General features: G+C 71.9%; 191 protein-coding genes, 4 tRNA genes, 3 pseudogenes and 1 riboswitch (2 of these 199 running past the window's edge). Of the genes and pseudogenes, 103 read left to right on the top strand and 95 right to left on the bottom strand.

Features of this window, described 5'->3' with window-relative positions:
• Positions 1–623: the 5' portion of a hypothetical protein gene (locus AB0J55_RS12375; protein ID WP_364246641.1), read on the bottom strand. It extends 118 nt beyond the left edge of the window; the window shows 623 of its 741 coding nt (coding positions 1–623); its start codon is at positions 621–623; its stop codon lies beyond the left edge, outside the window.
• A gap of 517 nt (positions 624–1140) precedes the next feature.
• Between AB0J55_RS12375 and AB0J55_RS12370 the strand changes: the two genes are divergently transcribed.
• Positions 1141–1731, top strand: a complete 591-nt coding sequence (locus AB0J55_RS12370) for a DM13 domain-containing protein (protein ID WP_364246639.1) — start codon at positions 1141–1143, stop codon at positions 1729–1731.
• A gap of 108 nt (positions 1732–1839) precedes the next feature.
• Entirely contained in the window at positions 1840–3471 is a 1632-nt protein-coding gene (locus tag AB0J55_RS12365) for a glycoside hydrolase family 44 protein (protein WP_364246636.1), read from the top strand.
• 39 nt (positions 3472–3510) lie between these two features.
• On the opposite strand, the gene AB0J55_RS12360 is transcribed toward AB0J55_RS12365, so the two are convergent.
• The gene (locus AB0J55_RS12360) at positions 3511–4071 is read right to left on the bottom strand and encodes an SRPBCC domain-containing protein (protein WP_364246633.1); all 561 of its coding nucleotides are present in this window, start codon (positions 4069–4071) and stop codon (positions 3511–3513) included.
• 173 nt (positions 4072–4244) lie between these two features.
• On the opposite strand from AB0J55_RS12360, the gene AB0J55_RS12355 reads away from it, so the two are divergent.
• Entirely contained in the window at positions 4245–5072 is an 828-nt protein-coding gene (locus AB0J55_RS12355) for an LLM class flavin-dependent oxidoreductase (protein ID WP_364246631.1), read from the top strand.
• A gap of 11 nt (positions 5073–5083) precedes the next feature.
• Here the strand turns inward: AB0J55_RS12355 and AB0J55_RS12350 are convergent, their stop codons facing one another.
• From AB0J55_RS12350 to AB0J55_RS12335, 4 genes are all read right to left on the bottom strand, one after another.
• Positions 5084–5833: a thaumatin family protein gene (locus tag AB0J55_RS12350; protein WP_364246628.1), complete on the bottom strand. Its 750-nt coding sequence runs from the start codon at positions 5831–5833 to the stop codon at positions 5084–5086.
• A 40-nt stretch (positions 5834–5873) separates the two neighbouring features.
• On the bottom strand, positions 5874–6686 hold the full coding sequence (locus AB0J55_RS12345; RefSeq protein WP_364246626.1) for a glycoside hydrolase family protein: 813 nt from the start codon (positions 6684–6686) through the stop codon (positions 5874–5876).
• A 14-nt stretch (positions 6687–6700) separates the two neighbouring features.
• Complete coding sequence (locus tag AB0J55_RS12340; protein ID WP_364246624.1) at positions 6701–7114, bottom strand: cysteine/serine endopeptidase inhibitor; 414 nt, start codon at positions 7112–7114, stop codon at positions 6701–6703.
• Positions 7115–7329: 215 nt separating this feature from the next.
• Positions 7330–9249 (bottom strand): AfsR/SARP family transcriptional regulator, encoded by a 1920-nt coding sequence (locus AB0J55_RS12335; protein WP_364246622.1) that lies wholly within the window; start codon positions 9247–9249, stop codon positions 7330–7332.
• A 112-nt stretch (positions 9250–9361) separates the two neighbouring features.
• Between AB0J55_RS12335 and AB0J55_RS12330 the strand changes: the two genes are divergently transcribed.
• Entirely contained in the window at positions 9362–10240 is an 879-nt protein-coding gene (locus AB0J55_RS12330) for an alpha/beta hydrolase (RefSeq protein ID WP_364246619.1), read from the top strand.
• Positions 10241–10701: 461 nt separating this feature from the next.
• Positions 10702–13758 (top strand): BTAD domain-containing putative transcriptional regulator, encoded by a 3057-nt coding sequence (locus tag AB0J55_RS12325; RefSeq protein ID WP_364246614.1) that lies wholly within the window; start codon positions 10702–10704, stop codon positions 13756–13758.
• A 22-nt stretch (positions 13759–13780) separates the two neighbouring features.
• Here the strand turns inward: AB0J55_RS12325 and AB0J55_RS12320 are convergent, their stop codons facing one another.
• Genes AB0J55_RS12320 through AB0J55_RS12280 form a run of 9 tightly spaced genes read right to left on the bottom strand, consistent with a single transcriptional unit; the run spans position 13781 to position 53712 of the window.
• Positions 13781–15064, bottom strand: a complete 1284-nt coding sequence (locus AB0J55_RS12320; protein WP_364246612.1) for a glutamate synthase-related protein — start codon at positions 15062–15064, stop codon at positions 13781–13783.
• A complete protein-coding gene (locus tag AB0J55_RS12315; RefSeq protein ID WP_364246610.1) occupies positions 15061–16062 on the bottom strand; it encodes an asparagine synthetase A in 1002 nt (333 codons plus the stop codon). The genes AB0J55_RS12320 and AB0J55_RS12315 overlap by 4 nt, the downstream gene beginning before the upstream one ends.
• Entirely contained in the window at positions 16059–17333 is a 1275-nt protein-coding gene (locus AB0J55_RS12310; RefSeq protein WP_364246607.1) for a methylaspartate mutase, read from the bottom strand. The genes AB0J55_RS12315 and AB0J55_RS12310 overlap by 4 nt, the downstream gene beginning before the upstream one ends.
• Positions 17327–17782, bottom strand: a complete 456-nt coding sequence (locus AB0J55_RS12305; RefSeq protein ID WP_364246605.1) for a cobalamin-dependent protein — start codon at positions 17780–17782, stop codon at positions 17327–17329. The genes AB0J55_RS12310 and AB0J55_RS12305 overlap by 7 nt, the downstream gene beginning before the upstream one ends.
• 17 nt (positions 17783–17799) lie before the next feature.
• Positions 17800–18012, bottom strand: a complete 213-nt coding sequence (locus AB0J55_RS12300) for an MbtH family NRPS accessory protein (protein WP_364246602.1) — start codon at positions 18010–18012, stop codon at positions 17800–17802.
• Between the two features lies 1 nt (position 18013).
• On the bottom strand, positions 18014–19255 hold the full coding sequence (locus AB0J55_RS12295; RefSeq protein ID WP_364246599.1) for an MFS transporter: 1242 nt from the start codon (positions 19253–19255) through the stop codon (positions 18014–18016).
• Positions 19252–38529 carry a non-ribosomal peptide synthase/polyketide synthase gene (locus AB0J55_RS12290; protein ID WP_364246596.1) on the bottom strand — a complete coding sequence of 6426 codons (19278 nt, stop codon included), beginning with the start codon at positions 38527–38529 and terminating at the stop codon, positions 19252–19254. The genes AB0J55_RS12295 and AB0J55_RS12290 overlap by 4 nt, the downstream gene beginning before the upstream one ends.
• An 11-nt stretch (positions 38530–38540) precedes the next feature.
• A complete protein-coding gene (locus tag AB0J55_RS12285; protein WP_364246594.1) occupies positions 38541–52358 on the bottom strand; it encodes an amino acid adenylation domain-containing protein in 13818 nt (4605 codons plus the stop codon).
• Between the two features lie 28 nt (positions 52359–52386).
• Positions 52387–53712, bottom strand: a complete 1326-nt coding sequence (locus AB0J55_RS12280) for a serine hydrolase domain-containing protein (RefSeq protein WP_364246592.1) — start codon at positions 53710–53712, stop codon at positions 52387–52389.
• A gap of 162 nt (positions 53713–53874) precedes the next feature.
• On the opposite strand from AB0J55_RS12280, the gene AB0J55_RS12275 reads away from it, so the two are divergent.
• The 3 genes from AB0J55_RS12275 to AB0J55_RS12265 all read left to right on the top strand — a co-directional run bounded on the left by AB0J55_RS12275 (position 53875) and on the right by AB0J55_RS12265 (position 56728).
• Complete coding sequence (locus tag AB0J55_RS12275) at positions 53875–55524, top strand: RecQ family ATP-dependent DNA helicase (RefSeq protein WP_364246589.1); 1650 nt, start codon at positions 53875–53877, stop codon at positions 55522–55524.
• A gap of 200 nt (positions 55525–55724) precedes the next feature.
• On the top strand, positions 55725–56057 hold the full coding sequence (locus AB0J55_RS12270; protein ID WP_364246586.1) for a metalloregulator ArsR/SmtB family transcription factor: 333 nt from the start codon (positions 55725–55727) through the stop codon (positions 56055–56057).
• The gene (locus AB0J55_RS12265; protein ID WP_364246583.1) at positions 56054–56728 is read left to right on the top strand and encodes a cation transporter; all 675 of its coding nucleotides are present in this window, start codon (positions 56054–56056) and stop codon (positions 56726–56728) included. The genes AB0J55_RS12270 and AB0J55_RS12265 overlap by 4 nt, the downstream gene beginning before the upstream one ends.
• A 25-nt stretch (positions 56729–56753) precedes the next feature.
• Here the strand turns inward: AB0J55_RS12265 and AB0J55_RS12260 are convergent, their stop codons facing one another.
• A complete protein-coding gene (locus tag AB0J55_RS12260) occupies positions 56754–57953 on the bottom strand; it encodes a GAF domain-containing SpoIIE family protein phosphatase (RefSeq protein ID WP_364246580.1) in 1200 nt (399 codons plus the stop codon).
• A 297-nt stretch (positions 57954–58250) separates the two neighbouring features.
• On the opposite strand from AB0J55_RS12260, the gene AB0J55_RS12255 reads away from it, so the two are divergent.
• Positions 58251–59105 carry a carbohydrate-binding protein gene (locus AB0J55_RS12255; protein ID WP_364246577.1) on the top strand — a complete coding sequence of 285 codons (855 nt, stop codon included), beginning with the start codon at positions 58251–58253 and terminating at the stop codon, positions 59103–59105.
• A 2-nt stretch (positions 59106–59107) separates the two neighbouring features.
• Here the strand turns inward: AB0J55_RS12255 and AB0J55_RS12250 are convergent, their stop codons facing one another.
• The 4 genes from AB0J55_RS12250 to AB0J55_RS12235 all read right to left on the bottom strand — a co-directional run bounded on the left by AB0J55_RS12250 (position 59108) and on the right by AB0J55_RS12235 (position 62929).
• Complete coding sequence (locus AB0J55_RS12250) at positions 59108–60073, bottom strand: LysR family transcriptional regulator (protein ID WP_364246574.1); 966 nt, start codon at positions 60071–60073, stop codon at positions 59108–59110.
• A gap of 126 nt (positions 60074–60199) precedes the next feature.
• Positions 60200–61015: a dimethylargininase gene (ddaH, locus tag AB0J55_RS12245; RefSeq protein ID WP_364246571.1), complete on the bottom strand. Its 816-nt coding sequence runs from the start codon at positions 61013–61015 to the stop codon at positions 60200–60202.
• Positions 61012–61764, bottom strand: coding sequence for a cyclase family protein (locus AB0J55_RS12240; RefSeq protein ID WP_364248173.1), 753 nt, complete (start codon positions 61762–61764; stop codon positions 61012–61014). Before AB0J55_RS12240 ends, ddaH begins: the two co-directional genes overlap by 4 nt.
• Before the next feature lie 148 nt (positions 61765–61912).
• Positions 61913–62929, bottom strand: coding sequence for an Lrp/AsnC family transcriptional regulator (locus tag AB0J55_RS12235; RefSeq protein ID WP_364246568.1), 1017 nt, complete (start codon positions 62927–62929; stop codon positions 61913–61915).
• A 101-nt stretch (positions 62930–63030) separates the two neighbouring features.
• Here AB0J55_RS12235 and AB0J55_RS12230 point away from each other — a divergent pair, with 101 nt between their 5' ends.
• Positions 63031–64212: a M20 family metallopeptidase gene (locus tag AB0J55_RS12230; protein WP_364246566.1), complete on the top strand. Its 1182-nt coding sequence runs from the start codon at positions 63031–63033 to the stop codon at positions 64210–64212.
• Positions 64209–64379 (top strand): hypothetical protein, encoded by a 171-nt coding sequence (locus AB0J55_RS12225; RefSeq protein WP_364246563.1) that lies wholly within the window; start codon positions 64209–64211, stop codon positions 64377–64379. Before AB0J55_RS12230 ends, AB0J55_RS12225 begins: the two co-directional genes overlap by 4 nt.
• 212 nt (positions 64380–64591) lie before the next feature.
• Here AB0J55_RS12225 and AB0J55_RS12220 read toward each other — a convergent pair whose 3' ends face one another.
• The gene (locus AB0J55_RS12220) at positions 64592–65467 is read right to left on the bottom strand and encodes a fumarylacetoacetate hydrolase family protein (protein WP_364246560.1); all 876 of its coding nucleotides are present in this window, start codon (positions 65465–65467) and stop codon (positions 64592–64594) included.
• A 243-nt stretch (positions 65468–65710) separates the two neighbouring features.
• On the opposite strand from AB0J55_RS12220, the gene AB0J55_RS12215 reads away from it, so the two are divergent.
• The 6 genes and pseudogenes from AB0J55_RS12215 (at position 65711) to AB0J55_RS12190 (ending at position 71992) form a co-directional block, all read left to right on the top strand.
• Positions 65711–65959, top strand: a complete 249-nt coding sequence (locus tag AB0J55_RS12215) for a hypothetical protein (RefSeq protein WP_364246557.1) — start codon at positions 65711–65713, stop codon at positions 65957–65959.
• A gap of 105 nt (positions 65960–66064) precedes the next feature.
• Complete coding sequence (locus AB0J55_RS12210; RefSeq protein ID WP_364248171.1) at positions 66065–67360, top strand: FAD-dependent oxidoreductase; 1296 nt, start codon at positions 66065–66067, stop codon at positions 67358–67360.
• Positions 67361–67473: 113 nt separating this feature from the next.
• A pseudogene (locus AB0J55_RS12205) lies at positions 67474–68850 on the top strand (NB-ARC domain-containing protein); the annotation flags it as partial.
• 717 nt (positions 68851–69567) lie between these two features.
• Positions 69568–70419, top strand: coding sequence for an SAM-dependent methyltransferase (locus AB0J55_RS12200; RefSeq protein ID WP_364248169.1), 852 nt, complete (start codon positions 69568–69570; stop codon positions 70417–70419).
• 114 nt (positions 70420–70533) lie between these two features.
• A complete protein-coding gene (locus AB0J55_RS12195) occupies positions 70534–71445 on the top strand; it encodes an NADP-dependent oxidoreductase (RefSeq protein ID WP_364246554.1) in 912 nt (303 codons plus the stop codon).
• Between the two features lie 88 nt (positions 71446–71533).
• Positions 71534–71992, top strand: a complete 459-nt coding sequence (locus tag AB0J55_RS12190) for an SRPBCC family protein (protein WP_364246551.1) — start codon at positions 71534–71536, stop codon at positions 71990–71992.
• A gap of 11 nt (positions 71993–72003) precedes the next feature.
• On the opposite strand, the pseudogene AB0J55_RS12185 reads toward AB0J55_RS12190, so the two are convergent.
• Positions 72004–72600, bottom strand: a pseudogene (locus tag AB0J55_RS12185) (DUF6596 domain-containing protein); the annotation flags it as partial.
• On the opposite strand from AB0J55_RS12185, the gene AB0J55_RS12180 reads away from it, so the two are divergent.
• The gene (locus AB0J55_RS12180; protein WP_364246549.1) at positions 72554–72985 is read left to right on the top strand and encodes a GNAT family N-acetyltransferase; all 432 of its coding nucleotides are present in this window, start codon (positions 72554–72556) and stop codon (positions 72983–72985) included. The pseudogene AB0J55_RS12185 and the gene AB0J55_RS12180 overlap by 47 nt on opposite strands.
• Positions 72986–73031: 46 nt before the next feature.
• Positions 73032–73637, top strand: a complete 606-nt coding sequence (locus AB0J55_RS12175) for a hypothetical protein (RefSeq protein ID WP_364246546.1) — start codon at positions 73032–73034, stop codon at positions 73635–73637.
• A 48-nt stretch (positions 73638–73685) separates the two neighbouring features.
• Here AB0J55_RS12175 and AB0J55_RS12170 read toward each other — a convergent pair whose 3' ends face one another.
• Complete coding sequence (locus AB0J55_RS12170) at positions 73686–74141, bottom strand: MarR family transcriptional regulator (protein ID WP_364246543.1); 456 nt, start codon at positions 74139–74141, stop codon at positions 73686–73688.
• A 59-nt stretch (positions 74142–74200) separates the two neighbouring features.
• On the opposite strand from AB0J55_RS12170, the gene AB0J55_RS12165 reads away from it, so the two are divergent.
• Positions 74201–74698: a phenolic acid decarboxylase gene (locus AB0J55_RS12165; protein ID WP_364246541.1), complete on the top strand. Its 498-nt coding sequence runs from the start codon at positions 74201–74203 to the stop codon at positions 74696–74698.
• A 202-nt stretch (positions 74699–74900) separates the two neighbouring features.
• A complete protein-coding gene (locus tag AB0J55_RS12160) occupies positions 74901–75293 on the top strand; it encodes a hypothetical protein (protein ID WP_364246538.1) in 393 nt (130 codons plus the stop codon).
• A 328-nt stretch (positions 75294–75621) separates the two neighbouring features.
• Here the strand turns inward: AB0J55_RS12160 and AB0J55_RS12155 are convergent, their stop codons facing one another.
• Together AB0J55_RS12155 and AB0J55_RS12150 are read right to left on the bottom strand one after the other, a co-directional pair.
• On the bottom strand, positions 75622–77385 hold the full coding sequence (locus AB0J55_RS12155) for an ATP-binding protein (protein WP_364246535.1): 1764 nt from the start codon (positions 77383–77385) through the stop codon (positions 75622–75624).
• Position 77386: 1 nt separating this feature from the next.
• Positions 77387–78100 (bottom strand): response regulator transcription factor, encoded by a 714-nt coding sequence (locus tag AB0J55_RS12150; protein ID WP_364246532.1) that lies wholly within the window; start codon positions 78098–78100, stop codon positions 77387–77389.
• Positions 78101–78200: 100 nt separating this feature from the next.
• On the opposite strand from AB0J55_RS12150, the gene AB0J55_RS12145 reads away from it, so the two are divergent.
• On the top strand, positions 78201–79382 hold the full coding sequence (locus AB0J55_RS12145; protein ID WP_364246529.1) for a serine hydrolase domain-containing protein: 1182 nt from the start codon (positions 78201–78203) through the stop codon (positions 79380–79382).
• Here AB0J55_RS12145 and AB0J55_RS12140 read toward each other — a convergent pair.
• Entirely contained in the window at positions 79366–79968 is a 603-nt protein-coding gene (locus tag AB0J55_RS12140; protein ID WP_364246526.1) for a helix-turn-helix transcriptional regulator, read from the bottom strand. The two genes, AB0J55_RS12145 and AB0J55_RS12140, sit on opposite strands and share 17 nt — an antisense overlap.
• 51 nt (positions 79969–80019) lie before the next feature.
• On the opposite strand from AB0J55_RS12140, the gene AB0J55_RS12135 reads away from it, so the two are divergent.
• Positions 80020–80679: a VC0807 family protein gene (locus tag AB0J55_RS12135; protein ID WP_364246523.1), complete on the top strand. Its 660-nt coding sequence runs from the start codon at positions 80020–80022 to the stop codon at positions 80677–80679.
• Between the two features lie 15 nt (positions 80680–80694).
• Here AB0J55_RS12135 and AB0J55_RS12130 read toward each other — a convergent pair whose 3' ends face one another.
• The 7 genes from AB0J55_RS12130 to AB0J55_RS12100 form a co-directional block, all read right to left on the bottom strand.
• On the bottom strand, positions 80695–81225 hold the full coding sequence (locus AB0J55_RS12130) for a hypothetical protein (protein ID WP_364246520.1): 531 nt from the start codon (positions 81223–81225) through the stop codon (positions 80695–80697).
• A gap of 218 nt (positions 81226–81443) precedes the next feature.
• Positions 81444–82190 (bottom strand): SDR family NAD(P)-dependent oxidoreductase, encoded by a 747-nt coding sequence (locus tag AB0J55_RS12125; protein ID WP_364246517.1) that lies wholly within the window; start codon positions 82188–82190, stop codon positions 81444–81446.
• Positions 82187–83107: a 3-keto-5-aminohexanoate cleavage protein gene (locus AB0J55_RS12120; protein ID WP_364246514.1), complete on the bottom strand. Its 921-nt coding sequence runs from the start codon at positions 83105–83107 to the stop codon at positions 82187–82189. The genes AB0J55_RS12125 and AB0J55_RS12120 overlap by 4 nt, the downstream gene beginning before the upstream one ends.
• Positions 83107–83946, bottom strand: coding sequence for an LLM class flavin-dependent oxidoreductase (locus AB0J55_RS12115; protein WP_364246510.1), 840 nt, complete (start codon positions 83944–83946; stop codon positions 83107–83109). Before AB0J55_RS12115 ends, AB0J55_RS12120 begins: the two co-directional genes overlap by 1 nt.
• Positions 83943–84713: an aldolase/citrate lyase family protein gene (locus AB0J55_RS12110; protein ID WP_364246507.1), complete on the bottom strand. Its 771-nt coding sequence runs from the start codon at positions 84711–84713 to the stop codon at positions 83943–83945. The genes AB0J55_RS12115 and AB0J55_RS12110 overlap by 4 nt, the downstream gene beginning before the upstream one ends.
• A complete protein-coding gene (locus tag AB0J55_RS12105; RefSeq protein ID WP_364246504.1) occupies positions 84710–85573 on the bottom strand; it encodes a hypothetical protein in 864 nt (287 codons plus the stop codon). Before AB0J55_RS12105 ends, AB0J55_RS12110 begins: the two co-directional genes overlap by 4 nt.
• An 11-nt stretch (positions 85574–85584) precedes the next feature.
• A complete protein-coding gene (locus AB0J55_RS12100; RefSeq protein ID WP_364246501.1) occupies positions 85585–86475 on the bottom strand; it encodes a DUF6282 family protein in 891 nt (296 codons plus the stop codon).
• A gap of 150 nt (positions 86476–86625) precedes the next feature.
• Here AB0J55_RS12100 and AB0J55_RS12095 point away from each other — a divergent pair, with 150 nt between their 5' ends.
• Positions 86626–87987, top strand: coding sequence for an MFS transporter (locus AB0J55_RS12095; protein ID WP_364246498.1), 1362 nt, complete (start codon positions 86626–86628; stop codon positions 87985–87987).
• Between the two features lie 19 nt (positions 87988–88006).
• Here AB0J55_RS12095 and AB0J55_RS12090 read toward each other — a convergent pair whose 3' ends face one another.
• Complete coding sequence (locus AB0J55_RS12090; protein WP_364246496.1) at positions 88007–88798, bottom strand: IclR family transcriptional regulator; 792 nt, start codon at positions 88796–88798, stop codon at positions 88007–88009.
• A 313-nt stretch (positions 88799–89111) separates the two neighbouring features.
• On the opposite strand from AB0J55_RS12090, the gene AB0J55_RS12085 reads away from it, so the two are divergent.
• Complete coding sequence (locus AB0J55_RS12085; protein WP_364246493.1) at positions 89112–89738, top strand: hypothetical protein; 627 nt, start codon at positions 89112–89114, stop codon at positions 89736–89738.
• 68 nt (positions 89739–89806) lie between these two features.
• Here the strand turns inward: AB0J55_RS12085 and AB0J55_RS12080 are convergent, their stop codons facing one another.
• Both AB0J55_RS12080 and AB0J55_RS12075 read right to left on the bottom strand, forming a co-directional pair.
• On the bottom strand, positions 89807–90733 hold the full coding sequence (locus AB0J55_RS12080) for an NADP-dependent oxidoreductase (protein WP_364246490.1): 927 nt from the start codon (positions 90731–90733) through the stop codon (positions 89807–89809).
• A gap of 19 nt (positions 90734–90752) precedes the next feature.
• Entirely contained in the window at positions 90753–91382 is a 630-nt protein-coding gene (locus tag AB0J55_RS12075; protein ID WP_364246487.1) for an HD domain-containing protein, read from the bottom strand.
• Positions 91383–91471: 89 nt separating this feature from the next.
• Between AB0J55_RS12075 and AB0J55_RS12070 the strand changes: the two genes are divergently transcribed.
• Positions 91472–92428 (top strand): GlxA family transcriptional regulator, encoded by a 957-nt coding sequence (locus AB0J55_RS12070; protein WP_364246484.1) that lies wholly within the window; start codon positions 91472–91474, stop codon positions 92426–92428.
• 56 nt (positions 92429–92484) lie between these two features.
• Entirely contained in the window at positions 92485–93411 is a 927-nt protein-coding gene (locus AB0J55_RS12065; protein WP_364246481.1) for an AraC family transcriptional regulator, read from the top strand.
• An 8-nt stretch (positions 93412–93419) separates the two neighbouring features.
• Here the strand turns inward: AB0J55_RS12065 and AB0J55_RS12060 are convergent, their stop codons facing one another.
• From AB0J55_RS12060 to AB0J55_RS12050, 3 genes are all read right to left on the bottom strand, one after another.
• Positions 93420–94163 (bottom strand): SDR family oxidoreductase, encoded by a 744-nt coding sequence (locus AB0J55_RS12060; protein ID WP_364246478.1) that lies wholly within the window; start codon positions 94161–94163, stop codon positions 93420–93422.
• 201 nt (positions 94164–94364) lie between these two features.
• Complete coding sequence (locus AB0J55_RS12055; protein WP_364246476.1) at positions 94365–96320, bottom strand: NPCBM/NEW2 domain-containing protein; 1956 nt, start codon at positions 96318–96320, stop codon at positions 94365–94367.
• Between the two features lie 185 nt (positions 96321–96505).
• Entirely contained in the window at positions 96506–97546 is a 1041-nt protein-coding gene (locus tag AB0J55_RS12050) for an amidohydrolase family protein (protein WP_364246473.1), read from the bottom strand.
• A gap of 63 nt (positions 97547–97609) precedes the next feature.
• Here AB0J55_RS12050 and AB0J55_RS12045 point away from each other — a divergent pair, with 63 nt between their 5' ends.
• From AB0J55_RS12045 to AB0J55_RS12035, 3 genes are all read left to right on the top strand, one after another.
• Complete coding sequence (locus AB0J55_RS12045) at positions 97610–98200, top strand: TetR/AcrR family transcriptional regulator (RefSeq protein ID WP_364246470.1); 591 nt, start codon at positions 97610–97612, stop codon at positions 98198–98200.
• Between the two features lie 106 nt (positions 98201–98306).
• Positions 98307–99119, top strand: coding sequence for an SAM-dependent methyltransferase (locus AB0J55_RS12040; protein ID WP_364246467.1), 813 nt, complete (start codon positions 98307–98309; stop codon positions 99117–99119).
• A gap of 127 nt (positions 99120–99246) precedes the next feature.
• Positions 99247–100068 carry a type II CAAX endopeptidase family protein gene (locus AB0J55_RS12035; RefSeq protein ID WP_364246464.1) on the top strand — a complete coding sequence of 274 codons (822 nt, stop codon included), beginning with the start codon at positions 99247–99249 and terminating at the stop codon, positions 100066–100068.
• Here AB0J55_RS12035 and AB0J55_RS12030 read toward each other — a convergent pair.
• The 8 genes from AB0J55_RS12030 to AB0J55_RS11995 all read right to left on the bottom strand — a co-directional run bounded on the left by AB0J55_RS12030 (position 100052) and on the right by AB0J55_RS11995 (position 108492).
• Positions 100052–100726 (bottom strand): response regulator transcription factor, encoded by a 675-nt coding sequence (locus AB0J55_RS12030; protein ID WP_364246462.1) that lies wholly within the window; start codon positions 100724–100726, stop codon positions 100052–100054. The genes AB0J55_RS12035 and AB0J55_RS12030 overlap by 17 nt on opposite strands.
• Complete coding sequence (locus tag AB0J55_RS12025; protein WP_364246460.1) at positions 100723–101880, bottom strand: histidine kinase; 1158 nt, start codon at positions 101878–101880, stop codon at positions 100723–100725. The genes AB0J55_RS12030 and AB0J55_RS12025 overlap by 4 nt, the downstream gene beginning before the upstream one ends.
• Before the next feature lie 117 nt (positions 101881–101997).
• Entirely contained in the window at positions 101998–103554 is a 1557-nt protein-coding gene (locus AB0J55_RS12020; RefSeq protein ID WP_364246458.1) for an alpha/beta fold hydrolase, read from the bottom strand.
• Between the two features lie 199 nt (positions 103555–103753).
• Positions 103754–103984 carry a zf-HC2 domain-containing protein gene (locus AB0J55_RS12015; RefSeq protein WP_364246455.1) on the bottom strand — a complete coding sequence of 77 codons (231 nt, stop codon included), beginning with the start codon at positions 103982–103984 and terminating at the stop codon, positions 103754–103756.
• Positions 103981–104616 (bottom strand): sigma-70 family RNA polymerase sigma factor, encoded by a 636-nt coding sequence (locus AB0J55_RS12010; protein ID WP_364246452.1) that lies wholly within the window; start codon positions 104614–104616, stop codon positions 103981–103983. Before AB0J55_RS12010 ends, AB0J55_RS12015 begins: the two co-directional genes overlap by 4 nt.
• Positions 104617–104657: 41 nt before the next feature.
• Positions 104658–105848 carry a cation:proton antiporter gene (locus tag AB0J55_RS12005; protein ID WP_364246449.1) on the bottom strand — a complete coding sequence of 397 codons (1191 nt, stop codon included), beginning with the start codon at positions 105846–105848 and terminating at the stop codon, positions 104658–104660.
• 3 nt (positions 105849–105851) lie between these two features.
• Entirely contained in the window at positions 105852–106556 is a 705-nt protein-coding gene (locus AB0J55_RS12000; RefSeq protein ID WP_364246446.1) for a flavodoxin family protein, read from the bottom strand.
• A gap of 10 nt (positions 106557–106566) precedes the next feature.
• Positions 106567–108492, bottom strand: a complete 1926-nt coding sequence (locus AB0J55_RS11995; protein WP_364246444.1) for a thiamine pyrophosphate-binding protein — start codon at positions 108490–108492, stop codon at positions 106567–106569.
• Positions 108493–108577: 85 nt separating this feature from the next.
• On the opposite strand from AB0J55_RS11995, the gene AB0J55_RS11990 reads away from it, so the two are divergent.
• Together AB0J55_RS11990 and AB0J55_RS11985 are read left to right on the top strand one after the other, a co-directional pair.
• Entirely contained in the window at positions 108578–109195 is a 618-nt protein-coding gene (locus tag AB0J55_RS11990) for a hypothetical protein (protein WP_364246441.1), read from the top strand.
• Between the two features lie 347 nt (positions 109196–109542).
• Positions 109543–110529, top strand: a complete 987-nt coding sequence (locus AB0J55_RS11985; protein ID WP_364246439.1) for a MerR family transcriptional regulator — start codon at positions 109543–109545, stop codon at positions 110527–110529.
• A gap of 63 nt (positions 110530–110592) precedes the next feature.
• Here AB0J55_RS11985 and AB0J55_RS11980 read toward each other — a convergent pair whose 3' ends face one another.
• On the bottom strand, positions 110593–110964 hold the full coding sequence (locus tag AB0J55_RS11980) for a spore-associated protein A (RefSeq protein ID WP_364246437.1): 372 nt from the start codon (positions 110962–110964) through the stop codon (positions 110593–110595).
• Between the two features lie 266 nt (positions 110965–111230).
• Complete coding sequence (locus tag AB0J55_RS11975; RefSeq protein ID WP_364246434.1) at positions 111231–114881, bottom strand: helix-turn-helix domain-containing protein; 3651 nt, start codon at positions 114879–114881, stop codon at positions 111231–111233.
• A gap of 433 nt (positions 114882–115314) precedes the next feature.
• Between AB0J55_RS11975 and AB0J55_RS11970 the strand changes: the two genes are divergently transcribed.
• On the top strand, positions 115315–117123 hold the full coding sequence (locus AB0J55_RS11970; RefSeq protein ID WP_364246431.1) for a long-chain fatty acid--CoA ligase: 1809 nt from the start codon (positions 115315–115317) through the stop codon (positions 117121–117123).
• A 19-nt stretch (positions 117124–117142) separates the two neighbouring features.
• Here AB0J55_RS11970 and AB0J55_RS11965 read toward each other — a convergent pair whose 3' ends face one another.
• Positions 117143–118168: an AraC family transcriptional regulator ligand-binding domain-containing protein gene (locus tag AB0J55_RS11965; RefSeq protein ID WP_364246428.1), complete on the bottom strand. Its 1026-nt coding sequence runs from the start codon at positions 118166–118168 to the stop codon at positions 117143–117145.
• 154 nt (positions 118169–118322) lie between these two features.
• On the opposite strand from AB0J55_RS11965, the gene AB0J55_RS11960 reads away from it, so the two are divergent.
• From AB0J55_RS11960 to AB0J55_RS11925, 8 genes are all read left to right on the top strand, one after another.
• On the top strand, positions 118323–119159 hold the full coding sequence (locus AB0J55_RS11960; RefSeq protein ID WP_364246426.1) for a MaoC/PaaZ C-terminal domain-containing protein: 837 nt from the start codon (positions 118323–118325) through the stop codon (positions 119157–119159).
• A 26-nt stretch (positions 119160–119185) separates the two neighbouring features.
• Positions 119186–120388: a lipid-transfer protein gene (locus AB0J55_RS11955; protein WP_364246423.1), complete on the top strand. Its 1203-nt coding sequence runs from the start codon at positions 119186–119188 to the stop codon at positions 120386–120388.
• A 78-nt stretch (positions 120389–120466) separates the two neighbouring features.
• Positions 120467–122047 (top strand): nitrilase-related carbon-nitrogen hydrolase, encoded by a 1581-nt coding sequence (locus tag AB0J55_RS11950; RefSeq protein WP_364246420.1) that lies wholly within the window; start codon positions 120467–120469, stop codon positions 122045–122047.
• Between the two features lie 26 nt (positions 122048–122073).
• On the top strand, positions 122074–122904 hold the full coding sequence (locus tag AB0J55_RS11945) for an SDR family oxidoreductase (protein ID WP_364246417.1): 831 nt from the start codon (positions 122074–122076) through the stop codon (positions 122902–122904).
• Between the two features lie 14 nt (positions 122905–122918).
• Positions 122919–124067, top strand: coding sequence for an acyl-CoA dehydrogenase family protein (locus tag AB0J55_RS11940; RefSeq protein WP_364246414.1), 1149 nt, complete (start codon positions 122919–122921; stop codon positions 124065–124067).
• The gene (locus tag AB0J55_RS11935) at positions 124064–125200 is read left to right on the top strand and encodes a CaiB/BaiF CoA-transferase family protein (RefSeq protein WP_364246411.1); all 1137 of its coding nucleotides are present in this window, start codon (positions 124064–124066) and stop codon (positions 125198–125200) included. Before AB0J55_RS11940 ends, AB0J55_RS11935 begins: the two co-directional genes overlap by 4 nt.
• 94 nt (positions 125201–125294) lie before the next feature.
• Positions 125295–125534: a hypothetical protein gene (locus AB0J55_RS11930; RefSeq protein ID WP_364246408.1), complete on the top strand. Its 240-nt coding sequence runs from the start codon at positions 125295–125297 to the stop codon at positions 125532–125534.
• Positions 125535–125539: 5 nt separating this feature from the next.
• Positions 125540–125701, top strand: coding sequence for a hypothetical protein (locus AB0J55_RS11925; protein ID WP_364246405.1), 162 nt, complete (start codon positions 125540–125542; stop codon positions 125699–125701).
• Positions 125702–125756: 55 nt separating this feature from the next.
• On the opposite strand, the gene AB0J55_RS11920 is transcribed toward AB0J55_RS11925, so the two are convergent.
• The gene (locus AB0J55_RS11920) at positions 125757–126932 is read right to left on the bottom strand and encodes a zinc-dependent alcohol dehydrogenase (protein ID WP_364246403.1); all 1176 of its coding nucleotides are present in this window, start codon (positions 126930–126932) and stop codon (positions 125757–125759) included.
• The gene (locus AB0J55_RS11915) at positions 126929–127837 is read right to left on the bottom strand and encodes an SRPBCC family protein (protein ID WP_364246401.1); all 909 of its coding nucleotides are present in this window, start codon (positions 127835–127837) and stop codon (positions 126929–126931) included. Before AB0J55_RS11915 ends, AB0J55_RS11920 begins: the two co-directional genes overlap by 4 nt.
• A gap of 283 nt (positions 127838–128120) precedes the next feature.
• On the opposite strand from AB0J55_RS11915, the gene AB0J55_RS11910 reads away from it, so the two are divergent.
• Complete coding sequence (locus AB0J55_RS11910; protein ID WP_364246398.1) at positions 128121–128492, top strand: hypothetical protein; 372 nt, start codon at positions 128121–128123, stop codon at positions 128490–128492.
• A 610-nt stretch (positions 128493–129102) separates the two neighbouring features.
• On the opposite strand, the gene AB0J55_RS11905 is transcribed toward AB0J55_RS11910, so the two are convergent.
• The 4 genes from AB0J55_RS11905 to AB0J55_RS11890 all read right to left on the bottom strand — a co-directional run bounded on the left by AB0J55_RS11905 (position 129103) and on the right by AB0J55_RS11890 (position 133173).
• Complete coding sequence (locus tag AB0J55_RS11905) at positions 129103–129783, bottom strand: alpha/beta hydrolase (protein WP_364246395.1); 681 nt, start codon at positions 129781–129783, stop codon at positions 129103–129105.
• A gap of 11 nt (positions 129784–129794) precedes the next feature.
• Entirely contained in the window at positions 129795–130559 is a 765-nt protein-coding gene (locus tag AB0J55_RS11900; protein ID WP_364246392.1) for a GNAT family N-acetyltransferase, read from the bottom strand.
• Between the two features lie 503 nt (positions 130560–131062).
• On the bottom strand, positions 131063–131962 hold the full coding sequence (locus tag AB0J55_RS11895) for a hydroxymethylglutaryl-CoA lyase (protein WP_364246390.1): 900 nt from the start codon (positions 131960–131962) through the stop codon (positions 131063–131065).
• Positions 131963–131964: 2 nt separating this feature from the next.
• Positions 131965–133173 (bottom strand): CaiB/BaiF CoA-transferase family protein, encoded by a 1209-nt coding sequence (locus tag AB0J55_RS11890; RefSeq protein WP_364246387.1) that lies wholly within the window; start codon positions 133171–133173, stop codon positions 131965–131967.
• Positions 133174–133289: 116 nt separating this feature from the next.
• Between AB0J55_RS11890 and AB0J55_RS11885 the strand changes: the two genes are divergently transcribed.
• The 3 genes from AB0J55_RS11885 (at position 133290) to AB0J55_RS11875 (ending at position 136844) form a co-directional block, all read left to right on the top strand.
• Positions 133290–134084 (top strand): IclR family transcriptional regulator, encoded by a 795-nt coding sequence (locus tag AB0J55_RS11885; RefSeq protein ID WP_364246385.1) that lies wholly within the window; start codon positions 133290–133292, stop codon positions 134082–134084.
• Positions 134085–134234: 150 nt separating this feature from the next.
• Entirely contained in the window at positions 134235–135629 is a 1395-nt protein-coding gene (locus tag AB0J55_RS11880; RefSeq protein WP_364246382.1) for an MFS transporter, read from the top strand.
• A 549-nt stretch (positions 135630–136178) separates the two neighbouring features.
• Positions 136179–136844 (top strand): response regulator transcription factor, encoded by a 666-nt coding sequence (locus tag AB0J55_RS11875; RefSeq protein ID WP_364246379.1) that lies wholly within the window; start codon positions 136179–136181, stop codon positions 136842–136844.
• Between the two features lie 9 nt (positions 136845–136853).
• Here the strand turns inward: AB0J55_RS11875 and AB0J55_RS11870 are convergent, their stop codons facing one another.
• Together AB0J55_RS11870 and AB0J55_RS11865 are read right to left on the bottom strand one after the other, a co-directional pair.
• Positions 136854–137810, bottom strand: coding sequence for a Rieske 2Fe-2S domain-containing protein (locus AB0J55_RS11870; RefSeq protein ID WP_364246376.1), 957 nt, complete (start codon positions 137808–137810; stop codon positions 136854–136856).
• Positions 137811–137920: 110 nt separating this feature from the next.
• Positions 137921–139126 carry a hypothetical protein gene (locus AB0J55_RS11865; RefSeq protein WP_364246373.1) on the bottom strand — a complete coding sequence of 402 codons (1206 nt, stop codon included), beginning with the start codon at positions 139124–139126 and terminating at the stop codon, positions 137921–137923.
• A 515-nt stretch (positions 139127–139641) separates the two neighbouring features.
• On the opposite strand from AB0J55_RS11865, the gene AB0J55_RS11860 reads away from it, so the two are divergent.
• Entirely contained in the window at positions 139642–139782 is a 141-nt protein-coding gene (locus tag AB0J55_RS11860; RefSeq protein ID WP_364246370.1) for a hypothetical protein, read from the top strand.
• Positions 139783–139903: 121 nt separating this feature from the next.
• Here AB0J55_RS11860 and AB0J55_RS11855 read toward each other — a convergent pair whose 3' ends face one another.
• From AB0J55_RS11855 to AB0J55_RS11845, 3 genes are read right to left on the bottom strand one after another with little or no spacing between them, the layout of a single operon-like run.
• Positions 139904–141355, bottom strand: a complete 1452-nt coding sequence (locus AB0J55_RS11855) for a HAMP domain-containing sensor histidine kinase (RefSeq protein WP_364246367.1) — start codon at positions 141353–141355, stop codon at positions 139904–139906.
• Complete coding sequence (locus AB0J55_RS11850; protein ID WP_364246364.1) at positions 141352–142035, bottom strand: response regulator transcription factor; 684 nt, start codon at positions 142033–142035, stop codon at positions 141352–141354. The genes AB0J55_RS11855 and AB0J55_RS11850 overlap by 4 nt, the downstream gene beginning before the upstream one ends.
• A gap of 44 nt (positions 142036–142079) precedes the next feature.
• Positions 142080–142298: a helix-turn-helix domain-containing protein gene (locus tag AB0J55_RS11845; RefSeq protein ID WP_364246362.1), complete on the bottom strand. Its 219-nt coding sequence runs from the start codon at positions 142296–142298 to the stop codon at positions 142080–142082.
• A gap of 801 nt (positions 142299–143099) precedes the next feature.
• Between AB0J55_RS11845 and AB0J55_RS11840 the strand changes: the two genes are divergently transcribed.
• The 3 genes from AB0J55_RS11840 to AB0J55_RS11830 all read left to right on the top strand — a co-directional run bounded on the left by AB0J55_RS11840 (position 143100) and on the right by AB0J55_RS11830 (position 145202).
• Positions 143100–143687, top strand: a complete 588-nt coding sequence (locus AB0J55_RS11840) for a DinB family protein (protein ID WP_364246359.1) — start codon at positions 143100–143102, stop codon at positions 143685–143687.
• A gap of 94 nt (positions 143688–143781) precedes the next feature.
• On the top strand, positions 143782–144735 hold the full coding sequence (locus AB0J55_RS11835; RefSeq protein ID WP_364246356.1) for an alpha/beta hydrolase: 954 nt from the start codon (positions 143782–143784) through the stop codon (positions 144733–144735).
• Positions 144732–145202, top strand: a complete 471-nt coding sequence (locus AB0J55_RS11830) for a MarR family winged helix-turn-helix transcriptional regulator (RefSeq protein ID WP_364246354.1) — start codon at positions 144732–144734, stop codon at positions 145200–145202. The genes AB0J55_RS11835 and AB0J55_RS11830 overlap by 4 nt, the downstream gene beginning before the upstream one ends.
• Before the next feature lie 334 nt (positions 145203–145536).
• Here AB0J55_RS11830 and AB0J55_RS11825 read toward each other — a convergent pair whose 3' ends face one another.
• Positions 145537–146316, bottom strand: a complete 780-nt coding sequence (locus AB0J55_RS11825) for a hypothetical protein (RefSeq protein ID WP_364246352.1) — start codon at positions 146314–146316, stop codon at positions 145537–145539.
• Between the two features lie 442 nt (positions 146317–146758).
• Positions 146759–147061, bottom strand: a complete 303-nt coding sequence (locus AB0J55_RS11820; RefSeq protein ID WP_364248167.1) for a histone-like nucleoid-structuring protein Lsr2 — start codon at positions 147059–147061, stop codon at positions 146759–146761.
• A gap of 289 nt (positions 147062–147350) precedes the next feature.
• Here AB0J55_RS11820 and AB0J55_RS11815 point away from each other — a divergent pair, with 289 nt between their 5' ends.
• Positions 147351–147689, top strand: coding sequence for a helix-turn-helix domain-containing protein (locus AB0J55_RS11815; RefSeq protein WP_364248165.1), 339 nt, complete (start codon positions 147351–147353; stop codon positions 147687–147689).
• 154 nt (positions 147690–147843) lie between these two features.
• Positions 147844–148158 (top strand): annotated as a pseudogene (locus AB0J55_RS11810) (integrase); the annotation flags it as partial.
• A 317-nt stretch (positions 148159–148475) separates the two neighbouring features.
• Here AB0J55_RS11810 and AB0J55_RS11805 read toward each other — a convergent pair.
• The 4 genes from AB0J55_RS11805 to AB0J55_RS11790 form a co-directional block, all read right to left on the bottom strand.
• Positions 148476–148547: transfer RNA gene (locus tag AB0J55_RS11805), tRNA-Val, on the bottom strand.
• A 1-nt stretch (position 148548) separates the two neighbouring features.
• Positions 148549–148619, bottom strand: a tRNA-Cys gene (locus AB0J55_RS11800).
• A gap of 24 nt (positions 148620–148643) precedes the next feature.
• A tRNA-Gly gene (locus AB0J55_RS11795) sits at positions 148644–148716 on the bottom strand.
• 102 nt (positions 148717–148818) lie between these two features.
• On the bottom strand, positions 148819–149244 hold the full coding sequence (locus AB0J55_RS11790; protein ID WP_013227152.1) for an SsgA family sporulation/cell division regulator: 426 nt from the start codon (positions 149242–149244) through the stop codon (positions 148819–148821).
• A gap of 391 nt (positions 149245–149635) precedes the next feature.
• Here AB0J55_RS11790 and AB0J55_RS11785 point away from each other — a divergent pair.
• The 13 genes from AB0J55_RS11785 to AB0J55_RS11725 all read left to right on the top strand — a co-directional run bounded on the left by AB0J55_RS11785 (position 149636) and on the right by AB0J55_RS11725 (position 160569).
• Positions 149636–149707: transfer RNA gene (locus tag AB0J55_RS11785), tRNA-Val, on the top strand.
• Between the two features lie 787 nt (positions 149708–150494).
• Positions 150495–152021 (top strand): sugar transferase, encoded by a 1527-nt coding sequence (locus AB0J55_RS11780; RefSeq protein ID WP_364246350.1) that lies wholly within the window; start codon positions 150495–150497, stop codon positions 152019–152021.
• A gap of 332 nt (positions 152022–152353) precedes the next feature.
• Entirely contained in the window at positions 152354–152968 is a 615-nt protein-coding gene (locus tag AB0J55_RS11775; RefSeq protein ID WP_364246348.1) for a malonic semialdehyde reductase, read from the top strand.
• A 133-nt stretch (positions 152969–153101) separates the two neighbouring features.
• Positions 153102–155129 carry a threonine--tRNA ligase gene (thrS, locus tag AB0J55_RS11770; RefSeq protein ID WP_364246346.1) on the top strand — a complete coding sequence of 676 codons (2028 nt, stop codon included), beginning with the start codon at positions 153102–153104 and terminating at the stop codon, positions 155127–155129.
• Entirely contained in the window at positions 155126–155668 is a 543-nt protein-coding gene (locus AB0J55_RS11765) for an HIT domain-containing protein (RefSeq protein WP_364246344.1), read from the top strand. The genes thrS and AB0J55_RS11765 overlap by 4 nt, the downstream gene beginning before the upstream one ends.
• A 61-nt stretch (positions 155669–155729) precedes the next feature.
• Positions 155730–156251 carry a MarR family transcriptional regulator gene (locus AB0J55_RS11760; RefSeq protein ID WP_364246341.1) on the top strand — a complete coding sequence of 174 codons (522 nt, stop codon included), beginning with the start codon at positions 155730–155732 and terminating at the stop codon, positions 156249–156251.
• 88 nt (positions 156252–156339) lie between these two features.
• Positions 156340–156963: a phosphatidylinositol phosphate synthase gene (pgsA, locus tag AB0J55_RS11755; RefSeq protein WP_364246338.1), complete on the top strand. Its 624-nt coding sequence runs from the start codon at positions 156340–156342 to the stop codon at positions 156961–156963.
• Positions 156960–157877: a phosphatidylinositol mannoside acyltransferase gene (locus AB0J55_RS11750; RefSeq protein WP_364246336.1), complete on the top strand. Its 918-nt coding sequence runs from the start codon at positions 156960–156962 to the stop codon at positions 157875–157877. Before pgsA ends, AB0J55_RS11750 begins: the two co-directional genes overlap by 4 nt.
• 19 nt (positions 157878–157896) lie before the next feature.
• Positions 157897–159042 carry a glycosyltransferase family 4 protein gene (locus AB0J55_RS11745; protein ID WP_364248163.1) on the top strand — a complete coding sequence of 382 codons (1146 nt, stop codon included), beginning with the start codon at positions 157897–157899 and terminating at the stop codon, positions 159040–159042.
• Positions 159039–159521, top strand: a complete 483-nt coding sequence (locus AB0J55_RS11740) for an NUDIX hydrolase (protein ID WP_364246333.1) — start codon at positions 159039–159041, stop codon at positions 159519–159521. Before AB0J55_RS11745 ends, AB0J55_RS11740 begins: the two co-directional genes overlap by 4 nt.
• A gap of 1 nt (position 159522) precedes the next feature.
• The gene (locus tag AB0J55_RS11735) at positions 159523–159792 is read left to right on the top strand and encodes a hypothetical protein (protein WP_364246331.1); all 270 of its coding nucleotides are present in this window, start codon (positions 159523–159525) and stop codon (positions 159790–159792) included.
• On the top strand, positions 159789–160052 hold the full coding sequence (locus tag AB0J55_RS11730) for a hypothetical protein (protein ID WP_364246328.1): 264 nt from the start codon (positions 159789–159791) through the stop codon (positions 160050–160052). The genes AB0J55_RS11735 and AB0J55_RS11730 overlap by 4 nt, the downstream gene beginning before the upstream one ends.
• A 13-nt stretch (positions 160053–160065) precedes the next feature.
• On the top strand, positions 160066–160569 hold the full coding sequence (locus AB0J55_RS11725) for an XdhC family protein (protein WP_364246326.1): 504 nt from the start codon (positions 160066–160068) through the stop codon (positions 160567–160569).
• 54 nt (positions 160570–160623) lie between these two features.
• On the opposite strand, the gene AB0J55_RS11720 is transcribed toward AB0J55_RS11725, so the two are convergent.
• The gene (locus tag AB0J55_RS11720; RefSeq protein ID WP_364246323.1) at positions 160624–162732 is read right to left on the bottom strand and encodes an elongation factor G-like protein EF-G2; all 2109 of its coding nucleotides are present in this window, start codon (positions 162730–162732) and stop codon (positions 160624–160626) included.
• Positions 162733–162857: 125 nt separating this feature from the next.
• Here AB0J55_RS11720 and AB0J55_RS11715 point away from each other — a divergent pair, with 125 nt between their 5' ends.
• From AB0J55_RS11715 to pdxS, 3 genes are all read left to right on the top strand, one after another.
• Positions 162858–164300, top strand: a complete 1443-nt coding sequence (locus AB0J55_RS11715; protein ID WP_364246320.1) for an FAD-binding oxidoreductase — start codon at positions 162858–162860, stop codon at positions 164298–164300.
• Positions 164301–164336: 36 nt separating this feature from the next.
• Positions 164337–165320, top strand: a complete 984-nt coding sequence (locus AB0J55_RS11710; protein ID WP_364246317.1) for a DUF5937 family protein — start codon at positions 164337–164339, stop codon at positions 165318–165320.
• 88 nt (positions 165321–165408) lie between these two features.
• The gene (gene pdxS / locus AB0J55_RS11705; RefSeq protein WP_354829001.1) at positions 165409–166332 is read left to right on the top strand and encodes a pyridoxal 5'-phosphate synthase lyase subunit PdxS; all 924 of its coding nucleotides are present in this window, start codon (positions 165409–165411) and stop codon (positions 166330–166332) included.
• 4 nt (positions 166333–166336) lie between these two features.
• On the opposite strand, the gene AB0J55_RS11700 is transcribed toward pdxS, so the two are convergent.
• On the bottom strand, positions 166337–166672 hold the full coding sequence (locus AB0J55_RS11700) for a cupin domain-containing protein (RefSeq protein WP_364246314.1): 336 nt from the start codon (positions 166670–166672) through the stop codon (positions 166337–166339).
• A gap of 71 nt (positions 166673–166743) precedes the next feature.
• Here AB0J55_RS11700 and AB0J55_RS11695 point away from each other — a divergent pair, with 71 nt between their 5' ends.
• Positions 166744–167685 (top strand): helix-turn-helix domain-containing protein, encoded by a 942-nt coding sequence (locus AB0J55_RS11695; RefSeq protein ID WP_364246312.1) that lies wholly within the window; start codon positions 166744–166746, stop codon positions 167683–167685.
• On the opposite strand, the gene AB0J55_RS11690 is transcribed toward AB0J55_RS11695, so the two are convergent.
• A complete protein-coding gene (locus tag AB0J55_RS11690; protein WP_354828964.1) occupies positions 167655–168218 on the bottom strand; it encodes an XRE family transcriptional regulator in 564 nt (187 codons plus the stop codon). The genes AB0J55_RS11695 and AB0J55_RS11690 overlap by 31 nt on opposite strands.
• Before the next feature lie 69 nt (positions 168219–168287).
• On the opposite strand from AB0J55_RS11690, the gene AB0J55_RS11685 reads away from it, so the two are divergent.
• The 5 genes from AB0J55_RS11685 (at position 168288) to AB0J55_RS11665 (ending at position 171600) form a co-directional block, all read left to right on the top strand.
• Positions 168288–168980, top strand: a complete 693-nt coding sequence (locus tag AB0J55_RS11685; RefSeq protein WP_364246309.1) for an AzlC family ABC transporter permease — start codon at positions 168288–168290, stop codon at positions 168978–168980.
• Entirely contained in the window at positions 168980–169300 is a 321-nt protein-coding gene (locus AB0J55_RS11680; RefSeq protein ID WP_364246306.1) for an AzlD domain-containing protein, read from the top strand. Before AB0J55_RS11685 ends, AB0J55_RS11680 begins: the two co-directional genes overlap by 1 nt.
• 248 nt (positions 169301–169548) lie before the next feature.
• Positions 169549–170166: a pyridoxal 5'-phosphate synthase glutaminase subunit PdxT gene (pdxT, locus tag AB0J55_RS11675; protein WP_364246303.1), complete on the top strand. Its 618-nt coding sequence runs from the start codon at positions 169549–169551 to the stop codon at positions 170164–170166.
• A gap of 41 nt (positions 170167–170207) precedes the next feature.
• Complete coding sequence (locus AB0J55_RS11670) at positions 170208–170963, top strand: YebC/PmpR family DNA-binding transcriptional regulator (RefSeq protein ID WP_091310751.1); 756 nt, start codon at positions 170208–170210, stop codon at positions 170961–170963.
• Positions 170964–171048: 85 nt separating this feature from the next.
• A complete protein-coding gene (locus AB0J55_RS11665; RefSeq protein ID WP_364246300.1) occupies positions 171049–171600 on the top strand; it encodes a DUF4262 domain-containing protein in 552 nt (183 codons plus the stop codon).
• Here AB0J55_RS11665 and AB0J55_RS11660 read toward each other — a convergent pair.
• Positions 171597–172037 carry a cupin domain-containing protein gene (locus AB0J55_RS11660; RefSeq protein WP_364246298.1) on the bottom strand — a complete coding sequence of 147 codons (441 nt, stop codon included), beginning with the start codon at positions 172035–172037 and terminating at the stop codon, positions 171597–171599. The two genes, AB0J55_RS11665 and AB0J55_RS11660, sit on opposite strands and share 4 nt — an antisense overlap.
• Positions 172038–172109: 72 nt before the next feature.
• On the opposite strand from AB0J55_RS11660, the gene ruvC reads away from it, so the two are divergent.
• From ruvC to AB0J55_RS11620, 8 genes are all read left to right on the top strand, one after another.
• Positions 172110–172694: a crossover junction endodeoxyribonuclease RuvC gene (ruvC, locus tag AB0J55_RS11655; RefSeq protein ID WP_072478481.1), complete on the top strand. Its 585-nt coding sequence runs from the start codon at positions 172110–172112 to the stop codon at positions 172692–172694.
• Positions 172691–173284, top strand: coding sequence for a Holliday junction branch migration protein RuvA (gene ruvA, locus AB0J55_RS11650; RefSeq protein WP_364246295.1), 594 nt, complete (start codon positions 172691–172693; stop codon positions 173282–173284). The genes ruvC and ruvA overlap by 4 nt, the downstream gene beginning before the upstream one ends.
• Positions 173285–173292: 8 nt before the next feature.
• Complete coding sequence (ruvB, locus tag AB0J55_RS11645) at positions 173293–174360, top strand: Holliday junction branch migration DNA helicase RuvB (protein WP_364246293.1); 1068 nt, start codon at positions 173293–173295, stop codon at positions 174358–174360.
• A 136-nt stretch (positions 174361–174496) separates the two neighbouring features.
• Positions 174497–174907, top strand: a complete 411-nt coding sequence (yajC, locus tag AB0J55_RS11640; RefSeq protein WP_364246290.1) for a preprotein translocase subunit YajC — start codon at positions 174497–174499, stop codon at positions 174905–174907.
• A gap of 218 nt (positions 174908–175125) precedes the next feature.
• Positions 175126–176907 carry a protein translocase subunit SecD gene (secD, locus tag AB0J55_RS11635; protein WP_364246288.1) on the top strand — a complete coding sequence of 594 codons (1782 nt, stop codon included), beginning with the start codon at positions 175126–175128 and terminating at the stop codon, positions 176905–176907.
• A 1-nt stretch (position 176908) separates the two neighbouring features.
• Positions 176909–178126, top strand: a complete 1218-nt coding sequence (gene secF / locus AB0J55_RS11630; RefSeq protein ID WP_364246285.1) for a protein translocase subunit SecF — start codon at positions 176909–176911, stop codon at positions 178124–178126.
• Position 178127: 1 nt separating this feature from the next.
• Complete coding sequence (locus AB0J55_RS11625) at positions 178128–178646, top strand: adenine phosphoribosyltransferase (protein ID WP_364246282.1); 519 nt, start codon at positions 178128–178130, stop codon at positions 178644–178646.
• A 188-nt stretch (positions 178647–178834) separates the two neighbouring features.
• Positions 178835–181189 carry a bifunctional (p)ppGpp synthetase/guanosine-3',5'-bis(diphosphate) 3'-pyrophosphohydrolase gene (locus tag AB0J55_RS11620; RefSeq protein WP_191317262.1) on the top strand — a complete coding sequence of 785 codons (2355 nt, stop codon included), beginning with the start codon at positions 178835–178837 and terminating at the stop codon, positions 181187–181189.
• Here AB0J55_RS11620 and AB0J55_RS11615 read toward each other — a convergent pair.
• On the bottom strand, positions 181165–182445 hold the full coding sequence (locus AB0J55_RS11615; protein WP_364246279.1) for an amidohydrolase family protein: 1281 nt from the start codon (positions 182443–182445) through the stop codon (positions 181165–181167). The two genes, AB0J55_RS11620 and AB0J55_RS11615, sit on opposite strands and share 25 nt — an antisense overlap.
• Before the next feature lie 53 nt (positions 182446–182498).
• On the opposite strand from AB0J55_RS11615, the gene AB0J55_RS11610 reads away from it, so the two are divergent.
• On the top strand, positions 182499–182936 hold the full coding sequence (locus AB0J55_RS11610) for a MarR family winged helix-turn-helix transcriptional regulator (protein WP_364246276.1): 438 nt from the start codon (positions 182499–182501) through the stop codon (positions 182934–182936).
• 80 nt (positions 182937–183016) lie between these two features.
• Here AB0J55_RS11610 and AB0J55_RS11605 read toward each other — a convergent pair whose 3' ends face one another.
• Entirely contained in the window at positions 183017–183802 is a 786-nt protein-coding gene (locus AB0J55_RS11605) for an alpha/beta fold hydrolase (RefSeq protein ID WP_364246273.1), read from the bottom strand.
• A gap of 122 nt (positions 183803–183924) precedes the next feature.
• On the opposite strand from AB0J55_RS11605, the gene AB0J55_RS11600 reads away from it, so the two are divergent.
• Positions 183925–184704, top strand: coding sequence for an enoyl-CoA hydratase-related protein (locus AB0J55_RS11600; protein WP_364246270.1), 780 nt, complete (start codon positions 183925–183927; stop codon positions 184702–184704).
• A gap of 5 nt (positions 184705–184709) precedes the next feature.
• Here AB0J55_RS11600 and AB0J55_RS11595 read toward each other — a convergent pair whose 3' ends face one another.
• From AB0J55_RS11595 to AB0J55_RS11585, 3 genes are all read right to left on the bottom strand, one after another.
• Positions 184710–185273 (bottom strand): hypothetical protein, encoded by a 564-nt coding sequence (locus AB0J55_RS11595; protein WP_364246268.1) that lies wholly within the window; start codon positions 185271–185273, stop codon positions 184710–184712.
• Between the two features lie 95 nt (positions 185274–185368).
• On the bottom strand, positions 185369–186181 hold the full coding sequence (locus tag AB0J55_RS11590; RefSeq protein ID WP_364246265.1) for a hypothetical protein: 813 nt from the start codon (positions 186179–186181) through the stop codon (positions 185369–185371).
• Positions 186182–186329: 148 nt separating this feature from the next.
• A complete protein-coding gene (locus AB0J55_RS11585) occupies positions 186330–187205 on the bottom strand; it encodes a peptidylprolyl isomerase (protein WP_364246264.1) in 876 nt (291 codons plus the stop codon).
• A 147-nt stretch (positions 187206–187352) separates the two neighbouring features.
• On the opposite strand from AB0J55_RS11585, the gene AB0J55_RS11580 reads away from it, so the two are divergent.
• Complete coding sequence (locus AB0J55_RS11580; protein ID WP_364246261.1) at positions 187353–187925, top strand: MBL fold metallo-hydrolase; 573 nt, start codon at positions 187353–187355, stop codon at positions 187923–187925.
• Complete coding sequence (locus tag AB0J55_RS11575) at positions 187922–188551, top strand: hypothetical protein (protein ID WP_354809866.1); 630 nt, start codon at positions 187922–187924, stop codon at positions 188549–188551. Before AB0J55_RS11580 ends, AB0J55_RS11575 begins: the two co-directional genes overlap by 4 nt.
• Here AB0J55_RS11575 and AB0J55_RS11570 read toward each other — a convergent pair.
• A complete protein-coding gene (locus AB0J55_RS11570; protein WP_364246259.1) occupies positions 188538–190346 on the bottom strand; it encodes a YibE/F family protein in 1809 nt (602 codons plus the stop codon). The genes AB0J55_RS11575 and AB0J55_RS11570 overlap by 14 nt on opposite strands.
• 161 nt (positions 190347–190507) lie before the next feature.
• The gene (locus AB0J55_RS11565) at positions 190508–191485 is read right to left on the bottom strand and encodes a GlxA family transcriptional regulator (protein WP_364246257.1); all 978 of its coding nucleotides are present in this window, start codon (positions 191483–191485) and stop codon (positions 190508–190510) included.
• Positions 191486–191584: 99 nt separating this feature from the next.
• Between AB0J55_RS11565 and AB0J55_RS11560 the strand changes: the two genes are divergently transcribed.
• From AB0J55_RS11560 to AB0J55_RS11545, 4 genes are all read left to right on the top strand, one after another.
• Positions 191585–192289 (top strand): DJ-1/PfpI family protein, encoded by a 705-nt coding sequence (locus AB0J55_RS11560; protein ID WP_364246254.1) that lies wholly within the window; start codon positions 191585–191587, stop codon positions 192287–192289.
• A 106-nt stretch (positions 192290–192395) separates the two neighbouring features.
• Positions 192396–195338 (top strand): BTAD domain-containing putative transcriptional regulator, encoded by a 2943-nt coding sequence (locus AB0J55_RS11555; protein ID WP_364246251.1) that lies wholly within the window; start codon positions 192396–192398, stop codon positions 195336–195338.
• Between the two features lie 91 nt (positions 195339–195429).
• Entirely contained in the window at positions 195430–195939 is a 510-nt protein-coding gene (locus tag AB0J55_RS11550; protein ID WP_364246249.1) for a hypothetical protein, read from the top strand.
• A gap of 90 nt (positions 195940–196029) precedes the next feature.
• Positions 196030–196410 carry an SPW repeat protein gene (locus AB0J55_RS11545; RefSeq protein ID WP_364246246.1) on the top strand — a complete coding sequence of 127 codons (381 nt, stop codon included), beginning with the start codon at positions 196030–196032 and terminating at the stop codon, positions 196408–196410.
• On the opposite strand, the gene AB0J55_RS11540 is transcribed toward AB0J55_RS11545, so the two are convergent.
• From AB0J55_RS11540 to AB0J55_RS11525, 4 genes are read right to left on the bottom strand one after another with little or no spacing between them, the layout of a single operon-like run.
• On the bottom strand, positions 196400–197467 hold the full coding sequence (locus AB0J55_RS11540; protein WP_364246243.1) for a DNA polymerase ligase N-terminal domain-containing protein: 1068 nt from the start codon (positions 197465–197467) through the stop codon (positions 196400–196402). The two genes, AB0J55_RS11545 and AB0J55_RS11540, sit on opposite strands and share 11 nt — an antisense overlap.
• A 54-nt stretch (positions 197468–197521) precedes the next feature.
• Positions 197522–199534, bottom strand: a complete 2013-nt coding sequence (locus tag AB0J55_RS11535) for an ABC transporter ATP-binding protein (RefSeq protein WP_364246240.1) — start codon at positions 199532–199534, stop codon at positions 197522–197524.
• Complete coding sequence (locus AB0J55_RS11530; protein WP_364246238.1) at positions 199531–201264, bottom strand: ABC transporter ATP-binding protein; 1734 nt, start codon at positions 201262–201264, stop codon at positions 199531–199533. The genes AB0J55_RS11535 and AB0J55_RS11530 overlap by 4 nt, the downstream gene beginning before the upstream one ends.
• Positions 201258–201923, bottom strand: a complete 666-nt coding sequence (locus AB0J55_RS11525; RefSeq protein ID WP_364246235.1) for a TetR/AcrR family transcriptional regulator — start codon at positions 201921–201923, stop codon at positions 201258–201260. Before AB0J55_RS11525 ends, AB0J55_RS11530 begins: the two co-directional genes overlap by 7 nt.
• A 362-nt stretch (positions 201924–202285) precedes the next feature.
• Here AB0J55_RS11525 and AB0J55_RS11520 point away from each other — a divergent pair, with 362 nt between their 5' ends.
• The 7 genes from AB0J55_RS11520 to AB0J55_RS11490 all read left to right on the top strand — a co-directional run bounded on the left by AB0J55_RS11520 (position 202286) and on the right by AB0J55_RS11490 (position 207487).
• Positions 202286–203530 carry an ATP-binding protein gene (locus AB0J55_RS11520; RefSeq protein WP_364246232.1) on the top strand — a complete coding sequence of 415 codons (1245 nt, stop codon included), beginning with the start codon at positions 202286–202288 and terminating at the stop codon, positions 203528–203530.
• Complete coding sequence (locus tag AB0J55_RS11515) at positions 203527–203964, top strand: roadblock/LC7 domain-containing protein (protein ID WP_364246230.1); 438 nt, start codon at positions 203527–203529, stop codon at positions 203962–203964. The genes AB0J55_RS11520 and AB0J55_RS11515 overlap by 4 nt, the downstream gene beginning before the upstream one ends.
• Positions 203965–203986: 22 nt before the next feature.
• Entirely contained in the window at positions 203987–204361 is a 375-nt protein-coding gene (locus tag AB0J55_RS11510) for a DUF742 domain-containing protein (RefSeq protein WP_364248161.1), read from the top strand.
• Positions 204336–204962 (top strand): ATP/GTP-binding protein, encoded by a 627-nt coding sequence (locus tag AB0J55_RS11505; RefSeq protein WP_364246227.1) that lies wholly within the window; start codon positions 204336–204338, stop codon positions 204960–204962. The genes AB0J55_RS11510 and AB0J55_RS11505 overlap by 26 nt, the downstream gene beginning before the upstream one ends.
• 22 nt (positions 204963–204984) lie before the next feature.
• Entirely contained in the window at positions 204985–206211 is a 1227-nt protein-coding gene (locus AB0J55_RS11500) for a styrene monooxygenase/indole monooxygenase family protein (protein ID WP_364246225.1), read from the top strand.
• Positions 206212–206285: 74 nt separating this feature from the next.
• The gene (locus AB0J55_RS11495) at positions 206286–207170 is read left to right on the top strand and encodes a Ku protein (RefSeq protein ID WP_364246222.1); all 885 of its coding nucleotides are present in this window, start codon (positions 206286–206288) and stop codon (positions 207168–207170) included.
• A 107-nt stretch (positions 207171–207277) separates the two neighbouring features.
• Complete coding sequence (locus AB0J55_RS11490) at positions 207278–207487, top strand: hypothetical protein (RefSeq protein ID WP_364246220.1); 210 nt, start codon at positions 207278–207280, stop codon at positions 207485–207487.
• Between the two features lie 313 nt (positions 207488–207800).
• Here the strand turns inward: AB0J55_RS11490 and AB0J55_RS11485 are convergent, their stop codons facing one another.
• The 6 genes from AB0J55_RS11485 to AB0J55_RS11460 all read right to left on the bottom strand — a co-directional run bounded on the left by AB0J55_RS11485 (position 207801) and on the right by AB0J55_RS11460 (position 211804).
• Entirely contained in the window at positions 207801–207956 is a 156-nt protein-coding gene (locus tag AB0J55_RS11485; RefSeq protein ID WP_004559113.1) for a hypothetical protein, read from the bottom strand.
• A gap of 121 nt (positions 207957–208077) precedes the next feature.
• Positions 208078–209538, bottom strand: a complete 1461-nt coding sequence (gene ahcY, locus AB0J55_RS11480) for an adenosylhomocysteinase (RefSeq protein ID WP_364246216.1) — start codon at positions 209536–209538, stop codon at positions 208078–208080.
• Between the two features lie 81 nt (positions 209539–209619).
• Positions 209620–209697: riboswitch (S-adenosyl-L-homocysteine riboswitch) on the bottom strand.
• 31 nt (positions 209698–209728) lie between these two features.
• Positions 209729–210211, bottom strand: coding sequence for a GNAT family N-acetyltransferase (locus tag AB0J55_RS11475; RefSeq protein WP_364246213.1), 483 nt, complete (start codon positions 210209–210211; stop codon positions 209729–209731).
• Positions 210208–210417 carry a hypothetical protein gene (locus AB0J55_RS11470; protein ID WP_364246211.1) on the bottom strand — a complete coding sequence of 70 codons (210 nt, stop codon included), beginning with the start codon at positions 210415–210417 and terminating at the stop codon, positions 210208–210210. Before AB0J55_RS11470 ends, AB0J55_RS11475 begins: the two co-directional genes overlap by 4 nt.
• Positions 210408–210860 carry a hypothetical protein gene (locus tag AB0J55_RS11465; protein ID WP_364246208.1) on the bottom strand — a complete coding sequence of 151 codons (453 nt, stop codon included), beginning with the start codon at positions 210858–210860 and terminating at the stop codon, positions 210408–210410. Before AB0J55_RS11465 ends, AB0J55_RS11470 begins: the two co-directional genes overlap by 10 nt.
• Positions 210861–210913: 53 nt before the next feature.
• Complete coding sequence (locus AB0J55_RS11460) at positions 210914–211804, bottom strand: diiron oxygenase (protein ID WP_364246205.1); 891 nt, start codon at positions 211802–211804, stop codon at positions 210914–210916.
• 89 nt (positions 211805–211893) lie between these two features.
• Between AB0J55_RS11460 and AB0J55_RS11455 the strand changes: the two genes are divergently transcribed.
• The gene (locus AB0J55_RS11455; protein WP_364246202.1) at positions 211894–212541 is read left to right on the top strand and encodes a TetR/AcrR family transcriptional regulator; all 648 of its coding nucleotides are present in this window, start codon (positions 211894–211896) and stop codon (positions 212539–212541) included.
• Here AB0J55_RS11455 and AB0J55_RS11450 read toward each other — a convergent pair.
• Positions 212538–213563 (bottom strand): DNA polymerase IV, encoded by a 1026-nt coding sequence (locus AB0J55_RS11450; RefSeq protein ID WP_364246199.1) that lies wholly within the window; start codon positions 213561–213563, stop codon positions 212538–212540. The genes AB0J55_RS11455 and AB0J55_RS11450 overlap by 4 nt on opposite strands.
• A gap of 15 nt (positions 213564–213578) precedes the next feature.
• Positions 213579–213842 (bottom strand): DUF3040 domain-containing protein, encoded by a 264-nt coding sequence (locus AB0J55_RS11445; protein WP_364246196.1) that lies wholly within the window; start codon positions 213840–213842, stop codon positions 213579–213581.
• A gap of 253 nt (positions 213843–214095) precedes the next feature.
• On the opposite strand from AB0J55_RS11445, the gene AB0J55_RS11440 reads away from it, so the two are divergent.
• The gene (locus AB0J55_RS11440) at positions 214096–215154 is read left to right on the top strand and encodes a cobalamin-independent methionine synthase II family protein (protein WP_364246193.1); all 1059 of its coding nucleotides are present in this window, start codon (positions 214096–214098) and stop codon (positions 215152–215154) included.
• Between the two features lie 30 nt (positions 215155–215184).
• Here AB0J55_RS11440 and AB0J55_RS11435 read toward each other — a convergent pair whose 3' ends face one another.
• Positions 215185–215817 (bottom strand): LysE family translocator, encoded by a 633-nt coding sequence (locus AB0J55_RS11435; RefSeq protein WP_364246190.1) that lies wholly within the window; start codon positions 215815–215817, stop codon positions 215185–215187.
• A gap of 332 nt (positions 215818–216149) precedes the next feature.
• Between AB0J55_RS11435 and ribA the strand changes: the two genes are divergently transcribed.
• The gene (gene ribA / locus AB0J55_RS11430) at positions 216150–216761 is read left to right on the top strand and encodes a GTP cyclohydrolase II (protein WP_364248159.1); all 612 of its coding nucleotides are present in this window, start codon (positions 216150–216152) and stop codon (positions 216759–216761) included.
• On the opposite strand, the gene AB0J55_RS11425 is transcribed toward ribA, so the two are convergent.
• Positions 216758–217288 (bottom strand): MarR family transcriptional regulator, encoded by a 531-nt coding sequence (locus AB0J55_RS11425; protein WP_364246187.1) that lies wholly within the window; start codon positions 217286–217288, stop codon positions 216758–216760. The two genes, ribA and AB0J55_RS11425, sit on opposite strands and share 4 nt — an antisense overlap.
• A gap of 96 nt (positions 217289–217384) precedes the next feature.
• Between AB0J55_RS11425 and AB0J55_RS11420 the strand changes: the two genes are divergently transcribed.
• Positions 217385–218347 (top strand): MBL fold metallo-hydrolase, encoded by a 963-nt coding sequence (locus tag AB0J55_RS11420; protein ID WP_364246184.1) that lies wholly within the window; start codon positions 217385–217387, stop codon positions 218345–218347.
• Positions 218344–219879, top strand: a complete 1536-nt coding sequence (locus AB0J55_RS11415) for an FAD-dependent monooxygenase (protein ID WP_364246182.1) — start codon at positions 218344–218346, stop codon at positions 219877–219879. Before AB0J55_RS11420 ends, AB0J55_RS11415 begins: the two co-directional genes overlap by 4 nt.
• On the opposite strand, the gene AB0J55_RS11410 is transcribed toward AB0J55_RS11415, so the two are convergent.
• The gene (locus AB0J55_RS11410) at positions 219781–221991 is read right to left on the bottom strand and encodes a discoidin domain-containing protein (protein ID WP_364246179.1); all 2211 of its coding nucleotides are present in this window, start codon (positions 221989–221991) and stop codon (positions 219781–219783) included. The genes AB0J55_RS11415 and AB0J55_RS11410 overlap by 99 nt on opposite strands.
• 465 nt (positions 221992–222456) lie before the next feature.
• Here AB0J55_RS11410 and AB0J55_RS11405 point away from each other — a divergent pair, with 465 nt between their 5' ends.
• Together AB0J55_RS11405 and AB0J55_RS11400 are read left to right on the top strand one after the other, a co-directional pair.
• Entirely contained in the window at positions 222457–224151 is a 1695-nt protein-coding gene (locus AB0J55_RS11405; protein WP_364246177.1) for a discoidin domain-containing protein, read from the top strand.
• Complete coding sequence (locus tag AB0J55_RS11400; RefSeq protein ID WP_364246174.1) at positions 224148–227054, top strand: glycoside hydrolase family 3 C-terminal domain-containing protein; 2907 nt, start codon at positions 224148–224150, stop codon at positions 227052–227054. Before AB0J55_RS11405 ends, AB0J55_RS11400 begins: the two co-directional genes overlap by 4 nt.
• Here the strand turns inward: AB0J55_RS11400 and AB0J55_RS11395 are convergent.
• Positions 226997–228043 (bottom strand): LacI family DNA-binding transcriptional regulator, encoded by a 1047-nt coding sequence (locus tag AB0J55_RS11395; protein WP_364246172.1) that lies wholly within the window; start codon positions 228041–228043, stop codon positions 226997–226999. The two genes, AB0J55_RS11400 and AB0J55_RS11395, sit on opposite strands and share 58 nt — an antisense overlap.
• A gap of 80 nt (positions 228044–228123) precedes the next feature.
• Positions 228124–229437, bottom strand: partial view of a discoidin domain-containing protein gene (locus AB0J55_RS11390; RefSeq protein WP_364246170.1) — the end only. Its footprint extends 1707 nt past the window's final position; the window shows 1314 of its 3021 coding nt (coding positions 1708–3021); its start codon lies beyond the right edge, outside the window; the stop codon is at positions 228124–228126.

Raw genomic sequence — 229437 nt, 5'->3', positions numbered from 1 at the left:
GCTCTGATGCCCATTACGGGGGCGTTGGGGATCGGCGCACGCGACGGCACCACGAGGGTGTCGCCGATCTGAACCGGCGGCATGGTTCCCTGCGTTCCCCCCGTGAACTCCCGCGTGGCCACTCTGATCGCGTCGGCGGCTTCTTGCGGTGGCAGACGCCGGGGCAAGGCGTTCATCCTCCGGATGAACTCGCGGTACGGGTTGCCGCGGAATCCCCCTGCGGACATCTCCCTGGCCATGCGCGCGCCGAACGCCTCACCGGACTCCGCCAGCACCGGCGGCCGGGGTGGGACCGGGTCGCCACCGCCGATCCGGGCGACGCGGTTGAGCAATGCCCTCAGCGCCAGGCCCGCCACCAGGGTGACGGCCAGCACCGCCAGCTCGTGCTGCACCTGCTCGGCCAGCTCACGGCGGGCGCGCAGGGCGCATTCTGCGAAGCGAGGCGTGGTGGCCGGGGAAAAGGTCGTCGGGGCCACGACGGCTCCGCCCGCCCCGTGGTAGAAGGCCACGGGTGAGCCCTGTCCCGGTGCGGGCGGTCCCGCCGGGATGGCCCGCATCGCCTCGATCCGGTCCGGGTAGATCGCGGAATCGGACGCATTCGCTGCGGCGGCCCCGAAGTCCACGTCGGTGTGCCGGGGTGACCTGTTCGAGTTCGAACGTCACTTCGTCTCGTTGCACTGACTTGGCCGCCACGAGTGCCGCCGTCGCGTGGTTTCCCGCTGTGCGCTGGAGCGTCAGCAAGCGCGACGCACCAAAAACAGGCTGCGGCGCTTTCGTGTTTTCCCGGCGAGTTTCCCTGGAATCCTCTCCCTGCGCGACCGCCCTGGCGTCCATACCCTCCAGTTTCGTGCCGGCCCGCCCGGGCCGGAAGGGATGCGGGTACGCGCGCATGGACAGCCGGGTCTTCAATTTCACCGGTTTTTCGAGCGGTATTCGTGCATGCCGAACCGAGCCGAACCGCCGGGACAGTAGGCCGGCGCCTACGTGCTCGGCGACCCGGCTGGTCACGCCGGCCTCGCCCGGAGGAGCCTTCGCCGGGTACGAGCGCCTGCTGCGGCCGGTAAGGGATCGGTAAGCGGTGGCTGGGCCCGGCCGGGCGGTTTGCCCGGTTGAATACGGCGGACGACGAAGGAGAACGACATGAACCGCGCGCGACGCCTGCTCGGCCGCCCCTGGTTCGCCGGCGTGCTGGTGGCGAGCCTGATCGCGGTCGCGGCGGGCCTGTACTGGTTCCAGCCGTGGCAGCTCTGGGTGGACGAGACCGTGAACGAAAGCCTCCCGGCCGCTCCCGCCCCGGCGTCTTCGGTGGCCCAGCCGGTGTCCACGGCCCCGTCGCCGGTCGAACAGGCCGAGCCGGCCGAGCAAGCCGAGCCGGCCGAAGTGGCGACCGGCACCCTGATCAGCCACGAGCACCGCACCACCGGCACGGTCCGGGTCCTGCGCGGCCCCGGTGGATCGCTGGTGCTGCGCCTGGAGAACCTCGCCACCAGCAGCGGCCCCGACGTGCACGTGTGGCTCACCGACGCGCCGGTGAAACCGGGCAAGGATGGCTGGGGCGTCTTCGACGACGGCAAGCACCTCGACGCGGGCCGGCTCAAGGGCAACAAGGGAAACCAGAACTACGAGCTTCCCGCGGGCACCGAGCTGGCCGGCTACACGAGCGTGAGCCTGTGGTGCGACCGCTTCGATGTGTCGTTCGGCGCGGCGGAGCTGACCCGCACGGCCACCTGATGGCCCCGCGCTCGTCCGTCGCCCGGTAGCGCGTCCGATCGACCGATTGACGGGCGGAGGTCGGGCGCTAGGCTGTGGGAGCGCTCCCAGAAACGGCAGGAGAATCCGATGGCCGATCAGCGACGACGTCACCTGCGCCCGCACACCGTGGGTGGTGTCCTGGCCGCGTTGCTGGGCGCGCAACTCGTTGCGGTACCACCGGCTTCCGCCGCCGAGCTCAGCCTGTCGGTGGACCTGTTCGCGGCGCGGCACGCCATCAGTCCCGACATCTACGGGATGAACGGCGGCGATCCCGCGCTCGTCGCCGAACTCGGCACCCCGGTCTCGCGCTGGGGCGGCAACGCCAGCAGCCGCTACAACTTCGAGAACCACACCTACAACACCGGCAGCGACTGGTACTTCGAGAACATCGTGGCCGGCCCGGACAACACCCTCGAGGCCTACGTCCAGCGCAATCGGGACCGCGGGATCAAGCAGGTCGTCACCCTGCCGATGTCCGGGTGGGTGGCGAAGGACTCGCCGGCGTCGCCGCACGCCTGCGGTTTCCCCGCCACCCGCTTTCCTGTGCAGGACTCGTTCGACCAGTGGGACGCCAACTGCGGCAACGGACGGCAGAACAACACGGAGCTGACCGGCGCCGACCCTGCCGACACGTCGATCCCCGCGGACGCGTCCTTCGCGGGCGCGGAGGTGTCACACCTGGTCAGCCGGTTCGGCCCGGCGGCGCGCGGCGGCGTCCCGATCTACGAACTGGACAACGAACCGGTGCTGTGGAGCTCCACCCACCGCGACGTCCACCCCGGCCCGGTGAGCGACGACGAGCTGGGCACCAAGAGCACGGCGACGGCCAAGGCGATCAAGGCGGCCGATCCGCGGGCGGCCGTGCTCGGCCCGTCGGGCTGGGGGTACTGCGAGTGGGTCGCCTCCGGGTTGGACGGCTGCGCGCCGGGCGCGGACGCCGCGGCCCACGGCGGGCTCAACCTGTCCCAGTGGTTCCTGAAGAACATGAAGGACGCGGGCAACGCCGCCGGCAAACGGCTGCTCGACTACTTCGACCAGCACTACTACCCGCAGATCAGCGGCGACAAGACGCCCGAGGCCAACGCGTGGCGGCTGCGGTCGACGCGTTCGCTGTGGGACCCGTCCTACGTCGAGGAATCCTGGATCGGCCCGAGCGGGGTCAACGCGCCGCCGCTCCAGTTCATCCGCACGATGAAACAGTGGGTCGCCCAATACAACCCGGGCACCAAGACCGCCATCACCGAGTACAACTGGGGCGCCCTGGACGACATCAACGGCGCGCTGGCGGAAGCCGACGTCCTCGGCATCTTCGGCCGCGAGGGCCTCGACCTGGCCACCATCTGGGGCGAACCGAAACCGGCCGACCCCGCCGCCTACGCGTTCCGCATGTACCGCAACTACGACGGCGCCGGAAGCAAGTTCGGCGACGTGAGCGTCTCGGCGGCCAGCACCGACCAGGGACAGCTCGCGATCTACGGTGCGCAACGCCGCTGCGACGGCGCCCTCACCCTGATGGTGATCAACAAGACCGGCGCCGACCTCACCGCCCCGCTGTCGATCGCCGGGTCGGGCAGCGGCAAGGCGCAGCGGTTCACCTACGGCCCGGCCGACCTCGCCTCGATCGCGCGAGGAGCCGACCTGCCGGTGAACCGCGGCCGCGTGACCTCGACGTACCCGGCGAACTCCATCACCCTGCTGGTCCTGCCGCAACGGGGCTGAGCATCGGCTTCGCGGGCCGACGTCGCCGGGCCGGATCGATCACCCGGATTCCGGGCGGTGCCACCACTTCCTGGTCAGTTTGGCGGCCCACGCCGAGCGAGGCGAGGGAAGCCCCGCCGGCGCGTGATCTCCTGGCGGAGGGTCTCCCGGTGCGGGCGAGTACCGCAAGGGCCGGCCGGTTTCCAGCAGGCTTTTGAGGCTGGAGAGCATCATCGGCCATTCGGGCTGGGCGAGGTCGATGAAGGTGCCGGACTGGTCGAATTGGCGGGTCCGTACCGTCAGTTGCGTGGTCTCGCCGAGGGGCTCGAGCTCGAAGGAGACCGTGGACAGGTGTTCGCCGCCGCTTTCGAGGTCACCGGCCCTGCTCCAGCTGTAGGTCAGGAGGTAGGGCGGGATCACGGTGTGGACGACACCCGTGCCGTGCGGGTTCGTGCTCCGCACGACGGAACACGGCTGCCAGTCGGACCGCAGCGACATGCCGAAGCGCCACAGCGGCACCAGATCGGGGGCAATCAGTGCCTGCCACACCCGCAGAGGTGCCGCGCGCAGGTAGATCGTGAAGCTGAGGCTCGTTCTGGGAAACTCTTCCGCTCCGGTCATGGCTCGCCTCCTGAACCAGTCAGCGCAACGGCCGGGTACTTCGCGAAACGGCCGGCATGGCAGATTACCGCCTTTTCCCGCCAGCCCGGCCGTGTTGTGTCGGATTCCCCGTGGCTCGTTCGTGGAAGAGGTGTGCCCGGCACCAGGCCGGGCCACCGGGGAAGGGGTTCACCATGACGGGTCACTCGGCAGGCGAGGTCAGGCCGTTGCGGTTCGGGGTCGTTGCGCCGATCACCGGTGACCTGCCGGCCTGGCGTGATCAGCTGCGGGGCCTGGCCGGCAGCGGTTACTCGACGATCTTGCTGCCCGACGTGCCGCAGTGGCAGCCGGCACCGGGCCCGGCGCTCGCGGTGGCGGCGACGATCACCGGCCTGCGCGTGGGCACCTGGGTGTACGCGTCTCCGATCCGGCCTGCGTGGATCACCGCGTGGGAGGCCCACTCGCTGTCCGTGCTCACCGAAGGCCGGTTCGAGATGGGCATCGGCACCGGCCGGCCCGGGATCGCCGGCCAGCTCCGTGAGCTGGGCCTGCCGGCCACCCCGGCCGGCCGGCGGCTGAGCCAGGTGCGGGACGTGGTCGCGGCCCTGCGTGATCTCGACGGCCCGGACCGGCACACGCCGGTGGCCATGGCCGTGGGCGGCCCGAAGGCGGAAGCGCTCGCCGCGGAACTCGCCGACACGGTCACCTTCGTGATGCCGCAGATCGAGACGCGAGCCGAGACGAGGCAACGGGTAGCCCAGTTCGACAACCGCCGCGGTGCGGAACTGGCGTTGCACGTGCCGGTGGTCGGCGACTCGGTCGCCGCGTTCATGGCCGGACCCGGCACCGACCCCGCCGCCGTCCGGGCCGCCGACTCACTGGCGTTCCTGCCCGGCGATCCTTCGGCCGCGGCCGAGGAGATCCGACGGCGGCGGGAGGAGATCGGGTTCTCCTACTTCGTGGTCGGCGCCGACGCCGCCGGTGCTCTCGCACCGGTTGTCGCCGAGCTGGCTGGACGGTAACCGCGTCGCTGCTACGAACCGCGGTGGAAGGTGACCGTGAAGCCGGTGCAGGAGGCGCACTGGTACACCGTCTGGTTGCCCGGCTCGGTGTCCTGTTTGGACCACGCGTACGCCTTGGGGCAGTGCGACTTGATCGCGTCGCTGTAGCTCGTGGGCGCGTCGCGGTTCGGGTTGACGCAGTTGATCAGGGTGCCGGACGGGGAGTACTGCCGGTTCGCGGCCGGGCAGTAGGACAGCAGGTTCTCCGGGCAGCCCGCGGTGCCGCACGACGCCGAACCCGGCGGTACCGCCGCGTTGACCGGCTCGATCGTGATCGGGACGGAGAACGCGTTGACGTAGCTGACGTCGTACCACGGGGCGAGCCCGTCGGCGGTGTCGAAGTTGAACTCGGCCAGGCTGGCCGGCTGTTCGCCGGTCGTGCAGTGGTCGGCGTACCCGCCGCAGTCGCCGACCAGGCAGTGGAAGTCCCGGCCCGACGTGCCCGTGCATCCCTGGCGGGCGAAGAACTTGCCCCGCCAGTGGCCGGGCGCGGACGCTTCGGGGACCGTGACGGTCGCCGACTGCCCGTCGGCCAGCGTCGGCAGGCTCGCGAAGTTGGCCGATCCGTCGGCGTTGACGGTGCTGCCCAGCCAGATGGTCTGGCCGGTGTGGTTGACGAACGTCACCGTGTGGTTGGCCGCCGCGGTGGCCGGGCTCGCCGGCGCACTGACGGTCAGGGCGACGACGATGGCCGCGGCCGAGGCGAAGAGCCGCTTGAACATCCGGTGTGGACCTCCGTTCGGTTCCGGTGCGGGTGGGGGATCAGCCGGCGGCCCGGTAGGCGGCGCCGCTGGCGTTGGGGGTGGTTCCCGTGTAGAGGCCGGTCGGGGTGGTCGACGTCGACAGCGAGAACCAGGCGTAGCGCTCGACGAACGGCAACCCGTTCAGCATCGCCGTGGACCGGCTGACGAAGTCGGCCTGCTCGGCCGCCGACGGATAGCGCGGGGTGGGGCCGGAGAAGTCGATCAGCGCGTACTCGGTGACCCAGATCGGCCGGTGGTAGCGGTTGTACACCGCTTGCAGGTACGACTGCAGCTGCCCGGTGGCGGCGGTCGAGAAGTCGCCGCCGTACCAGTGCAGCGGGATGAAGTCGACGCGGTAGCCGCGCGCCGCCGCGCCGCTCATGAACCGGTCGAGCCAGCCGCCGGGGGTGTCTCCGCCGTAGGCCACGGCCGGCGCGCCCAGCCGCAGGCCCGTCGCCTGCAGCTGCGGCCAGAGGTCGAGCGCGGTCTCGACCGGCATCTCGGCTTGGCCGGCCAGGTCGGGTTCGTTGAACGCGAGCAGCGTGCTCCCGGACGCCTTCGCCTGCTGCAACTGTGCCGGGGTGACGGAGCCGCGGCCCCAGATCATCGGGACGAACTCCGTGCCGGCCGGTGCGGTGATGCCCTGGGGGTCCGCGGCCCAGGTGTAGAACCACCGGGCGCCGACGTCGGCGAGTGCGGTGGTGACGCCGGAAAAGGCGGCCGCGCTGACGCCTTTCTTGGTGCCTGCCGCGGTCGCCGGGGCCGTCGGCCCGCCGGCGATGACGGCGGCGGCGACGGTCACCATGAGCAGGAATTTCCTGAGCTGGTTCATGCCGGTTCTCCGGGTCACGAGCGGACGAACGACCAGGTCACCGGAATGTTGCCCAGGGCGGGGTCGGCGAGCTGGGCGAACGCCGGTGCGCTCAGGTCGATGTGCGCGCTGTCGCAGCTCGGGCACTTGTCGGCCACGGGGACGGTAATGGTCCGGCCGTTGTAGGAGACCCGGACGGAAACGCCCTGGCACAGCGGGTCGTTGTTCGGGTTGGCCGTGGTCCAGTACGCGGCCGGCGCCGCGACGAGCATTTGGGTGGCGGCGTCGATCTGCGTGCCGCAGGCGCCGAAGCCGGCGTCGTTGTAGTAGGTGGCGCGCCCGTTGACCGGCTGGTCGAAGGGGATGTCGGCCCACGCCGTACCGCTCATCGTCAGGGGAAGCGCGGCGGCAGCGGCCAGCGCGGCGAGCGACTTGGTGGTCTTGCCCATATTCCGTCCTTTCCCTTGCGAATGGGTTTCGCGCCGGATGCTACTGCGCCGCGCAATAGTTCGCTATGACAGAGAATTGTCCGGACGACATTCGTTGTCAACGTTGACAACGGGCGCATGGGCGTTCATTTCGGAATCTATTGAATAGCGCTTCGGGTATTTCGGAAAACGTCGGCCGGCCGGGGGTTGCCCGCGCAAGCCGCGACTGCGGACGCTCACCCCGCGCCGGCGCAGGCCTCGGCTTCGGTCAGGTACCGCGCCACCGGCCCCAAGGTCAGCATCCCGCTCGCCGCGCCGGCGTGTTCACCCGCGGCGTCGCGCAGGCTCTCCGCGGCGGCGGCCGCGATCCCGCGCTCGCCGAGCCGGACCGCGGCGTGGGCGGCCAGGCACCACATCGCCTCCTGCAGGTGGTCGCGCGGGGGTTCGGGCGCCGCCACGAGGGCGGCACGGGCCGCCTCCCGTTCCCCCTGCGCGAGCAGCACGTGGGGCTGGGTCCACGGGCGGTACGGCCCCCAGTCCAGGTGCGGCCCGGTGGGCGCGGGCCGGTCGTGCAGCAGGCGCAATCCCAGCAGCGCCAAGGGAAACAGGCCGCGGTGCAGTCCCGGCATCCCCGCCGTCCGGAGGGCGTCCTCGGCGGCGCGGTACTGCGCGGCGGCCGTGGCGGGGGCCGGGCCGCCGGGTTCCGTGCTGCGGGCGGCCGCCGCCCGGGCCCGGAACCAGGCGGTGAGGACGGTGACCAGCGGTGACTCGGCGGTGGCCGCGAGCTGTTCGGCTGCCGTGGCGTGCTCGGCGGCGGTGTCGAGATCGCCGGCGGCCGAAGCGGACTGCAGCCGGGCGAGCCGGCCGAGCACGGCGAAGGCCGGCAGCTCGTGCCGCGTCGCCACGTCGAGGATCTCGGCGCCGACCCGGTCCCGGACGGCCGCCAGCCCGGGGCGGCTGAAGGACTGCAGGAACACCCCGTTGAGCGCGAACGCCAGCAGCGCGGGATCGCCGGCGCCGCGGGCCAGCGCTTCGGCCTCGTCCGCGGCTCGCCGCGCGCGTTCCCGCTCGGCGGCGGTGAGATCGCCGCTGCGGCTCTCGACGGCGACGGTCGCCAGGAGACGGGCTCTCAGGTCGGGCGGGCTGCCGGAACCGAGCGCGGTGAGCGTGCGCTCGGCCGCCGCCACGACGGCGCGCGACTGCCCGAGGTCGTCGGCCCGGCTCCAGATCGCGGGCACGTCGTAGGCGCCGATGATCCGGGCCGTCAGCCCGAGGTCGCCGGTGCGTTCGGCGGCCTGGATCGCGGCCAGGCGGTCGCGCCGCGAGTGGACGAGGGCGTCGCCGCCCGCCAGTGCGAGGGTGCGGGCCAGGTCCACGGTCGTGCGCGGGCCGAACCGGGCACCGGGGGCCGGCCACGCGGTCCCGGCCCCGGTCAGTATTTCGTTCTCCAGCCGCTGGAGGTCGGGCCCGGGGTCGAGCCCGAGCTGGTCGACGAGCATCGCGCGAGCACGGCGGAGGGTCGCCAGCGCGTCGGCCTGCCGTCCGGCGCGGTGCAGGGCGCGGGCCAGCAGCCCCCAGGCCGGCTCGCGCCACGGGTGTTCCGTGACGTGGGCGCCGAGCTCGGCGACGAGGTCGCCGCCCGCCCCCGAGTCGAGGAGCACCCGGGCGCGCAGCTCCACGGCCGTCAGCCGCAGCTCTTCCAGCCGGGTCCGCTCGCGCTGGGCCCACGCGGCGTCCGGCACGTCGGCGTAGGCGGTTCCCCGCCAAGCCGCCAGCGCCGCGCCGAGGTCGGTCACGGCGCCGGCACTCCGCCGGGTCCGTTCCAGGGCGTCCTCGAACCGGTGGACGTCCACGTCCTCGCGCGGCAGGCGCAGCGCGTAGCCCGGGCCTTCGGTGACGATCACCCGCGGCGGGGTGCGGGGCGGCCGGGCGGGTTCGAGGGCGCGGCGGAGGGCGGCGACGAACGTGCGCAGCGCGCCCACGGCGCGGGCGGGCGGATCGGTCCACAAGTCGCCGACGAGCGTGTCGGTGGTCACCATCCGCCCCTCGGCCGCCACGAGCCGGGCGAGTACTTCGCGATGGCGTGGCCCGCCCAGGTCCACCGGGCTCCCGTCGTCGCGCAGCGCCCGCACGGCGCCCAGCACGTCGATTCGCATGGCCCCATCATCGCCGGTCGGGGACCGGCCGCGCCGCTTGCGCTGATCGGTTGCTGATCGGCGCCGTCCAGCCTGAGCGGGTCGAGTTCACCCCAGCGGAAAGACGGCTTCCATGACACTCACCATCCCCGGGTTCGACCAGCTCCGCCTGCCCGGCGCCGACGGCGTCGAACTGGCGGCCGCCGTCGGCGGCAGCGGCGACCCGCTCGTGCTGCTGCACGGCTTCCCGCAGACCCACCTGATGTGGCGGCACGTGGCCGAGCGCCTCGCCGGCGAGCACACGGTGATCTGCCCCGACCTGCGCGGCTACGGCGCCAGCGACAAGCCGGCGGCCGACGACCGGAGCGTGTACGCCAAGCGGACCATGGCCGGCGACGTGGTGAAGCTCGCGTCGGCGCTCGGCCACGAGCGGTTCGCCCTCGTCGGCCACGACCGGGGGGCCCTGGTCGCCTTCCGGGCGGCCCTGGACCACCCCGAGTCCGTCACCCACCTCGGCATCCTCGACGTGGTGCCGACGCTCGACATGTGGAACGTCCTGCACGGCGTCCCGGCGGCGGTCGGCTACCACCTCTTCCTCATGGCCCAGCCCCCGGGCCTGCCCGAGACGATGATCGGGGCCAGCGCGGACGCGTTCTTCGGCTCGTTCCTCGACGCGTGGGCCGGCGACCCGGCCGCGATCCCGGCCGACGTGCGCGCGGAGTACCTGCGGGCGAGCGCCGCGGCGGTGCCGTCGATCGTCGCCGACTACCGCGCCTCGGCGGACATCGACGTCGAACACGACCAGGCCGACCTCGACGCCGGCTCGCAGCTGCCCATGCCGGTGACGGTCGTCCAGCAGGACTGGGGCGCGCAGCTGGGCTACGACGCCGCCGCCGTGTGGAAGGCGTGGGCGCCCGACCTGGACCACCGGCTGACCCGGGCCGGGCACTTCATGGCCGAGGAAGCACCCGGCGAAATCGCGGCCGCGATCCGGGACCTGCTGGCCCGCTGAGCGGCATCGAGACCCGGCGGAGGGGGACCACGCGCCGCGCCCCCGGCGATCCGTCCACTCGGGACACGGTGGCGGCGGCCGCGACCGCCGGGAACGGGCGTCCGGGGCCGGCGCGATGGTGCGGGTGGGGGGTGACCAACCGTCATCGCATCGGTGGAAGATTTCCCGAATTCTCCCCGATTGATGGCTTGAATCGGCGTGTCACCTGTGGGATCCGATTGTTGCCAGTTCGACGGCAACCCGGCGTGGAGCTGTCCTCGATACGGGGGACAAGGCGTGACACATGCCCCAGTAATATCACTCTGAGTTGCCCGATGAAACCCGTGGGAAATTACCCTTTGGTCATGAAGAGATCTTCTCCGTGTGCGAGAAAGCCGCCAACCAGGTGAGTCGTTGTGCCGGTCGAAGGGAAGGCGGCTACGGTGGGCTCCGTGCCGTGAGATCGCCCCCGGGGGTACCCGATGCAATTCAGAGTACTTGGACCGCTGGAGGTCAAGGACGGGCCGGCTGTCCTCAAGCTGGGCGGGCCGCGCCAGCGTGCGGTGATGGCGGCCCTGCTGCTGCGCCCCAACGCTGTGGCCAGCATCGGCTACCTCGCCGGTGCGGCCTGGGAGAGTCCTCCGGTGGCGCCGGAGTCCAACATCCGCACCTACATCGCCGGGCTGCGCCGGCGGTTGTCGGCCGGTGGTGCGGGCTCACGCCTGGTGACTCGCGGCGGCGGGTACGAATTGGTCGTCACCCGGGACGAACTGGACCTGCTCGATTTCGAAGATCTGGCGAATCGCGGGGTGCAATCGCTGCGCCAGGGGGATCTCAAGATCGCCGTCCGGTATTTCGAGCGGGCGACAGGTCTCTGGCGCAGCCGGCCGTTGGAGGACCAGTCGGTCAGTTCCCAGTTGCAAGCCGAAGTGACCCGGTTGGAAGAGCGTCGATTACACCTCATCACCCTCTGCCTGAAAGCCAAGATCGATCTCGGGTGGCACGACGAGGTGATAGCCGAACTCTCCCGGCTGATTGCCGAATACCCGCTCAGGGAGGAACTGTGGGCCCAGCGGATGCTCGCGCTCCACCGCGCCGGACGTCAGGCGGAGGCCCTGGACGCGTTCGGGCAGGCGCGAGAGCGCTTGGCGGCCGAGCTGGGAGTCGAGCCGGGGCAGGCGCTCCAGCGGCTGAGACAGCGGATTCTCGCCGGCGACGGAAAACTCGCTCCACCGGCGCCCCGGCACCCCGGACCCTACTGCTGCCTGCCGCGCGACATCGGCGACTTCACCGGCCGCGACGCCGAGACCGGATTCCTCCTCGCCACGCTGGGAGCCGATCTCCGGACGCGCCAGGCGCCGGCGATCTCGGTGGTCGACGGCATGGCGGGGGTGGGCAAGACGGCCTTGGCGATCCACGCCGCGCACCTGCTCGCCCCCCGTTATCCGGACGGCTGCCTGTACGTCGACCTGCACGGTCACGCGGCGGAACACGCCCCGGAGGACTCGGCCGCCGTGCTGCAGGACCTGCTCCACGCCCGGGGGGTCCCCGCCGACGCGATCCCGGACGGCCTCGAACCGCGGGCCGCCCTGTGGCGGTCCGAGCTCACCGGCCGCAGGGTGCTGGTCGTGCTGGACAACGCCGTCAGCGCGGCTCAGCTCCGCCCGATCCTGCCGGCCACGGGCGGCAACGCGGTCCTGGTGACGAGCCGGGGCCGGCTGACCGATCTCGACCCGGCCCACTCCCTGTCCCTGGAGGTGCTCCCCTCGGGGGAGGCGGAAGCGCTGTTCTCGCGCGTGCTCGGCGACAGCCGCGTGCTGGGGCAGGTGGAGTCGGTCGGCGCGGTGGTGCGGCTGTGCGGCTACCTGCCCCTGGCCATCCGGATCGCCGTGGCCCGGCTGCGTTCCCGGCCGCTGTGGACGGTCGACTACCTGCTCGAACGGCTCCGCCGCACCGGTGAGCTGCACGCACTTTCGGTGGGCGACCGCAGCGTGGCCGCCGCGTTCACCCTGTCCTACCGGCACCTCCCCGCGGACCAGCAACGCTGCTTCCGCATGCTCGGCCTGATCCCGGGACCGGACTTCGACACCAACGCGGTCGCCGCCCTCTGCGACACCTCGTGGGCGGAAGCGGACCGGCTGGTGGAACAGCTGCTGGACGTCCACCTGCTGGAACAACCCGCCGCGGGCCGGTACCGCTTCCACGACCTGGTCCGCAGCTACGCCCGGCAGCTCGCCGCGGACCACGACGGGCCGGACAGCCGTCCCGCCCTGGGCCGCCTGTTCGACTACTACCTGGCCGGGGTCTCGACGGCCGTGCGGGTGGTGGCACCCCAGGACGCTCCGCACGGCGAAAACGCCCCGCCGACGCGGGTGTCCCTGGACCTGTCCGGCCGCGAGCAGGCCATGGCCTGGCTCGACGTGGAGCGGGCCAACCTGGTGGCCGCCGCCACGTACGCCTCCGGTCACGGCTGGCCCGCGCACACGAGCCGGCTGTCGATGTTCCTCGGCCACTACTGCCACCTCCGCGGCCACCGCGAGGACGCGCTGGCCCTGCACACCCACGCCCTCAGCGCCACCCGGCGCACCGGCGACCGCGCCCGCGAAGGGCACGCGCTGAACAGCCTGGGGGTCGTGTACTGGTGGCTGGGCCGGTGCGACAAGGCGGTGCCCCACCTCCAGCGCGCGCTCGACGTCGCCAGGGACACGGGCGACCGCGGGCTGGAAGGCACCACGCTCACCACCCTCGGCGGGGTGTACTGGTGGCTGGGCCGCTACGACAAGGCCGTGACCCTCATGCGGCTCGCTCTCGACCTCGCCCGGGCGGTGGGTGACCCCGGTCTCGAGGGACGCGCGGCCGGCAACCTCGGCATCATCGACGGGCGGGCAGGACGCTACGAGGAGGCCACGTCACACCTGCGACAGGCCCTCGCTCTCGCGCAGGAGACCGGCGACCGGACGCTCGAAGGGCACACCCGCCGGGCCTTCGCCGTGGTCTTCACCCAGACCGGACAGTACGAAGAAGGCCTGGCGCAGCTGCGGCAGGCCCTCGCGCTCGCGGAAGAGACCGGCGACCGGCCCCTGGAGAGCCAGTGCCGGCAGGCCCTGGGGGTCATCTTCGCGTTGACGGGACACCACGAGGCCGGCCTGGCGCACCTGGAACACGCCCTCGCGCTCGCCCGGCAGGCCGGTTACCGCCACCTCGAGGCCGAGGCGCTCAACCGGCTCGGCGAGGCCGACCACCTCGGCCGCGACCCCGGCGCCGCCGCCGAGCACCACCGCCAGGCCCTCGTCATCGCCGTCGAGATCGGCAACCGGTACGAACAGGCCCGGGCCCACGCCGGCCTCGCCGACGTCTACCAGGGCGCTCATCGCATCCTCGAGGCCATCGAGCACTGGGGGAGCGCCCAGGAGCTCTACGCCCGGCTCGAAGTGCCGGACGGCGGTGCCCTGCGCCGGCGCGTCGACGCGGCCTACGCCCGGTGCGGCCACCGGCGAGCGGCCGGCGCGGAGTCCCTCCGTCCGGGCCGGCACCGCTGAGCGGGCGGCACGTCCCAGGAGGTCAACCGCCGGGGTCCGGGTTCGGGTCCGGACGGTCACCACCGGGGTGCACGCCTGGCGACGGCCACCAGACGTCCTCCGCATCGAGCGCCGCCGTCGCGTACTTGCCCAGCGCGCTGATGATCAGGCGCAGTTCGAGGGCGAGGCAGTCGACGAGCCGGATCAGCCCGGCGGCGGGGTCCTCGTCGGCGGCCAGCAGCGCGGCCCGGCCGAGCCCGACGGCCCGGGCGCCGAGCGAGAGGCTCTTCGCCGCGCGCGTGCCCTCCCACATGCGCCCGCTGACGAGCAGGCACGAGGGCTGCGGGCCGATCCGGTACAGGCACTCGGCCAGCGGCAGCCCGACGTGGTCCAGGAACGAAGTCGGTGCCCAGCCGGTGCCCCCTTCGGCGCCGTCGACCGTGACGGCATCCGCACCCGCGGCCCACGCGGTGATCGCCGCCGCCTGCACGTCCCGCGCCGGCGGGAGCTTCAGCCAGACGCGTGCCTGCGGATAGTTGTTCCGCATGAGGCGGATCTGGTGGCGCAGGATCTCTTCGGTGAAGGTGCCGGGGCTGCTGCAGCGAAGCCGGTTGCCGCGGCCGGACAGGTCCTCGACGGCGTACCGGTCCGCCACCCGTGCCGCGCGGTCGGCGTCGAGGAGGGTCATGCCGCCGAGCCCCGGTTTGGCGCCCTGGCCGACCTTCAGCTCGAGGGCGAGGCGCCCGGTGCTCAGCAGCGGCTGGGTCGCCGGGTCGCTGTAGAGCTGGTTCCACACCTCCGCGTCGGCGTCTTCGGTGCTCTGCTGGACGGTGACGCCGCCGACCCCGTCGGCCACCGCCTCGGTGTACGCGCGGATCCGGCCGACCAGCGACTTCCGGACGGTGTCGTCGCGGCCGTAGCCGTCGATCGGGACGACGTTCTCGCCGATCACCAGGGGAATGCCGAGACGACCCGCCTGTCGGCTGACCGCGATGCCGAGGTCGGCCTGCGCGACCTGCGTCGACCCGAACGCCGACACGTAGACCGGCAGCGCCGACCGGAACCCGCCGATCCGCGTGTCCAGGTCGACGTCGCCGTGCATCGGCTCACGGGCGAGGTCGATCAGCTTCTCCAGCCGTTGCGGCATGAACACCGGGGGCACCAGACGCATCCGGTCCAGGACGTCCAGGCCCGGCCGGTCCGGTGGCGTGGCGCCGAACATCGTGCTGCCGTACAGGTGCTCCGCGGGGAAGACGGCCGCCACCCCGGCCCGGGCACGGGCACGGACCGCCTGCTCGGGGAAGCCGGGTGCGTGGACCGGTGTCACGGTGAGACCACCCCGGGAACCTTCGGGTAGGCGCTGACCTGCCACACGCACGGCAGACCGGTGAGGTAGCGGGTCAGCCGCTCCACACCGAGGCCGAAACCGGAGCTTCGCCGGATCCCCTGCCTGACCATGGTCAGGTACCAGCCGTACTTCGCCGGGTTTTCGCCGGTTTCGCGCATCCGCGCGATGATCCGGGCGTACTCGAACTCCCGCTCGCTCCCGCTGATCAGCTCGCCGTAGCCCTCCGGCGCGATGAGGTCGAAGTTGCGCAGCACGCCCGGCGAATCCGGGTCTTCCCGATCGTAGAAGCCGCGTGAGCCCTTGGGGTAGTCGGTGACGAAGAACGGCCGGACGGCTTTGTGCGACAGCATCGCCTCGCCGGTCCAGTCGATCTCCGCCTCCGGGTTCTGCGAGTGCCCGAGAGCGGCGAGGTCGCCGACGGCGGTGGCGTGGGTGATCCGGTCGAAACGCTGCTGCAGCGTCTCGGTGAACGCGCCGGTGTCGCGGCCCAGCGCCTCGAGCTCGCCGGGCAGCTCGGCGACGACCTGGCGCACGGCGTGGACGACCACGTCTTCGGCGACCGCCATCGCCTCGTCGCGGCCGGCGTCGGCGATCTCGACGTCGATCTGGTGGAACTCGGTGAGGTGCCGGCCCGTCGGCATGGTCTGCGGCGGCTCCAGCCGCACGTTGGGGGCGATGCAGAAGATCCGGTCGAAGGCGAGCAGAGAGGCCTGCTTGTAGAGGATGGCGCTGGTCATGAGTTTGTACCGGTGACCGTAGTAGTCGACGTCGACCTGTTTGGAGCCGCGCACCCCCGGATCCGTGACCGGGCCGATGATCGGGGGCAGCACCTCGACGAAACCCCGGGCGTGCATGCGCTGCCGCACCGCGGCGAGCATGTGGTGCTGCACCAGCAGCGCGGACCGGGTGGCCGGGTTCGTCAGGTGCTCCCGGGGCGGCGGCGGGCACGGCATGGTGTCGGGCTCCTGCTGGTTCACGGGCGGCTCCCTGCCTCGCGTGCGGCTTCGTCGAACGTGCGGGCCAGATAGGACAGCGAACTCAGCAGGCCCTCGGCCGTCATCCGCGGCCGGCGGCCCGCCCGGCCGGGCGGGCCGATGGGGAGGGAACCGACCTCGAGCCAGTGCAGGCGGCCGCCGGGCCCGAGGTAGCTGGTGGCCCGCCCCGGGTTGTCGGGGTGCAGGCAGAACGGAACGTCCAGGAAGCCCCGCTCGAAAGCCGCCACCACCGCGCGCCCGACGTCCTCGTGCAGATCGAGAACGCGGTCGAGCAGGGCTCGTGCTTCCGCGTAGACCTCGGTGTCGCCGGCCGGTCGGCCCGCTTCCGGGCGGGGAGCACTTCTCGCCGCCGTCGCGGCCGCCTCCAGCGCCTCGACGTTTTCGGCGATCGTCGGGATGCGGTGTGCTTCCGAGACGGTCTTCACGATGAGCCGCGCCGCGCCGGTGCTCGCCGCGAGTGCGGCGGCCTGCTCCAGCAGCAGCCTCGCCCCGCCGCGCGTCTTCGGGTGGACGCCCATGTAGGTGTAGAGCACGATGTGCCACTCGGTGCCGGACAGCAGGGACCCGGCCAGTTTGTCCAGCGCGCCCAGGGCCTCGCGGTCCTGGGCGGCGCTGGTCTGCTGGGCGTAACTGAGCGAGATGCTGCGAAGGCCGTGCTGCCGGAAGAACAGTCCTTCGAGGACACTGAGCGCGACGAGCATGCTCGGCGGGCAGAGCTGTCCCATCAGGCAGCCGCCGAAGGTCTCCAGGTGTGGCTCGACACCCGGTCCGCGCAGGGCGGCGAGGAACTCGCAGCACCTCGCCCAGCTGCGCACCGATTCGCGGAGCGGAATCCGGCTGTAGGGCAGGCAGTACGAGACCGGGCCCCCCTCGGTCGCCGACAGGCCCGCTCGGACGAGGGCGTGGACGATGTCCTCCGGACCGGCGGCACCGTGGCGCACCTGCACCGGGAAACTCGGGTCGTGGACGTCCCGCAGCACCGCCCGGGTGGTCGCGGTGTCGTGGGTGACGATCGGATATCCGTTGAGGTCGGCGCCCGTGTCCAGCGCGGCGCGGGCGGCCGCGTGGTCGCCCACCCTCGTGTAGCTGTCCAGGGTGATCGTCCCGGCGGTGGTCGCGGCCGCGTGTTTGACCGCGACGAGGCCCGCGCGCATCAGCTCCGGCGTACCGAAACCCATTCTCGGCTGCACCACCAGCTCGCCCGCGCGGCTGGCCTCCGCCACGAACCCGCCGAACGATTCCGGCCCTAGCATGGGACGGTCACCGGTTCGGGCAGCGAGCCGAGGAACGCTTCGAACGGCGCCATGCTGTCCGGGCGGTGGAAGACGGCGTCGAAACCGAGGGCCAGCAACTCGCCGATCGCGCGTTCGCCGTCCTGGTCGCCGGTGCCGAGCTTGCCGCCGATGACGATCGCGGTCCCGGCGAGTTCCGGCACCCGGCGCAGCGGGCCGATCACCCGCGCCCCGTCGGTGAACCCGTGCCCGTTGACACTGCTCAGCACGATCAGCTGCGGGCCGTGGCGACGGCATTCGGCGACCAGGAGCCGGTCGGGCACGCAGGCGCCGACGTTCACCACCCGGTGCCCCCGTTCCGTCAGGAACAGCTGCAGGTACAGGAGGTTCCAGGTGTGCGAGTCGGACGCCGTGCCGCTCACCACGACGTCCAGCCCCCGGTTCGCGCGCGTGGCGGGATAGCTGTTCACCGGTGTCCTCCAGTCGGTCAGCCACGGTTGCCGTGCTGTGCGTCCATGCGCTCGCGCAGGCTGCGCGGCCGCATGTCGGTCCACACGGCGTCGACGTGGCTCATGCAGTCCTCCTTGCTGCCCGTCTTGCCCGCGAACCGCCAGCCCGCCGGCACCTCGTGCGAAGCGGGCCACAGGGAATACTGCTCCTCGTCGTTCACCAGGACCTGGTACTCGATGTCGTCGTCCACCTCATGAACTCCTTTCACTCGACAGCGCTTCCGCTGCCACTTCCCGGGAAAAGGACCGCACGGTCGCGCTGAACGTGGTCAGGATCGTGACCACCGCCATCCCCGCGGCACACACCAGGACCGCCTGGCTTCCCGTGAGGACCTCCATCAGCCCGCCACCGAGCGCCGGCCCGGCCGCCGCGGCCACGCCGGTGGCGACCCCCATCACGCCGGTGAGCCTGCCGCGCAGCTCGCCCGGCGTCAGCAGGAGCTGGAACGTCCCGATCGTCGTGTTCGCCGTCGGCGCCAGGAAAGCCATGGCCGCGAGCAGGACTCCCATCACGTAGCCGCGGTCGATGAACACGGCCAGGGGAGTGAGCACGGCCAGCATCCAGAACACGCCCGTGATGGCCAGGTAGGGACTGAGCGCCCGGTGCAGGCGCGGGGCGGCCAGCGCGCCGAGAATGCCTCCGCCGCCGAACATCGCCGCCATGACGCCGATTTCCCCGGACGGTACCCCGCGCTGCTGGGCGAGGACGATGACGACGAGGTAGAAGGCCGCGAAGAAGAAGTTGAGGCCGACCGCGCACAGGCCGATCGCCCGGAGCAGGCGCTGTCCCCACACCCACCGGAGCCCGTCGAGGATCTCGTGGTGGAGTCCCCGCAGCGGCGTGCCGGCCTTCGCCTGCGCGGGCACCCGCAGGAACAGCAGGCCGACCAGGGAAACCGTGTGCGCCAGGGCGTCCGCCGCGAACGGCAGCCACCGGGACGCCGTGTAGAGGATCCCGCCCAATGCGGTACCGGACAGCTGGCCGAGGTGGCCGCGGGCGCCGTTCATCGCGACGGCGCTCGCCAGCTGTTCCGCCGGGACCACCCGGGGGAGCGTGGCTTCCTCGGCCGGATCGAACAACGCACCGCACAGGCCGATGACGACGGCGACCGCGACGATGTGCGGCACACCGAGGAAGTTCCACCAGCACGCCGCGACGACGCTGAGCATGGCCAGTGCGTAACCGGCTTCGCACCCCAGCATCAGTTTCCGGCGGTTCCACCGGTCCGCCAGCGCCCCGGCGGGGATCCCGGCGACCAGACCGGCCACCGCGCTCGCGGTCAGCACCAGTCCGGACGCGGCCGCCGAGTGCGTGATGTCGAGCACCAGCAGCGGGAAGGCGATCATCGAACCGCTGAACCCGGCGACCGACAACAGCTGGCTGCCCCACAGGAGCCGGTAGTTGCGGTTGCGGGACAGCGGGGCGGGGGTCATGACAGGGCCTCCCAGCGCTGCCGGCAGTCCTGGGCGATGCCGCGCAACGCGTCGGCGAACCCTTCGGCCACCGCCTGCACGGTGCTTTCCGCGTGCGAGTCCGCCCGGTAGTTCCACGTGGCCGAGAACTGCCCGTCCTGGACGGCTCCGATCACTTCCAGGAGGTGGTCGCCGGGGTCGGCCGGGTCGTGCTCCGCCCCGAACGGACCGTGCACGGTGCGGTAGAGACCCTGTTCCGCGTCCGGCGCCTGCGCGTCCCACTGCCCCAGGTAGTTGAACGCCAGCTGCGGCCTCGCGCCGGACAGGCGGTCGCGGACGTCCGCCGGGCCGAGGTGGCGCAGCGCCCCGAAGCCGATCCCCTTGCCGGGCACCGTGCGCAGCTGCCGCCGCACGGACTTGACGAGCTCACGCCAGCCGCCGCCGGCCACGGTGAGGGTGACCGGGAAGACGGTGGTGAACCAGCCGACCGTGCGGGACAGGTCGACCCCGTCGAAGATGTCCTCACGGCCGTGTCCTTCGAGGTCGACCGAAACCGTCGGCTGCCCCGTCCACGAAGACACCGCCCGGACCAGCGCGCTGAGCAGGACGTCGTTGACGTGGGTCCGGTACACCGTGGGTGCCATCCGCAGCAAGGCGTCGGTGACCTGCCGGTCGACCTGGACGGCGACGGCGCGGGTCGCGTCTCCGGCCGGCCGTGACGTCCCCGGGTCCACCGGCAGCGGGCGGACGTCCGCCATCGTGGTGGCCCAGTGGTCCACTTCCGCTGCGAAGTGGCCGTCGCCGATGTGCTCGATCAGCCGCGACGCCCAGTCCCGGTAGGACGTGGTCTTGCCGCCGAGGTCGACGGTTCCGCCGCTGCTCGCCTGGTGGTAGGCGGTGTTCAGGTCGTCGAGCACGATGCGCCAGGAGACGCTGTCCACCACGAGGTGGTGGGCGGCGAGGAACAGGCACGGCCGGCCGGACGTGGTGAACAGCACCGCCTTGAACAGCGGGCCGGTGGCGAGGTCGAAGCTGCGGTGCAGGTCGTCGGCGACCTCCTCCATCGCCGCCCACCGTTGCTCGCCGGTGGTGCCGGCGACGTCGTGCGTGGTGAGGGATGCGGCCTCGACGGGGCCGTAGTGCTGCCTCAGGCCGCCGTCGACCGGTTCGAAGCGCATCCGGAGCGCGTCGTGGTGGGCGACCACCGCGTCGAGGGCCCGGCGCAGCGCCCGCTCGTCCACCTCGCCGGCCAGCTCGACCAGCGCCGACTGGTTGAAGTGGTGCGGGTTCTTCCCGCCGCGGGCGAAGAACCAGTGCTGGATCGGGGTCAGCGGCACCGGGCCCGCCAGGGGACGGGTCTCTTCGCGTTCCGGCTCGGTCGTGGTGACCAGCGGGGCGAGGGTGCCGATCGTCTGGCGCAGGAACATGTCCCTGGTGGTCAGCCGGAGGCCGGCCTTGCGGGCCCGGGACACCACCTGGATGCTGAGGATCGAGTCGCCGCCGAGGTCGAAGAAGTTGTCCTGCGTGCCGACCCGGGCCACCCCCAGGACATCGGACCAGATCTCGGCGAGCGCGGTCTCGACGGGACCTTCGGGGGCGACGCGGCCACGGTCTTCCGGGGTGCGTTCCGGCTCGGGGAGGGCCCCCCGGTCGAGCTTGCCGTTGGGGGTCATCGGCAACGCCGGCAACGGCGTGCAGCTCGACGGGATCATGTAGTCCGGGAGCGACTGCCGGAGGAATTCGAGCAGGGCCGTGGTGTCCGGGGTGGCCCCCTCGGCCGGGACGACGTAGGCGAGCAGCCGCCGGCTGTCCCTGACCGTCGCCGCGGCTTTGGCCACGTCGGGGTGGCGCAGCAGCGCGGACTCGATCTCCCCGAGCTCGATCCGGTACCCGCGGACCTTCACCTGGTCGTCCACGCGGCCGAGGCACTCCAGCGAGCCGTCGGCGAGCAGGCGGCCCAGGTCACCGCTTCGGTACATCCGCTCACCGGGTGGCCCGAACGGGCAGGCGACCAACCGCCCGGCGGTCAGGCCCGGCCGGTCGAAGTAGCCCCGGGCGAGGCCGGCGCCGGCCACGTACAGCTCGCCGACCACCCCGATCGGCACCGGGCGCAGCCACCGGTCCAGCACGTAGAGCCGGACGTTCCAGGCCGGCCGGCCGATGCCGAGCGGACCGGGGACGAGCTGGTCACCCGGTTCGATCCGGCAGTCCATGCATTCGACGGTGGTCTCGGTCTGGCCGTACTCGTTGTTCACCACGGCCGGGTGCCGCTGCTGGAACTCCTTGACCACCTCGCCCAGCAGGAGCTCACCGCCCACGACGAGGTCATCCGTCGGCGAAAGCTGGTCCGGAAGAGTGGTCAGCAGCGGGATGTGGCTCGGCGTCACCTTGAGGAACGCGCACTGCTCGGTGGTGCCCCGCGGGGTGTCGACCAGGTCGGTCACCCAGATGCGGCCGCCCACCAGCAACGGCCCGAACAGCGTCGTGACCGTGAGGTCGAAGGACACCGGCGAATGCAGGACCGCCAGCCCCCGCATGCCGGGGTAGGCCTGGATCGCCCAGCTGAAGTAGTTCGCCAGGCCGCCGTGGGTGATCGCCACGCCCTTGGGCCTGCCGGTGGAACCCGAGGTGTAGATCACGTAGGCGAGGTTCTCCGGCGACAGCGAACCCGGCCCCGGATCGCCGTCCGGGAAGCCGTCGACCGCCCGGACGGCCTCCGGGGTGTCCAGCACCATCATCGGCCGCGCGTCGCCGAGCAGGTACGCGATCCGCTCGGGCGGGTAGTCCGGCTCGACGGGAACGTAGGCGGCTCCCGCCTTGAGCACCGCGAGCACCGCCACGACCAGCTCCACCGACCGGGGCAGCGAGATCGCGATGCGCGTTTCCGGGCCCGCGCCTCGGCCGATCAGCTGGTGCGCCAGCCGGTTGGCCCAGGCGTTCAGCTCCGCGTACGACAGCGAGCCGTCGGCGTGCACCACCGCCGTCGCCTCGGGGGTGCGCTGGGCCTGCGCCGCCAGCAGCTCGGGGAGCAGGCCGTCCTGGATGTCGTGCGCGGTCTGGTTCCCGTCGTACAGCACGAACCGCAGTTCGTCCCCGGTCAGCAGCGAGCAGTCCCGCAGCGGGCGGCCGGGGTCGGCGGTGACCTCGTCGAGCAGGGTGGTCAGGTGGCCCGCCAGCCGGCGGATGGTGCCCGCGTCGAACAGGTCGCTGTTGTAGGTCACCGCGCCGAGCAGGCCGTCGGAGCTCTCCTGGAACTCGAGGGTGAGGTCGAAGCTCGCCGACACCACGGGGACGTCGAGCTCCGTCACCCGGAGGCCGGGCAGGTCCACCTCGTGCCGCGGGGTGTCGTGCAGGACCACCATGACACCGAACAGCGGCGTGCGGCTGGGGTCGCGGTCGAGGCGCAGATCGTCGACGACGCGTTCGAACGGCACGTCCTGGTGGGCGAAGGCGGCGAGGGTGGTGGCGCGGGCCGCGGCGAGCAGCTCGTCGAACGTCTTCGACTCGTCCACCCGGGCGCGGAGGACGAGCGTGTTGACGAAGAAGCCGATGAGGCGGGCCAGCTCGGGGCGTTCCCGGCCCGAGGAGACCGTGCCGATGGCGATGTCGGGCCGGCCGGACCAGCGGGCGAGCAGGAGCTGGCAGGCGGCGACGAGAGCCGTGAACACGGTCGTGTCGCGGTCGCGCGCGAGCGCGGTGAGCCGGCCGGCGATCCCGGCGGGGATCGCGAACCCGTGGACGGCGCCGTGGGTGGTGCGTTCGGCCGGCCTCGGCCGGTCGGTGGGCAGCTCCAGCACCGGGACGCCGTCGAGTTGCTCGCGCCAGTACGCGAGCAGCTCGTCCAGCACCGGCCCGGTCAGGTGTTCCCGCTGCCACACGGCGAAGTCCCCGTACCGCACGGGCAGCGGCGGCAGGGTGCCGCCGCGGTAGAGCGTGCCCAGCTCGTCGAGCAGGACGCCGGTGGACCAGCCGTCGGTGACGATGTGGTGCATCAGGATCAGCAGCACGTGCTCGCCGGGAGCGCTCCGGAGCAGCCGCATCCGCACGGCGGCCGCGCCGAGGTCGAACGGCACGGCGCATTCCCGCGCCAGGGCCTGCGCCAGGTCCGGCACCTCCTCGGGGGCGAGCAGCACCTCCCGGGGCGGGTGCACGAGCTGGACGCCCCGGCCGTCCACGGTGCCGAAGGTGGTGCGCAGCGACTCGTGCCGCCCGACCAGGCCGGACAAGGCGGTGTTGAGCCGGTCGACGTCGAGTTCCCCGGTCAGCCGCAGGACGACCGGGGTCAGGTATTCGGTGCTGTCCGGCTGGAACTCGTGCAGGAACCACAGGCGCTGCTGGGCGTACGACAGCGGGAAGACGCCGTCTCCCGGCACGCTCCTGATGTCCGGCCCCGCGAGAGAGAGGCGTGCGTCGTCTTCGCCGGTGGCCGCGGCGAGAGCGGCCACGGTGGGCGCGGAGAACACCGCACGCGGAGAGAGCCGCAGGCCGGCTTCGGCACGCAGCCGCGCGGTCACCTGGATGCTGAGGATCGAGTTGCCGCCGAGCGCGAAGAAGTTGTCGTGGACGCCGACCCGTTCCACGCCGAGCACCTCGGCCCAGATCCGCGCCAGCGTCCGCTCGGTGCCGGTGCGGGGGGCCACGTGGTCGCCGCCGGCCGCGGCCCGGCCGGGGTCGGGCAGGGCCTGCCGGTCGAGTTTTCCGTGGCGGTTCAGCGGCAGCTCGTCCAGGAAGACGAACGCGGCCGGCACCAGGTGGCCGGGCAGCCGCCCGGCGAGCCAGGCCCGCAGGTCCGGCCGGCCGGCCGCGACCACGTAGGCCACCAGCCGGGTGCCGTCGAGGTCCGGCCCGGCGACCACGGCGGCGTCGGTGACCTCGTCGTGGCGGCGGAGCGCGGTTTCGACCTCACCGGGTTCCACCCGGAACCCGCGGATCTTGACCTGGTCGTCGAGGCGGCCGAGGTACTCCAGCTGCCCGTCGCCGTGCCACCGCACGCGATCTCCGGTGCGGTACATCCGGGTGCCCGGTCGCCCGAACGGGTCGGCGACGAACCGTTCCGCGGTCGGCCCCGGCCGGCCGGCGTACCCCCGGGCCAGCTGCGGGCCGGCCAGGTACAGCTCGCCCGGCGCCCCGATGGGCACCGGCGTCAGGTCGCGGTCGAGCACGTAGGCCCGCAGGTTGCGCAGGGGCCGGCCCACGGCGGGGCGCTCCCCGGCGACGCGGCAGGACAGCGCGTCCACGGTGCATTCGGTGGGGCCGTAGAAGTTGTACGCGGCCGTGCCGGGCAGGGCGGCGAGCGTGGTCCACAGTGCCGAGCCGAGGGCTTCGCCGCCGACCATGAGGATGCGCGGCCGGTGCCGTTCGCCGTCGAGCAGGCCGGCGGGGAGAAGCTGCCGGAGGTAGGAAGGCGTCAGGTCCAGGAAGTCGATCCGGTGCTCGGCCACGTAGTCGACGAGGGCGGCCGGGTCGAGGCGGGTGTCGTCGTCGAGCACGTGGAGCTCGTGGCCGGCGGCCATCAGCACCGGGCCTTCGAGGGAGGTGTCGAAGGACAGCGCCGCGGTCAGCGCCACCCGCAGCCGGTCGCCGCCGGCGAAGCCGTGGCGGTGGCTGTGGAGCAGGTTGACCAGGGCGCGGTGCTCGACGCACACGCCCTTGGGAGTGCCCGTGGACCCGGACGTGTAGATCAGGTACGCCGCATTGCCGGGGAGTGACGTGGTGGCCAGGAGGGAGCTGTCGTAGCCGGTGAGGTCGGGGAGCTCGGTGAGCACGGCGGCCGGGTCGGCGTCGTCGAGCAGGAAGCCGATCCGCTCGGCCGGCAGGCCGGGATCGACGGGCAGGTAGACCGCGCCCGCCTTGAGGACGCCGAGCATGGCCACGATCGCCTCGGCCGAGCGGGGCAGCATGACTGCGACCGGCCGCTCGGCCGTCACCCCTTGGGACACGAGGTGCCGGGCCAGCTGGTTGGCGCGGGCGTCGAGCTCGGCGAACGTGCAGGACTGGTCGCGGAACACGAGGGCGATGTGGTCCGGGGTGCGCCGGGCCTGGGCCTCGAACACGCGGGTGAACGACGTTTCCGGCGTCTCCAGGGCCGTGTCGTTCCACTCCACCAGCGTCCGGTGCAGGTCGCCCTCGGGGGCGGTGGGCAGGTCCTGCCCGTCGGCGATCTTTTCCAGCAGGGCCACCAGGTACGCGGCCATGCGGTCGATCGTGGCCGTGTCGAACAGCCGGGGGTCGTAGTCGAGTTCGAGGTGGAGGCGGTCGCTGGTGTAGGCGCTGAGCACCAGGGGGAAGCTGGTGGTGTCGATGCCTTCGACGTCGACGACGCGCACCTGCTGCCGGGCGTTCACCAGCTCGTCGACCGGGTAGTTCTCGAAGACGACGATGCTGTCGAACAGGTTCGCGCCGGTGGGAAGTCCGGCCCAGCTCTGCAGCCGGCTCAGGGCGACGTGGTCGAAGCGGCGGCTCTCGGTCTGCGCGGCCTGCAGGTCGCGCAGCCAGGCCAGGGTGTCCGGTCCGGCCGGAACGGTGACCCGGGTGGGGATGGTGTTGACGAACATGCCGATCATGGCCTCGACCCCCGGCAGTTCCGCGGGGCGCCCGGCGGAGGTGGTGCCGAACACCACTTCGCGTTCGCCGCTGTAGCGGGCCAGCAGCAGCGCCCAGGCGCCTTGGACCACGGTGTTGGTGGTCAGCCCCGCCCGCCGGGCCACCCGGTCCAGTCCGGCCGACCGGCCGGCGGGCAGCTCGATCCGGACCGAGCCGGTGGATTCGGCCCGGTGGGCCTCGACGGGTGGGCGGTCGTAGGGCAGCGGCGTGGGGGATCCGAACCCGGCGAGAGCGGCGCGCCAGTGCCGTTCCGCGGCGCCGGCGTCCTGGTCGCGCAGCCAGCGCAGGTAGTCGCCGAACGGACGGCGTGGCACGAGCTCGGGCGGGCGGCCGGTGGTGATCGCCGTGTACTGCTCGCACACCTCGGCCAGCACCTGGGCGAAACTCCAGCCGTCGAGCAGGATGTGGTGCACCGTCCACCGGAGCAGGACCTCGTCGCCGGGCAGCCGGTCGATCGCGATCCGCAGCAGCGGCGGGCGCGTCAGGTCCAGTTCCTCGTCCGGCTCGGTGTCGTAGGTGATGGGGACGGTGACGGCCGAGTGGATGATCTGCAGGGGTTCCGGCACGCCCTCCCACACGACGCTCGCGCGCAGGGCGGGGGTCCGGTCGACGACGCGCCGGCACGCGGCACCGAGGGCCGCCGGGTCGGTCACCCCGGACAGCCGCAGCCGGAACCGGTCGACGTAGGCCCCCGATCCGGGGTCGGCCAGGCTGTGGAACAGCAGGCCGGCCTGGAGCGGGGTCAGCGGGTACACGTCCGCCACCGACCGGCCGTCGCCGACCAGGGTGTCTACAGTGGACTGGTCGAGCGCGGCGAGCGGGAAGTCCGACGGGGTGCGGCCGCCGGCGTCCGGGCCGGCGCAGTGCGCGACGATCTCGCGGAGCGCCTCCGTCGTGGCCTCGGCGAGCCGCCGGATGGTCGCCTCGTCGTGCACGGCGCCGGAGTACTCCCAGGACAGCTGGAGTTCCCCGTCGTCCACGGCGCCGACGACGTCGATCAGGTAGGGGCGCTCGGCGTGGGCGGGGGCCTCGTCGCCGAGGCCGTCGAGCCGCCCGCGGATCAGCCCGGTACCGCCGGTGCCGCCCCACTGCCCGTGGTAGTTGACGCTGATGCGCGGCAGTTCGGTGTGCTGCAGCGCCTCCGCGGCCCGGAGGTGGCGCAGGGCTTCGTAGCCGATCCCGCGGTGGGGGATGCCGCGCAGCTGCTCCTTGACCGCTTTGAGGATCGCACCCCACTCCCGGCCCGGTGGCAGGTCGAGCGCGACCGGGAACTGGGCGGTGAACCAGCCGATGGTGCGGGAGACGTCCGTGCCGGCCAGGATGTCCTCGCGGCCGTGGCCTTCCAGGGTGACCGGCACCCGGTCGTGGCCGGTCCAGTCCGCCAGCGTGCGGCCGATCGCCGTGAGCAGCACGTCGTTCGCGCGCGTCCGGTAGACCCCGGGCACCTGGTGCAGGAACGCGTCGGTGGTCGCGCGGTCCAGTTTGGCCGAGACCACGCGGGTCGTGCCGACGGTGTTCGGTCCGCTGCGGTCCACCGGCAGGGCCGTGTCCACGCCGTCGAGCACCGTGGTCCAGTGGCCGAGGTCCTCGTCGAGACCGCCGCCGCGCACGTGCTCGTCGAACAGGTGGGCCCACTCGGTGAACCGGGTGCCGACCGGGTCGAGGACACCGCCGCGATAGGCCGTCTCGAGGTCGCCCAGCAGGATGCGCCAGGACACCCCGTCGATCACCAGGTGGTGCACGGCGATGAACAGCGTCGGGCGGGCGCCGGTGAACAGCAGGACCCGCAGCACGGGCCCGTCGGCGATGTTCAGCGCCGCCCGGGCGGCGCCGGCCAGTGCCGCCATCGCCCGGTCCCGGTCGGCGAGGTGCTCGGGCAGGCGGTGGGTGGTGAAGACCTCGGCGTACTCGACGGGGGCGGGCTCCTGCCCGCCGGGGCCGAACCGCAGCCGCAGGGACTCGTGGTGGGCGATCACCGCGTCCACCGCACCGGCCAGCGCCGCCTCGTCGACGTCTTCGGCCAGTTCCAGGTGGACCGACATGGTGAAGCGGTTCACGTCGACCGGCTCGCCGGCGAAGAACCAGCGCTGGATCGGGGTGAGCGGGCTCGGGCCGGTCAGCACCGGGTGCCGCAGCCGCGTGGCGGGGGTGCGCGCGGCGACCACGCCGGCGAGGTCGGCGACCGTCTGGTAGCGGAAGATGTCCTTTGTGGACAGGACCAGATCCGCCTGCCTCGCCTGGGAGACCACCTGGATGCTGAGGATCGAGTCGCCGCCGAGGCCGAAGAAGTTGTCGTGGATCCCGACCCGTTCCACGCCCAGCGCCCGCGACCAGATCCGGGCCAGCTCCTGTTCCACCGGGGTGCGGGGCGGGGCGTACCGGGTGGCCGGTTCCGCGTGGCCGTCCGGTGCGGGCAGCGCCCGCCGGTCCAGCTTTCCGTTGGCGGTCAACGGGATCCGGTCGAGGGGGACGAACGCGGCGGGAATCATGTGCTCGGGCAGGGCGTGCTTGACCCACTCGCGCAGATCGGCCGGCGCGGTCTCGCCGGCCGGGACGACGTAGGCCACCAGACGCTGTCGTCCCGCGTCGTCCGCCACCGCGACGGTGACGGCTTCGGCGACCTGATCGTGGCGCAGCAGTACGGCGTCGACCTCGCCGGGTTCGATGCGGAACCCGCGGATCTTCACCTGCTCGTCGGCCCGGCCCAGGTAGTCCAGGCGGCCGTCGGGCGTCCACCGCACCAGGTCACCGCTGCGGTACATGCGGGTGCCGGGCCGCCCGAACGGATCGGCCACGAACCGCGACGCGGTCAGCCCCGGCCGGTTCAGGTAACCGCGGGCCAGGCCCGCGCCGGCCACGTACAGCTCGCCGCGCACCCCCGGCGGCACCGGTTGCAGGTCCGCGTCGAGGACGTAGGTCCGCAGGTCCGGAAGGGGAACACCCAGGCCGGCCTGCCCCGGCGGGTCGAGAAGCTGGCAGGTGACGTGGACCGTGGTTTCGGTGATGCCGTACATGTTGACCAGCCGGGTCCCGGGGTGCCGGGCGCACCAGCCGCCGAGCCGGCCGGAGTCGAGCGCCTCCCCGCCGAAGATCACCCACCGCAGCGCCAGGTCCGGTGGCGAGTCGACGCGGGCGAGCGGGGCGAACGCGGACGGGGTCTGGTTGAGCACGGTGACCCGCTGCTCGGCGAGCAGGGCGAGGAAGTCCTCGGGTGAGCGCGCGACCTCGGACGGCACGACGACCAGGCGGCCGCCGTGGAGCAGGGCGCCCCACAGCTCCCACACGGAGAAGTCGAACGCGCAGGAGTGGAACAGCGTCCACACGTCCCGCTCGTCGAAGGCGAACCGGTCGCGGGTGGCGGTGAACAGGCGGGTCACGGCGGAGTGGGGGACCAGCACACCCTTCGGCCGGCCCGTCGAGCCGGACGTGTAGATCACGTAGGCCGGGTGCGCGGGGGACAGCGGCGCGGTCCGGTCGGCGTCGGTGGGGTCGGTCCCGGGGTACCCGGCGCAGGCGGGCAGCGCGTCGAGGACCGTGACGGGAGCGGCGTCGTCGATCGTGGCGGCGATGCGGGCGGCCGGGTACGCCGGGTCGATCGGGAGGTACCCGGCTCCCGCCTTCAGGACCGCCACGATCGCGACGACCAGCTCGGCCGACCGGGGCAGCAGCAGCGCGACGAGCCGTTCCGGCCCCGCACCCCGCTCGATCAGCCAGTGGGCCACCCGGTTGGCCCGCGTGTTCAGCTCGGCGTAGGTCAGCTCGGTGCCTTCGCACGTCACCGCGACCGCGTGGGGGGTCCGGGCCGCGGTCGCCTCGAACCACGCGGGCAGCGTGGTGACCGGCAGGCCGGCCGCTTTCCCGTTCCAGTCCACCAGGACCCGGTGCCGTTCGGCCGCGGACAGCCACGGCAGCCGGCCCAGCGGGCGGTCGGGGCCGGCGACGATCCCGGCGAGCAGTTCCCCGAGCCGGCCGGTCAGCCCTTCGACGGTGCCGGCGTCGAACAGGTCGGTGTTGTAGAGGACCGAGCCGTGCAGCCGGCCGGCGTGCTCCTCGAACTGGAACATCAGGTCGACGCTCGCGGCGACCGTGGGCGGGGCGAGTTCCGTCACGCTCAGGCCGGGCAGGGCCAGGTCGTGGCCGGGGTCGTTCTGCAGCACCACCAGCACGCTGAACAGCGGGGTGCGGCTGACGTCGCGCTCGGGTTCCAGGTGCTCCACCACCCGCTCGAAGGGGACGTCCTGGTGGGCCAGCGCCTCCAGCGTGGTGGCCCGCACCGCGGCGAGCAGCTCCGGGAAACTCCGTCGCAGGTCCACTGTGGACCGCAGCACCAGCGTGTTGACGAAGAACCCGATCAGCCGGGTCAGCTCGGGGTGTTCGCGCCCCGAGGTGACGGTGCCGACGGCGATGTCGTCCTGCCCGGACCAGCGGGCGAGCAGCACCTGGCAGGCGGCGACGAGGGCCGTGAACAGCGTGCCGTCCTGCTGCCGGGCCAGTGACTTCAGCCCGGCGGTGACCGCCGGCGGCACCACGAACTCCGCCAGGGCGCCGTTCGTCGTGCGCACGGGCGGCCGGGGCCGGTCGGTGGGCAGCTCCAGCACCGGGAGACCGTCGAGGCGCCGCCGCCAGTAGCCGAGCTGGTCGTCCGCCGGCCGGTTCCGCTGCCACACCGCGAAGTCCGCGTACTGCACGGGCAGCGGCGGCGGGGTTCCGCCGCGGTAGAGCGTGCTCAGCTCGTCGAGCAGCACCCCGGTCGACCAGCCGTCGGTGACGATGTGGTGCAGCACCAGGGCGAGCACGTGGTCCTGTTCTCCGAGCCGCACCAGCAGGACGCGCAGCAGCGTGCCGTCCCGCAGGTCGAACGGCTGCAGTGCGGCCCGCGTCAGCACCTCGGGCAGCTCCCGCTCGCCGGCCGTCAGCACCGGTACCCGGACCGGCGCGGCCGGGTGGACGACCTGGACGCCCCGGCCGTCGACGGTGTCGAAGGTGGTGCGCAGCGCCTCGTGTCGTTCGACCACAGTGGACAGTGCGGTGGTGAGGCGGTCCACGTCCAGGCGGCCGCGCAGCCGCAGCAGCAGCGGGGTGAGGTATTCCGTGCTGTCCGGCTCGAACTCGTGCAGGAACCACAACCGCTGCTGGGCGAACGACAACGGCAGCACGCCGTCCCGGGGCACCACGCCGATGTCCGGCCGGTCCGGCTCGCGCTCGGTCACCGCCGCCGCCAACCCGGCCACGGTGGGCGTGGTGAACACCGCCCGCGGGGACAACCGGACCCCGAGCTGCGCGCGCAGCCGCGACATGACGCCGATGCTGAGGATCGAGTCGCCGCCGAGGTCGAAGAAGTTGTCGTGCGCACCGACCCGCTCGACACCCAGCACCTCGGCCCACACCCGCGCCACCGCCCGCTCGGCGTCGTCGCGCGGCGCCACGTACTCGGCGGCCGACGCGGCCCAGTCCGGCTCGGGCAGGGCCCGCCGGTCGAGCTTTCCGTGCCGGGTCAGGGGAAGCGCGTCGACCATGACGAACGCCGCCGGCACCAGGTGGGCGGGCAGCCGGCCGGCCGTCCAGGACCGCAGGTCCGGGTGATCGGCGCCGGCCGGGACGACGTAGGCGACCAGGCGGGGGTGGCCGTCGTCCCGCCGGGCGATCACCGCGGCGTCGCCGACGTCCGGGTGCCGGCGCAGGACCGCCTCGACCTCGCCGGGTTCGATCCGGAACCCGCGGATCTTGACCTGGTCGTCGGTGCGGCCCAGGTACTCGAGCCGTCCGTCGGCGCGCCACCGGGCCCGGTCACCGGTGCGGTACATCCGGGCACCCGGCTTCCCGAAGGGGTCGGCCACGAACGCGGCCGCGGTCAGCCCGGGACGGTTCCGGTAGCCCCGTGCGACGTGCGCGCCCGCGAGGTACAGCTCGCCCGGCGCTCCGATCGGCACCGGCTGAAGGTCGCGGCCCAGCACGTGGGCGCGGACGTTGCGCAGCGGGCGCCCCACCACCGGCCGGTCACCCGTCACCCGGCAGGAGAGGGTGTCCACGGTGCACTCGGTGGGGCCGTAGAAGTTGTAGCTCACGGTCCGGTCTTCGCCGGCCAGCCGTCGCCACAGCGCTTCCTCGGCCGCTTCTCCGCCGAGCATGAGGACGCGGGGCCGGTGGCGGTCGTCGTCGAGCAGGCCGGCCAGGAGCAGCTGCCGCGCGAAGGACGGGGTGAGGTCGAGCAGGTCGATGCGGTGCTCCACCACGTAGCCGACCAGCGCCGGCGGGTCGAGGCGGGTGTCGTCGTCGAGCACGTGGAGCTCGTGGCCGGCGGCCATCAGCACGGGTCCTTCGAACGAGGTGTCGAAGGACAGGGCCGCGCTCAGCGCGACACGCAGGTGGCCGTGGCCCGCGAAGTGGGCGTGGTGGCTGAGCAGCAGGTTCGTCAGGTTGCGGTGCTCGACGACGACCCCCTTCGGGGAGCCGGTCGACCCGGACGTGTAGATCAGGTAGGCGGAGCTGTCCTGGTGCACGGGGAGGGCGAGGTCGGTGGTGTCGTAGCCGGTGAGGCCGGGCAGCTCGGTGAGCACCACCACCGGGTTCGCGTCCCGCAGCAGGAACTCGACGCGCTCGGCCGGGAGCTCGGGATCCACCGGCAGGTGGACCGCGCCGGCCTTGAAGATCGCGAGCAGGGCCACGATCATCTCCGCCGACCGCGGCAGCATCAGCGCGACGGTCCGCTCGGGCCGCGCACCGTGCGCCACCAGGTACCGGGCGAGCTGGTTGGCGCGGGCGTTCAGCTCGGCGAACGTGTATGCCGTGTCCCGGAACACGAGCGCGGTCCGGTCCGGCGTGCGGCGCGCCTGCGCCTCGAACACCTCGTGGAAGGTCGTCTCCGGCACCTCGAGGGCCGTTCCGTTCCCGTCCGCCGCCATCCGCCGCAGCTCGTCCTCGGGGACCGGCACCGCGGTGCGGCCCGCGGTGAGCGCGTCGACGAGCGCCGCGAGGTGCGCCGACAGGCGCTCGGCGGTCGACCGGTCGAACAGCGCCGGGTCGTAGGCGAGCTCGAGGTGCAGCCGGTCGTCGAGGCTGTAGGCGCTGAGCGTCAGCGGGAGGTTCGTGGTGTCGGTGCCCTGCGTGCCGGCGACCCGGATGCCGCCGATCTCGGCGGAGTCGCTGAGCGGGTAGTTCTCGAACACGACCACGCTGTCGAACAGGGCCGCCCCCGCGGGCAGGCCGGTCCACGACCGGAGCTGGGAGAGGGAGACGAAGTCGAACCGCCGGGCCTCGGTCTGCGCGGCCTGCAGGTCGCGCAGCCACGCCACGACGTCCTGGCCGTCCGGGGCCGCTACCCGGGTGGGGACGGTGTTGATGAACAGGCCGATCATCGACTCCACCCCGGGCAGTTCCGGTGGCCGGCCGGAGACGGTGGTGCCGAAGACGACGTCGCGTTCGCCGCTGTACCGGGACAGCAGCAGCGCCCACGCGGCCTGCACGACGGTGTTGACGGTCAGCCCGCTGCCCTGGGCGAACCGGCGGACGCCTTCGCCGGGCAGCACGAGCTGGACCGACTCGGCGGACTCCGTCCGGTGCGCTCCCGCCGGCGGCCGGTCGTAGGGCAGGGGAGTGGCGGACTCGAACCCCGCCAGCGTCTCCCGCCAGTGCTCCTCCGCCGCCCGCTGGTCCTGCTCGCGCAGCCAGGCCAGGTAGTCCCGGAACGGGCGGCGGGCCACCGGTGCCGTCGCCCGGCCCGCCGTGGTGGCCGCGTACTGCTCGCACACCTCGGCGAGGACCTGGGCCAGGCTCCAGCCGTCGAGGAGGATGTGGTGGAAGTTCCAGACGAGCAGGACTTCGCCGCCGGGGCACCGGTTGATCGCGATCCGCATCAGCGGGGGCGCCGCGAGGTCGATGTCCTCCGGTTCGCCGTCGAAGACGATCGGCAGGGTCACTCCGGTGTGGACGACCTGCAGCGGTTCGGGTACGCCGTCCCACACCGGCGCAGCGCGCAGTGCCGGGGTCCGGTCGACCACGCGCTGCCACGCGGCGGCGAACGCCTCCGGGTCCGCTACGCCGGCGAGCCGGATCCGCACCTGGTCGAAGTAGGCACCCGCGCCGTCGACCAGGCTGTGGAACAGCATGCCGGCCTGCAACGGCGTCATCGGCAGGATGTCCTCGACCGCCGTGCCGGTTCCGGCCAGCCGGTCCACCGTGGCCTGGTCGAGCCGGGCCAGGGGGAAGTCCGACGGCGTGCGCCCGCCAGCGCCGGGCCGTCCACAGTGGACGGCGATCTCCCGCAGCGCGCCGGCCATCCCCTCGGCGAGCCGCCGGACCGTGGCCTCTTCGTGCACGTTCTCCGAATACAGCCAGGTCAGCGCCAGTTCGCCGCCGTCCACCACCCCGACCAGATCCAGCAGGTGGGCCCGCGTCGCGCCGGACGCCAGGTCCTGGCCGGGCTCGGGCAGCCGCGCCCGGTACAGCCCGGTGCCCGCCTCCTCCCACCGGCCGTGGTAGTTGAAGCCGACCTGCGGCTCGTGCGCCAGGTCCCGGTTGCGCAGGTAGCGCAGGGCGCCGTAGCCCATCCCGTTGCGGGGCACGGCCCGCAGCTGCTCCTTGACCGACTTGAGCACCTCGTCCCAGCCCCCGGCCGGGATGTGCAGGGCCAGCGGGAACTGGCTGGTGAACCAGCCCACCGTGCGGGAGATGTCGACGTCGTCGAAGATTTCCTCGCGCCCGTGTCCCTCCACGGTGACCAGCACCCGGTCGCGGCCGGTCCACCCGGTGAGGGTCCGGCCGAGCGCGCTGAGGAGCAGGTCGTTGACCCGGGTGCGGTAGACGGGCGGCACCGCGCGAAGCAGCGCGTCGGTGACCTGCCGGTCCAGCCGGACGGTGATCGTCCGGACCGACCCGGCGGTGTTGTCCCCCCGGCGGTCGACCGGGATCTCCGCCGGCGCCCGGACGGCCCGCCAGTAGGCGGTGTCCGCGTCGAAGCCGCCGGCCGCCACGTGGCCGGCCAGCCGGCGTGCCCAGCCCGTGAACGGGGTGCCGGCCGGCGCCGGCGCGATCGGCGTGCCCGCGATCCCCTGGCGGTAGGCGGTCTCCACGTCGCCGAGCAGGATCCGCCAGGACACCCCGTCGACCACGAGGTGGTGGGCCGTGACGAACAGCCGGCGTTCGGTGCCCTTGGCGAACAGCACGGCCCGCACCACCGGCCCGGTCCGCACGTCCAGGCCGGACTGCGCGGCGCGCGCCGCGGTCTCCACCTCGTCCCACGTGGTCAGCTCGCGCCGTTCGAGCACGCCGGCCGGCGCGGCCGGGTCGACCCGCTGGACCCACCCCTGCGCGGTCTCGGCGAACCGCATCCGCAGGGCGTCGTGGTGGGCCACGGTGGCGGCCACGGCCGTGGCCAGCACGGCCTCGTCCACCTCCGGGTCGAGCTCCAGGAAGACGGACATCGTGAACCGGTGCGGGTTTTCCGGGCCGGTCTCGAAGAACCAGCGCTGGATCGGCGTCAGCGGCGCGGGGCCGCCGGTGGCGGCCGGTTCGCGAGCGGCGGTGGGGGCCGGCCGCGCGGTCGCGGCCAGCTCGGCGATGGTCTGGTGGCGGAAGATGTCCCGCGACGTCACCGCCAGCCCGGCGCGGCGGGCCCGGGACACCGCCTGGATGCTGAGGATCGAGTCACCGCCGAGCGAGAAGAAGTTGTCCTCCACGCCCACCCGGTCCGTGTCCAGCACCTGCGCCCAGATGCCGGCCAGCTCCCGCTCCACCGCGGTGCGGGGGGCGACGTAGCGCGTGCCGGGGTCGTCGAGCGGCGTGGGAAGGGCACGCCGGTCGACCTTCCCGTTCGCCGTCAGCGGCAGCTCGGGCAGGGTGACGAACGCCGAGGGCACCATGTAGTCGGGCAGGGAGCGGCGCAGGAACTCGCGCAGCTCCTCCGGGCCCGGCGCGGTTCCGTTCGCCGCCACGACGTAGGCCACCAACCGCCGGCCGCTGCTGCCCGGCACCACCGTGGTCAGTGCCTGGCCGACCTGGTCGTGCCGCGTCAGCACGGCGTCGACCTCGGCCGGCTCGACCCGGAAGCCGCGGATCTTGACCTGGTCGTCGGTGCGCCCGGCGAACTGGACGACGCCGTCGGGCGTCCACCGCACCAGGTCGCCGCTGCGGTACATCCGGGTCCCCGGTGGCCCGAACGGGTCGGCCACGAACCGGGACGCGGTCAGGCCCGGCCGGTTCAGGTAGCCGCGCGACAGCCCGGCACCGGCGAGGTACAGCTCCCCGCGCACGCCGACCGGCACCGGGGACAGCGCCTCGTCCAGCACGTAGATCCGGCGGCCGTCCATCGGGCGCCCGATCGGCACGGGCTCGGGCACCGCCCCGGAAACGCGGTGGGCGACGGCGAATGTGGTGACCTCCGTCGGAGCGAGGGCGTTGACCACGGTGAGCCCCGGGCACGCGGCCAGCAGCTGCCGGACGGCCACCGCGGGCACGACGTCGCCCCCGGTCCACACCTCCCGCAGCCCGGCGAGGCTGTCCGGCGCGTCCTGGGCGATGATCCGCAGCAGCCCGGCGGTCAGGTTCGCCGCGCTGACCCCGTGGCGGGCGATCACCTCGCGCAGCACGTCCGCGTCCACGTCGCCCGGCGGCGCGAGCACGACCCGGCCGCCGTTCAGCAGCGGCACCCACAGCTCGTAGGTGGACACGTCGAACGCCGTCGGCGAGTGCAGCAGCACGGCGTCGTGGTCGCGGAAGTGGCTGTCGCGGGCCAGGGACACCACGTTCCGGTGCCGGGTCGCGACCCCCTTCGGCGTCCCGGTCGACCCGGACGTGTGAATGACGTACGCCAGGGTGTCCGCCAGTGGCGACACGTCCGGTGCGTCGGCCCGCGAGCCCTCGTCCACCCGCAGCACGTGTCCACTGTGGATCGACTCGGTCAGCGGCTCGTGGTCGTGGTCGGTGACGAGCACCGAGACGCCGGGCCCGCCGAGCACCAGGCGCATCCGCTCGGCCGGGGCGCGCAGATCCAGCGGCAGGTAGGCGCCCCCCGCCTTGAGGATCCCCAGCACGGCCACCACCAGGTCCGCCGACCGGCCCACCAGCAGCCCGACCGGCTCGTCGACCCGGACGCCGGCCTCGACCAGCCGGTGCGCCAGGTGGTTGGCTCGCGCGTCCAGTTCGGCGTAGGACAGCGAGCGGCCACCGGTGACGACCGCCGTGGCGTCCGGTGCCCGGCGTACCTGCTCGGCGAACAGCGCCGGCACCGTGGCGGTTCCGGGGATGCGGCCGGCCTCGTCGGAGCGGGGGCCCGCGGTGCTCCACTGCCCCAGGAGGAGGTTCCGCTCCCGCTCCGGCAGCCACGGCAGCAGGGCGAGCGGCCGGTCCGGGTCGGTGGTCGCGGCCTCCGCCAGCAGCTCCAGGTGCCCGGCCAGCCGCTCGATCGTCGCGGCGTCGAACAGGTCCGTGTCGTACTCCACCGAACCGGTGAGGACGTCCCCGGTCTCCTGGAACTCGACGGTGAGGTCGAAGTTGGCCGCGTGGCGGGGGAGGCCGATCGGTTCGGCCCGCAGCTCGCCGAGGTTCGGGGGCGTGCGGCCGGTGTTCTGCAGCAGCACCATCACGTCGAACAGCGGGTTGCGGCTGGCGTCGCGGTGCCCGTCGACCAGGTGCTCCAGGGGCGCCTCGTCGTGCGCGAACGCGTCCAGCACGGTGCGCCTGACCTCGTCGAGCAGCTCGGAGAACGATCGGCGCACGTCCACCCGGGAGCGCAGGACCACCGTGTTCGCGAAGAACCCGACCAGCCCGCGCAGCTCCGGCCGGCTGCGGCCCGAGGTGACCGTGCCGACCGCGATGTCGTCCTGGCCCGAATAGCGCGCGAGGAGCGCCTGGCACACCGCGACCAGCACCGTGAACAGGGTGGTGCGCCGGGACCTGGCCACCTCGGTGAGCCGCGCGGTCAACGCCGCCGGCAGCCGGAACCGGTGTGCCGCACCGGCGCCCGTGCGCACCGGCGGCCGCGGCCGGTCGGACGGCAGCTCCAGCGGGCTGGTGCCGGCCAGCCGCTCCCGCCAGTAGGCCAGGTGCCCGGCCGGACCCGGATTCGACGGACTCCGTTGCCACGCCGCGAAGTCCGGGTACTGCACCGGCAGCGGCGGCAGCTCGCCGCCGCCGTACAGGACGTTCAGCTCGCCGGTCAGCACACCCAGGGACCACCCGTCGACGACGATGTGGTGGGCGGTGAGCAACAGCACGTGCTCGTCGGCACGCACGCGGGCCAGCAGCGCCCGCAGCAGCGGTCCCCGGCGCAGGTCGAACGGCCGCTCGTACTCCTCGGCGAGCACGCGCTCCAGGTCCTGGTGATCGGTGCCGACCACCGGGACCGGCAGTTCGCGCGGCGGGTGCACGATCTGCACCCCGGCGCCGTCCACCTCGCCGAACGTGGTCCGCAGCGCCTCGTGCCGGGCCACCAGCGCCTGCAGGGCGGCCGTCAGCACCGGCAGGTCGAGCGGTCCCGTCAGGCGCAGGGCCAGCGCGCTGTGGTAGCCCGGGCCGTCCGGCTGGAACTGGTGCAGGAACCACAGCCGCTGCTGCGGGAAGGACAGCGGTACCGGCCGGCTCCGGTCGGCAGGCGGGATCGAGACGGTCTTCGCCGTCCGGCCCGCGAGCCGCTCGCGCAATTGCCGCTGCCGGTCTTCGGAGAGGGCGGTGATCCGGTTCTCCCGGGACGACGTCATGGTCTGTCTCCTCACGCTTCCTGGGGTTCGCCGTCGTCGAGAGCTGCTCGTTCGAGTTCGAGCAGCACCTTCTCCTCGACCAGTTCCGCCAGGGCGGCGACGGTTTCCGCGGTCAGCACGTCGCGCGGGGTCAGTGCGACGTCGAAGGTGGTGCGGCAGCGCGAGGTGATGACCAGGCTGCGCACCGAGTCGCCGCCGAGGTCGAAGATGTTGTCCTCGACGCCGACCCGCTCCACCTCGAGCGCATCCGCCCAGATCCCGGCGAGCACCCGTTCGGTGTCGGTCCTGGGGGCCGCGTAGGGCGCTGCCGGTCCCGGGGCCACCGGAGCCGGCAGCGCCGCCTGGTCGACCTTCCCGTTGGCGTTCAACGGCAGCCGGTCCACCGCGACGAACGTCGAGGGCACCAGGTAGTCGGGCAGGAACCGCGCGGCGAACCGGCGCAGGGCCTCGGGGTCCACGCCGGCTCCGGCCCGGGCGGGCACCACGTACGCGACGAGCCGCTTCCCGGAACCGTCGTCACGGGGAACCACCACCAGCTCACCGACGTCCGGGTGCCGGTCGAGCACCGCTTCGGCCTCGCCGGGTTCGATGCGGAACCCGCGGATCTTGACCTGGTCGTCGGCCCGGCCGGCGAACTGCAGCACACCGTCCGCCGTCCACCGCGCCAGATCTCCGGTGCGGTACATCCGTTCGCCGGGTGCCCCGAAGGGATCGGCCACGAACCGCTGCGCGGTCAGGCCCGGCTGGCCCAGGTAGCCGCGGGCGACGCCGGCGCCGGCGATGTGCAGTTCGCCGAGCGCGCCGGGCGGCACGGGACGCAGCCGGTCGTCGAGGACGTAGGCTCGCGTGTGGTCCAGCGGGGACCCGATCGGCACGACGTCCGGGACGAGGCCGGCGTCGGACATCGGGTGGCTGGTCGCGTAGGTGGTGGTCTCGGTGGGGCCGTAGACGTCCACGACCCGGATACCGGGGCAGGCCCGCAGGACCCGGCGGATCGCGGTGGCCGGCACGATCTCGCCGCCGGTCCACACCTCCCGCAGTCCGGTCAGGCAGTCCGGCGCCTCCTGGGCCAGCACGCGGAACAGCCCGGTGGTCAGGAACACGGCGGTCACCCCGTGCCGGCCGATCGCCTGCCGCAGCACCTCGGCGTCGAGGTCTCCCGGCGGCGCGACCACGACCCGGCCGCCGCCGAGCAGGGGCACCCACAGTTCGTAGGTCGACGCGTCGAAGGCCAGGGGGGAGTGCAGCAGCACGGCGTCGTGGTCGCGGAAGCGGTGTTCGGCCGCCAGCGCGACCACGTCCCGGTGACTCACCGCGACGCCCTTGGGCACCCCGGTCGACCCGGACGTGTACTCGACGTAGATCAGGTTCTGCTCGTCGAACCGGACGGCCGGCGGGGTGTCCGGCCCCGCCTCCGCGCCGTCGGCGAGCAGCACCGGTCCGTCGTGGACGGACCGGGCGGTGGGCGCCCAGTCGTGGTCGGTCAGCAGCACGCCGGTGCTGGCCCGGGCCAGGATGTCCCGCATGCGGGTGGCGGGGGCCCGCACGTCGACGGGGAGGTACGCGGCACCGGCCTTGACCACCGCGAGCACCGCGACGACCTGCTCGACGGACCGGTCCATGAGGATCCCGACCCGGTCCTCCACGCCGGCCCCGAGCGCGATCAGCCGGTGCGCCAGCCGGTTGGCGCGGGTGTCCAGCTCGGCGTAGGTCACCGTCCGGCCGTCGGCGACGACCGCCGGCGCGTCCGGTGTCCGGCCGGCCTGCTCGGCGAACCGGTCCGCCACGGTGCCGGCCGGGACCGGGTGCGCGGTGTCGCCGGGGGCCGGCAGCACCAGGTGCCGCTCGGCCGCGCCGAGCAGGTCGATGCCGTCGATCCGGCGGTCCGGGCCGGTGGCGGCGTGCAGGATCCGGGTGAGCTGCCCGGCGATCCGGCCGGCCGTCGCGGCGTCGAACAGGGCGTCGTCGTAACCCAGCTCGATGACGATGCGCTCGCCGGGCCGCACCCCGAGGCTCAGCGCGTAGTTGGTGGTTTCGACCGCCTGCAGCCCGCGCGGCCGCACCCCGTCCGCGGCGGCGGTGCGCTCGTCGACAGGGTAGTTCTCGAACACGACGATGCTGTCGAAGAGCTCGGCGCCACCCGGCAGCCCGCTCCAGCTCCGCAGGTCGGTCAGCGGGACGAACTCGAACCGCCGTGACTCCGCCTGGGCGCTCTGCAGCTCGCGCAGCCACGGCACCACCCGCGCGTCGCCCGGCACGTCGACCCGGACCGGCACGGTGTTGATGAGGATGCCGATGATGGTGTCGGCGCCGGGCAGGTCGGCCGGGCGGCCGGACACGGTGGCGCCGAAGCAGACGTCGCGCCGGCCGCTGTAGCGCGACAGCAGGATCGCCCACGCGCCCTGGACCAGGGTGTTGAGCGTGAGCCCGTTGCGGTGCGCGAACTCCGACAGCGCACGGCTGTCCTGTTCGGACAGTGTGGTGGTCAGCCAGTGCGCCGAGCGGGTGGCGTGGTCGCGGCCGGTCAGCCGGTCGTACGGCAGCGGGGTGGGGGAGGCGAAGCCGGCCAGCACGCGCCGCCAGTGCTCCCGCGCCTCGCGCCGGTCCCGCGTGCCGAGCCAGTGCAGGTAGTCGTGGAACGGGCGGCGGGCCACCGGGGCCGGCTCGTGTCCGCCGGCGATCGCGGCGTAGGCGGAGTGGACGTCGGAAAGCACCTGGAAGACGCTCCACCCGTCCAGCAGCACGTGGTGGAAGGTCCACACCACTCCGACCGCCGTGCCGGACAGCCGGACCAGCGTCAGCCGCAGCAACGGCGCCACCGCCAGGTCCAGCCCCTCGGCCCGGTCCTCCGCCAGCAACCGCTCCAGTTCGGCGCCCTGCTCGGCGTCGCTCAGGTGCCGCCAGTCCCGGTGGTGCACCGGCACCTCGACCGTCCGGCACACCACCTGCACCGGCTCGCTGACGCCTTCCCACACCATCCGCGACCGCAACACCGGTGTCCGCGCCACGACCGCCCGCCACGCCCGGGCCAGCGCCGCCGGATCGGTGACCCCGTCGAGGGTGAACGTGACCTGCTCGACGTACAGCGCCTGCTCACCCTGCGAGAGGCCGTGGTAGACCATGCCGGCCTGCATGGGGGTCAGCGGGTAGATGTCTTCGACCGTGCGGCCGTTGCCGGCGAGCAGGTCGACGGTGGTCTGGTCCAGGCGGGCGAGGGGGAAGTCGGCGGGGGTGCGGCCGCCCGCCCGGGGATCGGCGCAGTGGCCGACGATCTCGCCGAGGGCGACCGCCATGCCCTCGGCCAGCCGGCGGACCGTGGCTTCGTCGTGCCGCCGGCGGCCGTAGTACCAGGTCAGCTCCAGGCACCCGGCCACGACCGTGCCGACGACGTCCAGTTCGTGGGCCCGGGGATTCTCCGGGGCGCTGGAGGCCTCGAGCCGCCCGGCCGACCGGCCGAGGTAGTTGAAGCTGATGGGCGGGGACGGCGGGAGCGGGGTGTTGCGGAGGTGGTGGAGGGCGCCGTGGCCGATGCCGTGGCGGGGCGTGCTGCGGAGGTTTTCCTTGGTGGTCTTGAGGAGCGTGGCCCAGTCGTCGGCCGTGAGGTCGAGGGTGGTGGGGTGGATGGTGGTGAACCAGCCGACGGTGCGGGAGAGGTCGACGTCGTCGAAGAGCTCTTCCTCGCGGCCGTGCCCTTCGAGGTCGACGGTGACCCGGTCGTGGCCGGTCCAGCGGCGCAGCGTGTGCCCCAGTGCGGCCAGCAGCACGTCGTTGACCTGGGTGCGGTACACCGGCGGCACGTCCTGCAGCAGCGCGCGGGTCTGCTCCCGGCCGACCGTCACCGTGACCGACCGCAGGTCGCCGACGGTGTTCGGGCCGTGGCCGTCGACCGGCAGCGGGGTGCTGGTGACCTGCGTCCAGTGGGCCTGCTCGTCGTCGAACCCGCCGTCCGCCGTGTACTCGGCCAGCCGCCGCGCCCAGTCCCGGAACGACGTGGTCTTCGGGCCGAGCCGGACCGGCTCGCCGCTCGTGGCCTGGCGGTAGGCGGTCACCACGTCTTCGCTCAGGATCCGCCAGGAGACGCTGTCCACCACGAGGTGATGCGCGGTCAGCGCCAGCAGTGGGGCGTGGCCGGGGCCTCGGTCGTGCAGCACCGCGTCGAGCAGGGGACCGTGTCCGAGGTCCGGTTCGGGAACCTCGGCCAGGTCGCCGGCCGACGGCCCGCCGACGCGGAGCACGGCGGCCGGCTCGACCGGGGCGATGTGCTGCCGCCACCCCCCGCCCGGCTGCGTGAACCGCGTGCGCAGGGCGTCGTGCTGGGCGAGGAGCGCGTCGAGGGCCCGGCTCGCCGCCTGCTCGTCGAACGGTCCCGGCAGTTCGACCAGCACGCGCTGGGTGAACCGGGCCGGCCGGGCCGGGTTCCCGGCGAAGAACCAGCGCTGGATCGGGGTGAGCGGCACGTCGCCGGTCACCGGACCCTGCTCCGCGACGACCGCGACCGGTTCGGCCGCCTCGGCCACGAGCCCCGCGATGGTCGGGCGCGCGAAGATGTCCCGTGGGGTGAGGTCGAGGCCCGCTTCCCGGGCGCGCGAGCAGACCTGGATGCTGCTGATCGAGTCGCCGCCGAGCTCGAAGAAGCTGTCCTCCACACCGGCCCGCTCGAGGCCGAGGACGTCGCACCAGATGGCCGCCAGCGTGGCTTCGCGGTCGGTGCGTGGCGCGACGTAGCCGGGTCCGGGCGGGTTCCAGTCCGGTTCGGGCAGGGCGCGGAGGTCGAGTTTCCCGTTGGGGCCGAGGGGAAACCGGTCCACCGGCACGAACGCGGCCGGCACCATGTAGTCCGGCACCAGCCCGGCCAGGTACGTCCGCAGCTCGGCCGCGGCCGGTGCGGGGTCCGCCACCAGGTAGGCGACGAGCCGTTGGCCGCCCGGAGTCCGGTGGCCCACCACGGCGGCTTCGGTGACTCCGGGGTGGCTTCGCAGGGCCGCCTCGATTTCGGCGGGTTCGATGCGGAAGCCGCGGATCTTGACCTGGTCGTCGGTGCGGCCGAGGAAGAGAAGTTCGCCGTTGTCGTTCCAGCGAACCAGGTCGCCAGTGCGGTACATGCGTTCGCCGGGGGTGCCGAAGGGGTTGGGGAGGAAGCGGTCGGCGGTCAGGCCGGGGTGGTGGTGGTAGCCGCGGGCCAGTCCGGTGCCGGCGATGAAGAGTTCGCCGGTGATTCCGGCGGGGACGGGCTGGAGGTCAGCGTCGAGGACGTAGGTGCGCATGTTGTCCAGCGGCCGGCCGATCGGGATGGTGGCGGGCAGGTCGCCGGCCGTGGACAGGGGGTGTGCGGTGGCGAAGGTGGTGGTTTCGGTGGGCCCGTAACCGTCCACAATGGTCAGACCGGGGCAGGCGGTGAGGGCCCGGCGCACGGCGGCGGCCGGGACGACGTCGCCGCCGGTCCACACCTCGCGAGCGCCGCTCAGGCAGCCGGGGTCGTCCTGGGCGATGACGCGGAACAGGCCGGCGGTGAGCCAGAGCGCGGTCACCTCGTGGACGCCGATCACGTGCCGGATCGCGCCGGAGTCGAGGTCACCCGGCGGCGCCACGACCACTTCGCCGCCTTGCAGGAGCGGAACCCACAGCTCGTAGGTCGTCGCGTCGAAGGCCTGGGCGGAGTGGAACAGCACGCGGTCGTGCGCCCCGGTCCGGAACCGGCGGTCGAACGCCAGGCCGGCCACATCGCGGTGCCGCACCGCCACGCCCTTGGGCACCCCGGTGGATCCGGACGTGTACATCACGTAAGCCACGTTGTCCGGGTGCAGCGGCACCGAGGGGCGCTCGGCGGGGCCGCGGCCCAGCGAGTCGCGGGTCACCACCACGACAGGTCCATTGTGGACGCTCTCGCCGAGGTGCTGCCACGTCGGGTCGGTGAGCAGGACGGCAGCGCCGGCTTCGGCCAGGACCACGCGCATGCGGCCGGCCGGCGCGTGCGTGTCCAGCGGTACGTACGCGCCTCCGGCCTTGACCACCGCCAGCTCGGCCACCAGCAGTTCGACTGAGTGGCCGAGCAGCACGCCGACGCGGTCCTCCACGCCGACTCCGAGCGCGATCAGCCGGTGCGCCAGCCGGTCGGCCATGGCGTCCAGGTCCGCGTAGCCGACCGAGACGTCATCCGACCGGACGGCGACGGCGTCCGGCGTGCTGTCCGCCTGGGCCGCGAACAGGCCGGGCAGGGTGGCGTCGGGCAGGTCGGTGGCGGTGTCGTTCCAGCCGGTCAGCACCTGCTCGCGCGCCGCCCGGTCGAGCGGGGACAACTCGCCCACGGTCCGCTCCGCTCCGGCGGCGATGTCGTCGAGCAGGGCCACCAGGTGCCGGGCGAGCCGCCGGATGGTCGTGGCGTCGAACAGCTCCGGGTCGTAGTCCAGTTCGACCGCCAGCTGCGGTCCGGGTTCCACCACGACCGCGAGCGCGTAGCTGGTCGGCTCGTCCGCCCGCACCTCGAGCAGCCGCATGCCGTGGGCGGCGAAGGCGTCGGCGTCGAACGGGTAGTTCTCGAACACCACGATGCTGTCGAACAGGTTCTGCCCGGCCGGCAGCCCGCTCCACGCCCGCACCGCGGGCAGGGAGACGTGGTCGAACCGGCGGGACTCGGCCTGGGCGAGCTGCAGCTCCCGCAACCACTCCACCACACGCCGCTCGCGGCGGACGGTCACCCTCGCCGGCACGGTGTTGATGAACATGCCGATCATCGACTCCACGCCGTCCAGCCCGGCCGGCCGGCCCGAGACCGTGGTGCCGAACACCACGTCCGGCGCACCGCTGTACCGGGACAACAGCAGGCCCCACGCGCCGTGCAGGACGGTGTTCACCGTGAGCCCGTTCCGCTGGGCCATCGCCGACAGCCGGTCCGTCCGCCCGGCCGACAGCACCACCCGCTCCGCCGCGCCCGACTCGGCCCGGTGCGCCTCCACCGGCTGCCGGTCGTACGGCAACGGGGTGGCGGAGCCGAGCCCGGCGAGCACGGACCGCCAGTGCGCCTCGGCGGCGGCCGGGTCCTGCTCGCCGAGCCAGCGCAGGTACTCGCGGAACGGGCGCCGCACGGGCGGTTCGGGCCGGCGGCCGTGCACGAGGGCCGCGTAGTGGTCGCCGCACACCTCCGCGAGCACCTGGGCAGCGCTCCACCCGTCCACCACGACGTGGTGGAAGGTCCAGACCAGCATGACCTCGGCGCCGGGCAGCGCGGCCACCGCCAGCCGCATCACCGGGGCGGTGCCCAGGTCGATGCCCGCGGCCCGGTCCCGGGCCAGGAACTGGCGCAGTTCCGCACGCCAGGCGGGTTCGGTCAGCCCCGACCAGTCCACATACGTCACCGGCAGCGTGACGTCCCGCCGCACCACCTGAACCGGCTCGGCCGGCCCCGCCCACACCACCCGGCCGCGCAGGACCGGAGTCCGGTCCACCACCCGCTGCCACGCCAGGCCGAGGACACGCGGGTCCGCGACCCCCGCCAGCCGCACCTGGACCTGGTTGCAGTAGGCGCCCGACCGGTTGCCCCGGGACGCGTCGACGAGGCTGTGGAACACCATGCCGGCCTGCATGGGGGTCAGCGGGTGGATGTCCTCGACCGCGCGGCCGTCGCCGGCGAGCAGGTCGACCGTGGCCTGGTCCAGGCGGGCGGCGGGGAAGTCGGAGGGGGTGCGCCCGCCCGCGCCGGGTTCGGCGCAGTGCCCGACGATCTCCCGGAGGGCGGCCGCCATCTCCTCGGCCAGCCGGCGAACCGTGGCTTCGTCGTGCCGCCGGCGCCCGTAGTACCAGGTCAGTTCCAGGCAGCCGGCCCACACCGCGCCGACCACGTCCAGTTCGTGCGGCCGGATCGCGTCCGGCGACGCGTGCAGTTCCAGGCCGCCGCACAGGGCGTGGAACGGCTCGTCCAGGTCCGACCAGCCGAACCGGCCGAGGTAGTTGAAGCTGACGGCCGGGGCTGGGGGAAGCGGGGTGTCCTTGAGGTGCCGGAGGGCGCCGTGGCCGATGCCGTGGTGGGGGGTGGCGCGGAGCTGTTCCTTGGTGGTTTTGAGGGTGGTGGCCCAGTCGTCGCCGGTGGGGAGGGTGACGGGGTGGATGGTGGTGAACCAGCCGACGGTGCGGGAGAGGTCGACGTCGTCGAAGAGTTGTTCTTCGCGGCCGTGTCCTTCGAGGTCGATGGTGACCTGGTCCTGGCCGGTCCAGCGGCCGAGGACGCGGCCGAGTGCGGCCAGCAGCACGTCGTTGACCTGGGTGCGGTACACCGGCGGCACGTCCCGCAGCAACGCCCGCGTGGTCTCCCGGTCGAGCCGGACGGTGACGGTTTCCGTCGTGCCGACCGGGTCGCCGGGCGCCGGCTCCCCGCCGGCCGGGCCGGCGGTTTCCTGCCAGTGCGCCAGTTCGTCGTCGAACCCGCCGGCGGCCGTGTACCCGGCCAGCCGCCGGGCCCAGTCCTGGAACGACGTCGTCTTGGCGCCGAGCCGGACTTCCGCACCCCGCACGGCCTGCCGGTACGCGGCCGAGAGGTCCTCGACCAGGATCCGCCACGACACGCCGTCCACCACCAGGTGATGCGCGGCGATGGCCAGGACCGGTCGCGCTCCGGGCCGGGAGGTCAACACGGCCCGCAGCAGGGGCCCGGTGGCCAGGTCGATCCCCGCCACCGCGGTGTCCTCCGCGCCGGACCGGAACTCCAGCACCTCGGCGGTCTCGGCCGGCACGACGAACTGGCGCCACCCGCGGCCGGTCCGGGCACAGCGCGTCCGCAGGGCGTCGTGGTGGTCCACCACCGCCGCGAACGCCTTCCGCAAGGCCACGCGATCCACATCGTCCGCCAGCTCGAACCGCACCGTCTGGACGAACTGCGCCGGGTCGTCCGCGTTGGTCGCGAAGAACCAGTGCTGGATCGGCGTGAGCGGGACGTCTCCGCTGACCGTGGTCCGCGGGGCGACCGTCGCCGGTGCAGCCTCGGCCACGTCCGCCAGCCCGGCCACCGTGGGATTCCGGAACAGGTCCGCGGCGGAGAGCGCGAGCCCGGCCTGCCGGGCGCGGGAGACGACCCGGATGCTCACGATGGAGTCGCCGCCCAGCTCGAAGAAGTTGTCCTCGATCCCGACCTCGGCCACGCCCAGCACCTCCGCCCAGATCGCGGCGAGCGTCTGTTCGGCTTGGGTTCGTGGTGCCACCCGGCCGGTCCGGGACGCATCCCGGCCGGGCACCGGCAGGGCGTGCCTGTCGACCTTCCCGTTGGGGCTGAGGGGAAGCCGGTCCAGCGTCACGAACGCCGACGGCACCATGTAGTCCGGCAGCGACTCCCGCAGGAGCTCCCGCAGGGCCGCCGCCGGCACGGCGGTGACCGTGACGAGGTACGCCACCAGTTGCTGGCGGCCGTCGAACTGGTGCACCGCCACTACGGCCTCGTTCACGTCCGGGTGGCGCAGCAGCACCTTTTCGACTTCCGCGGGTTCGATGCGGAAGCCGCGGATCTTGACCTGGTCGTCGGTGCGGCCGAGGAAGAGAAGTTCGCCGTTGTCGTTCCAGCGGACCAGGTCGCCGGTGCGGTACATGCGTTCGCCGGGCTGGTCGAAGGGGTTGGCGAGGAATCGGTCGGCCGTCAGGCCGGGGTGGTCGTGGTAGCCGCGGGCCAGTCCGGTGCCGGCGATGAAGAGTTCACCGGTGATGCCCACCGGGACGGGCTGGAGGTCGGCGTCGAGCACGTAGGTGCGCATGCCGTCCAGCGGCCGGCCGATGGGCACGACCTCGGGCAGCACGCCGGCATCGGACATCGGGTGCGCGGTCGCGAAGGTGGTCGTCTCGGTGGGGCCGTAACCGTCCACAATGGTCAGTCCGGGGCACGCGGCCAGTGTCCGGCGCACGGCGGCGGCCGGGACGACGTCGCCGCCGGTCCACACCTCTCGGGCACCGTTCAGGCACTCCGGGTCGTCCTGGGCGATGACGCGGAAGAGCCCGGCGGTCAACCAGAGTGCGGTCACCCCGTGCTCACGGATCATCCGCCGGATCACGTCGGTGCCGGGATCGCCCGGCGGCGCCACGACCACCTGGCCCCCGTTCAGGAGTGGTACCCACAGCTCGTAGGTGGTCGCGTCGAAGGCCTGGGCGGAGTGGAACAGCACCCGGTCGTGCCCGCCGCCCCGGAACCGCCGGTCCGCGGCCAGGCCGGCCACATCGCGGTGCCGCACCGCCACGCCCTTGGGCACCCCGGTGGACCCGGACGTGTACATCACGTAGGCGAGGCCGTCGGGGTGCGGCGTGACGTCCGGGGCCGACTCCGGTTCCCCGGTCAGGTCGGCGGCGTCCGCACGCACCACCGGTCCACTGTGGACCTCCGCCGCCCGGCTCGCCCACGAGGCGTCCGCCAGCACCACCGCGGCCCCGGCCTCGGCCAGGATCGTCCGCATCCGCTCCGCCGGAGCGTGCGGGTCCAGGGGCACGTACGCGCCCCCCGCCTTGACCACCGCCAGCTCGGCCACCAGCAGGTCGATCGAGCGGTCCAGCAGCACCCCCACCCGGTCCTCCAGCCCGGCGCCCAGCCGGACGAGCCGGTGCGCCAGCCGGTTCGCGCGCGCGTCGAGCTCGGCGTAGGTGACCGACGCCAGGTCGCCGGCCAGCGCCGTGGCCGTGGGTGTGCGGGCGACCTGAGCGGTGAACAGACCGGGCACCGTGCCGGCCGGAGTTTCCCGGCGGGTGCGGTTGAACGTGCGCAGCACCCGGTGCCGTTCGGCGGGGTCGAGCAGGGGCAGCTCGGCCAGCGGCCGCTCGGGGACCGCGACGATCCCGGCGAGCACCGTCTCCAGGCGGGCGGTCCACCGCTCGATCGTCGAGGCGTCGAACAGGTCGGTGCTGTACTCGACCTTGACGGCCAGCGAGCCGGGGGTGGGCCAGAACTCGACGAGGAGGTCGAACCGCGCGGACCACCGGGGCAGGTCGTACTCCTCGAGGCGCAGCCCCGCGACCGTGTGCGGCCGCACCACGGCCTCCTGCATCACGACCGCCGCCTGGACCAGCGGGGCCCGGCTCGCGTCGCGGTCCGGGGCGAGGGTGTCGACCAGCCGGTCGAAGGGGACGTCGTCGTGGGCGAAGGCGTCGAGCACCGTTTCCCGGACCACGCCGAGGAAGCCGGTGAACGGTTGCGCCGGATCGAGCTCGCAGCGCAGGACCAGGGTGTTGACGAAGAACCCGGCGAGGCGCTCCAGCTCGACCCGGCCGCGCCCCGCGGTGACCGTGCCGAGGGCGATGTCGTGCTGTCCGGAATGGCGGGACAGCAGCACGTTCACCGCCGCCGTCAGCGCCATGAACAGCGTGGCGCCGTGCTCCTGCGCCAGCCTGGCCAGGTCGCCGACGAGTGCGGCGGGAAGGTCATGACGGTGCACGGCACCGGCGGAGCTGCGCACCGGCGGCCTGGGCCGGTCGGTGGGCAGCTCCAGCGGCTCCAGGCCGGCGAGCTGGTGCCGCCAGTAGCCGAGCCCCTCGTCGCCGGTGTGGTGCCGGCTCCACACCGCGTAGTCCGCGTACTGGACGGGCAGGGCCGGGAGCAGGCTTTCCCGGCCGTGGAGCGCGTCCGCGTACAGCACGTCGAACTCTTCGAGCAGGAGCCGGGTCGACCACCCGTCGGTGACGAGGTGGTGCTGGCCCAGCACGAAGACGTGCTCCGCCTCGGCCACCCGCACCAGCAGCGCGCGGACCAGCGGGCCACGCCTGAGGTCGAAGGGGGTCGCCGCCTCGGTACGGAGCAGCTCGGCCAGTTCGGCTTCCCGGTCCGCCGCGGGCGTCGACGAGAGGTCGGCCCGGCGCACCGGCAGGACGCCGGCCGGGTGGACCACCTGGACGCCGCGGCCGTCGACCTCGTCGAAGGTGGTCCGCAGGGATTCGTGCCGGGCGACCAGGGCCGCCAGCGCCGTCTCCAGCGCGTCGTGACTCAGCTCGCCGGACATGCGCACGCCGACACCGGTGTAGTACTCGGTCCCGCCCGGCGCGAGAACGTCCAGGAACCACAGGCGTTGCTGAGCCGACGACAGCGGAACCGCCTCGTCGCGGGAGACCCTCGGGATCCCGTCCGGCCGGCCGGCGGGGGCCCGGCCGCGCAGCAGTCCGGCGAGGTGCCTGATGTCGCGGGTGTCGAACACCGCACGGGCGGGCAGCTCCACCCCGAAGGCCGCGCGCAGCCGCGACACCAGCCGGATGTTGAGGATGGAGTCACCGCCGAGTTCCAGGAAGTCGTCGTCGATCCCGACCTGCTCCAGCTCCAGCACCTCCGCCCAGACACCGGCCAGCTTCTCCTCGATTTCGTCGCGGGGCGCGACGTGCGGAGGGCCGGCGATCTCCGCGTCCGGGAGAGCGCGGCGATCGATCTTGCCGTGGGGCGTGAGCGGAAAGCGGTCCAGCGTCACGAACGCCGACGGAACCATGTAGTCGGGCAGCTTGCTCGACGCGTGCTCGCGCAGGGCCGCCGGATCGAGTACGGACCCGGGGCGGGGGACCACGTAGGCCACGAGCCGTTTGGTCCGGCGGCGGTCTTCGCGGGCCACCACCACGACTTCGCCGACCCCGTCGTGACCGGCGAGGACCGCTTCGATCTCGCTCGGTTCGATCCGGAACCCGCGGATCTTCACCTGATCGTCGGCCCGGCCCAGGAACAGCAGCTCCCCGTGGCTGGTCCGGCGAACCAGGTCACCGGTGCGGTACATGCGCGAACCCGCCGGCCCGAACGGGTTGGCCACGAACCGGTCGGCGGTCAGTCCGGGCTGGTCCAGATAGCCGCGCGCCAGCCCCGAGCCGGCGGCGAACAACTCGCCCGGTCCGGCCGGCGGCACCGGGCGCAGGTGCTCGTCGAGCACGTGGGCGGACATGGCGTCCATCGGACGGCCGATGGGCACGACGTCGGGCACCTGATCGGCGGCCGACATCGCATGGCACGTCGTGAACGTCGTCATCTCGGTCGGTCCGTAGGCGTCCACCACGACGAGCCCGGGGCAGGCGGCCAGCACCCGCCGCACCGCCGCCGCCGCGACCACGTCACCGCCGGTCCACACCTCGCGCACGCCGGCGAGGCAGTCCGGCGAGTCCTGGGCGACCAGGCCGAACAGGGCGGCCGTCAGGAACACCGCGGTCAGGCCGTGCTCGTCGATCGCCGACCGCAGGGTGGCGATGTCCAGATCGCCGGGCGGGGCGACGACGACCCGCCCCCCGTTGAGCAGGGGGACCCACAGTTCGTAGGCCGCGGCGTCGAACGCCGGCGGCGAGTGCCACAACACGCGGTCGTGGCCGCGGACGGACCGGTCGGACGCCATCTCGGCCACGTCGCGATGCCGGATGGCCACCCCCTTCGGGAGGCCGGTCGACCCGGAGGTGAACATCACGTAGGCGAGGTTGTCCGGGAAAACCGGCACCTGCGGCGGCGTGGCCGGCTCGTCCGCCGACGACCCGCCGTCGTCGACCACCACGACGGCGCCGTCGTGGACCGAGGCCGCGGTGGCTGCCCGGCCGCGATCGGCGAGCACGATCCGGGCGCCGGTCCGGTCCAGCACCGCGCGCAGCCGCACGGCCGGCGCCCGGACATCCATCGGGGCGAAGACCCCGCCGGCCTTGGCCACCGCCAGCTGGGCGACCACCAGGTGCGGTGAACGGTCCATCAGGAGGGCGACGCGGTCCTCCGGACGCAGTCCCGACCGGAGCAGCCGGTGCGCCAGGCGGTTGGCCCACGTGTCCAGTTCGGCGTAGGTGAGGGTGCGGTGGGCACTGACGACGGCCGTCGCCTGCGGTGCTTCCGCCACCCGTTCACCGAACGAAGCAGGTACCGTGTCGCCCATTTGGTGACGCTCCTCAGCGGATTTCCGATCAGGAAGAACGGGTTCTTTTCGCGAAACGGCCCCCGGACCGGATTCCGGTCACGGTGCCCGTCACCGGATCACGGGCGAACCGTCCGTAGCCGGCCCGCGAGCCGGACAGCGGGTCGGGGACGGAGAAGAGATCCGGCGGATAGCAGGTCAGTTCGACCTGGGTGTCGCGGTCGATCGAGCAGTACGCCCGGCCGTCCTGCGCCACGATGGAATACCGGGTCTCGCCGTTCGCGTAGGTGCCGGAGTATTCGGGGACCGCCGGTACGGGGTCTTGCGCGAGGGGCGGAGCGGTGTACTGCGGCCGGGGCAGGTCGAGGTCCCGCAGGTCTGCCGAGAGGTCGATCCACAGGTCGAGCCCGGTGCCGGCGTTCGTGGTGACCGCGATCACGCAGCCGTTTTCCGGATGGATGCGCAGGAAGTTCCAGATCCCGTCGGCGGCGCCGTCGTGACCCCACCATTCCGTGTCACGGCCCCGGAACAGCGCCAGGCCCAGTCCCCACCCGTCGGCCAGGCCGAAGGCGTCGGCGTGGGCCGCAGCCCGGTGCATCTGCCGGAGCGTGCCCGCGTCGAGCAGTCTCAGCGCATGGGGGTTGACCTCGTGGTAGAGGTGGGCCCGCCCGAAGGTGACCAGATCGGCGGCGCTGGCGGCGATGCCGCCGATCGGGGCCTCGGCCGGCGACAGCGTCTGCGCGACCGGGCGAACGTGACCGTGGCGGACGGAATGGCCGCTGACCCCACCCCGCGGCGTGGTTCCCGGCGACACCGCGAAAGACCCTTCGAGCCCGAGCGGCTTCAGGAGGATGCGGTCGACGGCCTGCCACCAGTTCATTCCCGTCGCTTCCTCGATCAGCAACCCGGCGAGCGCGTAGCCGAGGTTCGAGTAGGAAAATCCCTGTCCGGGCGAAAGCACGAAATCCGAACCGTGAAAACTGTCCACGGCATAGCGTCGCAGCGAGGTGGTGTGGGTACCCGACAAATCGGGCAACCCGCTGGTGTGGCTGAGAATCTGGCGCAGGGTCACCGCCGCGCCGAAGCCGGTCGAGGAGCTTTCCAGCTCCGGCAGGTACGCGCCGATCGGCAGGTCGAGTTCGAGATCGCCGTCGGCGACCAGCAGCATGGCCGTCGTCGCGGTGAACGACTTGCTGATGGACGCGGCCGGGAACTTCGATTCGGGCCGGACGGGCCGTCCGGTACCGCACTCCTGCACACCGGCCGCGGTCTGCAGCATTTCCCCGTCCAGATAGAGGGCGAGCTGGGCGCCAGGAACCTGATGCCGCTGCACGAGATGGTGAAATCTCTGCACGATAGGGTGGGCGTCCGCCACGACTCGACCTTTCGGGGCTATCTTGAATTTCTGATTTCCGTTTGCTCTCCAGGCACCGTGTCCCAGCCTGCGCACAGATCGTGCACAGATCCCGCACAGCCCGGTCGATTTGTCCGGGTTCGCCGGTTGTTTCCCCCTGGCGGCCGCGGGTACCTGCGGCGGATGACAGGAAGACGCGACGAACTCCAGCGGATCGCGGCGGAGAAGTTCGGCTGGTCACAGCTGACCGGCGAGCAGCTGGCCGCGATGGAGCAGGTGGTGGCCGGGCACGACGTGCTCGCCGTGCTGCCCACCGGGGCCGGGAAGTCCGCGATCTACCAGGTGCCCGCGCTGCTGTTGGACGGCCCGACCCTGGTGGTGTCGCCCCTGATCGCCCTGCAGCACGACCAGATCGAAGGCATCGAGGACAGCCGCGCCCCGGCGGCCGTCGCCGTGAACTCCGCGCAGCGTGCGGCCGAGCGCAACCACGCGTGGGAATCGCTGCGGGCGGGCGAGGCCGAGTACCTGTTCCTGGCTCCGGAGCAGCTGGCTTCCGAAGAGGTGCTCGACGCGGTCGCCGAGCTGGGCGTCTCGCTGTTCGTGGTGGACGAAGCGCACTGCGTCTCGGCGTGGGGCCACGACTTCCGGCCGGACTACCTGCGCCTGGCTCCGGTGATCGAACGCCTGGGGCACCCGCGGGTGATCGCCTTGACGGCGACCGCGGCGCTGCCGGTCCGCACCGACATCGTGGCCCGGCTGGGGCTGCGCGACCACCGCGAGGTGCTGGCGAGCTTCGACCGGCCCAACCTGCGCCTCGGGGTCGATCCGCTGCCGGACGACGACGACCGGCACCAGGCCGTCATCACCCGGACGCGGGCCCTGACCGCGGATCCCGCGACGCGCCCCGGGCTGGTGTACGTGACCAGCCGCAAGGACGCCGAGACCTACGCCGGAGAGCTCGCCGCGGAGGGCGTCCGCGTGGCGGCCTACCACGCCGGGATGAAGGCGGCCGACCGCGAACGGGTGCACGAGGAGTTCCTGCGCGGCGACCTCGACGCGGTGGTGGCGACGTCGGCGTTCGGCATGGGGATCGACAAGGCCGACCTGCGGTTCGTGCTGCACGCGGCGGCACCGGAGTCGCTCGACACGTACTACCAGCAGATCGGCCGCGCCGGCCGCGACGGCGAACCGGCGGAAATCACGCTGTACCACCGGCCGCGGGACCTGGGCCGGCAGAAGTTCCTCACCACGGCGAAGGCGCCCGAGCAGGCACTGGCGGAGGTGGCCGCCACCCTCGCCGGACACGACGCGCCCCTGAAGCCGGCCGAGCTGGGCAAACGGGTGGGCGTCCCGGCGGCCCAGCGTACGCGCGCGGTGAACCTGCTGGAGCAGACGGGCTCGGTCGGCGTCACCCCCGACGGTCGTCTCGAGTACCGCGATCCGGAGGTGGATCCGGGCGAGGCCGTCGGGCGGGGGATCGAGGCCGCCGAAGCCCACCAGCGGCTGATCCGGTCGCGGATCGAGATGATGCGTGGCTACGCCGAGACGACCGGGTGCCGTCGCCAGTTCCTCCTGGGCTACTTCGGTGAACAGCTCGAGAGGCCTTGCGGCAACTGCGACACGTGCATCGCCGGCACCGCCGAAGCGCAGTCATCCGACAGCCGGAACTTTCCTCTCAACAGCGCCGTCGAGCACGCCGAGTGGGGCCACGGCATCGTGATGTCCGCGGGCGACGACACGGTGACGGTGGTGTTCGACGACCACGGCTACAAGACGCTGTCGACCCCTGCGGTCCTCGAACACGGTCTGCTCACTGCCGTCGACCGGGATTGACTGCAAGCCCGCGCCACCCGGCAGCGGCAGACCCTTGGAGCCGTTCCGGCGCGAGGCCGGAACGCGGGCCTTCACCACCAGGCCGTGAGCTCAGCACGATGTCGTTGCCCGGGCAGCCGACCTGAAAGGCGGAAACGATCAGCCGAGGCGCAACAGTACAGTGGTTGCTGTACTTCAGCGTGGGCTGTAATGTTCGCCGCATGCTGACCTGCGAGACCCGGGAATCAGCCCTTGCCCGGCTCGGGCGCGCGCTGGCGGATCCGACACGCTGCCGGATCCTGGTGGCGCTGCTGGACGGCGTCCGGTACCCCGGCCGGCTTGCCGAACAGCTCGGCCTGACCCGCTCCAACGTGTCCAACCACCTCTCCTGCCTGCGAGGTTGCGGCCTGGTGGTCGCGACCTACGAAGGCCGCCAGGTGCGGTACGCGCTGGCCGATGAGCACCTCGCCCGCGCGCTCGGCGAGCTGCTGCAGGTCGTCCTCGCCGTCGAGCCCCGCGAAGAGTGCGTCGACGAGCCCGCGGTGGCGCGATGAGCCAGTCGCCGGAACTGCGCGAGGGGAACCTCCTCGGCGGCACCTGCCCGGACGGCTGCTGCTCGGCGCCCACCGAGCCCGGACGTCGCCGGGTCCTGACACGCCGGGTGCGGTGGCTGGTCGCCGCGACCATCACCTACAACGTCATCGAAGCCGCCATCGCCCTCGCCGCGGGCACCATCGCGGACTCCACCGCGCTGATCGGCTTCGGGCTCGACTCGGTGATCGAGGTGGCGTCGGCGGCCGCGGTCGCGTGGCAGTTCTCCGGCGAGGACCCCGAAGCGCGGGAACGGACCGCGCTGAAGGTCATCGCGGTGTCGTTCTTCGCCTTGGCCGCCTACGTGACGGTCGAGTCGGTCCGCGCCCTGTTCGGCGGCGCGCCGGCCGGGGAGTCGGGAGCCGGCATCGTGCTGGCCGCGGTGTCCCTGCTGGTGATGCCGCTGCTGTCCTACGCCCAGCGGCGCGCCGGCCGCGAGCTCGGTTCGGCCAGCGCGGTCGCGGACTCGAAGCAGACCTTGCTGTGCACGTACCTGTCCGGTGTGCTCCTGGCCGGGTTGCTGCTCAACGCCTGGTTCGGCTGGTCGTGGGCCGACCCGCTGGTCGCGCTGGTCATCGCTGCGGTGGCGGTCAAGGAGGGCCGCGAAGCCTGGCGCGGCGAGCACTGCTGCTGAACGGCTGCGCAGCCGTGCCCGGTTCTCACTGCCGTTGCACGACCAGGAGAGCGACGTCGTCTTCCGGCTCGGTGGAACCGATCAGCCGGGCCATGGCTCGCGTGCACACCCGTTCGGGGTCGGCCGCGGTCACCGCATTTTCGAGTTCCCGCATTCCCTGGTCGATCGCCCTCCTGCGGCCCTTGACCAGCCCGTCGGTGTAGAAGGCGAGCACGCTGCCGGCCGGGAGCGCGACCTGCGTCGCCCGGCGCGGCTTCTCCGCGACCGTCACCCCGATCGGGGGATCGATGGGCGCCGCCACCAGCCGGCCCGGCTGGTCGCCGGAGGCGAGGACCGGTGCCGGGTGCCCGGCCAGCGACAAGGTCATCCGTTCGCGGGTCTGATCGATCACGCCGTAGGCGACGGTGGCCATGGCGCCGATCTCGAAGTGCGTCGCCTCGCGGTCGAGCTTGCCGAGCACGTCGGCGGGATCGTCGTTGTCGAGGGCATAGGCCCGCAGGACGCTGCGCAACCGGCCCATGATCACCGCCGCTTCCAGTCCCTGGCCGGCGACGTCGCCGGCGACGACCCCGACGAGGCCGTGGGGCAGCGGGAACAGGTCGTACCAGTCGCCACCCAAGCCGATCGCCGCTCCGCCGACGTACCGGGCCGCGGCCCGCAACCCCCGGACCTCGGCGGGCGGCCCGGGCAGCAGGCTGCGTTGCAGCTGGACCGCGGTGGTGCGGGTGCGGCGCAACTCGGCCAGCTGCACCGAGTACGCCAGCCGCTCGGCGACCAGCTGCACGCCGACGATCTCGGCGTCGGTGAATTCCCGGTGCTCCACCGAGCCGACGTGCAGCACCCCGACGAGGGCGGATCCGGCCAGCATCGGCACGCCGAGCATCGAGGTCAGGCCGCGTTCCCACAGCAGGGAGTTGACCACGGAGGTTTCGTCGACGTGGTCGAGCACCACCGGTTTCCGCTGTTGCGCGATCCGGCCGGCGAACCCGCGGCCGACCGGCACCCGGACACCTTGGTGGACTTCTTCTTCGATGCCCACCGCGGCGGCCGCGGCGAGGTAGTCGGCGGTGCCTTCGGCCAGCAGCACGGTGGCGGTGTCGACCTTCAGGGCGGCCCGGATGCGGCTCAACGTCTCCCGGAGCGGCGGGGAGGTGCCCGGACGGCGGGCGATCTCGACGATCTCACCGAACAGTTCGGTGCTGGTGTCGTCGTAAGGCGCTGGCATGCTGCAACACTAGCCCGCCGCAGCGTCGCTGATCACTTCGAGCGGCACGGCAAGGCGGACGGCGCTCCGGTCAGCGCGGCCGCGTGGCCGAGCTCGGCGGGATCGATCGGCCGAGCTCGTTCCCGCGTGCCCCGAACGGCGTCATAACACCTCGCGGCGGCGGAAGTCATACCGCCGCCGACCGGCCGCGATGCCGTCGATCCGCCGAAAGTCGGTGCCGCACAACGGAAAACCCGTCCTAGCATCCGGATCCCGTGGGCGGGCACCCGGCCGCCCCGTGACGAGGGAGACGCGCCGATGCGGAAGCTGCTTGCCGTTCTCTGCTGTGCCTTCGTGACCACGATCGCGGTGACCGCCCCGGTGTCCGCGGCACCGGGCGGCGCCGTGCCCGGCCTGACCGGCGCCGCCGCCAAGGCCGCGGCCGGGCCGATGGCCGAGAAGTTCCGCCAGCTGCGCCAGGCGGATTCCCTGGCGCAGCGGCACACGTTCTGGGGTCCGGAACCCCAGCTGTCCTCGGGCGCCGACGGTGTGGTCGTGACCCAGAGCATCACGCCGGGCCTGCGGATCTCCAACACCTCCGACGTCGTCTACGCCCCGACGATGAAGCCCACCGGCCATTCGTGCATCGAAGTCGTGACCGCGTACGGGCTCGGCGAGGCCGCGCAGGTCTGGGCCTGGGACTGGTGCCGTTCGGTGTCGCCGGCGAAGGTCGTCCCGATCGACAGCGCTTTCCTGGCCACCTACACCAGCACGGTGAACGGGCACCCGGCCTACACCGTCCAGGAGGTGCGGACCGGCTCGTCGGGCAACAGCTGGACGGCGTCGCTGCGCAACGTGAATACCGGCGCGTGGGACACGCTGTTCAGCCAGAGCGGCAGCGACCAGAGCTCGCTGAACGAAGGCTGGGACATCTTCGAGCTCTATTCGACCCGCAATCCCGCCACCGGCAGCGCCTACTACTGCTCGGACGCGCGCGGCGCGGTGTTCGAGTCGAGCTCGCTGCAGCTGCGGATCGGCGGCCGCTGGGTCGACGCGTCGCCGTCGAACTCGCCGCTGCGCCCGACGGCGAACCCGCGTCCGGCCGACTACGACTGCTCGACCCTGCGGTTCGACGTGCCGTCGCCGAACAGCACCTGGCGCGTCACCGTCTGAGCTCAGCCGGCCGGCAGGAGCTCGCGGCCGCCCGCGTGCCACCAGGTGTCGAACGCGGCACTGCAGCCCTGCCGGCCGGCGTAGCACGCGACGACGGCGGCGTGGATCTCCTCGGCGTGCGCCGCCACCGGCGTGCCCGGCCGGTAGCACAGGCGCAGCTCCTGCCACAGGGGTGCGCCTTCGATGGCCCGCACGGCGATGGTCCCGGGCCGGTCCCGGCGCGTCGCCAGCGCGGGTGCGACGGCCATGCCCGCGCCGACGAGGTCCAGCAGCGTCGCCAGGCACTGCGGCCGGTGCGGCTGGTCGAGGGCCACGCCGTGGCTGCGGCACACCCGCTGCAGGTACGCCGACCACCGCGTCGTGCCCGGCGGGTCGTCGGCCCACGGGTGCTCGCCGAGGCCGGCGAACGGCACCGCGCGGGTCCCGGCCAGCGGATGGTCGGGGGAGAGGATGACGAAAACCGGCTCCCGGGGGTGCACCACCAGCGTTTCGACGCCGTCGGGGATCACGGAGCCGGGCAGCGGCGGCAGGTAGACCAGCGCGAGGTCCAGGCCGCCGGCGGCGAGCTGGGCGAGGGTGGCGGACTCGTCCGGGTCCTCGTGCACGCTGACACCGTGGCTCCACGGCCGTTCCCGCAGCCAGCGCGACACGGCGAGGTGCAGGAAACCGCAGTACCCGCCGACGCGCACCGGCCCGGCGGGCGCCCGCCGTTCCCCGATCCGCTCGGTCAGCGCGGACACCCCGGCCAGCACGGCCCGCGCCTCGGCCACGACGTCGGCACCGAGCCGCGTGGGCACGCACCCGTGAGGGGACCGGACGAACAGCGCCCCGCCGACGGTCCGTTCGACCCGCCGCAGAAGCCCCGAGAGGGCGGGCTGCGAGACGTGGAGAAGCCGGGCCGCCCGGCTGACACTCCGCGCATCGGCCACGGCCACGAGCGCGCGCAGGTGGCGCAGTTCCAGCTCCACGCTCCCACTGTAGGCGCCTTGATCAGCGGGGACATCCGACTCGAGTCGGACGGTACGGTCTGCCCGGACACGGTCAGCCCTTACTCCGGCGACGGGCCATCGGTAGCGCGGCAAATGCCTCCGGTGTCATCCGGCCGGTGTGCCGTCCGCCGGGCGTAGTTCCAGGGTGCAGCATTTGGGGCCGCCGCCGGATGCCCGGAATTCGGAGAGGTCGACGGGAATCGGTTCATAGCCCCGGTCGTGCAGCTGGTCGGCGAAGTGGGTGCTGCCGGAAGGGAGGACGACGTGGCGGCCGTCGGAGATCGCGTTGAGGGCGAAGCTGCCGGCGTCCTCCGCGGTGGCAAGAATGGCGTCCGGGTACAGGCGCTCGAGCAGACGCCTGCTGCCTGCCGAGAACGCGCCGGGATAGTAGGCGACGGTGTCGGCGTCGAGCGGCAGCAGGGCGGTGTCCAGGTGGTAGAAGCACTCGTCGACCAGGCGCAGGGAGATCACCGGGTAGCCGAGGAACTCCTGAGCCTCCAGGTGCGTGGCGTGTTCCGTGCGGAAGCCGGTGCCCGCCAGGACATGCCGTCCGGTGAACAGGAAGTCGCCTTCTCCCTCACCGATCCCTTCGGACATCGCGACGGTGTAGGCGCCGGCCGATTCCAGCCACCGCTTGTGCGCTGCGGACTCGGGTTGTCTTGTGGCACTGCGGAACCGCGCCACGAACGCCCGGCCGCCGACCACCACCGCGCCGTTGGCGGTGAACACCATGTCCGGCAGGCCCGGCACCGGATCCAGCAGGCTCACCCGGTGCCCGAGGCGCTCGTAGACGTCCACCAGGGTGCGCCACTGCGCCATCGCGCGTTCCCGGTCGACCACGTGGTCCGGCCGCATCCAGGGATTGCTCTTCTCGGTCACGTCGAAGTGGACCGGAGCGCACATCAGGTAGTGCCGGCTCATGCGTCCGGTACCAACGCCAGCACGCGGGCGGGAAACGCGGTGGCGCTGCGGGCTTTGCCGACACCGACGACCACCGTGGCGCCGAGCGGCGGGACTTCGGACAGGGCCGCCAGCATCTCCACCTGGTAGCGGTTGTGCTCGAAGATCCGGGCCTCCGCCGGGTGTTGCCGGCCGGCGACCTCCTCGGCGTCGGATCCGCCGGCGTCGGAGGTGACTCGGCGGCCGGGGTCGGTGTCGATCGTCTCGTGGCCGAAGGCCGTGGTGTCCCGTTGTCCCACCAGGAAATCGATCGCGGCCACGGTCCATCCCGGTGACCGGACACGGCCGTCGGGCTCACGGCCGCGCATCGCGTCCTGGCTCGGCCACCGGTTCGACCAGTCCGACCGGAAAGCCACGAAGGCTTTTCGCGGCACCTGGCCGTACCGACGCTCCCAGTCCAGAATGTGCGGAACGTCCAGGCAGGTACCCGGATCACGGGCCACCTCGGCGGACAGGTCGATGACCACCAGTGGCAGCACCAGTTCGTCCGGCCGCAACTGGTCCACGGTGCGCCCGCCCGCACGCATGTGCGCGGGGGCGTCCACATGGGTCGCCCAGGCACCCGGGATGTGGTGCCGCTGCAGGTCGAACCCGTCCCGCTGAAGGCTGAGCGCCTGCTCGCGGCGCTCCCCGGCGAAATCCTCGGACCCCGCCACATCGGGGCCGAACGCGTGCGTCAGGTCGACAACCCGTGACGTCTTCGGCCCCATTGACACGCTGTTCAGGATGCGGTGGCCGACATTCCGTGTCCATGGTGGCCTGTGAGGTCAACCCGTTAGTATGATTGTGGGACTCGATTCCGCTACTTCCCAGCCGACGGCTTGCTCCAATCGTGGCTGTCACTCCTGCGCTCGGGCCTCACTGCGGCACCGTCGGGGCCCAGGGATCGATGGGGACCACGCCGGTGATCCGGCCGGTGTCGTCGAGCAGGCAGCCCATGCGCTTGACGGCGTGGAGGGTGACGGCGCGGTCGGTCAGGGTGAGTGCGGGGAGCTTTCCGGCGAGTTCCGCTTCCAGGTGCTGGACATCGCCGAGGGAGCGCAGCCACAGGGTCATGACGAGGTTGTCCGCTCCGGTGGTGGCCGCGCACAGCCGGACTTCCGGCAGCTCGGTCAGCGCGGTGGCGGTCCGGTGCAGTTCGTCGGGGGGTACGCGGGCCCAGAACGTCGCGGCGACCGGCCATCCGGTGATGGGCTGGGCGACCTCGCAGCGCAGGGACAGCAGCCCGCCGTCGATCATCTCGGTCAGCCAGCGGCGGACGGTGGACCCGCTTTTCGCCGTGTGGGCCGCGATGTCGGCCGCGGTGCTCCGTCCGTCCTCGAGCGCGCGGAGCACCGTCCGGTGGTGGTCCTTCCACACGGGCCGGGTTCCGGTTCCGAGCGGGACGGGGGCACGCCGCTGCGGCGAGAGGGCGTCGAGCCGCCAGTGGTTGCCCTCGCCGTAGACGGTGGTGATGGCGTGGGTTCGCGTTCCCCGCACGCCGGGCAGCCGCTGGAGCTGGTGCAGGACAAGGCGGGACAGCGTGGCCAGATCCGGGGTCAGCACGGTCAGGAAGAGGTCCCGGCCGCTGCTGACGATCGAGATCGAGGCGATCTGCGGGATCCGGGACAGCACCTCCACCGCGTGCGCGCGGGCGGCCGGCTGGAGATCCAGTTCGACGAACGCGTTGCAGTGGTCCCGGGCCCACAGCCGGACGTCGGGATAGGCGGTGACCCGGGCCGATCCGGCCTCGACGAGGGCTTGCCAGCGCCGCGTGGCGGTACCGGGGTCGACGCCGACCACCCTGCCGATTTCGTGCCACGTCGCGCGCGGAGCGGCCTGCAGCGCGTGCACGAGCTTCAGATCGACCTCGTCGGGGATGAGCACATCCGGCATGTACGGCCGTCCTGGTGAGCGAAATCGGGAATTCCGACCTTAACCGTGACATCGGCCGGAATTCTCCGCAAGAAGCACCGCGACGCCTGAGGAGGCCCCTGATGTCCGTGTACGAAGACGCCACCGCGATCCGCGACGACCTGGTCCGGTTGCGCCGCCGGCTGCACGCCGAACCCGAGATCGGCCTGCACCTGCCGCGTACCCAGGAAAAGGTGCTCACCGCACTCGACGGGCTGCCGCTGGAGGTGTCGCTCGGCGAAGCGCTGACCTCCGTCACCGCGGTGCTGCGGGCGAACCGGCCGGGCCCGGTCGTGTTGCTGCGCGCGGACATGGACGCCCTGCCCGTGCAGGAGCGGACGGGACTGGACTACGCGTCCCGGGTCGACGGGGCCATGCACGCGTGCGGGCACGACCTGCACACCGCCATGCTGGCCGGCGCCGCGCACCTGCTCTCGGCGAGGCGAGAAGCGTTGTCCGGGGACGTGGTCTTCATGTTCCAGCCCGGCGAAGAGGGCTGGGACGGCTCGGCCGCGATGATCACCGAGGGCGTGCTGGAGGCTGCGGGAAAGCCGCCGGACGCGGCGTACGCGCTGCACGTGTTCAGCGCCGCGGTGCCGCACAAGGTGTTCACGGCCCGCCCCGGCACGACGATGGCGGCTTCCGACGGGCTCGAGGTCACCGTCGTCGGCTCCGGCGGGCACGGCGCCCGCCCGCATCGCGCGCACGACCCGATCCCGGTGGTGTGCGAGATCGTCACGGCACTGCAGACCCTGGTCACCCGCCAGTCCGACATCTTCGACCCGGTGGTCCTGACCGTGGGCTCGCTGCACGCCGGAACGCGGCGCAACGTCATCCCGGACACGGCGAGGTTCGAGGCGACGCTGCGCACTTTTTCCGCGCCCGCCAAAGCCCGGATCAAGGACGCCGCCATCACCTTGGCCGAGTCCATCGCGCGGGCCCACGGCCTGCGGGCCGAGGTGACCTACGTCGACGGATATCCCCTGACGGTCAACGACCCCCGGGAGACGGCGTTCGTCACCGACACCATCGGTGCGGTGCTCGGCGAGCACCGGTTCCGCCGGCTGGCCGACCCGTTGCCGGGCGGCGAGGACTTTTCCCGGGTCCTGCAACGGATCCCCGGTGCCTTCGTCCTGCTCGGCGCGGGCGACGGCACCACGGACAACCACTCGCCGCTGGCCGAGTTCGACGACTCGGTCCTGCCGGACGGCGCCGCCGTCCTCGCCGAACTGGCCCTGCGCAGGGGACGGGGCGTGCCGGCGTGATCGTCCTCGTGCTGCTGTTCGCCGGGGGCGCCGCCTTGGTGACCGCCGGCATCGTCCAAGGCCGGCCTGCCACGGCGATCCTCGGTGGTGCGGTGCTCGCTTTCCTCGTGTGGGGCCTGTTCGTGGGCGACCGTGGTGACAACGACAACGACGTCGGCGAAGCCTGAGGGTGCCATGGTCACACAGCCTCGCTGTTCGACGCGGAACCCCGGCCGGATTCCGCGGGCGCCTTCCGGTCCCTGGGCTGGACGACGTCCGTGCGCACCCCGTTCGAGTTCTCGGCCGAATTCGGCGCGGGCCTGGTACCGGTGCCCGGAGACGCGCTGGAAAGCAACCGGTGGGGCTTGGCCGTCAAGGAGGTCTGATCGGGCTTGGTTCCTCAGCGCGCGGCGAGCACCCGGCGCACCTCGTCGGCGCCCAGCACCACGGGGGAGCGCAGCGACCCGACCTCGTCGATCTCGATCTCGACCACGTCCGCCGGCCGCAGCCCCTGATCGAGTCCCGGGACGACGGACGTGCCCGTGGAGAGCACGGCGCCGTCGGGAAAGTCGTTGTCCCGCCACAGGTATTCGGCCAGTTCGGCCGGCTCGCGGTTGAGCTGGGCGGTGTTCGCTTCGCCGGCGAACACCTCGTGCCCGTCGCGCAGGATGCGCATGCGGAGGCCGAGCGACAGCGGGTCCGGCACCTCCCACGCCGGCCGCACCCGCGCCGCCACCGCGCACGAACCGGTGTAGATCTTGGCCTGCGGGAGGTACAGCGGGTTCTCGCCTTCGATACTGCGGGAGCTGACGTCGTCGACCACCAGGTACCCGGCGATCTCCCCGGCGGCCGTCAGCAGCAGGCCGAGTTCCGGCTCGGGCACGTTGTTGGCCGAATCGGCGCGGACGGCGATCGGTTCGCCGTCGGTGACCACGCGCCACGCGGCCGACTTGAAGAACAACTCGGGCCGCTTCGCGCGGTACACCCGCGCGTAGACGTCCTGATCGGCGCTCTCCTCGCGGCGGGCCTCCTCGGAGCGCCGGTAGGTCACCCCCGCGGCCCACACCTCCATCCGCCCGTCCAGCGGCGGCAGCAGGCGGGTCCCGGCCGTGGGCACCGGCTCGCCGGCGGTCTCGGCCAGCTCGCGGATCCCGGCCACGGGCCGGCGCAGCAGCTCGCTCATCGACGCCACCGCGAGCGGCCGCAGCCCCTCCCCGGTGAGCAGGCCGACTCGGATGCCGCCGGTTCCGTCGGCGAAGCGCACCAGGTGGCTCAACCCGGACCTCCTCGTTCGGTACCGAACCTACGGAACGGGGAGGTCCGGGGTCAACGAGCGCCGTCGCCCGGAACTCCCGGATCGCTTCCCGGACCAGAAGGACGAAAGTCACTTCGGACCGTGACATTCGCCTGGTGATCGCCCCGGCGCTCTCGTCGATGCTGGTCGGCGTGCGGCCGGCACCAGGGTGGTGTCGCGGCGAGGCGGGGTACCGCCGAGCCGCACCGCCCGAAGGAGCCCGACTTGCCCGCTCGACCGGTTCTCGCGAACGACCACGTTCCCGGCCACGGCCCCCTGCTCGTCGTCCGCCGGTTCCTGACCAAGGAGACCGTCGGCGACCACGGGCGCACCCTGCACCAGGTCGGGCCGGACAGCCCCGACTACGAGCCGGGCGGGTGCCCGCGGGGAGCGTCGTTCTCCTGGTACGAGTACTCGCCGGGAGCGGCCCGCGACCGGCTTGCCGGGAACGTTCGTGCGGCAAAGCTGCCCTGAATACTCTCGCCCCACCGCGCCGCCCGAGGCCGCCGGCCCGTCAGGTGTAGAAGGTGGTGGGGTGCGGTCGGGGGTGGCGACCGCGATTCGGCGGGGGGACGGGGCATCGTGGAGCGGACGACGTGTTGCGTCGTAGGAGGCGGCCCGGCGGGCATGGTGCTGGGCCTGCTGCTAGCGCGGGCCGGCGTCGAGGTCACGGTGCTGGAGAAGCACGAAGACTTCCTGCACGACTTCCGCGGCGACACCGTGCATCCGGCGACCCTGCAGCTGCTGGACGACCTGGGACTGGGGGAACGGTTCGCGCGGTTGCCCCAGACCCGGATCACCGACGTCGTCCTGCCGGACGGAAACGGCGGGGTGCGGAAGATCGGGGATTTCGGTGCGTTGCGCCGGTGGGGAGTGCGGCACCCGTACGTGGCGATCGTCCCCCAGTGGGACCTGCTGGATCTGCTCGCCGACGCGGCGCGGGCGGAACCGGGTTTCCGGCTCGAACGGGGAACCGCGGTGACCTCGCTGATCCACGAGGGTGGCCGGGTCGCCGGGGTCCGCTACCGCACGAACGGGCCGGGCGGCGAGGAAGGCGAGATCCGGGCCGGCCTCACGGTGGCGTGCAACGGCCGCCATTCGGTGCTGCCGGCGGCGGCCGGGTTGCGGACGACCGAGTTCGCCGTGCCGTTCGACACCTGGTGGTTCCGGCTCTCGCGCCGGGAAGGCGAGCAGGTCGGCGCGCTGACCCGGCGGCCGGGCCGCGGACGTTTCGCGATCGTCATCCCTCGGGAGGGCTACTTCCAGATCGGGTATGTCGCCCGCAAGGGCACCGACGGCCGGCTGCGCGCCCGCGGCATCGACGCGTTCCGGCGTGACGTGGCCGAACTCCTCCCGGAGTACGCCGACCGGGTCGGGGAGCTGGTGTCGATGGACGACGTCAAGCTCCTCGATGTCCGGCTCAGCCGGCTGCGCCGGTGGCATGCCGAGGGTCTGCTGTGCATCGGGGACGCCGCGCACCCCATGTCGCCGGTCGGGGGCGTGGGCATCAACCTCGCGGTCCAGGACGCCGTCGCGACCGCGACCTTGCTGGCCGGGCAGCTGCGGCGGGGCGCGGTACGCGGGGCGGACCTGGCCCGCATCCGGCGGCGCCGGTTGCCGTCGCTGGTACTGGTGCAGGCCTTGCAGCGGATCATGCACGCCGACCTGGCCGGCCCCCTCGTGTCCGGGCGGCAAGCAGGCCCGCCGGGCCGGATCATGACCGTGGCGCAGTGGTTGCCGATCATCCGGACGTCGGCGGTGTATCTCGTCGGAGTGGGGCTGCGGCCGGAGCGAGTTCCGGTGTCCGCCCGCCGCGGCGTCAGCGTTGCATCAAACGCGCCCTCGCCCGATTCCGCAGGAGCGGGCAGGGGTTGAGCGCCGTCGATCGCGCTCACGACCATTCGTCCCGCAGTCGGCACCGCTGAGCGCGGGACGACTGTACCTCCGCCAGGGGCCTCCTAAACTCACGGTGGACTTTCGGGGGCGAAATGAATCATTCACGACACCTCGTTCATCGCTCGATCTTGGTGGTCGACATCGAGAGCTACGGGGATCCGGACCGGACGACGCCGCACCGGCTGACGATTCGCGACGGCCTCGACCATGCGCTGCGGCGAGCCTTCGACGAGGCCCGCGTGCCGTGGTTCGACTGCCGCCACGAAAACACCGGTGACGGCACATTCGTCCTGATCCCGGCGCAGGTATCGAAAGGCCCCCTGGTGGAGATTCTGCCTGCCGCCCTGGCACGGGAGCTGCGCCGGCACAACGAAAATCGTCAGCCACCGGAACGCATCCGGGTGCGAGTGGCGCTGCACGCCGGAGAAATCGCCTACGACGACCAGGGCGCGACCGGCCCCGCAATCAACCGGACATTTCGCCTGCTCGACGCACCGCCGCTGAAGGCAGCGCTGGCCGGGTCACCGGGCACGGTGGCGCTGATCATTTCGGAATGGTTCTTCGACGAGGTTGTCCGCAACAGCACCGTCGCGGACATCGGGGCCTTCCGGTCGGTCCGGATCAGCGTCAAGGAAACCACCACCACCGGATGGATCAGCCTGCCCGACCATCCCTGCTCGCCAGGCGCCGCGGCCGGAGCCGGAGATCCCGGCGACGCATGCAGCACGCTGCCGAGGGATGTGCCGGTCTTCACCGGGCGCGTCGACGAGCTCCACCTCCTGACGGCGACCGTGGCCGCCGCCGCGGAGCAGAACACACTGGGCACCGCGATTCACGTCGTCGACGGTATGCCCGGGGTCGGGAAGACGACCTTCGCGGTGCACGCTGCCTACCAGCTGGCGCACCATTTCCCGGATGGCCGGATCTTCCTGGAGCTGCACGGCCACAGCGCCGGCCAACCCGCCGTAGCTTCCACCGACGCACTCGCCTCGCTGCTGCTTCTGCGGGGTGTCCCGACCTTGGCCATTCCCGCCGACGTCGATGACCGCGCCCGGCTGTGGCGGGACAAGACGGCCGGCAAGCGCATCTTGCTGCTGCTCGACGATGCGGTCGGAGACGAGCAGATCCGGCCGCTGCTGCCCGGCGGTACCGGCAGCTTGGTGCTGATCACCAGCCGGCGACGGCTCGAGTCGATCGCCGACGCCGGCCGCGTCTCCCTGAACACGCTCTCGCCCGAAGACGCCGCCGCGATGTTCGACCGCTACACGTCCGGGCAGCACGATCCGGACGTCGTCGACGAGTTGATGAGACTGTGCGAATACCTGCCGCTGGCCATCTCGCTCACGGCGGGCCGGCTGCGCAGCCACCCCGGCTGGACCGCCCGGCAGCTCGCCGACGACCTCGCCCGTTCCCAGAACCGCTTGAAGACCCTGCGAGCCGACAACCGGAGCGTGGCCGCCGCGTTCGACCTCTCCTACCGCGACCTCAACCCGCACCAGCAGCGTCTTTTCCGGCGGTTGTGTCTGTTTCCGGGCAGCAACATCGAGGCGGAAGCGGCCGCGGCGCTGGACGACACCGCCGTCGAGATCGCTCGCGAGCACCTCGACGTGCTGTACCTCAACCACCTCTTGGACGAACCGGCCCCTGGGCGCTATCGCCTGCACGACCTGACCCGCGCCTACAGCCGGACGCTCACCGACCCGGGCGCGGACGCGGACGCGTTCGAACGCCTCCTCGACCACTACACCGGCATCGTCCGCGCGGCGCACCGTTTCGTGCCCGGTGCCACGTCCCGGCCCGAGCTGACCGCCCGGGCACCGATTCCAGCACGGCAGTTCGCGACCGAAAGCGAGGCGATCGCCTGGCTGAGCGCGGAGCGGACCACCATCGGAGCCTGCATCATCTCCGGTGCGGCCAACGGCGGGATACGGCAGGCAGCCGAACTGGCGAGCGCCTTTCACCCGTTCCTCGAACAACACGGGCACTGGCTCGATGACCACCGCATCCACCAGGCCGTGGTCAGCGCGGAACAGGCGGCCGGCGACGTCACCGCCGAAGCCGCGACCCTACTGGACCTGGGGCGTCTCCAGCGCCTGCTGGGCAGCTTCCACGATGCCGCCAAGACGCTGGCGCGTGCTCGAAGCCTGCACAGCGAGCTCGGCGACCGGCTCGGTGAAGCCAACGCACTGGACGAGGCCGGCCTCGTCCAGCTCGAGCTCGCCGAGACACAACGCCGGGTAGCGGAATGGGTTCCCCCGGGTATCGACACGACGAAACCCAGCAGCTCCCGGACCTACGACTACCTGCTGGGCGGCGCCCACAATTTCCCAGCCGACCGCGACGCCGCGGAACAGGCCGAGAAGATCATGCCCGGCATCCGCGACGTCGCCCGGCTCAACCGCGCGTTCCTCGCCCGGGTCGTCCGCACGCTGATGGACCTGGGCATCCGGCAGTTCCTCGACATCGGCTCCGGCATTCCCACCGTGGGCAACGTCCACCAGATCGCCGGCGAGATCGACCCGCGATGCCGGGTCGTCTACGTGGACCGCGACCCGATCGCCGTCGCGCACAGCAAGATGCTCCTGCGCACCAGCGAACACGCCACGATCGCGCACGCCGACTTCACCGATCCCGACGGCATCTTCGCCGACCCGGACGTGCGCCGGCTCGACTTCGCCGAACCGATCGGCCTGCTGATGGTCGCCGTGCTGCACTGGATCCCCGACGCCAGCGACCCGCACACGCTGCTCGCCGAGTACCGCCGCCGCGTCCCGGCCGGCAGTCACCTGGCGATCTCCCACCTGGTCAGCGACCGCGACAGCGACCGGATCAACAGCGCGGTGGGCACGTTCAACCTGGCCAGGGGCCACGACCAGGCGACCACCCGCACCTACAAGGAAGTCGAAACGATGTTCGGCGACTTCGAGCTGATCGACCCGGGCCTGGTCGGCTGCGCGCTGTGGCGACCGGACCCGGGCGACATCCCGGACGACCCGTACCTCAGCACACAGCTCTACGGCGGAGTGGCCCGGAAGTAGTGGTTGAGCTGTGAGCCGCTGACGCCTGCGGCCCGGCGGAGCTGCTCGTTCTGTGTTCACTGCGATTAGTGGGCCGGCAAGCCCAAAACTGACCACGGACATGCGGAGGTACCGGTGAAGGCGATAGTCGCGATGGATCAGGCCGCAGAGGCCGCCGGGATCACTCTCACGGAGCGCCCGTCGCCGTCGCCGGCGATCAACGACGTCGTCGTCGAGATTCGTGCGTCGGGGTTCGTCCCCGCGGAGTGGGAGTGGCCTTCGACGTGGGTCGATCGCTCCGGCCACGATCGAGCGCGGCCGATCATCGGCCACGAGTTCGCCGGAGTGGTCACCGCCCTCGGCTACGGCACGACGGGACTCTCGCCGGGACAGCGGGTGTTCGGGATCACCGACTGGCACCGCGACGGAACCTTGGCCGAGTATGCGGCCGTGGAGGCCCGCAACCTTGCGCCGCTGCCGGGGAACGTCGACTTCACGGTGGGGGCGAGCCTGCCGATCTCCGGCCTGACCGCGTGGCAGGGCCTGGTCCGGCACGGTCGTCTGCGGGCGGGGCAGAGCGTCCTCGCGCACGGTGCGGCCGGCGCGGTGGGATCCGTGGTGACGCAGCTCGCCCGGGAGTTCGGTGCCTACGTCATCGGTACCGGGCGGGCGGCGGACCGGCAGGCGGCGCTCGACTTCGGCGCGAACGAGTTCCTCGACCTCGACCACGACGATCTCGGCGACCTCGGCGGGGTCGACCTGGTCTTCGACGTCATCGGCGGCGACGTCCAGCGTCGCTCGGCGAGCATCATCCGGCCCGGCGGGACGCTGGTATCGGTCGTCGGGCCCGCCGAGGCGCGCCCCGTCGACGGCCTGGCGATCGACTTCGTCGTCGAGTCCGTGCCGGGCCAGCTGGCAGAGATCGTGGACCGGGCGCGGGACGGGCGTCTTCGCTCGCACATCGGAACCGTCGTGACCCTGGACGACGCCGTCCCGGCGCTCAACCCGGCCGAGCGGCGCAAAGGCAAGACCGTCATTCGCCCTTGAGCGTCCGGCCGCCCGGCCACGATGCCGGGTCGGCGAGCACTGGCCCCCGTAGGATGGGCCGCTCCGGGGACATCAGTCGGAGGCGGGAATGGCTGTCGACGTGCAGACCGAGATCGTGATCGACCTTCCCCGCGACGAGGTCGCCGCGTACGCGATCGATTCCTCCCACGCGCCGGAGTGGTACGCCAACATCGAATCCGTGGAGTGGGAGACCCCCGCGCCACCGGGCGTGGGTTCACGAGTCGCGTTCGTCGCCCGGTTCCTGGGCCGCCGGCTGGCCTACACCTACGAGATCGTCGACCTGGTCCCCGGCGAGCGGCTGGTCATGCGCACCGCCCAGGGGCCGTTCCCGATGGAGACGACGTACACCTTCGCCTCGCGCGGAGCCGCCGCCACCCACATGACGTTGCGCAACCGGGGTGAACCGAAAGGCTTCTCGGCCATCAGCGCGCCGCTGATGGCTGCGTCGATGCGCCGGGCCAACCGTCAGGACCTGGCCGCGCTGAAGGCCTTGCTGGAACGGGGGCGCCCGCTTTCCGGGGCGTGACCGGAACGTCCTCATCGGACACCGCGGCCGCCGCGGACGAGGAAGTCCCGTTCGGCGCCGGTGGGTGCCAGTGCAGCGGCTCGCTGGTAGGCGGTACGGGCTTCGGTGTCGAGGCCGAGTCGGCGCAGCAGGTCGGCCCGGGTGGCGTGGAAGGCGTAGTACTGCTCCAGATCCAGCTCGTCCACGAGCGTGAGCGCGGCGGCCGGGCCGTGGACCTCGGCGACGGCGACGGCGCGGTTGAGGGCCACGACCGGGGTGGGCGCGAGAGCGAGCAACTGGTCGTAGAGGGCGAGGATCTGCCGCCAGTCGGTCTGCGCGGCGGTCGCGGCATCGGCGTGCACGGCGTGGATCGCCGCCTGGAGCTGGTAGGGACCGGGGTCGTTGCGGCGCAGGCACCGGCGCACGATCTCGTGCCCCTCCTCGACCAGGGCGCGGTCCCAGCAGCTGCGGTCCTGGTCGGCGAGCAGCACGAGGGAGCCGTCCGGCCCGGTCCGGGCGGCCCGCCGCGATTCGGCCAGCAGCACCAGGGCGAGCAGCCCGGCGACCTCGGGTTCGCCGGGCATGAGCTCGGCCAGGAGCCGGGCCAGCCGGATCGCCTCTCCGCAGAGGCCGGGTGCTGGCCGCGTCCTTGTCGCGGTGCGGGGAGACACCGTCCTCGGCCATCTGCAGCTGGTGGAGACCGGGAAGCCGGGCGAAAGCGAGATCAAGAACATGGCGGTGCGGGAGGACCATCGAGGACGAGGCGTGGGGGGCGCGCTGCTGGATGCGGCCGTCGAGCTGGTCACCCATGAGCGGGGGACGCAGCTGGTCGCCGCCACGGCCGCCGCCGACGTCGGCAACCTGCGCTGCTACCAGCGGCAGGGTTTCCGGATGAGGTCGGTCGAACGGGACGCCTTCACCCCGGCCACCGGGTACCCGGCGGAAATCCGGATCGACGGCATCGCGTTGCGCGACCGCGTCTGGCTGGACCGCTCCTTGACTCCGGAGCCGTAAGCGATTGTTAAGCACCTGCCCGGCCGGCCGTCGCTAGGCTCGGCCGGTGCCGGGTTCACGAGTGTTCCGCGCCGCGCTGTTCGCGGTGCCAGGGCTGTTGCTGGCCGGGTTCGGTGCCGCTCACCCGGGGGTGCTGGACGCGGCCACGGCGCAGCGGTGGGCCGTGTTGCACATCGTCCTGCTGCCGGTGTTCCCGTTGCCGGCCGTGGCGCAGTGGCTTTTGCTGGGGCAGGCATCGCCGTGGCTGCGCCGGCCGGGGCGGGTGGCGGCGTTCGGTTTCGCGGCGTTCTACGGCGGTCTCGACGCGGTCGCCGGGATCGCCGCCGGTACCGTGACGGACGTGCAGCACGGCGTCACGCCGGTGGTCGGCTCCCTCTTCGAGGTCGGCGATCTCCTCGGCCACATCGGCGCCGGGTGCTTCCTCGCCGCGTCCGTGCTGATCGTTCTCGCGGCGATCGCACGAGCGGGCCGGCGAGCGCTGCCCGGCGGGGTGTGCCTCCTGGTCGCGAGTGTGTCCTTTCTGGACAGTCACATCTTCTGGCCGCGCGGGGTGCTGACCATGGTCGGTGTGGCCGTCGGGATGTCGCTGTTGGACTACGCCGATTCGGTGGCGACCACCCGGGGGGCCGTGGACGTCGCCGGCGGAGGTTGACCGCCGTCCGGATGCGGGTCGTCCGGCGCGGTCCGCATCCTCGCCCGTTCAGAGACCGGCGCTCGGGTTGTCCCGTCGATCGATCGCGGCGGTGAGGCGGGCGAGCGCGGGTGCGGCTCGTTCGATGGCGCGCCGGTCGGCGGCGGTCAACTCGGAGAGGGCTTCGTCGAGCACCCGTTCACTTGCCGTGTCGTAGCGTGCCAGCAGGTCCGCGGCTCTGGGGGTGGCGGTGACCCGGGCCGTCCGGAGGTCCTCGCCGGTCCCTCGCTCGACGAGGCCGGCGGCGATCATCGCCCGGAGCAGGTTGCTGACCGTCGATCGCGCCACCTGAAGCTGCGAAGCCAGTGCACCCGGCGTGGCCGGGCCGCCTTGGACGAGGACGCGCAGCACCTCGACCTGGGCGTCCGGCAGATCAGGCAGGTTCGCGTGGGCGCGGGTACGGCGCAGGAGGGCTCGGCGCAGGGGAGCGATCTGGCTGCCCAGGTGCGCGCTCGTCGACGGCATGTGGTCACTGTGACACAACTCGGCTTGAGGCAAAACTATTTTGATGCAAAACTATCGGTATGAGTGGTCAAGAACTTTCCGGGATCGTCGGCCATCGCTTCGTCTACACGTACGCGAACGGCTGGCAGTACGAGATGTACGTGAAGAACGCCACGACGATCGACTACCGCATCCACAGCGGACACGTCGGGGGCCGGTGGGTGAAGGGCCAGCCCGTCGACCTCGTCCGCCTCGCCGACGACGTCTACAAGCTGTCGTGGAACGAGCCCACCGGAACGTCGGTGGTGGTGAACGTGATGCCGGCTCAACGCCGCCTGCACGGCACGATCTTCTTCCCGCGCTGGATCGCGGACGACGGTTCGGCCACGGTCGTCTTCCAGAACGACCACCTCGACAGGATGGTGGCTCTGCGGGACGCCGGGCCGACTCATCCGATCGAGATCGTGCCCGAGTTCGCGGCCATCACGTGGTGGGAGTTCGTGGGGGAGAACGACGAAGACGTGATCTCCGTCGCTCCCGCCGATCTTCCCGACGGCTTCGCCGCGAGGACGAACTGAGCCTCCTGCTCAGTCGTGCAGCTGCTCAGCGCGGGGCCGGCCGGAAGGTTTTCCGGTACGCACCCGGGTTGACTCCCACGAGCGGGGTGAACCGGGTGCCGTTCGACCATCCCGAGGTCGATCTCGACCATCGACGAAAGTTGATGCGGCCATCACCCTCCGGCCGCTGCGGCCGGCTCCGGCCGTGCGCAAGGCTTGCGGCATGGAGCCGAAGAAAGGTGTCTACATCGGAGCGAGTGCGGCCGAGCTGCAGGCCGGCAAGAGCGCTCGCAAGGCGGCGGGCGTGATCAGCCAGAAGGCGCTGTTCCGCAGGCGCGGGACGATCGAGCTGGCCGAGGATGCCCTGGTCCTGTCCGGGTGGGGCGACGGCGCGCTGCTGCTGCGGCCCCACGACGTGACGAGCGTGCGACGTGAGTTCACGGACCTGTACGGGCGGTTCCTCGGCGGCCTGCTGGACTCCGGTAAACCGCTCATCCTCGGTACGAACACCCCTGCGGGTGAGCTGTACCTGTTGATCGATCGCCGGGAACTCCTGGAGTCCACGCGCAACAAGGAATGGGCCGAGGTGATCGATGCCTGGCGGGCCGGCGGATGAGCGCGGCGGACCACCTTCAGCAGCCTCGCCGCATACCGTTGGGTCCATCACCCCGGTTCCTCGGCCGGCTGGGACGGCGATGAGAATGCCTTCCGCCTGGTCGATCACCGCGCGGGTGGTCAGGGTGCGGAGCCCGGCGGCTGTCTCCCGTGCGCTGCGGTGCCGCTCGGCTTGCCGGATCGTGGCTTCGGCGGCTGTGGTGTGGAGCTCCGGCAACGCGGCGCGAGCGGCGTCGGCGAACTGCGGCCACCGGGCGGCGGCGTCGGGCACGGAGACCCGCACGACCTTGCCGGTCCGCGGCGTAGCTCGCGCGTTTGCCGCGACGACCTCAGGGCCGGCCCGCGGTGGGGAGGCGGATGGTGAAGGACGAGCCGTCCCCGGGGATCGTGGTCACGGTCAGGGAGCCGCCGTGGGCTTCGACGAGGTGCCGGGCGATGGCCAGGCCGAGCCCGCTGCCACCGGTGGTGCGGCTGCGGGACGAGTCGGCGCGGTAGAAGCGGTCGAAGATGTGCGGCAGGTGTTCCGGGGCGATGCCCGAACCGGTGTCGGCCACGGTGAATTCCACCGTGTCCGCTCGGCCGCGTACCGAGACCACCACCGCGCCCCCGGCCGGGGTGTGGCGGATCGCGTTGGACACCAGGTTGCCCAGCGCCTGGCGCAGGCGGGTGGGATCGGCGTGCACCACCAGATGCTCCGCTGCTTCGACGCGCAGGTCCACGCCGGCCGATCCGGCCCGGGCGCGGTGTGCGGCGACGGCCTGCTCGGCGAGGTCGGCCGCTTGCCGATCCTCCGGGTGGACGCGCAACATGCCCGCATCGGCGAGCGCCAGGTCGTGGAGGTCGGCGACGAGGTGTTCGAGCAGTTCCTGCTCTTCGAGCAGTGAGCCTACGAGTGCCGGGTCGAGCGGGAGGACGCCGTCCTGGACGGCTTCCAGGTGGCTGCGGACGTTCGCGAGCGGGGTGCGCAGCTCGTGGGCCACGTCGCTGACGAGGGCGCGGCGTTGCCGTTCGGTGTTCGCGATGGCGTCGGCCATGGAGTTGAAGGCGGCGGCCAGGCGGGAGACCTCGTCGTGGCCTCGGACGGGAACGCGGGCCGCGCGGTCTCCGTCCGTCATCCGCCGGGCCGCGGTGGTCAGGGTGCGGATCGGGCGCACCAGGGGGCGCCCGGCCGCCACGGTGGCCACGGCCGCGACGAGCAGGACGGCGGCCGCGGTCGCCGCGGTCCGCCACCAGCTTTCGGCGGACAAGGGGTCGAACCGGTCGCTCTCGCCGAGGTACAGGTCCGCGGGCGCGGCCACGTGCGCCGCCTTCGCCTCGGCCCGGGCGGCATCGAGGCAGCCCGTCCACTGCGGGCCTGCCGTTTGCCGCGGGCGCAGCACGCGCGCTCCGGTCCGGTCGGTGGTGAGGTCGTAGGCCATCCCGAGGTGCGTCAGGCAGGGCACGGCCAGGTCGATGACCTGCTCGTCGAGTGCCCGGGTCGCCGCCGAGGGGGCGAACAACGCGGCGGGCAGGCACGGGTCCGCCGGGACGTCGTCCGGTCCGCGCTCGGTGATGACGCGGCGGTGCGGAGACCGGTGCTCCGTCGCGGTGCGGCGCAGGCAGTCGATCGCCTCGCGGGCGTAGACCTGCCGCTGCCGGCTTTCGGCCTCGGTCAGCCGCCAGACGGAGAACCCGATGTTCACCCCGAGCGAAGGATCGCGGACGACGACGTTCGGCTTCGCCCCGGCGTTGCCCGGTGCCGGCCGTGTCGCGTCGACCTTCGCGGCCGGCACCGGCGGCAGGCCGGGAGCACCACGTCCCAGCAGTACGGCCGAGTCGGCCAGCAGCTCACCACCCGGCGTGGTGAGCGCGATCCGCCGGCCGGTCCGCTTCGCCAGGTCGCGGACCACTCCGTCGACGCCGGTCCAGTCGCGGTGCTCGTCAGCGTAGGCATACAGCTGCGCGAGGATGTCGCTGTCGGTCGCCAGGAGTGAGGTGTCGCCGGTCAGCCGGTCGCGCAGCTGGTGTCCGGTGCCGTAGGTCGCGAGCACCGCGGTCGCGCTCACCGCGAGGGAGGCGATCGCGAGGGAAAGCCCGACCAGTCTCGGCAGCACGCTACGACGCACTGTCCGTGGCCCCTTCCGGTGGCTCGGCGAGCTTGTAGCCGACGCCGAACACGGTCAGCAGGTAGCGGGGCCTGGTGGGGACCGGCTCCACCTTGCGGCGCAGGTTCAGCACGTGCATGTCGATCGTGCGGCCGGTGACGTCCCGGTCGAACCCGCCGAGCCGTTCCAGCAACAGCTCACGCGTGAACGCCCGGCCGGGGGAGGCGGCAAGGCAGGCCAGGATGGTGAACTCGGCGGGCGTGGTGTTCACCGGCCGTCCGGCCGCGCGGACCTCGTGGCGGGCGAGGTCCACGAGCAGTTCGCCGACCCGGTACCGTTCGGGCTCGGCGCGCGAGGAGCGGGCGGCGCGCCGCAACGCCGCGGTCACCCTGGCGACGAGCTCCCGCGGGCGGTACGGCTTGGTGAGGTAGTCGTCGGCGCCGGCGGCGAGACCGAGCAGCACGTCGTCCTCGGCGGCCCGCGCGGTGAGCATGATGATGGGGATGTCGTCCTCCGGCCGCAGCGCGCGGCACACGCCCAGCCCGTCCAGGTGCGGCAGCATCAGATCGAGCAGCAGCAGGTCCGGCGCCCGGCGGCGGGCGTGGTCGAGCGCGACCCGGCCGTCGTGGACGACGGTCGCCTCGTAGCCCTCACGTTCGAGATAGCGGCGGATCAGGTCCGCCTGCTTGCGATCGTCCTCGGCGACCAGGATGTGTGCCCGCATGCCGGGCAGTCTCGCCCGGTTACCTGTGAACCGGCCAAGAAAGCCTCGTGACGGCGGGATCCTGACAAGTTCCTGACCGGCACCCGGCACGCTCCGGGCCATGACCGAGAACCACGAACCGGCACTCCGCACCGCGAGCCGGCGCACCCTGCTCACCGCCCTGGGGGTCGCTCCGCTGGCGGCCGTCACCCTGCCCGCTGCCACCGCCTCCGCACACCCCACCGCCGGCCGGATCCCCGACGCGCTCCGGCCGGGCGGCGAGTTCGACCAGTACGTGAGCCGGCTCGCCGCGGAGGACACGTTTTCCGGAACCGTGCTGCTGACGTTGCGGGACCGCGTCGTCCTGGCTCGCTCCCACCGGCAGGCCGACAAGGGACGCGGCATCCCCAACGGCCCGGACACGATCTTCGCACTGGGGTCGATCACGAAGCTCTTCACGGCAACGGCCGTCCACCAGCTGGCGGAGCAGGGCAAGCTGTCGTACGGGGCGACGCTCGGTACGTACCTGACGGGCTTCCGGCCCGAGGTCGCCGGGACGGTGACCATTCACCAGCTCCTCACGCACACCTCCGGTTTCGGCAGGCCGGCGGCCGATCCACCGCGTCCTCCGGGGCAGGACGGGTGGACGGAGCTGCAGGAGATCTTCGACGGCACCGTCGACTACCTCCGCGGTTTGCCGCTGAACTTCACCCCCGGCACCAAGAACGTCTACAGCAACGACGGCTACTACGTGCTCGCCGCCGTGGTCGCCGAGGTGTCGGGGCAGAGCTACTACGACTACGTCCGTGAGCACGTGTTCGGACCGGCCGCGATGCCCACGGCGGGTTTCTGCACCGCGGCCCAGTGGCGTGAGGACCGCCGGATCGCCCACCCCTACGAAAAGCTGCCGGACAGCAACGAGTGGACCGACGTGGTGGCCGAGTTCGACGGGGGCATCATCGGCAACCCGGCAGGCGGCGCTTTCGCCACCGCGGCCGACATGGCGCGCTTCGCGAGCGCCTTCCAGTGCCACAAGCTGCACTCGTCCGCGTACACCCACCTCGCCGCCAGCCCGAAGTGGCCGCTGGCCCCGGACAACTCGTTCTTCGAAGGCTACGGCCCGAGCACGCACGTCATGACCGGGCAACGGATCAACGGCCACAACGGCGGCACGAAGGGGGTGTCCACCAACCTGGACTGGTTCCCCGATTCCGGCTGGACGGCGGTGGTGCTCGGCAACTACGGAGCGAGCGCCGTCGCCGTGACCCGCAAGGCGCGGCAGCTGATCACGGCCGCACGCTGAGCGGCGCATCGCCGTACGGCTCCCAGGTCAACGCTCCGGCAGCGATGTCACGGGACACCGCGCGCACCCAGTTCAGCTCCGTCGCGGTCGTGGCCTGGAGGTATTCGTGCTCGAGCAGGTGCAGGCGGGGGACTCCGTGGCGGTGTGAGGCGTCCAGCACCGCCTCCGTCTCGGCGAGCTTCTGCTGCAGTGCATCGGCCCGCCGGTCAAGCTGCGTGCGCGCGGCCTCGGGACTGAGCAGGTGCAGGAAGGACACGACGGCGGGGAACAGCGGGAATTCCGGTACCGGGGTGGACAGGTTGTCGCGCAGGCCGCTCAGCAAGCTCTCCCGGCCGTGTGCCGTGAGCTCGTAGACGGTGCGCTCGGGGTGGCGCGCATCGCGTTCGACGGCTCGGACGCGGATCAGCTCATCCCGGGCGAGCCGGTCGAGGGAGGCGTGGAGCCCGGACCGGTTGCGCACGTTGACGACGATCCCGACGCCACGCTCCTGCATCAGCTGCTGCATGCGGTAGGCGTGCATCGGCTCCTCGGCCAGCAGAGCCAGAACTGCGATCGCGAGGGGCGAGAGGTGCCCACGGGTAACCATAGGGCATAGTATACTAGTACGGTATGTACTACGCGGGCACCGGGAGGTCCGATGTCATCCCTTGCGCACGGCTCGACGAAGGCCGGCGGACTGCTCTCCGCTCTGGTGGAGATCGTCCTGTCGATCGGTGGCTACTACCTGCTGCGCGCGTTCGGTGCCAGCGTGCTCTGGTCGCTCACGGCGCCGGCCGTCGCCGTCGCCGTCGTGGTGCTGGTGGTCACCGTCCGCCGCCGGCGGATCGACCTGGTCGGCCTCCTCGTGTTCGCCGAAATCACCGCGACGATCGTCGTCACGGTCGCCACCCGCAGCGCCCGGGTCGCCGCGCTGCGCGAGGTGGCGTACATCTTCATCGCCGGCGTCTTCTGCCTCGCCACGCTCGTGTACCGGACGCCGCTGGCGCACGCGAGTGCGATGTCCGTCGCCACGTTCGGGGACCCGAAGCGGGAGCGGGCGTTCGACTACGCGTGGCGGGAGATTCCCGGCTACCGCCGGTGGCAGCGGCTCCTGACGGCCTCGATCGGGCTCATCATGGTCGTGATGAGCGTCGCCAAGGCCTACGTTGTCCTTTCCGCGCCGGACAACGACATCGCTCACGCCGTCGACGTGGCCAACATCCTGACGTTCGTGATGATCGGGGCGCTGGTGGTGGTGAGCGCGGTCCTCATCCGGCGTCCCCGGAAAATCATCGAGCAGGTGCTCCAACGGACGTGAACCACGCCGAGGGAGTCAGGCGTTCAGCTCGAAACCCGTGACGTACCAGGCTCCCGCGTGCTTTTCCACCTTGAGGCTGAGGCTGAAGGAGCCGGTGTCGCCGGTGGCGCCGACGAGTTCGAGACTGCGCAAGGTGCGGCCGTCGAGCTTGACCGCCGTGTCCGGCACCTTCACCTTGTCGCCGGTGGCCGGCACGGCGGCGGCCTCGACTTTTCCGTCGGGGGGCAGCTTGACACCCGGTTTCGCCCACGCCTCGCGCAGCGACCTGGCGCTCGCCGCGACTTGGCTTTTCCGGCACAAGGCCTCGGCGTCCTGACCGGCGGGCAGCGCCGGAGCGCCGGACAGGCAGGCCTCCGTGTACTGCTCCTGCAGGATCTGGGTGACCCAGCGCTCGACGGCGAGGCCCGGGCTCGTGGCGCCGGAAGCGGCCGGTGCCGAAGACGCCGGGGCCGGGAGGTCCGCCGCCGAGGTGAGCGGACCGGTCGCGGCCGCGTTCGCCGACCCGGCCACGCGCGCCGGACCACACGCCGTCACGAGCAGGAACATCGTCGGCACCAGCGGGAAAAGCCACCGCGCCACCGGCTGCCGAGCGGTCCGCGTCGCGGCTGTTGGTGCACCGGGCAAGGGATTCCTCCTCGTTCAGCCGGTCTTCCGGCTTCGAGGCGGCATCTTCGTGCCCGCCGCACGGTGACGTCAATCGATGTCGGGAACGTCTGCCTCTTCGGCCACTTCCCGGTGTCATCGGCGCCGAGCCGGCCGAAATCTCACGCCGTGAAGCCGCCGTCGACCGGGACGACCACACCGCTCAGGTGGCTCGCCCGGTCGCTCAGCAGGAACGCCGCCGTCGAGCCGACTTCCGCGCCCGTGCCCGCTTTCCGCAACGGCGTCGCCGCGATGCGCGCCTCGACGCCGCCCGGGATCGTGCGGCGCAGCTCGTCGAGCATCGGGGTCTCCGTCGGGCCCGGGGCCAGCACGTTGACCCGGATGCCGAGCGGCCCGAAGTCGTGCGCGGCGGTGCGGGTCAGGCCGATCACCGCGTGCTTGCTCGCCTGGTAGGCGCCCATGCCCGGGCTGCCGCGCAGGCCGCCGATGCTGCTCACGTTCACGATCGAGCCCGCGCCCTGCCGCTCCATCACCGCGACCTCCGAACGCAGGCACAGCCACGTGCCCTTGACGTTCACCGCCATGATCCGGTCGAAGTCGGCTTCGGACACCTGGTCGAGCCGGCCGGCGCCGCCCATGGCCGCGTTGTTGAACGCGCCGTCGAGCCGGCCGAACCGGGTGACCGTCGCCGCCACGAAAGCGTCCACATCGGACGCCGACGACACGTCACCCGTCGTGTAGCCGACGTCGTAATCGGAAAGCTCCGCGGCCAGCTTCGCCAGGGGTTCTTCGTGCCGGGCCACCAGCATCACCGAAGCGCCGTCCGAAGCGAACACCCGCGCGGCGTCCGCGCCGATGCCCGAACTGGCCCCGACGACCAGGATCACCTTGCCGGTCAGCAGACTCATGCCGTTCCTCCTCGCAGTGCCAGCATCGCGCGCGCGTCGGCCGGGGTGGCGATCGGCTTCCCGAGATCCTCCACCACCGCCCGGATCTTCCGGACCTGCTGGGCGTTGCTCTCCGCGAGCCGCCCCTTGCCGATCCACAGGCTGTCCTCCAGGCCGACCCGCACGTGCCCGCCGAGCCACGCGCTGTGCGTGCCGAAGCTCAGCTGGTCCCGGCCGGCGGCGAACGCCGAGAAGCAGTACTCGTCGCCGAACAGCTTGTCCGCGATCCGCACCATGTGCTCCAGGTTCGCGTGGTCGGCGCCGATCCCGCCGAGGACGCCGAACACGCCCTGGATCAGCAACGGCGGTTTCGCCAGGCCCAGTTCGGCGAAGTACGCCAGCGAGTACAGGTGCCCGATGTCGTAGCACTCGTACTCGAACCGCGTCCCGTACTCACCGAGCGTGCGCAGCGTGTGCTCGATCTTGTCGAAGGTGTTCACGAAGGGGTGGGAGTAGGTGTTGAGCACGTACGGCTTCTCCCAGTCGTGCTTCCACTCGGTCACCCTGCCGGCGATGCCGGAGTAGACGAAGTTCATCGACCCCATGTTCATCGACGCGAGCTCGGGCCGCAGCCGGTAGGCGGCCGCGAGCCGTTCGTCCATCGTCATCGACGATGCACCGCCGGTGGTGATGTTGACGACGGCGTCGGACTCCGCGGTGATCCGCCCGACGATCTTCTCGAAGACGCCGGGATCGGGCGTCGGCCGGCCGTCCGGCTCGCGGGCGTGCAGGTGGACGATCGCCGACCCGGCCTCGATCGCCTCCAGCGCGGCGTCGGCGACCTCGTCGGCGGACAGCGGCAGGTGCGGGCTCTGCGACGGGATGTGCACCGAGCCCGTGATCGCGGTGGTGATGATGACTTTCTCGGCCGTGCGCATCAATCCTCCTGGGGCGCGAGCGCCCGGTAGGCGTCGAGCTTCGCGTCGTCGAGCGGGCCGGCCAGCGTCAGCGCGACCTGGGTGGCGCCCGCGTCGTACTGCGCTCGCACGGCGGCCCGGACCTGGTCGGGCGTGCCGGACGCGACGAGCGCGTCGAGCAGCCGGTCGGACCCCGGCGGCGCGAGGTCGGCGTCGGTGAAGCCGAGCCGTTTCAGCTTCGCGAGCTGGTGGGGGAGCGTCAGGTAGTAGGCGAGCCGCTCCCGGGCCACGGCGCGGGCCTCCGCCCGGGAACGCCCGACCACGGCCCACTGGACGACCGACAGGAACAGGTCCCCGATCGTTTCGCGCGCCCACCGGGTGTGCTCCGGCGTGACGAGGAACGTGATCAGCCCGTCGGCCCGCTCGGCCGCGAGCCGCGTGATCCCCTCCGAGTAGGCGCCGAGCACCTTCGGCACCTCGGGCGCCACCTTGTCGACGCCGTCGAGGTACTCCCGCAGGAACGGCAGCGGTCCGACCCCGCGTTCGCGGACCGCCCCGCTCACCCCGAGCCCGAGCACGTACCGCCCGGGATACCCGGCGGCGAGGTCCCGCGCCGCCGAGCCCGCCGACTTCGGCACGCGCTCCAGCGCCCGGGCGACGCCGTTGCCGACGATCAGCCGCTCGGTGGTGGAAAGGACCAGCGCCGCCGTCGTGAACGCCTCGCGCCCGGTGACCTCGGGGATCCACACCATCCGGTGGCCGTACTCCTCGAGCGCCCGCACGAACCGGATCACGCCGTCGTGGTCGAGGCCGTCCGGTTCGGCGATCGACAACGCCGTGCGTGGCAGGGAAAGCGTCATGAAGCTGCGTCGCGGAAGGCCGTGACCAAGCCGCGCGCGGCTTCGGCCAGCATCGTCGTGTCGTTGCTGAGCAGGACGAAGCCGCAGCCGTCCCGCACCGCCCGCGCGGCCTTCTCCGGAACCCCGCCGAACGCGAGCCCGCATTTCTTCCCGGCGTCGTGCGCGGCCGCGATCGCCGAGGCGATCAGGTCGAGCACGTCCGGCGAGGCGGGCGTCGACCCCATCGACATCGACAGGTCCGCCGCCCCGACGAACACCGCGTCGACGGTGTCCAGTGCGAGCATCTCCGGCGCGGCCTTGATCGCCACGACGCTCTCCAGCTGCGGGATGCAGAGGACGTCGTCGTTGCCGGTGGCCAGGTATTCGGCGGTCGGCTTCAGCCCCCACGTCCCGGCCCGGCTGGTGCCGCCGGCGCCGCGGACGCCGTGGGGCGGGAACCGGCACGCTCGCCCGACCGCGGCGGCCTCTTCGAGGGTGTCCACATGCGGCACCAAGATGCCCATCGCCCCCGCGTCGAGGATCTTCTGGATCGTCGACGGCGTCTTGTCCGGCACCCGCACCAGCGGCGTCACGCCGAGCGCGGCGGCGGTGTTGATCAGCCGGTACGCCGTCACCAGGTCCAGGGGCGAGTGTTCGAGATCGATGACGGCGAAGTCGAACCCGGCGAACGCCATGATCTCGGCCGGCTCGGTCGAGGCGATCTTCAGCCACGTCCCGACGGGAGTGTGCGAGCGGGTGAACAGCCCGCCACCGGTGCGCCCGCTCACGGCATGGGGTAATCGTCGGCGTTCAGCACCCAGCCCGGTTTCTCCGAGAAGTCCACCCGCGGCGGGCTGAAGATGTCGATCAGCTGGTTCACGCCCGGGTCGCTCGCCGCGGAGGTGTGCACGGCCGGCGGCGGGATGATCGTGACCGACGGGCTGCCGATCCGCACGTGCTCGTCTTCGCGCCAGGTGGTGCTGTCGGGCAGCCACGGCGTCCGGATGTGGTGCACATACGTCCCTTGCACGGCCAGGGAAAGCTGCTCGAAGTCGTCGTGGTGGTGCGGCGAGAGCTTGCGCGGGTCGCGCGGGCCGTCCTGCAGCGGCAGGAAGTTCACCATGAACGACCGCGTGCGGAAGATCCGCCCGAACCGTTTCGGGTCGTCCGGCACGTCGGACAGCGGGTAGACGCGGACACGCTCTTCGGCGGGCGCCGGCCAGCGCTCCAGCAGCGTGACGCGCGGGTGGTCCTGGGCGTAGGCGGCGGCGTTGGCGACGCGATCCCGCCACGCCGGTTCGGTCGCTTCGACCAGCCGGACCAGCGGCCCGTCGCCGTGGACGCCGATCCGCGACGCGCCGGGCGGCACCACGACGAGCCCCGGGGAGTCCACTTCGGTCGCCCCGTCGGCAGTGAGCACGGTGAACGCCGGGGAGGCGTCGGTGACGACGATCGCCAGTTCGCCTTCGAGGGTCCCGTTGTCGAGGTCGTCGCCGTCGCGGGCGTCGGTGTGGACGAGGATGACGTTCTGCGCCCGCACGACCGGGGTCTCCCACAGGTCGAGGTACTGCGCGGCGGCGATCGCGGCGCCGCTGCCGGGCCGGGCCGCGGTGGCCAGGCCCGAGCGGGGATCGTCCTTTTCGTACACGAGCGGTCCTTTCAGGCGTCGAGGTTCAGCAGGTACGTGGGGTTGTCGCGGACCATCCGCCGCAGGTCCTTCTCGGGCAGGCCGAGGTCGAGCAGCGCTTCGCCGACGCGCAACCACGCGTCGACCGGCTTCGGGTTGGCCTGCTGGCCGAAGTCCGACGCCAGCACCGTGTGCTCCGGGCCGAGCGTCTCGATCCAGGTCAGCAGGTTCTTCGGGTCCCACTTCTGGGTGCCCTCGGGGTCGTACATGCCGACCTCGTGCTCGACGAAGGCGCCGAGCTCGATCAGTTCGCGGCACAGCGCCGGGTCGGCGCCGATGACGAAGTCGGGGTGGCTGACGACCATCCGCTTCATCCCTCGTTCGCGGGCCTCCTGGAACAGCGTCCTGATGTACTCGGGGTACATGTGGCCGCCGTTGAGCACGGCCTGCTGCTCCTTGATCTCGTCGAGGATCTCGATGGCCTCGGGCTTGAGCGCGCCCGCGTCGTCGACGATGTCGATGCGCTCCAGCGTCAGCGGGACGGTCGTGGTCGGGAAGGCGCCGTCCTCGGGGTGGCAGTCGAGGTGCCGTCCGGAGGAGATGGTCGGGAACCAGACGACCTTGCCGCCCATCCGCAGGGTCATCCGCACGGCGTGCACGTTGAGGCCGCCGACCGTGCTGTTCAGCGCGATCCCGCCGAAGACCTGGGCTTCGACGTCGGCGAGGCGGCCCTTCATCGCGAGGATGTCCATCTGGGTGTTGTGGTGGTGCGACTTCGCGACCATGGCGCGCATCCCGATCCGCGCGCCGTCCTGCGCCGCCTCGACGTGGTCGAAGCGCCGGGGGAACGGGCTGGGGCCGGAGTGGACGTGCATGTCGACCAGGCCGTCCAAGACGGTGGCGATGGCGGAGCGCGGGCTCATGAGCGGCCTTTCCGTTCGCATAATGAAGTCAAAGTTCACTATAAGACCGCCTGTCAACCCTGTGACCGCTCTTGTGCATCGACAGGCGCATATTTAGAGTGTCTGCTGTTCACTTGGTGAACACTCAGTTCGGAGCAACGGAGGACGCCGATGTCCACACCGCCCAGCGCCGCGGAGGCGTCCGCCCGACCCGGCACCCCGCACGGCCCGGACATGACGAAGGTGCGGGCCGCGGTCCGCGGCGGGACGCTCGCCTACTTCGTCGACCAGTTCGACATCTACCTGCCGATCGTCGTGCTGGCGCCGGCCACGGCGTACTTCCAGGCGGCGAACCTCGGCGCGAGCACGACCGCGGTGCTGGCCTCCCTGGTCTTCGCCTCGACGCTGATCGGCCGGCCGCTCGGCGCGATCATCTTCGGGCACTTCGCCGACACCGTCGGGCGCAAGCGGACCACGCTGGTCGCGGTCGGCGGGTTCGGCACCATCACGCTGCTCACCGCGTGCCTGCCCGGGCACGAGACGATCGGCATGTGGTCGGTCGGCACCCTCATCGCGCTGCGGTTCGTCGACGGGATCTTTCTCGGCGGCGAATACACGACCGCCGTGCCGCTGGCGATGGAGTGGAGCCCGAAGCACAAACGCGGGCTCTACGCCTCGCTCATCACGGCGACCTCGCCTGCCGCGTACGCGGTCATCGCCGCGATCACCCTGCTGATGCTGCAGTTGCTGCCCGCCGCCGGGCTGCACAGCGCGTACGTCCAGTGGGGCTGGCGGATCCCGTTCTTCGTCGGCGCGCTGCTGGCCGCGGTGCTGTTCCGCTACTACCTCAAGCAGGTCCACGAGCCGCCGGCCGAACTGACCGGCGAGAAGCACAAGCTGCCGTTCGCCCGGCTGGTCAGGAAGTACCCGCGGGCGCTGGGCCAGGTGTTCGTGCTGATGACCGGCACGTGGCTGGCGACCAACATGGAGGCCGCCGTCACCCCCGCCCAGCTGAAGGCGCACCTCGACCTCTCGAGCAAGGAGGTCACGCTGACCATGCTCGTCATCAACGCGGCCGCCGCGCTGTCCTACCCGGTGTTCGGCGTGCTGTCCCAGCGCATCGGGCGGCGGCGGTTCTACATCGGCTACGGGTTCTCGATGGTCCTGATCGGCGCGAGCTCCTACACGCTCCTGATGACCTCGAACGGCGGGTTCGGCGCGGCGCTCGGCTTCGGCGTGCTGATCGGCGTGTTCACCGTCGGCACGTTCGGCCCGATCGCGGCGTACCTGACCGAGCGGTTCCCGGCGAGCATCCGCTCGACCGGCTACGGCGTCGGCTACAGCCTCGCCCTGATCGCGCCCGCGTTCTACCAGTTCTACCTGCAGCGGTTCGACGGCGTCATGCCGGCGCACCTGGCCCCGGCCGTCCTGATCGTCCTCGCCGGGCTGCTGATCAGCCTCGGCGGGTTCCTCGGCCCGGAGACCAAGGACGTCGACATGGCCGACGACAGCACCATCCCCGCACTGTCCTGAATGGACAGGGGTGGCTGTCCTACACCGCCCGCCGGACGTCGTCCGGCCGGTAGTGGCCGCCCAGCTCCTGGGTCAGTTCCCGGGCGGTGTCGACCACCACCCGCAGCTCGGGCGTGTCGTCGCCCATCGACAGGGTGTTGTCCGGGCCGACGATCGCGATCGTCGCGCAGATGCCGTATTCGTCGAACACCGGCGCCGCCACCGCGACGATGCCCGGCGTGCTCATCGCGGTGCAGTAGCCGGCTTCGCGCACCCGGTCGACGTCCGCGCGCAGCTCGTCGCGCGCGGTGCCGGAGAGGGTGCCGATCAGCCGTTCCATCGACAGCTGGTCGGCGTGGTAGGCGAGGAACACCTTGCTCTGCGCGGTGTCCAGCGGCAGGTGGCTGCCGACGCGCACGGACACGATGACGATCGTCGACGGGTTCTCCTCCACCCGCGAGACCACCGGGCCGGTGAGCCCCCACAGGCTCAGCACGACGCTGGTCTGCGTGGCGCGTGAGAGCGCCTGCATGTGCCGCGGCGCCAGGTTGACCACGCGGCGGTGCCCGATGGCGAACGCGCCGAGCTGCAGCAGCAGCGCACCGGGCAGGTAGCCGCCGTCGGCGCTGCGTTCCAGCAGCCCGGCCGCGACCAGCGACGTGCAGTACCGGTAGGCGGTGGTGCGGTTGAGCCCGAGCCGCTCGGCGACCTCCGCGGCCGTCACCTCGGGGGTGGCCGGGTCGAACAGGGAAAGGATCTGGCTGACCCGGCTCACCGCCTGGATGTCGGCCTGGTCCGCGCGGGCGTCCGCGGACCGCGTCGGTTTGGTCACGGGAGCCTCCGCCGGAAGTCTGGTACGGCTGTTCACTTCGTGAACGCGCCCCTCAGGCTACCGGACCGGACGCCGGTGGCCGACTGGCCCGGGTGGCACGCACCATGCGGATCCTCCGGATCCGGGCAGGGGTCCGATCGTCGCCGGTCCTCACCCGTGCGGGCGAAGCCGGCCCCGGTCCCGCCTGCGGGCCGAAGCCGGCCGAGGGCCCCCGATGCGGGGAACGCGCTTTACGGGAGCAGCCGGCGCCACAAAAGTTGATCTCGGCACGGTGGTGAACCGGGTCGGTCGTTGTTCGCTGAAAGGAAAGCCCATGGCTCGACGTCGATTCCCGATGGCCGTGCTGGCCGTGGTGACCGCGCTGGCGATCACCGCACCCGCCGCGCGTGCGCAACCGCCGGATCCGCTGCCGCCGGTCGGTGCGGAAATACCGATGAGCGGGCTGGCGGTCAACACTCCGCTCCAGCTCCGGGGCGCATTCGTCTCGGTGGACTTCCGCGGTGGCCTGCGGGTGAAGGTGGAGCCCGACCTCGACGACCCGGCCAACGCCCGGCGCCTGCGCCTCACGGGAATGCGGTTCACCGCCGAGCTCCCCGGCGGCGACCGGCAGGCCCGTCAGGGCGGCGGCACGATCACGATCGAGCAGGACGACGTCGACGTCGACGCGAAGAGCCTGCTGCGGCTCACCCAGAAATATCCGCCTCGCTACGAGCAGATCATGGTGCTCAGCTTCACCATGACCATCGACCAGCCCGACCGCGCCGAACCCCTCGTCCTGACCACCAAGGAGCCGGCCACCCTCATCGGGCAGCTCACCCAGTTCCCCCCGCGGGGCGACCTCTACCGGCTGCAGAACCCGGTCGACCTGGTCCTCCCGGACGACCCGGACACCACCATCGCCTCGATCCAGCAGTTCCCCGTCAAGGTCGGCGGCTTGTAAGGGATCGGAAGCGCAGCCGTCGCGAGCTCCACCGGATCGGGCAGGGCGAGACCGAGCGCCGTGGAACCTCATTGGGGGGTCTCGGCGACGCGGATGATGGTCTTACCGGGCGCGCCCCGGCGATCAGTGAACGCAGCGGCCGCCTCGGCGAGCGGTGCCACCGCGCCGACGAGAGGGCGCAACCGCCCGTCCCGTACGCGCTGCGCGAGGTCGGCCAGCCGGTCGCGGTCGGGCTCGACGACGAAGAAGATGGCCTGCCCCTCCTTCGGCCGCACGGCCGGGGGCGCGGCGACGGTGACGAGGGTGCCGCCCGGGCGGACCACAGCCGCCGACCGCTCGAGGACTTCGCCGCCGAAGACGTCGAGCACCACGTCCACTTCGGCGGCGTGCGCCCAGTCGCCGCTGTCGAGGGCGAAGAACTCGTGGGCGCCGAGGCCGAGGACGAGGTCGCGGTGCTCGCCCCGGCCGGTGGCGAGCACGCGGGCACCCGCCTCGTGGGCGAGCTGGACCGCGAGCGAGCCGACGCCTCCCGCGGCGCCGTGGACCAGGACGGTCTGGCCGGTCGTGAGCCTCCCGTGGTCGAACAGGGCTTGCCAGGCGGTCAGCCCGGAGATGGGCAGCGCGGCGGCCACGGTGTGGTCGATGTCCGCCGGGAGCGGGGCGAGGTTGCGGGCCTCGACGGCGGTGTATTCGGCCAGCGTTCCGTTGCGGGCCCAGTCGGTCAGCCCGAAGACCCGCTGGCCCACGGTGAGCCCGGTGGTGCCGTAGCCGAGCGCGGCCACGGTGCCGGACAGCTCGTGCCCGGGGACGCTGGGAGTCCGGTCGCGGCCCGCGCGGTCGGTCCAGGTTGCGGGCCAGTCCAGTTCGCCCGGGGTGAACCCCGCGGCGTGCACCCGCACGACGACGTCGTTTTCGGCGGCGTGGGGATGCGGCAGATCGGTGAGGGTGAGGCCGGCGACGCCCGCCTCCCGGTCGTGGACGGTGATCGCTCGCATGCTCGATTCCTTTCGGGGGTCAGCTCGGCCAGGGCGAGCCCGTGATGCGCTCGACGGTCGTCGTGCGCCGGAAGCCCGGGACGAAGTGTTCGAGGTAGTCGGAGTTGACGGTGCCGTTCGTGGTGTCAGGGCGGTGGCGCAGCCCCTCGACGCTGGTGCGCAGGAACTCGTTCTTGAAATCGCCGCGGGGATGGGCGGCCACGATGCCGGCCACCCGGTCACCGTCGAGGCCGTGGCCGAGGACGTCGGTCAGGACGCCGGAGTAGGTCACCGCGATTTCCGGGGCCATCCGGCCGGGGATGCCCGGTGTCGTGTGCAGCGCGATCGCGGTCCAGACGGTTTCGGCCGCGGCGGCCGGGAAACCGCGGTCGAGCAGGAACTTGCGCGCGTGGTCGGCGCCGTCGATCTCGAACCGCTGCTCGACGCCGGAAAACGGCGTGAGGAGGCCGGCGTCGTGGAACATGGCCGCCAGGTACAGCAGTTCCGGGTCCGGTTCGACGCCCAGCCGGTCCGCGTGCAGCAGGCCGAAGAGGAAAACCCGCCGGGAGTGGTGGTAGAGGAGCGGGCTGGTCGTTTCCCGGATGTGCTCGGTCGCCTCGGCGACCGCCGCCGTATCGGGGATCTCCAGCCCCGCGATGATTTCTGGCATGTCTCCATGCTGCGCGCCGGGTGCTGGGCGCCGCCGCCTTCATCCGGCCGGGAACCCCTCGGATCCGGACGGTGTGCCAGCATTGACCGGTGTCCGATCATCGCGTCGCGTTCCTCCTCTATGACGGGGTGACGTTGCTGGACTTCGCGGGTCCCGCGGAGGTCTTCAAAGAGGCCAACCGGTTCGGCGCCGGCTACCGGATGGTGTTGCTGTCACCCGACGGTGCGGACGTCACCTCGAGCCTCGGGGTCCGGATCGCGGTCGACGGCGCGGTCACCGCGGAGCCGGCTGCCGGCACGTTCCTGGTGGTCGGGGCGGACAGCTACCCGCGCGCCCGGGTCCCCGCCGCCCTGGCGGAGGCCGCGCGGATCCCGGCGTCGACGGCAGGCCGGGTCGCGTCGATCTGCACGGGGGCGTTCGTCCTCGCCGCCGCGGGCCTGCTCGACGGCAAGCGCGCGACCACGCACTGGCAGGTCGCGCACGAGCTCGCCACCCGCTGCCCGGCCTGCCGCGTCGAGCCGGACGCGATCTACGTCCGCGACGGCCGCACGTACACCTCGGCCGGGGTGACGGCCGGCATCGACCTGGCGCTCGCCCTCGTCGAAGAGGACCACGGACCCGCCCTGGCGCGCGACGTCGCTCGCGCCCTGGTGGTCTACATGCAGCGCGCCGGTGGCCAGTCGCAGTTCTCGGCGCCGCTGCGGGGAGCGCCGCCCCGCTCGCCGGCCGTGCGGACGATCACCGACCGGGTGACAGCGAACCCCGACGGCGACCACTCGCTCGGTGAGCTCGCGAAGCACCTCAACGTGAGCACCCGGCACCTCACCCGCCTCTTCCACGACGAGCTGGCCACCACCCCGGCCCGCTACGTCGAAAACATCCGGTTCGACCTGGCCAGGGCCCTGCTCGACCAAGGACACAACGCCACGCAGGCCGCAACCCTCGCCGGCTTCCCCAGTTACGAAAGCATGCGCCGCGTCTTCGCCAGGAAGCTCTCGATCAGCCCGGCCGCCTACCAGCGCCGGTTCGGTACCGCCCGCCGTTGACCATCAGGCGGCGACGGTCAGGCGGGCGACGGCCCCCGCCCGGCTACTGTACGAGCATGTATCGCTGGAACGAGCGTGGTCTGTTCCCGACGCCCGATGTCTGGCGGGAAGCGTTCATCGATCTGCACGGGGCGAGCCGCGTCACCCTGACGGATGCCGGCCCGTGGGCGGGCCGGCTGGAGTGGCAGCGGTCACGGTCGTACGGCATCGCGCTCTGCGGCAACGTCCGCGAGGAGTTCGTGCGGGACCGGCGGCACATCCGGGCCGACCCGCGTGGCACGTTCGAGCTCCTGGTACCGACCGCCGGGAGCGCCCAGGTGGAGCAGGCCGCGGCCGCGGGCGAGATCCGGCCGGGCGCTCTCGCACTGTGCGATGTGGACCGCCCGTTGACCTTCACCCACGGCGAGGAGTTCCAGTCGGTCGGGCTGATCGTCCCGGAGGAGGCGATCCACCGCCGCATTCCGGCCGCGGTCCGGGATTCCCGGGTCTTCGACGGCACCGCGGGACTCGGCCGGCTGATCCGGCAGACGGTGCTCACCCTCCAGCAGGAGCGGGAACACCTTTCCGAGACGAGCTTCGACATCGCCTGCGACCAATTGCTCGACCTGCTCTGCCTGGTCGCCGAAGGCGCCGTCGACTCGGCGCCGGCCGACCGGCGAAGAGAGGTCGAGGCGCAGGTGCGGCAGTACGTCCGCCGTCACGCTGCCGACCCCGGCCTCTCCATCACCGGCATCGCCCGGTCGCTGGGCTGGTCGGCGCGATATCTGCAGGACGTGCTCCAGGCCGCCGGCACCACCTCCCGCGACCTGATCCGCTCCGAGCGGCTGCGGCTGGCCCGCACCCGGCTGGCCAGCTCGACCTGGGACCACCGGTCGATCGCGCACATCGCCCACGCGTCCGGGTTCGCCAGCCACGCGTCGTTCACCACCGCCTACCGCCGCGAGTTCGGCGTCACGCCCCGCGAGACCCGCGGTGAGTCCTGAACCAGGGCTCAGGCGAGGGCACCGCCGTCGACACGGAGGATGCTGCCGGTGATGTACGCGGCGTCCGGCCCGGCCAGGAACGCCACCGCGCCGGCGACCTCGTCGGCCTCGGCGTACCGGTGCATCGGGATGACCGCCTGAAGCATGAACCGGCCGCCTTCGGAATCCTTCGGCATGGCCATGTCGGTGTCGATGATGCCGCACTCGATCACGTTCACGTTGATCCCGCGCGCGGCGAAATCCTGGGCCCAGCCACGGGTGTATGCCGTGACCGCGGCCTTGGTCGCCGCGTAGTCGGACATGCCGGCCGTGAAGGTCTTGCTGGCGACGGCGGACGACAGGTTGACGATGCGGCCGCCCTCGCGCATGTGCCGCACGGCCCGGTGGGTCGTGTCGGCGACACCGGTCAGATTGATCGCGAGCTGCTCGTCGCGGACCGCGTCGGTGATCTCCCCGGCCCGGAAGACACCGGCGCTGTTGACCAGGATGTCGATCCGGCCGAACTGCCGGGCGACCGCGTCCACCATGGCCGTCACCTGGGCGCGGTCGGCCTGGTCGGCCTGGATGGCCTCGGCGCGCACGCCCCGCGACCGCAGTTCCTCGATTACCGTCTTCGCCTTCTCCTCTTGGGTGACATAGGTGATGACCACGTCCGCGCCCAGCGTGGCCAGCCGCCGGGCCGTCGCCGCGCCGATCCCTCGGCTGCCCCCGGTCACCAGCGCCACCTTGCCCGACAGAACCTTCTCGCTCACGAACCACTCACTCCTTGTGAAATCCATACCTACCCTGTTCGCCCCAAGACTGGCGCCCGGGACACGCGCGGTCTTTCGCTGCGGCGCACAGCGTTTGCGCCCGGGCGCAGAGCAATCAACGGGTAGAGCATGGGGTGACCATCCGAAGCGCCACGAATCCCTGCCGCAGCGGCGGTCGGCTTCGGGTGGCGGCTGCCGGCCTCAGCAGGTGATCGTGGCGTTCGCCCAGTCGGCGTGGTCGTTGGTGTTGCCGTCGCCGGCGTCGGTCACCGACAGTTCCAGCACCTGGACGCCGGTCAGCTGCGCGGACAGCGGCTGTGCCTTGTCTCCGGGGTGCATGACGCCCGTCGCGGCGAGTTCCTTGCCGTCGCCGAGGATGCGGAATGCCACGCTGCCGCCGGAGTTCTCGTCGTCCATCCCGGCCAGAGCGCCGACGGAGGTGCAGGATGCGCCGACGTAGACCTTCACGCTCGAGGGGGCGTGGGCACCGATGCCGTCGTCGTAGCCGACCCCGGCGATCATCATGCGGTGGCCGTCACCAGGCTGGCTCTCGCCGTTGCTCGTGCCGCGTTCGGCCGGGCCCCAGCCGTTGTCGGACGACATCCACGGGGCCTTGGACAACGCCGTCGTGCCGGACGACGGGCGGAAGACGAGCGGTGACGTGCTTTCCCAGCCCAAGGCGCGCTTGCCCCACGTGGTGGAGTAGTCGGCTTTGGCCGCCAGCCTGACGCGCTCGCCACCCGGCGCCACCGGCTTGAACGTGATCGGCTGCTGCCACGACTTGCCCGGGGATACGGCCGGCACCGTGAACGTGCCGGGGCCGTCGAGCTGCCAGCCGACGGGCGTCGCGACGGTGGCCCGGAGCTGGGTGATCGGCGTGCTGCCGTCGTTGGTGACCTGGAGGGTGGTGGTCAGCGGGCGGTCGGCGGGCACGTAGTCCGGCGCCGGCAGGGCCAGCGTCGTCATCGGCGCGGCCGACGGGTGCGTCGACGGCCAGACCCGGAAGACGGACGAGTCGTGGGACGCGACGGTGTCGCGGAGGGGGCCCGCGGTTTCGGTTTCCGTGCCGGTCCAGAGGTCGCGGACGCGGAAGGTGTGCCCCTCGAGACCGAGTTCCGCCGCCGTGGTGCTGATGGTCGTGGTGGCCGGCCCACGGTTGAAGAGCACTACCGCGGCCGATCCATCGGACATCGGTTTCGCCCAGACCTCGGTGTCGCCGTCGTCGCGGAGCTTGTGGCCCTGTGTGCCGGCCCAGTCCTGGTCCAGCGCGATGACGTCCTTGTTCTCGAGGATCGCCTTGGTGGCGGGCGACATCGCGGGCAGGTCGTTCCCGGCCAGCAGCGGCGCGTTCAGCAGCGCCCACAGCGCGAAGTGCGACCGGTACTCGGTGTCGGTCATGCCGCCGTTGCCGACTTCGAGCATGTCCGGGTCGTTCCAGCCGCCGGGGCCCGCGAACTTTTCCAGGCCGACCTGCCGGTCGAGGATGCCGGTCATGCTGTCCCAGTTGTCGGTGATGTCGCCGGTGGTGCGCCACAGCTGCGCACCGGCGTCCCGCCCCCACGTCCACGGCTGGTTCTGGCCCCATTCGCAGAGGGCGTAGATCATCGGGCGGCCGGTCTTCTTGATCGCGTCGCCCATTTTCGTGTAGCGCTCGATCGCGGGCCGGCCCTGGTTGTTGCAGTTGTCGTACTTGAGGTAGTCGACGCCCCAATCGGCGAAGGACTGGGCGTCCGCCTCCTCGTGGTCGAGCGCGCCGGGCATGGTCTTCTGGCAGGTCAGTGTGCCGGCGCTGGTGTAGATGCCGAGCTTCAGGCCGAGCCCGTGGACGTAGTCGGCGAGATTCTTGATGCCGTGCGGGAAGCGTTCGTGGCTGGGTTCGAGTTTGCCCTCGGCCGTGCGGTTCTGTTCCGCCCAGCAGTCGTCGATGTTGACGTACTGGTAGCCCGCGTCCTTCATGCCGGACGACACCAGTGCGTCGGCGGCACCGCGGATGAGGTCCTCGTTGATGTCGCAGCCGAACCGGTTCCAGCTGTTCCAGCCCATCGGCGGGCGTTCGCCGACGCGCTGGGCAGCGAAGTAGGCCGGCTCCGCGGCTGCGGCGGGGACGGCTGCGGCGACCGTGACCACCGAGCTGCAGGTGGCTATCGCGACGGCCATTCCAACAAGACGACGCACGAGTACCTCCAGGAGCGCGCAACTTTGCACAGACTCACGCAACAATCAACACGCTGAGGCGACAGATGTCTACGTCCGTTAGTAGGGAAATGGTCGCCGGGATGCGGCGTCGCCGCCGCTAGGTGCAGAGGGCGCGGCTGGAGCAGCCTCCGGGCTCGGGCGGCGGATCAGTGCTCGACGCCGGCGCACCAGACGCGGCTGATCGCGCGGGTGGCGCGGATGTCGGCAACCGGGTCACCGTCGAGCAGGACCAGGTCCGCGCGCAGCCCCGGCCGGATCGCGCCGCGGTCGGTCAGCCCGAAGTGCTTCGCCGGCAACACGGTCGCGGCGCGCAGTGCTTCCACTGTGGACAGTCCGGCAGCGACGAGCAGCTCGAGCTCGTCGTGCAGGCTCGCGCCGTGCGCGACGGGAAAAGGGATTCCTGGCGCGGCGTTCGCGTCGGTGCCGGCCAGGACGGCCACCCCCGCGCGGTGGAGCCGGGTCACCGACGTCGCCGCGCCGGCGTAGAGCTGCGGCCGGCCGGTCGCCGTCGAAATACCCTGCATCATCGTCAGCGTCGGCACGACGACCTTCGCCCGCGCGAGGTCCGCGTCCGCGATCGGCGGCCCGAGCGGCGCGTGCGTGACGACGTCCACGCCCGCGTCCAGCGCCATGGTGTACGCCCCGGCGGTCGCGGCGTGCGCGACGACCAGTAACCCGGCTGCGTGCGCGGCTTCGGTGAGGGCGCGGGCCACCGGCAGTTCGGGGCCGCCGCCACCGGGTGCTTCGAGCACGATCTTGAGGTAGTCCGAGCCCGCCGCGATGCGGGCCGCGACGAAGCCCGCCGCCCGCGCGGGATCGGTGACGACCGCTTCGGCGGGCATGCCGGGCATGCGGGCGTGCATCCCGCCCGGTCCGATCGCGGGCACGCCGGCGCTGCGGATGTCGGTGAGCCCCCGCTGATCCCGCAGGCCGGCCAGCAAGGCGGCGGACGTGGTCGCCATGTCCAGGGCCGTGGTGACGCCGTGCCGGGCGAACTGTTCGAGGTTCTCCCGGCCGTGCAGGTGGACGTGAGCGTCGACGAGGCCGGGGAGCAGGACCTGCCCGGTTCCGTCGAATACGGGGCCGCCGGTGGCTTCGCCGGACAGGCGGTCGCCGTCGACGAAGACGGTCCGCGGTTCGGTGAGCCCCGTGCCGTCGAAGACCCGGACGTTCGTGATGGCCGTCATCGCCCCACCCTCCGATAAGGAACGGTATCGTTCACTAAAGACCGTACACGAGAGGAGCACCCGATGGCCGAGACCCGGCGCCGGGGCGACGCGCTGGTCCGCGCGATCCTCGAGGCGACGCTGGCCGAACTGGCCGAAACCTCGTTCGAGGAACTGACCTTCGAGAAGGTCGCGGCCCGCGCGCGGACCGGCAAGGCGGCGCTCTACCGGCGGTGGGTGACGCCCGAGGACCTGGTGCTGGCCGCGCTCACCGACCCGGACGCGGGCTTCGGGGAGCCCCGGCCACCGGAAACCGGAACCCTGCGCGGCGACCTGCTGGCTCTGCTCGGCGGGCTGGCCCGGGTGCTCGACGAACCGCACGGCCGGGCCCTGCGCCCGCTGATCACGCAGCGGGCGCGCCACCCGCAGCTGTTCGCCCGGATCCGCGCCCTGGTGCTGCGTCCCCGCCAGGAGCTGATCCTCGGCGTGCTGGCCGAGGCGGCCGAGCGCGGCGAGGCACGCCCCGCCGCGGTCACCGCCCGGATCGCCGCGGTGGGACCACGTCTGGTCCTCGTCGAACACGTGGAGGCGGGGACGGTCACCGCGGCAGAGGTGACCGCGATCGTCGACGAGGTCCTGCTGCCGCTGGTGACGTCCCCGGCCGCCGGTCGATGAGCCCACCCGGCGCTTGCCGTTGTTGCCGGCGGGTACGGTCGCGGCTGTCCCGGCTTGCGCATCGCATCGCCGTGGGATTGCATTCATCGGCGAAGGAGGGACGACGGTGACGGAGACGGATGACGCGGACTGGCTCCCGGCCGAGGTGGACCGGGCCACGCCCTCGGTCGCGCGGATCTACGACTACCTGCTCGGGGGCGCGCACAACCTGGCGGCCGACCGCGCGGTGGCCGAGCGGTTGTGCGCCATCCAGCCGCAAGTCGTGCAGGTCGCTCAACGCAACCGCGCGTTCCTGCGCCGTGCGGTGCGGTTCATGCTCGAGGCCGGCGTCCGCCAGTTCCTCGATCTCGGCTCCGGCATCCCGACCGTCGGCAACGTCCACGAAGTCGCCCAGGACCTCGATCCGGAGGCCAGGGTCGTCTACGTCGACTACGAACTGGTCGCGGTCACCCACAGCCGGCTGCTGCTGGCCGACAATCCGCACGCCGGCGTGGTGCACGCCGACGTCATCCGGCCCGAGCACGTGCTGGGCTCCGAGCCGGTCCGGTCGCTGCTGGACCTGTCGAGGCCGGTCGGGCTGCTCGCGGTGGCCCTCGGGCACTACCTGCCCCCGGCTGCGGACGTCCCCGCCGTGTTCGCCACCTACCGCGACGCGCTCGCCCCTGGCAGCTACCTGGCCCTGACGCATCTGACCAACGACTTCGCCGTGCTCGCCGACCCGCGGGTCGCCGAAACCATGCGTTCCACCCAGGACCACATCCACCCCCGCACCCGCGCCGAAGTCCTGGCCCTGTTCGACGGATTCACCCTGGTCGACCCGGGACTGACCACGAGCGCGAACTGGCGCCCGGACCGGCTGAGCCCAGCGGTCGATCCGCAGGACGATGGCCTGTACGCCGGCGTAGGCGTCCTCGCCTGAGAGGACCGGTCGTGACCGCTTGTCCCTCTCGAGAGCTACCGCGAGTGTCTGTCACGGAGTGACGCGGCACCCCGCGTCGCGCTCGTAGTCTCGGCGCACTTCGGAACGTGCGGCGAGAGGAACTGCCATGACCAGCCCCACCGAGGGAAAGTCGCGCTTACTGCGGATGCGGGTCCCTGTCCTGCTCGTCGCCACTGCCGTGCTGCTGGTCGCGGCCCGCGGACTCGACGCGCTGGTGGCGGGGGTGCCGGTCCTGCGCCTGCCGGCCGGGATCGGGGCCGCGGCCGGAGCGGTCTTCGCCTACCGGCGGGTGACCCGGTGGGCCGAAAACCGCGACGAGGTCGCGGAACTGGCCATCGCCGGGCGGTGGAGCGGCCTTGGGCGCGGGGCGCTCATCGGCGCCGCCGCCTTCCTCGCGACCATGCTCCTCCTGTTCGTCTTCACCGACGCCGACGTCTCCGGCGGCTCGTTCTGGGCCTGCCTGGGCGTCGCCGGCTCGATGGCTTCGGTGGCGGTGACCGAGGAACTGTTGTTCCGCGGGGTGCTCCACCGCATCCTCGAACAGCGCGCGGGCAGCGTCGTCGCGATCGTGGTCTCGTCACTGCTGTTCGGCCTGACGCACCTCATCAACGGCAACGCCACCCTGTGGGGCACGCTCGCCATCGCGGTCGAGGGCGGCGCCATGCTCGCGGTCGCCTACACCGCCACGCGGTCGCTGTGGCTGCCGATCGGCCTGCACTTCGCCTGGAACTTCCTGCAGGGCGGGGTGTTCGGCACCGCGGTTTCCGGCGCCGCGAGCGAGCCGGGCCTGCTGCGCACCGTCCTTTCCGGACCGGAGGCGCTCACCGGTGGCTCGTTCGGCCCGGAAGCCGGGCTGTTCGCGTTGCTGTGCTGCGGTGTGGTGACGGCGCTGCTGCTCCGCCGCGCGAAGCTCATCCCGCGGCGCTGACGAGTCCGGTCCGGTAGGCCAGCACCACGGCTTGGGCCCGGTCCCGCAGGTCGAGCTTGGTGAGGATCCGCGAGACGTAGGTCTTCACCGTCTCCACGCCCAGCACCAGCTCGGCCGCGATCTCGGCGTTGGACAGGCCGCCGGCGATCAGTTTCAGCACCTCCAGCTCCCGGGGTGCGAGCCGGTCCAGGGGACCACCGGCGGGAGCGACCGGCTGGATGCGGTCGGCGTAGCGGCCGATCAGCGTCCGGGTCACGGCGGGGGAGAGCAGCGACTCGCCGCGCGCGACCGTGCGCACGCCCGCGGCGAGCTCGTCCAGCGGCGCGTCCTTGAGCAGGAACCCGCTCGCCCCGGCTCGCAGCGCGTCGTAGACGTACTGATCGACGTTGAACGTCGTGACGATGAGGACCTTCGCCGGCGTCGGCGCGCCGACGCCGGCGACGCGGCGGGTCACCTCGATCCCGTCCAGCAACGGCATCTGGATGTCCATCACGACGACGTCCGGGCGCAGCCGGGCGATTTCGGTGAGTGCGTCGCGGCCGTTCGCGGCCTGGCCCACCACTTCCATGTCCGGCTGGGCGCCGAGCACGGCCACGTACCCCGCGCGGATGAGTTGCTGGTCTTCGCAGATCAGCACCCGGATCGGGCCGTCGGTCATCGGTCGCTCCTCGGTCGAGCTGCGGCGGGGATTCCTGCGGTGGGGAATTCGGCGCGGACGCGGAACCCGTCCGCCGACGGTCCGGCGGTGAACCGGCCACCGAGCGCGCCGACCCGGTCGCGCAGCCCGGTCAGCCCGCGTCCGCCGGAGCCGAGTGCGCCGGGCGCGGTCGCCGTCCCCTGGGTGCTCACCTCGATTTCGACGAGGTCCGCGCGGTAGCCGACGTGCACCGTCGCGGGGTGGCCGGCGGCGTACTTGGCCGCGTTGGTCAGCGCTTCCTGCACGACCCGGTACGCGGTGAGCTCGGTCTCGGGCGGCAACGCCGGGCGTTCGCCTTCTTCGACCAGTTCCACGGTCCGGCCCGGCTGCTCGACCAGGCCGCGCAGCGCGCTCAGCCCCGGTGTGCGCGCGCCGGTCGCTTCGAGGACGCCGAGCAGGAACCGCAGTTCGGTGAGGGCGTCGCGGCCCGAGCCGGTGATGGCGGCGAGCACCTCGGGAACGCTGCCGGGAGGGAGGTACTGGGCGGCGTCGGCCTGGACCACCATGGCCGTCACGTGGTGGGTGACGACGTCGTGCAGCTCGCGCGCCAGCCGCGCCCGCTCGTCCGCCGCCGCGGCCAACGCGGTGAGCCGCCGCCGCTCGGCCTCTTGGCGCCGTCGTTGCCGCACCAGCGCACCCAGCAGCCAGAACAGGACCAGAACCCCGTAGTAGACGAGGAAAACCAGCGGGCCCGACGGGGATCCGCGCAACGTGGCCAGTACTGCGAAGGCCGCATACTCCGCCGACACCACCGCGGGCAGCGCCCGGCGGAACTGTTCCTCGCGCGCTCCGGCCGAATAGAGCGCGAAGTACAGCGCGAGACTGGCGATCGTGGGGGCGTACGCGAGTACTTCGTGTGCCGCGAAGCAGGTCGCGATGATCAGCAGGGTCGCCGCGGGCCACCGGCTGCGCGCCGCGAGCGGGAGCGTCTGCCCGAGCACCAGCGCCACCGCGAGGAAACCGCCGTCGTGCCTCGGCAGGTCGCCGAACTGGGCGCCGATCATGTCGAGGCCCGGCACGAACGCGGCGACCGTGACGGCCGCCGCGAGTGCCGCGTCCCGGGCCTGCGGGGTCACGTCCGCCCATCGGCTCCGGAGACGTCGCAGCTTCGGCATGGCGGGGAGCCTAGCGAGACCGGCTCGCCCCGGGCGCCGCGGCGGGAACAAGAACGCGGGCGGCCTCCCGAGGGGGAAGGCCGCCCGCACCGATCCGGTCAGCCGGGCCGGTTCCGATCAGTGCTTTGTGACATCGGTGCAGTCGATGTCCTTCTCCGGCAGCCGGCCGGATTCCAGGAAACCGATGGTCGCGTTGTCGGCGCACGCCGAGCCTTCGTGGAAGACGTAGTGGCCGCCGTTGTCGACGCCGACGAAGGCGGCGCGGTTGCCCAGGACGTGGCGCAGGCCGAGGCCGGCGTCCCACGGGGTGGCGTGATCGCGGCGGTTCTGCAGGATCAGCGTGTTGCGCGCGCCCTGATCGGTCACGGCGACCGGCTTTTCGATCGGCTGCGGCCAGAAGGCGCACGGCCAGATGTTCGCCGGCATGCCGGCGGTCAGGGGCCAGGCCTTGCGGTCGGCGGCGCTGCGGCGGGCGTAGTCGTCGGTGTTGCGGGACCACTCCGCGTCACCGCAGGTGAGGGCCAGGAACATGGTCGCCTGGTTGTCCGCGGGAACGCCCGGGGCGGCCGGCGTATCGGCGAACACCTGCTGCAGCACCTTGCCGTCGGCTTCGGTGACGTGACCGTCGGCCAGGTCGGCCGCGGCCTTCCACACCTGCGCGAGCACCGGCAGCGTGGTGTTGTGGAGAAGCAGCGCGTAGGTGACGCCGCGCAGCAGCGCCCCGCTCAATGCCTGCGGGGAGCCGGGGACCGGCGCCGGCTGGTGGTCGAGCCGGTCGGCGAGCGCGAGGTAGGTACGGGTGACCGCGTCCGGCGTGGCGCCGAGCCCGAGGGTGGCGTTCTGCCCGGCGGCGACGGCGGCCGCGTCGGGGAAGCGTTCGGCCATGCCCTTGCCCCAGCGCTCGGCTTCCCCGGCCCAGACGTGCGCGGGGTCGACGTTGCCTTCGAGGACCATGCGATCGGTCCGCTCGGGGTACAGCGAGCTGTAGACAGTGCCGAGGTAGGTACCGTAGGACTGGCCCCAGTAGGAGATCTTCGCTTCGCCGAGCGCTTCGCGGATGCGGTCGAGGTCGCGGGCGGTGTTGGCGGTGGTGAAGTACCGCAGGTTCTCCCCGGCCTTGGCGGCGCACTGCTGGGCGGTGGCGCGGGCGGCTTGGACGTTCGCGTCGATCGAGCCGCCGGCGGCGGGATAGGGGAAGAGCGCGGCCACGCTGGGGTTTTGGAGGCCGCAGCTCTGCGGGGTGCTGGTGCCGACGCCGCGGGGGTCGAACCCGATCAGGTCGTAGCCGTCCAGGACGGACTTCGGCAGCGACGGCGCCATCGCACTGGGCGTGTCGAGGCCGGCCAGCGCCGGGCCGCCGGGGTTCAGCACCAGGACGCCGTGGCGCTTCGCGGGGTCGGTGCCGGCCAGCCGGGAGACGGCGACTTCGATCGACGTTCCGCCGGTGTGGCCGTAGTCGAGCGGGACCTTCACTTTCGCGCAGGTGAGCCGGGGATCCCGCGGTGTGCCCGGCGCCGCGGCCGGGCACGGTCCCCAGTCGAGGGCGGCGGCCGCTGGGGCGCCCTCGACGTCTGCACTGTCGCAGGCGGCCAGCCCGAGAACGGTCAGCGTGGTGACCGCCAGAGCCGCGGCGAACCGGTGGCCCGGGCGCCCGGACCTGCGTGTCGTGATCATTTCTGCTTGCCCTCCGATTGTCCGGCGCCGGCGGGCGTTTCCGGTCCGCCGGCCGTATCGACGGCGCCGAAGGTAGCGGGAACGGGACGGGGGAGAAGTCACCCCGGAGTAAGCAGCTGCGGTAGCTCGCCCGAGGGACAACCACTCGTGCGGGCAGGGGCGGTCGTCCTTTGTCCAATATGGACTTGCACGGGCGGAGTCAGTGGGGATGCCAGGTGCGGAAAGCTTCCAGCAGCTCCCTGCGCACCTGCGGGGACAGCGTCTCCGGCGGCAGCTCGCCGAGCTGGGTGATGGTGGTGCGGAACTGGTCGAGGTAGCGTTCGCAGCCTTCGCAGAGGGCCAGGTGCTCGACGAAGCGTTCTTCCGTCGCGGGGTCGAGGGCGCCGTCGAGGAAGGCGGTGACCAGCTCGACGAACTCGTCGCAGTTCATCCCGCCGCTCCCAGGTAGCCGGCCAGGCGTTCGCGGACGACCGCGCGGGCGCGGTGCAGCAGCACCCGCTGGTTGGCCGCGGAGATCTGCAGCATCTCGCAGACCTCCTCGGCCGTGTGGTCGGCGACATCGCGCAGGCTGATCACCGCGCGCTGGCGGGCGGGCAGCTCGTCGAGCACTCCGGTGATCACCTCGCGGACTTCCAGTGCCAGTGCGGTGTTCTCCGGCGAGGCCCACGGTTCGGGTGCTTCCCGCCAGTGTCCAGGGTAGGCGCCGCCGGGGCCCTGGAACCGGCCGGGGTCCACGGTCGGGCCGTGGTCCTCGTCGCCGGGCAGCAGGCTGGTCCACGGGACGCTGCGCTTCTCCTGCGTCCCGCGCTTCTTGGCGGTGTTGACCAGGATCCGGTACACCCAGGTCTTGAACGCCGCGCGCCCCTCGAACGCCGTCAGTCCTTTCAGGACCGCGAGCCAGGTGTCCTGCACGACTTCTTCGGCGGTGGCGTGCGTCGAGACGAAGGATCGGGCCAGCCGCAGCATCGACGCCGACCAGGCGTCGAGCACCTCGGCGAACGCCGCGCCGTCGCCGGCCCGCAGGGCGGCGACCAGCTCTTCGTCCGGCGGCAGCTTCGTCACCGGACGAGCGTAGCCGCGGCAGCCGGGGAAAAGGGTGACGGTCACCTTACGGTCACCCGGTCCCGCGACCGCAGCAGCGACAGGGCCCCGGCCGGGAAGAGCAGCACCGACAGCAGCCCGGCGCACACGAGCGCGGCCGCGGTCACCGGCGTCATCAGGCCGGTGAGGACACCGATCTGCGTTGCCGTCACCAGGAACGGCAACGACGTCGCCTGCAGCAGGCCGGCCGCGATCGCCCGCCGGGCACCGAACTGCCGCGCGAACAGCAACGCCGGGACTCCGCGGGCGAGCAGCAGCGCGGCCAGGAACAGCGGGACGCGGGCGAGCGCGGCCGCGTCGGCGAGCAGTCCGGACAGGTCGAGCCGCAGGCCGCTGGTGACGAAGAAGACCGGGATCAGGAAGCCGTACCCGATCGCGTCCAGCTTGACCCGGAACCGCGGGTGCGACGCCGAGTCGCGGTCGAGCAGGCCGACGACCGCACCCGCGAGGAACGCGCCGAGAATGCTCTCCAGCCCGAAAGTTTCCGCCAGTGCCACGAACGCGACCAGCAGCACCACGGCCGCGCGGACCCGGATCTCGGCCGTGGTGTCCTGCAGCCGCACCAGCGTCGCCCCGAGCCGGCGCGACCGGCCGGCCAGCCCGACCACGACTGCGGTCACCACGACCAGCCCGGCGAACGCGACGAGCAACACCAGCCGCGCGCCCGTGCTGCCGCCGGAGGCCGAGAACAGCAGCGAGACCAGCAGGACGGCGGCGAAGTCGGCCACCGACGAAGCCGCGATGACCGCCTGCCCCAAGCCTCCTTCGGCCTGGCCGGCGTCCTTGAGCACCGGCACGACCAGGCCCAGCGACGTCGCCGACAACGCGACCGCCACCAGCAGGGGGCTGTGCACCCAGCCCGCGGCGGCGAACCCCGCCCCGGCGGCGAGCCCCAGTGCCAGCGTCAGCACGTAACCCACCAGGGCCACCCGCAGCGCCGGCCCGCGCAGCCGGTGGACGTCGATCTCCAGCCCGGCCAGGAAGAGCAGGAAAGCGAGGCCGAGCAGGGCGACGATCTGCACCGGCAGGTCCGGGGTGATCCAGCCGAGCCCGGACGGCCCGAACGCGATCCCGGCCACGATCTCCAGCACCACGGCGGGGATGCGCAGCTTCGGCGCGAGCCCGAGCAGCAGCGGCGCGGCGAGGGCGATGGCCGCGACCGCGAAGAGGTTGACGAAGCCGGCGTCAGGCATGGCTCAGCGGTATTCGGGGTTGGTGAAGTCGAAGCGGCAGCCGGCGTCCCATTCGCTGCGCTGGTTGCCGTAGGCGGGGATGCCGCCGGCGTTCTTGAGCATGCGTGCGAGGTGCAGCAGGTTCCAGGTCATGAACGTGGTGTTGCGGTTGGTGAAGTCGTTGTCCGGGCCGCCGGAGCCGGGGTCCAGGTAGGACGGTCCGGGGCCGGCCTCGCCGATCCAGCCGGCGTCGGCCTGGGGCGGGATGGTGTAGCCGAGGTGCTGGAGGCTGTAGAGGACGTTCATGGCGCAGTGCTTGACGCCGTCTTCGTTGCCGGTGATGAGGCAGCCGCCGACTCGGCCGTAGTAGGCGTATTGGCCGGCGTCGTTGAGCAGGTGGGAGCAGGCGTAGAGGCGCTCGATGACCTGTTTCGTGACCGAGCTGTTGTCGCCGAGCCAGATCGGTCCGGCGAGCACGAGGATGTCGGCGGCCATCACCTTCTCGTAGATGGCGGGCCAGGCGTCGGTGGCCCAGCCGTGTTGGGTCATGTCGGGCCAGACGCCGGTGGCGATGTCGTGGTCGATGGCGCGCAGGACCTCGACCTGGACGCCGTTCTTTTCCATGATGCCGCGGCTGACATCGATCAGGCCGTCGGTGTTGCTGGGGTCGGGGGAGCGCTTGAGGGTGCCGTTGATGAACAGGGCGCGCAGGTCGTCGTAGTTCGGCATCGCTTGCCTTTCAGAGGAGTTCCGCGTCCTGTTCGACGCAGAGGAGGGTGGGACCTTCGGCGGCGAAGAGCGCCGCCATGGCTTCGTCGAGCTGGTCGCGTGCGGTGACGCTGATGCCCTTCGCGCCGCAGAGTTCGGCGTAGGCGGCCCAGTCGGGGTTGACCAGGGACGTCTGCCAGACCGGGTAGTCGCCGGCCAGTTGTTCCTTGCTGATCTTCCCGAGCGCGTTGTTGTTGAGCAGCACGTGCTTGACCGGGATGCCGTACTTGACGGCTGTGGTCAGCTCGGTCGCGTATTGGCCGAACCCGCCGTCACCGGTGACCGCCACGATCGGCCGCTCCGGCGCCGCCGCCCACGCGCCCAGCGCCGCCGGGTAGCCGAAGCCGATCGAGCCGAGGTAACCCGACATCAGCACCGGCTGGCCCTTCGACTCCAGGTAGCGGCCGAGCGAGTAGGCGTGGTTGCCAACGTCCACGGTCACCACGGCGTCCTCCGGCAGGTGCCGGGACAAGGCGTCGAACACCGCGGCGGCCGAGACACCGCGGCCGCGGTCGTCGGCGACGCGGCGGGCCTTCTCGGCGCGCCAGATCGCCCAGCGGGCGGCCACGTCGGGTCGCTGGTCCTCGGCCTTCGTCTCCGTCAGCTCTGCGGACAGGGCGCCGAGGGCGAGCCGGGCGTCGCCCAGCAGCGAGGTCGTGACCGCGTCGAACCGGCCGACCGCGCCCGGGTCGTCGTCGATCTGCAGGATCGGCTGGTAGGCCGCGATCCCGGTGTGGTTGCTGAAGGACGCGCCGACGGCGATCAGCAGGTCGGCCTCGTTCATCAGCCAGCTGGCCACCGGCGTCCCGCTGCGGCCCAGCACGCCCGCCCCGAGCGGGTGGGTGTCGGGCACCAGGCCCTTGGCCTTGAACGTGGTCAGGACCGGGGCGCCGAGGCGTTCGGCCAATGCGGTGACCTCGGCGGCGGCGCCGCGGGCACCGTGTCCGACGATGAACACCGGACGGCGGGCGTCCCGCACGAGTGCCGCGGCCGCGGTCACGGCGGCGGCGTCCGGGCGCCCGGCCCGGCCCGCGCGGCGGCCGTCCGGTGTGGACGGTGCCGCGTCGCTCGGCAGCACCTGGACCTCGTCGGGCAGCACCAGGTGCGCCACGCCCCGCCGGTCGACGGCGTGCTTGACCGCCAGCGCGGCCAGCTCCGCGTGGTCACTTCCACTGTGGATGGTCGTGGTGGACACCGCGACGTCCCGGAACACCGCAGAGAGGTCGACGTCCTGGAACGCACCCCGGCCGAGCACCTTCGACGGCACCTGCCCGGAGATCGCGAGCACCGGCGCCCCGTCGAGCTTGGCGTCGTAGAGGCCGGTGAGCAGGTTGGTCGAGCCCGGTCCGGCGATCGCGAAGCACGCCGCGGGCCGGCCGGTGAGCTTGCCGTACGCGCTCGCCGCGAACGCCGCCGCGCCCTCGTGCCGGATCCCGACGTAGGTCAGCTCGCCGCGGGCCTCGGCCCGGCGCAGGGCCTCGGCGAACCCGAGGTTCGAATGCCCGACCATGCCGAACACGTGCCGCACACCCCAGGCGACGAGCGTCTCGACCAGCACGTCGGCGACCGTCCGCACCGCGGCGGCCGGCTCGGGGAGCTCGATGAACACGCCGTTCTCGCGCTCCTCGACCGGGTAGGTGGTGACGGCGTCCCCGAACCCTTCGGGCGGCTGCCCGGACAGCGGGTCGTAGTCGTAGCCGTGCCAGGGACAGCGCAGCCAGCCCTTCTCGATCGAGCCTTCGCCGAGCGGCCCGCCCTGGTGCGGGCAGCGGTTTTCCAACGCGCCGAGCCGCGCGCCGCACCTCGACAGCGCGACGCTGCGGCCGTCCACGGTGACGCTGCGGACGCGGCCGTCCGCGGGCACGTCGGCGGGGTCCACCCGATGCCAGTCCGCCATGTAACGCCTCCAGGGTTCCGGGACACTGCGGTGACGGCAAGCTCAGTGCCCGGAACCCTCCCGGGCGTTACACGAGGAGTTTCGGATGGACTGGGAACCCACCAGACGGTCCCTGCACGGGGTGGCCGAGCTGCTGCTCGCCGGCCCGCAGCACCGCGCGACCGGGCGCATCGACCTGTCCGTGGTCGACGGCGGTTTCGCGACGGCCGCCGAGCCCGAGCTGCGCGTCGAAGGTGACGAACTCCTTACGACGTCCGCCCGGCTGCCGCTCGCCGGGCGCACTTACGCCGACGTGGCCGCCGAGGCCGGACTCGAGGTGGGCGAACCCGCAGGCGTCTATTCCGGCGGGCCGGGTGTCCGGCCGGACGAGACGATCACCTTCGAGGCCGGCGTGCTGAAGGCGCTGCTGCGGGCGTTCGCCGTCGGGGACCGCGCACTGCGCGAGTTCGCGCCGGACGCCACGCCGGTGCTGTGGCCGGAGCACTTCGACGTCGCGATCACTCTCGACCAGGTCAACTACGGCGTTTCCCCGGGCGATGGCTACCTCGGGGAGCCCTACGCCTACGTCGGTCCGTTCGAGCCGAAGAGCGGCGACTTCTGGAACGCCCCGTTCGGCGCCGCCCGTCCGATGCGCGAGCTGACCGGCGTGGCCGCTGTGGTGGAGTTCTTCGCCACGGGCCGGCGTCTGGAGCACGGACGGTGACACGACCGGTCGGCCACCCGGATGTTCGGAGCTTTCGGGGCCGGTGTCAGCGGTTGTGGCCGGCGTGGCGCGAGGAGGGCCCAGGCGGTGGCGACGGTGAACTTCGCGCCGACGAACGCCGGGCAAGAGGCCGCCAAGGCAAAGTCGGTGCGACCCTGGACCCGGACGACCTGACCTGGGCTTCGACGACCCGCGAGCGCGGTGGAAGCGGGTTCGACGACGCGGCCACCACCTGCGACGGCGGCCGCGCTGCTGTGCACCGTCGAAGGGACGCTCCGGACAATGCCGCTCCTCCGGGTCAGGCGCTCCTTGACTCTCGACCCTCTTGAGATCCCATAGTGGCCGGTGTGAACGAGCTCTACTCCATAGGCGACGTCGCCCGCCGTACCGGCCTGAGCGTGAGCGCGATCAGGTTCTACGCCGACGAGGGCGTCGTGACCCCCACCGGCCACACCGAGGGTGGCTTCCGGCAGTACGACGTGCACGCCATAGCCCGGCTGGAACTCGTGCGCACCCTCCGTGACCTGGGCGCCGGCCTGGGCGACATCCGCCGGGTGCTGGCCGCCGAGACCTCCCTGACCGACCTGGCCGTCACGCATCTGCGGCTGGTCGAGGACCAGCTGCGGCAGTTCCGCGCCCGCCGAGCTGTGTTGCGCACCATCGTGCGGCAGCACACCACAACAGAACAGGTGAGCCTGATGCACAAGCTCGTGTCGATGTCCGACGACGACCGTGACCGGCTCATCACCGAGTTCTGGAACTTCGTCACCGACGGACTGGACGTGCATCCCAGCTACGTCCAGGCCCTGCACAACCGGCGGCCCGACCTGCCCGAAGAGCCCACCACCGAGCAGCTCGAGGCCTGGATCGAGCTGGCCGAGCTGGTGCAGGACGAGCAGTTCCGCACGGCGTTGCGGGACAACCTCCACCGCACCTTCGGCACCGAGCAGGGCAAGCTGATGACCACGCCGGAGATGACGGCCCGCGCCGAACGGCGTTTCACGCTACTGCAGGAGGCTCGGGCGGCGTACGAGGCCGGAGTGCCCGCGGACTCCCCGCAGGCCCGGGACATCGCCGAGCGCATGGCCGCCGACACCGCCGAGTTCTCCGCCGCCATGACCGGCAAGCGCGACCTCGAACAGGCCCGACGCAGCATGATGGCCTTCGACCGGCACCGGGCGGCGCAGACGCGAGCCAAGCTGACCGGGCCGAACCTGCTCCGCAGATATGGCACGCTGGTGGCCACGATCAACGGGGCCCCCACACCGGATCAGGACTGGACAGCGGCGGTCCAGGAATGGCTGGCCGCCGCCCTGCGTGGGGACACCGCCTGAAGCATTGCGGGGGCCGGTGGTCCGGTCCGGGCTCCCTCCTCCCGGACCGGACCCGTGCCGGAGTCAGCTCCGGCAGTGCGAGTTGTACTCGATCCACGTGACGCTGCCGATGGAGCCGCCCCAGTCGATGCACCGGCCCGGTGCGTGCACGTACCGCGGTCCGGCGTACGTGGTCCAGTAACCAGGGTCGTCGTTCCAGACGAGGGAACCGCTCAACCGGATGAAAGCGTCCATGTAGATGGCCGTCCCCGGTGTGTTCCGGACCGTCACCACGCAGTTGTTCCCCGTCGACGAGCTGTAGGTGAGGAACACCGTGCCGCCGGCGATGTCGTGGTGGTCGATCACCGAGTAGCCGCTGCCGCAAACGCCGTTGTAGCCGGCCGCGGACGCGCTGCCGGTACCGGCGAAGAGCCCGAGCACGACCGACCCGAGCAAGACGAACAGTGCAGCCCACCGGCGAACACCAGAGGGGCGCGTCACCGTCCTGTGAGACATTCGATCACCTTTTCCGTTCCGTTTTCGTTGGCGATGGTGCGTGCCGTCGGCGAGACGGTCACGAGACATCGGTGTAGTGAAAACGGGTTGTCCGGTGCCGGGCCCCGACCGTCCGGACGACAACGTCCGGACAAGAGCGCTCGCTGTCCGGCCCGGTCGACGGTAGCTTCCAGGCGCCGCTGACCTGCGTGAATATGCTCAGGATGTCAGCGGCAGGGGGGTGTGTAGGGCAGATCGGGCAGCAGGGCGGCCCACTCGTCCCTGGTGACCGGACCGAGGGTCCGGCAGACGTCCGCCAGCGCCCTCGCCGGGTCGAGTTCCCACAGCCGTGCCGTGCCGTCGGCGGCCGCGGAGGCGAGGGTGTGGCCGTCGGGCCCGAAGGCGATCTTGTTGACTGCGTCGGTGTGAGCGGCGAGCACCGCGAGCGGGCGAAGGGCCGAGCTCTCCCACAACCTGATCGTGTGGTCTTGGCCGGCTGAGACGACCGTGCCGCCGGGGCCGAACGCGACGTCGGTCACGCCGCCTTCGTGGCCGCTCAGCGTCGCAGGCGGACGGTCTCCGGAGAGGTCCCACAGCTTGACCGTGTGGTCGATACTCGCACTGGCGAGGGTCTTGCCGTCCGGGCTGAAGGAAACCGACGTCACGTTGGTGGTGTGACCGGTCAGGGTTGCCGTCGCACGCCGCGTCGCGGCGTCCCACAGCCTGATTGTCCCGTCCTGGCTGCCGCTGGCGAGTGTCTGCCCGTCCGGGCTGAATTTCACGGCGTACACCAAGCCGGTGTGCCCTTCCAGGGACCCGGCCGGGCGACCCTCCACCACGTCCCACAGCTGGACCGCCCGGCCGGCGTCACCGCCGCTGGTCGTGGCCAGGGTCCGGCCGTCCGGGCTGAACGCCACCCCGAACACCGGGTGCTTGTAGCCGGTGAACTGCCGGATCTCCCGTTGGGTCCGGGCGTCCCAGAGCCGGACCTCGCCGTCCCGGCCCGCGATGGCGAGGGTCCGGCCGTCCGGGCTGAACGCGATGTCGTTGACCTGGTCGGTGCCCGCGGCGAAGGTGGCCAGCACGCGCCTGCCCGCCGGGTCCCACAGGCGGACGACGCCGTCCTCACCCCCGGTCGCCAGTGTTCGGCCGTCCGGGCTGAACCTCACTACCCGCTGATGGGCAGCCGGCGATGGGGCCAGGACGGCCGGGGACAGCGCCCACATCGTCAGTGTCCCGTCCGTTCCGGTCGCCGCGACGGTACGGCCATCGGGGCTGAACGCCACGCCGAACTGGCTGCTGGTGCGGCCGGTCAGAACGGCTGTCTGGCGCCGGCGCGGCACGTCCCAGATCCGGACCGTCGCGTCGACACTCGCGGTGGCGAGCGAGCTGCCGTCACGGCTGAAGGCGACACCGAAGACCTCAGCGCTGTGTCCCGAGAGGGTAGCCACCTCCGTGCGCGAGCCGACATCCCACAACCGGACTGTGAAGTCGTCACCCGAGCTGGCCAGCAGATGCCCGTCCGGGCTGAACGCGACTTGTTCGGCGCCGGCCGTATGGCCGGCGAGGGTGGCGATCTCGCGATGAGCGGCCACGTCCCACAGCTTGACGGTGTGGTCTTCACCGGCGCTGGCCACGGTGCGGCCGTCCGGGCTGAACGCGACGCCGTAGACCGCGCCGGTGTGACCGGTCAGGGTGGCGATCTCGCGACGGGCGGCCACGTCCCACAGCCGCACCGTTCGGTCGTTGCTCGACGTCACCGCCAGGTGTCCGTCCGGGCTCAGCGCCACGCCGTTCAGTGGTGCCGTGTGGCCGGTCAAGGTGGCGATCTCCCGGCGGTTCGCCACGTCCCACAGCTTCAGCGTGCGATCGTTGGCGACGCTCGCGAGCGTGCCGCCATCGGGGGAGAAGGCCACGCCGAAAACCGCGGCTGCGTGTCCGGTGAGTACCGCGGTCTCGCGGTGTCCCGGTACGTCCCGGAGCCGGACGGTGTTGTCGGCTCCGGCGACGGCGAGGGTGCGTCCGTCGGGGGAGTAGGCGAGGCCGAGGAGGCTCTTCGGGTGGTCGAAGTATGTCGCGATGGCTGACTGCTGGGTGATGCTCAGCAGGGCGCCCCGCGCCTCGCTGCCCGGGAACTGCCGGAAGGCTTCCGCGGCCAGGATCAGCGAGGCGCGTGACGGCGGTCCGCTGTTCGCCCGGACGGCCAGCTCTCGGGAGACCGCGATCTGCCGCTCCTGTCTCGCGGTGTGCCGCTCGGTCATCGCGATGATCGCGATGCCGATGGTCGCGAGCAGCAGGAGTACGAGTCCGGAGGCCAGCAGGCGGAGCTGACGGGCGCGGCGGAGCACGGTCGTGCGTTCCCGGGCTTCGTGTGCGGTGCTGGTGTCGAGGAACGTCCGTTCCCGGGCCGTGAGCATGGTGCCGTTGTGAGCCGCCCAATCGGAGGCGAGGGCCAGCCTGCTGCCTCGGTAGAGGGACCCGGGTTCACGGCCGATGGCCTCCCACGAGTCCGCGGCGTGGGTGAGGTGGCGGTGCACCTGGAGTCCCTCGCGGTCTTCTGCCAGCCAGTCGCGCAGACGGGGCCAGCGTTTGATGAGGGCCTCGTGCGTGATTTCGACGCTGTTCTCGTCCAGGTGCACGAGCCGGGCCGCGGTCAGTTCTGCCAGCACTTCGGCGAGTGGGGACGTTCCGGGCTCGCCCAGCTCGTCCAGGAATATCCGGCGCTTGGTGTCTTCGGTGCGCTCGCCGAGCGCGGTCAACCGGAGGAAAAGTCCCTTGGCCGCCACGCGTTGGTGCTCGTCGAAAGCGGAATACACCTTTTCGGCGGTCTGTGCGAGAGCGTGCTGGATACCGCCGGAAGCCTGGTATGCGGACAGCGTCAACGTATGCCCACGGCGGTGCTGCCAGGTGACCAGCATCGCGTGCGAGACCAGCGGGAGAATTCCGGCTTGCCCGGCGGAATCAGTGAGCACGGCGGCCAGCAAGGAGCTTTCGACCACGTGGTTCACCGAGACCGCGGGTTGCACGATCGCCCGCCGGAGTTCGTCGGGGGTCATGGCCCCGACGAGAAGCTGCCGGTCGCGCATGGCTTCGGCCAGCCGAGGGAAGTCGGCGCAATGCGGGTAGAAGTCCGCCCGGATACCGAGCACGATCCGCAGCCGGGCATCGGAGGCGTGGGTGGCGCGGATCAAGGCGTCGATGAAGGCTGCCCGCTCGGCGGCATCCTGGCAGAGAGTGAAAACCTCTTCGAACTGGTCCACGACCAGGACCGAGTCGTCGTTTGCGTCGGCGTCAGTCAGGTCGGCCAGCGCGCTTTCGTACCGCGTCACGGGGTCGGTGCCCGGCGTCATGAGCACTACCGGCCAGTCGGTTTCGGCCTGGATCCGGGCGATCAGGCCGGCTCGCAGCACGGAGGACTTCCCCGCCCCGGAGGCGCCGAAAACGGCAAGGAACCGGTGGTGCAGAACGCGGTACACCAACTCGTCGGTCAGAAGTTCGCGGCCGAAGAACCGGTGGGCATCCTGCGGCTGGAACGGTTCGAGCCCGACGTAGGGCGAGTCCGCTTCTGTCGGCGCGTGCGATCCCGGCTTCCCGATTTCCGCGGTGTCCTCGGCGAGGAGGCTCGCCACCTCCCGCCAGTACGGTTCCCATTCGGCGGGATTTCCTCCACAGGCCGTCACGTAGGCCAAGGTGACGGCCAGCGTCGGCAGCTTGCGACCGCCCGCCGCATCGGACAGCGTGGTGGACGAATAATGTGCCCGGCGGGCGAGTTCCCGGTAGGGCGGGCTTCCTGATTTCTGCCGGAGCAGTCGAAGCTTCGCGGCGAACTGCAGCAGCGGATCATCCCCGACGTCGAGCGGCCGTTCCTGTCGTACCATATTGTCCCCCTTTCGCCCCATTCTTCAGCCAGGAGCGCGAGACGTCCAGTGCGCCTGCTCCGACGTGGGGAGCGGGCGGGTTGCTCCCAGCGGGGAAATCGTCAAACGCGAGCTTCAAGACACCTACAGCCGGCTCGCGACGGCGAAAACGCCGTAGGTCCGGTAGGTCTCACGGACTTCTTGACGCCGCGGCTGTGACACGGCGTCGAGGCGGCGCACTCCGGCATGCACACCACCACCGAGGCCATCGCCAAGCATCACACCGGTCGACGATGGCCCCGCCGGGTCCATGCGCGCGGCGGTCCTGCATGCGGCGCGTTGCGGTCCTGGTTGAGCCCCGGTAACGGGGTGAATGATTGTCCATCTCGGACCACCGGAACCGATGTCCGGTGGTTGAGCTGAGGCAGCGCCGAGACGAGGAGGTCGCACGCTCGTGGTCGCCGGTGACGGATTGCATGCGGAGCAGACTCTGCCCGGACTCTTCCAGCGAACGGCGCTGCGGTGCCGGGAGCGGATCGCCCTGCGCAGTTCCGACGGCACTGTGGAGTTGACCTGGGGACGGTACGCCGAGCGCGTGGAGCGTATCGCCGGCGGCTTGGCCGCACTGGGTGTCCGCCGGGGGGACGCGGTGGCGATCATGCTGACCAACCGGCCCGAGTTCCACCTCGTGGACGCGGCGGCGGTGCATCTGGGTGCCGTTCCGTTTTCGGTCTACAACACGAGCCCTCCCGCCCAGATCGGGTACCTGTTCTCCGACGCCGGCAATCGGGTGGTGGTCACGGAACGGCAGTGGGTGGACACGATCAAGGCGGCCGGCGGGGCCGTGGAGCGCGTCGTCTGCGTGGACGACGGCGTCGCAGGCACCCTCGCCTTGGCCGAACTCGAGGCACTGCGGCCCGAGGGGTTCGACTTCGAGGCCACCTGGCGTGCCGTCGGCCCGGACGATCTCGCCACGATCATCTACACGTCGGGGACGACCGGGCCGCCGAAGGGCGTGGAGCTGGAGCACCGCGCGATCCTGGAGTCTCTCCGCAGTGGGCTGACCCTGCCGGAGATGGCCGCCGGCGCCGATGGGGGCCGTCTGGTTTCGTACCTGCCCGACGCCCACGTGGCGAACCGCTACTTCAGCCACTACCTGGCGATGGCCGGTGGCGCCACCGTCGTCACCGTCGCCGATCTCAAGACGATCGCCGAGGTGGTCCTGGCCGTGCGGCCGACGGTCTTCCTGGGCGTCCCGGCGTTCTGGCACAAGATCCAGACGGCGCTCGGCCAGGCGATCGCGGCGCAGCCCGGCTCGCGCCGTCGCCTGGTGGAGTGGGCCTTGGCCACGGGCCGTGCCGTCGCGGAGCGGCACGCCGCCGGACGCCCGGTCCCCGCGGGGCTCGCCTTCCGGCGCGCGATCGCCGACCGGCTGGTGTTACACCGGCTACGCGCGCGGATCGGCCTGGACAGGTCGGTGCTGACCGCCACCGGGGCGGCCCCCATCGCCCCGGAGATCGTCTGGTTCTTCCTCGGCTTGGGGATCGAGCTCTGCGAGGGCTGGGCGATGTCGGAGTCGGCCGCCGGGGGAGCGATCAACCGGCCGGGCGCGGTCCGGCCGGGGACCGTCGGGAGACCGATGCCCGGCATCGAGGTGAAGGTGGCCGAGGACGGTGAGCTGCTGATGCGCAGCCCGACCTTGATGCGGGGCTACCGCGGAAATCCGGCGAAAACCGCGGAAGCACTCGGCCCGGACGGGTGGCTCAACACCGGCGACGTCGGCACCGTCGACGCGGACGGATACGTCACGATCGTCGACCGCAAGAAGGAGCTGATCATCAATGCGTCCGGGAAGAACATGTCGCCCGCCAACATCGAGAACGCCGTCCTGTCGTCGTGTTCGCTGGCCGATTCCGTCGTCGCGGTAGGCGACCGGCGTCCCTACGTGGTCGCCCTGGTCACCCTCGACGTCGACGCGGCCCGGAAGTTCGCGGCCGAGCGGGGCTTGCCCGACGCGCACGACCCGGCCTCCCTGGCGGCGCTGCCCGAGGTGCACGCGGAAGTCGAGGCGGCCGTCCGGGCGGCCAACGCCACGTTGTCCCGCGTGGAACAGATCAAGTACTTCCGCATCCTGCCGGACAGCTGGGCCCCCGGTGGCGATGAGCTGACGCCGACGAACAAGCTCAGGCGGCACAACATCATCGAGAAGTACGCAGCCGACATCGAGGGGATGTACGGGGCCAAGCCGCCTTCGGCCGGGTGACCGGGACCGGTGAGCCGGTTCACCCGGGCGGCGAGACCGGCCCACGGGCGTCCGCGAGGCGGTACGCACTGAGCGGCTGCCCCGTCCAACGACGGAACGCGCGGCGGAAAGCACTGGCTTCGGAGAAGCCCAGCCGCCGCGCCAGCGCCACGATCGACTCTTCACCGCGGGCCAGGCTCGCGATGGCGGCGTCGCGGAGGATGTCCTCCTTGATCTGGCCGATCGAGGTGTGCTCGCCGTGCAGCAGCCGGCGCAGGTGCTGGGTGCTCACGTTGAGCTGCGCGGCGATGGTGTCCGGCGACGGCCAGTGCCCCCGGAGGCCACGCTCGAGGACCCGGCGCACGTGGTCGGCCGTCGACGACCCGTAGTCGCGGGTGGTGAACCAGACGTTCGGCTGGTCACGGAGGTACTCCGCGAGTTCGTCCTCGTCCCGCACCAGGGGCAGGGCCAGCAGGCGCTTGTCGAAGGCGAAGCCGAGCCGGTCGGCGTCGAAACCCGGGTGCCGGCCGAACACGCGCTCGTAGTCCGCCGCGTATTCCGGCGCCGGCCACGGCAGCCGCAGGTCCTGCAGGGCGATCCGGCGCCCGACGAGCCAGCCCAGCATGCGGTGCACGAGCGTGGCCAGGAGCTCGGCGACGAGGTGATCGGGATCGTCCAGCCGGCTGATGTCGATTTCGACGTGCACCGCCCCGCCGTCGACCGACACCGCCAGCCCGGGCATCCCGGGGTGCACCTTCCCGGCCTCCGTCAGCCGCTGGAGAGCGGCCTCCAGGTCGCGCGCGTGGATCACCGACCGCATCACGAGCTGGAACAGGCCTTTCGGCGCGGGCGGCCCAAGGCCGAACAGCTCGTCCCCGGTCAGGATCCACAGCTCCTGAGTCAGCTCGGCCACCTGCGTCGGCGTGGTCCTCGTGGTGAGTGGCCGGCCCGACCCGTCGACCGGGATCCCCGTCCGGCGCAGCATCGAGGCGACGTCCAAGCCTCGGCGCTCGCCGATGCGCACCAGTCGCCGGACGATGTCGCCCGGCAGCGTCGAACCGCTCACACCGCAATATAACTCCGGGTGGACCCGCCGGCCCACACGCCGGGCGGATGTCCTCCGGCGGGGTGACACCGCGCCTGGCCATGCGCGCAAAGGTCTCCATATGCGCTAGGCACGGTTCTCGGAAAGAGCTCGGCCAGTCCTTAACGTTCCGGACATGTTCACCACGAACCGGGTCGGCCTCTGGAGCGACCCGACCGAGTTCCGCGTCACTGCCGACCGGACAGTCGCCTACGCCGAAGCCACCAACGACCCGATTGCCGCCCACCTGGACGGCACCGTCGCCCCGCCGGTCTTCGCGGTCGTGCCGGGCTTCTCCGCGATGGCCGGGCAGACACTCGCCCTCGTGCCCGAGGAAGTCGCCGGCAAGATCCTGCACGGGCAGCACGACATCCACCTCCGCAGGCCCATCGTGCCCGGCGACGTCCTGACGACCCGGGCGCAGGTGGTCGGTGTCCACTCGCGACGGTCCGGCGTCGTGGTGACCACGGTCGTGGAGACGCGCGACGAAGCAGCGGAACTGGTCAACGAACAGTACTTCACGGCGTTCTTCCGCGAGGCCGAGCACACCGGCGACGTCGGGCGGACGGCACCCGCTCACAGCATGCCGGAAGGGGTGGCGGGTCTGGACGCCGTGGCCACCATCGCCCAGCGGTTCGACGACGACCAGACCTTCCGGTACGCGAAGGCGTCCGGGGACACCATGCCCATCCACCTCGACGAGGACTTCGCGCGGCGGGTGGGGCTGCCCGGCATCATCGTGCACGGGTTGTGCACGATGGCTTTCGCCTCCCACGCGCTGATCCGGTCGTTCGCCGCGGACGACCCGGGCAGGCTGCGGCGGCTGGCGGTGCGCTTCAGCGCCCCCGGCCGGCCCGGTCAGGAGATCAGCACTCGCGTCTGGTCGCTCGGAGGGGACCAGTACGCCTTCACCACCGTCGACGGAGAAGGCGCGCGCCTTCTCACCGACGGCCGAGCCGAATTCGCGGCTTGACCGAGCCCGAAAGGCAGGAGACCGACATGCCACGCAAGGTGTTCGTCATCGGGGTCGGGATGACGAAGTTCGAAAAGCCGGGACGCCGCGAAGGCTGGGACTACCCGGCGATGGTGGCCGAGTCCGGGAGCGCCGCGCTCAACGATGCCGGCCTCGACTACTCGGCCGTCCAGGAAGTGTATGCGGGGTACGTCTACGGCGACTCCACCAGCGGCCAGCGCGCCGTCTACGAACTGGGTGCGACCGGTGTGCCGGTCGTCAACGTGAACAACAACTGCGCCACCGGATCATCGGCGCTGTGGCTGGCCGGGCGGTCGGTCCAGGGCGGCTTCGCCGACTGCGTCCTCGCGGTCGGGTTCGAGAAGATGTCGCCCGGCTCGCTCTCGGAGGTCTGGCCGGATCGGGAAGGGCCGCTGTCCCGGCACGTGCACGCCCTCGCGGAACTGCGCGGACCCGGCGCGCCGATGGCTCCGTGGATGTTCGCCGCGGCCGGGCTGGAGCACATGGAGAAGTACGGCACGACCGCCGAGCAGTTCGCGAAGATCGCGCACAAGAACCACCGGCATTCGGTCGACAACCCGTACGCGCAGTTCCAGCGCGAGTTCACCCTCGACGAAATCCTGGCCGCGCCGACGATCACCGGCCCGCTCACCAAGCTGCAGTGCTCGCCGACCTCGAACGGCTCGGCCGCGGCGATTCTGGCGAGCGAGGAGTTCGTCGACCGCCACGGCCTGGCACCGCAAGCGATCGAGGTGGTGGGCCAGTCGCTGGTGACGGACGGGGAAGACACCTTCGACGGCACCGCCGCCGCGATCGTCGGAGCGCACATGTCCCGCACCGCGGCCCAGCGGGTGTACGACCAGGCGGGCATCGGTCCCGAGGACGTCGACGTCATCGAGCTTCACGACTGCTTCTCGACGAACGAACTGCTGACTTACGAAGCTCTGGGACTGTGCGCACCGGGCGAAGGCGGCGAGCTCGTCGACGCGGGGCGGACGACTCACGGTGGCACGTGGGTGGTGAACCCGTCGGGAGGCCTCATTTCGAAGGGGCACCCCCTCGGCGCGACGGGACTCGCGCAGTGTGCCGAGCTGACGTGGCAGCTGCGCGGGACGGCCGGGAAGCGCCAGGTGCCGGCCGCGGCGACCCGGTCCGGGGTGGCACTGGCCCACAACATCGGGCTCGGCGGCGCCGCCGTGGTGACCGCCTACCGGCCGGCCGAGCGATGACAGCGCCAGCGGACGGCCGCCCAGCCCAGTGCAGCACCTGGAATTCCACCCCCTCACCAAGCCAGATCGGGAGCCGTCATGTCGACCGACACCATCGATAGCGCACCGCCGAGCGGTATCCGCCGCCTGCTCGGTTCCGTCCGCCAAGCCGACGGCGGCCCGGCGCTCAGGCTCTCTCCCCGCCGCCGGTACCTCTGGCTCGTCCTGGGGCTGATCCTGCACCTGTTCGCCCTCGGTGGCCGGTGGGACGTCGCGCTGGCCGTGTGGTTCTTCCCGGTCTTCCTGCTGCGGTTCCTCCGGGTCAGCCGGCCGGTTCGCGGCCTCGCGGCGGTGTTGCTGGTGCTGATCGCCGGCGGCCTGTTCTGGGCCGTGCAGCTCGCGGTTCCGCTGACGTTGCTGGTGGTCGCCGGGGTGGTGTTCCTCTCGGCCGTGGTCGTGCTGCCCTACCTCGCGGATCGCCTGGTGGCTCCCCGGCTGGGGTGGGCCGGCCGGCTGCTCACCTTCCCGCTCGCGCTGACCACGGTCGCGTACCTGCTCGGCAGCTTCAACCCGTTCGGCACGGCCTACGGTCTGCTGGCGGTCACCCAGCACGAGAACCTGGCTTTGCTCCAGGTCATTTCCGTCTTCGGCCCTTACTCGATCACCTTCCTGGTCGGCTTGGTCGCCACCGCCGCCAACCACTTCTGGGAGCACGGCCCGTCGTGGCGCGGCACGAGGCCGGTCATCATCGTCGCCGCGGTGCTGGCCACCGTCATCGCGCTCGGGCAGGCGTGGCTGGCGTTCGTGCCCGCACCGAGCTCGCCGACCGTGCGCATCGCGGGCATCAACCCGAGCTCGGCTTCGCTGTCGGCCGCCGAACGGATCCTCGGTGCGGCGCCCACCGATCTCGAAGCCGTGTCCAAACTCGACATGGCGAAGGTGCGCGCGGCCTCGGAGGTGATCAACTCCCAGCTCTTCGTCGACACCCGGAAGGCCGCGCGATCCGGCGCGAAGATCGTCTTCTGGTCGGAGAACTCGGCCCGGATGCGAGCCGAGGACGAACCGGCGTTCCTCGCGCAGGCGGGCGCGCTCGCTCGGGAAGAAGGCATCTACCTCAACGTCGCGGCGAACGTCTACACCCACGACGCGCCGGCGTACGGGCGCGACCAAACGGTGCTGCTCGGCCAGGACGGCCGGGTGCTGTGGACCTACCAGAAGCACCACCCGATTCCCGGTCTCGAGCGGTACGTCGCGGGCACCGGGCCGGTTCCGGTGGTCGACACCCCGTACGGCCGCCTGTCCAACATCATCTGCTACGACGCCGACTTCCCCGCGGGAACGCACGTGGCGGCGGACATCATGCTCGTCCCCGGGGGTGACTGGCCCGAGATGGGCCGCATCCACACCCAGATGGCGAGCTTGCGGGCGGTCGAAAACGGTTACGCCCTGGTCCGGTCGGACCTCAACGGCTCGTCACAGGCGTTCGACCGGCAAGGGCACGTGCTGTCCCAGCAGGACACCACGACCGGGGACAACCAGCCGTGGATCACGGATGTGCCGACCGAGGGCGCGGTGACCGTGTACCGGGTGATCGGCGATGTCTTCTCCTGGCTGTGCGCGGCGCTGACCGTGGCGGCGATCGGCTCGGCCCTCCGGCGGCCGCGGAGGAAAACGACGTGAAATCGGGGAAAGAAAGGACTCAACCCATGGGAAAGCTGGACGGGCGCACCGCACTGGTGACCGGAGCCGGTCGCGGGATAGGCCGGGAGATCGCGTTCAAGCTGGCCGCCGACGGCGCCCGCGTCGTGGTGAACGACCTGGACGACGAGCCGGCTTCGCAGGTGGTCAAGGAGGTGGAAGCCCGCGGCGGGGTGGCGGCCGCGTGTGCCGGCAGTGTCACCGACCCCGCGTTCGCCGAGCGGTTCGTCAGCACGGCGGTCGACACGTTCGGTGGCGTGGACATCATCGTCAACAACGCCGGCTACACCTGGGATTCGGTCATCCAGAAGATGACCGACGAGCAGTGGGAAGCCATCATCGACGTGCACCTGACCGCTCCCTTCCGGATCCTGCGCGCGGCCCAGCCGGTGATCGCGGCGGCGGTCCGCGAAGCCAGGGAAGCCGGCGAGCCCGTCCTCTGCCGCAAGGTCGTCAACATCTCTTCGCTCGCCGGTACGGGCGGTAACGCCGGTCAGGTCAACTATTCCACCGCGAAGGCCGGAATCCTCGGGATGACCAAGACGCTCGCGAAGGAATGGGGCCGGTACAACGTCACCGTCAACGCCGTGGCGTTCGGCTTCATCCGCACGCGGTTGACGGAAGCGCCGGCCGACGGCGACAGCACGATCACCGTGGCCGGCCGGGACATCAAGGTCGGGGTGAACCCGCAGCTGCTCGCGGCGGCCGAACAGATCATCCCGCTGGGCCGCACCGGCACGCCGGCCGAAGCCGCCGGGGCGGTTTCCCTGCTGTGCCTGCCGGAATCGGACTACGTGAGCGGGCAGACCGTCGTCTGCGGCGGCGGCATGACTCTCTGAAAGCGGACACCACCATGCGACGCACCTTGTTCGAAGCCGATCACGACATCTACCGCGAGAGCGTGCGGACGATGCTGGAGAGGGAGGTCGTCCCGTACTACCCGGACTGGGAGCGGGCCGGCATCGTCCCGCGTGACCTGTTCGTGAAGGCCGGTTCTCTCGGCATGTTCGCCGCGCTTCCGGAGAACTACGGTGGGGCCGGCATCAGTGACTTCCGCTTCAACGCGGTGGTCCTCGAAGAGTCGGCGGCGCTCGGCGTTGCCCCCGCCATGGCGGGTCCGTCCTTGCAAGCCGACGTCGTCCTGCCTTACTTCCTGCACCTCACGACCGGAGAGCAACGTGCGAGGTGGCTCCCCGGTATCGCGACCGGGCAGACGATCGCGGCGGTGGCGATGACAGAGCCCGGCACCGGCTCCGACCTGTCCGGAATCCGGGCCACCGCCCGCCGGGAAGGCGACCACTACGTCGTCAACGGGGTCAAGACGTTCATCACCAACGGGATCAACGCCGACCTCGTCGTCACCGCGGTGCGCACCGGAGACCATCCTCACCGGGGACTCAGCCTGCTGGTGGTCGAACGGGGGATGACCGGCTTCACCCGGGGGCGCAACCTGGACAAGCTCGGCCAGCACGCGCAGGACACCGCCGAGCTGTCCTTCGTGGACGTCCGGGTCCCGGTGGCCAACCGGCTCGGCGCCGAGGGCGCCGGCTTCACCGGGCTCACCGGCAACCTGGTCCAGGAGCGGCTTTCCGTGGCGATCGGGGCGGTGGCGCAGGCGCGCGCGGCGTTCACGGTGACCGTCGGCCACGTCCGGGACCGGCACGCTTTCGGCCGCCCGATCGGTGCGTTGCAGAACACCCGGTTCCGGCTGGCCGAGATGGACACCGAACTCGACCTGGCGCAGCACTTCCTCGACCGGTGCGTGGAAGAGCTCAACGCGGGCGAGCTCTCCGCGGTGGACGCGGCCAAGGCCAAGTGGTGGAGCACCGAGCTGCAAGGACGTGTCGTCGACGCGTGCGTGCAACTGCACGGCGGGTACGGGTACATGCTCGAATACCCGATCGCCCGGGCGTATGCCGACGCCCGGGTGTCGAGGATCTACGGAGGGACCACGGAAATCATGAAGGAGATCGTCGGCCGTGCCCTGGAGCTGGCGCCGTGAGCGAGGCAGAGCCGGAGACGACCGGCGGCCCGCTCGCCGGTGTTCGGGTCATCGAGCTGGCCGGTTTGGGCCCCGGCCCGTTCGCGGCCATGATCCTCGCCGAGATGGGCGCCGACGTCATCCGCATCGATCGGCCGTCCGGCGGCTTCCTGGACATGGCGGGCCCCGGCTCCGACCTGCTGGGCCGCGGCAAACGGTCGGTTGTGCTCGACCTCAAACGCCCGGAGTCCGTCCGAACGCTGCTCGACCTCGGCGCGACCGCCGACGTGTTCCTCGAAGGGTTCCGGCCCGGGGTCGCCGAGCGGCTGGGCGTCGGTCCGGAGGATCTGTGGGCCCGCAACCCGCGGCTGGTCTACGGCAGGATGACCGGCTGGGGCCAGAACGGCCCGGCGGCCGCCACCGCGGGCCACGACATCACCTACATCGCGCCCACGGGTGCGCTGCACGCGATCGGCGAGGCCGGCGGACCGCCCCAGATCCCCCTCAACGTCGTCGGCGACATCGGCGGCGGCGCGACGTACCTGGTGATGGGCGTGCTGGCCGCACTGTGGGAAGCGAGGTCCACCGGCCGCGGGCAAGTCGTCGACGCGGCGATCGTCGACGGGACAGCGCACATGCTGGCGATCGTCCACAGCCTGCTCGCCGAGGACCGGTGGACCGACCAGCGCGGGGCCAACCTGATCGACGGCGGCGCGCCGTTCTACTCCGTCTACCGGACGGCGGAGGGCCGGTACATGGCCGTCGGTGCGCTGGAGCCTCCGTTCTTCGCCGCTTTCGTGGGCCTTCTGGGTGTCGAAGCAGACCCGGCGACCCAGTACGACCGCACTCGCTGGGGCGAACTGCGCACGACGATCGCCGACGCCTTCGCCACCCGTACTCAGCAGGAATGGACGGAGGTGTTCGCCGGAAGCGACGCCTGCGTGGCCCCGGTCCTGTCCCTGCGCGAAGCCGCCGGGTACCCGCAGCTCGCCGAACGCTGCACCCTGGTCGAAGTGGACGGTGTCCTGCAGGCGATGCCCGCTCCGAGATTTTCCCGCCACTCCGTGACCGTGCCGGCCGGAGCACCGAAACCCGGACAGCACACCGAAGAAGTGCTTGCCGAGATCGCCAGCGGCGACGAGTTCGATAGGTAGCCTGCACGAGATCGTCCCGTGGACGTCGACTCCGGAGCTATCAAGCCGGGAACCCGGAGAGATTCACTTCGGAGACCCGAGGAAAGGCTCGAGCATGATGGTTCAGCGTGCGCCGGAGGCCCTGGTGGTGGGCTTGCTGACCGATGACGGGTTGCCCGGGCAGCTCGCCGGGAGGATCGCGGACGGCCCGCCCGCCCGCCTGGCCCGCGACCTCGGCGAGGAGACGACCTGGCGCGTCGAGCACGAGACGCAGTCCCTTCCGCTGAACGAGGAGGGTGACATTCCCATGCTGGCCCTGGCGGAGGAGCACCGGCCGGCCCGGCTTCGTACCTGAAGCTGGTGTGGCTCGCGACCTCCGTCGGCATCGTCGCCGGGGCGGTGGGTTCGAGCGTCGAAGACGAGGAACGCGTCCGCCGGGCGACCTACGGCCGGCGTAAGCGGGAGCGGCAGCAGCGCAACCGCGAGCGGGCCGACGAAGCCGACAACGGCGATGACGACTGAGTGGCTCCGAGGGCATCCGGCCACCGAGCTCCCGGTGGCCGGATGCGGGTGCCGGTCAGGGTTTGAGGACGACCTTCTCGCAGTTGTCCTCCTTGTTCTTGAACAGCTCGAAGCCGCGGGCCGCTTCCTCCAGCGGCAGGGTGTGGGTGATGATCCGGGTCGGGTCGAGCTCGCCGCGTTCGATGCGTCGCAGCAGCGGTTCCATGTAGCGCTGCACGTGGCACTGCCCGGTCCGCAGGGTCAGCGACCGGTTCATCCACGCGCCGGCCGGGAACTTGTCCAGCAGGCCGCCGTAGACGCCGATCACCGAAACCACGCCGCCACTGCGGCAGGACATGATCGCCTGGCGCAGCGCGTGCGGGCGATCGGTTTCCGACCGCACGGCCTGCTTGACCCGGTCGTAGGCGGCGATGTGCGCGCTGCCGTGGGTGGCTTCGAGCCCGACGGCGTCGATGCACTTGTCGGGCCCGCGGCCACCGGTCAGCTCCAGCAGCCGGGACCGGACGTCGACCTCTTCGAAGTTCACCGGGATGTGGCCCGCTCGTTCCGCCAGCTCCAGCCGGTACGGCTCCTTGTCGATGGCGATGACCTTGGCTGCGCCCAGGAGCCGGGCGCTGTCCATGGCGAACTGGCCGACCGGGCCGGCGCCCCAGACCGCGACGACGTCGCTGGAGCTGATGTCGCACATTTCGGCGCCCATGTAGCCGGTGGGCAGGATGTCGGAGAGGAACAGCACCTGTTCGTCGGTCAGGTCCGACTCGATCTTGATCGGGCCGACGTCGGCGAACGGCACGCGCGCGTACTGGGCCTGGCCACCCGCGAAACCGCCGGTCAGGTGCGAGTAGCCGAAGATCCCGGCGACCGGGTGACCGAACATCTTCTCGGCGATCCCGGCGTTGGGGTTGGAGTTTTCGCAGCAGGAGTACAGGTTCACGGCGCAGGCGGCGCACGCGCCGCAGGCGATCGGGAAGGGCACGACGACCCGGTCCCCGGCACGCAGCCGGCCCGGATCGACGCCCGGGCCCACCTCGAGCACTTCGCCCATGAACTCGTGTCCCAGGACGTCGCCGTCCTGCATGGTCGGGACGTACCCGTCGACCAGGTGCAGGTCCGAGCCGCAGATCGCGGTGGAGGTGATCCGAACGATCGCGTCGCGGTGGTTGAGGATCTTCGGGTCGGGGACGTCGCGGACCTCGACCTTGTTGCGGCCCGCCCAGGTGTTCGCCCTCATGCGTCCGGTCCCTTCTCGAGCTCGGCGTCCGACAGGGGTTGCGCGGGACGTTGCGGGAATTCCTTGCGGGCCCGTTTGCCCCACGGGGCGCCGTCGGACCGGACGACCTCGCCGGTCTCCAGGACCTGCTTGAGCCGGCGCAGGTCGTCGTCGAGCTGCTGGTGGGGCTCTTCGCCGAAGTATTTGGCGACCGCCTTGCCCACCGCGCCGCCGGGGATCTCGTAGACCAGGACGACGTTCACCTCGGTGCTCTCCCCGTCGGGGGCGGGGGTGAACCAGACGGTGCCGGCGTTGGGCACGGTCGCTTTCCCGATCGACCGCCACGCGATCCGCTCGCCCGCCGTCTCCTCGATGATTTCCGCGTCCCACTCGACGTCCTTGCCGAACGGGGCACTGGCGGTCCAGTGGCTCGTCCGGTCACCGGTGGTGCGGACCTGCTCGAGGTGCGCCATGAACGCCGGAAGGTTCTCCAGGTCGCGCCAGAACGCGAAAACGTCCGGCGCGGGTTTGCGAATCGTTGTCGCTGCTGTCAGTTCCACGGAATCTCCTTTTTCTGCGCCCCGCGCCGCCCGCGCGGAGCCGGTGTGGTCCGCGCGAGTGGCCTGCACGGCGGTCAGCAGGTCCAGCACGGTGATCCCGGCGACGGCGCCGGTGACCCCGGCGAGCCGTCGCCGGCGGGACCCGCCACGGTGGGCGAGGGCGACGCCGAGCGCGGTCAGGTCCATCGCGTCACCCGCCACCCGGGTCCACGCCCAGATACCCTTCCGCCGGCCCGCCAGGAGCCCGGCCGCGTGGACCAGCTCCCGCACGCCGACCGCCGGCACCACCGCCCGCGACGTCGCCGAGTCGTCGACGCCGCTGATCCGCCGCACGGTGTGCGGGGCGGCCAGCTGTGCCAAGCCCAAGCCCAAGCTCAACCAGCCCAGCCGCCGGCCTTGCCGCCGCACCTCCTCCTGTTTGGTTCGTTCTGCTGCCGGGCTCACCGAGCACGTCATGGTCAGCCTCCGTATCCGATTGCGCCCTGTCGGCCGACCCGGCGTGCCGAAGCCCGGGAGGCGCCCGATCGGGTCGGCTACCCCTCGGCGATCCGGCTAACCCATCGACCCGGAAGACTCCCGGGCCCTGTTCCAGGCATTCCGCTCGGACCAGGGCGAGGAGCTGGTCCTGAAGTACAACGCCTTCGTCGAAATGGTGCCCGCCGGCACCCTGCGAGCGCTGGCTGAGCACGAGATGGCCGAATACCGCCGCCCCTACCTCGAACCGGGCGAGAGCCGGTTGCCGACACTGACGTGGCCACGGCAGATCCCCGCCGAGGGCGAACCTGCCGATGTGGTCCGCGTCGTCGAGGACTACGGGCGGTGGCTGGCGGCGACACGGGGGATCCCCCAACTGTTCATCAACGCCGAACCGGGCGTCATCCTGGGAGACCGCCAGCGCGCGGTCTGCCGCAGCTGGCCGGACCAGACCGAGATCACCGTCCCCGGCCGGCACTTCGTGCCGGAGGACTCCGGCGCCGAAATCGGCGCGGCCATCGCCGCATGGCTGACCGCCCTTCTCTGAGCCAGCAGCCACGACCGCTGCGCTTCGTGCTCGTGGATGCAGCAGGCAGCCAGGAATGCCACCACCGTCTCGACCTCGGGCACGGACTTGGCGCGCCGACCAGGTCACTCTGTCGGCCGAGCAGAACGCCGTGCTGGATGACTGGACGACGGCCAAGTCCGTACTCGGGCATCGGTTAGCCGCGGATGTGGCCGTGGAGCCGCAGACGTGCCTCCGGCTGGGGCTCGGCGAGCAAGCGCTGCGTGCGGGCGGCGATTTACCGGGCGCGTCACCCCGTCGAGGGCGGCCGCTGTTAGAGCCAGGCTTCCCGTGTCCGGACGTCTGCGCGCATAGGCCTCACGTCGTCCACGGTGGCGAACCAGGTCTGGCTCAGCTTTGGGCAGAGCCGACAGCCTCTCGGTCGACGCGGACGGAGCCCGCGAGTCCTGCCCGCGTCGACAGCCCGGAAAAGGTGAGCAAATCGGAATATGGTCACCACCGGGCATTGACGGGGTGACGAGCGGTCCGAAAGCCGACACAGGTGCCCGGATCGACGTGCTGCCCGGGGCGCGGCGCTGGGATGGTGGCCGGTTGGCTGCGGGGGGCGGACGTGACGTCCTGACCGGGCGGGTCAGGAGGTCAGCGCCGCGACCACGTCGTCGAGCAGCTCGGCCAGCTCGGCGGGCCGGGCCAGGAACGGTGAGTGGCTGCCGGGCAGGTGGCGGACGACGTCCGTCAGCTCCTCCTCGATGGCGCGCTTGACGATCGGTTCGGGCATGGCCCGGTCGTCGTCGCAGACGATCAGCGCGGACGGGGTGTCGCGCCAGGCTTCGCGGGTCAGCTGCTCGGTGAACGCCTTCGCGCTCTGGGGCCGCAGGTGCGCGACCGCTTCCGCGGCCAGGTCGGCGGGGACGTCGTGGTAGAGAGCCGCGTGCGGCTCGGCGCCGGGCACGAACTCCGTTTCCGGTGGGAACCAGGGGCCGCCCAGCGGGGAGACCAGGGATTCGCCGGTCTTCAGCACGTGTGCTGCGAGGTAGACGAGCGCGCGGACGTTCGGTGCCGAGGCTTCGGTGGCGGGGATGCCGCCGTAGGAGTGCGCGAGCAGGGTCACCGGGCCGTCGATCGTGGCCAGGTGCGCTTCGATGGCGCGGGCGTCGGCGTGCATCCCGGCGGCCGGGTCGCCGGCGGTGCTCGGCAGGTCCACAGTGGACACGGTCCAGCCGCGGCCGGCCAGCTCGGGCAGCAGCGGTTCCCAGCACCAGGGTCCGTGCCAGGCGCCGGGCACGAGCACCAGGTTCTTCGGTTCGGGCATTTCGTCCTCCTTCAGGCGGTGAACAGGGTCCAGGTTTCGGCGTGTCCGAAACCCATTTCTTCGTAAAGCTGGACGCCCAGCGGGCTGGCGTGCAAGAAGGCCGTTCGCGCACCGAGGGCGTAGGCCTCGCGCAGCACGGCGGCGGTGGCGGCGCGGCCGTGGCCGCGGCGGCGGAACTGCGGTGGCACGCCGATGTTGAACACGCCGACCAGGTCGTCCACGAGGACGCCGAGCGAGGTCGCGACGGGCGTGTCGCCGACTTCGGCGACGTAGGCGCGCATGGTGGGGTGGTCGAGCACGGACGGCCGGGCGAAGGCGGCGAACAGCGGGTCCGGCCCCTCGTACCCGGCGGCCATCGTCGTCCGGTAGAGCTCACTGTCCACACTGGAGATCCGCCGGACCTCGACGTCACCCGCCGGTTCGCGCGTGTCGCGGGTGTCGAGGTCCTTGAGCATGAACGGCAGGTGCATCCGCTGGGTCAAGCCGTGTGCTGCGGCGGTGGCGGTGATCGGGTCGGCCACCCGCTCGCCCCGGACCTGGATGCTCCACGCGACGGCGGTCAGCCGCTCCGACCCGGTGAATTCGGCGATCTCGCCGGGGTCGGGTTCGGCGGCGATGCCGATGACGCCGTTCAGCAGGGGCATCGGGGCGGCGGTGATCAGTTCGGCGGTGCCGGCGGGGCCTTCGCGGTAGTAGCCGCCCGGCTGGGTCCGGGCGAACAGGGCCATGGAGCGGATCCAGGCTCGCGCGGCGCGGTCGGTCCGGTGTTCGGTCATGGCACCGGGTCTCCGTTTCGGGTGCAGGCGATCCGTGAGCGGTCGGACTGAGCGGATGCCGGCTCGTCCCGCGGCTCCGCGCCGGCGTCCGCAGGCCTCGACCGGGGCCGGCGGCCTGAACTCCACCCCCGTCATGATCGGGACTGTTCCACAGCGGCGGATCGGCCGTCGGTGACGTACACGCACTACGTCACCCGATGTACGCGGGCCGGGCCTGCGGGAGATCCAGGGGGAGGGCCCACACGCTGCTGCAGGGCGGCGAAGGCTGGCTGCTGTGAACATCCCGCACCACACGACCGCCGGGACGGCCATGCACGAGGCGTGGAACGCGCCGGCGAACAACACGGACAGTGCGATGAACATCCCTTCGTCACTCGTCGACCTCGGGGAGTTGACGAACCACGAGACCGTCTACATCTCCGGCTTGATCGCGTTTCGTGCTGCCCGCGTTCCGCACTCCAGGTCGGGCACGGACTCCGCGAGCGGCGCGCGGCCGTCGGGCCTCACCGGAGCGCCGCCGGGACCGCGGGAATCGCGGCCAGCGCGGACCCGAGGCGGTGCCCGACCGCGAGCCCGATCTGGTCGCGCAGTTCGGCCAGTTTCTCGACGTCGACGCCGGTCGCGACGCCTTCGCGGTGGAAGAAGTCGACCAGGTCGTCCGTCGCGACGTTGCCGGACGCGCCCGGCGCGAACGGGCAGCCGCCCAGGCCGCCCAGTGCCGCGTCGAAGCGGCGGATGCCGAGCGCGAGGCCCTCCCAGGCGTTGGCCGCCGCGCGGCCGTAGGTGTTGTGCAGGTGCAGGCCGAGCTGGACGTCCGGCGCCGCGTCGCGGACCGCCGACACGACCGTGCGCAACTGACCCGGGCGTGCTGCGCCGATCGTGTCCGCGAGGTGGAGCACGCGTGCGCCCAGCCGGCCGAGCCGTGCGGCGACGTCGGCGGTCCGGTCCGGGGCGGTGTCGCCGTCGAACGGGCAGACGAACGCCGTCGCCACCGAAGCTTCGATGGCGACTCCGGCCGCCGTCAGCACGGAGGCGCACCCGGCCAGCCGGTCGAGCGCCGCGGCCGTCGGGACGCCCGCGTTGGCCACGGAGTGCCCGTCGCTCGCCGACACCACCAGCCGGACCGAGCGCGCGCCCGCATCGATCGCCTGCCGGGCCCCGCGTTCGGTGAACACCAGGGTGTGCAGCGCCGCCGGGACGTCCGGCAGCGCCCGGAGCACCTCGCCGGTGTCGGCCATCTGCGGCACCCGGCGCGCGGAGACGAACGAGCCGACCTCGAGGGAGCGCAGGCCGGCGTCGATCAGGCCGCGGGCGAGCCGGATCTTCTCGTGCGTCGGCACGGTGACGGACTCGTCCTGCAGGCCGTCGCGCAGCACGACCTCGGTGAGGAGGACTTCGGTCATAGTCAGATCACGCCTTTCTCGCGCAGGCGGGCGAGCGCCTCGCCGGTGATGCCGAGCTCGGCGAGCACGGCGTCGGTGTGTTCGCCCAGATCCGGGCCCAGGTGGCGGGTCCGGCCGGGCCGCTCGGTCAGCGCCGGCACGATGCCGGGGAAGGTGACTTCGCCGTCGTGGCCGGGCACGGGGTGCCGTTCGTGCATGCCGCGGGCGGTGAAGTGCGGGTCCTTGGCGATGTCGGCCGCGGTCAGGATCGGTCCACAGGGGACGGACGCGTCCCGCAGCGCCGCCTCGGCGGCTTCCTGGGGGAGCGTCGCCGTCCACGCGCCGATGACGTCGTCGAGCAGTCCGGCGTGCGCGACGCGGCCGGCGTTGTCGGCGAAGCGGGGATCGTCGGCCAGGTCGGCACGGCCGACGGCGCGCATGAGCCGCCGGAAGATCGCGTCGCCGTTGCCGCTGACCACGATGTACTTGCCGTCGGCGCAGCGGTACGTGTTGGACGGCGCCACCCCGGGCAGCGCGGAGCCGGCCGGTTCACGCACGACGCCGAACGCGTCGAAGTCCGGGACCAGCGACTCCATCAGCGAATAGACGGCTTCGTACAGCGCCACGTCGACCACCTCGCCCGGGGCCGCGCCGGGCTCGCGGTCGCGCCGGAGCAGGCCCATCAGCGCGCCGATCACCGCGTAGAGCCCGGCGACGGAGTCGGCGAGGCTGACGCCGACCCGCGTGGGCGGCCGGTCCGGGTAGCCGGTGAGCGCGCGCAGGCCGCCGACCGCCTCGGCGACACCGCCGAAGCCGGGCCGGTCGCGGTAGGGGCCGGTCTGGCCGTAGCCGGAGACGCGGACGACGACCAGCCGCGGGTTGAGCGCGCGCAGCTCGTCCGGGCCGAGGCCCCAGCGTTCCAGGGTGCCGGGCCGGAAGTTCTCGAGGAGCACGTCGCTGCGGGCCGCCAGCGCGCGGACGATCTCCTGGCCTTCCGGACGGCGCAGGTCCACGGTCACCGACCGCTTGTTGCGGCCGAGCGCGCGGAACAGCAGCGAGGTGTCGCCGGCGTGCAGCCGCCAGCGCCGCAGCTCGTCCCCGCTGCCGGGCCGCTCGACCTTGACGACGTCGGCGCCGAAGTCGGCCAGCAGCCGGCCGGCGGTGGGCGCGGCGATGAAGTTCCCCAGTTCGACCACCCGGATGCCCGCCAAGGGTCCGGTTCGCTCATCCATGCCCGACTCCAAACCATTATGTGAGTTGCCAACTCAGAATACGGTTGAGTGTCGCGGAGTCAACAGCGGTGAGCGTGGATAGACTGTGCGGCACACCACGGGCACGAGGCGGGGCGATGGCAGACGAAGAACGCAGCGGCACGACGCCGGTGCTGGTGCTGCGCAAGTTCAAGCAGATCCTCGAGTCGTTCACGATCGACAACCCCGAACTGACGCTGCAGCAGATCACCCGGTCGACCGGCCTGCCGGCCAGCACGTGCCAGCGGCTGGTGCACAACTTGGTGCGCGAGGGCTTCCTCGACCGGTACGACGACACCTACCGCGTCGGGCTCGGCCTGGTCCGCTGGGCGGCGCCCGGCACGTTCGGCCTCGACCTGGTCCGGCTGACCCGGCCGGTGCTGCAGCAGCTGCGCGACGAAACGGGCGAGACGGCGTGCCTGTACGTCCGCGACGGCGCCTACCGCACGGTGATTTCGCTGGCGGAGTCCCGCCATCCGGTGGTGCGGCTGTTCGTCGTGGGCATGGTGATGCCGCTGCACGCGGGCTCGGCCGGCAAGGTGTTCCTGGCCTGGGACAAGCTCGCGATCAAGGACGCCATCGGGCACGGCCTGGCGCGCTTCACCCCGCGCACGGTGGTCGACCTCGACCTGCTGTCCGAGCAGCTCGGGCAGATCCGCGAGGCCGGGTACGCGGTGAGCTTCGAGGAGCGCGACCTCGGCGCGGCGTCGTTGAGCGCGCCGGTGTTCGGGCTGAACGGCGAGGTCAGCGCGGCGATCGGGATCGGCGCGCCGACGCAGCGGTTCACCGCAGCCGACGTGCCGCGGCTGGCGCCGATCGTCGTCGACGCCGGCCGGCGCGCTTCCGAGCGGCTCGGGTACCGGCCCGGCGTGGAGCGCGTCGCCGCGCTCTGATCTCCCCCGCGGCGCCCGATTCGTGCCGAGAACCGCCTTGTTGCCCGTTGACGTGGTCCGGTGCGGTCCTGTCCCTCCTTGACTCCGCGCAGCGGTCGTCACATGATGAGTCGGCCAACCACATCGTGGAGAAGTCAAAGGAGACGACGGATGGCGAACACCCCCGACGCCGCCGTGCCGGACACCGGCGCGATCGCGGGCCGGCTCGACCGGCTGCCCATCACCCGCACGCACCGCCGGGCCACCGTCGCTGTCGGGCTCGGGCTGTTCTTCGACTTCTACGAGGTTTTCCTGACCGGCGTGCTCAGCTCCGTGCTCGTCGAAGAGTTCGAACTGACGAAGGCGGACCTGCCGCCCCTGCTGGCGTCGACGTTCGTCGGCATGTTCTTCGGTGCCCTGCTGCTCGGCCGGCTCGCCGACCGGTTCGGCCGCCGCGGCGCCTTCCTGCTGAACCTCGGGCTGTACTCGCTGTTTTCGCTGCTCGGCGCGTTCAGCGGCAGCGCACTGATGCTGCTGGTGACGCGGTTCTTCGCGGGCATCGGCCTCGGCGCGGAGCCGCCGCTGGCCGACACCTACCTCACCGACCTGCTCCCGGCGCGCAAGCGCGGCCGGTTCATCGCCTGGGCGTACACGCTCGCCTTCTGCGGCTTCCCGGTCGTCGGCTTCCTCGCCCGCGGGCTCACCGAGCACGAGATCTTCGGCATCGCGGGCTGGCGCTGGCTGTTCGTGATCGGCGCGCTGGGCGCCGGCGCGGTGTTCCTGCTCCGGCGCGGACTGCCGGAGTCGCCGCGGTGGCTGGAGTCCGTCGGCCGCACGGAAGAGGCCGAGCACCTGGTGGCCGGCCTCGAAGCCGAGGCGCGCGGCGGCGTCAACGAGAACCTCGCCCCGCCCCGCGGCACCACCCGCAAGCGCGCGGCCGCTCCGGTGCGTGAACTGTTCGGCCGGGGAATGCGCCGCCGCACCTGGATGATGGTCGTCTTCCACATCCTGCAGACCCTCGGCTACTACGGCTTCGGCACGCTGGTGCCGCTGGTGCTGGCGGCCAAGGGCTACGCGGTTTCGCAGTCACTGCTGTTCGCCGCCCTGACCTACCTCGGCTACCCGGTGGGCTCGGCGCTGTCGCTGCCGATCGTGGAACGCGTCGAGCGCAAGTACCTGGTGGTCGGCTCGGTGCTGGCGATGGCGGTGTTCGGCATCGCCTTCGGCTACGCGGGTTCGATGGCGCTGGTCCTCGTCTTCGGTTTCCTCTACACGGCGACCAGCAACCTGTTCTCGAACGCCTTCCACATCTACCAGGCCGAAATCTTCCCGACGGCGCTGCGTTCGACGGCCGCGAGCGGCACCTACTCCCTGTCCCGGCTGGCCAGCGGCGCGATGCCGTTCGTGCTCGTGCCACTGCTGAACTCGCACGGCCCGACGGCGCTGTTCCTGGTCGTGGCGGGCGCGCTGGTGGTGGTCGCGGCGGACATCGCGGTACTCGGCCCGCGCACCACCGGCCGGCGCCTGGAGAGCGTCAACGACGAAGCAGCGCCGCTGCCACGATGATCGCCACCTCGTCGATCCGCAAGACCTGCGGCCGGCTCTGGCCGCCGAGGTAGAAGCAGCCGCAGCTTCACTGAAGCGAAACAACGCTGGCTGGCACACATCGAAGCCGAGGCGCGCCTCCGCCGGCCGATCCTGGCTTTGCCGGGTAACTCGTCGGCAGGAGCGGAGCCGACGCCTGAGCACCGGGCTGCCGGGGCCGGTCCGGGCGGGCTGGTGAGGAGCGCTTCCGGTGTCCGGACGGCGCCTGCGACCGGCTTGCGTACAGCTCCGGCCGGCCCGGTGCACTCGCCTGCGGATCTTGCGGATCCATCTCCGCTCCGATCAGAAGACCACCTTCCGACGAACCCGCGCCGGCGGCCAACCGGCCTGAGCGCCGCTTTAACAGTCGTCTCAGATTCGCTCGATATGAAGTAGGCGTCGTCGGGCGACGCGGGTCTCGGCCTCGCCGACGTGGCCGAACGCGCCGCGCTCTACGGCGGCACGGTCAGCGCCGGCCCCCGCATCGGACGGCGGCCGGACCGTCTAAGCGACCCTGAAAGGCAGCCGTTCATGATCTCTGTGCTCGTGGTGGATCCCCAGCCGCTGCAGCGCTTCGGGTTTCGCATGCTGCTGGAGAGCTCTCCCGACACCGAGATCGTCGGCGAGGCCGCGAACGGCGCCGAGGCCGTTCGGCGGACCGCCGAGCTGCGTCCCGACGTGGTGCTGTTGGGCATCCGCATGCCGGGCGTCGACGGGATCGAGGCCGCCCGGCGCATCGTCGCCGCCGGTGGGCGTTCGCGGATCCTGGTGCTGACGACGTTCGGCATGGACCGGTACGCGCTCGCCGCGCTGCGGGCCGGGGCGAGCGGTTTCCTGCTGGAGGACACCCGCCCGGAGGTGCTGCTCGCCGGCATCCGGGCCGTCGCCGCCGGCGAGGCGGTGGTCGCGCCCGCGCTGACTCGGCGGCTGCTCGACGCGTTCGCCGACCGGCTCGGCGATGATCTCTGCGGGCCCGTGCGGGAGGATCCCCGGCTGGACTCCCTGACCGGCCGCGAACGCGAGATCTTCGTCGCCATCGGCCACGGCCTCACCAACGGCGAGATCGCGCAACGGTTCACGCTGTCGGAGTCCACGGTGAAGTCCCACGTCGGGCGCGTCCTCGCCAAGATCGGCGCACGGGACCGGATCCAGGCCGTCATCCTCGCCTACGACCTGAGACTCACCCTGCCGGTATAGCACTTCCGGTCATGCGGTGACGACCTGCCCGTCGACGACTTGCACTGGCACTTTGGTCAGGGGTTTCGTCGCCGGCCCGGCGGTGACCTGGCCGTTGCCGTCGAAAGTGGAGCCGTGGCACGGGCAGCGGAAGCCGGAGTCTGCGGGCGTGACGGGGCAGCCTTGGTGTGTGCAGGCGGCGAGGAACGCCAGGAAGGTGTCGGTCGAGGGGCGCACCAGGTATGCGGCGGAACCGTCCGGTGTGGTGAAGCTCGTCGACGAACCGACGGTGACGGAAGCCACCGTGGCGATCACTGCCGGGGAGTGCGTTCCCGGTTCTGTTGCCTGGCTTGGTTTCGGTTTGATGGTGGTGCGACGGGAAAGGGCGATGCCGACGCCGCCGACGGCAGCGGCTGTCGCGGTGATCAGGCCGCCCCAGAGCAGAATGCGTCGCTCGGCGTTGTCCGGGGTGGGGTTCGGCGGGCGGCGACGTATCGCGGCGCGCAGGCGGGTCGTCGTGGAGAACAGGCCTGCGTCGCCGGCGATCAGCAGCGGGGTCCAGGCGGCGGCGAAGACGATGTCGGCGCCGAAGTAGTACGGGTCGGTCGTCCAGCTGACGGTGAGGAAGAAGCTCAGCGCGAGGAGAAACCCGCCGAGTGCGGCGATGCGGGTGAACAGCCCGAGCAGGGCACCCAGCCCGACAGCGACCTCACCGAGGGCGATGACCAGGCCGATGACGGTCGGGAGTTCGGCCGCGAACGACACCAGCGGGCCGATCGGGGAGGTGGCCGCGGCGTGCAGCATCTGGGCGTGGACGCCGAGGGGTGAGGTGTCGTCCAGGTAGTGGGTGTCGAGGATTTTGGAGAGGCCTGCGTAGAGGAATGTGCCGCCGAGGAAGACGCGCAGCGGCAGGAGCGCCCAGATCTGGGTGCGTAGCGACGCATCGGCCCGTGGCGCTGTTTCGCCAGGGCGAGGCTCGAGGGACAAGAGAAGCCGCCTTTCAGGTCGCGGAGGAGAATCCCGGTGCGGACGTGTGTGAGCTCGGAGCTGTTTTCGGCTTGGTGACCGCAGTGAGCTCACACACGTCCGGCGCTTCGTCAGGACTTGCGGGGGGAGACCGTCATGATGCCCGCGCACATCTCGTCGCTGGTGCCGTCGCCCCACACCACGTAGCGCGGCGGCAGCTTGCTCAGCTGGGGCAGCCGTTTGCGCAGCCCCGCGTCGTGCGTGCACGTCACCCGCAGCGTGTCTCCCGGACCGATGTCCACTGGCGACGGCAGCTTCACCAGCCGCTGGTTGTCGAAGTCGAACTGCGGCACGTCCAGCACGACCTTGGCGTTCGGCGTGCCCGGATTGAGTTCGACCTTGATGGCCCGCCCGAGCAGGTGCATGTGGCCGAAACCGGCGAACAGCGTCACCGGCGCCTCCACCTTGTGGTCGCACGTCTGGGTGTCGCCTGGCTTCGGCGCGCTTTGGCCGCACTCTTCCACCTGTCGGTCCGCGGTTTCGCCGACCTCCGGCCCGAACCGCTTCGTCACGTCCGCGATCGACGCCGCCCGGTCACAGAGCGGACCCGACTCGCCGGCGGGGCAGGGCAGGTCGGTCGGCGCGTCGAGCGGCAACGTGTCGAGTTCCCTGGTCTGCGGCGTGCCGTCCGTCAGCCGCAGCCGCACCGCCGTGCGGTCCGACCCGCCCGGCTTGCCGTCGGTCGCGAGCAGGTTGTAGTGCATCTGGAGGATGACCAGGCTGCCTGGCTCCAGCTTGAAGCCGGCGTCCTGAGTGAACAGCGTCTCCGTGGCGCCCGGCGCCCAGGTGTCCGCCCACGTCGCCTCCCCCTCTTCCACTTCGGCGCCCTTCACACCGGTCCCGCCGAAACACTGCCAGCCGGGACCGGGGGTCTTCGCGTCCTGCTCGCGCACCGCGGCAGCGCCGCCCGGCGGCACCGTGTACACGATGGCGTGGTGCGCGAGGGCGACGTTCTCCGGCGTGACCTGGGTCCCGGTCAGGAACGCCGTCTTGGTCAGGCCCGGATCGATCACCTGGCACCGGTACTCGTCCGTGCCGCCGCCCTCCGGCGGCGCGGGCGTGTAGGCCTCGGCCATCTTCAGGTCGACGAACCGCTCGCCGGCGCGCAGCGGCTGCGGCGGAGCCGCCGGCTGGCCCGCGTGCGCGCTGTGCGGGCCGTTCGCGGCGGGCGCCGCAGTGTTGTCGGCCTTCGACCCGCAGGCGACGAGGGCGAACGCCGTCGCCAGCGCCATGGTGGCCGCCCCGAACCTCCACAGTGGACTATCAGGTTTCGTCATGGCCTGAACGCTAGACCCGATTCCGTCCCGTTTCGTCGTACTGCGGTCGTCATTCTCGGGAGGAAGGCGGTACGACGGTACTACCGGGCCCGAAATCGCGCCCGTTTTAATGGTCCTTTCAGATTCGCTCGGTACGAAGTCGGCGTCGGACAAGCGATGTAACACGTATGTAGGGGGCCAGTGCCGCATTGACCGCGATGGCGACCGTCTACCTGCTCGTCAAGGGTTTCGGCATCGTGGTCAACGACCAGAACTCGGCGCTGCTGACGATCCTGGTGTTCGGCGTCGGCACGGACTAGGGTCTTCTGGCCGGCCATCCCGCGGTTCGGCACGGCCGCGGCGGAGAAGCCGGGGCCGTGGGGACGGCTGGGCACCGCCATCAGCCGCCGCCGGTGGGTGGCGGCGCCGATGACGATCTTCGCGCGGCCCGCGTACCAGGAGCAGGTGCTCGACATCGTCAAGGGCACTCCCGGCGTGGCCCAGGCCGGACCAGCGGTGGCTGGGCCGACATCTCCGTGTTCCCGACGGACGCGCCGGACACCGTCGTCGAGTACGACACGATCAAGCGGGTGCGCACCGCTGTGCACGCGGTGAGCGGGGCGGAGGCGATCGTCGGCGGGCCGAGTGCGAATGAGGAGCCTGCGCTGCAACGGTGAGCCGCCTTTGGTCCAGCGCCACGCGCCAGGGCGGGGGCGGCGCACCGCGGTGTCCCGCCCCCGACGGTGAGCCGCGCGGGGCCATACCCTCGCTCGTCATGCGCCGCGGCGCCGGGGCGGGTCAGCGCACCGCGGTGTCCTCCCCGGCAGTGAGCCGCGCGATCGAGGCGGGCGCGGCCGCGGCCGGAAGGTCGACCCGGAGCAGCGCGCCACCGCGTGCGGAGCGGGCGACGGTGACCCGGCCGCCGTGGGCGTCGACGACCCGCTGCACGATCGACAGCCCCAGACCCGATCCCGGCAACGCCCGGGCGCTGTCGGCACGGTAGAACCGGTCGAACACCCGAGGCACGTCGGCGGCGTCGATGCCCGGCCCGGCGTCGTCGACCTCGAGCACCGCCGACGTGCCCTCGGCACGGAGCCGGACTCCGACCGGCTGGTCCGCGGGAGACCACTTGCCGGCGTTGTCGATGAGGTTGAGCACCGCCCGTTGGAGGCCGGCGGGACGCCCGCTCACCCACACGGAGGTCACGTCGAGCGCGACCTCGATGTCGGGCATGCGGGAACGTGCCCGGGTCGCGGCGGCCACCACCACGTCGGCGAAGTCGAGCACCTCGGTGCTCTCGTCGCTGACGTCACCGCGCGCCAGGTCGGTCAGCTCGGCGGCCAGGGTGCTCAACTCGGCCACCTGGGCGCCGAGGTCGTTGAGCAGCCGGGTCCGGCTCTCCGGCGGCAGTGCGCTGTCCAGGGTGCCGCGCCGATCGAGCCGAATCAGCAGCTCGGCGTTGAGGCGCAGGCTGGTGAGCGGGGTCTTGAGTTCGTGGGCGGCGTCCTCGGCGAGCAGCCGCTGGGCCCGCCGGGAGTCCCGGAGCGCGGCGAGCATGTCGTTGATCGACCGGATCAGCCGCCGGATCTCCCCACCGCCCTCATCCGGGATGTCGGCGTCGAGATCCCGGGTGTGCGCGACCCGGACCGCGGCGGCGGTCAGCCGGTCGATCGGGGCCAGCCCGGCCCGCGCCACGGTCCGCCCGACAAGGGCGCCGCCGGCCACGCAGAGCAGCCCGATCAGCAGCATGCCCCACCCGAACTCGTTGTTCGGGCTGCCGTCGGCGACGCGGGCCACCTGGACCGCGCCGTCGCCCGCCCGCAGCGTGTAGACGAGGTAGACGTCGTCGTCCCTGTCGTTCGATTCCATCAGGTCGGCCGACCCGCCCTGCGCCACACGCCCGGCGTCCTCGCTGACCGGGGGCAGCGCGGGCTGGCCGGCCGGCGTCCGGATCGAGCCGTCGGGCAGGATGACCCGCACCAGCGCACCGGATCCGGGATACGGCGGTAGCTGGACCCGCGCCAGACCGGCGCGCTCGGCGTTCGTCGCCAGGACGTGGGAGTCGGCGAGAAGCTGATCCTTCGCGGTGTCCTGCAGCTCCCGGTCCAGTAGCTCGATGGCCACTTGGAAGGCCACGAACAGGCTGACCGCGATGGCCGTCGCCGCGATCACCGTCAGCCTGGTCCGCAGGGACCGCCGGCGCCACCACCGGGTCAGCCGGCGCGGTTCCCGGCCGGCGGCCGTGCTCACGGAGGAGTCTCCCGCAACGTGTATCCCAAGCCGCGCAGCGTGTAGATCAATCGCGGCTCACCCCCGGCTTCCAGCTTGCGGCGCAGATAGCTCACGTACACCTGGAGGTTGTTGGCGGTGGTGCTCATGTCGAAGCCCCAGATCGCCTCGAACAGCGCGTCGCGGGTCAACACCCGGGTCGCGTTGCGCACGAGGACCTGCAGCAGGGAGAACTCGGTCCGGGTCAGGCGGAGCGGCCGGCCGCCCCGCCACGCCTCGAACCGGTCGGGATCGACCCGGACGTCGGCGAACGACAGGATCTGCGGCTCGTCGTCGCCCGGCGCGCGGCGGCGCAGCAGGGCCCGCACCCGGGCCAGCAACTCCTCGGTGGCGAACGGCTTGGGCAGGTAGTCGTCGGCGCCCGCGTCCAGCCCCGCGACCCGGTCGGAGACCTGATCCCGGGCGGTCAGCATCAGCACCGGCAGCTCCCGGCCCGCCGCCCGCAACCGCCGGCAAGCCTCCAACCCGCCGAGACGGGGCATCATCACGTCGAGAATCAGCAGATCCGGCGCGTCGGCACCGACCCCGTCGAGCACGGCGAGACCGTTGGCGACGGTGCTGGTGTCGTAACCCTCGACCTGGAGCACCCGCTCCAGCGACTCACGGATGGCCGCCTCGTCGTCCGCGATCATGATCCGCACGCGGCTCAGTCTCCCCGATCAACCTGAAGCCAGTATTAGAACGCTCAGTGGTGGTGGTCGCGGGCGAACTGGGCCGGCGTCCGGCCGTAGTAGCGGCGGAACATCCGGATGAAGTGGCTGCTGTCGGCGAACTGCCAGTGTGCCGCGATCTCCGAAACCGTGGGGTGGGACGGCGAGAGGAGCGCGCGGCGCGCCTGCTCGAGGCGACGTCGGCGGATGTACGCCGCGACGGGCTCGCCGGTGGACGCGAAGGCCCGGTGCAACGTTCGCAGCGAGACCTTGAGGCTGGCGCGCCAGCAGCGCTGGTGTCAGGTCCGGGTCGGTGAGCAGTTGATCGACGAGGTTGCGGGCCGCGTGGACCAGTGGGCCGGCCAGGCCGGGTTCGGTGCCGTCGACATACCCGTGCAAAACGCCGCGGACCAGCTCCACCAACGCGTTGCGGCCGGCGTGGACGCCGCTTTCAGTGAGGTCGCCGAGTGCCGCGTGGACAGCACTCGTGTGCGCCAGCAGCATCTGAACCTCCGCGGCGGCGGCCGGGCCGGTCGCTTGCGTGCCGTCGGCGAACAAGCCCAGCGCCTCGGCGGGCAGCCCGATCACCTGGGCGGTCGTGCCCGCGGCGACGTCGTAGCCGGTGAATCCGGTCGAGCGGCTCAGCAGGAACTGGCCGGCGTCGACAGCTATCGTGTCGCGTTCACGTTTGAGGATGTAGGCGCCGCGATGCACCACGTAGAGCCGCAGTTCGCCAGTGTCGGGAGCCGCGGAATCGACCCGTACGCGCGTGGCGGTTTCGAAGTCTGTGATGACCGAGTCCCCGACGCGGGAGGCGAGACCACGAACGACGGCTCCGGCGGTGGCTTCGTGGCGGAACGCGGGCAATGTGAAACCGTCGCCGACCTGCGCTTCCCAGCCGTCGCGGAAGGCGTCGACACCGAACCGTTCGGTGTCCAGCCGAACCGAGCCGCGTACCGAGTCCATCCGGCCATCCAACCACGTGGCACGCATCGTCGATCGAGACGGCACGCGTGTCCAAGACGGCGGGGATACCGGATTTCTAGGGTCGGGGCGTGGATCCGAAAACCTATCTGCACCTGTACTTGCAGCAGGTGCGCGACGTCCTGGTGTGGAAACTCGACGGCCTGTCCGAGTACGACGCGCGCCGGCCGCTCACCCCGACCGGAACCAATCTGCTCGGACTGGTGAAACACCTGACGGGCAACGAGTTCGGCTACTTCGGCGAAGTGTTCGGCCGACCCGCCCACGCGGGGGAGTGGCTGGTCGACCGCACTCAATCAGAGGACTTCCTCGCCCGCCCCGAGGAGACACGCGAGGACATCATCGCGCAGTACAAACGGTCGTGGGAGCACGCTGACGCCACCATCGCGGCACTCGATCTCGACTCACCCGGCAAGGTGCCCCACTTTCCCGAAGGCATGCGCGACGTGACCTTGCAGTGGATGCTCGTCCACATGATCACCGAGACCTGCCGGCACGCGGGTCACGCCGACATCGTCCGCGAGCTCATCGATGGCCGCGCCGGTTACCACCCCACGGTCAGCAACCTTCCCGACGGGTGGTCCGAGCTCCACAACCGTGTCGAGCTCGCGGCACGTGAGGCCGCCCGTGTCACCGGCGACCGCACGCGGGCCACGTAGTTCAGAACGTCACGTGCACTCGCATCCCTGTCCTGAGCGCGAGGTCCACAACACCTGAAGCCCTACTGGAACTGCACGGGCAGCTTGGTCGTAGATGTGGCCGAACTGGCGGCCCCGGTGCCATCTTGGTTCGGCAGCACACCCCCGGGATGCACGACCTGATCCGCTTGTTCGCCACGAAGACGGCACCCGCCGGACCCGGACCGTCGCCTACGGCCCCCACCCTTCGCAGGTCGGCGAGCTCTACCTGCCCGAGGGCGACGGCCCCTTCCCGGTCGTGGTGCTCGTGCACGGCGGTTACTGGGCCGCCATGTGGGACCGGCGCCAGATCACCGACGTCGCCGACGATCTGGCCGGTCGCGGCTACGCGGTCTGGAACATCGAGTACCGCCGGATCGGAGAGGCCGGGGGCGGCTGGCCCGGCACCTTCCTCGACGTGGCCGCCGCGGTCGACGCCCTCGACGGCATGGACCCCGCTCTCGACACCGGCCGCGTCGTTCTTCTCGGTCATCCAGCCGGCGGCCACCTCGCCACCTGGGCCGCCCACCGCGGCGTCCTCCCGCCCGAAGCTCCGGGCGCCGGGCCCAAGATCACGCCGGCCGGTGTGGTCACCCTCGCCGGCGCCCTGGACCTCGAGACCGCTGCCGCTGCGGGCTTCGGTGCGGTTCTCGCCGACCCGGCCGCCGAACCGCCGAAAGACGCACCCGAGCCCGCACGCCCGGAAGCCTGGCCCGCCGTCGCGGCGGCTGTCGGCGACGGGATCGTGCCGCTCCTGGTGGGCGGGCCGGAGCACTACGCCTGGGCCTCGCCGCTGGCACTGCCGGGCGCCGGCGTCCCGGTACTCGCGGTGCACGGCACCGCCGATGAGGCTGTCCCGGCCGGCTGGAGCCGTCGTTACGCCGAGAAGACCACCGCCGAAGGCGGCCGGGCCCGCTACCTCGAAGTCGAGAACGGCACCCACTTCGACGTCGTCCACCCCGGCCACCCGGTCTGGCCGGAGATCACCGGCTGGATCCGGGACACCCTCGGCCGGCGGGAGGACCGGTGAACCGGGCCGAGCGCAACGCGACCGACCCCGACCTCGGTGTCCTGGCCGGCCGGTTGCTGTTCGCGGTGCAACGCGAACTGTTCTCGACACTGGCCCGGCAGGGGTTCGGCGACCTGAAACCCCGCCACGGCGCGGTGCTCGCCTACCTCGATCCGGACGGGGTGCGGGCGTCGGAGCTGTCCCGGCTTTCCGGCCAGTACAAGCAGAACATCGGCACCCTGATCGACGAACTGGAGGCACTCGGGTACGTCCACCGCCGGCCCGACCCCCGCGACCGCCGGGCGAAACTGATTTGCCCCACCGATCGGGGACTCGCCCAGATGCGGGCAGCGGACGCGATCATGGCCGGCATGCAGCAGCGGCACGCCGACCGCCTCGGACCGCGGGAGTACCGGCAGTTCAAGCGGATGCTCGCCGACGTCACCGAACACCAGCGCCACCACTCCGGCTCTGCCGACAACGAGTGAAACCCGCTACGGCGGACAGTACGGCCCGGGAGCCGCGCCGCTCCCGGGCCGCGCGACGTGGGGTTCATGGGGTCCGGCGTCCTTTCCAGCGCAACACGGCCCTCGCTCCCGGCTTCCGGTTACTTCGAACGAGTGGTGAAGCCGAGCTCGGTTCGATCGCTGCCCAGGAGGTCACAGGCTCCGGACCGTGGTCGTGGGGGTTCGGTAGCTGTACTGGTCTACGTAGTCCCGCCGAAGACGACCACACTGGCCGGATCTCCCAGCTGACCGGTCCCCAGGCGGCCAACTTCGGTGAGGCGGCAGGCCTCAGCGGCAAGGCCAACGGACCAGCGGCTCACGGCGTGACGTCGAAGCGGTCCAGCAGCATGTAGGTGCCGCTGCGCTTGACGGCCCGGATGGTGTGGCGGCCCGGCGACAGGCCGCAGGTGCTGAACACGCTCTGCTGGGCGTGCCGGACCTGGCTGGTGGTGTCGACGGTGCGCTGGAAGACTTCGTCCAGGTAGATGTCCATCCGGCCCTCGTCGGAGTAAGTCTCGCTGAAGAGCGCGATGCCGGTCCCGGTGAAGGCGTAGCCGACCTGGCTGCCGTCCGCCCTCGTGGCGTGCACGTCGTCGTGGAAGTCGCCTAAGCCGCGCTTGCCGGCGGAGTACCACGGTCCGCTGTAGACGATGCCGTTCGCGTCGTCGTTGAGCGTCGCCGTCTCGGCGGTCGGGCAGTGCGGGGTGGGGGTGACCGGGGCAGCCGGCGGTGGTGGTGGGGCGACGCTCCGGCGGGTCGGCGAGTGTGTCGGCGTGGCCGAGGTCGTGGCCGGCGGCGTGGTCGAGGTCGTGGGCGCGGCGGACTGAGCCGGGACGGAACTCGACGGCAGCGGGGTGGCCGGCTCGAGCGGCACCGACCACAACGCCGCCTCGCGCGGCGACTGCGCCGGGCCCGACATCGTCGTCAGCACGGCGATGCTCGCCACCACCACTGCCGCGCCCGCGACCACGACCGCCCAGCGGATCCGCGCGCCAGCGCGCAGTTGCGCGTCGGCCGCTTCCCAGGCCTGCCGTTCCAGCCACGCGCGGCGCTCGTCCCGGTCGGCGTCCGCTTTCCGCGGCTCGCCGGGGATCACCGGCAGCTCGGCTGTCGGACGGGCCCATCCCCGGCCTTCGGCAGCACCTCCTCGACGGTCAAGCCCGCTGCGGGCTCTTCGCCGGCCGGCACGCGCCATCGGTGAACCTCCGAACTCCCAGACGAGCACTCCGGCTCGTGATGCCGAGATCCTAGAAATCCGGCCCCCTGCTGGCAAACCTGACAGGCGTCGGACGGCAGTCCAGATGAAAGTCGCGGTCCTCGGCGTGGTGCCACCGAAGGCCGGCAGATCAGCATCCGGACCGGACGCGACCTCGGCACTGCCGCCGGGCCCGCTTGTGTGGTACGACCAGGTCACCCTGCAGGCTGGTGTGCTGGAAGGCTGGTAACCACATGTCTCCAGTGGAGCTGTTTGCCGGAGTTGGGAGCGTCGGTGCGCCGTACTTGGCACACCATCGCCACTTCGGAGGGGGCATGAGAATTCAGAGGTGCATCGATGTTGATAGAGCATCATTTCCCTGCTGAGGCGCTGGCGAGATGAGTGGTATGCCGTCGATGACGGTCTTCGCGATGCGGCCCTGATCGGCTACTTCGTCCCCGTTTTCTCGAGCCCACGTGCGGATGTCGTGAGTCGCTGTGTAGATCGTCCTTGGCTCCGATTCCTGTTTTGTGCTGTCGGTCGGCTGGCCGACGGCGACCTTGATCCGGCGGCCACCGGTTCGGCGTGCGGACGCCACATACGGTGCCAGTGCTTCACGTAGTGCGTTGGCGTTCGTTGTGGACAGGTCGATCTCGTAGGCGACGCCGTCGATTCCGAAGGGGGCGGTTTGCTCGGCGGGCTGCCGTTCGTGTTGTCGAGTATCTCGATCGTCACTCTCTTGGCCATCTACTCACCCTTTCCTTCTGCTGCTGTTTCGAATGCCGGTGCGGCGAATAGTAACGTCGCAGAAATACGGGGCGTTTTTGGGTTCGCTCACGTACGAGGCTCTTTGAGTTTCTTTCGAGATAGGTGTGTGCTGGGGCGAACACTTCCCTGACTGACTCGATTGTTCGACAACAAGAATGGAGTGCGTGATGGAGAACGAATGCGACCACGGGAACGGAGGCGGCGGTGCTGTCGCCATGGCCATCCGCGAGCTGGCCGCGGCGGTGCGGGCGACTGTGCCGGAGCCGCGGGCGGATCCGGATGCGTTGTTGACCGCGGAGGAGGTGGGGGAGTTGCTGCAGCTGTCGCCGAGGACGTTGAAGGATCAGGCGGCTGTCGGGATGTTGCCGCATCACCGGTTCGGGAAGCACTACCGGTTCACCCGTGGCGATGTTGCGGAGATCGTGCGGCTGAGCGCTGCACCGGTGAAGCCTCCGCGGCGGCGGGTGTCCGTTGCGGACGTTGCCCAGGATTTCCGTGCCGCGTGATGCGGGCGAAGCAATAGAGAAGAGGAGCTGAAGGATGGCCCATGGCCAGGAAGAGCCCGGCACCGGCGAGTGGCGTGCCCAGTACAAGCGTCCCGACGGGACGTGGGGGAGTAGGTCGGGGTTCCCCACCAAGAGGGCTGCCGAGGAGTGGGGGCTGGGGCAGGAGGCCCTGATCCGGCGGAACCTGTGGTTGGATCCGCGCGATGGAGAGACCCGGTTTGACGACTTCGCCGAAGAGTGGCTCGCTGCGGTGGCTCCGCGGCTGGAGCTGAACACGGTCGCGAAGTACCGGTCTTTCCTTGACACGCAGCTGCTGCCGCAGTGGAAGGCGTGGCCGTTGATCGCGATCTTCAACGGCTACGTCGAGATCGAGCGGTGGCTCTCGGAGCTGTATGAGGACTACGCCGAGTCGTCGGTGGCCTCGTACTTCGCGTTGTTCTCCACCATCCTCAACGCCGCTGTGCGGGCCCCCGACGTTCACCTTCCACGAAGGCCGGCACACCCACAGCACGTGGTGCGGAGGACGGCATCCCGGAGGCCGTCGCGCGCGGCTGGGACGGAAGACGGGCATCGCCGGGTCTATGACCACGTGACGCCGGGGATGGTGAACGAGATCTTGAAGGCCCTGGAAAACGGTGGCAGCGATCGCCGGGTGTGCTCCGGGAGGTGACCGGACCGGGGGTCCGGGGGCGTGCCCCCGGCGGGGTGTGGGGGCTCGGCCCCACAGGACACGACGAAGAGAGCCCTGCTTGCGTGTTCCGCAAGCAGGGCTCTCCTGCGATCGAGTGCGCGATACTGGGATTGAACCAGTGACCTCTTCCGTGTCAGGGAAGCGCTCTCCCGCTGAGCTAATCGCGCGAGGTGGAGACGGGATTCGAACCCGTGTACACGGCTTTGCAGGCCGTTGCCTCGCCTCTCGGCCACTCCACCGTGACTAGGCCCGAGAGCCTGCCGAGCGGATGACGGGATTCGAACCCGCGACCCTCACCTTGGCAAGGTGATGCGCTACCAGCTGCGCTACATCCGCAATCCGCAGCTCCGGGAACCCCGAGTCCCCGTCGCCGTGGTGTGGGAAAACCATATCGGACCCCGAAAACCGGCTCGACACCGGGGTGTCACTCGGCCGTCATCAGGCCAAATCGTGGGGGATGAGGTGCGTCAGGGCGTCGTCGACGTCGACCCACAGGTGCTCGTTGCCCGGGAGGACCACGTCGTACGTGCGGTCGAGGAAGTCCGCCAGCTCCTGGGCCGATGCTTCGAACATCGCGTGCCCGGACGGGGAGTTCAGCTCGATCAGGACCGCTTCGGGGTCCTCGACCGAGGGGCGGATGCGGACGTCGCCGTCGCCCGCGTCGGCCAGGAGGCCGTCCGCGAGGAGGTCACGTGCGTACACCCACTCGACCCAGCCGGCCCGGCCGGTGCGGAAGGCCGCGACGACCGCATACGGGTCGCGTGTGTCGTAGCGCAGCTCCACCTTCACCGGAACCGCGGGAGTCCGCGGCGCCAGCAGGTCGAAGACCGCCGTCGAGCGGAGCGTCACGTGATCGTTGCGCATCGTCCTACCCTTCGTCTCCCTTCCCGGCCCGGCCCGGCCGAGGGCATCACCACTGGGACGCATCGGGAGGCCTGTTCCGTCGCGGGTGCGCCGCAGATCACCCGTCCGGGCTCTTCGGCCCCCGTCTCCACCCGTGACCACCCACGGCGCGCAGCTGACCGGCGCGCCCCGTGGGGCTCACGACCTCCATACTGCGCGGTTTAGTCGCCGGGCGATAGCACCGTCGCACGGATGTCGAACGTGGCGTCACGCGGCCCCCCGTACGCACAACCCCGGCTAGCTCGGGGTTGTGCGTACCGTACTCGCCAGTAAGCGGAGTGTGGTCGGCGAGGACCACCCGTTTGCAGGCGCCTGAAAGTCGTACGCTAGAGTTCCCTGCAACACCGCGAGCGGGCGATTAGCTCAGCGGGAGAGCGCTTCGTTCACACCGAAGAGGTCACTGGTTCGATCCCAGTATCGCCCACGCGAGAGCCCTGTCCGCCGAATGCGGACGGGGCTTTCTCTGTTTGTGCCCCCGGCGCGCGCCCAGGCCGGGCCGCATTTCCCTGTCGCAGCGCCCGGCTGGGTTAACCGGAGTGAACGATCCGTTCGGCCCGGCCGTATCTGCTCACGAGCGCACTGCGCGCCCCTGCCGCCGAGGCCCGCCGGAACTGCCTCCGAATCGTGTCGATGCGGCGGATTCCTGTCGAACGCGACCCCGTGGGAGGGCGATGTGATCCTCGGCACGCCGCGGCGCCCGGTCCGCCCGCGCTCCCGGGTCGGCCCCGCGCTGCCCGACGTGTGACAGAATCACTGCGCGTGACGCCGTGGCGACGAATGTCACGGCCGGTCCGCGTGGCGCCCGCGCGCCGGCGGCCCGCCGGACCTCTGGTCCACTGTGGACCACCCACCGCGTCCAGTGTCCACAGTAGAACCCGCCCGGCCCGTTCGGCCGTTCGGCGGTGCTTGGTCCACCCGAGTGCGGGCACCGTCCTGTTCGCTACGGAACGTAGTTTTCACGGGGATACGCCCTATTACCCATCGTCATCATCTTGTTATGTCCCGGCCAATTTCCGGCGGGGAAGTCACGCACCATGTGGCTGGAAATCCTTGTAACACTGCCGAGAGAGTCGCCGATAACTTGCCGTGTGAAGCCTCCGCGGGCTCTGCGCGACTACAGAACTGACTACAGAACTGTAGTGACTCTCCGAAATCGTTTTCGGTGACGCTGCGTGCCCGCGGTCAACCAGATCCTGTTCCCGGGAGGTCAGATGGAAGAGTCGGTGCGGCCTTCGTACACGGTGAGCCAGCCACCGCCGCACATCGACCTCCAGGCCATCCCCCGCCCCGCCAAGCGGGACGGCCACGCCGACGACGACGCCGCGAGCCCGTCCTCGAAGGCATGGCCCGCGGCCTGGGAAGCGCGGTACAGAGCCTGGGTCATCGGCAGCGACGTGTTCATCACGCTGCTGGTGATCGCGATCAGCGCGTTCGTCATCGATCGCGTTGCCCCCCATGACATGCACGCCTTCGGCACCATGCTCGCCGTCTTCGTCTCCCTGCCCGTGAGCCGGGCCTGGAGCCCCCGCGTGCTCGGCGAAGGCGCGGAGGAGTACCGCACCCTCGGCCGCGGCTTCATCACCGCCGCCGTCCTGGTCGCGCTGGGCGGCCTGCTGTTCGGCGCGCTCGAGGTCCAGGTCTGGGTGTTCGTCGTCGTCCCGGCCATCGCGCTGGTCGCCTTCCCGCAGCGCTACCTGCTGCGCCAGGTGCTGCACCGCAAGCGCGCCAAGGGGCTCTGCCTGCTGCCGGTGATGGCGGCCGGCAGCCCCGAAACCGTCGCCGACCTGATCGCCCGCACCCGCTCCGAGGTGCACGTCGGCTGGCGCGTCGAGGCCGCCTGCACCTTCAGCGGCCACGGCGAGGACCGCGACAGCGGCGAGATCGACGGCGTCCCGGTCGTCGGGCGGCTGGAGGAGCTGTCCCGGCACGTCCGGCGCGGCGGCTACCGGGTCGTGGCGATCACCGCCGACCAGTACTGGACGCCGAAGCGGCTGCAGCGGCTGGCCTGGGACATGGAGGGCACCGGCGCGGAGATGGTCGTGGCGCCCGTCCTGATGGAGGTCGCCGGGCCCCGGCTCAACGTCACCGGCGTGCTCGGCATGCCGCTCCTGCGGGTCACCGCGCCGATGTTCACCGGCGGCCGCCGGGTGGTGAAGGAGATCGTCGACCGCGCCGGCTCGGCGCTGCTGCTGACCCTGCTGTCCCCGCTGCTGCTGGTGATCGCCGCGGCGATCAAGCTGAACGACCGCGGCCCGGTGATCTACCGCCAGCGCCGCGTCGGCCGCGACGGCGCCACGTTCACCATGCTCAAGTTCCGGACGATGGTCACCAATGCCGACGAAATCCGGAAAACCCTGGAACAGGAGAACGAGGGCGCGGGCCCGCTGTTCAAGATGAAGCGCGACCCCCGTATCACCCGTGTGGGTGGTTTCCTGCGCCGGTATTCGCTCGACGAAGTGCCGCAGCTGTTCAACGTCGTTTCCGGGAAGATGTCGCTCGTCGGCCCGCGCCCGCCGTTGCCGGAGGAAACCGCGCAGTACGCGCCGGACGCGCGCCGCCGCCTCCTGGTCAAGCCGGGCCTGACCGGCCTCTGGCAGGTCAGCGGGCGCAGCGACCTCACGTGGGCGGAGAGCATCCGGCTGGACCTGCGCTACGTCGAGGACTGGTCCCTCGCCCTGGACCTGGTGATCCTCTGGAAGACCTTCCGCGCGGTGATGGGCGGGCAGGGCGCCTACTGACCCGCCACCCGCGTGCTGCCACCACGGCCGCCGACCCCGCTGGAGGGGGTCGGCGGCCGTGCTCGTTCCCGGGGTGGCGCTGACCGCGTGCGATCGGCCGCCGCGGCGATTCGCGCGAGGCGGCCCCCGCGTGCCGCTGTTCGCGCCGGTGGGCCGCGCCGGCCGGGCCCGTCCGATGGCGCCCGTTCGCCCGGATTACCGGCAGCCGGGGAGGGCACCCTGGTCCGATCGGCGTGAGCCAGTTCACCGGGGCGAAGCGGTTGAGCGCGAAATAGTTCAACGCTCAACTTGGTTGCACGGGGTACCGACCCAACGGAAGGAAGCTCAGCCCCATGACCACCTTTGCCGAGCAGACCGAGGCCATCCAGGTCCCCGCGGACGTCCAGAACCTGCTGTTCCGCGAGGCCCGCACGGCCAACAGTTTCAGCTCCGAGCCGGTGACCGAGGAGCAGGTCCGCGCGATCTACGACCTCGTCAAGTGGGCCCCGACGTCGATGAACACCCAGCCGCTGCGCGCGCTGGTGCTCCGGACCGCCGAGGCGAAGGCCCGCCTGCTCCCGCACATGGCCCCGGGCAACCGGGACAAGACCGAAGCCGCCCCGCTGACCGTCGTGCTCGCGGCGGACGTCGACTTCCACGAGAACATCCCGCAGGTGTTCCCGCACGCCCCGCAGGTGAAGGACAACTTCTCCGACGAGCAGGGCCGCGTCGAGTTCGCCAAGCTCAACTCGCTGCTGCAGGTCGGCTACTTCATCATCGGCGTCCGCGCCGCCGGCCTGGCCGCCGGCCCGATGACCGGCTTCGACGCCCAGGGCGTCGACGACGAGTTCTTCGCGGACAAGAAGTGGCGCTCGCTGGTCATCGTGAACGTCGGCAAGCCGGGCGAGAACCCCTGGTTCGACCGCCTGCCGCGGCTCGACTTCGACCAGGTCGTCGAGACCCTCTGACCGCGATCGGACGGGCCGCCTCCGGAGCCGGGGGCGGCCCGTCCGGCGTTCGCGCCACGCGCGTGAGGCGCGGAAGCGCCGCCGACTAGCATCGACGGCGTCATCTCTGTCACTCCAGCTTGAGGAGCCGATCGTGTCCCAGTCGCCCCCCGTTTCCCCCGTGGCCGCCTCCCGCGTGGTGGTACCGGCGGGCACTACGGCGGGCGCGGCGGTCCGCGAAGCCGGTCTGCCGACCAAGGGCGAGGACACGATCGTCGTCGTGCGCGACGCCGACGGGAAGCTGCGCGACCTCGCCTGGGCGCCGGAAGCCGACGCCGAGGTCGAGCCGGTCGCCGCGAACACCGAGGACGGCCGCAGCGTCATCCGCCATTCGGCCGCGCACGTGCTCGCCCAGGCCGTGCAGCAGCAGTTCCCGGACGCCAAGCTCGGCATCGGCCCGCCGGTCAAGGACGGTTTCTACTACGACTTCGCCGTCGACAAGCCGTTCACCCCGGAGGACCTGCAGGCGCTCGAAAAGCGCATGAAGCAGATCGTGAAGGGCGCCCAGCAGTTCTCGCGGCGCGTTTTCGACTCCGTCGACGAGGCCAAGAAGGAACTCGCCGACGAGCCGTTCAAGCTCGAACTCGTCGACCTCAAGTCCGAAGTGGACACCGCCGAGGTGATGGAGGTCGGTGAGGGCGAGCTCACCATCTACGACAATCTCGACCCGCGCACCAAGGAACGTGTCTGGAGTGACCTCTGCCGCGGCCCGCACGTGCCGACGACGAAGTTCATCCCGGCCTTCAAGCTCACCCGCGTCGCCGCCGCGTACTGGCGGGGTAGTGAAAAGAACCCGCAGCTGCAGCGGATCTACGGCACGGCGTGGGAGTCGGCCGAGGCGCAGGACGCCTACCTCGAGCGCATCGCCGAGGCCGAGCGCCGCGACCACCGCAAGCTCGGCGCCGAGCTCGACCTGTTCTCGTTCCCGGAGGAGATCGGCTCCGGCCTGCCGGTGTTCCACCCGAAGGGCGGCATCATCCGCCGTGAGCTGGAGAACTACTCGCGCCGCCGCCACGAGGAGGCCGGCTACGAGTTCGTGAACACCCCGCACATCAGCAAGGGCGAGCTGTTCCACACCTCCGGCCACCTGCCCTACTACGCGGACACGATGTTCCCGCCGGTGCAGTTCGACGAGGAGAACTACTACCTCAAGGCCATGAACTGCCCGATGCACAACCTGATCTTCCGCTCGCGCGGGCGGTCCTACCGCGAGCTGCCGCTGCGGCTGTTCGAGTTCGGCACCGTCTACCGCTACGAGAAGTCGGGCGTCGTGCACGGCCTCACCCGCGTGCGCGGGCTGACGATGGACGACTCGCACATCTACTGCACCAAGGAGCAGATGCCGGGCGAGCTCAAGTCGCTGCTGAAGTTCGTCCTCGACCTGCTCGCCGACTACGGCCTCTCCGACTTCTACCTCGAGCTGTCCACCCGCGGTGACTCCGACAAGTTCATCGGCGAGGACTGGGAGTGGGAGGAGGCCACCGAGACGCTGCGGCAGGCGGCGATCGACTCCGGCCTCGAGCTGGTCCCGGACCCGGGCGGCGCGGCCTTCTACGGCCCGAAGATCTCGGTCCAGGCCAAGGACGCCATCGGCCGCACCTGGCAGATGTCGACCATCCAGCTGGACTTCAACCAGAACAAGCGGTTCGAGCTCGAGTACACCGCGCCGGACGGCTCGCGCCAGCGGCCGATCATGATCCACCGCGCGCTGTTCGGCTCGATCGAGCGCTTCTTCGGCGTGCTGACCGAGCACTACGCGGGCGCGTTCCCGGCGTGGCTTTCGCCGGTGCAGGTGGTCGGCATCCCGATCACCGCCGACCAGGTGGAGTACTTGCAGGACGTCGAGAAGGCGTTGCGCGCCAAGGGGATCCGCGCCGAGGTCGACGCGAGCGACGACCGGATGCAGAAGAAGATCCGGACGCACACCACGCAGAAGGTGCCGTTCATGCTGCTGGCCGGCGCGAAGGACGTCGAGGCGGGCGCGGTGTCGTTCCGCTTCCGCGACGGCGGCCAGATCAACGGCGTGCCGGTGGCCAAGGCGGTCGAGGCGATCGCGGAGTGGGTCGCGCGGCGCGAAAACGCGTCGCCGACGGCCGACGCGCTGGAGACGGTCGTTCGGTGAGTGAGGGTCCCGAGCTCGTCGAGCAGCAGGGCATCGGGGTCCAGGACGCCTTCCAGCGGCTCTGGACCCCGCACCGGATGGCCTACATCAAGGGCCAGGACAAGCCGGACGGCGACGAGGAACCCGGCTGCCCGTTCTGCCGGATCCCTTCGCTGGACGACAAAACCGGCCTGATCGTCGCCCGCGGCGACGTCGTGTTCGCGGTGTTGAACCTGTACCCGTACAACCCGGGGCACCTGATGGTGGTGCCGTACCGGCACGTCGCGGACTACACCGACCTCACCGTCGAGGAGACGCGCGAGGTCGCCGAGTTCACCCAGCACGCGATGAAGGTGATCCGCGCGGTGTCCGGCGCGCACGGGTTCAACATCGGCCTGAACCAGGGCCACATCGCGGGGGCGGGCATCGCCGCGCACCTGCACCAGCACCTGGTGCCGCGGTGGGGCGGGGACGCCAACTTCATGCCGATCATCGGCCAGACGAAGGTGCTCCCGCAGCTGCTGGGGGAGACGCGGGACATGCTGGCCGACGCCTGGTAGCCCGGGGCGCTGACCGGCAAAAACTCCTGATTGAGTGTTCAACCGAGAGTATGATGGGGTTATGTCCGGAACCCGATGGCTCAGCGACGACGAACAGCGCGTCTGGCGTGAGTTCAATTCGGCCACCCGCATGCTCAGCGCGCACCTCGAAGGCCAGCTGCAGCACGACTCGGGCATGCCGCACACCTATTACGAAGTCCTCGTCGCCCTTTCCGAAGCGCCCGGCCGCCGGCTGCGGATGAGCGAGCTCGCCGACGCGCGGCAGGCGTCCCGCAGCCGCCTTTCGCACGCCGTCGCGCGGCTGGAGGCGAACGGCTGGGTGCGCCGCGAGGCGTGCCCGACCGACAAGCGCGGCGCCTGGGCCGTGCTGACCGACGCCGGCTTCGCCGCGCTCGAGGCGGCCGCGCCGGGGCACGTCGAAGCCGTCCGCGAAAGCCTGTTCGACCCGCTGACACCGGAGCAGGTGAAAGCGCTCGGTGAGATCAGCGCCGCGATCCGTCGCCGGCTTTCGCCGAAGTGCGCGGCCGCCAAAGCCGCCGAAGACGCGCGGGAACACGAGGGCGAGCTCACGAAATCGGGCTGACCCGGGGCGGCGCGTCGGGTTCGCCGGGGCGGGTGGATAGGCTGCATTCGCCCACCCGACCCTCGTAGCCAGGTGCCTCGACGAACCGATGCTCAATATCTTCGCGCGTGCCTCCGTCTCCCGCGTCACCGATCCGATCGGCCAGGCGCTGGTCCGCGCCGGGCTGACCCCGAACGTCATGACCGTGCTCGGCACCGCCGGCGCGGTCGTCTGCGCGCTGGCCTTCTTCCCCACCGACCACCTGCTGTGGGGCACCTTCACGGTGTGGGGCTTCGCCATGCTCGACCTGCTCGACGGCGCCATGGCCCGCGCCCGCGGCTACGGCACCCCGTTCGGCGCGGTGCTCGACGCCACCTGCGACAGGCTGGTGGACGGCGCCCTGTTCGCCGCCATCGCCTGGTGGTGCTTCGTCGTCGACGACAACCGCCCGGCCGCCGCCGCGGCCCTGCTGTGCCTGGTGCTCGCCCAGGTCATCTCCTACGTCAAGGCCCGCGCGGACGCCTCCGGGCTGCCGGTCGACGGCGGGCTCGTCGAGCGCGCCGAGCGGCTGATCATCGCGCTGGTCGGCACCGGGCTGCACGGCTTCGGCATCCCGTACACCGTGGACGTGACGCTCTGGCTGCTCGCCGTGCTGTCGGTGATCACGCTGCTGCAGCGCACGGCCGCGGTGGCGAAGGCGGCCCGCGCCGCCGCGGGGGAGCAGCCGGCATGAGCAGGCTGTCAGAGCGGTTGAGCGCCTTCGGCTACGCGGCCGGGTGGAAGCTCGCCGGCTGGCTGCCCGCCGGGTTCGGCGGCACGGTCTTCTCGCTCGGCGCCGACCTCGCCGTCCGCCGCGACGGCGGAGGCGTGCGGCAGCTGCGCGCGAACCTCGCCCGCGTGGTGCCGCAGGCCGACCCGGTGGAGCTCGACGAGCTGACACGGCGGGCGATGCGCTCGTACGCCCGCTACTGGCACGAGACGTTCCGGCTGCCGTCGATGGACCACAAGGAGGTCAGCGCCAAGGTCGCGGCCTCGATCACCGGCGTGGAAAACCTCGACGCGGCGCTGGCCGAGGGCAACGGCGCGGTGATGGCGCTGCCGCACAGCGGCAACTGGGACGTCGCCGGCGTGTGGCTGGCCGACTACCTCGGCGGCTTCACGACGGTCGCCGAACGGCTGAAGCCGGAGTCGCTCTACCGCCGCTTCGTCGAGTACCGGGAGTCGCTCGGCTTCGAAATCGTCCCCCTCACGGGTGACAGTTCGGCGATGCGCGTGCTGCTGAAACGCCTGCGCGAGAACAAGGCCGTCTGCCTGGTGGGCGACCGCGACCTGACGACGAGCGGCATCCCGGTGAAGTTCTTCGGCGAGAAGGCCCGCTTCCCCGGCGGCCCGGCCCGGCTGGCGGCGACGACCGGCGCGGCCCTGATCCCGGCCGGCTGCTGGTTCACCGAGGAGGGCTGGCAGATCCGGCTGCACCCGCGCATCCGGGTCACCGCGCGGGCCGAGGTCCCGGCCGCCACCCAGGCCCTGGCGGACATCTTCGCCGGCGACATCGCCGCGCACCCGGCCGACTGGCACATGGTGCAGAAGTTCTGGCCGGCCGACCTCGAGGCCGCCGAGCAGGCAAGCCTCGAAGAAGCGAGCTGAGGCGGTGGCCGCGCGGCCGATGCGGGTCGGCATCGTGTGCCCCTACTCCTTCGACGTGCCCGGCGGGGTCCAGGGGCACGTCATCGACCTGACGAAAGCCCTGCTCGCGCGGGGCCACCAGGTGTCCGTGCTGGCGCCGGCGGACGAGGACGCACAGCTGCCGGAGTTCGTGCACCCGGCGGGCAAGGCGCTGGGGATCCCGTACAACGGCTCGGTCGCGCGGCTGCAGTTCGGCCCGGTGTCCTACGCCCGCGTACGCCGCTGGATCCGCGAAGGCGACTTCGACGTCCTGCACTTGCACGAACCGGCCGCGCCCAGCCTGTCGCTGCTGGCCCTGCTCATCGCGGACGGCCCGATCGTGGCGACCTTCCACACCGCGACCACCCGCTCGCGCACGCTGTCGGCGTTCCAGCCGGTGCTGCGGCCGCTGCTGGAGAAGATCACGGCGCGGATCGCGGTGTCGGCGCTCGCCCGCCGGGTCCAGGTGGAGCACGCGGGCGGCGACGCCGTCGAGATCCCCAACGGCGTCGACGTCGAGTTCTTCTCCTCGGCGACGCCGCTGCCCGGCTACCCGCGGGCCGGGGGCACGGTCGGGTTCGTCGGCCGGTTCGGTGAGCCGCGCAAGGGCATGGGCGTGCTGCTGGAGGCGTTGCGGCGGATCCTGCCGGAGTTCGAGGACCTGCGGCTGGTCGTGGTCGGCCGGGGTGACGCCGAGCAGCTGCGCCGCGACGCCGGACCGGAGCTGGCGCCGCACCTGGAACTGCTGGGCCAGGCCGACGACGCCACGAAGGCCCAGGCGCTGCGCAGCGTCGACGTCTACTGCGCGCCCAACACCGGCGGCGAGAGCTTCGGGATGATCCTCACCGAGGCGATGGCGGCGGGGACGCCGGTGCTCGCCAGCGGGCTGGACTCCTTCCGCCGGGTGCTCGACGACGGCCGCGCCGGCCTGCTGGTGGAAACCGGGGACCCGGCCGCGCTCGCGGACGGCCTGCGCGAGCTCCTCGGCGACCCGGCGCGCCGGGCGTCGCTGGCCGCGGCGGCGGGGGAGCGCGTCACGATGTACGACTGGTCGGTGGTGGCCACGCAGGTGCTGCGCGTCTACGAGACGGCCGTCGCGGCCGATCCGCGGCGGGTCGCGGCGCCGGAACGGGAGCTCGCCCGGTGAGCGTGCTCGGCTGGCTGCTCCCGGTGCTGGCGGCGATCGTCGTGCTGGGCGGGCTGTTCCTGGTGGCGACGGCGAACCGGCTCGACCGGCTGCACGTCCGCACGGACGCCGGCTGGGCGGCCCTGGACGCGGCTTTGGCGCGGCGGGCGGTCGTGGCGCGCGCGGTCGCCTCGGTGCTGGGCTCGCCGGGCCTGCGGACGTCGGCGGAGCGTGCCGAAGTGGCGCCGCGGGCCGATCGCGAAGCCGCGGAGAACGAGCTGACGCTGGTTTTGGCGCGCATCGACCGGGCGGGCCTGCCGGCCGAGCTGGCCGAGGAGCTGACCGACGCCGAACACCGGGTGGTGATCGCCCGCCGCGTCCACAACGACGCCGTCCGCGACACGCTGCGGCTGCGCAGGCGGCGGAAGGTGCGGTACTTCCGCCTCGCGGGGACCGCGCCGCTGCCGGAGTACTTCGAGTTCGCCGAGCCGGAGGTCTGACATGTGGTGGGTGGTCGTCGAGGAGCAGCGCGGCGGCGGGGACGCGCGCGCCTGGAACGTCACGAAGACGAAGCCGGCGGGAGGGGACCGGGAGCACGCCGACGAGGTCGCGCGGCGGCTGGCGTTCTCGCACGAGCCGGTGCACCCGTCGGCGGTGAAGGAGCGGAAGGTGCTGCGCGTCGGCGACGGCTACCTCGTGATCGCGACCGGCCGCACGGCGACGTTCCACTTCCGCGTGACGCTCGGCGAGACCGTGGCGGAACCGGCATGACCTGGTGGGTGGTCGTCGAGGAGCAGCGCGGCATGGGCGAAAGCCGCAACTGGTCGCTGTCGGAGACGTTCTCGCAGCCCGACCAGGAGACCGCCGAGGCCGAGGCGCTGCGGCTGGCGCGCGAATACCAGCCCGCCTACCCGTGGTCGCCGAAGTCGCGGAAGGTGCTGCGCGGCCCGGGCGGCTACCTGGTGATCGTCGAGGGCCGGACGTCGACGTTCCACTTCCGGCTGAGCGTGCTCGAAGAGCTTCGAGGCTGACACACTGGGCGGCATGAGCGAGACTTGCGACGTCGCCCACGGCACGGCCCCGGCCGACCCCGGGGTGCGGACGCTGGTGGCGGTGTTCGCGTCGCCGGTGTCCCGGTTCCTGCTGAAGTTCGCGAAGGACCTCGGTTACCACGTGGCCCTGTTCGAGCCCGACCCCGCGCGCGTCACGGACGTGCCCGAGGGGTTCGAGGCGGACACCGTGCTCCCGTCGCTCGACGCGTCCGCGGACGTCGTCGTCACCGACCACCACCGTCCCGAGCTGGGCGAAGTGCTGAAGGCGGCGCTCGAAGGGAAGCCGCGGTGGGTGGGCGTGCTCGGCAACCCGCGGCACCCGGGCCCGCACGTGGCCGCCCTGCAGGCCCTCGGCGTCGCCGAGGCCGACATCGCCCGCGTGCACCGCCCGGTCGGGCTGAACATCGGCTCCCGCACCCCGCCGGAAATCGCCCTGGCCACCCTCGCGGGCCTCGTCGCCGACCGCAACAACCGCCCCGGCGGCTTCGACTTCTGACCCCGTCGTGAGTGAGAAACAGGGTTGGAACACTGTTTCTCACTCACGACCGGGCTAGTGGACGGCCATTCCTTCGGGCATCGGCTCGAACCTCGCGTGGCGGCGGGTGAACGTCGCCGTGCCCGAGGTCATCGAGCGCAGGTCGATCAGGTAGCGCACCAGTTCCGTGGCCGGGACCTCCGCGCGGATCACCGTCCGGCCGCCCTCGCCCGCCTCGGTGCCGAGGACCCGGCCGCGGCGGGAGGACAGGTCGCCGAGGACCGTGCCCAGGTGCTCGTCCGGCAGGCGGATCGCCACCTCCTCCAGGGGTTCCAGCATCGTGATGTGCCCGCTCGCCGCCGCCTCGCGCAGGGCGAGGGCGCCCGCCGTCTGGAACGCCGCGTCCGACGAATCCACGCTGTGCGCCTTGCCGTCGACCAGGGTCACCTTGACGTCGACGACCGGGTGGCCGTCCGCCAGCCCGCGCTGCAGCTGGGCCCGCACGCCCTTCTCCACGCTCGGGATGAACTGGTGCGGCACCGCGCCGCCGACCACCCTGTCCACGAACTGGAAGCCGCTGCCGCGCGGCAGCGGCTCGACTTCGATGTCGCAGACGGCGAACTGGCCGTGCCCGCCGGACTGCTTGACGTGCCGCCCGTGGCCCTTGGCCGGCTTGCTGAACGTCGAGCGCAGGCTGATCTTCACCGGTTCGGTGTCGACGTCGGCGCCGCCCGCGCGCAGCCGCGAGAGCACGACGTCGGCGTGGGCCTCGCCCATGCACCACAGCACCAGCTGGCCGGTCTCGGCGTTGCGGTCCAGCCGCAGCGTCGGGTCCCCGGCGACGAGCCGCGACAGGTTGCGGGCCAACGTGTCCTCGTCGCTGCGGGTCTTCGCCACCACCGCCACCGGCAGCAGCGGCTCCGGCATCGCCCACGGCTCCATCAGCAGCGGGTCGTCGGGGGAGGAGACGGTGTCGCCGGTCTCCGCCGAGCCGACCTTCGTCAGCGCGCACAGGTCGCCCGCGACGCAGTAGGGCACTTCCCGCAGGGACGAGCCGAGCGGCGAATACAGGTGGGCGACGCGCTCGTCGGCGTCGTGGTCCTCGTGGCCGCGTTCGGCGAGGCCGTGCCCGGACACGTGCACCGGCCGTTCCGGCCGCAGCGTCCCGGAAAACACCCGGACGAGGGACACCCGGCCGACGTAGGAGTCCACGGCTGTCCGGACGACCTCCGCGGCGAGAGGGCCCGCGGGGTCGGCGGTGATCGCGGCGTGCGCACCGCCGTCCGGCGTGGTGACGTCGGGCGGCCGGTGCTCCAGCGGCGAGGGGAACGCGCGGACGATGCCGTCGAGCACCTCGGCCAGCCCGATCCCGCTGGTCGAGCACACCGGGATGACGGGGTGGAAGGAACCGCGCGCCACAGCCGTTTCGAGGTCGGCGATCAAGGTGGCCTCGGCGATCTCCTCGCCGGCGAGGTAACGGTCCATCAAGGACTCGTCCTCGCTCTCGGCGATGATCCCTTCGATCAGCTCGTTGCGGGCCTCGGCCATCCGTTCCAGATCGGCCGGGTCGGGCTCGCCGGTCTTCGGCGGGTGCCCGCCGGAGTAGTCGAAGTACCGCTGGGTGATCAGCCCGACCAGGCCGTCGCCCGCCGGGAGGTACAGCGGCAGCACACCGGCGCCGAACGCGGCCTGGCAGGCGGCGATCTCGGCCATCGCGTCGGCCCGGTGGTGGTCGAGCCGGGAGACGACGACCGCGCGCGGCATCCCGACCGCGGCGCACTCCTCCCACACCGCCACCGTCGCCGCGTCGACGCCCTCGGAGGCGCTGACGACGAACAGCGCCGCGTCGGCCGCCCGCAGCCCGGCCCGCAGCTCCCCGACGAAGTCCGCATACCCCGGCGTGTCGATCAGGTTGATCTTGTGGCCCTGGTGCAGCACCGGCGCGACCGAGAGGCCGACCGAGCGCTGCTGGCGGACCGCCGCCGGGTCGTGGTCGCACACCGTCGTGCCGTCGACCACCGAGCCCGCCCGCGGCACCGTGCCGGACGCGGCGAGCAGGGCTTCGGCGAGGGTGGTCTTCCCGGACCCCGCCGGCCCGACGAGCACGACGTTGCGGACCTTGGCGGGGTCGTCCACAGCGACGGCGGCCCCGGTGTCGGCGTTCTTGGCTTGTTTGTCTGCCATGACGACTCCTCGGCGAACGGCTGGTGTACGGGATGTGTCCTCGATCACACACCCGTTACCCTGGTCACGGCAAGGCAGGGCTCCCGGGACCAGCCGAATGCCCCGGGGGCGGGGGAGGGAGTGGCATGGACAGGCGGACTTTCCTGCGGATTTCCGGGGCGGTACCGGTGGCGGGCCTGGGCGGCTGGCCGCCGCCGGACGACTGGGCGCGGCTGCGCCGGCAGCTGGCCGGACCGCTGTTCCGGCCGGGCGACCCCGGCTACCCCGAAGCCAAGCAGGGCTTCTTCACGATGTACGACGACCGGATGCCCGCCGCGGTGGTCGGCGCGGCCCGCGTCGAGGACGTCCAGGCCGCGGTCGCCTTCGCGGCCCGGCACCGGCTGCCCGTCGCCGCCCGCAGCGGCGGGCACAGCTACCCCGGCTATTCCACTGTGGACGGCGGGATCATGGTCGACCTCAGCCGGTTCTCGGGTGTCGAGGTGCGCCCGGACGGCCGGGCGGTGGTCGGGGCGGGCGCCCGCCTCGGGCCGATCGCGACGACGCTCGCGGCGGCCGGCCGGGTGCTGCCGGCGGGCAGTTGCGACACGGTCGGCATCGCCGGGCTGACCCTCGGCGGTGGCGTCGGGGTCCTCGACCGGAAGTACGGGCTGACCTGCGACCACCTGGAGGCGGCGCGGATCGTCACCGCCGACGGCCGCGCGTGCACGGTGTCGCGCTCGACGGAACCGGACCTGTTCTGGGCGCTGCGCGGCGGGGGCGGCGGGAACTTCGGGATCGTCACCGGGTTCACCTTCCGGACCGTCCCGCTCACCGACGTCGCCACCTTCGACCTCAAGTTCCCGCCGGGCACGCAGGCCGCGTTGTTCACGGCCTGGCAGGACTGGCAGCCCGCGATGCCGGACGAGCTGTGGTCGGGGATGAACCTCGGCGCCGACCACGCCAACCTCGGCGGCACGTTCCTCGGGCCGCAGGCGCAGCTGGACGCACTGCTCGACGACCTGATCCGCCGGGTCGGCACGCCGCCGGTGCAGCAGCGGCGGCAGGTCCGGGACCACCTGAGCGCGATGCGGTCGTTCGACGACCACGAATCCCGGCCCGGCCTGGCCCTGAACCGGGCGGCCTACGTCGGGACCTCGCGGATGCTCCTGCGGCGCGCCCCCGACCCCGCCGGGGTCGTCGAGGTGCTGCTCGCGGCGCCCGGCGTCGACACGATCATCGACGCCGGCGGCGGCGCGATCGCCCGCGTCGGCGCCCGCGAAACGGCGTTCCCGCACCGGACGGCGCTGGCCAGCTTCCAGTTCCTGCGCGGAGCGGAACCCGAGCGCGGCGGCGAGGCCGAGGCGCGGCGCGCGGTGGCCGTGGCACGGGACGGGCTGGGGCCGGAGTTCGGCACCACCGGGTACGTCAACTACCTCGACCCGGAGATGCCGGACTGGGCGGAGGCGTACTACGGGGTGAACCTGCCGCGGCTGCGCGCGGTCGCCCGGAAGTACGACCCGCGAGGAATTTTCGCTTTCCCGCAAGGGCTTTCCGCACCCCGCTCGACTGTCCACATCGGAGAGACTTAGACTCCGCCGGACGTCGGCGGCAGAGAGGCAGCGCGCGTGCTGGACCTGGCATTCTCCACCGAGGACCTGGCGCACACCCGGTTCGCGTTCTCCCCGGCCTGGGAGATCGTCGCGAGCGTCCGCGTCCTGAACTCGCCGGGGCAGCACGCGCTCCACTTGCCGTGGGTCAAACGCGCCACCGCGGCGCTCGACGCCGCGGGCCTGGACATCGGGCTGCTGCGCGACCTCGTGCCGCTGCGGCACCTGCCCGGCTTCCTGGCCGGCACGCCGTCGACGCCGCTGCCCGAGCTCGCCGACGAGCTCGCCGACCTGCGGGACGTGCCCGCCCGCCTGGTCCGGCGCGAACTGGACGCGATGGCCGGGCCGCGCTCGCCCGCCCTGAGCCGCTTCCACCGCGACCCCGAAGCGGGCCTCGACCGGCTCGCCGCGCTGATGGAGCAGTACTGGGACCTGGTGCTGGCCCCCGACTGGCCGCGGATCCGGGCGCTGCTCGAAGCCGACGTGCTGCACCGGTCCCGGCTGCTGGCCCACGGCGGGGCCGCCGAGCTGTTCAACGACCTCACCCCGCTGGTCCGCTGGGAGGGCGGCACGCTCACGGTGGCGCACCGGCACCTGCACGCGGCCGTGCCGCTCGACGGGCGCGGCCTGGTGCTGGTGCCCTCGGCGTTCGTCTGGCCGCGGGTGTTCTCCAAGACCGACTCGCGCTGGCAGCCGGTGCTGCGCTACCCGCCGCGCGGCATCGCGACGCTCTGGGAGACCGGCACCGCCACCGCGCCGGACGCGCTGGCCGCCGTGGTGGGCCGCGGCCGCGCGATGCTGCTGACCGAGCTGGCCGCGCCGGCCTCGACCGCCGAACTCGCCCGCCGGACCCGGCTGACCGCCGGCGCGGTGTCGCAGCACCTCGGCGTCCTCAAGGCTGCGGGCCTGGTCAGCGGGCACCGTGCCGGACGTCACGTGCTCTACGCGCGGACGGCGCTCGCGGAAGCCCTGGTCGCGGGCACTGGCGAAGTGGACTGCTGAGATACCCGCGTACTGGCCTGCCTGAAGGGTCCACCGCCGACCTACCCTCGGATTCGTAAGCCCCCCATCCGTGTCGAAAGGCCTCGTCGTGTCCGAGCAGCAGCCCGCCCCCTCCAGCGGCACCGTCCAGTCCGTCACCGGCACCGCCAAGGTGAAGCGCGGCATGGCCGAGATGCTCAAGGGCGGCGTGATCATGGACGTGGTCACCGCCGAGCAGGCCAAGATCGCCGAAGACGCCGGCGCGGTCGCGGTGATGGCCCTCGAACGCGTGCCCGCCGACATCCGCGCCCAGGGCGGTGTCGCCCGGATGAGCGACCCCGACCTGATCGACGGCATCATCGAGGCCGTCTCGATCCCGGTGATGGCGAAGGCCCGCATCGGCCACTTCGTCGAGGCTCAGGTCCTGCAGTCCCTCGGCGTGGACTACGTCGACGAGTCCGAGGTCCTCACCCCGGCGGACTACGCCAACCACATCGACAAGTGGGCGTTCACGGTGCCCTTCGTCTGCGGCGCGACCAACCTCGGTGAGGCCCTGCGCCGGATCACCGAGGGCGCGGCGATGATCCGCTCCAAGGGCGAGGCCGGCACCGGCGACGTCTCCAACGCGACGACGCACATGCGCAAGATCCGCCAGGAGATCCGCCGGCTGCAGAACCTGCCGGAGGACGAGCTGTTCGTCGCGGCGAAGGAGCTGCAGGCGCCGTACGAGCTGGTTCGCGAGGTGGCGGAAGCCGGGAAGCTGCCGGTGGTCCTGTTCACCGCGGGCGGCATCGCCACCCCGGCCGACGCGGCGATGATGATGCAGCTGGGCGCCGAAGGCGTGTTCGTCGGCTCGGGCATCTTCAAGTCCGGCAACCCGGCCCAGCGCGCCGAGGCGATCGTCAAGGCGACGACGTTCTACGACGACCCGGACGTCCTGGCCAAGGTCTCGCGCGGCCTGGGCGAGGCGATGGTCGGCATCAACGTCGAGGAGCTCCCGGAGCCCCACCGCCTCGCCGAGCGCGGCTGGTGACGGGCTAACCCTCGGGGTAGAAGACGAACAACGTGCAGCCGGTGGTGGTGGCGGGCACGTGCCAGGATCCGGCCGGGGCGTGCAGGAACGTCCCGGCCGGGTAGCTGCGGGCGCCGTCTTCGAAGGTGCCGTCGACCACGTAGACCTCCTCCGGGCCGGGTTCGTGGACGTCCCGGCGCGGCCACGACGTGCCGGGGTCCATCTCCAGGACGTTCGCGTGGGCGCCGTTCGCGCCCGTCCACAGTGGACGCAGCCGGATGCCGGGGAAGACCTCCCGGACTTCGGCGTCGGCGACGGACACGGACGTGTAGCCCGCTTGGGCGAGGATCTCCGGGTGCATGGCACCACCGTGCCGGGCGCCCCCGCGCGCGGACCAGCGCCCGGAACGCCACCGTGGGGTACTTTCCTGCCATGCATCGCGTGGTGGCCCTGGTGCGGCCGGTGCAGTCGACGTTCGAGCTCGGCATCGCCGCCGAGGTCTTCGGCACCGCACGGGCCGGGCTGCCGCAGCACTACGCGTTCGACGTCTGCGCGGAGGTGCCCGGGCCGGTGCCGACGACGGCCGGGTACACGATGACCGTGCCGCTCGGCCTGGCCGCGCTCTCCACCGCCGACACCGTGCTGATCCCGGGCTGGGCGCCGGTGGAGGCGCCGCTGCCGCCCCGCGTGCGACGGGCGCTGCTGCAGGCCCACGCCCGAGGCGCGCGACTGGTGACGATCTGCTCGGGCGTCTTCGCGCTGGCCCGCACCGGACTGCTCGACGGCCGCTCGGCGACCACCCACCGGGCGCGCGCCGAGCAACTCCAGCGCGAATTCCCCCGAGTCCGGGTCGAGCCTGACGCGCTCTACGTCGACCACGGTGACGTCGCCACGAGCGCCGGCGCGGGCGCCGGGGTCGACCTGTGCCTGCACCTCGTCCGGCGTGACCACGGCGCCGCGTACGCCGCGCGGCTCGCACAGCACATGGTCCTGCCGCCGCACCGCGAAAGCGGTGACGAGCCGGCCCCGGACGAGCTCGCGGGTCTCCTCGAGTGGGCCGGCGCCCGCCTCGGGACCCCGTTGTCGGTGGCGGACCTGGCCGCGCGGCTGAACGTCTCCCCGCGCACGCTGGCCCGGCGCTTCGCCGAGCGCCTGGGCACCAGTCCCGGCGAATGGCTGCTGTCCCGGCGCGTGGCGGCGGCGCGCACCCTGCTGGCGGAGACGGACCTGCCGGTGGAGGCGGTCGCCGTCCGCGTCGGCCTCGCCTCGGCGGTCAACCTGCGCCGCCGCTTCCGCGACCGGGTCGGCACCACGCCGGGTGCCTACCGGCGGGCGGTCCGGCGTCAGACGTACTCGGAGATCTCGACGCCGTAGGTGCCCGGCTCGAGGGCCTCGAAGATGTGCGGGACGTCGCCCGGGTAGGAGATGTAGTCGCCCGGGAGCAGCTCCTCCGGCTCCTCCCGCACGCCGACCCGGGCGCGGCCCGCGCACAGCACGATGTGCTCGACCACGCCGGTCATGTGCGGGTCGCTCAGCCGGGGGGTGCCCGGCTCGGCCCGGATGAGGTACATGTCCCGCCGCGCGGACGGGGGACAGGCCGACAGCAGCGTGCACGCGTAGTCGGCGTGTTCGGCGAACACCGTCGGGCCCTTCCCGGCGCGGATGACGCGGACCTTCGGCCGTTCCGGCTCGACCAGCCGCGAAAACGGCACGTCGAGGGCGACGCCGAGGGCCCACAGCGTCTCGACGCTCGGGTTCCCGGTGCCCGATTCGAGCTGGGACAGCGTCGACTTGGCCAGGCCGGCGCGGCGCGCGACCTCGGTCAGGGACAGGCCGGCGCGGGTGCGTTCGCGGCGCAGGGACGCCGCGATGATCTCCAGTGGCGCGCCGGTGGCTTCCTGGGTCATGACTGTTCGCTCCATCGGTCTGTCCGTTCGCCTTGACGAACACGCGGTCGGTTGTTCACCATAGAACACATGCGTTCGATATGGCGAACACTCGATCGGGGCCTCGCCCGCGACGTCGGCCTGGTCTGTCTCGCCGATTGTCTCGTGGGGGCGTCCTACGGGGCCATCGCGGTGAGCTCGGGCTTCCCGCTGTGGCTGCCGATGCTGATGTCGCTGCTGGTCTTCGCCGGTGCGTCGCAGTTCATGTTCATCGGGATCGTGGCGGCGGGCGGCCACCCGTTCGCCGCGGTGCTGGCCGGGCTGCTGGCCAACGCGCGGCACCTGCCGTTCGGCTTCGCGATCGGCGACGTGCTGGGCAAGCGCTGGACGGCGCGGCTGGCCGGCACCCACCTGATGATCGACGAATCGGTCGCGTTCGCGCTGGCCCAGCGCGAGACCCACCGCCGCCGCGCGGCGTTCTGGGCGTGCGGGATCGGGTTGTTCGCCTGCTGGAACCTCGGCGTGGTGGCGGGCGCGTTCGCCGGGACGGCGATCGGCGACACCGACGCCTTCGGTCTCGACGCGGCCTTCCCGGCGGTCCTGCTGGCCTTGGTGCTGCCGGCGCTGCGCGACCGCGCGGCGCGGCTGCCGGTGCTGATCGGGGTGGTCGTCGCGCTGGTGGCGACGCCGTTCCTGCCCGCCGGGCTGCCGGTGCTGCTCGCGCTGGCCGGCGTGGTGGCCGGGGTCGCGGCGAAGGAGCCCGAGCTGCAGGAGGTCGGCTGATGGACGCGGGAGAACTGCTGATCGGCACGCTGGTGCTGGCCCTGGGGACGTTCGCGTTCCGGTTCGCCGGGCCGGTGCTGCGCACCCGGGTGAAACTGTCGCCGAAGGCGGAGCGCCTGATGGCACTGGCCGCGGTGGTGCTGCTGGCGGCGCTGGTCGCGGTCAGCGCGCTGACGGAGGGCCACGGCTTCGCGGGCATCGCCCGGCCGGCGGGAGTCCTGGTCGCCGGCGTCCTGGCCTGGCGGAAGGCCCCGTTCGTGCTGGTGGTCGTCGCGGCCGCGGCAACGGCCGCCCTCCTGCGCCTGGCCGGCGTTCCTTGACGTGCGGAAAGGGGCATCACCCGTGATCAGGCAGGCATCAGCCGTGATTGAGGAGGCATCAAGCGTGATCGGGGAGGCATCGCGGGCGATGCCCCTCCAGTCACGAGTGATGCCCCTCTGATCACACGTGATGCCCCGCCGGTCACGCGTGATGCCCCTCCCGGCACGCGCGGGGAGCGGGGCTGACCTGCCCGGAAGGGGCGGGGCCGGTGCGTCTAGGCTGGTGGGAAGGTCTTTCGGGAGGTCGGGTGTCGTCGGAACCGGTCATCGGTGTGCTCGCCATGCAGGGTGCCGTGCGCGAGCACGTCGCCATGCTGGCCGAAGCGGGGGCGCGGGCCGTGCCCGTGCGGCGGGCCGCCGAGCTGTCCGAAGTGGACGGACTGGTGCTGCCCGGTGGCGAGTCGACCACCATGTCGCGGCTGCTGGAGAGCTTCGAGCTGCTGGAACCGCTCCGGGCGCGGATCGCCGCGGGCATGCCCGCCTTCGGTTCGTGCGCCGGGATGATCCTGCTGGCCCGGCAGACCCTCGACGGGCGGCCGGACCAGCAGCAGCTCGGCGGCCTCGACGTCGTCGTGCGGCGGAACGCCTTCGGCAGGCAGGTCGACTCCTTCGAGGCCGACCTGGACTTCGCCGGGGTCGACGGAACAGTGCACGCCGTGTTCATCCGGGCGCCCTGGGTCGAGAAGGCCGGTGACGGCGTCGAGGTGCTGGCCTCGGTCAGCGGCGTGCCGGGCGTGGACGACGACACCGCTAGGATCGTCGCGGTCCGGCAGGGGGCGGTGCTGGCGACCGCGTTCCACCCGGAACTGACGCCCGACGTGCGGGTGCACCGGCTGTTCGTCGACCTCGTGCGAAAGGCTGCCTGAGACGCGGTGCCCGGCCGGGGTACGGAACAGATGGAGGAGAGATGAGCGGCCACTCCAAGTGGGCCACCACGAAGCACAAGAAGGCCAACCTCGACGCGAAGCGCGGCAAGCTCTTCGCGCGGTTGATCAAGAACATCGAGGTGGCCGCCCGCACGGGCACCGGTGGTGGCGACCCGGATGGCAACCCCACGCTCTACGACGCCATCCAGAAGGCGAAGAAGAACTCGGTCCCGCAGGACAACATCGAGCGCGCCCGCAAGCGCGGCGCCGGTGAAGAGGCCGGTGGCGCCGACTGGCAGACCATCACCTACGAGGGCTACGGCCCGAACGGCGTCGCCGTCCTGATCGAGTGCCTCACCGACAACCGCAACCGCGCCGCGTCGGAGGTCCGCACCGCTTTGACCCGCAACGGCGGCTCGCTCGCCGACCCGGGCTCGGTGGCCTACCTGTTCAACCGCAAGGGCGTCGTGCTGATGCCCAAGGGCGACGCGGCGGAGGACGACGTCCTCATGGCGGTCCTCGACGCGGGCGCCGAAGAGGTCAACGACCTCGGCGAGAGCTTCGAGATCGTGTCCGAGGCGACCGACCTGGTGCCGGTCCGCAAGGCGCTGCAGGACGCCGGCTTCGAGTACGAGTCGGCCGACCTGACGTTCCTGCCCTCGGTGAGCGTGCCGCTCGACGCCGACGGCGCGAAGAAGGTCTTCAAGCTGATCGACGCCCTCGAAGACTGCGACGACGTCCAGAACGTGTACGCGAACTTCGATGTTTCGGACGAGGTGCTCGCCGAAGTCGGCTGAGTTTTTCTTACGCCACAGCGCTTTCGTGCCCGGGCCGGAAACTTTCCGGCCCGGGCACTGGGCTCCGGCGGGGGAGTCAGGCAGAATGTGCGCCGTGACCTCGACGACCCCCGCCGCTGCCGCCGACATCACCGCCGAGCTGTCCGCGGAAGAACTGCGCCTCATCGAATGGATCGAGGGGCAGGCGAAGGAACGCGGCAACGCCGTCATCAACGTCGCCGGTGACGAGGAGGGCGCGGGCTACTGCTTCACCGCCTGCGCCTGGGCGCTGCACAACGTGCCGGAGGCCGTCGTGGTCGGGCTGCCCGAGCAGATGGGGCCGGTCCTGCTCGACGCCTACGTCGACCGCGCCGCCAACGGCGAGATCTTCGAGGTCGGCAAGCGCTACGACGACTTCTTCGAAGGCGTCCCGGTCGTCCTCGAGCGGGTCAACAAGGGGCACTACCCCGAGTACTTCGGCACGGCGTTCCTCATCTACCCCGACGGCGACTTCCCGGCCCTGCAGCTGATCGTCGCCACGCCCGAGGGTAAGTTCCCGTGGCACCCGGACGCGCCCGAGGGCTTCGCGCGCTGGCAGCCGGTGCTGACCGAGAGCGGCGACCCCGAAAGCTGGACCCCCGGCGTCGACGGTCCCTAGAACTTCCGCAGGTCGGCGGCCGCTTCCGGATACCGCAGCGCCAAGTCCGCGGCGGCCGCGAATTCGACGCAGTCGTCGGTGTACGGCGGCACGACGACCGTCCCCAGCAGGCTCCACGCCCCGCGCGTGACGGTGGCCTGCCATGTGCCGGCAGGCACCACGACCTGCGGGCGTTCCCCGGCGGCGACGTCGGTCCCCAGCACCGGCCGCTCCACCGAGCCGTCCGGGTGCAGCAGCAGCATCTGCGCCGGCGCGCCCGCGTGGTGTGCGTACACCTCGACCCGGTCGAGGCGGTGCGGCGCGGAGCGTTCGGGCGCGACGAGCAGGTAGTAGATCGCCGAGCCGTCGGCCGAGCGCCAGCTCTGCGCCCACTGCCCGCCTTCGACCGGGAGCGGCTGGAGACCCAGGTGGGTGACGAAATCGGCGGGCTGCGGCATGTCCTCCATCCTGCCGCAGACGCGCCCAGTAGCCTGCAGGCTCGAACTGATGTTCGCGGTGGGAGGAATGCGGTGCGGGTGCTCGGGGTCGACCCCGGTCTGACCAGGTGCGGTCTCGGCGTGGTCGACGGCGGCAAGGGCCGGGCCGTCCGCTGCGTCGCCGTCGACGTCGTGCGGACGCCGGCGGACGCCGACCTGGCGCACCGCCTGCTCGGCATCTCCGACGAGGTCGAGCGGTGGATGGACAAGTACAAGCCGGCCGCCGTCGCGGTCGAGCGGGTCTTCGCCCAGCACAACGTCCGGACCGCGATGGGCACCGCGCAGGCCGGTGGCGTGGTCGCGCTCGCCGCCGCGCGGCGCGGGCTGCCCGTCGTGTTCCACACCCCGAGCGAGGTCAAGGCCGCCGTCAGCGGGTCGGGCCGGGCGGACAAAGCCCAGGTCACGGCCATGGTGATGCGCCTGCTCAACCTCGAAGTCGCGCCGAAGCCCGCCGACGCCGCGGACGCCCTCGCGCTGGCCATCTGCCACCTCTGGCGGGAGCCGATGCGGGCCCGGCTCGCCGAGGCCGAAGCCCGCGCGGCCGAGATGGCCCGCACGCACAAGGCCCGCCTCGCCGCGGCCGCGAAACAAGCCAAGAACCCAGGAGCAGCACGATGATCTCGTCGGTACGCGGAGAAGTCCTGTCGGTCGGGCTCGACCACGTGGTGGTCGAGGTCGGCGGGGTCGGCTTCGCCGTGCAGGCCACCCCGGCGACGCTGGCGACCCTGCGCCGCGGCGAAGAGACCCGCCTGCACACCGCGCTGGTCGTGCGCGAGGACTCCCTGACGTTGTTCGGCTTCGCCGACGCCGACGCGCGCGAGCTGTTCGGGCTGCTGCAGACGGTGTCCGGCATCGGGCCGCGGCTGGCGCTGGCCACCCTCGCCGTGCTGGACCCCGACAAGCTGCGGGCCGCGCTGGTCGAAGGCAACATCACCGTGCTCACCTCGGTGCCCGGCATCGGCCGCAAGGGCGCCGAACGGCTGACCCTGGAACTGCGCGACAAGGTCACCGCGCTCGGCTCGGGCGACGCGCCCGCGGTCACTGCGCCCGGTGCGCTGCGCTCGGAGGTCGTCGAGGCGCTGGCCGGGCTCGGCTTCCCGGCCAAGCAGGCCGAGCAGGCCGTGGACAAGGTGCTCGCGGACGGCGACGGCCACACGACGGCGAGTGTGCTGCGGGCCGCCCTGGCCACCCTCGGCCGGAAGCGGTAGGCCGCGCCGTGGAGTATGAAGCCGTGGAGGAAGAAGAAGCCCTCTCGGCGTGGGCCCAGACCGGCGAAGAGAACGTCGAGGGCACCCTGCGGCCCCGCAAGCTCGACGAGTTCGTCGGCCAGCCCCGCGTGCGCGAGCAGCTGGAACTGGTCCTGGAAAGCGCGCGCCGCCGCGGCGTGCCGCCCGACCACGTCCTGCTGTCCGGGCCGCCCGGGCTGGGCAAGACGTCGATGGCGATGATCGTCGCCGCCGAGCTCGGCGCGGCCATCCGGATCACCTCGGGCCCGGCCCTGGAACGCGCCGGCGACCTCGCGGCGATGCTGTCCAACCTCGCCCCCGGCGACGTCCTGTTCATCGACGAGATCCACCGGATCGCCCGCCCCGCCGAGGAGATGCTGTACCTGGCGATGGAGGACTTCCGGGTCGACGTCGTCGTCGGCAAGGGCCCGGGCGCCACCAGCATCCCGCTGGAGATCGCGCCGTTCACGCTGGTCGGCGCGACCACCCGGTCCGGCTCGCTGACCGGCCCGCTGCGCGACCGGTTCGGCTTCACCGGCCAGATGGAGTTCTACACCGACGCCGAGCTGGAGCTGGTCGTGCGCCGCGCGGCGACCATCCTCGACATCCCGATCGACCGCGACGGCTGCGCCGAGATCGCCGGCCGCTCGCGGGGCACGCCCCGGATCGCGAACCGGCTGCTGCGGCGCGTCCGCGACTACGCCGAGGTGCGCGCCGACGGCAAGGTGACCCGCGAGGTCGCCCGCGCCGCGCTGGCCGTCTACGACGTCGACGAACTCGGGCTCGACCGGCTCGACCGGGCCGTGCTCACCGCCCTGACCAGGTCGTTCGGTGGCGGGCCGGTGGGCATCTCGACGCTGGCGGTGGCCGTGGGGGAGGAGGCGACCACCGTGGAAGAGGTGTGCGAGCCCTACCTGGTGCGCGCCGGTATGCTCGCCCGCACCCCGCGTGGCCGCGTCGCGACCGCGACCGCGTGGGAACACCTCGGCATGGTGCCGCCCGCGGACCTCCCGGGGCGCCCGGACCAGGGCGGGCCGTCGCTGTTCGAACAGGACTGAGTTCGAACGGGAGCGGGCGGGCCCGGACCGGCGGGTGGGTGCTGGCGTCCGCGCTGGTACCTGGCACACTTGACAGGAGCACATACCCAAAAACCGGACATTTCGGCTGGGCCCGGTGTCCGTCGAACGGAGAATCATGCAACAGCTATTGCTGCCCCTGCTGCTCGTGCTCGTCCTAGCCGTGCCGCTGGTGATGAGCACGCGGAAGCAGAAGAAGCAGCAGGCCGCGCAGCAGGACCTGCAGAACAGCCTGGCGCCCGGTGACCGCGTGATGACCACCTCGGGTCTCTACGGCACCGTCGCGGACACCTCCGGTGACACCACGATCGACATCGAGATCGCCCCCGGCGTCGTCACCACCTGGCTGCGGCTCGCCGTCCGCGAGAAGGTCGAGCCGGTCGTCGAGACCGAGGAGGACTCCGCCGACGAGGTCGTGGAGACCCCCGCCGAGGAGCCGGCCGTCATCGAGTCGTCCGCTGCCGTCAAGACCGACGAGCCGCAGACCACCGCCCAGGTGGCGCCGCCGCTGGAGCACGGCAAGAAGTAACTTCCGCGGCACTCCTGGGCCGGGACGCCGAATCCCGACGAAAGTCGGTACGGCCTCGCACGCCGGGCTCACGCAGCACCGAGTAGTGTCTCGGTGCTGCGTGCGTGTCCGCCGTCATACCCGTGCCCGGGAGTGAATCGCACACAGTCCCTCCCGGTAACCCTCCGGGCGGGCACCGCAACTTTGGGGTCCACCCCGTCCGAGGAGACCGAAGCACCGTGGCAGCTTCAGCCGGGCATCTCCGCCCGGGACGCTATCTCGCCCTGTTCGCCCTGATCGTGATCGTCTTGTACGCGCTGGTGTTCCTCACCGGCAACCACAAGCCGACCCCGAAGCTGGGCATCGACCTGCAGGGCGGCACCCGGGTCACGCTCACCGCCCGCACCCCCGACGGCGGCCAGCCGACGCGGGAGTCCCTGAACCAGGCGCGCCAGATCATCGAGCGGCGCGTCAACGGGATCGGCGTCAGCGGCACCGAGGTCCTCCTCGACGGCAACAACGTCGTCATCACGGTCCCCGGCGAGCAGGGCGACCAGGCGAAGAACCTGGGCAAGACCGCGAAGCTCGGCTTCCGGAAGGTCGTCGCGAACGCCACCCAGCCGGTGGTGCCGCCGCAGACGACCACCCCGCCGCCGGCCACCGGTACCCCCACCTCGGGCGCGCCGAAGACCTCGGCGCCGCCGTCGGCGACCTCCGGCGCCCCGACCACCACGAAGTCCGGTGGCGGTGGCGCCCCTGCTGCCGCGCCCGCGCAGCAGCAGAGCACCACGCCGGCCGCGCCGAGCAGCAGCGCCACGCCGCCGCCCGCGCCGACGCCGGCCCCCTCGGACGGCTCGGTGGACGCGCAGACCGCGCAGCAGATCCAGGCCGCCAAGGCGGTCCGCCAGAACCCGCAGCTGATCGGCGCCGACGGCCAGCCGAACCAGGAGCTCGTCGCGAAGGCGATGGCGTCGCTGACCTGCGCGCCGAACGCCAAGGACGCCCTCGAGGGCAACGACGACCCGAAGCTGCCGCTGGTCGCCTGCGGTGACCACAACACCTACAAGTACCTGCTGGAGCCGGAGTTCCTGCCGGGCACCGAGATCGCCGACTCGACCTCGGGCTACGACCAGCAGCGCGGCCAGTGGGTGGTGAACCTCAGCTTCAAGAGCGCGGGCACCAAGACCTGGGCGGACTTCACCTCGAAGAACACCGGCCAGCAGGCGGCGTTCGTGCTCGACACGCAGGTCGTGTCGGCGCCGAACATCCAGGTGGCCATCCTCGACGGCAACACCCAGATCACCGGCAAGTTCACCCAGTCCGAGGCGAAGGACCTCTCGGACATCCTCAAGTACGGCTCGCTGCCGCTGTCGTTCGCCTCTTCGGACGCGACCACGGTGTCGGCGACCCTCGGCCTGGCCTCGCTGCAGGCCGGCCTGATCGCCGGCGGCATCGGCCTGCTGGTGGTGTTCGTCTACTGCCTGTTCTACTACCGGCTGCTCGGCGTGCTCACCATCCTGTCGCTGGCCCTGTCCGGCGCGCTGGTGTTCGCGGTGCTGGTGCTGCTCGGCCGCTGGATCGGCTACACCCTCGACCTCGCGGGCATCGCCGGCCTGATCATCGCCATCGGCATCACGGCGGACTCGTTCGTCATCTACTTCGAACGGCTCAAGGACGAAATCCGGGAGGGCCGGACGTTCCGGTCCGCGGTGCCGCGCGGCTGGGTCCGCGCCCGGCGCACCATCCTGGCGTCGGACGCGGTGAGCTTCCTGGCCGCGGCGATCCTGTACGTGATCGCGGTCGGCGACGTCCAGGGCTTCGCGTTCACCCTGGGTATGTCCACGGTCCTCGACCTGGTCGTCGTCTACCTGGTGACGCACCCGCTGGTGGCCATGGTGTCCACCTCGAAGAACGCGTTCCTGTCCAATCCGAGGCACCTGGGCCTCGGCGCCGTGCAGCAAGTGGGTTCGCAGCGTAAGAAGTCGACCTCGGTCGGCCGCGCGAACGTGAAGGAGGCCTGACGTGGGGGTCGAAGAACTGGGCACGGACGCGGAAGGCAACGCCAAGGTGGCGGCCAAGCCCGGCAAGAAGGAAAGCGTCTTCCACCGGCTCTACGTGGGCACCGGCGCGTTCGACGTCGTCGGCAAGCGCAAGCGCTGGTACATCTTCTTCGCGGCGCTGGTGCTGGTGTGCCTGGCCTCGATGATCTTCCGCGGCTTCAACCTCGGCATCGAGTTCGAGGGCGGCACGCAGATCCAGATGCCGGCCAACGGCATCCACGGCGTGATCACCGAGGAGCAGGCCAAGGAGTCGTTCCAGAAGGCGCTCGGCCACCCGGCCGCGGAGGCGCAGAAGGTCGGCACCGGCAACGCGGCGACCATCCAGATCCGCACCGACACGCTGAACGCGGCCGACGTCGCCAAGCTGAAGCAGGGCCTGTTCACCGACCTGGGCCCGAAGGGCACCAACGGCCAGCCCAGCGTCCAGGCCATCAGCGACAGCGCGGTGAGCGCGTCCTGGGGCGGGGAGATCTCGCAGAAGGCCCTGATCGCGCTCGCGGTGTTCCTCGTCGCGGTGGTCATCTTCCTGGCGATCTACTTCGACCTGCGGATGGCCGCGGCGGCGTTGATCTCGCTGCTGCACGACATCCTGGTCACCGCGGGGGTGTACTCGCTGATCGGCTTCGAGGTCACCCCGGCGACCGTGATCGGCCTGCTGACCATCCTCGGGTTCTCGCTGTACGACACGGTGGTGGTGTTCGACAAGGTCCGCGAGAACACGCGCGGCCTGCTCGGCCTGACCCGCCGGACCTACGGCGAAGCGGCGAACCTCGCGCTGAACCAGACCCTGATGCGGTCGTTCAACACGGCGTTCATCGCGCTGCTGCCGATCCTCGGCCTGCTGATCGTCGGGTACGTGCTGCTCGGCTCGGGCACGCTGCAGGACCTGGCACTGGTGCAGCTCACCGGTACCCTCGTCGGCGTCCTGTCGTCGGTCGCCCTGGCGACGCCGCTGCTGGTCGACTTCAAGATGCGCGACCCGAAGTACAAGCAGCAGGCCGAGCGCGTCCGCCAGCGTCGCGCGGGCCAGGAGCGCAAGGCGGCGGCGGGCGAGGACTTCGACGCCTCGGACGACGACGCCCTGGCGAAGGAACTGCGCAAGGAGAAGGCGTACGCGGCCGCGGCCAGCGTCCCCGCCCGGATCCAGAAGCAGCGCCCGGCCGGGAAGCGGAAGCGCTGACGTGCAGCTCGAAGACGCCCTCGGCCTGATCGCCGAGGTGCCGGACTTCCCCGAGCCCGGCGTCCTGTTCCGCGACCTGAGCCCGCTCTTCGCCGACGCGGGCGCGTTCAAAGCGGTGATCGACGCGCTGGCGAGCACCCTCGATCCTTCGGTCGAGGCGCTCGCCGGCGTGGAGGCCCGCGGGTTCCTCCTCGCCGCGGCCGTCGGGTACGCCCGCGGCCTCGGCGTGGTGCTGATCCGCAAGCCGGGCAAGCTGCCGGCCGTGGCGGGCCGGGTGGACTACGCCCTGGAGTACGGCACGGCGACGGTGGAGCTCCCGGCCGGCGTGGTGCAGCCGGGCCGGCGCATCGCGATCCTCGACGACGTCCTCGCCACGGGCGGCACGGTCGCGGCCACCGGCAAGCTCCTGGAAGACGCGGGCGCGGTGGTCGACAGCGTGTCGGTGGTCCTGGAACTGGCCGCCCTCGGCGGCCGGCAGGTCCTCGGCGACCGCAAGATCCACGCCCTCCAGACCTGCTGACGAGCCTGCCGCGGCCCTCGTGAGTGAGAAACAGGGTTAGAACACTGTTTCTCACTCACGACCCGCCGCGGCAGAGAACGGGCTGGTGACGGGGTCCACATCCCCCTGAACGGGCGCACCCGACAGGGCTGCGAGGCGCAACGGCTACCCTGGTGGTCCGAAGGCCGCACGAGCAGCAGGAGGTGCGGGTGAGCCAGGAGCTCGACGCCGCGGTGCCCGCGAAGCAGGGCGCCCAGCAGAACGGGCAGGCGGCGGCGTCGCCCGCGCCGCCGAAGCCGAACGGCGCGGCGCCGAACCCGTCCGCCACCCGGCGGGTCCGGGCGCGCCTCGCCCGGCGGATCACCGCCCAGCGCGCCGCCCCGGTCAAGCAGGTCCTCGAACCCCTGGCCGTCATCCACCGCGAGCTGCACCCCAACGCCGACCTCGGCCTGCTCCAGCGCGCCTACGACGTCGCCGAAGAACTGCACCGCAACCAGCGGCGCAAGTCCGGCGATCCGTACATCACCCACCCCCTGGCCGTCGCCACCATCCTCGCCGAGCTGGGCATGGACACCACGACGCTGGTCGCGGCCCTGCTGCACGACACCGTCGAGGACACCGGCTACGCCGTCGAGAGCCTGAAGGCCGACTTCGGCGAGAAGGTCGCCGAGCTGGTCGACGGCGTCACGAAGCTGGACAAGGTGCAGCTCGGCTCGTCCGCCGAGGCCGAGACCATCCGCAAGATGGTCATCGCGATGGCCAAGGACCCCCGGGTGCTGGTCATCAAGCTCGCCGACCGGCTGCACAACATGCGCACCATGCGCTTCCTGCCGCCGGAGAAGCAGGCCCGCAAGGCCCGCGAGACCCTCGAAGTCCTCGCCCCGTTGGCCCACCGGCTCGGCATGGCCACGGTCAAGTGGGAGCTGGAGGACCTCGCGTTCGCCATCCTGCAGCCCAAGAAGTACGACGAGATCGTCCGCCTGGTCGCCGACCGCGCACCCTCGCGCGACATCTACCTGCGCTCGGTCATCACGGACCTGACCAGCAACCTCGTTTCGTCGCGGATCACCGCGAAGGTCGAGGGCCGGCCGAAGCACTACTACTCGATCCACCAGAAGATGATCGTCCGCGGCCGCGACCTGGACGACATCCACGACCTGGTCGGCGTCCGGATCCTGGTCGAGGACGTCCGCGACTGCTACGCCGCGATGGGTGTGGTGCACGCGTTGTGGCAGCCGGTGCCCGGCCGGTTCAAGGACTACATCGCCCAGCCCCGCTTCGGCGTCTACCAGTCGCTGCACACCACGGTGATCGGCCCGGACGGCAAGCCCCTCGAGGTGCAGATCCGCACGTACGAGATGCACCGGACCGCCGAGTACGGCATCGCCGCGCACTGGCGCTACAAGGAAACCAAGGGCACGCACACCGGCAACGCGATGGACGTCGACGAGATGGCGTGGATGCGCCAGCTCCTCGACTGGCAGCGGGAAGCGGCGGACCCCGGCGACTTCCTCGAGTCCCTGCGCTACGAGCTGGCCGCGCGCGAGATCTTCGTCTTCACGCCCAAGGGCGACGTCATCACGCTGCCGGTCGACTCGACACCGGTGGACTTCGCCTACGCCGTGCACACCGAGGTCGGCCACCGCTGCATCGGCGCCCGCGTCAACGGCCGCCTGGTCGCGCTCGAACGCAAGCTGGAGAACGGCGAAGTCGTCGAGATCTTCACGTCGAAGGCGGAGAACGCCGGCCCGTCGCGCGACTGGCTGCAGTTCGCCGGCTCGCCGAAGGCGCGCGCCAAGATCCGGCAGTGGTTCGCCAAGGAACGCCGCGACGAGGCGATCGAGGGCGGCAAGGAGGCCATCACCAAGGAGATCCGCAAGGTCGGCCTGCCGATCCAGCGGCTGGTCTCCGCGGAGTCCATGGGCGCGGTGGCCACCGAGCTGCGCCACGCCGACATCTCGTCGCTGTACGCGGCGGTCGGCGAGGGCCACACGAGCGCGAAGCACGTCGTGCAGCGTCTCGTGGCGCTGATCGGCGGCGTCGACGCGGCGGAGGAGGAGCTCGCCGAGCGCGCGACACCGTCGACCGTGACCCGCCGCCGCGGCTCCAACGACGTCGGCGTGGTCGTCAAGGGCGCCAGCGACGTCTGGGCGAAGCTCGCCCGCTGCTGCACGCCGGTGCCGGGCGACGAGATCCTCGGGTTCGTCACCCGCGGCGGCGGTGTTTCGGTCCATCGCACCGACTGCACGAACGCCGGCGACCTGCAGTCCCAGCCCGAGCGGCTGGTCGAGGTCGAGTGGGCGCCCTCGGCGTCTTCGGTGTTCCTGGTCGCGATCCAGGTCGAGGCGCTCGACCGGCACCGGCTGCTGTCGGACGTGACCAAGGTGCTGGCCGACGAGAAGGTCAACATCCTGTCGGCCTCGGTGACCACGTCCCGGGACCGGGTCGCGGTCAGCCGCTTCTCGTTCGAGATGGGCGACCCGAAGCACCTCGGCCACGTCCTCAAGGTGGTCCGCGGCGTGGAAGGCGTCTACGACGTCTACCGCGTGACGTCCGCTTCCTGAGGGATCCACGAACCGTCGACGGCGACGCCCGCGGCCGCGGCGATCCGGTCGCGGGATTCCAACAGGCGGGCGCGCAGGGCCGGCAGGTCCACGCCGAGGAGCTTGCCGTCCCGTTTGACGGCTTTCCCGGCCACGAAGACGCTGTCGACCAGGCCGGGGTGACCGGCGCTGACGATCGTGCCCACCGGGTCGCCGACGGGGAAGACCGAGAGGTCCTCGGCGTCGAGCAGCACCAGATCGGCGTCCTTGCCGGGGGTGAGACTGCCCGCGTCGCGCCCGCAGGCCCGGGCGCCGTTCACCGTGGCGCATTCGAGGACGGTTCGCGCCGTCAAACCGCGCTCGGCGGCCAGGGCCGTGCGCATGGCGCCGAAGAGGTCGCCGCCCGCCGACGGGCAGTCGTCGACCGACAGCGACGGCCGCAGCCCGGCGGCCAAGGCCCGGCCGGTGATGAGCGGCTCGAAGCCCATCTTCAGCTCGACGTCCGGGCTGATCGACACCGAAGAACCCGCGTCGGCGAGCATCGCCAGCTGGTCGTCGGAGAGGCCGTTGCCGTGGACGACGGTCGTGCGGTCGTCGAGCAGCCCGCGGGCGGACATCTCCGCGATCGGCCGGTCGCCCCGCGGCCAGCCACCGGTGCCGTGGACGTGCGTGCTCACCGGCAGCCCGAGTTCCCGCGCCAGCGCGACATCCGCGGCCGTATCGTCCATTGTGGACATCACGGGGCCGCGCAGGCCGAGCGCCATGTCGTCGCCCGGAAGCAGCTTGCGCACGCGCCGGATCTCCGGCTCGATGTCCGGGCCGTCGGCGCCGTAGCAGAAGATCGAGCGTCCCGGTGCGTCGTGCAGCGCCTGGACCGCGGCGTCGGCGTTCTCCGGGCGGCCGGCGCAGTGGAACCAGTCGAGCATGGTCGTGACGCCGGAGTTCAGCGCTTCGAGCCGGCCGAGCAGGTTGCCCAGGTACACGTCCTCCGGCCGGTAGTGCGGCTTGAGCGTGCCGTGCACGGCGACGCGGTACTGGCCGAACGTCCAGCCGGCACCGAGGCCGCGGAACGCGGTCTGCCAGGTGTGGCGGTGGGTGTCGACGAATCCGGGCAGGACGATCTTGCCCGAGGCGTCGACGACCTCGGCCCCGGCTGCCTCGATATCGGGGCCGACCGCGGCGATCCGGCCGTCCTCGATGAGCACGTCACCGCGGGGGAGCGTCCCGGCCGCCGGATCCATGCTGACCACCATGCCGCCGCGAAGGAGCGTGTTCATGGATGTCCCTTTCCCCAAGAGTTGATACGTCAACTCTAGCCTAGACTGTTCGCATGGCGGAGATGAGCCCCGAGGACTGGGCGTTCTGGGACACCTGGATGCGCGCGCAGCGCCTGGTCCTCCGCGAACTCGACCGGGGCCTGCAACGCGACTGCGGCATCTCGAAGGCCGAGTTCAGCGTGCTGGTGACGTTGCGGCGCCCGATGCGCGTCGGCGAGCTCGCCGACGCGCTCGGCTGGGAGAAGAGCCGCGTCTCGCACCTGCTGACGCGGATGGAGAAGCGCGGCCTGGTCGCCCGGACCGAGGACGGCGCCGGTGGCCGGCGCACCGGGATCGAGCTGACCACGGAAGGCCGCCGCCTGGCGGGAAGTGCAACGCGGGCCCACGGCGCCAACATCCGCCGGACGGTGCTCGACGCGCTGACGGGCGAGCAGGCCGCGGCCATCCGGTCGTGGAGCGAGGAACTGGTCGACCGCATCGACCCGGCCTAGAAGAGGGCGGCGACCAGCGCGCCGAGCGGGGGCAAGACGCCGAGGGCGATCCCGGCCGGCAGCATGAACCGGATCTTCGCCTAGAGGACCTTCCGCAGCAGGGCGTTCACCTCCGCCGGCCGTTCCATCGACGGCAGGTGCCCCGTGCCGGCCAGTTCGGCGAGTTCCGCGTGCGGCAACGATTCCGCCAGGTGCGTGGACAGTTCGACCAGTCCGCGCGCGTCCTCCGTCCCGATCACCACCAGCGCGGGTGTGGTGATCTCGGCGAGCCGGTGCCGGGTGTCCGGGATCCGTTCCGTCCACTGTGGAGCCGTCCAGTCGTGCCGGTACACCTGCTCGCACATTTCCCGGACCAGGGCGAGCATTTCCTTCGGCAGCACGGAAACGTCCCGCCCCGGACCGGCGACCAGGTACCGGATGTTGGCCTCCGCCATGGCCCGCACGTCCGCCGGGTCGACGTCGACGGCGCGGGCGCGGTAGCGGTCGAGACGGCCGGCGGGCAGGATTTCGGCGGTCAGCCGCGCGATGTCCGCCTGCATGTGGTCCGGCCACTCGTGTCCGGTGAGGCCGGAACCGAGCAGCACCAGCCGGGTGATCCGCTCCGGCGCGGCCAGGGCGGCGTCCAGCGCGCACGCCCCGCCCATCGACGCCCCGACCAGCGCGGCCTGCTCGATCCCCCGGGCGTCGAGCAGGGCCAGCAGGTCCTCGTAGTGGGCGTGTTCGCCGGTTTCGCCGCCGGTTTCGCCGAAACCGCGGCGGTCATAGCGGATCACCCGGTGGCCGGCGGCGAGCTCGGTGAACTGCGCGTCCCACAATCCGGCGGTCGCCGATGGCGGCGTGCAGCAGCACGACCGCGGGCCCCTCACCCGCTTCGTCGTAGCCGAACGCCGTCCCGTCCACCTCGATCGTCGCCATGGCCCCAAGCTAGCGGCACGACCGTGTCACACACGCCCGGTTTCGCTGAGGGCGAGAGACTAAGGTGCGGTTCATGACCGACGGATTCACCTTGACGCGCGAAGGCGAAGTCGCCCGCCTGACGCTGACCCGGCCGGAAAAGATGAACGCCATCACCTACGGCATGTGGTCGGCGATCCCGGACGTCGTGGCCGAGGTGGAGGCCGACTCCGCGCTGAAGGTGCTGGTGATCGCCGGCGCCGGGAAGCACTTCTCGGCGGGCGCCGACATCAGCGAGTTCGGGGAGCTGCGCACCACCGCGGACGGCGCGGCGAGCTACGACAAGGCCGTCGCCGGCGCCGTCGCCGCCCTGACCGCGATGCGGAAGCCGTCGATCGCGATGATCCAGGGCAACTGCATCGGCGGCGGCTGCCAGGTCTCGGTCGCCTGCGACTTCCGGTTCGCCGCCGAAGGTTCCCGGTTCGGCATCACTCCGGCGAAGCTCGGCATCGTCTACGACTTCGACTCCACGCGCCAGCTCGTGTCGCTCGTCGGCCCGGCGCACGCCAAGTACTTCCTGCTGTCCGGCGAGCTGATCAGCGCCGGCCGCGCCCGCGAAATCGGCCTGCTCAACGACGTTTTCGCGGCCGACGACCTCGAAGCGTCGACGCTCGCCTTCGCCGGGACGCTGTGCTCGCGCTCCCAGGCGTCGATCCGCGGGATGAACCGGATCATCGAAAAGATCGTCGCCGGGCAGGAGGCCCCGGACGCCGAGGTCGAGGAGATCCGCTCGGACGCCCTGCACGGCGAGGACTACGCGGAGGGCGTCGCCGCGTTCCTGCAGCGGCGCCCGCCGCGCTTCACCTTCCGCTGACCCTTTCAGCTCTCCAGGTACGCGTGGAAGTGCTCGGCCACGACGTCGGTGACCCCGGCGGGGTCGAGCCGCCCGTCGATCTCGATCACGCGGATGCCGAGGTCCCGCGCCGCGCGCACGGCGTGGGCGGCGAGCATCCGGTCGCGCGTCAGCCGGGTCCGCTGTACCGGGATCGCCGGTTCGTCCGGCCGGTGCCGGAGCTGGTGCTGGCGGAACAGCTCGGTCGGCACCAGCACCACCATGCGGCCGGGCGAATCCACGAGCGGGGCGACCAGTTCCGGCCGCAGGCCCCGGCCTTCGGCGACGATCGGCCGCGGCGACGTCAGCGCGCGCAGATCGTCGAGGGCGCAGCGGAAGCGGTGCCCGAACTCGGCCATCATCGCGGTCAGCTGGTCGCCCACCGGGAGGTCGTCGGGCAGCGGGTTGCCCGGCCGGGCCCGGTCGTCGTGGTGGTAGGTCGTCAGGCCGTGCCGCTCGGCGAGCAGCCGGGCGACGGTGGACTTCCCGGTCCACCGGGCGCCGCCGATCCACAGCGCCTTTCCGAGGGTGCCGAACGGATCCCAGGTCATGAGACGACTATCGCGGGCCCGGCGGCCCGCTGGCCAGTGTTCCGGCACCGGTTGATCCGTTCAGCGCACCGTGACCCCGCACGCACGCCCCGGATTCAGCGTGCGTCGCGCTCGCCGTCGACCACGAGCACGGTGGAGCTGTCCGCGAACTCCGGCTCCGGGCCGATCCGGAAGTGGAACCGCGAGCCCGGCCGGACCGCGGCGATCACCTGGTTCTCGGCCGTGTCGAGGACGATGATGGCCAGCTCGGTGGTGACCGGCTCGGGCCGCAGCACGACGTCCGGCCGCGGTTCGGGGACCACGATCGGCAGCGGCAGGGTTCCGCTGACCGAACCGGCGCCGAAGTCTTCGTCGTCCGCCGCCGGTTCGAACGGGGCCGGTGGCAGCAGCGGCGGCCGGCGCCGCCACCAGAGCCCGGCGAGCAGGCCGGTCAGCAGGCCGCCGGTGCCGCTGACGGCCGAAGCCAGCCCGACGCCGAGGCCGGAAGGTGCTTCGGCGGGCGCGGGGTTCGCCACGGGGGCGGCGGCCGGCGGGGGCGGCGGCAGCGGGCCGAACTGCACCCCCGGTTCCTGGACGGCGTCCGGGGGCAGCTGGAGGACCTGACCGGGCTCGATCGCGGCGGGGTCGGTGAACGGCGTGCCGTCCGGCCGCAGCCGGCCCTGGTTGAGCCGGAAGATCTCCGGGAAGCGCCGCCCGTCGCCGAGCGCGCGTTCGGCGATCTTGAACAGCGTGATGTCCTCCGGGTTGTCGGCGTGCGGCACGATGTAGTACTTCACCGGCGGCGCCGGAGGGTCGGCCTGCGCGAGTGCCGGACCGCCGGCGAGCACGGCGAACAGGATGCCGGCGCAGCTCGCCTGGCCGGCCCGTCCGAGGGCGCGGCGCACCGCGGGGACCCGGTTCTCGACCATGTCGGCACCTCTCCCCGGCGGCCCTCGGCGGGTCGCCGGTGTTGCCCTTCTACACGGGGCCGGTGCGGACGCGGTTCAGATCTTGCCTTCCCCGCGGCAGCACGAAGCCCGCCAGGCGGGGCCTGGCGGGCTTCGTGGACGTGCGGTGCTAGGAGACGGTGACGCCGGTGAACTTGACCTGCTTGGTCGGCGCTCCGGTGCCGTCCTGCGGGTTCGGGTTCGCGATGCCCGCCTTCGCCACCGCGTCGAGCACCTTGAGGCCCTCGTCGCTGATGCTGCCGAACACCGAGTAGTCCGCCGGGAGGCCGTCGGCGTTGCCGTAGACCATGAAGAACTGGCTGCCGCCGGAGTTCGGGGCCTGCGTCTTCGCCATCGCGAGGATGCCGCGGCCGTACTTGATCTCCGGGAACGCCTCGTCCGGCATCGTGTAGCCCGGGCCGCCCTGGCCGTCCTGGGTCGGGTCGCCGGTGGCCGACGGGTCACCGCACTGCAGCATCTGCAGGCCCTCGGTGCCGAGCCGGTGGCACATGGTGTCGTTGTAGAAGTTCTGCTTGGCCAGGCTGACGAAGCTCTGCACCGCGCAGGGGGCGAGCGCCCGGTCGAGCGTCAGCGGGATGTCGCCCGCGGTGCTCTTGAGCGTCACGTTCACCGTGCCGGTCGACGGGACGTTCTTGCCGTCGGGCAGGTTCACCTTCTTCGGCGCCTTGCCCGTCGTGTCGGCCTTGAAGTCGCACGTCGTCGGGTTCGGCAGCGCCGTCGCCCGCTTCGGCAGCGCGGTGCGCTGCGTCGGGATCTGGAGGTCGGTGGGCGGCGGCGCGGCCGAGGACGACGACGCCGCCGTGTCGGTGCCGTCGCCGCTGTTCGCGCTCACGATCCACACCACGACACCGGCGACGACGAGGACGGCCACGCCGACTACACCAGCCCCGATCATCCGGCGTCGCTTCTGCTGCTCCAATCGGCGCTCGAGCTGACGCTCGAGCTTGCGCTTCGCAGCTTCGCGGCGCTGCTGGTTGGTCGCCACCCCGTACCCTCCAGGTTTCCGCTCGTCTCACACGTTTGAGGTAGCGGCAGTGTATGGGCACAGCCTGTGAGGACCATGTACAGGGCCCGCTAGTCTCAACCCGATCGTGATCGGCGCCGTCGGGCGCGGAGGTGCTGGAGGCGTTCGGTGCTCGTCGTCGGGTTCGGCAGCGGCCCGCTGCAGGCCAACTGCTACCTGCTGGCGGCGGCCGCCGGCGGGCCGTGCGTGGTCGTCGATCCGGGGCAGGAGGTGGCCGCGCCGCTGGGCGCCGCGCTCGCCGAACACCGGCTGGTCCCGGCCGCTTTGCTGGCCACACACGGGCACCCGGACCACGTGGCCTCGGCCGCCGCGCTGTCGGCCGAGCACGGTGTCCCGCTGCACCTGCACCCGGCCGACGCGGACCTCCACGACGGCGACAGCGTGCCCCTTGCGCCGGGCGCGTACGCGGGTCTGGACGTCGACGTCCGGCACGTGCCGGGCCACACCCCGGGATCGGTGGTGATCGCGCTGGAGACGCCGGAAGGCGGGCGGCTCGCGCTGACCGGCGACACGCTGTTCGCCGGCTCGGTCGGCCGCGGGGACGTGGGGGAGGCGTTGCGGAGCCTGCTGGCCGGTTTCCCGGACGACACGGTGGTGCTGCCGGGCCACGGCCCGGCGACGACGATCGGCCGGGAACGCGCGGGCAACCCGTTCCTCGCCGGGACGGGGGCCGGCCGGTGACCGAACGCGTGGCGCTGTTCGAGGAGGACCCCCGCGGCCGCCGTCGCCGCGGGATCTCGGGCCTGATCGGCGTGGTGATCGTCGCGGCGGCGTTCGGCGGGATCGCCGGCCTGATCGGCGGCACGGTGACCGGCTTGGTCGTCGCGCTGGTGATCGCGCTGCCGCTGCTGTACGTGATGGCGGTCAGCATCCGCCGCCGCGTCTGGCTGGAGGGTTCGACGCTGCTCGTGCGCACCTGGGGCCTGCGCCGGGTCGACCTGGTCACGGCGACCCGCCTCGACCTCGTCGTCGGCGACGTCCGGGGCAGCCGCACGGTGAGCCTGCTGGTCAACGCGGGGCAGCGGGGGAAGGTCGCGAAGGTCGACCTCGCGGTGTTCTCCGGCACGGGCGGGCGCGAGCTGGGCATCCTGCAGCTGCGGAAGCTCGCGAACGCGCTGATGAACAACACGGAGGCGAACGGCCTGGTGTTCGGCGAGCTGCTGGTGGCCGAGCTCAAGGCCGAGGCGCGCGGCGCGGGCGTGGCCGAGCGCCCGCTCTACCGGCTGGCGTCGGTGGCGCCGTCGGGCAAGTACGTCCAGCGGTTCACGATGGAGGCGGTCAGCCGGTTCGTGGCTACGCTGGACTGAGCTTCCCGGCGGCGAGGTGCCCGGCGGGCTCGCGGGAGGCGATCAGGGCGGCCAGGACGGTGGTCACCGGGACGGCCGCGACGATGCCGACGCTGCCCGCGAGCGTGCGGATGATCTCCTGCGCGATGTCCTCGCTGCCCAGCAGCGCGCCGAGCCCGACGCCGGAGATCGACGAGTACAGCAGCACCGGCAGCGCGGCCCCGGCGTAGGCCATGACGAGCGTGTTGACCGCCGAACCGACGTGGTCGCGGCCGATCCGCAGGCCCGAGTGGTACAGCTCGCGCCAGGTCAGGTCCGGGTTGGCGCGGCGCAGCTCCCAGACCGCGCTGGTCTGGGTGACGGTCACGTCGTCGAGCACGCCGAGCGCCCCGATCACGACGCCGGCCAGCAGCAGCCCGCGCGCGTCGATGCCGTGGCCCAGGGAGCCGATCAGGGTCGACGTGCTGTCGTCGAGCCCGGTCAGCGACGCCGCGGCGGAGAAGATCGCGGACAGGACGCCGATGAGGGCGAGGCTGACGAGCGTGCCGAGCACGGCGGCGGACGTTCTCGCGGACAGCCCGTGGGTGAGGTAGAGCGCGATGAACATGATCGCGCCGGCCCCGGCGATGGCCACCACCAGCGGGTTCTCGCCGGCGAGGATGGCCGGGAGGACGAACAGCGCGATGACGACGAACGACAGGCCGAGCGCGACGAGCGCGGCGACGCCCTGCCACCGCCCGAGCACGAGCACCGCGACGGCGAAGAGCGCGGCCAGCACGAGCAGCGGGGTCCCGCGCTGGAAGTCGACGAGCTGGAAACTGGCGGGATCGCCGGGGTTGCCGTTGTTGTAGGCGAGCACGACGGCGTCCCCGGCGGCGAACCGCGGGGTGCTGGGCTCGATCGGCACGGTCAGCTTGAGCGGCTTCCCGGCGGCGGGGCCGTCGGTCATGGCGAGCTCGACGGTCAGGCAGGGTTTCGCGTTCGGATCGGACTGGTCGCCGACCTGCACCTGCCCCTGCGCGAGGCAGGGCCCGGTGGTGGTGGTGCGGATGTCGGCGTGCACGGGGGTGCCCTGCGGGACGACGCTGGTGGGCGAGGCCTTGCCCCAGGGGTAGAGGACGACCATGCCGACGACGGTGGCGAGGGCGAGCGGGGCGAGCAGCCAGATCAGGAGAAGCCGGACCCGGCGGGAGGCCGGGGCGGCGGGGCCGTGGCCGTGCCCATGGCCGTGCCCGTGGCCGGTTTCCGGGGCGGCCGGGGTTGGGCGCCGGACGCGCTGGGGTCCGGTGTCGCCGCGGGCCGTGCGGTCGCCTTCGGCGGGGACCGGCTGGGGGCCGGTGTCTCCCCGGCGGCCTGCGCGGCCGGTGTCGGCGAGACTGCCTCGGCGGCTCCCTCGGTCGCTGTCGGCGGGGACCGGCTGCTGTCCGGTGTCCCGGCGTGTGGCGCGGTCGCTTCCGGCGGGGATGCGCTGGGGTCCCGTGTCACCCCGGCGGCCCGTGCGGTCGTGGCCGGCCGAGGCCGGCTGCGGTCCGGTGTCTCCCCGGCGGGCGCGGGTGCCGTCGGCGGGAACTCGCTGCGGCCCGGTGTCGGGGCGCCGGGCGCCGTTCGTCCCGGCCGGCACCCGCTGCGGGCCGGTGTCCGTGCGCCGGCGAGCCGGGTCGGCTGCGCGGCGGGTGCCCTCGGCCGGGGTCCGGCGGGCGGGTTTCCGGGGCGTACCCGGCGTTCCGGACTCACCGTGGCCCGGCGAAAGGGACACCTCGTCCGTGATCCGGCGGATCGGGCCGGTTTCGTCGTCGTCGAGGTCAGGGCGGTCCACCCGCACATCCTGACAGCGGGTTTCCCCGTGCCCGCAACGGGCCGCCCCGCCGCCCGGTTCCTCCCGCCTTCGCCCGAACTCACGTGATCAGGCGCGTGACCCGCGTGATCGGAGGGGCATCTCGCGTGATCGGGAGGGCATCGCGCGTGATCAGCGGGGCATCAGCCGTAGGCCTGGCGGACGTGGACGCGGCGGTAGGCCGACGGTGGCGTGTCGAAGTGGTCGAGGAAGGCCTGGCGCAGCGTCTCCGTCGAGCCGAAGCCGCAGCGGCGGGCGATCGTCGCCAGCGGGAGGTCGGTGCCGGACAGCAGGCGGGCCGCCTGCTCGGTGCGGATCGTGCGGACGTACCGGCCGGGGGTCGTGCCCAGGTGGGCGTCGAACAGCCGGGTCAGCTGGCGGGTGCTGATCCCCGCCCGGGCCGCCAGGGCCGGGGTGCCGAGGTCGGCGTCGAGGTGCTCGGCGATGTAGGCCGTCAGGTCGCGGACCTCGCGGTGCTCCGGCGGCGGCCCGGTCAGGAACATGCTCACCTGGGCCTGGTTGCCCGGCCGCTGCAGGTACGTGACCAGCGCGCGGGCCGCCTCACGGGCCAATGACGGCCCGTGGTCGGCCTCCACCAGGGACAGCGTCAGGTCCAGCCCGCTCGTCACGCCCGCCGCCGTGTAGACGTTGCCGTGCCGGACGTACAGCGGCACCGGGTCCACCGTCACGGACGGGTAGTCCCGGGCCAGGCGCGCCGCGTACCGCCAGTGCGTCGTCGCGCGGCGGCCGTTCAGCAGCCCCGCCGCGGCCAGCACCTCCGCGCCCGTGCACACCGACGCGATCCGGCGGCTGGACCGGGCGAGCCGCCGGACGTGGGCCAGGACGCGCTCGTCGGCCGCCGCGGCCGTGCTGCCCCAGCCGCCCGCGACGACGAGCGTGTCGAGGTCGCCGGCGACCTGGTCGAGCCGCAGGTGCGGCTGCAGCGTCAGGCCGGAACCGGTGCGGATGCCGTGGCCGTCGACCGAGGCGAGCTGGAGCTCGTACGGCGGGCGCGCGCCGAGCCGGTTCGCGGCGTCGAACACGTCGGCGGGGCAGGCGATGTCCAGCAGCTCGGCGTCGGCGTATCCGACGATCGCGACCCGTCTGGGTGAGCCTGGCATGATCGCACGCTAGCAGCCGGGACTGGCGCTCGGACGTGGTTCGCAGGAATCCGGACATCCGCCCCGCCCGCGTCCCGCGCGGGCGCCACCGTGAACGGCATGACCGATGACCGCAAGACCATCGCCTTCGTCGTGTACCCCGGCCTCACCCCGCTGGACCTCGTGGGCCCCCTGCAGGTGCTGAGCGCCCTCGCCCAGATGGACCCGCGCTACCGGACCGTCGTCGTCGGGGCGACCAAGGACACCGTCGGCACGGACACCCCGCTGCGGATCGCGCCCGGCCACACCTTCGACGAGGTCCCGCACCCCTTCGCCGTGCTGGTGCCCGGCGGGACCGTCCCGACCCTGCACGCGATGGCCGACGAGCGGCTCCTCGCCTGGCTGCGCACCGCGGCGGGGAGCGCCGAGCTCGTGACGTCGGTCTGCACTGGATCGCTCGTCCTCGGCGCCGCCGGCCTCCTGGACGGCAGGCAGGCGACGACGCACTGGATGTTCCGCGACCTCCTGCCCGGCCTCGGCGCGACGCCGGTCGCGCGGCGGTGGGTCGAGGACGGCCCGGTGATCACCGCGGCCGGCGTCTCGGCGGGCATCGACCTGGCGCTGCACCTGGCCGAACGGCTGGCCGGGCCGCAGGTCGCGAAGAACATCCAGTTCGCCATCGAGTACGACCCCGAACCGCCGCAGGGTGGCCTGGACTGGGAGAACCAGCCGTACGGCGACCTGAAGCCGTTGCGCGAGCACACCCTGCGCGAAGGACTGGCGCAGCACCCCGATCTGCTGGCGAAACTGCTTTCGCACGCGTGAGGACGAACGTCGTCGGCCATCCGGGTGAGCGGGGTTCCGCCGGCCCGCCGGACGGTTAGATTCACCTCGCTCGATCAGGTGATCTCGCGGGTGGGGTGTGGTAGCCGTGCGGTTCCAGGTCCTCGGCCCGTTGGCGGCCTCCGTCCCGCTGCCGTCGGCGGCCCAGCCGCGGCGGCTGCTCGCCGTCCTCCTCGCCCGGGCCGGCCGGTTCGTCGGCCGCGACACGCTGGTCGACGAACTGTGGCCGGACGGCGCGCCGCCGAGCGCCGCGGCGATCGTCCAGGTCACCGTGTCGAAGCTGCGCAAGACGCTCTCGCCCGGCCTCGGGGCCGCCGAGGCCGGGCAGCGGCTGCGGTCCGGGCCGCGCGGCTACGCGCTGACCCTCGAGCCGGGGGAGCTGGACGCGGACGACTTCCTGGCCCTGCTGTCCTCGGGGGCCGACGACCGGGCGCAACGCCGGCGCGCGCTCGAACGGGCCCTCGCGTGCTGGCGCGGCGACGCGTTCGCCGACGTCCCGGGCGGCCCGCTGCTGGAGGCGCACAAGCTGTGGCTGGCGGACCGGCGCTCGGCGGCGCTGCTGCAGCTGGTCGAGCTCGAACTGGCCGACGGCGACGGCCGGTCCGTGGTCGAGCGGCTCGACCCGGTGGTCGCGGCGCGGCCCGCGGACGAGGTGTTCGCCGCGCGGCTCGCCGCCGCGCTCGGTGCCGTCGGCCGCCGCGGATCGGCGCTGGAGGTGCTCCGCCGGACGCGGCGGGCGCTGTGGGACGAGGCGGGCGTGTGGCCGGGCGCCGACCTCACCGCGGTGTACCGCCGGATCGCCGGCACCGAATGGACGACGCCGGGGCCGCCCGCCCAGCTCCCGCCGGCGGTGCCCGACTTCACCGGGCGCGCGGCCGAACTCGCCGAGCTCGCCCGCGCGCTGCGGGGCCCGGCCCCGGTCGTGCTGCACGGCGCCGCCGGGGCCGGCAAGTCCGCGCTGGCGGTCCAGGCCGCCTGGCGGGCCCGCCGCCGGTTCCCCGACGGCCAGCTGACCGCCTCGCTGCGCGCCGAAGACGGGACGCCGGCCGATCCGGCGGCCGTGCTGACCGGGTTCCTGCGCCGCCTGGGCGCGACCCCGGCGGAACTGGCCGACCGCGCCGGCCTGCCCGGGCTCTGGCGCGGCTACACCGCCGACCGGCGGCTGCTGGTGCTGCTCGAAGACGCCGGATCCGAGGCCCAGGTGCGGGCCCTGCTGCCGAGCGGGCCGGGCTGCGCCACGCTCGTCACCGCGCGCCGGGAACTGCCCGGGCTGTGCGGGGCACGGGCCGTCCCGGTGCCTGCACTGTCCACTGAGGACTCCTGGGCGCTGCTCGCGGCGATCGTGGGGGAGCCGCGCCTGGAGGCGGAACCCGAGGCGGCGCAACGGCTTCTCGGTCACTGCGCCGGGCTTGCGCTCGCCGTCCGGATCGCCGGGGTGAAGCTCGCGGGCCGGCCGGGCCGGCGCGTCGCCGACCTCGCCGCGCGCCTGGCCGACGACCGCCGCCGGCTCGACGAGCTGACCGCCGGCGACCTCAGCGTCCGTGCCACGGTGACGTCGGCGCTGCGCGGTGCCGAGGTGCCGCTGCTGAGGCTGCTCGCCGCGTTCGGCACCGCCGTCCCGGACTGGTGCGCGGCGGCCCTGCTCGACCGGCCCCTCGACGCGGCCCGCGACCGGCTCGACGACCTGGCCGCCGCCCACCTGCTGGACCCCGCCGGGCCGCGGTGGGCGGTGCCCCCGTTCGTGCGGCTGGTACTGGCCGACAACGCCGAAAACCCGGGGGAGACCGACCGGGCCGCGCTGCGCCGGGCCTGCGAGGCCGCCCTCGCGTACGCCGAACACGCCCGCGGCCGCCCGGCACCCGGCCTGCCCAAGCCGGATCCGGCGGTCGCCCGCCGGATCGCGGCCGACCCGGCCGGGGAAGCCGCCCACCTCGCGGCCGCCGCGCGGCTGGCGGGCGGGCACGGCTGGCACGACCTGACCGAACGGCTCGCCGACGCCTGCACCGAGCTGGCGGGCACGCCGTGGCTCGGCCACGCCGCCCGCGCCGTCTCGGTGCTGGGGCTGGCCGCGGCCCGCCGCCGCCGCGACCCGCGCGCGGAGGCCGAGAAGCTCCACCACCTCGGCGCCGTGCATTCGCAGCACGGCCACTGGTACCGGGCGCAGAACTACTTCGTCATGGCCGAGCACCGCTACCGCGCGCTGGACGACCCGCGGGGCACCGGCGCGGTGCTGGCCGCGCTCGCCGACGTCCACCTCGACGGCGGTGACCCGCGGGCCGCCGAGGCCGAGCTCCGGGAAGCCCTCGGGCTGCTGCGCGCGTGCGGGGACCGCCGCGGGCAGGCGGCCGTGGCGGCGCAGCTGGGCTCCCTGGCCGAAGACGTCGGCGACGTCCGGCGCGCGGTCGAAAGCTTCGAGATGAGCATGCTGCTCGCCCGGGACTGCGACGACGGCCGGGGGCACGACCAGGCCGCGAAGCGCTACGCCGACGTCCTGCGCCGCCACGGCGGCCACGACCGGGCGGCCGACCTGCTGACCGGCGCGCTCGGCGGGGCCGTCCGCACCCGCGAGCGGCACTGGGAGGCGCACGTGCTGCGCAGCCTCGGCGACCTGCACACCGACGCCGGCGAACTCGCCGACGGGCAGCACTTCCTGACGCGGTCGCTGGCGCTGTTCGAGCAGATCGGGCACCGGCACGCGGCCGCCTACACCCACCGCAGCCTCGCCGAAGCCCGCCGCCGCGCGGGCGACCCGGCGGGCGCACGGCGGCACCTGCTCGTCGCGCTGGGCGTGTTCCGCGAGCTGCGAGACCGCCGCGGAGCCGGGTACGCCCTGCTCGGCCTGGGGCGGACGCAGGCAGGCGACGGCGCCACCGCGGAGGCGGCGCGGCTGCTGCGCACCTCGGCCGGGTTGTTCCGGGAGCTGGGGTTCCCGCTGTGGGAGCTGCGGGCGCTACGCGAACTCACCGCCGTCACCGGTGCCGCCGCGGACCGCGACCGGACTCGTGAAGTCTTGACGAAGATCAAAACCTGACCCCCGGCGCGCGGCGGTCTCGTTTGGCGAAGTTATGGCCGCCCCGATTTGGCTCGCGGGTGTCCGGATCGGCTTACGAGGGAGACAACGCATGCGGGGACAACGGATGCTGGCGCGGGTGGCACTGGGGCTGGCCGCGTCCGCCGCGACGGCGGTGTTCGCCACCATCGGCACCGCGTCGGCGACCGTCGAGGTCACCAAGCTCACCCAGGCGCAGGCCGCGTCGCAGCTGTCGGCGGCCGGGGTGACGCACTCGTCGAGCGGCGGCTGCACCGACCGCAACAACTCGACGTGCACGTCCTACGAGCAGATCAACCAGAGCACGGTCAGCGGGGTCATCACGCTGAAGCGGGCCAGCGGGTGCGCCGTCAACATCACCGGCGGCACCGAAACCGGGCACGCGTCCGGCACCTACAGCCACTGGAACGGCTACAAGGTGGACATCTCGCACAACAGCTGCATCGACGCCTACATCAAGAACAGCTTCGGCTACATCGGCCTGCGCGGCGACGGTTACCCGCAGTGGAAGGCGGGCTCCGGCAACCTCTACTGCGACGAAGGAAACCACTGGGACATCACGTACTACACCTGCGGCTGCTGAGCGGGGCCGGGCCTGCCTGCTCCGAGGGCAGCGGGCAGGCCCGGTTACCGGCCGCGGCGGCCGGGTACCCCTCCGGGCGGAGGTGGGAAAATGACATCCACCGGCACCCCCGCCACCCGGCACCGCACCGCGATGGTCGGCGCGGCGGCCGGTCTCGTCCTGCTGGCCGGGTTGTACCTGGTCATGGCCCCGTGGATCACCGGGTTCGGCGGCGCGGGCGTCCTCGCGCTGAGCGACACGCTCGTCGGCCTGGTCCTGATCGCGCTGGCGATCGCCCGCACCGCGACCCGGCGGCTCGCCCTGATCGGCTGGGTGGTCCCGGTCCTCGGGGCGTGGGCCGCGATCTCGCCGTGGCTGCTGCGGCACGCCGGGGAGACGGCGCCGTCGACGGGTGCCCTCGTCGGCAACGTCGCGGCCGGCCTGGTGGTCGTCGTGGCGGGCGTGGCGCTGGCCCGCCGCGTCAGTTCCTGATCAGCAGCCAGTCGCCCGGGCCGCCGCCCGGGCGGTACGGGCTGTCCGCCCGCTTCGCGACGATGCCGGGGAGGCCGTGCTGGCGGCTGGCCCCGGAAACGGCCTCGCCGCCGCCGAGGTAGTACCGCGGCACCTGCCAGTGCCGGTCCTCGACCGCCAGGCCGTCGAGGAGTTCCCGGCGTTTCGTGTACGGCAGGTCCAGCGTCGCCCGGCCGTCGAGGTGCAGGACGTCGGACGCGAAGTAGAAGACCGGGCAGCTGGCCTTGAGCCGTTTGGCGGCCGCGCCGTCGGCCCGGCGGCGTTCTTCGAGGCCGTCCGGGTACGGCTTGCCGTCCTTCACCACGACGACTTCGCCGTCCAGCAGCACTTCCGTCGACCCGAGCTGCTCGCCGAGCTTGTGCAGTTCGGGGTACCGGCCCGTGACGTCGGCGCCCGTCTCGTCGTGCGCGGTCACGCGGCCGCCGCAGACCAGCAGCATCGTGCGCAGGCCGCCCCAGGCGAATTCGTAGGCCCACTCGTCGTCGTCCGCGGGCAGTTCGCCGGGCACCGCCGTCATCGGCTCCAGGAACTCCGGCGCGTCTTCGTGACCGGGTTCGGCCGGGTCGAGGCGCCGCAGCGTCCAGTCGCGGTCGTCCTCGTCGTGCCGGTTGGTGAACAGGTACTTGCCGCGCGCGCGTTCGCCGTGGAAGACCACCTCGACCTTGTGGTCGTTCCAGTGCAGGGTTTCGTACTTCCCGGTGTCCCACACGGTCATCCGGCCGCCGCCGTACTCGCCGGCCGGGATCTCGCCGGAGAAGGTCAGGTACTCCATGGGGTGGTCTTCGGTGTGCACCGCCAGGCGCGGCACGCCGGGGGAGAGCGGCAGGCCCTTCGGCACCGCCCACGAGACGAGCACGCCGTCGCGTTCCAGCCGGAAGTCCCAGTGCAGCCGGGTGGCGTGGTGTTCCTGGATGACGAAGAGGTCGTTGCCGCCGGGGACGGGCGGGCCGTCCGGCCAGGGTTCGGAGGTGCGGTCGCGGGCCCGCTTGCCGCGGTATTCCTCGAGTCTGTCCGCCATGGGTGCCCCAGTACCCCTTCCGCTCCAGAGCGTCCAGGGTACCGGGGCGAACCCTCAGTCGGTCTCCGCCATCGCTTCGGCGAACTGCGCCGCGTACAGCCGCGCGTACGCACCACCGCTGTGCAGCAGTGTTTCGTGGTCGCCGTGCTCGACGATCCGCCCGTGCTCCATCACCAGGATCACGTCGGCGTCGCGGATGGTCGACAGGCGGTGCGCGATGACGAAACTCGTGCGGCCGCTGCGCAGCTCGTTCATCGCCCGCTGGATGAGCACCTCGGTGCGGGTGTCGACGGAGCTGGTCGCCTCGTCCAGGATGAGGATGATCGGCTTGGCCAGGAACGCCCGCGCCACCGTGATCAGCTGCTTCTCACCCGCGCTGACCGTGCCGCCCTCGTCGTCGAGCACCGTGTCGTAGCCGTCCGGCAGGGTGCGGACGAAGCGGTCGACGTAGGTCGCCTGTGCCGCTTGGACGATGTCCTCGCGGCTGGGGTCGTCCGCACCGTAGGCGATGTTCTCCGCGATCGTGCCGCCGAACAGCCACGCGTCCTGCAGCACCATGCCGGTCTGGTCCCGCAGCTCCTCGCGGTTCATCTTCGCGATGTCGACGCCGTCGAGCGTGATCCGCCCGCTGTCGAGCTCGTAGAACCGCATGAGCAGGTTGACCAGCGTCGTCTTCCCCGCTCCGGTCGGGCCGACGATCGCCACCGTCTGCCCGGGTTCGACAGTCAGCGAAAGGTCGTCGATCAGCGGCTTGTCCGGCAGGTAGCGGAAGGAGACGTCCTGGAACTCGACGCGGCCGCGCACCGGCGACGGCCGCTGCGGGTCCGACGGCTCCGGGCCCTGCTCCTCGGCGTCGAGCAGCGCGAACACCCGCTCGGCCGAAGCGACGCCGGACTGCAGCAGGTTCGCCATGCTGGCGATCTGCGTCACCGGCTGGCTGAACTGGCGCGAGTACTGGATGAACGCCTGCACCTCGCCGAGCGTGAGGCTGCCCGACGCGACGCGCAGCGCGCCGATCACCGCCACCAGCACGTAGCTGAGGTTGCCGATGAACATCATCGCCGGCTGGATCATCCCGGAGATGAACTGCGCCCGGAAGCTCGCCTGGTAGAGTGTTTCGTTCTGCTTGTCGAAGATCGCCGCGGACTCGTCGCGCCGGCCGAACACCTTGACCAGCGAATGCCCGGTGTACATCTCTTCGACGTGCGCGTTGAGCTTCCCGGTCGTCGACCACTGCTTGATGAAGTTCGGCTGCGCCCGCTTGCCGATCTTCGCCGCCACGACGGCCGAGAGCGGAACCGTGAGCAGCGCGATCGCGGCCAGCAGCGGCGAGATCAGGAACATCATGATCAGCACGCCGATCACCGTCAGCAGCGACGAGACGATCTGCGACAGCGTCTGCTGCAGGGACATCGCCAGGTTGTCGATGTCGTTGGTGACGCGGGAGAGCACCTCGCCGCGCGGCTGGCGGTCGAAGTACTTCAGCGGCAGCCGCGCGAACTTCTCCTCGACCTCCTGGCGCAGCCGGTACACCGCGTGCTGCACCAGGGTCGTCGTCAGCCGGGCCTGGATCAGCCCGAGGAACGACGAGATGACGAACAGTGCCAGCACGGTCAGCAGGATCTGTCCGACCTTGTCGAAGTCGATGCCGACCCCGGGCACCAGGTCGACCCGGCTGTAGATGTCGGCGAGCGTGCCGTCGCCGCGGGCCCGCAGGCCGGCGACGATCTGCTCCTTGGTGACCCCCGGCGGCACCTGCTTGCCGAGGACGCCGGCGAGGATGGCGTCGGTGGCCTGGCCGAGGATCTTCGGCCCGATCACGGTCAGCGCGACGCTGGCCGCGCCGAGCACGAAGACGGCGACGAGCGCGACCTGTTGCGGTCTCAGCAGCTGCAGCAGCCGTTTGAGGGATCCCTTGAAGTCCAGGGCCTTCTCCGGCGGCGCGCCACCGCCCATGAAACGGGCACCCGGCCCGGCGGCCGCGGCCCCGGTGTTCCGGTGCCGCTGCGCGGTCGGCCGTTCCCCGGCGTCGGTGACGGCGGTCTTCGGCGATTCCGTGGTGCTCATGCCGCCTCCTGCTCGGTCAGCTGGGACAGCACGATCTCCCGGTAGGTTTCGTTGGTGTCCATGAGTTCGTGGTGGGTACCGGTGCCGACGACCCGGCCCTCGTCGAGGACGATGATGCGGTCGGCGCCCCGGATGGTGCTGACCCGCTGCGCGACGATGACCACCGTCGCGTCCTTCGTCTCCGACACCAGCGCGCGGCGCAGGGCCGCGTCGGTTGCGTAGTCCAGCGCCGAGAACGAGTCGTCGAACAGGTAGATCTCCGGTTTGTGCACCAGCATCCGGGCGATCGCGAGCCGCTGCCGCTGGCCGCCCGAGACGTTCGTGCCGCCCTGGGCGATCGGCGCTTCGAGGCCTTCGGGCATCGCTTCGACGAAGTCCTTGCCCTGGGCCACTTCCAGCGCGTGCCACAGCTCTTCGTCGGTGGCGTCCGGGTTGCCGTAGCGCAGGTTGCTCGCCACCGTGCCGGCGAACAGGTACGGCTTCTGCGGCACGAGCCCGACCGCGCGGGCGAGCACCGCCGGGTCGAGGTCGCGGACGTCGACGCCGTCGACCTTCACCGTGCCGGCCGTGGCGTCCATCAGCCGGGGGATCAGGTTGAGCAGGGTCGTCTTGCCGGTGCCGGTGGAGCCGATCACGGCGGTGGTCTCACCCGGCCGCCCGATCAGCGAGATGTCGCACAGGACGGGCTTTTCCGCGCCGGGGTAACGGAATTCGACCCCCGACAGCTCCAGGTGCCCGTGCACCGCGCCCGGGCGGATCGGCGTCACCGGCGGCCGCACGCTCGACTCGGTGTCCAGCACCTCGCTGATCCGCTCGGCGCTGACCTCGGCGCGCGGCACCATCATGAACATGAACGTGGCCATCATGACGGCCATCAGGATCTGCAGCAGGTAGGACAGGAACGCCGTCATGGCCCCGATCTGCATGCTGCCGGAGTCGATGCGCTGGCCGCCGAACCACAGCACCGCGACGCTGGACACGTTCATCACCAGCATCACGATCGGGAACATCAGGGCCATCAGCCGCCCGACCCGCAGCGAGACGGTCAGCAGCTCGTCGTTGGCGACGTCGAAGCGCTGCCGTTCGTGCTTGTCGCGCACGAACGCGCGGATGACCCGGATGCCCATGATCTGCTCGCGCAGGATCTGGTTGATCCGGTCGATCCGGACCTGCATCAGCCGGAACGCCGGCCGCATCTTCGCGATGATCAGGCCGACCGAGACCGCGAGCACGGGCACGATCACCAGCAGCAGCGACGACAGCGGCACGTCGAGGTTCAGCGCCAGGATGATCCCGCCGACGCACATGATCGGCGCCGAGACCATCAGCGTCAGCGTCATCAGCACCAGCATCTGGACCTGCTGGACGTCGTTGGTGGTGCGGGTGATCAGCGACGGCGTGCCGAACTGGCCGACCTCGCGCGCCGAGAAGTCCTGTACCCGGTGGAAGACCCCGGCGCGGATGTCGCGGCCGATCGCCATCGCCGTGCGGGCGCCGAAGTAGACCGCGCCGACCGAGCCGGCGATCTGGGCCAGCGTGACCGCGAGCATCACCGCGCCGATCCGCAGGATGTAGGCCATGTCGCCCTTGATCAGGCCGTTGTCGACGATGTCGGCGTTCAGCGTCGGCAGGTAGAGCATGGCGATCGTCTGCACCAGCTGGAGCGCGACGATCACCCACAGCGTGCCCCGGTACGGGCGCAGGTGGCTGCGCAGGAGCTTGACTAGCACAACGGTTCCCCCAGTGGAGTGGTGGTGTTCGGGTCGGGTTTTCCTTCGGTGCCGCCGGTCAGGGTCGGCATCCCGGCGGCCAGCTCGTCGAGCAACCGCTCCAGGGTCGGCAGGAGCAGTTCGCCTTCGCTCGTGAACCAGTTGACGAAGGCGACGCGGACGGCGCTTTCCACCGAGGAGGCCATCAGCCGGCACAGCAGGTGGTCCACACCGCCCACCCGTTTCGCGATCGTCTCGGCCAGGACCTGCTCGACCGTCGCATGGGCTCTCAGGAACTCCCCACGCAGCGCGAGCTGGCCCATCAGCTCCCGGATACGGGCAACATACGCGCGATCCGGCTCGCCATCACGCGAATATTGCTCGAGCACCGCGTGCTTGACCGAGTCCCAGAGCGGCTCGCCCGCCGGCCGGGCGAGCAGGGCTTCGCGCATCCCCTCGTGGCGGTCGACGACGACCGCGCAGACCGCCTGCTCCTTGCTGGAGAAGTAGTTGTTGAATGTGCGGGGGGAGACGCCCACCTCGGTGGCGATGTCCTCCACCCGGACGTTCTCCAGCCCCCGCTCCAGCGTGAGCCGCAGCGCGGCCTGGGCGAGCGCCCGGCGGGCCTCGCGCTTCTTCCGCTCCCGCAGGGTCAGCTTCGGGAGTTCTTCCGGCGGCATGTGCAGAGTGTAGCGAAAAACTTGCGTGCCACGCAAAAAATTGCGTGGCACGCAAGTTCGGGACGAATCGGGCATCACCTGCGGTTTCGCGGCCAGGGCCTGCCTCAGCTGCGGGTTCGCCGGCCGTGTGCGCAGTGTTGCGACCCGCAATTTGCAAAATTGAACCGAATGGCCTAATCCACTGCGCTCACCAGCGGCGACGCTCCGAAATCGCGATCACACAGGGCGATCATGCGGGGACCGGCTGTGGACATCCCACGAACCTTTCTGCTTGCATGTCCCGCATCGCCGCCGGGGGTCGGCGCCACCGTCGTTCGCAGCACCGTCGTTCGTGCACCTGAGCAAGGAAGAAGTGGGACCACATGGCGAGCCGGGCCCGGGAACTCCTGGATCGATCACGCGTCCTGCTGGACCGTTCGCGGGTGGCCGCCGCGCAGTTCCTCACCGCGCCCCCGAAGCACCCCGGGTACGCACCCCCGGCCGGGCCGGCGATCGCGGAGCTGACGCCGCTGGAGCCGCCGGCGGCTCCAGCGGCGGGCGGCGAAGGCGTGCTGGCCGAGATCTGCGCCAGCGTCGCCCTGCGGGACCTGAACCTGCTCGACCAGCTCCTCGCGCGCCTGGAGGAGCTGGAGGCGGGGGAGGAGGACCACCACCGCCTCGCCGAGCTCTACCAGCTCGACCACCTCGCCACGCGGCTGCGGCGCAACGCCGAGAACCTGCGCGTGCTCGCCGGGCAGGACACCGCCGACGACACCGCCCGCGCGACGTCGGTGCTGGACCTCATGCGCGAGGCGATGTCCTCGATCAACCACTACGCGCGGATCACCATCGGCCGCGTGGTCAACCTCGGCGTCGTCGGCTTCGCCGCCGAAGACCTGGGACGGGTGCTGGCGGAGCTGTTCGACAACGCCGCCAACCAGTCCTCGCCGAGCTCGCCGGTGCACGTCAGCGCGCACCTGACCGAACAGGGCAGCGTGCTCGTCCGGATCGAGGACGAGGGCATCGGCATTCCCGCGGACCGCGTCGGCGACCTCAACGCGCGGCTCGCGGCGGGCGGCGACCTCGACGACGCCTCGGCGCGGCACATGGGCCTCGCCGTGGTCGCCCGCCTCGCCGCCCGGCACGGCGTCACCGTGCGGCTCGACCGGCGCAGCCCGCACGGCACGGTGGCCACCGTGCTGCTGCCGAGCGGCGTCGTGACCGAGCTCGCCGAACACGCCTGGTCGGGCACCCGGACCGTCACCATCGAACCGGTCAAGGGCGGCCGCGAGCCGGCTGCCGCGGGCGGGCTGCCGCGCCGCCGGGCCGGCACCTTCCCCCGCGAGACCCCGGAGCCGGCGGGCCCGCGCAAACCCAGCCCGCGACCCCGTCCGGTCGAGAGCACCGTCGGCGGGACGACGGCGAACGGCCTGCCGCGCCGCGTGCCCGGCAGCATCCGCGGGGCCGCACCGGAACCGCCACCGCCCCCGCCACCACCGGCCGGAAACACCGCCGCCGGGCACGAACAACTGCTCGCCGACCTCGGCGCGTTCGCCGACGGCGAGCAGGCCGCGCTCGCCGAGCACCGCACCCGGCAGGACGAGACGCCCGGAGGAACCACCCGGTGAGCGCGCCCCACCCGGCCACGGCGAACTTCGCCTGGCTGCTCGACGACTTCGTCCGGAAGGTCCACGGCGTCAGCCACGCGCTGATCATGAGCGTGGACGGCTTCCCGCTCACCGCGTCCGACTCGGTCGGCGAGGCCGAGGCCGAACAGCTGGCCGCGATCGCCAGCGGCCTGCTCTCGCTGGCCGGCAACAGCGCCGCGCTGTTCGGGAAAGGCAGCTGCGAGCAGATCATCATCCGGCTCACCCACGGCTACTTCCTGTTCATGGGCATCGGATCCGGTGCCGGGCTCGCGGTGCTGACCTCGGGCGAGGCGGACATGAAGGTGGTCGCCTACGAGATGACCCAGTTCATCACCAACGCCGGGCACGCGCTCACCCCCGAGGTGCGCGCGGAGCTGCGGCAGGTGCTGACCGCGCGCCGGCCTCGGATGTGACACCGTGCCTGATCAGGATGTGATGCCCGTGTCCGGACCGGACACCCCGTTGCCGCGCCGGAGCCGCCGGATCCGCGCGTACGCGCTCACCGGCGGCCGCACCGGCACCCGCTTCCAGCTGCTGGTCGAGACGCTCGTGTCGGTGCCGGAGTACGACCCGGCGCTGAGCGGCACGCTGATGCCCGAGTCGCGCTCGCTCTACGAACGCGCCCGGGCGCGGTGCTCGATCGCCGAGCTGTCGGTCGGGCTGGACCTGCCGCTGGGCGTGGTGCGGGTGCTGATCGGCGACCTCGCCGCCCAGGGGGCGGTGTTCGTGCACCCCACCGCGCACGCCTACCACCACGACACCAACGTGCTCGAGAGGATCCTTGATGGGCTCAAGCGGCTCCCCGCCTGAGGGCGATCTGCTGACGATCTCCGCGAAGATCGTCGTCGCCGGGGGCTTCGGTGTCGGGAAGACCACGTTCGTCGGTGCGGTGTCCGAGGTGCCGCCGATGAGCAACGAGGCGTGGATGACCGAGGCCGGGGAGGGCATCGACGAGATCCCGCCCGGCGGCAAGTCGACCACCACCGTGGCGATGGACTTCGGCCGGATCACCCTGCGTCCCGACCTGCTGCTGTACCTGTTCGGCACACCGGGGCAGGCGCGGTTCTGGTTCCTCTGGGACGACCTGAGCCGGGGCGCGCTCGGCGCCGTCGTGCTGGTCGACACCAGCCGGATCGACGAGTCGTTCGCGGCGATCAACTACTTCGAGAACGACTCGGAGCTGCCGTTCGTCGTGGCGGTCAACCAGTTCGAGGGCAAGCCGGTGCACGACTTCGACGAGGTGCGCGACGCCCTCGCCCTCGACCCGGCCGTCCCGCTGGTGACCTGCGACGCCCGGGACCGCGCGTCGACGATCGCCACCCTGACCGAGCTGGTCGGCCACACGCTGTCGCTGGCGGTGCTCTCCGGCCCGGCGGGCCGCGAGCTCGCCGTGAGCACCCCGCACGCCTGAACCCCGGAAGGTGAAGAGCTCCATGCGCAAGGTCCTGGTGGTGGGCGCCGGGCAGTCCGGGCTGCAGCTGGCCCTCGGGCTGCAGGCGAAGGACTACGACGTCACGGTGATGTCCGCGCGGACGCCGGAGGAGATCCGGCACGGGCGGGTGATGTCGACGCAGTGCATGTTCCACGACGCCCTGCAGCACGAGCGGGACCTCGGGATCAACCTGTGGGAGGCCGAGACGGTGAACGTCGAGGGCCTCGGCGTCTCGGTGGCCGCGCCGGACGGCGGCCGCGCGCTCGACTGGTTCGCCGAGCTCGACCACCCGGCGCAGTCGGTCGACCAGCGGGTGAAGATGGCGGGCTGGCTGGAGCTGTTCGAGGACCGCGGCGGCAAGCTCGTCATCCACGGGGTGATGACGTCCGAACTGGACGCGCTGTCGCGGCTCTACGACCTGGTGGTCATCTCGGCCGGCAAGGGGGAGCTGGTCCAGCTGTTCGACCGGGTGCCGGAGCGCTCGCCGTACACGAAGCCGATGCGCGCCCTTTCCCTGGTCTACGCGCGCGGGGTGCAGCGGCGGCCGGAGCACCCGGACAAGGTGGGGGTGCGGTTCAACATCGTCCCCGGCGTCGGCGAGCTGTTCATGATCCCGGCGTACACGCTGAGCGGGAACTGCGACATCCTCTTCTTCGAAGGCGTGCCCGGCGGGCCGCTGGACTGCTTCGACGACCACCCGGGCCCGGACGAGCACTTCAAGCGCGTGCTCGACCTGATGCGGCAGTTCGTGCCATGGGAGTACGACCGCTGCCGCGACGCGGAGCTGACCGACGCGAAGGCGGCCCTGGCCGGCGGGTACACGCCGGTGGTTCGCCACCCGGTCGGCACCCTGCCCGGCGGCGCGATCGTGCTGGGCATGGCCGACGTCGTCGTGGCGAACGACCCGATCACCGGGCAAGGGTCCAACAACGCGAGCCACTGCGCGGCGACGTACCTCGACGCGATCGTCTCCCGTGGCGAGCAGCCGTTCGACGCGGCCTGGATGGAGGCGACGTTCGAGCGCTACTGGGAGTACGCCCGGCACGTCACCGAATGGACGAACGCACTGCTCCTGCCGCCGCCCCCGCACGTGCTCCAGATCCTCGGGGTGGCGGGGCAGAACCCCGCGGTCGCGAAGCGGTTCGTCAACGGATTCATGGACCCCTCCGACTTCCAGCACTGGTTCATGGACCCCGCACTCTGGGAGAAATACCTGGCAGAGGTCTAGATCAGACTGTCGCCGATGGGCGATCCGAGCTACGGTAACTACCGAGAGTGAAGACGACCTCGGAGGTACGTGGCATGCGGGCGATGTGGAAGGGCTCGGTGTCCTTCGGGCTGGTCAGCATCCCGGTCCAGCTGTACGCGGCCACCGAGAACAAGAACGTCTCCCTCCGGCAGGTGCACGAGGCCGACGGCGGCCGCATCCAGTACAAGCGGTTCTGCACCATCGACGGCCAGGAGGTGCCGTACGCCGAGATCGCCAAGGGCTACGAGCTGCCCGACGGCGAGATGGTGGTGATCACCGACGCCGAGATGGCCGAGCTGCCGCTGTCCACCCAGCGCACCATCGACGTGCTGGAGTTCGTGCCGCTGGAGTCGATCGACCCGATCCAGTACGACCGCACCTACTACCTCGAGCCGCAGAAGAACGCGGTGAAACCGTACGTCGTGCTGCGGGACGCGCTGCACAAGTCGAGCCAGGTGGCGATCGCGAAGGTGGCGGTCCGGCAGCGGGAGAGCATGGCGGTGCTGCGGGTGCACGCCGACGTCCTGGTGATGACGACCATGCTGTGGCCGGACGAGGTCCGCGAGCCCGACTTCCCGTTCCTGCGCGACGACCCGCCGCAGATCCGGCCGCAGGAGCTCACCATGGCCGGGTCCTTGATCGACTCGCTGGCCGAGCCGGTGTTCGAGCCGGAGAAGTACCACGACCACTACCGCGAGGCCCTCGAGGAGATGATCGAGGCGAAGGTCGCCGGCGACGAGACGACCAAGCCCGCGGCGGTCACCGCCAAGGCCGACGTCGTCGACCTGATGGCCGCGCTCCAGGCCAGTGTGGACGCCGCGAAGAAGTCGCGGCAGTCCACTTCGGAGGCCGCCACGGCTTCCGCGGCGTCCGAAGAGGACGAGAAGCCGGCGAAGAAGAAGCCGGCCGCCCGCAAGCGCGCGCCGAAGTCCGCCTGAGCCGCCCGGACGGGTGGTCGTGCCGACACGCCGCCGCTTTCCCGCGTCCGGCCGCGGTACCGGCCTACCGTGGGGCATGTCCACGAACGCGGAAAGGCGGTGCGGACATGGAGTGCGCCTCTTGTGACGCGCGGATCGACCACTGCCACGGCACGCTGGTGGTCCACCCGGACGGCGGATCCGCCGAGTGCACCGAACCGGCCTGCGTGGACGGTGACCGCGTGCGGCACGCGCTGATCGTCGACTGCCAGGGCATCGCCGGCGGGTGCGGCTGTGCCGCCGCGCCGCGCGAACCCCTGCTGCGCCGGGCCTCCTGAGCCTCCCGTCAGGCCCGCACGGCGTCAGGAAGCCGTCAGGGTCGTAACCCGATCGTGTATGCAGCTGTGTACACGGGCTTGGCGATGTGCTAACACTAACGGGGTCCTTCGGCTCTCCCTCCCCCTCGGAGCCGGAGGACCCCTTTTCGTTCTTCGCGCTCGCGATTCCTGTCGCGGGGCAAAGCGGATTTCGGAGAGAATTTTCTCTCCGCTTACCTTTTCCCCGGCGGTGCCGGGTGGGCAGAAAGGCCGAACGGCCTGGCGCGGCCAGCAGTGCTGCTGACGCGCGCCAGGCCGTGGCGAAGTCCCGGGATCAGTACCAGTGCGCCCGGCCACCGATCCGGCGGCCGGTGCCGCCCAGGATGGCCAGTGCCACGCCGGCCACCGCGAGAATGATACCGATGGTGTACAGCACCGGGATGCCCACGATGAACCCGATGACAAGGAGAATCACACCGAGAATGATCACTTGACACACTCCTTCGCATGAGACCCGGCCCGGCTCCGTGCCGTCCGGGCGGATGCGCTCTCGCCGGGAGGATGGCCATTTTCCCGATAAACCAAACTACGGCGAACGGAGCAATCTGGGATCAGTACCGATAGTGATCGAGCTTGTACGGGCCTTCGACCTCGACGCCGATGTATTCCGCCTGGGCCTTCGTCAGCTTGGTGAGTTTCACACCGAGGGCGTCGAGGTGCAGGCGGGCCACCTTCTCGTCGAGGTGCTTGGGCAGCCGGTGGACGTCGGTGGCGTACTCGCCGGGCTTGGCGAACAGCTCGATCTGCGCGATGGCCTGGTTGGTGAAGGAGTTCGACATCACGAACGAGGGGTGGCCGGTCGCGTTGCCGAGGTTCATCAGCCGGCCCTCGGACAGCACGATGATCGCGTGGCCGTCGGGGAACGTCCACTCGTGCACCTGCGGCTTGATCTCCTTCTTCACCACGCCCGGCAGCTTCGCCAGCCCGGCCATGTCGATCTCGTTGTCGAAGTGCCCGACGTTGGCGACGATCGCGTTGTGCTTCATCCGGCCCATCTGCTCGGCGGAGATGATGCCGAAGTTGCCGGTGGTGGTGATGAAGATGTCGGCCTGCCCGACGACGTCGTCCAGCTCCACGACGTCGAGGCCGTCCATCGCCGCCTGCAGCGCGCAGATCGGGTCGATCTCGGTGACCGCGACCCGGGCGCCCTGGCCGCGCAGGGCCTCCACCGCGCCCTTGCCGACGTCGCCGTAGCCGCAGACGACGATGCGCTTGCCGCCGATCATCACGTCGGTGGCCCGGTTCAGGCCGTCCACAAGGGAGTGCCGGATGCCGTACTTGTTGTCGAACTTGGACTTCGTCACGGAGTCGTTGACGTTCATCGCGGGGAAGAGCAGCTCGCCGTCCTTGGCGAGCTTGTAGAGCCGCTTGACGCCGTTGGTGGTCTCCTCGGTGACACCGCGGATCTCCTTGGCCATCCGGGTGAACCGGTCGCCGTCGGCCGCGAGGCTCGCGCGGAGCGTGTCGAGGATGATCCGGTACTCCTCCGGGTCCTCTTCGGACGGTTGCGGGACGGCGCCCGCGGCCTCGAACTCGACGCCCTTGTGGACGAGCAGGGTGGCGTCACCGCCGTCGTCGAGGATCATGTTCGGCGCCTGGCCGCCGGGGAAGGCGAAGAGCCGGTCGGTGCACCACCAGTACTCTTCGAGCGTCTCGCCCTTCCACGCGAACACCGGCGTGCCCGCCGGGGCGTCGACCGTGCCTTCGGGGCCGACGACGACCGCGGCGGCGGCCTCGTCCTGGGTGGAGAAGATGTTGCAGGACACCCAGCGCACCTGGGCGCCGAGGGCCACGAGGGTTTCGATGAGCACGGCGGTCTGCACGGTCATGTGCAGCGACCCGGCGATGCGGGCGCCCTTCAGCGGCTGCGCGGCGGCGTATTCGCGGCGGATCGCCATCAGGCCGGGCATCTCGTGCTCGGCCAGCCGCAGCTGGGTGCGGCCGGCGTCGGCGAGGGTGAGGTCGGCCACGGCGAAGTCGAGGCCGTTTCGGGTCTGCAGTTTGTCACTCATTCTTCGGTGCACTCCGGAAATCGTCGGGAGACGTTCGGGAGGCAGCGGAAGTCCTTGCGGACAACGAAAAAGGCACCTCCCGCACGGGAGGCGCCCTTGGAGTCGTGGTCGGCGGGCCGAGCGTGGCGGAAGGATTCCGTCGCAGCGCCTCTCGGCCCGGCACCAGGATGGCAAAGCGGCCGCGAGGCTGTCAAGCGAGCGAGCGCGCCATGAGAATGTCGTCGACATCGGTGCCGTCGATGCGGAATTCGCCCCGCAGCACGCCTTCCACGGCGAACCCGCAGCGCTCGTAGACCCGGCGGGCGCCGGCGTTGGGCCCGAGCACGCGCAGCGTCACCTTGCGGGCCCCCCGCCGCCGCGCCTCGGCCACGGCGGCCTCGACGAGCTGCCGCGCGATCCCGAGCCGGCGCCGGTCCGGGTCGACGGCAAGCCCGTCGACCACCACCACGTGCCGGTGGGCGGGGATGCCGAACCCCTCGCCGAGCCGGACGTACCCGCAGACGACCCCGTCGTGCTCGGCGACGATGACGTCTCCGGGGCGCGTGCCGTCGCCGAAGAACGGCGTGCCGGCCGGGGGCGGGGGAGCGGGCGAGGCGTCCGGGGTCCAGGTGCGCTCGTCGAGCTTCGCGAGCGCGGCTTCGTCGTCTTCGCGGGCGGGCCGGAGGGAGATCACCGGCTCAGTGTGTCCCATGCCTGCTCGAGCAGGCTCGCGATTTTCGCCGGGTCGCGGTTGCCGTCCGCGCCGAGGCTCCGGACGGCCACGGTCAGGCCCGGTCCCGTGCGCTGGCAGTTCATGACGTAGGTCTGGTTCGGGTCCGCGGGCGATCCGGGGGCGGCCGGGTCGTTGTGCACCAGGCACTGCACGGCGCCTACGCGCACAAGCTCGGTTCCCGGCTTGGCCACGCCGAGCGCCTGGGGGTCCACGTACGGCGTGAACAGTTCAGGGAAGCCGCACGGACGGCGGTCAGCTGGAGGCCGTGGAACAGCGTGGCGTTCTGGTACTCCTGCACGACGGCGGCCGCTCCGCCGTAGGCCGCCGACAGGCGGGCACCGGTCTCCCGGTCGGCCTTTTCGACGCGGGCGATCTGGGCCTGCCCCCGGACGTTGTCGATCTTCGCGACCGCGTCCTCGGTCCGGCCGAGTTCGCCCAGTGCAGCGGGCGCGACCAGCGGCCGTCCGTCCGGCTCCGCGCCGCCCCCGCTGGTCACCAGCCATGGCACGCCGACCAGGAGTGCGCCGGTGAGGAGGCCGATCAGGGCGGTGACGGCAGGCCGGGTGAGCAGTGGCCGGGCCTTCGGCTCCGGCGGGAAGTCGGCGGTCATCCGGGAACTGTCGCGCACGACCGGATGCTGAGGTAGGGGCTTTCGCCCCGGGATCACACCAGGTGCGCGCGCCGCCAGATGTTCTCGGAGCGGCCGCCGATCAGCCCGGCTTCGCGCAGGAACGGCACGATCTTCTCCGCCATCCACCGCCGGGTCTCGTGGAAGTGGGGGTTCGCCAGCGCCGCGGCGCGGCCCTCGCGCGGGTCGATCCCGACGCTGCGGTAGATCCGGGCGTCCACCATGCTGTCGATCACGCCGAACGCCACCAGTGCCGTCCGCAGGCGGTGCCGCTGCAGGGCCGCCTTCGACAGCTTCGGCGTTTCGCGCAGCACCTCCTCCTTCGCGAACCGGACGTGCCGGGCCTCCTCGACCACGTGGATCCGGTTGACCGAGCGGATCAGCGGCTGGATGCCGTCGTCGTCCATCATCGAGCGCTGCAGCCGGTCGGTGGTCTCCTCCGCGACCAGCACGCTGGCGAACATCGACGGCCCGGCGGCGGTCGCGCCGAACACCTTCGCCGCGCGGTGCACCACCTTCGGTACGCCGTAGCGCGGTACGCCGAGCCGTTCGGCGGTGCGGGCGAACATCACCGAATGGCGGGTCTCGTCGCCGATCTCGGTCATCGCGTACTGCGCGTGCTCGGTGCGCGCGTCCAGGTCGAACACGTACCGGGCCAGCAGCTGCATCAGGACGATCTCGAACCACAGGCCGACGCTCATGATGCTGGCGATCTCGTGCTTCGACAGCTCGATCCGCTGCTCCGGCGTCAGCCTCGCCCAGAGGTCCGTGCCGTAGAGGGACACGCGTTCGAGCGGCATGTACGCCTTGCCTTCGGCGAGGGGAGCGTCCCAGTCGATGTCGACGTACGGGTCGTAGGAGTTCTTCGCGGAGCTCTTGAGCAGGCGAGCCGCGGTGACGTCCCGGTCCTGGGCCTCGACGCCCATGGCGGCCTCCGGAAAAGTAGGGGGTACGCGGTGTACTAGTTACTTCCGGGAGCGTACACCGCCCGGCCGGTCCTGAGTAGGCTTCCGCCGTGACCAAGGTCGACGGACGGGCCGCGCGCTGGGCGGGCCAGCAGGAGCGGCGGCGCGCCGAATTCGTCGACGCGGCCCTGGCGGCGATCGCCGAGCACGGCCCGGACGTCTCGACCGAGCAGATCGCCGAGCGCGCCGGCGTCGCCCGCACCCGGCTCTACCGGCACTTCGACGACGCGGCCGACCTCCAGCGGGCGATCGCCCAGCGCGCGGCCGAACTGGTGACCGCCGACCTCGCGCCGCTCTGGCACCCCGAAGGCTCGCCGAACGAGATGATCTCCACGGTGATCTCGACGCACCTGCGCTGGCTGACCGAGCACGCCCACCTGCACCGCTACCTCACCCGCACGCAGCCGGGCGGCCCGGACGTCCGCGGTGCGATCGCCCGCCACCTCAGCGCGCTGTTCACCGGCTACCTGACGGCCTTCGGGCTCGACCCGGCCCCGGCGGACACGATCGCCTTCGGCCTGGTCGGCTACGTCGAATCGGCGACCACCCGCTGGCTCGACCACCCGGGCGCGCTCAGCCTGGCCCAGCTGACCGGCCAGCTCACCGGCACGATCTGGGCGATGCTGGACCACACGCTGCGGGCCGGCGGGGTGACGGTCGACCCGGACCGGCCGCTGCCGCTGCCGGAGGGGCTCTAGTCCGCGCGCGGGAACTCGGCTCGCACGCCCAGCAGCCGCACCGCCCGGGTCAGGGTGAACATCCCCAGCACCTCCTGGGCCGCGCGGTCGATCGCGGCGGCGTCCGACGTCGGCTCCGGCAGCGTGATGCTGTGCGTGTGGGTCAGGAACGGCACGAACCGCACCTTGACCGCGACCCGCGCCGCCGGGCGGCCCTCGTCGAGCACGTCCTGGGCGACGCGCTTCGCCAGCGCCGAGACCTCCGCCGCCATTTCCGCCGGGTCCGTCAGGTCGCGCTGGAACGTCGTCTCGCGGCTGCGGGAGCGGGCCACCCACGGCGTCGCGCTCACCTCGGCGTCGCTGATGCCGCCGCCGAGCAACCGCAGCCAGGGGCCGGTCTTCGGGCCGAACCGGGCCGCGAGCTCTTCCGGGTCCGCGCCCGCCAGGTCGAGGACCGTTTCGATGCCCAGCGAGGCGAGTTTCTTCGCCGTCTTGCCGCCGATGCCCCACAGCGCGTCGGTCGGGCGGGCCGCCATCACGTCCCACCAGTTCTCCTGCGTCAGCCGGAAGATGCCGCCCGGCTTGCCGAAGCCGGTGGCGAGCTTCGCCCGCAGCTTGTTGTCGCCGATCCCGACCGCGCACGACAACCCTGTCTCGCGCGCCACCGCGTCCTTGATCGATACCGCCAGCGCCTCGGGGCCGGCCGTTTCCGCGCCGACGAACGCCTCGTCCCAGCCCAGCACCTCGACCACCACCGGCAGCTCCCGCACCGCGGCCATCACGCGCGCCGACACCTCGAGGTAGGCGTCCGGGTCGCTGGGCAGGAAGACCGCGTCCGGGCAGCGTTTGGCGGCGATCCGCAGCGGCATGCCGGACTGGACGCCGAACTCGCGGGCCTCGTACGACGCCGTCGCGACGACGGCGCGTTCAGTGGGATCACCGTTGCCGCCGACCACGACGGGCTTCCCGCGCAGCTCGGGGTGGCGGGCGATCTCGACCGCGGCGATGAACTGGTCGAGGTCGACGTGCAGGACCCACTTCACCCCGCCCAGTCTGCCTCAGATCCGGTGCCGCGCCACGTGGGTCCAGACGGTGCCGGTGAGGGCGAGGATGCCGCACAGCGTCACCCCGGGGTCGGGCAGCACGAGGCCCAGCACCAGCAGGGTCACGGCGGTGACGTCGAAGACGATCAGGAAGGTGCTGCGGAGCGCGCGCGACTTCGGGCGACGGCCGTCGCGCAGCGCGGCGGCCAGGTCGGGGTCGCTGAGTTCGAGACTGCGCTCGATCTTCTCGAGCTCGGTGCGATCGTGGTGACTGAGCATCGGGGCACTCCTTCGGCGCCGAACCCGCCGTATCGCCGTAGCGAATACCCAATCGTCCTCCTCGCGAACCGCCGAACGCCTTCCGATTTCGTGCTTTTCTCTGGTCCGACCGGGTGATCCGCGCTCCGTGACCGGCCTTCGCCACGTTAAGTTGCTGCGTGAACGTGGCCGGTCACGGCCGGACGGCTGGGGGCGGCCACGTCCTGTTGCCGTGCTCGTGGCCGGTCAGGACCTTCAAGCAAGCGGAGGATTCATGACCCTGCCCACCGAACCGATCGGCAGCATCCCGCGCCCGGACTACCTCGTCGACGGTCTCGGCGAGTTCGCGGCCGGGCGGATCGACGCCGCCGCGCTCGCCGAGCTGGAGAGCCGCGCGCTGGCGGACACGATCCGCCGGTTCGAGGAGACCGGGTCGCCGGTGCTGAGCGACGGGGAGCAGGGCAAGCCCAGCTTCGCGACGTACCCGCTGGCCGGGCTCGAAGCGCTGGCACCGGACGGCGTCGTCATCCCCTTCGCCGACGGGCACACCCGGCAGCTGCCGCGGCTCACCGCGGGCCCGTTCCGCTACGCGACGCACGCCGATTCCTACCTCACGCGGGCGAAAACGCTTACCGGCCGGCCCGTCAAGCAGGCGGTGATCGCCGCGTCGGCGCTGTCGCTGATCTACCCGGCCGACGGGATCGAGGGGTATGCGCAGGAGCAGTTCATCGCGGACCTGGTGAACGAGGCCGAGGCGGACATCCGGGGCAGCTTCGAAGCGGGCGCGGACAGCGTCCAGATCGACTTCACCGAGGGGCGGCTGTCGCTGAAGCTCGACCCGTCGGGCGGGCTGCTGCGGCAGTTCGTCGACCTCAACAACGCCGTGCTCGACCGGTTCACCGCCGAGGAACGCGCGAAGATCGGCGTCCACACCTGCCCGGGCGGCGACCAGGACTCCGTGCACAGCCTCGACGTCGACTACGCGGGCCTGCTGCCGGCGTTGTTCGACCTGAAGGCCGGCCGCTTCTTCGTCCAGCTGGCCAGCGAAGCCGACCCCGAGCGCGCGCTGAGGGTGATCGCCGACCACCTCAAGGCCGATCAGCGGGTGTTCGTCGGTGTCACCGACCCGATCGACCCGCGGGTGGAGACGGCGGAAGAGGTCCGCGACCGGGTCCTGACGGCGGCGAAGTACGTCCCGGCCGAGCGGCTCGGCACCTGCGACGACTGCGGGTTCTCGCCGTTCGCCGACGACACGTCGACCTCGCGCGACATCGCGTTCGCGAAGATCACGGCACGGGTCGAGGGCACGCGCCTGGCTTCCGAAGCCCTCTGAGCGTCGGCGGCGTGGGCCCGTGTCCCGGGCTCACGCCGTTTCGGCGGCGACCTTCAGCCCGAGCGCGACGAGCACGCTCCCCAGCACGGCGTCGAGGCCCCGGCGGACGCGGCCGGCACTGAAGAACCGCTTCAGCGCCCCGACGACGACGGCGAGGGTGACGAACCACACGACGGTGCCGGCGGTGGCGATGGCGGCCAGTTCGAGGGTCTGCAGGGTGGCGCCGCCGGCGGGGAGGAACTGGGGGAGCAGGGCGAGGAAGTACACGGCGACCTTGGGGTTGAGCAGGTTGGTCACCAGCCCCTGCCGGAAGGCGGCGCCGGCCCGGAGCCGTCCGGTCGCGGGCGTCTCCCCGAGATCCCGGTACTCACCGCGGCGCACGGCCAGCCAGGCTTTGACCCCGAGGAAGACCAGGTAACCGGCCCCGGCCAGCTTGACGACGGTGAAGGCGATCGCGGACGCGGTCAGCACGGCGGCGACCCCGAGGGCGATCGCGACGACCCAGGCGAAGACCCCGAGCGCGATCCCGAGCCCGGCGGCCATCCCGGCCCGCCGCCCTCCCGTGAGCGCGGAGCGCGTGACGACGACGAAGTCGGGCCCGGGCGACATCGCCCCGAGGACGACGACCAGCAGGAACGAGGCGGCGGTGGTCCCAGGGAGCATGACCCGAGGATAGGACCCGGCCGCGACCGGTTTTCCGGCCGAACCCGCGTGCCGGAGCAGCCGACACGCGTGATTGCAGGGTCGACACGCGTGATTGAGGAGTCGACACGCGTGATTGAGGGGTCGACACGCGTGATTGAGGGGTCGACACGGTGTGCGGGGTGCGGTGGCGTCGTGTCGTCCTGCTAGTCACGCGTGTCGACCTGCCAGTCACGCGTGTCGGCTGCTCAAGCACGTGTGTCGGCCGCTGGATCGGGGTGAGACCGGGTTTCGATGTTCGAATTTGAACTTCGTGTAGGGTCGATCTTGTGGGTGACTCCAGGGGTGACGGCATGACGGCCGAGGTGCGGACGCGGGTGCGGATCCCGCTGCGGCTCGGCGGTGGACCCGCCGTCGACGCCGAGGCCGTGACCTTCCGCGGGCTGGCCGACGGTGGTGAGCACCTCGCGTTCGTGCTGGGCACGCCCGGTGACGTGCCGCTCGTGCGGCCGCACTCCGAGTGCCTCACCGGGGACGTCTTCGGGTCGGCGCGCTGCGACTGCGGCCCGCAGCTGGCCGAGGCCGTCGGGCGGATCTCCGAGGCCGGCGGCTACCTGCTGTACCTGCGGCAGGAAGGCCGCGGGATCGGGCTGTACAACAAGCTCGACGCCTACGCCCTGCAGGACGGCGGCCTCGACACCTACGCCGCGAACGCCGCGCTCGGCCTGCCCGAGGATGCCCGTGACTACACCGTCGCCGCCCAGATGCTGGGTGCGCTCGGGGTGGACCGGGTCGATCTGCTGTCGAACAACCCGGACAAGGCCGCGCAGCTGCGGGCGGCCGGCATCGCCGTGCGCGACCGGGTTCCGACCGGGGTGTTCGCGACCGAGAACAACGTCCGGTACCTGCGCGCGAAGGCCGAGCAGACCGGCCACACGCTGACCCTGCCCGGCCTCGCCAGCTAGGCCAGGCGCTGGGCGGCCGCCGCGGCCGGGCCGGTGGTGAGTTTCTCCAGCAGGCCGATGAGCGTGTGCTGTTCCGAAGGGGTCAGGGACGCCGCCCAGGCCTGCTCGCGCGTGTTGTGCTCCTGGTAGGCGTCGGTCACCGCCGTGTGGCCCGCCTCCGTCAGGGCCAGCTGCACCGCGCGGCGGTCGTGGGGGACCTGGGTGCGGGTCACCAGGCCGTCCCGTTCCAGGGTCTTGACCAGCGCCGACACCGCCGCGCGGCTCATCCCGGCCAGGCGGGCGACGTGGCGGGACTCCAGCGGGCCCGCCAGCCACAGCACGAACAGCACCCGGAACCCACCCCAGCTCCAGCCGCGGGGCCGGTGGACCGTCGACTCCCAGTCGTAGACCAGCGCGCCCGCCAGGCGGTGCAGCGTCAGGCCGAGGCGCATCGCCACCGGGTCGGTCGCGGGCAGCTCGGCCTGCGTCTTCCCGATCGCGTAGTCGACGAACGAGAGGTAGTCGAGGTCGGCCGGTCGGTCGGTCATGCGGCCAGGTTAGGCGAAAGAGGGTTCCGCGCGGGGGCCGGCGGAGCTAGCCTGACCCGAAGTAGTCAATCCTTTGACGATCAAGGAGCGCTCGCCGTGACGAAGAAAGCCTTCGCCTCTTCGGCCGACCTGGCGGAGAAAGCGCAGACCCTGGAAGTCCTCGCCGACGGCGTCTACGCGCTGACCGCCGAGGGCGACCCCAACATCGGCGCGATCGAAGGCGAGGACTTCCTCGTCTGCTTCGAGGCGCTGGCCACGCCGGTCGCGGCAGGCGAGTGGCTCGCGAAACTGCGTGAGCACACCGACAAACCCGTGCGGTACCTGGTGCTCAGCCACTACCACGCCGTGCGCGTGCTCGGCGCGTCCGCCTTCGACGCCGACGTGATCGTCGCGCACGAGAACACCCGCGCCCTGGTGGCCGAGCGCGGCAAGGAGGACTGGGAGAGCGAGTTCGGCCGGATGCCGCGGCTGGCGAAGGGCGCCGAATCGGTGCCGGGGCTGACCTGGCCGACACTCACCTTCTCCGACCGGCTCACGATCGACCTCGGCGGCGACCGTGGCGACCTCGTGCTGCAGTACTGCGGCCGCGGCCACACCGAGGGCGACATCGTCGCCTGGCTGCCCCGCGAGAAGATCCTCTACGCCGGTGACCTCGTGGAAGCCGAAGCCGCGCTGTACACCGGGGACGCGTTCCACCGCGACTGGTCCTCGTCCACTTTGGACCGTGTGGCCGCCTTCGGGGCCGAGACGCTGATCGGCGGCCGCGGCGGGGTGAGCCGTGGCCGCGACGCGGTCGACGCGGCCATCGCGCAGACCCGGCACTTCCTCACCACGATGCTGCGCGAGGTCGGCGCCGTCCGCGACTCCGGCGGCACACTCAAGGAAGCCTTCGAACGCACCCATGCGGCCCTGAACGACCAGTACGGCCATTGGCCGATCTTCGAACACTGCCTGCCCTTCGACGTCTCGCGGCTCTGGGACGAACTGGGCGGCATCGAACGGCCGGTGGTCTGGACGGCCGAACGCGACCGCGAAGTCTGGGACCAGCTCCAGGGATGACCATCGCCGTCCTCGGCAGCGGCCCGGTCGGCCAGACGGCCGCGCTGCTGCTCGCGCGCTGGGGCGTACCGGTGGTGCTCGTCGACGAGCACGAGGTGCGCGACCCCGTGGGGTCCAAGGCCATCTGCCAGCAACGGGACACTTTGGACGTCTGGGCGTCGCTCGGCGCGGGGTGCCTCGCCGAGGAAGGTCTCACGTGGACGACCGCGCGGACGTTCCACCGCGACCGCGAGCTGTTTTCGCTGACGCTGCCGGACGCGGGGTCCGCGCTGCCGCCGTTCGTCAACCTCTCGCAGGCCCGGGTGGAGGAGGTCCTGGACGAGCTCATCGCGCGGCAGCCGCTGATCGACGTCCGCCGCGGCCACCGCGTCACCGGCCTGACCCAGCCCGGCTGCGTCGAAATCCACTGCGAGACCAAGGACGGGCCGCGCCGGATCGAGGCCGACTACGCGATCGCCTGCGCGGGCGCGCGCGGCGACACCGTGCGGCGGGCGCTCGGCCAGCACCTCGCCGGGGTGTCGTTCCGGGACCTGTTCCTCATCTGCGACATCCGCGCCGACCTGCCGGGCTGGGCGGCCGAACGGCGGTTCTACTTCGACCCGTCGTGGAACCCGGGCCGCCAGGTGCTCATCCACCCGTGCCCGGGCTCGCAGTTCCGCATCGACTGGCAGGTCCCGGAGGACTACGACCTCACGGCCGAAGAATCGGGCGGGGCGCTCGACCACCGGATCCGGGCGATCATCGGCGACCGGCCGTACGAGGTGCTCTGGCGCTCGGTGTACCGCTTCCACACGCGGCTGGCCGACCGGATGCGCGTCGGCCGCGTGCTGCTGGCCGGGGACTGCGCGCACCTGGTCGCGCCGTTCGGCGCGCGCGGCCTCAACTCCGGCGTGGCCGACGCGGAGAACGCGGCCTGGAAGCTGGCCGCCGTCCTGCGCGGCGACGCGGGGGAGGAACTGCTGGAGAGCTATCACACCGAGCGGCACGCGGCGGCCGTGGAGAACGCGGCCGTCACCACGGCCACGATGGACTTCCTGGTGCCCCAGGACGAGGAACAGCACCGTCGCCGCCTCGACGTCCTCACGCGGGCGGCGCACGACCCGGCCGCCTGCGCCCAGGTCGACTCGGGCCGGCTGGCGGAACCGTTCTGGTACGCGGATTCGCCGCTGACCACACCGGATCCGCGGCGGCCGTTCGCGGGACGGCCGCCGCGGGGTGCGCTGCCGCCGCCGGGACCGGGGGTGCTGCTCCCGGACGTCACCGTCGCGAGTGGACGGCTGCGTGACCTGGCCCGGCAGGGGTTCCTGATGCTCACGACCCCGGGTGTGCGGGCCGAGGGGCTGCGGTCGGCGGAGATCCCGCTGGGCGGGGCGCTGGGTGCGCGTCCGGGCGAAGCCTGGCTGGTCCGCCCGGACGCGTACGTCGCCGCCGTGCTACGGGTAGGAGACCAGCGGGCTCACCTGGTGCCCGGTGTTCGCGGCGTCACCCGCGTCGTTGATGACGTGGGCGATCGTGCCCACGCCGCCGAGTGACACCGAGACGAGGTTGTGGAACCGGACCCCGCTGGTGTTCGGCACCTCGAACGAGTGACTGGCCACAATGGACGGATTCGTGTTGAAGAAGCAGTAGCTGCCCAGCCCCCAGCCTTCGTGGCTGGTCACCGAGTCGGCCACCTTGTACGCCGCCCAGCCCTGCCGTCCGCCGCCGCTGGACCAGGACGCCTGGTCCGGCGGGTCGTACGGCATTTCGTTCTGGAAGAAGTACGTCCGCCCGCCGTTGCCGTTCCACAGCACCTCGTACTGCTGGTAGTGCTCGACGAACAGGCCGTACATCGTGACGTTCGCCCCGTTGACGACCAGGCCGTTGGCCGCGGTGTTGACGTTCCAGCCGACGCCGTACGAATGGTCGCCGCGCCACAGCCACATGTGGTCGCCGATGACGTTGTTCGAGTTCACCACCAGCGTCTGGGTGGCCTTCCCGACGGCGGCGCCGCCGATCCGGAAGAACACGTCGTGCAGCGACGTCGGGTCGCCCGCGTGGTTCGCGTTCGACCCCGGCTGGCCGATCTGGACGAGCACCGGCGAGTTCACCGCTCCCGCGTCGACCAGCAGCCCGGCGATCTTCACGCCGTCCACATCGGACGTCGTGATGGCCGCGGTGCCGTTGGTGGGCATCAGGGTCGCGAGGCCGAGGCCGAGCACCACGGTGTCCGGGCGCGTGACGTTCAGCGCCTGGTCGAGGTGGTAGACCCCCGGCGTCACCAGCAGGTGCTTGCCCGCGGCCAGTGCGGCGTTGAGCGTCGCGGCCGAGTCGGACGGGTGGGCGACGTAGAACTCGCTGAGCGAGATCGACGTCCCGGCCGGGGCGCCGTGGCCCCAGCTCGTCCCGGCCGAGTTCTGCCGCAGCGCCGGGACGAACACGTTGTAGCTGCCCGAGCCGTCGACGTAGAGGAACGGCTTCTCCCGGATCACCGGCGTCTGGCCGACGACCGTCTCCGGCGGGTTCGGGAAGGACGCCGGCGGGGTGCCGGTGGAGCCGACGAACACCATGTTCCACACGCCGCCCTGCCAGCCGCCGAGCTCGCTGTTGCGGGTCAGGAACTGCTGCTGGGAACCGGAAACGGCGACGCCGTCGATCTTGCTGTCGGCGATCAGGCCGCCGCTGGCCCAGCCGTCGCCGCCGTTCCACAGCTGGATCTGGCTGCCGCGCAGGTGCATCCGGCGGTAGGGCGCGGCCTGGGCGACGGCCCAGCGTTCGACCTGGCCGGCCGGCAGCGTCACCGACAGGTTCTCGGCCGACCGCCAGAAGTTCTGCGTCGCGTTGCCCTTGTTGTTCGGGTTGTCACCTTGCTGCAGCCAGTCCGCCTCGACGCGGACGTGGCCGTTGAGGTTGACGTCGTCTGGCGACAGGCCCAGCCCGGCGACCTGCTCGTAGAAGCCGAGGTTGACGTCGGCGCTGTAGGTGCCCGGCTTGAACAGCACGGCGTAGCGCTCGTTGCCGAACTGGTTGGTGTGCTGCTGGTCCGCGATCTGCGTCAGCCGGTTCTGGATCGTCGCGGCCGGGGTCGAGGGGTCGAACACCGACACGTTCGGTCCGAAGTCCGGGTTGCGCGGGTCGGTCGGCGGGATCGTGCTGCCGCCGGTGCCGTGCACGGCCAGTTCCCACAGCGAGTAGCCGTATTGCGTGGCCCGCTGCGTGCCGGTGACGCGCAGGTAGCGCGCGGTGCCGGACAACGCCACGGTCTGCGTGCCGCCGGTGCCGGTGGCCGTCGAGTACGCCGTGGTCCAGGTGTTCGCGTCGCTGGACAGCTGCACGCTGAACGCGCGGGCGTACGCGGCTTCCCAGCTGAGCACGACGTCGCAGAGCTGCTGGGCCGAGCCGAGGTCGACCTGCAGCCACTGCGGGTCGCTGAACGCGCTGGACCAGCGCGTGCCGGAGTTGCCGTCGACCGCGGCGGACGCGGGCGTCCCGCCGTTTTCGGTGGACGACGCGGTCGCCGGACGGCCCTGCGCGAGGTTCGTGCTGCCGCACGCGGCGGCCTGGGCCGGTGCGGAGCCGACCACGGCCGCGGTGGTGACCGCGGTGACGAAGGTGGTGGCGATGACGAGGAGACGGTGGAGGGGGGAGAGCGTCGTCGATCTCATGAGCCTGCCTGTGATCGGGGGAGGACGTGCGAAAGCGGGCCGGCGGAGCCCCACAGCTCGCGCCGGCGTCGGGTGGTGCGGCGGGTCCGCGCCCGGGCCCCCGCCCGGCGCCGTGAGCCGGAGGAGCGGAAACCGGAGCAGGGGTGAGCGCGGACCGGCCAGCCCGAAAGGTGCTGGTCGCGGCGGAGCCGTCCCGGTGGCGGTCACGGAACCGGTTCCGTCGGTGAGATGGCAGTTAACAGCGCGAAGTTCGCCTGCGTCAAGGATCCGCGCCGGATTCGTTCTCCCGGACCAGTATCGGGCGCCAGGCCGTTGACATTTTACGGCTCTTTATTTATATCTTGAACTAAGAGCGTGCCGACGGCCGGGACCCACACCCGCGCCGGAGACCACGTGAGCCGATCCGCGCCGGGGCAAAGGCCGCCCCGGCGCCGGTTCGCCGTGGAGGTGCCCATGCAACGCCGCATGACGGGAACCCGGGTTCTCGCCGTCCTCGTCCTGATCCTGGCCGCCCTGTCCCCCGCGCCGGCCGCCCAGGCCGCGCCCGTCCTGCTCTCCCAAGGCCGCCCGGTGACGGCGTCCTCGGCCGAATCCGCCGCCTTCCCCGCCTCGGCCGCCGTCGACGGCGACCCCGGCACCCGCTGGTCCAGCGCGTTCAGCGATCCGCAGTCCCTCCAGGTCGACCTCGGCTCGGCCCAGCAACTGACGCAGGTCGTGCTGAGCTGGGAAGCCGCCTACGCCAAGGCGTTCACGCTCCAGGCGTCCGCCGACGGCACGGCCTGGACCACCCTCTACTCGACCACCACCGGCACCGGCGGCACGCAGACGCTGAACGTCAGCGGCAGCGGCCGGTACGTCCGGCTGACCGGCACCCAGCGGGCCACCCAGTACGGCTACTCGCTCTGGGAGTTCCAGGTCTACGGCGGGGGCGGCACGACCCCGCCCGGTGACGTCCTGTTGTCCTACGGCAAGCCCGGCACGGCGTCCTCCTTCCAGGACGACGGCGCCTGCCCCGGCTGCCTCCCGGCGAAGGCGTTCGACCACGACCCGGCCACGCGCTGGGCGACGAGCGCGACCACCGGCTGGGTCGACCCGGGCTGGATCACCGTCGACCTCGGCGCGGCCGCGACGATCCACCAGGTCGTCCTGCAGTGGGACCCGGCCTACGCGGTCGCTTACCAGATCCAGGTGTCCAACGACAACGCGAACTGGACGTCGATCTACTCGACCACCACGGGCAAGGGCTTCAAGGAGACGCTGACCGTCAGCGGTTCCGGCCGGTACGTCCGGATGTACGGCACCGCCCGTTCCAACGGCTACGGCTACTCGCTGTGGGGCTTCGACGTCTACGGCACCGGCGGCAACCCGACCCCGCCGCCGCCCGCGCCGCCCGCCCCGCACTTCCCGGGCACCCTCGTCTGGAGCGACGAGTTCAACGGCGCTGCCGGCGCGGCCCCCGACGCGAGCAAATGGACCGCGGAGACCGGCCCCGGTGTCAACAACGAGCTCGAGTACTACACGAACAACGACAACGCCAAGCAGGACGGCCGCGGCAACCTCGTCATCCAGGTCCGCCGCGAGGCCACGCCGGGCAGCGCCTGCCCGCGGGACCCGGTCAGCGGCAGCACGACCTGCCAGTACACCTCCGGCCGGATCAACACCGCGGGCAAGTTCAGCTTCACCTACGGCCACGTCGAGGCGAACATCAAGGTGTCCGGCACGCAGGGCCTCTGGCCGGCGTTCTGGCTGCTGGGGGCGAACTTCTTCAGCGGCACGCCGTGGCCGAACTGCGGCGAGATCGACATCATGGAGCACGTCGGGAAGTCGCCGAACCTGGCCTACTCGACCATCCACGCCCCGGCGTACAACGGCGCCGGCGGCATCGGGGCCCCGCTCGACCTCGGCCAGGACGTCTCCGCCGGGTTCCACCGCTTCGGCCTCGACTGGGACGCCACCCACATGACGTTCTCCGTCGACGGGACCGCGTTCGAGACGATCAACCGCGACACGGTCGAGAGCACGCGCGGGCCGTGGGTGTACGACCACCCGTTCTTCCTGATCCTCAACAACGCCATCGGCGGGGACTTCCCCGGCCCGCCGGGTGCGGGGACCGTCCTGCCGCAGGACATGGTGATCGACTACGTGCGGGTGTACCAGTGAAGCGGCTCGTCCTCGGGGCCGTGGTCGCGCTGGGACTGCTCGCCGTCCCGCCGCTCACCGCCCAGGCGGCGCCTGCGCTCCTGTCGCAAGGGCACGCCGTGACCGCGTCCTCCACCGAGAACGCCGCCTTCCCCGCGAGCGCGGCGGTCGACGGCGACCCGGGCACGCGCTGGTCCAGCCTGGCCGCCGACCCGCAGACGCTGCAGGTCGACCTGGGCTCGGCGCACGCGCTCACCCAGGTCGTCCTGCAGTGGGAAGCGGCGTACGCGAAGGCGTTCACCCTCCAGGCGTCCGCCGACGGGAACCAGTGGGCGACGGTGTACTCGACCACGACGGGCACCGGCGGCACCCAGACGCTGCCGGTGTCCGGCAGCGGCCGGTACGTCCGGCTGACCACCACCCAGCGCGCCACCCAGTGGGGCGTGTCGCTGTGGGAGTTCCAGGTCTTCGGTGACGGCACCGCCCAGGCGTGCAGCAGCGCGAACGCCGCCCTGCGGCAGCCTGCGACGGCGTCCAGCGTGCAGTCGGACGCCTTCCCGGCGTCGGCGGCGTTCGACGGCGACCTCGGGACGCGGTGGTCGAGCCTGGCCGCGGACCCGCAGTCGATCCAGGTCGACCTCGGGAGCACCCGCCCGGTCTGCGGCGTCGACCTGGCCTGGGAGGCGGCCTACGCGAGCGCGTACACGATCCAGCTGTCCGCCGACGGGAATTCGTGGACGACCGCGGCGACCGTGACCGGTGCGGGCGGCACCGAGCACCCGGCCGTTTCGGGCACCGCCCGGTACGTCCGGCTGAACGCCACCGCACGGGCCACCCAGTGGGGTGTCTCGCTGTGGGAGTTCGCGGTGCACACGTCCGACAGCGGGCCGCCGCCGCCCACCGGCTGCCCGTGGGCGGGCTCGACGGCCCCGGTCGCCGACCGGGTCAACCAGCTCATGGCCGTGATGACGCCGCAGCAGAAGGTGAAGGTGCTGCACGGCAACGGCGCGACCGGGCCGTACATCGGCAACACCGACGCCGTGCCCGAGCTGTGCATCCCGGCGCTCGGCCTGCAGGACGGCCCGGCCGGGGTCGGCGACGGCCTCGACGGCGTCACGCAGTTCCCGGCGCCGGTGACGGCCGCGGCCACCTGGGACACCGCGCTGCTGAACCGGTACGGCAGCGCGATGGGCGCCGAGTTCGCCGGCAAGGGCGTCGACATCGCCCTCGGCCCGACGATCAACCTGGTCCGCGACCCGCGCTGGGGCCGCAACTTCGAAACCTACGCCGAGGACCCCTACCTCGCCGGGGCGGCCGGGACCGCGACGGTCCAGGGCATCCAGGGCCAGGGGGTGATGGCGCAGGCCAAGCACGCGGCGGCGTACAACGTCGAAGCCGGGGCCTCGCGCGGGACGCCGTCGGACAACGTCATCATCGACGACCGGACCCTGCACGAGCTCTACCTCCCGGCCTTCCAGCAGGTGGCGAGCCAGGGCCAGGTCGCGTCCATGATGTGCGCCTACAACCAGATCAACGGCGTCCCGGCCTGCCAGAACAGCGGCGTGCTCACGACCGCGATCAAGCAGGACGCCGGGTGGGGCGGGTTCGTCGGCTCGGACTGGGGTTCGGCCACCGGCGGCGCCCGGCAGCTGGCCAACGGCGGGCTGGACCTGGAAATGCCGGGCGGCGCGTTCTTCGGCCAGGGCCTGCTCGACGCCGTCTCGCGCGGCGAGGTCACGCAGGCGCGCGTCGACGACATGGTGCGGCGGGTGCTGACGCAGATGTTCCGGTTCGGCCTCTTCGACCGGGCCCGGCGGGGGACCCCGCAGTCGGTCGTGACGAGCGCGGCGAACGTCGCCACCGCGCGGGACGTCGCCGCGGCCGGGGCGGTGCTGCTGAAGAACACCGGCGTGCTGCCGCTGAGCTCGTCGGTCAAGTCGATCGCCCTGTCCGGCGGCGACGCCATCGACCCGCAGAACATCGGGGGCGGCAGCGCCAAGGTCAACCCGTCACCGGCGTCGGTGAACCCGATCAACGGCATCAGGGCGCGGGCCGGGTCCGGGGTCAGCGTGTCCTATGTGGATGGTGCGGGCGAGCACGTCCAGACGCCGGACATCCCGGGCGCGGTCAACGCCGCGAAAGCCGCCGACGTCGCCGTCGTGTTCGCCAGCTACGGCGAGTCCGAGACCCAGGACCTCGACAGCATCGACCTGCAGCACCAGCAGAACGAGCTGATCGACGCGGTCGCCTCGGCCAACCCGCGCACGGTCGTGGTGCTCAACACCGGTTCGGCGGTCACCATGCCGTGGCTGGGCAAGGTCGCGGCGGTGATCGAGGGCTGGTACCCGGGCCAGGAGAACGGCAACGCGATCGCGTCGCTGCTCTACGGCGACGTCAACCCGTCGGGCAAGCTGCCGGTCAGCTTCCCGAAGCAGCTCGCCGACCTGCCCACGGCGAACGTCCAGCAGTTCCCGGGCGCCAACGACCGGATCGAGTACTCGGAGGGGTTGAACGTCGGCTACCGCTGGTACGACAGCCGCAACCTGGAACCGCTGTTCCCGTTCGGGTTCGGCCTGTCGTACACGACGTTCGGGTTCTCGAACCCGGTCGTCACGCCGCAGGGGACGAACGGCACCGCGACCGTGACGGCGACGGTGACCAACACCGGCACCCGGGCGGGCGCGGACGTCGTCCAGCTCTACGTCGGCCAGCCGGCCGGTAACGGCGAGCCGCCGAAGCAGCTGAAGGGGTTCAAGAAGGTGCAGCTGAACCCCGGGCAGAGCGCTCAGGTGTCGTTCCCGCTCACCCCGCGGGACCTGGCGCACTGGACGGGCTCGTGGACGACCAACGCGGGGCAGTACCGCGTCTACGTCGGGGACTCCTCGCGCAACGTCCCGCTCTCGGCGGCGCTGACCGTCTCCTGAGTCGATTCGCGGACCACCAGGGAGATCGGGACGATCACCGGCTCGGCCGGCTGGGGTGCCCCACCCAGCCGGTCGAGCAGCAGCCCGGCCGCCGTCTCGCCCATCTGCCGCAGCGGCTGGCGGATCGTGGTGAGCGGCGGCTGGGTGTGCGCGGCGAGGGGGATGTCGTCGAAGCCGATCACGGCGACGTCCCCCGGCACCGACCGGCCGGCCTTGCGGAGGCCGGCCAGCACGCCCGCCGCGGTGAGGTCGTTGTGCGCGAAGACCGCGTCGAACTCCGGGCCGGAGTGCAGCAGCTGGAGGATCGCCGCTTCACCGCTTTCGCTCGTGAAGTCGCCTTCGATGATCAGCCGCGAGTCGAGGGTCAGGCCCGCGTCGAGGACGGCCTCGTTGAAGCCGTTGAGCCGGTCGGCGGTGCAGCCGAAGTCCCGCGGCCCGGTGACGGTGGCCAGGCGCGTCCGGCCCGTTCCCAGCAGGTGCCGGGCCGCCATGGCGCCGCCCTGCCGGTTGTCCGTCCCCACCGACGGGAACGCGGGGCGGCGGCCGCGGTCGTCGATCACCACCACCGGCAGCCCGGAGTCGTGTAACACCCGCAGGTGCCGCACCGCATCCGGCGGTTCCACCAGCAGCAGTCCGTCGAACGCCTTCGCCGACACCTGGCGCGAGAACTCCTCCAGCGAATCGGGGCCGCGGTTCGCGGTGGACAGCAGCAGGCCGTAGCCCTTCGACTCCACGACGTCGGCGACGCCCTGCAGCACCTCGCCCATCCACGGCCAGGTCAGCCCGGGCACCAGCATCCCGACCGTGCGCGTCACCCCGCGGGCCAGCCCGACCGCGCCGGCGCTGGGGATGTACCCGGTCGCGGCGATCACCTCGCGCACCCGGATCGCCGTCGCGGCGTCCACGTCGGCCTTGTTGTTGAGAACTCGTGACACGGTCGTCTTGCTCACCCGCGCGCGGCGGGCGACTTCGGCGATCGTGACGCGCATCCGTCCTCCGATCAGGGGTGGCAAGCCCTGTGGTGCCAAGGTACCCGCCCGCGGGCCCGGTGCGACCGGTCCGAGATCGATCAAGTGCGGACGGACAACCGCGTAAGGCCCGCGTCGCCGCTTCGCCAGTCCGTGCGGACGGCCACGTACCGCGCCGGCCCGGTGCGAGTGGCCGTGTAGGTGACGCCGTCGACGCTGAGTTCGACGGTGGCCGCGGGGACGCGGCCGCGGGTCCAGGTCAGCTCGACCGCGGAAACCGCTGTCACCGCTCCGAGATCGGCCACCATCCGGCCGCCGGGTCCCGGCCGCCACGCCGTCGCCGGGTCGTCGTCGACGGCCGCGGCCGGGCTCGACATCCCGGGCGGCAGGGGCTCGGCGGGGAAGGTGACCGCGCCGAGCGCGAGGTCGGCCAGCGGATACGGGCGGAGGTCGCCGAAGACGACCGGCACGGTCCGGCGCGGCGGCAGCAGCACCGGCCGGGCGCGCCCGCCGTCCGGGGTCACCGTGACCGGCACGGGCAGCAGCCCGGCCGGCGCGGTGAGCTCGACCCGGCTCGCGTCGCGCACGACCGCCCGCACCCCGGCGGGGCCGGTCAGCGTGAACCGCGGCGGTTCGATGCGACCCTCCGCCGCGGCCAGTGCGTAGGAGAATTCCGTGCCGGTCCGGGTGACGGTCTGCTCGCCGCGGTAGAGCCGCCGGGTGCTGCCGTGCCCCGGGATGATCGCCGTGCCGCTCGCCGCGGCGCCCGAGAGGTTGAGCAGCACGAGGAAGCCGTCGGTGACGGTGGCTTCGACCGCGGCGCCGGCCGGGACCCGGCCGCTCGCCTTCGCGGGGCCGGGGTACAGCTCGGCGACGAAGGGGGCGGGCGGGCCGTCGGAGAGCGTCACGCGGTCGCCGGTGACGGTGAGCGGGTTCGGGCCCGCGACGGTGATCCCGGCGCGGCCGTCGATGTCCAGCCGGCCTCGCGTGCTGCTGAGCGCGGGCACCGGGTAGCTCGCGACCAGCGTCCAGGCCACGCCGTCGGCCGAGGTTTCGATGCGGTACTTGCGCCCGGCGGCTGCTTCCCAGCTCAGCCGCACGCGGTCGACCGTCCGCGGCGCGCCGAGGTCGACGGCCAGCCAGCTGTCCGCGCGCGGGCGGTCCGATGTGGACACTGCCCAGCGGCTGGTGGGATCGCCGTCGACGGCGTACTTCGCCTCTTTGCCGGGAGCGGCCGAGGACGCCGACGCCGTGCCGGTGCGGGCTAGGTCCGGTCCGTCGCCGTCGCGGACCTCGAAGGCCCACAGTGAATAGCCGTACTGCGGGTCCGGCTGGACGCCGAGCATGCGGACGTGCCGGGCGGTGACCGGCGCGAACGTGAGGTCGTCGGTCCGGACGCCCGGGGTCTGGGCCTT

The sequence above is a fragment of the Amycolatopsis sp. NPDC049688 genome (assembly GCF_040674975.1).
Taxonomy (GTDB): Bacteria; Actinomycetota; Actinomycetes; order Mycobacteriales; family Pseudonocardiaceae; genus Amycolatopsis.
The sequence above is the reverse complement of the archived record's forward strand: the minus strand, read 5'-3'. Positions and strand labels throughout refer to the sequence as shown.

Excerpts from the sequence above, each read along its gene's own strand:
- AB0J55_RS12275 (WP_364246589.1), top strand. The coding sequence starts at position 53,875 with ATGACAGGAAGACGCGACGAACTCCAGCGGATCGCGGCGGAGAAGTTC.
- AB0J55_RS11945 (WP_364246417.1), top strand. The coding sequence starts at position 122,074 with ATGGGAAAGCTGGACGGGCGCACCGCACTGGTGACCGGAGCCGGTCGC.
- AB0J55_RS11865 (WP_364246373.1), bottom strand. The coding sequence starts at position 139,126 with ATGACGAAACCTGATAGTCCACTGTGGAGGTTCGGGGCGGCCACCATG.
- AB0J55_RS12100 (WP_364246501.1), bottom strand. The coding sequence starts at position 86,475 with ATGAGCCCGCGCTCCGCCATCGCCACCGTCTTGGACGGCCTGGTCGAC.
- AB0J55_RS11415 (WP_364246182.1), top strand. The coding sequence starts at position 218,344 with ATGACCATCGCCGTCCTCGGCAGCGGCCCGGTCGGCCAGACGGCCGCG.
- AB0J55_RS11890 (WP_364246387.1), bottom strand. The coding sequence starts at position 133,173 with ATGGATGAGCGAACCGGACCCTTGGCGGGCATCCGGGTGGTCGAACTG.
- ribA (WP_364248159.1), top strand. The coding sequence starts at position 216,150 with ATGACGGCCGAGGTGCGGACGCGGGTGCGGATCCCGCTGCGGCTCGGC.
- AB0J55_RS12045 (WP_364246470.1), top strand. The coding sequence starts at position 97,610 with ATGGCCGAGACCCGGCGCCGGGGCGACGCGCTGGTCCGCGCGATCCTC.
- AB0J55_RS12235 (WP_364246568.1), bottom strand. The coding sequence starts at position 62,929 with ATGCCGGATGTGCTCATCCCCGACGAGGTCGATCTGAAGCTCGTGCAC.
- AB0J55_RS11595 (WP_364246268.1), bottom strand. The coding sequence starts at position 185,273 with ATGACCTGGGATCCGTTCGGCACCCTCGGAAAGGCGCTGTGGATCGGC.
- AB0J55_RS12355 (WP_364246631.1), top strand. The coding sequence starts at position 4,245 with ATGACGGGTCACTCGGCAGGCGAGGTCAGGCCGTTGCGGTTCGGGGTC.
- AB0J55_RS12260 (WP_364246580.1), bottom strand. The coding sequence starts at position 57,953 with ATGCCAGCGCCTTACGACGACACCAGCACCGAACTGTTCGGTGAGATC.
- AB0J55_RS12295 (WP_364246599.1), bottom strand. The coding sequence starts at position 19,255 with ATGACCCCCGCCCCGCTGTCCCGCAACCGCAACTACCGGCTCCTGTGG.
- AB0J55_RS12000 (WP_364246446.1), bottom strand. The coding sequence starts at position 106,556 with ATGCCGAACTACGACGACCTGCGCGCCCTGTTCATCAACGGCACCCTC.
- AB0J55_RS11775 (WP_364246348.1), top strand. The coding sequence starts at position 152,354 with ATGACCACCTTTGCCGAGCAGACCGAGGCCATCCAGGTCCCCGCGGAC.
- AB0J55_RS11590 (WP_364246265.1), bottom strand. The coding sequence starts at position 186,181 with ATGGTCGAGAACCGGGTCCCCGCGGTGCGCCGCGCCCTCGGACGGGCC.
- AB0J55_RS11920 (WP_364246403.1), bottom strand. The coding sequence starts at position 126,932 with ATGAGGGCGAACACCTGGGCGGGCCGCAACAAGGTCGAGGTCCGCGAC.
- ruvA (WP_364246295.1), top strand. The coding sequence starts at position 172,691 with ATGATCTCGTCGGTACGCGGAGAAGTCCTGTCGGTCGGGCTCGACCAC.
- AB0J55_RS11495 (WP_364246222.1), top strand. The coding sequence starts at position 206,286 with ATGCGGGCGATGTGGAAGGGCTCGGTGTCCTTCGGGCTGGTCAGCATC.
- AB0J55_RS12190 (WP_364246551.1), top strand. The coding sequence starts at position 71,534 with ATGGCTGTCGACGTGCAGACCGAGATCGTGATCGACCTTCCCCGCGAC.
- AB0J55_RS11660 (WP_364246298.1), bottom strand. The coding sequence starts at position 172,037 with ATGCCGCAGCCCGCCGATTTCGTCACCCACCTGGGTCTCCAGCCGCTC.
- AB0J55_RS11895 (WP_364246390.1), bottom strand. The coding sequence starts at position 131,962 with ATGACCGAAGTCCTCCTCACCGAGGTCGTGCTGCGCGACGGCCTGCAG.
- AB0J55_RS12330 (WP_364246619.1), top strand. The coding sequence starts at position 9,362 with ATGACACTCACCATCCCCGGGTTCGACCAGCTCCGCCTGCCCGGCGCC.
- AB0J55_RS11665 (WP_364246300.1), top strand. The coding sequence starts at position 171,049 with ATGTGCGCCGTGACCTCGACGACCCCCGCCGCTGCCGCCGACATCACC.
- AB0J55_RS12140 (WP_364246526.1), bottom strand. The coding sequence starts at position 79,968 with ATGGTTACCCGTGGGCACCTCTCGCCCCTCGCGATCGCAGTTCTGGCT.
- AB0J55_RS11725 (WP_364246326.1), top strand. The coding sequence starts at position 160,066 with ATGAGCGAGACTTGCGACGTCGCCCACGGCACGGCCCCGGCCGACCCC.
- AB0J55_RS11670 (WP_091310751.1), top strand. The coding sequence starts at position 170,208 with ATGAGCGGCCACTCCAAGTGGGCCACCACGAAGCACAAGAAGGCCAAC.
- AB0J55_RS11525 (WP_364246235.1), bottom strand. The coding sequence starts at position 201,923 with ATGCCGCCGGAAGAACTCCCGAAGCTGACCCTGCGGGAGCGGAAGAAG.
- AB0J55_RS11435 (WP_364246190.1), bottom strand. The coding sequence starts at position 215,817 with ATGCTCCCTGGGACCACCGCCGCCTCGTTCCTGCTGGTCGTCGTCCTC.
- AB0J55_RS11815 (WP_364248165.1), top strand. The coding sequence starts at position 147,351 with ATGGAGAACGAATGCGACCACGGGAACGGAGGCGGCGGTGCTGTCGCC.
- AB0J55_RS12050 (WP_364246473.1), bottom strand. The coding sequence starts at position 97,546 with ATGACGGCCATCACGAACGTCCGGGTCTTCGACGGCACGGGGCTCACC.
- AB0J55_RS12125 (WP_364246517.1), bottom strand. The coding sequence starts at position 82,190 with ATGAGTCTGCTGACCGGCAAGGTGATCCTGGTCGTCGGGGCCAGTTCG.
- AB0J55_RS12265 (WP_364246583.1), top strand. The coding sequence starts at position 56,054 with ATGAGCCAGTCGCCGGAACTGCGCGAGGGGAACCTCCTCGGCGGCACC.
- AB0J55_RS11975 (WP_364246434.1), bottom strand. The coding sequence starts at position 114,881 with ATGGTACGACAGGAACGGCCGCTCGACGTCGGGGATGATCCGCTGCTG.
- AB0J55_RS11405 (WP_364246177.1), top strand. The coding sequence starts at position 222,457 with ATGACGGGAACCCGGGTTCTCGCCGTCCTCGTCCTGATCCTGGCCGCC.
- AB0J55_RS11535 (WP_364246240.1), bottom strand. The coding sequence starts at position 199,534 with ATGAGCACCACGGAATCGCCGAAGACCGCCGTCACCGACGCCGGGGAA.
- AB0J55_RS12030 (WP_364246462.1), bottom strand. The coding sequence starts at position 100,726 with ATGACCGACGGCCCGATCCGGGTGCTGATCTGCGAAGACCAGCAACTC.
- AB0J55_RS12180 (WP_364246549.1), top strand. The coding sequence starts at position 72,554 with ATGAGCTCGGCCAGGAGCCGGGCCAGCCGGATCGCCTCTCCGCAGAGG.
- AB0J55_RS12130 (WP_364246520.1), bottom strand. The coding sequence starts at position 81,225 with ATGTTCCTGCTCGTGACGGCGTGTGGTCCGGCGCGCGTGGCCGGGTCG.
- AB0J55_RS12065 (WP_364246481.1), top strand. The coding sequence starts at position 92,485 with ATGTATCGCTGGAACGAGCGTGGTCTGTTCCCGACGCCCGATGTCTGG.
- AB0J55_RS12075 (WP_364246487.1), bottom strand. The coding sequence starts at position 91,382 with ATGCCAGAAATCATCGCGGGGCTGGAGATCCCCGATACGGCGGCGGTC.
- AB0J55_RS11490 (WP_364246220.1), top strand. The coding sequence starts at position 207,278 with ATGGAGTGCGCCTCTTGTGACGCGCGGATCGACCACTGCCACGGCACG.
- AB0J55_RS11410 (WP_364246179.1), bottom strand. The coding sequence starts at position 221,991 with ATGAGATCGACGACGCTCTCCCCCCTCCACCGTCTCCTCGTCATCGCC.
- AB0J55_RS12255 (WP_364246577.1), top strand. The coding sequence starts at position 58,251 with ATGCGGAAGCTGCTTGCCGTTCTCTGCTGTGCCTTCGTGACCACGATC.
- AB0J55_RS11760 (WP_364246341.1), top strand. The coding sequence starts at position 155,730 with ATGTCCGGAACCCGATGGCTCAGCGACGACGAACAGCGCGTCTGGCGT.
- AB0J55_RS12080 (WP_364246490.1), bottom strand. The coding sequence starts at position 90,733 with ATGCGAGCGATCACCGTCCACGACCGGGAGGCGGGCGTCGCCGGCCTC.
- AB0J55_RS11910 (WP_364246398.1), top strand. The coding sequence starts at position 128,121 with ATGGTGCCCGCCGGCACCCTGCGAGCGCTGGCTGAGCACGAGATGGCC.
- AB0J55_RS11940 (WP_364246414.1), top strand. The coding sequence starts at position 122,919 with ATGCGACGCACCTTGTTCGAAGCCGATCACGACATCTACCGCGAGAGC.
- AB0J55_RS11395 (WP_364246172.1), bottom strand. The coding sequence starts at position 228,043 with ATGCGCGTCACGATCGCCGAAGTCGCCCGCCGCGCGCGGGTGAGCAAG.
- AB0J55_RS11695 (WP_364246312.1), top strand. The coding sequence starts at position 166,744 with ATGCATCGCGTGGTGGCCCTGGTGCGGCCGGTGCAGTCGACGTTCGAG.
- AB0J55_RS11500 (WP_364246225.1), top strand. The coding sequence starts at position 204,985 with ATGCGCAAGGTCCTGGTGGTGGGCGCCGGGCAGTCCGGGCTGCAGCTG.
- ddaH (WP_364246571.1), bottom strand. The coding sequence starts at position 61,015 with ATGAGCCGGCACTACCTGATGTGCGCTCCGGTCCACTTCGACGTGACC.
- AB0J55_RS12095 (WP_364246498.1), top strand. The coding sequence starts at position 86,626 with ATGTCCACACCGCCCAGCGCCGCGGAGGCGTCCGCCCGACCCGGCACC.
- AB0J55_RS12290 (WP_364246596.1), bottom strand. The coding sequence starts at position 38,529 with ATGACGTCGTCCCGGGAGAACCGGATCACCGCCCTCTCCGAAGACCGG.
- AB0J55_RS11540 (WP_364246243.1), bottom strand. The coding sequence starts at position 197,467 with ATGGCGGACAGACTCGAGGAATACCGCGGCAAGCGGGCCCGCGACCGC.
- AB0J55_RS11505 (WP_364246227.1), top strand. The coding sequence starts at position 204,336 with ATGGGCTCAAGCGGCTCCCCGCCTGAGGGCGATCTGCTGACGATCTCC.
- AB0J55_RS11720 (WP_364246323.1), bottom strand. The coding sequence starts at position 162,732 with ATGGCAGACAAACAAGCCAAGAACGCCGACACCGGGGCCGCCGTCGCT.
- AB0J55_RS11745 (WP_364248163.1), top strand. The coding sequence starts at position 157,897 with ATGCGGGTCGGCATCGTGTGCCCCTACTCCTTCGACGTGCCCGGCGGG.
- AB0J55_RS11680 (WP_364246306.1), top strand. The coding sequence starts at position 168,980 with ATGGACGCGGGAGAACTGCTGATCGGCACGCTGGTGCTGGCCCTGGGG.
- AB0J55_RS11440 (WP_364246193.1), top strand. The coding sequence starts at position 214,096 with ATGACCCTGCCCACCGAACCGATCGGCAGCATCCCGCGCCCGGACTAC.
- AB0J55_RS11550 (WP_364246249.1), top strand. The coding sequence starts at position 195,430 with ATGCGGGGACAACGGATGCTGGCGCGGGTGGCACTGGGGCTGGCCGCG.
- AB0J55_RS12145 (WP_364246529.1), top strand. The coding sequence starts at position 78,201 with ATGACCGAGAACCACGAACCGGCACTCCGCACCGCGAGCCGGCGCACC.
- AB0J55_RS11560 (WP_364246254.1), top strand. The coding sequence starts at position 191,585 with ATGACCGATGACCGCAAGACCATCGCCTTCGTCGTGTACCCCGGCCTC.
- AB0J55_RS11995 (WP_364246444.1), bottom strand. The coding sequence starts at position 108,492 with ATGGCGGACTGGCATCGGGTGGACCCCGCCGACGTGCCCGCGGACGGC.
- AB0J55_RS12035 (WP_364246464.1), top strand. The coding sequence starts at position 99,247 with ATGACCAGCCCCACCGAGGGAAAGTCGCGCTTACTGCGGATGCGGGTC.
- AB0J55_RS11735 (WP_364246331.1), top strand. The coding sequence starts at position 159,523 with ATGTGGTGGGTGGTCGTCGAGGAGCAGCGCGGCGGCGGGGACGCGCGC.
- AB0J55_RS11750 (WP_364246336.1), top strand. The coding sequence starts at position 156,960 with ATGAGCAGGCTGTCAGAGCGGTTGAGCGCCTTCGGCTACGCGGCCGGG.
- AB0J55_RS11790 (WP_013227152.1), bottom strand. The coding sequence starts at position 149,244 with ATGCGCAACGATCACGTGACGCTCCGCTCGACGGCGGTCTTCGACCTG.
- AB0J55_RS12230 (WP_364246566.1), top strand. The coding sequence starts at position 63,031 with ATGTCCGTGTACGAAGACGCCACCGCGATCCGCGACGACCTGGTCCGG.
- AB0J55_RS11545 (WP_364246246.1), top strand. The coding sequence starts at position 196,030 with ATGACATCCACCGGCACCCCCGCCACCCGGCACCGCACCGCGATGGTC.
- AB0J55_RS11960 (WP_364246426.1), top strand. The coding sequence starts at position 118,323 with ATGTTCACCACGAACCGGGTCGGCCTCTGGAGCGACCCGACCGAGTTC.
- AB0J55_RS11510 (WP_364248161.1), top strand. The coding sequence starts at position 203,987 with ATGCCCGTGTCCGGACCGGACACCCCGTTGCCGCGCCGGAGCCGCCGG.
- AB0J55_RS11950 (WP_364246420.1), top strand. The coding sequence starts at position 120,467 with ATGTCGACCGACACCATCGATAGCGCACCGCCGAGCGGTATCCGCCGC.
- AB0J55_RS12285 (WP_364246594.1), bottom strand. The coding sequence starts at position 52,358 with ATGGGCGACACGGTACCTGCTTCGTTCGGTGAACGGGTGGCGGAAGCA.
- pgsA (WP_364246338.1), top strand. The coding sequence starts at position 156,340 with ATGCTCAATATCTTCGCGCGTGCCTCCGTCTCCCGCGTCACCGATCCG.
- AB0J55_RS12365 (WP_364246636.1), top strand. The coding sequence starts at position 1,840 with ATGGCCGATCAGCGACGACGTCACCTGCGCCCGCACACCGTGGGTGGT.
- AB0J55_RS12345 (WP_364246626.1), bottom strand. The coding sequence starts at position 6,686 with ATGAACCAGCTCAGGAAATTCCTGCTCATGGTGACCGTCGCCGCCGCC.
- AB0J55_RS11445 (WP_364246196.1), bottom strand. The coding sequence starts at position 213,842 with ATGCTCAGTCACCACGATCGCACCGAGCTCGAGAAGATCGAGCGCAGT.
- AB0J55_RS11565 (WP_364246257.1), bottom strand. The coding sequence starts at position 191,485 with ATGCCAGGCTCACCCAGACGGGTCGCGATCGTCGGATACGCCGACGCC.
- AB0J55_RS12165 (WP_364246541.1), top strand. The coding sequence starts at position 74,201 with ATGAGTGGTCAAGAACTTTCCGGGATCGTCGGCCATCGCTTCGTCTAC.
- AB0J55_RS11520 (WP_364246232.1), top strand. The coding sequence starts at position 202,286 with ATGGCGAGCCGGGCCCGGGAACTCCTGGATCGATCACGCGTCCTGCTG.
- AB0J55_RS11990 (WP_364246441.1), top strand. The coding sequence starts at position 108,578 with ATGGACTGGGAACCCACCAGACGGTCCCTGCACGGGGTGGCCGAGCTG.
- AB0J55_RS12015 (WP_364246455.1), bottom strand. The coding sequence starts at position 103,984 with ATGAACTGCGACGAGTTCGTCGAGCTGGTCACCGCCTTCCTCGACGGC.
- AB0J55_RS11780 (WP_364246350.1), top strand. The coding sequence starts at position 150,495 with ATGGAAGAGTCGGTGCGGCCTTCGTACACGGTGAGCCAGCCACCGCCG.
- AB0J55_RS12135 (WP_364246523.1), top strand. The coding sequence starts at position 80,020 with ATGTCATCCCTTGCGCACGGCTCGACGAAGGCCGGCGGACTGCTCTCC.
- AB0J55_RS11465 (WP_364246208.1), bottom strand. The coding sequence starts at position 210,860 with ATGACCGCCGACTTCCCGCCGGAGCCGAAGGCCCGGCCACTGCTCACC.
- AB0J55_RS11460 (WP_364246205.1), bottom strand. The coding sequence starts at position 211,804 with ATGGGCGTCGAGGCCCAGGACCGGGACGTCACCGCGGCTCGCCTGCTC.
- AB0J55_RS12370 (WP_364246639.1), top strand. The coding sequence starts at position 1,141 with ATGAACCGCGCGCGACGCCTGCTCGGCCGCCCCTGGTTCGCCGGCGTG.
- AB0J55_RS11690 (WP_354828964.1), bottom strand. The coding sequence starts at position 168,218 with ATGACCCAGGAAGCCACCGGCGCGCCACTGGAGATCATCGCGGCGTCC.
- AB0J55_RS12335 (WP_364246622.1), bottom strand. The coding sequence starts at position 9,249 with ATGCGAATCGACGTGCTGGGCGCCGTGCGGGCGCTGCGCGACGACGGG.
- AB0J55_RS12085 (WP_364246493.1), top strand. The coding sequence starts at position 89,112 with ATGGCTCGACGTCGATTCCCGATGGCCGTGCTGGCCGTGGTGACCGCG.
- AB0J55_RS12325 (WP_364246614.1), top strand. The coding sequence starts at position 10,702 with ATGCAATTCAGAGTACTTGGACCGCTGGAGGTCAAGGACGGGCCGGCT.
- AB0J55_RS11425 (WP_364246187.1), bottom strand. The coding sequence starts at position 217,288 with ATGACCGACCGACCGGCCGACCTCGACTACCTCTCGTTCGTCGACTAC.
- AB0J55_RS11930 (WP_364246408.1), top strand. The coding sequence starts at position 125,295 with ATGATGGTTCAGCGTGCGCCGGAGGCCCTGGTGGTGGGCTTGCTGACC.
- AB0J55_RS12240 (WP_364248173.1), bottom strand. The coding sequence starts at position 61,764 with ATGGGGCCGAAGACGTCACGGGTTGTCGACCTGACGCACGCGTTCGGC.
- yajC (WP_364246290.1), top strand. The coding sequence starts at position 174,497 with ATGCAACAGCTATTGCTGCCCCTGCTGCTCGTGCTCGTCCTAGCCGTG.
- AB0J55_RS11600 (WP_364246270.1), top strand. The coding sequence starts at position 183,925 with ATGACCGACGGATTCACCTTGACGCGCGAAGGCGAAGTCGCCCGCCTG.
- AB0J55_RS11835 (WP_364246356.1), top strand. The coding sequence starts at position 143,782 with ATGTGGCCGAACTGGCGGCCCCGGTGCCATCTTGGTTCGGCAGCACAC.
- AB0J55_RS12170 (WP_364246543.1), bottom strand. The coding sequence starts at position 74,141 with ATGCCGTCGACGAGCGCGCACCTGGGCAGCCAGATCGCTCCCCTGCGC.
- AB0J55_RS12270 (WP_364246586.1), top strand. The coding sequence starts at position 55,725 with ATGCTGACCTGCGAGACCCGGGAATCAGCCCTTGCCCGGCTCGGGCGC.
- AB0J55_RS11900 (WP_364246392.1), bottom strand. The coding sequence starts at position 130,559 with ATGACCGAACACCGGACCGACCGCGCCGCGCGAGCCTGGATCCGCTCC.
- AB0J55_RS12310 (WP_364246607.1), bottom strand. The coding sequence starts at position 17,333 with ATGCTAGGGCCGGAATCGTTCGGCGGGTTCGTGGCGGAGGCCAGCCGC.
- AB0J55_RS12150 (WP_364246532.1), bottom strand. The coding sequence starts at position 78,100 with ATGCGGGCACACATCCTGGTCGCCGAGGACGATCGCAAGCAGGCGGAC.
- AB0J55_RS11615 (WP_364246279.1), bottom strand. The coding sequence starts at position 182,445 with ATGAACACGCTCCTTCGCGGCGGCATGGTGGTCAGCATGGATCCGGCG.
- AB0J55_RS12120 (WP_364246514.1), bottom strand. The coding sequence starts at position 83,107 with ATGCGCACGGCCGAGAAAGTCATCATCACCACCGCGATCACGGGCTCG.
- ahcY (WP_364246216.1), bottom strand. The coding sequence starts at position 209,538 with ATGAGTGACAAACTGCAGACCCGAAACGGCCTCGACTTCGCCGTGGCC.
- AB0J55_RS11700 (WP_364246314.1), bottom strand. The coding sequence starts at position 166,672 with ATGCACCCGGAGATCCTCGCCCAAGCGGGCTACACGTCCGTGTCCGTC.
- AB0J55_RS11685 (WP_364246309.1), top strand. The coding sequence starts at position 168,288 with ATGCGTTCGATATGGCGAACACTCGATCGGGGCCTCGCCCGCGACGTC.
- AB0J55_RS12025 (WP_364246460.1), bottom strand. The coding sequence starts at position 101,880 with ATGCCGAAGCTGCGACGTCTCCGGAGCCGATGGGCGGACGTGACCCCG.
- AB0J55_RS11880 (WP_364246382.1), top strand. The coding sequence starts at position 134,235 with ATGGCGAACACCCCCGACGCCGCCGTGCCGGACACCGGCGCGATCGCG.
- AB0J55_RS11715 (WP_364246320.1), top strand. The coding sequence starts at position 162,858 with ATGGACAGGCGGACTTTCCTGCGGATTTCCGGGGCGGTACCGGTGGCG.
- AB0J55_RS12115 (WP_364246510.1), bottom strand. The coding sequence starts at position 83,946 with ATGACGCTTTCCCTGCCACGCACGGCGTTGTCGATCGCCGAACCGGAC.
- AB0J55_RS12020 (WP_364246458.1), bottom strand. The coding sequence starts at position 103,554 with ATGATCACGACACGCAGGTCCGGGCGCCCGGGCCACCGGTTCGCCGCG.
- AB0J55_RS11905 (WP_364246395.1), bottom strand. The coding sequence starts at position 129,783 with ATGCCCGAACCGAAGAACCTGGTGCTCGTGCCCGGCGCCTGGCACGGA.
- AB0J55_RS12360 (WP_364246633.1), bottom strand. The coding sequence starts at position 4,071 with ATGACCGGAGCGGAAGAGTTTCCCAGAACGAGCCTCAGCTTCACGATC.
- AB0J55_RS11730 (WP_364246328.1), top strand. The coding sequence starts at position 159,789 with ATGACCTGGTGGGTGGTCGTCGAGGAGCAGCGCGGCATGGGCGAAAGC.
- AB0J55_RS11955 (WP_364246423.1), top strand. The coding sequence starts at position 119,186 with ATGCCACGCAAGGTGTTCGTCATCGGGGTCGGGATGACGAAGTTCGAA.
- AB0J55_RS12160 (WP_364246538.1), top strand. The coding sequence starts at position 74,901 with ATGGAGCCGAAGAAAGGTGTCTACATCGGAGCGAGTGCGGCCGAGCTG.
- AB0J55_RS11875 (WP_364246379.1), top strand. The coding sequence starts at position 136,179 with ATGATCTCTGTGCTCGTGGTGGATCCCCAGCCGCTGCAGCGCTTCGGG.
- AB0J55_RS12340 (WP_364246624.1), bottom strand. The coding sequence starts at position 7,114 with ATGGGCAAGACCACCAAGTCGCTCGCCGCGCTGGCCGCTGCCGCCGCG.
- AB0J55_RS12350 (WP_364246628.1), bottom strand. The coding sequence starts at position 5,833 with ATGTTCAAGCGGCTCTTCGCCTCGGCCGCGGCCATCGTCGTCGCCCTG.
- AB0J55_RS11610 (WP_364246276.1), top strand. The coding sequence starts at position 182,499 with ATGGCGGAGATGAGCCCCGAGGACTGGGCGTTCTGGGACACCTGGATG.
- AB0J55_RS12005 (WP_364246449.1), bottom strand. The coding sequence starts at position 105,848 with ATGCCTGACGCCGGCTTCGTCAACCTCTTCGCGGTCGCGGCCATCGCC.
- AB0J55_RS11885 (WP_364246385.1), top strand. The coding sequence starts at position 133,290 with ATGGCAGACGAAGAACGCAGCGGCACGACGCCGGTGCTGGTGCTGCGC.
- AB0J55_RS12055 (WP_364246476.1), bottom strand. The coding sequence starts at position 96,320 with ATGGCCGTCGCGATAGCCACCTGCAGCTCGGTGGTCACGGTCGCCGCA.